Annotated in this window: 219 protein-coding genes, 2 tRNA genes and 1 pseudogene (2 of these 222 only partly in view); 123 read left to right on the top strand and 99 right to left on the bottom strand. The window is 71.2% G+C overall.

What is annotated here, in order from left to right; all coding sequences use genetic code 11:
* From KUA19_RS03835 to KUA19_RS03820, 4 genes are all read right to left on the bottom strand, one after another.
* A protein-coding gene (locus KUA19_RS03835; protein ID WP_308167310.1) for a Gfo/Idh/MocA family protein crosses the window boundary here: on the bottom strand, positions 1-478 show its 5' portion. The gene continues 533 nt to the left of window position 1, outside the view; the window shows 478 of its 1,011 coding nt (coding positions 1-478); it begins with the start codon at positions 476-478; its stop codon lies off the left edge, out of view.
* Positions 475-1,569, bottom strand: coding sequence for a DegT/DnrJ/EryC1/StrS family aminotransferase (locus KUA19_RS03830; protein WP_217394610.1), 1,095 nt, complete (start codon positions 1,567-1,569; stop codon positions 475-477). Before KUA19_RS03830 ends, KUA19_RS03835 begins: the two co-directional genes overlap by 4 nt.
* A gap of 70 nt (positions 1,570-1,639) precedes the next feature.
* A complete protein-coding gene (locus KUA19_RS03825; protein ID WP_217394609.1) occupies positions 1,640-2,410 on the bottom strand; it encodes an ABC transporter ATP-binding protein in 771 nt (256 codons plus the stop codon).
* Positions 2,403-3,302 carry an ABC transporter permease gene (locus tag KUA19_RS03820; RefSeq protein ID WP_217394608.1) on the bottom strand — a complete coding sequence of 300 codons (900 nt, stop codon included), beginning with the start codon at positions 3,300-3,302 and terminating at the stop codon, positions 2,403-2,405. The genes KUA19_RS03825 and KUA19_RS03820 overlap by 8 nt, the downstream gene beginning before the upstream one ends.
* A gap of 155 nt (positions 3,303-3,457) precedes the next feature.
* Here KUA19_RS03820 and KUA19_RS03815 point away from each other — a divergent pair, with 155 nt between their 5' ends.
* On the top strand, positions 3,458-4,054 hold the full coding sequence (locus KUA19_RS03815) for a TetR/AcrR family transcriptional regulator (protein ID WP_217394607.1): 597 nt from the start codon (positions 3,458-3,460) through the stop codon (positions 4,052-4,054).
* On the opposite strand, the gene KUA19_RS03810 is transcribed toward KUA19_RS03815, so the two are convergent.
* Together KUA19_RS03810 and KUA19_RS03805 are read right to left on the bottom strand one after the other, a co-directional pair.
* Positions 4,044-4,571 (bottom strand): acyltransferase, encoded by a 528-nt coding sequence (locus KUA19_RS03810; protein ID WP_217394606.1) that lies wholly within the window; start codon positions 4,569-4,571, stop codon positions 4,044-4,046. The genes KUA19_RS03815 and KUA19_RS03810 overlap by 11 nt on opposite strands.
* Positions 4,571-4,918: a hypothetical protein gene (locus KUA19_RS03805; RefSeq protein WP_217394605.1), complete on the bottom strand. Its 348-nt coding sequence runs from the start codon at positions 4,916-4,918 to the stop codon at positions 4,571-4,573. The genes KUA19_RS03810 and KUA19_RS03805 overlap by 1 nt, the downstream gene beginning before the upstream one ends.
* A 37-nt stretch (positions 4,919-4,955) precedes the next feature.
* Here KUA19_RS03805 and KUA19_RS03800 point away from each other — a divergent pair, with 37 nt between their 5' ends.
* Both KUA19_RS03800 and KUA19_RS03795 read left to right on the top strand, forming a co-directional pair.
* The gene (locus tag KUA19_RS03800) at positions 4,956-5,750 is read left to right on the top strand and encodes an inositol monophosphatase family protein (protein WP_217394604.1); all 795 of its coding nucleotides are present in this window, start codon (positions 4,956-4,958) and stop codon (positions 5,748-5,750) included.
* Positions 5,751-5,890: 140 nt separating this feature from the next.
* Positions 5,891-6,931, top strand: coding sequence for a coiled-coil domain-containing protein (locus tag KUA19_RS03795; RefSeq protein WP_217394603.1), 1,041 nt, complete (start codon positions 5,891-5,893; stop codon positions 6,929-6,931).
* A 51-nt stretch (positions 6,932-6,982) separates the two neighbouring features.
* On the opposite strand, the gene KUA19_RS03790 is transcribed toward KUA19_RS03795, so the two are convergent.
* A complete protein-coding gene (locus KUA19_RS03790) occupies positions 6,983-7,951 on the bottom strand; it encodes a C40 family peptidase (protein ID WP_217394602.1) in 969 nt (322 codons plus the stop codon).
* Positions 7,952-8,076: 125 nt separating this feature from the next.
* Between KUA19_RS03790 and KUA19_RS03785 the strand changes: the two genes are divergently transcribed.
* From KUA19_RS03785 to ddaH, 5 genes are all read left to right on the top strand, one after another.
* Positions 8,077-8,373: a metal-sensitive transcriptional regulator gene (locus KUA19_RS03785; RefSeq protein ID WP_308167309.1), complete on the top strand. Its 297-nt coding sequence runs from the start codon at positions 8,077-8,079 to the stop codon at positions 8,371-8,373.
* Between the two features lie 10 nt (positions 8,374-8,383).
* Positions 8,384-8,602 (top strand): heavy-metal-associated domain-containing protein, encoded by a 219-nt coding sequence (locus tag KUA19_RS03780; protein WP_217394600.1) that lies wholly within the window; start codon positions 8,384-8,386, stop codon positions 8,600-8,602.
* Positions 8,595-9,575 (top strand): DUF8832 domain-containing protein, encoded by a 981-nt coding sequence (locus tag KUA19_RS03775; RefSeq protein WP_254548443.1) that lies wholly within the window; start codon positions 8,595-8,597, stop codon positions 9,573-9,575. Before KUA19_RS03780 ends, KUA19_RS03775 begins: the two co-directional genes overlap by 8 nt.
* A gap of 13 nt (positions 9,576-9,588) precedes the next feature.
* Entirely contained in the window at positions 9,589-11,835 is a 2,247-nt protein-coding gene (locus KUA19_RS03770; RefSeq protein WP_217394599.1) for a heavy metal translocating P-type ATPase, read from the top strand.
* A gap of 125 nt (positions 11,836-11,960) precedes the next feature.
* Entirely contained in the window at positions 11,961-12,803 is an 843-nt protein-coding gene (ddaH, locus tag KUA19_RS03765) for a dimethylargininase (RefSeq protein ID WP_372451754.1), read from the top strand.
* Positions 12,804-13,108: 305 nt separating this feature from the next.
* Here the strand turns inward: ddaH and KUA19_RS03760 are convergent, their stop codons facing one another.
* Together KUA19_RS03760 and KUA19_RS03755 are read right to left on the bottom strand one after the other, a co-directional pair.
* Positions 13,109-13,564, bottom strand: coding sequence for a nuclear transport factor 2 family protein (locus KUA19_RS03760; RefSeq protein ID WP_217394598.1), 456 nt, complete (start codon positions 13,562-13,564; stop codon positions 13,109-13,111).
* Between the two features lie 109 nt (positions 13,565-13,673).
* Positions 13,674-14,627, bottom strand: a complete 954-nt coding sequence (locus tag KUA19_RS03755) for an HpcH/HpaI aldolase/citrate lyase family protein (protein ID WP_217394597.1) — start codon at positions 14,625-14,627, stop codon at positions 13,674-13,676.
* 73 nt (positions 14,628-14,700) lie between these two features.
* On the opposite strand from KUA19_RS03755, the gene KUA19_RS03750 reads away from it, so the two are divergent.
* Complete coding sequence (locus KUA19_RS03750) at positions 14,701-15,540, top strand: SDR family NAD(P)-dependent oxidoreductase (protein WP_372451753.1); 840 nt, start codon at positions 14,701-14,703, stop codon at positions 15,538-15,540.
* A gap of 72 nt (positions 15,541-15,612) precedes the next feature.
* On the opposite strand, the gene KUA19_RS03745 is transcribed toward KUA19_RS03750, so the two are convergent.
* Positions 15,613-16,104 carry a DUF4190 domain-containing protein gene (locus KUA19_RS03745; RefSeq protein ID WP_217394596.1) on the bottom strand — a complete coding sequence of 164 codons (492 nt, stop codon included), beginning with the start codon at positions 16,102-16,104 and terminating at the stop codon, positions 15,613-15,615.
* Between the two features lie 151 nt (positions 16,105-16,255).
* Here KUA19_RS03745 and KUA19_RS03740 point away from each other — a divergent pair, with 151 nt between their 5' ends.
* A complete protein-coding gene (locus tag KUA19_RS03740; RefSeq protein ID WP_217394595.1) occupies positions 16,256-17,455 on the top strand; it encodes an acyl-CoA dehydrogenase family protein in 1,200 nt (399 codons plus the stop codon).
* Here the strand turns inward: KUA19_RS03740 and KUA19_RS03735 are convergent.
* Complete coding sequence (locus KUA19_RS03735) at positions 17,433-18,125, bottom strand: hypothetical protein (RefSeq protein WP_217394594.1); 693 nt, start codon at positions 18,123-18,125, stop codon at positions 17,433-17,435. The genes KUA19_RS03740 and KUA19_RS03735 overlap by 23 nt on opposite strands.
* Positions 18,126-18,205: 80 nt before the next feature.
* On the opposite strand from KUA19_RS03735, the gene KUA19_RS03730 reads away from it, so the two are divergent.
* A complete protein-coding gene (locus KUA19_RS03730; RefSeq protein ID WP_217394593.1) occupies positions 18,206-18,607 on the top strand; it encodes a hypothetical protein in 402 nt (133 codons plus the stop codon).
* The gene (locus KUA19_RS03725) at positions 18,604-18,927 is read left to right on the top strand and encodes a DUF3817 domain-containing protein (protein ID WP_217394592.1); all 324 of its coding nucleotides are present in this window, start codon (positions 18,604-18,606) and stop codon (positions 18,925-18,927) included. Before KUA19_RS03730 ends, KUA19_RS03725 begins: the two co-directional genes overlap by 4 nt.
* On the opposite strand, the gene KUA19_RS03720 is transcribed toward KUA19_RS03725, so the two are convergent.
* Together KUA19_RS03720 and KUA19_RS03715 are read right to left on the bottom strand one after the other, a co-directional pair.
* Positions 18,914-20,989 carry an intein-containing Rv2578c family radical SAM protein gene (locus KUA19_RS03720; RefSeq protein ID WP_217394591.1) on the bottom strand — a complete coding sequence of 692 codons (2,076 nt, stop codon included), beginning with the start codon at positions 20,987-20,989 and terminating at the stop codon, positions 18,914-18,916. The genes KUA19_RS03725 and KUA19_RS03720 overlap by 14 nt on opposite strands.
* Positions 20,990-21,016: 27 nt before the next feature.
* Positions 21,017-21,397 (bottom strand): thioredoxin family protein, encoded by a 381-nt coding sequence (locus KUA19_RS03715; RefSeq protein WP_217394590.1) that lies wholly within the window; start codon positions 21,395-21,397, stop codon positions 21,017-21,019.
* A 149-nt stretch (positions 21,398-21,546) separates the two neighbouring features.
* On the opposite strand from KUA19_RS03715, the gene KUA19_RS03710 reads away from it, so the two are divergent.
* On the top strand, positions 21,547-21,939 hold the full coding sequence (locus KUA19_RS03710; protein WP_217394589.1) for a thiol-disulfide oxidoreductase DCC family protein: 393 nt from the start codon (positions 21,547-21,549) through the stop codon (positions 21,937-21,939).
* Positions 21,940-22,185: 246 nt separating this feature from the next.
* On the opposite strand, the gene KUA19_RS03705 is transcribed toward KUA19_RS03710, so the two are convergent.
* Entirely contained in the window at positions 22,186-22,638 is a 453-nt protein-coding gene (locus tag KUA19_RS03705; protein ID WP_217394588.1) for a MaoC family dehydratase, read from the bottom strand.
* 225 nt (positions 22,639-22,863) lie between these two features.
* Between KUA19_RS03705 and KUA19_RS03700 the strand changes: the two genes are divergently transcribed.
* From KUA19_RS03700 to KUA19_RS03650, 11 genes are all read left to right on the top strand, one after another.
* Positions 22,864-23,298, top strand: a complete 435-nt coding sequence (locus KUA19_RS03700) for a hypothetical protein (protein WP_254548439.1) — start codon at positions 22,864-22,866, stop codon at positions 23,296-23,298.
* On the top strand, positions 23,295-24,143 hold the full coding sequence (locus tag KUA19_RS03695; protein WP_217394586.1) for an HTTM domain-containing protein: 849 nt from the start codon (positions 23,295-23,297) through the stop codon (positions 24,141-24,143). The genes KUA19_RS03700 and KUA19_RS03695 overlap by 4 nt, the downstream gene beginning before the upstream one ends.
* Before the next feature lie 61 nt (positions 24,144-24,204).
* Positions 24,205-24,738 carry a hypothetical protein gene (locus tag KUA19_RS03690; protein WP_254548437.1) on the top strand — a complete coding sequence of 178 codons (534 nt, stop codon included), beginning with the start codon at positions 24,205-24,207 and terminating at the stop codon, positions 24,736-24,738.
* A 129-nt stretch (positions 24,739-24,867) separates the two neighbouring features.
* The gene (locus KUA19_RS03685; RefSeq protein ID WP_217394585.1) at positions 24,868-25,491 is read left to right on the top strand and encodes a TrmH family RNA methyltransferase; all 624 of its coding nucleotides are present in this window, start codon (positions 24,868-24,870) and stop codon (positions 25,489-25,491) included.
* Between the two features lie 91 nt (positions 25,492-25,582).
* A complete protein-coding gene (locus KUA19_RS03680; RefSeq protein ID WP_372451752.1) occupies positions 25,583-26,287 on the top strand; it encodes a DUF6758 family protein in 705 nt (234 codons plus the stop codon).
* 163 nt (positions 26,288-26,450) lie between these two features.
* Complete coding sequence (locus tag KUA19_RS03675; protein WP_170213147.1) at positions 26,451-26,609, top strand: hypothetical protein; 159 nt, start codon at positions 26,451-26,453, stop codon at positions 26,607-26,609.
* Positions 26,610-26,613: 4 nt separating this feature from the next.
* Entirely contained in the window at positions 26,614-27,474 is an 861-nt protein-coding gene (locus tag KUA19_RS03670; RefSeq protein ID WP_217394583.1) for a PH domain-containing protein, read from the top strand.
* A 242-nt stretch (positions 27,475-27,716) separates the two neighbouring features.
* Positions 27,717-28,415 carry a SigE family RNA polymerase sigma factor gene (locus KUA19_RS03665; RefSeq protein ID WP_217394713.1) on the top strand — a complete coding sequence of 233 codons (699 nt, stop codon included), beginning with the start codon at positions 27,717-27,719 and terminating at the stop codon, positions 28,413-28,415.
* 5 nt (positions 28,416-28,420) lie between these two features.
* Positions 28,421-29,617: a WD40 repeat domain-containing protein gene (locus tag KUA19_RS03660; protein ID WP_217394582.1), complete on the top strand. Its 1,197-nt coding sequence runs from the start codon at positions 28,421-28,423 to the stop codon at positions 29,615-29,617.
* Positions 29,614-30,468, top strand: a complete 855-nt coding sequence (locus KUA19_RS03655; protein ID WP_217394581.1) for a PHP domain-containing protein — start codon at positions 29,614-29,616, stop codon at positions 30,466-30,468. Before KUA19_RS03660 ends, KUA19_RS03655 begins: the two co-directional genes overlap by 4 nt.
* Before the next feature lie 31 nt (positions 30,469-30,499).
* Complete coding sequence (locus KUA19_RS03650; RefSeq protein ID WP_217394580.1) at positions 30,500-31,114, top strand: MarC family protein; 615 nt, start codon at positions 30,500-30,502, stop codon at positions 31,112-31,114.
* A 275-nt stretch (positions 31,115-31,389) separates the two neighbouring features.
* On the opposite strand, the gene KUA19_RS03645 is transcribed toward KUA19_RS03650, so the two are convergent.
* Positions 31,390-31,611: a DUF6191 domain-containing protein gene (locus KUA19_RS03645; protein WP_217394579.1), complete on the bottom strand. Its 222-nt coding sequence runs from the start codon at positions 31,609-31,611 to the stop codon at positions 31,390-31,392.
* Between the two features lie 153 nt (positions 31,612-31,764).
* On the opposite strand from KUA19_RS03645, the gene KUA19_RS03640 reads away from it, so the two are divergent.
* Entirely contained in the window at positions 31,765-32,580 is an 816-nt protein-coding gene (locus tag KUA19_RS03640; RefSeq protein WP_217394712.1) for a RecB family exonuclease, read from the top strand.
* A gap of 4 nt (positions 32,581-32,584) precedes the next feature.
* On the opposite strand, the gene KUA19_RS03635 is transcribed toward KUA19_RS03640, so the two are convergent.
* Entirely contained in the window at positions 32,585-33,028 is a 444-nt protein-coding gene (locus tag KUA19_RS03635) for a Fur family transcriptional regulator (RefSeq protein ID WP_372451751.1), read from the bottom strand.
* A 147-nt stretch (positions 33,029-33,175) separates the two neighbouring features.
* On the opposite strand from KUA19_RS03635, the gene KUA19_RS03630 reads away from it, so the two are divergent.
* Entirely contained in the window at positions 33,176-33,661 is a 486-nt protein-coding gene (locus tag KUA19_RS03630) for a hypothetical protein (protein ID WP_217394577.1), read from the top strand.
* Here KUA19_RS03630 and KUA19_RS03625 read toward each other — a convergent pair.
* Complete coding sequence (locus tag KUA19_RS03625) at positions 33,658-33,939, bottom strand: translation initiation factor 2 (RefSeq protein ID WP_217394576.1); 282 nt, start codon at positions 33,937-33,939, stop codon at positions 33,658-33,660. The two genes, KUA19_RS03630 and KUA19_RS03625, sit on opposite strands and share 4 nt — an antisense overlap.
* 59 nt (positions 33,940-33,998) lie before the next feature.
* Here KUA19_RS03625 and KUA19_RS03620 point away from each other — a divergent pair, with 59 nt between their 5' ends.
* Positions 33,999-34,175, top strand: a complete 177-nt coding sequence (locus KUA19_RS03620; protein WP_217394575.1) for a hypothetical protein — start codon at positions 33,999-34,001, stop codon at positions 34,173-34,175.
* Between the two features lie 94 nt (positions 34,176-34,269).
* Here the strand turns inward: KUA19_RS03620 and KUA19_RS03615 are convergent, their stop codons facing one another.
* Positions 34,270-34,602 carry an FmdB family zinc ribbon protein gene (locus KUA19_RS03615; RefSeq protein ID WP_254548435.1) on the bottom strand — a complete coding sequence of 111 codons (333 nt, stop codon included), beginning with the start codon at positions 34,600-34,602 and terminating at the stop codon, positions 34,270-34,272.
* Positions 34,603-34,675: 73 nt separating this feature from the next.
* Positions 34,676-35,326, bottom strand: coding sequence for a 5-formyltetrahydrofolate cyclo-ligase (locus KUA19_RS03610; RefSeq protein ID WP_217394574.1), 651 nt, complete (start codon positions 35,324-35,326; stop codon positions 34,676-34,678).
* Positions 35,327-35,404: 78 nt separating this feature from the next.
* Between KUA19_RS03610 and KUA19_RS42380 the strand changes: the two genes are divergently transcribed.
* The 7 genes from KUA19_RS42380 (at position 35,405) to KUA19_RS03575 (ending at position 43,029) form a co-directional block, all read left to right on the top strand.
* The gene (locus tag KUA19_RS42380) at positions 35,405-38,050 is read left to right on the top strand and encodes a diguanylate cyclase (protein WP_308167307.1); all 2,646 of its coding nucleotides are present in this window, start codon (positions 35,405-35,407) and stop codon (positions 38,048-38,050) included.
* A 9-nt stretch (positions 38,051-38,059) separates the two neighbouring features.
* Positions 38,060-39,022 carry a UTP--glucose-1-phosphate uridylyltransferase gene (locus tag KUA19_RS03600; RefSeq protein WP_217394573.1) on the top strand — a complete coding sequence of 321 codons (963 nt, stop codon included), beginning with the start codon at positions 38,060-38,062 and terminating at the stop codon, positions 39,020-39,022.
* A gap of 1 nt (position 39,023) precedes the next feature.
* Positions 39,024-40,319, top strand: a complete 1,296-nt coding sequence (locus KUA19_RS03595) for a molybdopterin molybdotransferase MoeA (RefSeq protein ID WP_217394572.1) — start codon at positions 39,024-39,026, stop codon at positions 40,317-40,319.
* Entirely contained in the window at positions 40,316-40,936 is a 621-nt protein-coding gene (locus KUA19_RS03590) for a GNAT family N-acetyltransferase (RefSeq protein ID WP_217394571.1), read from the top strand. The genes KUA19_RS03595 and KUA19_RS03590 overlap by 4 nt, the downstream gene beginning before the upstream one ends.
* Positions 40,937-41,055: 119 nt before the next feature.
* Complete coding sequence (gene sepX, locus KUA19_RS03585; RefSeq protein WP_217394570.1) at positions 41,056-41,847, top strand: divisome protein SepX/GlpR; 792 nt, start codon at positions 41,056-41,058, stop codon at positions 41,845-41,847.
* Positions 41,848-42,041: 194 nt separating this feature from the next.
* Positions 42,042-42,115: transfer RNA gene (locus KUA19_RS03580), tRNA-Ala, on the top strand.
* Positions 42,116-42,381: 266 nt separating this feature from the next.
* Positions 42,382-43,029: a G5 domain-containing protein gene (locus tag KUA19_RS03575; RefSeq protein WP_217394569.1), complete on the top strand. Its 648-nt coding sequence runs from the start codon at positions 42,382-42,384 to the stop codon at positions 43,027-43,029.
* A gap of 150 nt (positions 43,030-43,179) precedes the next feature.
* On the opposite strand, the gene KUA19_RS03570 is transcribed toward KUA19_RS03575, so the two are convergent.
* Together KUA19_RS03570 and KUA19_RS03565 are read right to left on the bottom strand one after the other, a co-directional pair.
* Positions 43,180-43,440 carry a hypothetical protein gene (locus KUA19_RS03570; RefSeq protein WP_217394568.1) on the bottom strand — a complete coding sequence of 87 codons (261 nt, stop codon included), beginning with the start codon at positions 43,438-43,440 and terminating at the stop codon, positions 43,180-43,182.
* Between the two features lie 119 nt (positions 43,441-43,559).
* Positions 43,560-45,128 (bottom strand): dolichyl-phosphate-mannose--protein mannosyltransferase, encoded by a 1,569-nt coding sequence (locus KUA19_RS03565; protein ID WP_308167306.1) that lies wholly within the window; start codon positions 45,126-45,128, stop codon positions 43,560-43,562.
* Positions 45,129-45,203: 75 nt separating this feature from the next.
* On the opposite strand from KUA19_RS03565, the gene rsmI reads away from it, so the two are divergent.
* A complete protein-coding gene (gene rsmI, locus KUA19_RS03560; protein ID WP_372451750.1) occupies positions 45,204-46,037 on the top strand; it encodes a 16S rRNA (cytidine(1402)-2'-O)-methyltransferase in 834 nt (277 codons plus the stop codon).
* Positions 46,038-46,123: 86 nt separating this feature from the next.
* On the opposite strand, the gene KUA19_RS03555 is transcribed toward rsmI, so the two are convergent.
* Positions 46,124-47,122: a hypothetical protein gene (locus KUA19_RS03555; RefSeq protein WP_217394566.1), complete on the bottom strand. Its 999-nt coding sequence runs from the start codon at positions 47,120-47,122 to the stop codon at positions 46,124-46,126.
* A gap of 112 nt (positions 47,123-47,234) precedes the next feature.
* On the opposite strand from KUA19_RS03555, the gene metG reads away from it, so the two are divergent.
* Entirely contained in the window at positions 47,235-49,010 is a 1,776-nt protein-coding gene (gene metG / locus KUA19_RS03550; RefSeq protein WP_217394565.1) for a methionine--tRNA ligase, read from the top strand.
* A gap of 12 nt (positions 49,011-49,022) precedes the next feature.
* On the opposite strand, the gene KUA19_RS03545 is transcribed toward metG, so the two are convergent.
* Complete coding sequence (locus KUA19_RS03545) at positions 49,023-50,225, bottom strand: hypothetical protein (RefSeq protein ID WP_217394564.1); 1,203 nt, start codon at positions 50,223-50,225, stop codon at positions 49,023-49,025.
* A gap of 107 nt (positions 50,226-50,332) precedes the next feature.
* Here KUA19_RS03545 and KUA19_RS03540 point away from each other — a divergent pair, with 107 nt between their 5' ends.
* From KUA19_RS03540 to KUA19_RS03510, 7 genes are all read left to right on the top strand, one after another.
* The gene (locus tag KUA19_RS03540; protein WP_217394563.1) at positions 50,333-51,190 is read left to right on the top strand and encodes a TatD family hydrolase; all 858 of its coding nucleotides are present in this window, start codon (positions 50,333-50,335) and stop codon (positions 51,188-51,190) included.
* 30 nt (positions 51,191-51,220) lie between these two features.
* The gene (locus KUA19_RS03535; RefSeq protein WP_217394562.1) at positions 51,221-52,543 is read left to right on the top strand and encodes a cytochrome P450; all 1,323 of its coding nucleotides are present in this window, start codon (positions 51,221-51,223) and stop codon (positions 52,541-52,543) included.
* A 9-nt stretch (positions 52,544-52,552) separates the two neighbouring features.
* Positions 52,553-53,410 carry a 16S rRNA (adenine(1518)-N(6)/adenine(1519)-N(6))-dimethyltransferase RsmA gene (gene rsmA / locus KUA19_RS03530; protein ID WP_308167305.1) on the top strand — a complete coding sequence of 286 codons (858 nt, stop codon included), beginning with the start codon at positions 52,553-52,555 and terminating at the stop codon, positions 53,408-53,410.
* Positions 53,411-53,434: 24 nt separating this feature from the next.
* A complete protein-coding gene (locus KUA19_RS03525; RefSeq protein ID WP_217394561.1) occupies positions 53,435-54,394 on the top strand; it encodes a 4-(cytidine 5'-diphospho)-2-C-methyl-D-erythritol kinase in 960 nt (319 codons plus the stop codon).
* An 8-nt stretch (positions 54,395-54,402) separates the two neighbouring features.
* Positions 54,403-56,205 (top strand): ABC-F family ATP-binding cassette domain-containing protein, encoded by a 1,803-nt coding sequence (locus KUA19_RS03520; protein ID WP_217394560.1) that lies wholly within the window; start codon positions 54,403-54,405, stop codon positions 56,203-56,205.
* A 62-nt stretch (positions 56,206-56,267) separates the two neighbouring features.
* Positions 56,268-56,687 (top strand): DUF4383 domain-containing protein, encoded by a 420-nt coding sequence (locus KUA19_RS03515; protein WP_217394559.1) that lies wholly within the window; start codon positions 56,268-56,270, stop codon positions 56,685-56,687.
* 269 nt (positions 56,688-56,956) lie between these two features.
* Positions 56,957-57,457 carry a DUF4383 domain-containing protein gene (locus KUA19_RS03510; RefSeq protein WP_217394558.1) on the top strand — a complete coding sequence of 167 codons (501 nt, stop codon included), beginning with the start codon at positions 56,957-56,959 and terminating at the stop codon, positions 57,455-57,457.
* A 28-nt stretch (positions 57,458-57,485) separates the two neighbouring features.
* Here KUA19_RS03510 and KUA19_RS03505 read toward each other — a convergent pair whose 3' ends face one another.
* Together KUA19_RS03505 and KUA19_RS03500 are read right to left on the bottom strand one after the other, a co-directional pair.
* Complete coding sequence (locus KUA19_RS03505) at positions 57,486-58,097, bottom strand: TetR/AcrR family transcriptional regulator (RefSeq protein WP_217394707.1); 612 nt, start codon at positions 58,095-58,097, stop codon at positions 57,486-57,488.
* A gap of 137 nt (positions 58,098-58,234) precedes the next feature.
* Complete coding sequence (locus tag KUA19_RS03500; protein ID WP_217394557.1) at positions 58,235-59,224, bottom strand: acyl-CoA desaturase; 990 nt, start codon at positions 59,222-59,224, stop codon at positions 58,235-58,237.
* Positions 59,225-59,360: 136 nt separating this feature from the next.
* On the opposite strand from KUA19_RS03500, the gene KUA19_RS03495 reads away from it, so the two are divergent.
* The 3 genes from KUA19_RS03495 (at position 59,361) to glmU (ending at position 61,628) form a co-directional block, all read left to right on the top strand.
* Positions 59,361-60,071: a helix-turn-helix domain-containing protein gene (locus tag KUA19_RS03495; protein WP_217394556.1), complete on the top strand. Its 711-nt coding sequence runs from the start codon at positions 59,361-59,363 to the stop codon at positions 60,069-60,071.
* Positions 60,072-60,085: 14 nt separating this feature from the next.
* A tRNA-Gln gene (locus KUA19_RS03490) sits at positions 60,086-60,157 on the top strand.
* 31 nt (positions 60,158-60,188) lie between these two features.
* Entirely contained in the window at positions 60,189-61,628 is a 1,440-nt protein-coding gene (glmU, locus tag KUA19_RS03485; RefSeq protein WP_308167304.1) for a bifunctional UDP-N-acetylglucosamine diphosphorylase/glucosamine-1-phosphate N-acetyltransferase GlmU, read from the top strand.
* Positions 61,629-61,670: 42 nt separating this feature from the next.
* On the opposite strand, the gene KUA19_RS03480 is transcribed toward glmU, so the two are convergent.
* Positions 61,671-61,904, bottom strand: a complete 234-nt coding sequence (locus tag KUA19_RS03480) for a helix-turn-helix domain-containing protein (protein WP_217394555.1) — start codon at positions 61,902-61,904, stop codon at positions 61,671-61,673.
* A 224-nt stretch (positions 61,905-62,128) separates the two neighbouring features.
* Here KUA19_RS03480 and KUA19_RS03475 point away from each other — a divergent pair, with 224 nt between their 5' ends.
* The 7 genes from KUA19_RS03475 (at position 62,129) to KUA19_RS03445 (ending at position 69,697) form a co-directional block, all read left to right on the top strand.
* Positions 62,129-63,109, top strand: coding sequence for a ribose-phosphate diphosphokinase (locus KUA19_RS03475; protein ID WP_217394554.1), 981 nt, complete (start codon positions 62,129-62,131; stop codon positions 63,107-63,109).
* Between the two features lie 348 nt (positions 63,110-63,457).
* Positions 63,458-64,090 (top strand): 50S ribosomal protein L25/general stress protein Ctc, encoded by a 633-nt coding sequence (locus KUA19_RS03470; RefSeq protein WP_217394553.1) that lies wholly within the window; start codon positions 63,458-63,460, stop codon positions 64,088-64,090.
* A gap of 104 nt (positions 64,091-64,194) precedes the next feature.
* A complete protein-coding gene (gene pth / locus KUA19_RS03465) occupies positions 64,195-64,791 on the top strand; it encodes an aminoacyl-tRNA hydrolase (protein ID WP_217394552.1) in 597 nt (198 codons plus the stop codon).
* Between the two features lie 153 nt (positions 64,792-64,944).
* Positions 64,945-66,603 carry a sugar transferase gene (locus KUA19_RS03460; protein ID WP_217394551.1) on the top strand — a complete coding sequence of 553 codons (1,659 nt, stop codon included), beginning with the start codon at positions 64,945-64,947 and terminating at the stop codon, positions 66,601-66,603.
* Positions 66,600-67,385 (top strand): 3'(2'),5'-bisphosphate nucleotidase CysQ, encoded by a 786-nt coding sequence (locus KUA19_RS03455; protein WP_217394705.1) that lies wholly within the window; start codon positions 66,600-66,602, stop codon positions 67,383-67,385. Before KUA19_RS03460 ends, KUA19_RS03455 begins: the two co-directional genes overlap by 4 nt.
* A 63-nt stretch (positions 67,386-67,448) precedes the next feature.
* Positions 67,449-68,408: a sulfate adenylyltransferase subunit CysD gene (cysD, locus tag KUA19_RS03450; RefSeq protein WP_217394550.1), complete on the top strand. Its 960-nt coding sequence runs from the start codon at positions 67,449-67,451 to the stop codon at positions 68,406-68,408.
* Positions 68,408-69,697, top strand: coding sequence for a sulfate adenylyltransferase subunit 1 (locus KUA19_RS03445; protein ID WP_217394549.1), 1,290 nt, complete (start codon positions 68,408-68,410; stop codon positions 69,695-69,697). The genes cysD and KUA19_RS03445 overlap by 1 nt, the downstream gene beginning before the upstream one ends.
* Positions 69,698-69,836: 139 nt before the next feature.
* On the opposite strand, the gene KUA19_RS03440 is transcribed toward KUA19_RS03445, so the two are convergent.
* From KUA19_RS03440 to galE, 4 genes are all read right to left on the bottom strand, one after another.
* Positions 69,837-70,277, bottom strand: coding sequence for a GNAT family N-acetyltransferase (locus KUA19_RS03440; RefSeq protein WP_217394548.1), 441 nt, complete (start codon positions 70,275-70,277; stop codon positions 69,837-69,839).
* On the bottom strand, positions 70,274-71,635 hold the full coding sequence (locus KUA19_RS03435) for an SPFH domain-containing protein (protein WP_217394547.1): 1,362 nt from the start codon (positions 71,633-71,635) through the stop codon (positions 70,274-70,276). Before KUA19_RS03435 ends, KUA19_RS03440 begins: the two co-directional genes overlap by 4 nt.
* A gap of 205 nt (positions 71,636-71,840) precedes the next feature.
* A complete protein-coding gene (galK, locus tag KUA19_RS03430; protein ID WP_217394546.1) occupies positions 71,841-72,926 on the bottom strand; it encodes a galactokinase in 1,086 nt (361 codons plus the stop codon).
* A 67-nt stretch (positions 72,927-72,993) separates the two neighbouring features.
* The gene (gene galE / locus KUA19_RS03425) at positions 72,994-73,968 is read right to left on the bottom strand and encodes a UDP-glucose 4-epimerase GalE (RefSeq protein WP_217394545.1); all 975 of its coding nucleotides are present in this window, start codon (positions 73,966-73,968) and stop codon (positions 72,994-72,996) included.
* Positions 73,969-74,244: 276 nt separating this feature from the next.
* Here galE and KUA19_RS03420 point away from each other — a divergent pair, with 276 nt between their 5' ends.
* Complete coding sequence (locus KUA19_RS03420; protein WP_217394544.1) at positions 74,245-75,273, top strand: hemolysin family protein; 1,029 nt, start codon at positions 74,245-74,247, stop codon at positions 75,271-75,273.
* A 99-nt stretch (positions 75,274-75,372) separates the two neighbouring features.
* Complete coding sequence (locus tag KUA19_RS03415; protein WP_217394543.1) at positions 75,373-75,870, top strand: YcxB family protein; 498 nt, start codon at positions 75,373-75,375, stop codon at positions 75,868-75,870.
* 3 nt (positions 75,871-75,873) lie between these two features.
* Here the strand turns inward: KUA19_RS03415 and KUA19_RS03410 are convergent, their stop codons facing one another.
* Positions 75,874-77,301, bottom strand: coding sequence for an RNA polymerase sigma factor (locus tag KUA19_RS03410; RefSeq protein WP_217394542.1), 1,428 nt, complete (start codon positions 77,299-77,301; stop codon positions 75,874-75,876).
* A gap of 109 nt (positions 77,302-77,410) precedes the next feature.
* On the opposite strand from KUA19_RS03410, the gene trpS reads away from it, so the two are divergent.
* Together trpS and KUA19_RS03400 are read left to right on the top strand one after the other, a co-directional pair.
* Positions 77,411-78,448 carry a tryptophan--tRNA ligase gene (gene trpS, locus KUA19_RS03405; protein WP_217394541.1) on the top strand — a complete coding sequence of 346 codons (1,038 nt, stop codon included), beginning with the start codon at positions 77,411-77,413 and terminating at the stop codon, positions 78,446-78,448.
* 161 nt (positions 78,449-78,609) lie between these two features.
* Positions 78,610-79,167, top strand: coding sequence for a 2'-5' RNA ligase family protein (locus KUA19_RS03400; protein WP_217394540.1), 558 nt, complete (start codon positions 78,610-78,612; stop codon positions 79,165-79,167).
* 108 nt (positions 79,168-79,275) lie between these two features.
* Here the strand turns inward: KUA19_RS03400 and KUA19_RS03395 are convergent, their stop codons facing one another.
* The 4 genes from KUA19_RS03395 to KUA19_RS03380 form a co-directional block, all read right to left on the bottom strand.
* A complete protein-coding gene (locus KUA19_RS03395; RefSeq protein WP_217394539.1) occupies positions 79,276-79,695 on the bottom strand; it encodes a hypothetical protein in 420 nt (139 codons plus the stop codon).
* A 7-nt stretch (positions 79,696-79,702) separates the two neighbouring features.
* Positions 79,703-80,686, bottom strand: a complete 984-nt coding sequence (locus KUA19_RS03390) for a YhjD/YihY/BrkB family envelope integrity protein (protein ID WP_254548433.1) — start codon at positions 80,684-80,686, stop codon at positions 79,703-79,705.
* Positions 80,687-80,876: 190 nt separating this feature from the next.
* Positions 80,877-82,475, bottom strand: coding sequence for a glycoside hydrolase family 13 protein (locus tag KUA19_RS03385; RefSeq protein WP_217394537.1), 1,599 nt, complete (start codon positions 82,473-82,475; stop codon positions 80,877-80,879).
* Positions 82,476-82,663: 188 nt separating this feature from the next.
* Positions 82,664-83,680, bottom strand: coding sequence for a LacI family DNA-binding transcriptional regulator (locus tag KUA19_RS03380; protein WP_217394536.1), 1,017 nt, complete (start codon positions 83,678-83,680; stop codon positions 82,664-82,666).
* Positions 83,681-83,939: 259 nt separating this feature from the next.
* Here KUA19_RS03380 and KUA19_RS03375 point away from each other — a divergent pair, with 259 nt between their 5' ends.
* From KUA19_RS03375 to KUA19_RS03355, 5 genes are all read left to right on the top strand, one after another.
* Positions 83,940-85,235, top strand: a complete 1,296-nt coding sequence (locus tag KUA19_RS03375) for an extracellular solute-binding protein (RefSeq protein WP_217394535.1) — start codon at positions 83,940-83,942, stop codon at positions 85,233-85,235.
* A 174-nt stretch (positions 85,236-85,409) separates the two neighbouring features.
* Positions 85,410-86,438 carry a carbohydrate ABC transporter permease gene (locus KUA19_RS03370; protein WP_217394534.1) on the top strand — a complete coding sequence of 343 codons (1,029 nt, stop codon included), beginning with the start codon at positions 85,410-85,412 and terminating at the stop codon, positions 86,436-86,438.
* A 2-nt stretch (positions 86,439-86,440) separates the two neighbouring features.
* Positions 86,441-87,370, top strand: coding sequence for a sugar ABC transporter permease (locus tag KUA19_RS03365; protein ID WP_217394704.1), 930 nt, complete (start codon positions 86,441-86,443; stop codon positions 87,368-87,370).
* Between the two features lie 32 nt (positions 87,371-87,402).
* On the top strand, positions 87,403-89,253 hold the full coding sequence (locus KUA19_RS03360; RefSeq protein WP_254548432.1) for a glycoside hydrolase family 13 protein: 1,851 nt from the start codon (positions 87,403-87,405) through the stop codon (positions 89,251-89,253).
* Positions 89,254-89,792: 539 nt separating this feature from the next.
* On the top strand, positions 89,793-90,659 hold the full coding sequence (locus KUA19_RS03355) for a hypothetical protein (RefSeq protein ID WP_217394533.1): 867 nt from the start codon (positions 89,793-89,795) through the stop codon (positions 90,657-90,659).
* Between the two features lie 214 nt (positions 90,660-90,873).
* Here the strand turns inward: KUA19_RS03355 and KUA19_RS03350 are convergent, their stop codons facing one another.
* Positions 90,874-91,221: a hypothetical protein gene (locus KUA19_RS03350; protein ID WP_217394532.1), complete on the bottom strand. Its 348-nt coding sequence runs from the start codon at positions 91,219-91,221 to the stop codon at positions 90,874-90,876.
* 306 nt (positions 91,222-91,527) lie between these two features.
* Between KUA19_RS03350 and KUA19_RS03345 the strand changes: the two genes are divergently transcribed.
* From KUA19_RS03345 to KUA19_RS03315, 7 genes and pseudogenes are all read left to right on the top strand, one after another.
* Positions 91,528-92,592: a BMP family lipoprotein gene (locus KUA19_RS03345; RefSeq protein WP_217394702.1), complete on the top strand. Its 1,065-nt coding sequence runs from the start codon at positions 91,528-91,530 to the stop codon at positions 92,590-92,592.
* Positions 92,593-92,726: 134 nt separating this feature from the next.
* Positions 92,727-94,331 (top strand): ABC transporter ATP-binding protein, encoded by a 1,605-nt coding sequence (locus KUA19_RS03340; RefSeq protein WP_308167303.1) that lies wholly within the window; start codon positions 92,727-92,729, stop codon positions 94,329-94,331.
* Positions 94,328-95,713, top strand: a complete 1,386-nt coding sequence (locus tag KUA19_RS03335; RefSeq protein ID WP_217394531.1) for an ABC transporter permease — start codon at positions 94,328-94,330, stop codon at positions 95,711-95,713. Before KUA19_RS03340 ends, KUA19_RS03335 begins: the two co-directional genes overlap by 4 nt.
* Before the next feature lies 1 nt (position 95,714).
* Positions 95,715-96,980 (top strand): ABC transporter permease, encoded by a 1,266-nt coding sequence (locus KUA19_RS03330; RefSeq protein ID WP_217394530.1) that lies wholly within the window; start codon positions 95,715-95,717, stop codon positions 96,978-96,980.
* A 128-nt stretch (positions 96,981-97,108) separates the two neighbouring features.
* Positions 97,109-97,504: pseudogene (locus KUA19_RS03325) on the top strand (cytidine deaminase); the annotation flags it as partial.
* Between the two features lie 16 nt (positions 97,505-97,520).
* On the top strand, positions 97,521-98,801 hold the full coding sequence (locus tag KUA19_RS03320; protein ID WP_217394528.1) for a thymidine phosphorylase: 1,281 nt from the start codon (positions 97,521-97,523) through the stop codon (positions 98,799-98,801).
* 2 nt (positions 98,802-98,803) lie between these two features.
* The gene (locus KUA19_RS03315; RefSeq protein ID WP_217394527.1) at positions 98,804-99,481 is read left to right on the top strand and encodes a DUF4272 domain-containing protein; all 678 of its coding nucleotides are present in this window, start codon (positions 98,804-98,806) and stop codon (positions 99,479-99,481) included.
* Here the strand turns inward: KUA19_RS03315 and KUA19_RS03310 are convergent.
* A complete protein-coding gene (locus tag KUA19_RS03310) occupies positions 99,423-100,325 on the bottom strand; it encodes a putative RNA methyltransferase (protein WP_217394526.1) in 903 nt (300 codons plus the stop codon). The genes KUA19_RS03315 and KUA19_RS03310 overlap by 59 nt on opposite strands.
* Before the next feature lie 13 nt (positions 100,326-100,338).
* On the opposite strand from KUA19_RS03310, the gene KUA19_RS03305 reads away from it, so the two are divergent.
* Positions 100,339-101,412 carry an adenosine deaminase gene (locus KUA19_RS03305; RefSeq protein ID WP_217394525.1) on the top strand — a complete coding sequence of 358 codons (1,074 nt, stop codon included), beginning with the start codon at positions 100,339-100,341 and terminating at the stop codon, positions 101,410-101,412.
* Here KUA19_RS03305 and KUA19_RS03300 read toward each other — a convergent pair.
* The gene (locus tag KUA19_RS03300; RefSeq protein WP_254548430.1) at positions 101,384-101,854 is read right to left on the bottom strand and encodes an ATP-binding protein; all 471 of its coding nucleotides are present in this window, start codon (positions 101,852-101,854) and stop codon (positions 101,384-101,386) included. The two genes, KUA19_RS03305 and KUA19_RS03300, sit on opposite strands and share 29 nt — an antisense overlap.
* A gap of 371 nt (positions 101,855-102,225) precedes the next feature.
* Here KUA19_RS03300 and KUA19_RS03295 point away from each other — a divergent pair, with 371 nt between their 5' ends.
* The 4 genes from KUA19_RS03295 to KUA19_RS03280 are packed head-to-tail and all read left to right on the top strand — an operon-like array spanning position 102,226 to position 107,030.
* On the top strand, positions 102,226-105,591 hold the full coding sequence (locus KUA19_RS03295) for a sensor histidine kinase (RefSeq protein WP_217394523.1): 3,366 nt from the start codon (positions 102,226-102,228) through the stop codon (positions 105,589-105,591).
* On the top strand, positions 105,588-105,992 hold the full coding sequence (locus KUA19_RS03290; RefSeq protein WP_120318037.1) for a roadblock/LC7 domain-containing protein: 405 nt from the start codon (positions 105,588-105,590) through the stop codon (positions 105,990-105,992). Before KUA19_RS03295 ends, KUA19_RS03290 begins: the two co-directional genes overlap by 4 nt.
* 59 nt (positions 105,993-106,051) lie before the next feature.
* A complete protein-coding gene (locus KUA19_RS03285; protein ID WP_217394522.1) occupies positions 106,052-106,429 on the top strand; it encodes a DUF742 domain-containing protein in 378 nt (125 codons plus the stop codon).
* 1 nt (position 106,430) lies between these two features.
* Complete coding sequence (locus KUA19_RS03280) at positions 106,431-107,030, top strand: GTP-binding protein (protein ID WP_217394521.1); 600 nt, start codon at positions 106,431-106,433, stop codon at positions 107,028-107,030.
* A gap of 252 nt (positions 107,031-107,282) precedes the next feature.
* On the opposite strand, the gene KUA19_RS03275 is transcribed toward KUA19_RS03280, so the two are convergent.
* The 9 genes from KUA19_RS03275 to deoC all read right to left on the bottom strand — a co-directional run bounded on the left by KUA19_RS03275 (position 107,283) and on the right by deoC (position 120,087).
* Positions 107,283-108,485: an ABC transporter substrate-binding protein gene (locus KUA19_RS03275; RefSeq protein WP_217394520.1), complete on the bottom strand. Its 1,203-nt coding sequence runs from the start codon at positions 108,483-108,485 to the stop codon at positions 107,283-107,285.
* 409 nt (positions 108,486-108,894) lie between these two features.
* Positions 108,895-111,168, bottom strand: coding sequence for a serine/threonine-protein kinase (locus KUA19_RS03270; RefSeq protein ID WP_308167301.1), 2,274 nt, complete (start codon positions 111,166-111,168; stop codon positions 108,895-108,897).
* Between the two features lie 61 nt (positions 111,169-111,229).
* Entirely contained in the window at positions 111,230-112,057 is an 828-nt protein-coding gene (locus KUA19_RS03265) for a SatS C-terminal domain-containing protein (RefSeq protein ID WP_217394519.1), read from the bottom strand.
* A gap of 71 nt (positions 112,058-112,128) precedes the next feature.
* Positions 112,129-113,889, bottom strand: a complete 1,761-nt coding sequence (gene cydC, locus KUA19_RS03260) for a thiol reductant ABC exporter subunit CydC (RefSeq protein WP_217394518.1) — start codon at positions 113,887-113,889, stop codon at positions 112,129-112,131.
* Positions 113,886-115,580 (bottom strand): thiol reductant ABC exporter subunit CydD, encoded by a 1,695-nt coding sequence (gene cydD, locus KUA19_RS03255; RefSeq protein WP_217394517.1) that lies wholly within the window; start codon positions 115,578-115,580, stop codon positions 113,886-113,888. The genes cydC and cydD overlap by 4 nt, the downstream gene beginning before the upstream one ends.
* Positions 115,581-115,718: 138 nt before the next feature.
* Entirely contained in the window at positions 115,719-116,756 is a 1,038-nt protein-coding gene (locus KUA19_RS03250; RefSeq protein WP_254548427.1) for an acyl-CoA dehydrogenase family protein, read from the bottom strand.
* Positions 116,757-116,814: 58 nt separating this feature from the next.
* The gene (locus KUA19_RS03245; protein ID WP_308167317.1) at positions 116,815-117,630 is read right to left on the bottom strand and encodes an aldehyde dehydrogenase family protein; all 816 of its coding nucleotides are present in this window, start codon (positions 117,628-117,630) and stop codon (positions 116,815-116,817) included.
* A gap of 76 nt (positions 117,631-117,706) precedes the next feature.
* Entirely contained in the window at positions 117,707-119,137 is a 1,431-nt protein-coding gene (locus tag KUA19_RS03240; protein WP_217394515.1) for an aldehyde dehydrogenase family protein, read from the bottom strand.
* A 2-nt stretch (positions 119,138-119,139) separates the two neighbouring features.
* On the bottom strand, positions 119,140-120,087 hold the full coding sequence (deoC, locus tag KUA19_RS03235) for a deoxyribose-phosphate aldolase (protein ID WP_217394514.1): 948 nt from the start codon (positions 120,085-120,087) through the stop codon (positions 119,140-119,142).
* Positions 120,088-120,368: 281 nt separating this feature from the next.
* Between deoC and KUA19_RS03230 the strand changes: the two genes are divergently transcribed.
* Entirely contained in the window at positions 120,369-121,616 is a 1,248-nt protein-coding gene (locus KUA19_RS03230) for a glycosyltransferase (RefSeq protein WP_254548619.1), read from the top strand.
* A gap of 11 nt (positions 121,617-121,627) precedes the next feature.
* Positions 121,628-122,260, top strand: coding sequence for a uracil phosphoribosyltransferase (upp, locus tag KUA19_RS03225; RefSeq protein WP_217394512.1), 633 nt, complete (start codon positions 121,628-121,630; stop codon positions 122,258-122,260).
* A 264-nt stretch (positions 122,261-122,524) separates the two neighbouring features.
* On the opposite strand, the gene KUA19_RS03220 is transcribed toward upp, so the two are convergent.
* Positions 122,525-123,253: a class I SAM-dependent methyltransferase gene (locus KUA19_RS03220; RefSeq protein WP_217394698.1), complete on the bottom strand. Its 729-nt coding sequence runs from the start codon at positions 123,251-123,253 to the stop codon at positions 122,525-122,527.
* 106 nt (positions 123,254-123,359) lie between these two features.
* Here KUA19_RS03220 and KUA19_RS03215 point away from each other — a divergent pair, with 106 nt between their 5' ends.
* Positions 123,360-125,177: a DUF6311 domain-containing protein gene (locus KUA19_RS03215; protein ID WP_217394511.1), complete on the top strand. Its 1,818-nt coding sequence runs from the start codon at positions 123,360-123,362 to the stop codon at positions 125,175-125,177.
* A 90-nt stretch (positions 125,178-125,267) separates the two neighbouring features.
* On the opposite strand, the gene KUA19_RS03210 is transcribed toward KUA19_RS03215, so the two are convergent.
* Together KUA19_RS03210 and KUA19_RS03205 are read right to left on the bottom strand one after the other, a co-directional pair.
* Entirely contained in the window at positions 125,268-126,953 is a 1,686-nt protein-coding gene (locus tag KUA19_RS03210; RefSeq protein WP_217394510.1) for a phospho-sugar mutase, read from the bottom strand.
* A gap of 125 nt (positions 126,954-127,078) precedes the next feature.
* Positions 127,079-128,911 carry a serine/threonine-protein kinase gene (locus KUA19_RS03205; RefSeq protein WP_217394509.1) on the bottom strand — a complete coding sequence of 611 codons (1,833 nt, stop codon included), beginning with the start codon at positions 128,909-128,911 and terminating at the stop codon, positions 127,079-127,081.
* Positions 128,912-129,086: 175 nt separating this feature from the next.
* On the opposite strand from KUA19_RS03205, the gene KUA19_RS03200 reads away from it, so the two are divergent.
* The 3 genes from KUA19_RS03200 to KUA19_RS03190 all read left to right on the top strand — a co-directional run bounded on the left by KUA19_RS03200 (position 129,087) and on the right by KUA19_RS03190 (position 133,659).
* The gene (locus KUA19_RS03200) at positions 129,087-130,652 is read left to right on the top strand and encodes an acyl-CoA mutase large subunit family protein (RefSeq protein WP_217394508.1); all 1,566 of its coding nucleotides are present in this window, start codon (positions 129,087-129,089) and stop codon (positions 130,650-130,652) included.
* A 332-nt stretch (positions 130,653-130,984) separates the two neighbouring features.
* Positions 130,985-132,235, top strand: coding sequence for an amidohydrolase (locus KUA19_RS03195; protein ID WP_308167300.1), 1,251 nt, complete (start codon positions 130,985-130,987; stop codon positions 132,233-132,235).
* A gap of 134 nt (positions 132,236-132,369) precedes the next feature.
* On the top strand, positions 132,370-133,659 hold the full coding sequence (locus tag KUA19_RS03190) for a mechanosensitive ion channel family protein (RefSeq protein ID WP_308167299.1): 1,290 nt from the start codon (positions 132,370-132,372) through the stop codon (positions 133,657-133,659).
* Positions 133,660-133,722: 63 nt separating this feature from the next.
* On the opposite strand, the gene KUA19_RS03185 is transcribed toward KUA19_RS03190, so the two are convergent.
* Positions 133,723-134,643, bottom strand: a complete 921-nt coding sequence (locus KUA19_RS03185; RefSeq protein ID WP_217394506.1) for a DUF4349 domain-containing protein — start codon at positions 134,641-134,643, stop codon at positions 133,723-133,725.
* Between the two features lie 67 nt (positions 134,644-134,710).
* Here KUA19_RS03185 and KUA19_RS03180 point away from each other — a divergent pair, with 67 nt between their 5' ends.
* Complete coding sequence (locus KUA19_RS03180; protein WP_217394505.1) at positions 134,711-135,349, top strand: MBL fold metallo-hydrolase; 639 nt, start codon at positions 134,711-134,713, stop codon at positions 135,347-135,349.
* Here KUA19_RS03180 and KUA19_RS03175 read toward each other — a convergent pair.
* The gene (locus tag KUA19_RS03175; protein WP_217394504.1) at positions 135,346-135,933 is read right to left on the bottom strand and encodes a 3'-5' exonuclease; all 588 of its coding nucleotides are present in this window, start codon (positions 135,931-135,933) and stop codon (positions 135,346-135,348) included. The genes KUA19_RS03180 and KUA19_RS03175 overlap by 4 nt on opposite strands.
* Before the next feature lie 192 nt (positions 135,934-136,125).
* Here KUA19_RS03175 and KUA19_RS03170 point away from each other — a divergent pair, with 192 nt between their 5' ends.
* Both KUA19_RS03170 and KUA19_RS03165 read left to right on the top strand, forming a co-directional pair.
* Positions 136,126-136,842, top strand: coding sequence for an SCO6745 family protein (locus KUA19_RS03170; RefSeq protein WP_217394696.1), 717 nt, complete (start codon positions 136,126-136,128; stop codon positions 136,840-136,842).
* A gap of 196 nt (positions 136,843-137,038) precedes the next feature.
* The gene (locus tag KUA19_RS03165; RefSeq protein ID WP_308167298.1) at positions 137,039-137,947 is read left to right on the top strand and encodes a GNAT family N-acetyltransferase; all 909 of its coding nucleotides are present in this window, start codon (positions 137,039-137,041) and stop codon (positions 137,945-137,947) included.
* Here KUA19_RS03165 and KUA19_RS03160 read toward each other — a convergent pair.
* Positions 137,944-138,399, bottom strand: coding sequence for a gamma-glutamylcyclotransferase (locus KUA19_RS03160; protein ID WP_217394503.1), 456 nt, complete (start codon positions 138,397-138,399; stop codon positions 137,944-137,946). The two genes, KUA19_RS03165 and KUA19_RS03160, sit on opposite strands and share 4 nt — an antisense overlap.
* Positions 138,400-138,568: 169 nt before the next feature.
* Here KUA19_RS03160 and KUA19_RS03155 point away from each other — a divergent pair, with 169 nt between their 5' ends.
* The 6 genes from KUA19_RS03155 (at position 138,569) to KUA19_RS03130 (ending at position 147,001) form a co-directional block, all read left to right on the top strand.
* Complete coding sequence (locus KUA19_RS03155; protein ID WP_217394502.1) at positions 138,569-139,972, top strand: NAD(P)H-quinone dehydrogenase; 1,404 nt, start codon at positions 138,569-138,571, stop codon at positions 139,970-139,972.
* 235 nt (positions 139,973-140,207) lie between these two features.
* Positions 140,208-141,788 (top strand): circularly permuted type 2 ATP-grasp protein, encoded by a 1,581-nt coding sequence (locus KUA19_RS03150; protein ID WP_217394501.1) that lies wholly within the window; start codon positions 140,208-140,210, stop codon positions 141,786-141,788.
* Positions 141,782-142,735 (top strand): alpha-E domain-containing protein, encoded by a 954-nt coding sequence (locus KUA19_RS03145; RefSeq protein ID WP_217394500.1) that lies wholly within the window; start codon positions 141,782-141,784, stop codon positions 142,733-142,735. Before KUA19_RS03150 ends, KUA19_RS03145 begins: the two co-directional genes overlap by 7 nt.
* 29 nt (positions 142,736-142,764) lie before the next feature.
* The gene (locus KUA19_RS03140; RefSeq protein ID WP_254548424.1) at positions 142,765-143,628 is read left to right on the top strand and encodes a transglutaminase family protein; all 864 of its coding nucleotides are present in this window, start codon (positions 142,765-142,767) and stop codon (positions 143,626-143,628) included.
* Between the two features lie 154 nt (positions 143,629-143,782).
* Positions 143,783-145,222 carry a GuaB1 family IMP dehydrogenase-related protein gene (locus KUA19_RS03135; RefSeq protein WP_217394499.1) on the top strand — a complete coding sequence of 480 codons (1,440 nt, stop codon included), beginning with the start codon at positions 143,783-143,785 and terminating at the stop codon, positions 145,220-145,222.
* A 39-nt stretch (positions 145,223-145,261) separates the two neighbouring features.
* The gene (locus KUA19_RS03130; protein ID WP_217394498.1) at positions 145,262-147,001 is read left to right on the top strand and encodes an MOSC and FAD-binding oxidoreductase domain-containing protein; all 1,740 of its coding nucleotides are present in this window, start codon (positions 145,262-145,264) and stop codon (positions 146,999-147,001) included.
* 11 nt (positions 147,002-147,012) lie between these two features.
* Here the strand turns inward: KUA19_RS03130 and KUA19_RS03125 are convergent, their stop codons facing one another.
* Complete coding sequence (locus KUA19_RS03125) at positions 147,013-148,758, bottom strand: acetyl/propionyl/methylcrotonyl-CoA carboxylase subunit alpha (RefSeq protein ID WP_217394693.1); 1,746 nt, start codon at positions 148,756-148,758, stop codon at positions 147,013-147,015.
* 413 nt (positions 148,759-149,171) lie between these two features.
* On the opposite strand from KUA19_RS03125, the gene KUA19_RS03120 reads away from it, so the two are divergent.
* The 4 genes from KUA19_RS03120 to KUA19_RS03105 all read left to right on the top strand — a co-directional run bounded on the left by KUA19_RS03120 (position 149,172) and on the right by KUA19_RS03105 (position 152,828).
* On the top strand, positions 149,172-149,777 hold the full coding sequence (locus KUA19_RS03120) for a PadR family transcriptional regulator (protein WP_308167297.1): 606 nt from the start codon (positions 149,172-149,174) through the stop codon (positions 149,775-149,777).
* 69 nt (positions 149,778-149,846) lie between these two features.
* Positions 149,847-150,800: an ATP-binding cassette domain-containing protein gene (locus KUA19_RS03115; protein WP_217394691.1), complete on the top strand. Its 954-nt coding sequence runs from the start codon at positions 149,847-149,849 to the stop codon at positions 150,798-150,800.
* 3 nt (positions 150,801-150,803) lie between these two features.
* Positions 150,804-151,565: an ABC transporter permease gene (locus KUA19_RS03110; RefSeq protein ID WP_217394497.1), complete on the top strand. Its 762-nt coding sequence runs from the start codon at positions 150,804-150,806 to the stop codon at positions 151,563-151,565.
* 60 nt (positions 151,566-151,625) lie between these two features.
* Positions 151,626-152,828 (top strand): MFS transporter, encoded by a 1,203-nt coding sequence (locus KUA19_RS03105; RefSeq protein ID WP_217394496.1) that lies wholly within the window; start codon positions 151,626-151,628, stop codon positions 152,826-152,828.
* 198 nt (positions 152,829-153,026) lie between these two features.
* On the opposite strand, the gene KUA19_RS03100 is transcribed toward KUA19_RS03105, so the two are convergent.
* From KUA19_RS03100 to KUA19_RS03065, 8 genes are all read right to left on the bottom strand, one after another.
* On the bottom strand, positions 153,027-153,686 hold the full coding sequence (locus KUA19_RS03100; RefSeq protein WP_217394495.1) for an O-methyltransferase: 660 nt from the start codon (positions 153,684-153,686) through the stop codon (positions 153,027-153,029).
* Between the two features lie 30 nt (positions 153,687-153,716).
* Positions 153,717-154,340 carry a Maf family protein gene (locus KUA19_RS03095; protein ID WP_217394494.1) on the bottom strand — a complete coding sequence of 208 codons (624 nt, stop codon included), beginning with the start codon at positions 154,338-154,340 and terminating at the stop codon, positions 153,717-153,719.
* A gap of 10 nt (positions 154,341-154,350) precedes the next feature.
* A complete protein-coding gene (locus KUA19_RS03090; RefSeq protein WP_217394493.1) occupies positions 154,351-155,475 on the bottom strand; it encodes a S8 family serine peptidase in 1,125 nt (374 codons plus the stop codon).
* Positions 155,472-156,686, bottom strand: a complete 1,215-nt coding sequence (locus KUA19_RS03085) for a hypothetical protein (protein WP_217394492.1) — start codon at positions 156,684-156,686, stop codon at positions 155,472-155,474. Before KUA19_RS03085 ends, KUA19_RS03090 begins: the two co-directional genes overlap by 4 nt.
* Positions 156,683-157,252, bottom strand: coding sequence for a hypothetical protein (locus tag KUA19_RS03080; RefSeq protein WP_217394491.1), 570 nt, complete (start codon positions 157,250-157,252; stop codon positions 156,683-156,685). Before KUA19_RS03080 ends, KUA19_RS03085 begins: the two co-directional genes overlap by 4 nt.
* A 128-nt stretch (positions 157,253-157,380) precedes the next feature.
* A complete protein-coding gene (locus KUA19_RS03075; RefSeq protein WP_217394490.1) occupies positions 157,381-157,578 on the bottom strand; it encodes an acyl-CoA carboxylase subunit epsilon in 198 nt (65 codons plus the stop codon).
* Positions 157,575-158,516 (bottom strand): NYN domain-containing protein, encoded by a 942-nt coding sequence (locus KUA19_RS03070; protein WP_217394489.1) that lies wholly within the window; start codon positions 158,514-158,516, stop codon positions 157,575-157,577. Before KUA19_RS03070 ends, KUA19_RS03075 begins: the two co-directional genes overlap by 4 nt.
* Before the next feature lie 113 nt (positions 158,517-158,629).
* The gene (locus KUA19_RS03065; protein WP_217394690.1) at positions 158,630-160,213 is read right to left on the bottom strand and encodes an acyl-CoA carboxylase subunit beta; all 1,584 of its coding nucleotides are present in this window, start codon (positions 160,211-160,213) and stop codon (positions 158,630-158,632) included.
* A 148-nt stretch (positions 160,214-160,361) separates the two neighbouring features.
* On the opposite strand from KUA19_RS03065, the gene KUA19_RS03060 reads away from it, so the two are divergent.
* From KUA19_RS03060 to KUA19_RS03050, 3 genes are all read left to right on the top strand, one after another.
* Positions 160,362-161,276, top strand: a complete 915-nt coding sequence (locus KUA19_RS03060) for a hypothetical protein (RefSeq protein ID WP_217394488.1) — start codon at positions 160,362-160,364, stop codon at positions 161,274-161,276.
* A gap of 3 nt (positions 161,277-161,279) precedes the next feature.
* A complete protein-coding gene (locus KUA19_RS03055) occupies positions 161,280-162,086 on the top strand; it encodes a biotin--[acetyl-CoA-carboxylase] ligase (RefSeq protein WP_217394487.1) in 807 nt (268 codons plus the stop codon).
* Between the two features lie 184 nt (positions 162,087-162,270).
* Positions 162,271-162,837 carry a PH domain-containing protein gene (locus KUA19_RS03050; RefSeq protein WP_217394486.1) on the top strand — a complete coding sequence of 189 codons (567 nt, stop codon included), beginning with the start codon at positions 162,271-162,273 and terminating at the stop codon, positions 162,835-162,837.
* 10 nt (positions 162,838-162,847) lie between these two features.
* Here KUA19_RS03050 and KUA19_RS03045 read toward each other — a convergent pair whose 3' ends face one another.
* From KUA19_RS03045 to KUA19_RS03035, 3 genes are all read right to left on the bottom strand, one after another.
* The gene (locus KUA19_RS03045; protein ID WP_308167296.1) at positions 162,848-163,579 is read right to left on the bottom strand and encodes a GtrA family protein; all 732 of its coding nucleotides are present in this window, start codon (positions 163,577-163,579) and stop codon (positions 162,848-162,850) included.
* 62 nt (positions 163,580-163,641) lie between these two features.
* The gene (locus KUA19_RS03040; protein ID WP_217394485.1) at positions 163,642-164,151 is read right to left on the bottom strand and encodes a GtrA family protein; all 510 of its coding nucleotides are present in this window, start codon (positions 164,149-164,151) and stop codon (positions 163,642-163,644) included.
* 9 nt (positions 164,152-164,160) lie between these two features.
* Complete coding sequence (locus tag KUA19_RS03035; RefSeq protein WP_308167295.1) at positions 164,161-166,884, bottom strand: sigma-70 family RNA polymerase sigma factor; 2,724 nt, start codon at positions 166,882-166,884, stop codon at positions 164,161-164,163.
* Positions 166,885-167,287: 403 nt separating this feature from the next.
* Between KUA19_RS03035 and KUA19_RS03030 the strand changes: the two genes are divergently transcribed.
* The 8 genes from KUA19_RS03030 (at position 167,288) to KUA19_RS02995 (ending at position 175,557) form a co-directional block, all read left to right on the top strand.
* Positions 167,288-169,123 (top strand): phosphoenolpyruvate carboxykinase (GTP), encoded by a 1,836-nt coding sequence (locus KUA19_RS03030; RefSeq protein ID WP_217394484.1) that lies wholly within the window; start codon positions 167,288-167,290, stop codon positions 169,121-169,123.
* Between the two features lie 83 nt (positions 169,124-169,206).
* A complete protein-coding gene (locus tag KUA19_RS03025; protein ID WP_217394483.1) occupies positions 169,207-169,662 on the top strand; it encodes an RrF2 family transcriptional regulator in 456 nt (151 codons plus the stop codon).
* 29 nt (positions 169,663-169,691) lie between these two features.
* Positions 169,692-170,462, top strand: coding sequence for an isoprenyl transferase (locus KUA19_RS03020; protein WP_217394482.1), 771 nt, complete (start codon positions 169,692-169,694; stop codon positions 170,460-170,462).
* 240 nt (positions 170,463-170,702) lie between these two features.
* The gene (locus tag KUA19_RS03015) at positions 170,703-171,407 is read left to right on the top strand and encodes an aggregation-promoting factor C-terminal-like domain-containing protein (protein ID WP_217394481.1); all 705 of its coding nucleotides are present in this window, start codon (positions 170,703-170,705) and stop codon (positions 171,405-171,407) included.
* A 119-nt stretch (positions 171,408-171,526) separates the two neighbouring features.
* Positions 171,527-172,819, top strand: a complete 1,293-nt coding sequence (gene phoH2 / locus KUA19_RS03010) for an RNA 5'-3' helicase PhoH2 (protein ID WP_217394480.1) — start codon at positions 171,527-171,529, stop codon at positions 172,817-172,819.
* A gap of 180 nt (positions 172,820-172,999) precedes the next feature.
* Entirely contained in the window at positions 173,000-173,686 is a 687-nt protein-coding gene (locus tag KUA19_RS03005) for an aggregation-promoting factor C-terminal-like domain-containing protein (protein WP_308167294.1), read from the top strand.
* Positions 173,687-173,778: 92 nt separating this feature from the next.
* Positions 173,779-174,573 carry a S1 family peptidase gene (locus tag KUA19_RS03000; RefSeq protein WP_217394479.1) on the top strand — a complete coding sequence of 265 codons (795 nt, stop codon included), beginning with the start codon at positions 173,779-173,781 and terminating at the stop codon, positions 174,571-174,573.
* A 9-nt stretch (positions 174,574-174,582) separates the two neighbouring features.
* The gene (locus KUA19_RS02995) at positions 174,583-175,557 is read left to right on the top strand and encodes an NAD(P)/FAD-dependent oxidoreductase (RefSeq protein WP_217394478.1); all 975 of its coding nucleotides are present in this window, start codon (positions 174,583-174,585) and stop codon (positions 175,555-175,557) included.
* A 334-nt stretch (positions 175,558-175,891) separates the two neighbouring features.
* Here KUA19_RS02995 and KUA19_RS02990 read toward each other — a convergent pair whose 3' ends face one another.
* Both KUA19_RS02990 and KUA19_RS02985 read right to left on the bottom strand, forming a co-directional pair.
* Positions 175,892-176,815, bottom strand: coding sequence for a carbohydrate kinase family protein (locus tag KUA19_RS02990; RefSeq protein ID WP_217394477.1), 924 nt, complete (start codon positions 176,813-176,815; stop codon positions 175,892-175,894).
* A 46-nt stretch (positions 176,816-176,861) separates the two neighbouring features.
* Positions 176,862-177,557, bottom strand: a complete 696-nt coding sequence (locus KUA19_RS02985; RefSeq protein ID WP_217394476.1) for a TetR/AcrR family transcriptional regulator — start codon at positions 177,555-177,557, stop codon at positions 176,862-176,864.
* Between the two features lie 120 nt (positions 177,558-177,677).
* On the opposite strand from KUA19_RS02985, the gene KUA19_RS02980 reads away from it, so the two are divergent.
* Positions 177,678-178,595 (top strand): NAD-dependent epimerase/dehydratase family protein, encoded by a 918-nt coding sequence (locus tag KUA19_RS02980; protein WP_217394475.1) that lies wholly within the window; start codon positions 177,678-177,680, stop codon positions 178,593-178,595.
* Between the two features lie 7 nt (positions 178,596-178,602).
* On the opposite strand, the gene KUA19_RS02975 is transcribed toward KUA19_RS02980, so the two are convergent.
* A complete protein-coding gene (locus KUA19_RS02975; protein ID WP_217394474.1) occupies positions 178,603-179,136 on the bottom strand; it encodes a DUF4245 family protein in 534 nt (177 codons plus the stop codon).
* Positions 179,137-179,262: 126 nt separating this feature from the next.
* Here KUA19_RS02975 and glpX point away from each other — a divergent pair, with 126 nt between their 5' ends.
* Positions 179,263-180,261, top strand: coding sequence for a class II fructose-bisphosphatase (gene glpX, locus KUA19_RS02970; RefSeq protein ID WP_217394473.1), 999 nt, complete (start codon positions 179,263-179,265; stop codon positions 180,259-180,261).
* Positions 180,262-180,280: 19 nt separating this feature from the next.
* A complete protein-coding gene (locus KUA19_RS02965; protein ID WP_217394472.1) occupies positions 180,281-181,198 on the top strand; it encodes a DMT family transporter in 918 nt (305 codons plus the stop codon).
* Between the two features lie 300 nt (positions 181,199-181,498).
* Here the strand turns inward: KUA19_RS02965 and KUA19_RS02960 are convergent, their stop codons facing one another.
* Positions 181,499-181,690, bottom strand: a complete 192-nt coding sequence (locus tag KUA19_RS02960) for an exodeoxyribonuclease VII small subunit (RefSeq protein WP_217394471.1) — start codon at positions 181,688-181,690, stop codon at positions 181,499-181,501.
* The gene (gene xseA, locus KUA19_RS02955; RefSeq protein WP_217394470.1) at positions 181,687-182,913 is read right to left on the bottom strand and encodes an exodeoxyribonuclease VII large subunit; all 1,227 of its coding nucleotides are present in this window, start codon (positions 182,911-182,913) and stop codon (positions 181,687-181,689) included. Before xseA ends, KUA19_RS02960 begins: the two co-directional genes overlap by 4 nt.
* A gap of 9 nt (positions 182,914-182,922) precedes the next feature.
* Here xseA and KUA19_RS02950 point away from each other — a divergent pair, with 9 nt between their 5' ends.
* On the top strand, positions 182,923-183,912 hold the full coding sequence (locus tag KUA19_RS02950; RefSeq protein ID WP_372451759.1) for a 4-hydroxy-3-methylbut-2-enyl diphosphate reductase: 990 nt from the start codon (positions 182,923-182,925) through the stop codon (positions 183,910-183,912).
* A gap of 12 nt (positions 183,913-183,924) precedes the next feature.
* Here the strand turns inward: KUA19_RS02950 and KUA19_RS02945 are convergent, their stop codons facing one another.
* From KUA19_RS02945 to KUA19_RS02925, 5 genes are all read right to left on the bottom strand, one after another.
* Positions 183,925-185,064: a DNA recombination protein RmuC gene (locus tag KUA19_RS02945; RefSeq protein ID WP_308167293.1), complete on the bottom strand. Its 1,140-nt coding sequence runs from the start codon at positions 185,062-185,064 to the stop codon at positions 183,925-183,927.
* Positions 185,065-185,188: 124 nt separating this feature from the next.
* The gene (locus tag KUA19_RS02940; RefSeq protein ID WP_217394468.1) at positions 185,189-186,631 is read right to left on the bottom strand and encodes a S10 family peptidase; all 1,443 of its coding nucleotides are present in this window, start codon (positions 186,629-186,631) and stop codon (positions 185,189-185,191) included.
* Between the two features lie 21 nt (positions 186,632-186,652).
* A complete protein-coding gene (locus KUA19_RS43760; protein ID WP_217394467.1) occupies positions 186,653-187,204 on the bottom strand; it encodes a winged helix-turn-helix domain-containing protein in 552 nt (183 codons plus the stop codon).
* A gap of 282 nt (positions 187,205-187,486) precedes the next feature.
* Complete coding sequence (locus tag KUA19_RS02930) at positions 187,487-187,948, bottom strand: methylated-DNA--[protein]-cysteine S-methyltransferase (RefSeq protein WP_217394466.1); 462 nt, start codon at positions 187,946-187,948, stop codon at positions 187,487-187,489.
* Positions 187,945-189,327 (bottom strand): AlkA N-terminal domain-containing protein, encoded by a 1,383-nt coding sequence (locus KUA19_RS02925; protein ID WP_217394465.1) that lies wholly within the window; start codon positions 189,325-189,327, stop codon positions 187,945-187,947. The genes KUA19_RS02930 and KUA19_RS02925 overlap by 4 nt, the downstream gene beginning before the upstream one ends.
* A 203-nt stretch (positions 189,328-189,530) precedes the next feature.
* Here KUA19_RS02925 and ychF point away from each other — a divergent pair, with 203 nt between their 5' ends.
* Positions 189,531-190,616 carry a redox-regulated ATPase YchF gene (ychF, locus tag KUA19_RS02920; protein WP_217394464.1) on the top strand — a complete coding sequence of 362 codons (1,086 nt, stop codon included), beginning with the start codon at positions 189,531-189,533 and terminating at the stop codon, positions 190,614-190,616.
* A gap of 20 nt (positions 190,617-190,636) precedes the next feature.
* Here the strand turns inward: ychF and KUA19_RS02915 are convergent, their stop codons facing one another.
* The 8 genes from KUA19_RS02915 to KUA19_RS02880 form a co-directional block, all read right to left on the bottom strand.
* Entirely contained in the window at positions 190,637-191,230 is a 594-nt protein-coding gene (locus KUA19_RS02915) for a tyrosine-type recombinase/integrase (protein WP_372451758.1), read from the bottom strand.
* A 177-nt stretch (positions 191,231-191,407) separates the two neighbouring features.
* Complete coding sequence (locus KUA19_RS02910) at positions 191,408-191,743, bottom strand: hypothetical protein (protein WP_217394462.1); 336 nt, start codon at positions 191,741-191,743, stop codon at positions 191,408-191,410.
* Between the two features lies 1 nt (position 191,744).
* A complete protein-coding gene (locus KUA19_RS02905; protein WP_217394461.1) occupies positions 191,745-191,921 on the bottom strand; it encodes a helix-turn-helix transcriptional regulator in 177 nt (58 codons plus the stop codon).
* The gene (locus KUA19_RS02900; protein WP_217394460.1) at positions 191,918-192,079 is read right to left on the bottom strand and encodes a helix-turn-helix domain-containing protein; all 162 of its coding nucleotides are present in this window, start codon (positions 192,077-192,079) and stop codon (positions 191,918-191,920) included. Before KUA19_RS02900 ends, KUA19_RS02905 begins: the two co-directional genes overlap by 4 nt.
* Before the next feature lie 37 nt (positions 192,080-192,116).
* Positions 192,117-192,476, bottom strand: a complete 360-nt coding sequence (locus KUA19_RS02895) for a replication initiator (RefSeq protein ID WP_308167316.1) — start codon at positions 192,474-192,476, stop codon at positions 192,117-192,119.
* 412 nt (positions 192,477-192,888) lie between these two features.
* Positions 192,889-193,386 (bottom strand): hypothetical protein, encoded by a 498-nt coding sequence (locus tag KUA19_RS02890; protein ID WP_217394459.1) that lies wholly within the window; start codon positions 193,384-193,386, stop codon positions 192,889-192,891.
* Between the two features lie 366 nt (positions 193,387-193,752).
* A complete protein-coding gene (locus tag KUA19_RS02885; protein ID WP_217394458.1) occupies positions 193,753-194,103 on the bottom strand; it encodes a hypothetical protein in 351 nt (116 codons plus the stop codon).
* 53 nt (positions 194,104-194,156) lie between these two features.
* Positions 194,157-194,462: a 4a-hydroxytetrahydrobiopterin dehydratase gene (locus tag KUA19_RS02880; protein ID WP_217394457.1), complete on the bottom strand. Its 306-nt coding sequence runs from the start codon at positions 194,460-194,462 to the stop codon at positions 194,157-194,159.
* A 220-nt stretch (positions 194,463-194,682) separates the two neighbouring features.
* On the opposite strand from KUA19_RS02880, the gene KUA19_RS02875 reads away from it, so the two are divergent.
* Positions 194,683-195,090, top strand: coding sequence for a (deoxy)nucleoside triphosphate pyrophosphohydrolase (locus tag KUA19_RS02875; protein WP_281302830.1), 408 nt, complete (start codon positions 194,683-194,685; stop codon positions 195,088-195,090).
* 64 nt (positions 195,091-195,154) lie between these two features.
* Here the strand turns inward: KUA19_RS02875 and KUA19_RS02870 are convergent, their stop codons facing one another.
* The 6 genes from KUA19_RS02870 to KUA19_RS02845 form a co-directional block, all read right to left on the bottom strand.
* Positions 195,155-196,159, bottom strand: coding sequence for a succinate dehydrogenase/fumarate reductase iron-sulfur subunit (locus tag KUA19_RS02870; protein WP_217394456.1), 1,005 nt, complete (start codon positions 196,157-196,159; stop codon positions 195,155-195,157).
* On the bottom strand, positions 196,156-198,039 hold the full coding sequence (locus KUA19_RS02865) for a fumarate reductase/succinate dehydrogenase flavoprotein subunit (protein WP_217394455.1): 1,884 nt from the start codon (positions 198,037-198,039) through the stop codon (positions 196,156-196,158). The genes KUA19_RS02870 and KUA19_RS02865 overlap by 4 nt, the downstream gene beginning before the upstream one ends.
* A gap of 16 nt (positions 198,040-198,055) precedes the next feature.
* Positions 198,056-198,862, bottom strand: a complete 807-nt coding sequence (gene sdhC / locus KUA19_RS02860) for a succinate dehydrogenase subunit SdhC (RefSeq protein ID WP_217394454.1) — start codon at positions 198,860-198,862, stop codon at positions 198,056-198,058.
* A gap of 457 nt (positions 198,863-199,319) precedes the next feature.
* Positions 199,320-200,636, bottom strand: coding sequence for a TldD/PmbA family protein (locus tag KUA19_RS02855; RefSeq protein WP_217394453.1), 1,317 nt, complete (start codon positions 200,634-200,636; stop codon positions 199,320-199,322).
* Positions 200,633-202,069, bottom strand: coding sequence for a TldD/PmbA family protein (locus tag KUA19_RS02850; RefSeq protein WP_217394452.1), 1,437 nt, complete (start codon positions 202,067-202,069; stop codon positions 200,633-200,635). Before KUA19_RS02850 ends, KUA19_RS02855 begins: the two co-directional genes overlap by 4 nt.
* Before the next feature lie 40 nt (positions 202,070-202,109).
* On the bottom strand, positions 202,110-203,864 hold the full coding sequence (locus KUA19_RS02845; protein WP_217394451.1) for a S9 family peptidase: 1,755 nt from the start codon (positions 203,862-203,864) through the stop codon (positions 202,110-202,112).
* A gap of 67 nt (positions 203,865-203,931) precedes the next feature.
* Here KUA19_RS02845 and mshB point away from each other — a divergent pair, with 67 nt between their 5' ends.
* Both mshB and KUA19_RS02835 read left to right on the top strand, forming a co-directional pair.
* Entirely contained in the window at positions 203,932-204,789 is an 858-nt protein-coding gene (gene mshB / locus KUA19_RS02840) for an N-acetyl-1-D-myo-inositol-2-amino-2-deoxy-alpha-D-glucopyranoside deacetylase (protein ID WP_217394450.1), read from the top strand.
* On the top strand, positions 204,786-205,217 hold the full coding sequence (locus KUA19_RS02835) for a hypothetical protein (protein WP_217394449.1): 432 nt from the start codon (positions 204,786-204,788) through the stop codon (positions 205,215-205,217). Before mshB ends, KUA19_RS02835 begins: the two co-directional genes overlap by 4 nt.
* Positions 205,218-205,277: 60 nt before the next feature.
* On the opposite strand, the gene KUA19_RS02830 is transcribed toward KUA19_RS02835, so the two are convergent.
* Positions 205,278-206,039: a bestrophin-like domain gene (locus KUA19_RS02830; RefSeq protein WP_217394448.1), complete on the bottom strand. Its 762-nt coding sequence runs from the start codon at positions 206,037-206,039 to the stop codon at positions 205,278-205,280.
* A gap of 54 nt (positions 206,040-206,093) precedes the next feature.
* Here KUA19_RS02830 and KUA19_RS02825 point away from each other — a divergent pair, with 54 nt between their 5' ends.
* Together KUA19_RS02825 and KUA19_RS02820 are read left to right on the top strand one after the other, a co-directional pair.
* Positions 206,094-207,323: a DUF6923 family protein gene (locus KUA19_RS02825; protein ID WP_217394447.1), complete on the top strand. Its 1,230-nt coding sequence runs from the start codon at positions 206,094-206,096 to the stop codon at positions 207,321-207,323.
* Positions 207,324-207,507: 184 nt separating this feature from the next.
* Entirely contained in the window at positions 207,508-208,440 is a 933-nt protein-coding gene (locus tag KUA19_RS02820) for a hypothetical protein (protein ID WP_217394446.1), read from the top strand.
* 3 nt (positions 208,441-208,443) lie between these two features.
* Here the strand turns inward: KUA19_RS02820 and KUA19_RS02815 are convergent, their stop codons facing one another.
* Positions 208,444-209,751 carry a DUF2254 domain-containing protein gene (locus tag KUA19_RS02815; RefSeq protein ID WP_308167291.1) on the bottom strand — a complete coding sequence of 436 codons (1,308 nt, stop codon included), beginning with the start codon at positions 209,749-209,751 and terminating at the stop codon, positions 208,444-208,446.
* Between the two features lie 191 nt (positions 209,752-209,942).
* Here KUA19_RS02815 and KUA19_RS02810 point away from each other — a divergent pair, with 191 nt between their 5' ends.
* Positions 209,943-211,652, top strand: coding sequence for a VanW family protein (locus tag KUA19_RS02810; RefSeq protein WP_308167290.1), 1,710 nt, complete (start codon positions 209,943-209,945; stop codon positions 211,650-211,652).
* A gap of 20 nt (positions 211,653-211,672) precedes the next feature.
* On the top strand, positions 211,673-212,122 hold the full coding sequence (locus tag KUA19_RS02805; protein WP_217394444.1) for a hypothetical protein: 450 nt from the start codon (positions 211,673-211,675) through the stop codon (positions 212,120-212,122).
* 10 nt (positions 212,123-212,132) lie between these two features.
* Here the strand turns inward: KUA19_RS02805 and KUA19_RS02800 are convergent, their stop codons facing one another.
* Both KUA19_RS02800 and KUA19_RS02795 read right to left on the bottom strand, forming a co-directional pair.
* The gene (locus tag KUA19_RS02800) at positions 212,133-212,999 is read right to left on the bottom strand and encodes a hypothetical protein (protein ID WP_217394443.1); all 867 of its coding nucleotides are present in this window, start codon (positions 212,997-212,999) and stop codon (positions 212,133-212,135) included.
* Between the two features lie 34 nt (positions 213,000-213,033).
* A complete protein-coding gene (locus KUA19_RS02795) occupies positions 213,034-213,984 on the bottom strand; it encodes a GNAT family N-acetyltransferase (protein ID WP_217394442.1) in 951 nt (316 codons plus the stop codon).
* Between the two features lie 138 nt (positions 213,985-214,122).
* On the opposite strand from KUA19_RS02795, the gene fdxA reads away from it, so the two are divergent.
* Genes fdxA through KUA19_RS02775 form a run of 4 tightly spaced genes read left to right on the top strand, consistent with a single transcriptional unit; the run spans position 214,123 to position 217,670 of the window.
* The gene (fdxA, locus tag KUA19_RS02790) at positions 214,123-214,449 is read left to right on the top strand and encodes a ferredoxin (RefSeq protein ID WP_217394441.1); all 327 of its coding nucleotides are present in this window, start codon (positions 214,123-214,125) and stop codon (positions 214,447-214,449) included.
* Between the two features lie 11 nt (positions 214,450-214,460).
* Positions 214,461-215,549, top strand: coding sequence for a succinyldiaminopimelate transaminase (gene dapC, locus KUA19_RS02785; RefSeq protein WP_217394440.1), 1,089 nt, complete (start codon positions 214,461-214,463; stop codon positions 215,547-215,549).
* A gap of 42 nt (positions 215,550-215,591) precedes the next feature.
* Positions 215,592-216,935, top strand: coding sequence for an AAA family ATPase (locus KUA19_RS02780; protein WP_302498354.1), 1,344 nt, complete (start codon positions 215,592-215,594; stop codon positions 216,933-216,935).
* A 6-nt stretch (positions 216,936-216,941) separates the two neighbouring features.
* Positions 216,942-217,670 (top strand): HNH endonuclease family protein, encoded by a 729-nt coding sequence (locus KUA19_RS02775; RefSeq protein ID WP_217394438.1) that lies wholly within the window; start codon positions 216,942-216,944, stop codon positions 217,668-217,670.
* A gap of 109 nt (positions 217,671-217,779) precedes the next feature.
* Here the strand turns inward: KUA19_RS02775 and KUA19_RS02770 are convergent, their stop codons facing one another.
* The 4 genes from KUA19_RS02770 to KUA19_RS02755 form a co-directional block, all read right to left on the bottom strand.
* Positions 217,780-219,057 carry an AAA family ATPase gene (locus KUA19_RS02770; RefSeq protein ID WP_308167289.1) on the bottom strand — a complete coding sequence of 426 codons (1,278 nt, stop codon included), beginning with the start codon at positions 219,055-219,057 and terminating at the stop codon, positions 217,780-217,782.
* The gene (locus KUA19_RS02765; RefSeq protein ID WP_217394437.1) at positions 219,050-220,468 is read right to left on the bottom strand and encodes a hypothetical protein; all 1,419 of its coding nucleotides are present in this window, start codon (positions 220,466-220,468) and stop codon (positions 219,050-219,052) included. Before KUA19_RS02765 ends, KUA19_RS02770 begins: the two co-directional genes overlap by 8 nt.
* Positions 220,469-220,568: 100 nt before the next feature.
* Positions 220,569-221,495 (bottom strand): hypothetical protein, encoded by a 927-nt coding sequence (locus tag KUA19_RS02760; protein WP_217394436.1) that lies wholly within the window; start codon positions 221,493-221,495, stop codon positions 220,569-220,571.
* A gap of 22 nt (positions 221,496-221,517) precedes the next feature.
* Entirely contained in the window at positions 221,518-222,456 is a 939-nt protein-coding gene (locus tag KUA19_RS02755) for a DapH/DapD/GlmU-related protein (RefSeq protein ID WP_217394435.1), read from the bottom strand.
* Between the two features lie 19 nt (positions 222,457-222,475).
* On the opposite strand from KUA19_RS02755, the gene dapE reads away from it, so the two are divergent.
* Positions 222,476-223,546, top strand: a complete 1,071-nt coding sequence (gene dapE / locus KUA19_RS02750) for a succinyl-diaminopimelate desuccinylase (RefSeq protein ID WP_217394434.1) — start codon at positions 222,476-222,478, stop codon at positions 223,544-223,546.
* 15 nt (positions 223,547-223,561) lie between these two features.
* Here dapE and KUA19_RS02745 read toward each other — a convergent pair whose 3' ends face one another.
* Positions 223,562-223,699 carry a hypothetical protein gene (locus KUA19_RS02745; protein ID WP_217394433.1) on the bottom strand — a complete coding sequence of 46 codons (138 nt, stop codon included), beginning with the start codon at positions 223,697-223,699 and terminating at the stop codon, positions 223,562-223,564.
* 263 nt (positions 223,700-223,962) lie between these two features.
* Here KUA19_RS02745 and KUA19_RS02740 point away from each other — a divergent pair, with 263 nt between their 5' ends.
* The gene (locus tag KUA19_RS02740) at positions 223,963-224,745 is read left to right on the top strand and encodes an LOG family protein (RefSeq protein ID WP_217394432.1); all 783 of its coding nucleotides are present in this window, start codon (positions 223,963-223,965) and stop codon (positions 224,743-224,745) included.
* A gap of 102 nt (positions 224,746-224,847) precedes the next feature.
* A complete protein-coding gene (locus KUA19_RS02735; protein ID WP_217394431.1) occupies positions 224,848-225,015 on the top strand; it encodes a hypothetical protein in 168 nt (55 codons plus the stop codon).
* Positions 225,016-225,032: 17 nt separating this feature from the next.
* Here the strand turns inward: KUA19_RS02735 and KUA19_RS02730 are convergent, their stop codons facing one another.
* On the bottom strand, positions 225,033-226,360 hold the 3' portion of the coding sequence (locus KUA19_RS02730) for a DUF4407 domain-containing protein (RefSeq protein WP_217394430.1). The gene runs 67 nt beyond the window's last position; the window shows 1,328 of its 1,395 coding nt (coding positions 68-1,395); its start codon lies off the right edge, out of view; its stop codon occupies positions 225,033-225,035.

Here is a 226,360-nt window from a genome sequence, read left to right as displayed (position 1 = left end):
CGATCCGGTTCGGAAACGGCCCCTGTCGCCGGGTGACCACCTGGAACACCTCGCCCAGTTCCCCGGCCTCCAGCCGGGTCTGCAGGCTCTGCAGCGCCGGGTTGTACCGCTCGATGTGGCCCACCCCGGCGATCAGTCCGGCCGCCTCGAACGCGTCGACCAGCCGCTGCCCCGCCGCCAGGCTCGGCGCCAGCGGCTTCTCGATCAGCGCGTGCACCCCGCCCGCGGCCAGCTCCAACCCGATCTGCTCGTGGTACGCCGTGGGTGTGGCCACCACCGCGTAGTCGATCCGGCGGGCGATCAGCTCGGCGACGCTGCCCACGATCGGCACCCGCGCCGTGCCGGTGGCGTCCCCGGCCGGGTCGGCGATGGCGACCAGCTCCACCCCGGCCAGCCCGGACAGCACCCGGGCGTGGTTGCGGCCCATCGCCCCGAAGCCGACCAGCCCGGCCCGCAGCGGCCGCTCCCGGGCGGTCACGGCGCACCGGCCAGCGAGTTCACCGCGTCGGCGACCCGTTCCAGCTCGTCGGCGGTGAGGCTGGGATGCACCGGCAGCGACAGCACCTGCGCCGCGGCCCGGTCGGTCTCCGGCAGCTCCCACCCCGACTTCCCGTCGACCAGGTACGGCCGCAGCCGGTGGATCGGGGTGGGGTAGTAGACGGCCGTGCCCACGCCGCGTTCGGCCAGTGCCGCCTGGGCGGCGTCCCGGTCCTCGGCGATCCGGACGGTGTACTGGTGGTAGACGTGCCGGGCCGCGTCGGCCACGGGCGGCACCACCGCCCCGGTGATCCGCGCGTCGAGGTACTTGGCGTTGCTTCGGCGCTGCGAGTTCCAGCCGGGCAGCTGCTGCAGCTGCACCCGGCCGATCGCGGCGGCGACGTCGGTGAGCCGCAGGTTGAAGCCGACCAGCTCGTTGGCGTACCGCTGCTCCATGCCCTGGTTGCGCAGCAGGCGCAGGGTCCGGGCCAGGGCCGCGTCGGCGGTGGTGATCATGCCGCCTTCGAGCGTGTGCATGTTCTTGGTGGGGTAGAAGCTGAAGCAGGCCGCCGCCCCGAAGGTGCCGACCGGACGGTCGCGCAGCGCCGCGCCGTGCGCCTGGGCCGCGTCCTCGATCACGGCCAGGCCGTGCCGGGCGGCCAGCGGCAGCAGGTCGTCCATGGGGGCCGGGTGGCCGTACAGGTGGACCGGCATGATCGCGACGGTGCGCGGGGTGATCGCGGCGGCGACGGCGGCCGGGTCGAGGCAGAAGCTGCCGCGCTCGATGTCGGCGAAGACCGGCTCGGCGCCGACCAGGCGCACCGCGTTGGCGGTGGCGGCGAAGGAGAACGACGGGACGATCACCTCGTCCCCGGGGCCGATGCCCAGGGCCAGCACGGCCAGGTGCAGCGCGGAGGTGCCGGAGTTGACGGCGACGCAGTGGCGGCCGTCGACCAGGGCGGCGAACTCGTCCTCGAACGCGGCGACCTCGGGGCCCTGCACGACCAGGCCACTGCGCAGCACCCGGACCGCCGCGTCTATCTCGGCCTGGCCGATGACCGGCCGGGCTGTCGGAATCAGCGCACCATCCAAAGCGCCCTCCAAAGCCGCAGAGACTGACCGGCCGGGCGGGCTGGTCAGTCTCTATCCTCGCGGCAGTGGGTTACTTTTTATTGGCAAACGCCTCATACTCGGGCACAACATCCTCGGTGGGACCGTCGGCCTTGATCACACCGGACTCCAGCCAGATGACCCGCTCACAGGTGTCGCGGATCGAGCTGAGCGAGTGGCTGACCAGGAACACCGTGCCCGCCTCGGCGCGCAGTTCGCGCACCCGCTCCTCGCTCTTGCGGCGGAACAGCGCGTCACCGGTGGCCAGCGCCTCGTCGATGAGCAGCACCTCGTGCTTCTTGGCCGCCGCGATGGAGAACCGCAGCCGCGCCGCCATACCCGAGGAGTAGGTCCGCATCGGCATGGAGCTGAACTCGTTGCGCTCGTTGATCCCCGAGAACTCGATGATCTCCGGGGTGCGCACGCGCATCTCCGGCTTGCTCATGCCCATGGCCAGGCAGCCGAGCTGCACGTTGCGCTCGCCGGTGAGCTCGTTCATCAGCGTGGCGTTCACGCCCAGCAGCGACGGCTGGCCCTTGGTGTAGATCGCGCCCTGGTTGGTCGGGAGCACACCGGCGACCGCGCGCAGCAGCGTGGACTTGCCCGAGCCGTTGGAGCCGATCAGGCCGATGGCCTCGCCCTCATACGCCACGAAGCTGACGCCCTTGACCGCGTGCACCTCGCGGACCACCCCGGACGGCTCGCGCTTGACGATCCGCTTGAGCGAGCCGAGCGGCGAGGTGTCCTTGTTCTTCGCCCCGTGCACCCGGTAGACGATGTGCACGTCCTCCGCGATGACGGTGGGGATGCGCTTGTCAGCCACGGCCGTACTCCTTCTCACCGCGCCAGAAGTAGAGGAACCCGCCGACGCCGATGACCAGCGCCCAACCGCCCGCCACCAGCCACATCTGGGTCACCGTCTCCGGCGGCGTGCCGGTGTCGACGCCCAGCGCCTCGCGGGTGAGCTCGATGAACGGCACCATCGGGTTGAGCTCCAGCAGCACCTTGGCCCACTCGGGGGCGTTCTTGATGGCGTTGCTCAGGTCGAAGAAGACGCCCGAGCCGTACAGCCAGGTGCGCAGGACGAACGGCATCACCTGCTTGAGGTCCAGGACCTTCGAGCCGAGGCGGGCGAAGAGCATGGCCAGACCGGCGTTGAACAGGCTCTGCAGCAGCAGGATGGGGATCAGCGCGAGCCACTTGGGCGTGACCGGTTCGCCGGTGATGACCACGATGCCGAGCAGCACCGCGATGGCGAAGACGAGCTGCTGGAGCTGGGTGATGGTGGCCGCGACCGGCAGGCTGGCCCGGGGGAACTGCAGCGCCCGGATCAGGTTCATGTTGTCGCTGATGGCCTTGGTGCCGGCGGTCACCACCTGCTGGGTGTAGCCGAAGATGAAGATGCCCGCGCACAGGTACGCGGGGAAGTTCTCGATGCCCTTACGGGTGCCGAGGATGACACCGAAGATCAGGTAGTACACGGCCGCGTTGGTGAGCGGCGTGAGTACGTGCCAGAGCTGACCGAGCTGCGCGCTGCTGAACGTGGCGATGTTCTTGGCGTTGGCGAACGCCACGATGAAGTGGCGGTAGTCCCAGAGCTTGCGAACGTATTCCACGAGACCCGGTCGCGCACCGGCGACGCGGAGACCGTGCCGGGCGGCGAGTTGAGCCGGCGCGAGGGCGGGATAAGGCTCAGTCACCACAGCCTCTGCCATGGTACGGGCTCCGATCTCCTGGTGGGGGACGTCTGCGGTGACACACGGTAGCCGACGTCTAGGATGGAACGCCACCGTAGCGACGTACTCGAAGATGATGTTAGTGCCGCTCACGTCGCAACGCAACCGTTGCGTCGCTGCGCTATTGTATCGATGTGCTGCCACAGACTCGACGAACCCCGGCCGGGGCGGCCGTACTCCGCGGAGACATCACCGAGGCGATCCAGAACGCGGTGGTGGAGGAGCTCGCCGCCGTCGGCTACGGCCGCCTGTCGATCGAGGCGGTCGCGCGACGGGCGGGCGTGGCCAAGACCGCGGTCTACCGCCGCTGGAGCTCCAAGCTCGAACTCGTGCTGGAGATCGTCTCCGGTGTCGCCAGCCAGAAGCTCTCCCTGCCCGACACCGGCAGCCTGCTCGGCGACCTGACGCTGTTCCTGACCATCCTGACCAAGGCGCTGCGCCACCCGCTGGCCTCGCAGATCATTCCGGACCTGCTCGCCGAGGCGGCCCGCAACCCGCAGATCGCGCAGACCCTGCAGCAGGCGCTGCGCAACACCCAGCACGAGATGGGTGTGCTGGTGATCCAGCGGGCGGTGGCCCGGGGCGAGCTGCCCGAGGGCACCGACCCGGTGCTCGCGCTGGACCTGCTGGTCGGCCCGGTCTACTGGCACCTGGCCGTGGCGCGCCATCCGCTGCCCGGCGACTACGTGCCGCGCCTGGCCAAGGCGATCGCGGCCGGGCTCAAGGGCTGACCGGGGTCGGGCGCTCGGCGCCCCGGGAGACCACGTTCCCCTGCTCGTCGACCCAGCCGAGATGGCGGGCCGGGTTGCCCGCGACCAGCTGGTACGGCGCGACGTCGCGGGTCACCACGGCACCGGCGGCGACCATCGCGTACGCCCCGATCTCCGTCCCGCACACCACGGTGGCGTTGGCCCCGATCGACGCGCCGCGCCGCACCACGGTCGGGGTGATCTGCCAGTCGGGATGCTGCGCGCGCGGCCGCAGGTCGTTGGTGAAGACCGCGCACGGGCCGACGAACACCTCGTCCTCCAGGGTGACCCCCTGGTACACGGAGACGTTGTTCTGGATCTTCACCAGGTCGCCGACGGTCGCTCCGACGTCCACGTACACGTTGCGCCCGAGCACGCACCCCGCGCCGACCACCGCGCCGGCCCGGACGTGCGCCAGATGCCAGATCTTCGTGCCCGCGCCGATCCGCGCCCCCGGCTCGACGTCGGCGCTGGGGTGGGCGAAGTAGTCGGGCTCCATCAGTTGCCGGCGTTGCGGCTGGCCTCGACCACGATCTGGGAATCGGTGACCGAGGTTACCTTCACGCTCAGATCGCCGACCTTGACGCCGTCACCTCGGTTGATGCTCACCTGGTTGCCCGCCACCTTCAGGGTGACCGTGTCCGCGTCCGCGCTGACCAGCTGCACCTCGACGCCGAGAATCGAGATCTTGGCATTGTTCACCGACCGGTCGAAGGTGATCGTGCAGGTGCTCGTGCTGCAGGTGGCCGTCGCGCCCTCGCCGCTACAACCGGCCAGCGAGCCGCTCGCGAGCACCGCGGCCAAGGCGACGGCGGCGAGTTGACGGCCCGTTCTCCGTGCGACCATGTACGTGATCATAGACCGGCGACGGAGGGCGGCACCGATGATCGACCAGGTGGTGGGCGTGTTGCGGGACGTCGCCGAGGAGATCGTGCTGCCGCGGTTTCGCAACCTCGCCGCCGGGGAGGTCATCGAGAAGGGCCCCGGCGACCTGGTCACCATCGCCGACCGTGAGGCCGAGGCCGAACTGACGCGGCGCCTGTCCGAGCTGCTGCCCGGTTCACTGGTGGTGGGCGAGGAGGCCGTCGCCGCCGACCCGACCGTGCTGGCCCGGATGGACGAGCCGGGGCCGGTCTGGGTCATCGACCCGATCGACGGCACCGCCAACTACGCCGCCGGACGCGAGCCGTTCGGCCTGATGGTGGCGCTGCTGCGCGGTGGCGTGCCGGTGCTCGGCGCCATCTACGAGCCGGTGGCCAAGACGCTCTCGGTCGCCGAGGCGGGCGGCGGGGCGTACGTGGACGGGCAGCGGGTCGCCTTCGACCACACCCCGATCGCCGCCGAACAGCTGCGCGGCGCGGTGATGACCAAGTACCTGCCGCAGGAGCTGCGCGAGCAGGTGACCGCGCGGCTGCCGCTGCTGACCGAGGCGGTGCCCGGCTTCCGTTGCGCCGCCCACGAGTACCCGCACCTGATCCGCTCCGGACGCCACTTCGCCATGTTCTGGCGCAGCCTGCCCTGGGACCACACCGCCGGTGCGCTGCTGATTCGCGAGGCCGGGGGCGTGGTGCGCCACTTCGACGGCAGCGAATACGACCCGGCCCGGCCGAAGCTCGGGCTGCTCATCTGTCGTGACGATGCGGTGTTTGAGCTGGTACGCAGCGTATTGCTGGAGTGAACAACTTTTCCGCGACCGCCGCGCCGGGTTAATCTGTCGCGCGGCCGCGCGTCTGCAGGCACCCCCGAATCCTGCTGCGGCCGCCGCCGCGTGCTCTGTTACGCACCACTGCGCGGCGTTCGACGGAAGGATTCACGTCCGTGCCCCTCACGGTGCGCCCCCGCCATCGACGGTTCGCGTCCGCCCTCACCGCGATCACGGCCTTTGCCGTGCTGGTGGGCGGATTCCCGACCGCGGCCGCGGCGGAGCCGAACGAGATCCCGAACGCCAAGGTCGCGAAGGTCCGCCAGAACCTGGAGACCGTCGCCGGGCAGTACATCGAGGCCGAGGCGGCTCTGGAGAAGTCCAAGAAGGACCAGGCGGCGACCAACCTCAAACTGGTCGTCGCGGAGAACAAGTACGAACGCGCCCGCATCAGCGTGGTGAAGTACGCCGCCGAGGCCTACAAGACGGGTCGGCTGGGCGTCTTCGAGACGATGCTCAATGCCACCACCTCCGACGACTTCCTGAAGCGGATGGCGGCCCTGGAGCGGATGACCGCTCGCGACGAGGCGACCCTCGGCGAGCTGGTGGCCACCCGCAAGGAGGCCGACGAAGCCAAGGCGCAGATCGACGCCGCGGTCAGGGAGCAGGCCAAGCTGTTCAACGACCTGGCCCGGCTGCGCAAGGCCGCCGAGCGGGAACTGTCGGCGCTGGGCGGGTACGCCACCAACGGCTGGGTCGACCCGACCTCGCCGCTGGCGATCCCGGCCAAGCGCAACTCCGACGGCAGCTGGCCCAAGGAGACCTGCAGCATCAACGACCCGACCACCAGCGGCTGCATCACTCCGCGCACCCTGCACGCGATGGAAGAGGCCAAGAAGGCCGGCTTCAAGCGGTACGTCTCCTGCTACCGCCCCGGCGACATGTACGAGCATCCCAAGGGCCGCGCCTGCGACTTCTCGACCGAGACCGACGGGTTCCACGACTCCTCGGCCACGGGCGACAGCAAGCTCTACGGTTCGAAGCTGGCCTCGTTCTACGTCAAGAACGCCAGCCGCCTGGGCATCATGTACGTGATCTTCTACTGCCAGGTGTGGACGGTCGGCTCCGGCTGGCACCGATATTCGGCGACCGGGTCCAACTGCGGTGACTCGCCGGCGGGCGACCATACCAACCACGTACACGTCTCGGTGTACTAGCGATCGCGGCCCGGAGGACCTCCTCCGGGCCGCGCCCCGTTTCAGGGTCGGTCAGCCGGTCTGGGCGACGACCCGGCCGAAGCTGTTGACGGGCAGCGAGTCGATCGGGTCGATGCGCACCCGCTCGCCGAAGCTCGGCGCGTGCACCATGTTCCCGTCGCCCAGGTAGATGCCGACGTGGTGCAGGTCGGCGTAGAAGAACACCAGGTCACCGGCCTTCAGCTCGCTGCGGCTGATCTCGCGGCTGCGCTGCTCCTGACGTCCGGCGTGGTGCGGCAGGTTGATCCCGATCCGGTGGAAGGCGGCCGCGACCAGCCCGGAGCAGTCGTAACCGCCCGGCCCCTCGCCACCCCACTTGTAGCCGGTGCCGATCTGGTCGAGCGCGAACCGCACCACCTTCTCGTTCGCGCCCTTGGCGACCCTGGGCAGCGCCACCCGGGTACGGTCGGGACGCTGGTCGGCGTGCCCACCGCCGTAGCCGTACGCGCGCTGCCGCAGGGTGCGCAGCGCGGCGATGGAGTTCTCGATCTCGGTGCGCTTGGCGGCGAGTTCTCTGCGCTGCTCGCGCTGCTGGGCCAGCAGCGCGTCCAGGGTGCGTCGGGCGGTGTCCCACCGCTGGGAGGTCTGCGCCAGCGCCTCGATCTCGCGCTGCTGGTGCAGCGTGTACTCGTTCATCAGCAGCAGGCGGTCCAGGATCTGGCGGGTGCTGCCCGCGTCGAGCAGCAGCGTCAGGGACATGGACCGGGTGGACCGGTAGCCCGCGTCGGCGAGTCGGCCCACCGCGGCGCGGCGCTGCGCGATCTGCCGCTGCAGCGGGTCGATCTGGCGCCGGAGCACGCCGGTCTGCGCCTCGGTGGTCTTCAGGTCGTCGTGCAGCGCGTGGTACCTCTCGACGATCACCTCGAGCTGATCGGACTTCTTGCGGATCTCGCGGTCGAGGTCGGCACGGGTGGGCTCGGCGTGCGCCAGGCCCGACAGCAGCAGCGCGGACGCGAGCACCGTCGCACCGATCCATAGCATCCTGCGCCGCGTGGCGTAGTTCGACACGTGGTGAACAACGACAAAACTGCATGATCGGTACAACTGGGCATTTACCAGGGCGGGGAGTTGGCGATGTCGTACCCCCTGGGGGTATCGTTTCGATCGTGGAAGACAGCGCCCCAGTCGGCTACAGCCACGACGACGACAAGCAGGCCCTGCTCTCCCGCCTCAAGCGGGTGGAGGGGCAGATTCGTGGCCTGCAGCGAATGGTCGAGCAGGACACGTACTGTATCGACGTCCTGACGCAGATCTCGGCGGCCACGCGTGCCCTGCAGGCGGTCGCGGTCGGCCTGCTCGAAGGACATCTCAACCACTGCGTGGTGGACGCCGCCCGAGCGGGCGACCCCACCGCGAAGGTCAAGGAAGCCACCGAGGCGATCGCTCGCCTGGTGCGGTCATAGGGAGCCAGCCATGTCGGTTCGGACGACATACCAGATCTCGGGGATGACCTGCGGGCACTGCGTCAACGCGGTGACCACCGAGCTGACCGCGCTGCCCGGCGTGCGCGACGTCCAGGTGGATCTCGCCGCGGGCACCGCCGAGATCACCAGCGACGCGGTCCTGCCCATCGACGAGGTGCGCAACGCCGTCGACGAGGCGGGATACCAGCTGGCGGGCATCGATGGCTGAGGCGCCCACCACCGAACAGTCCGCCGAACCGGTGGTCCGGGCGCAGTCGGCCAAGCCGCTGCTCGACCCGGCCGGGTCCCGGATCGGCCTGTTCGTCGGCGGCCTGATCGTGGCGCTGGTGGTCGGATTCACCCTCGGCAAGCTGCTCGACCCGCCGAGCAGCCCCACCCAGGGCGCGACCACCGGCGCACCCGCCTCGACCGACCCCGCCACCGCCCCCGGCGGGCACGTGCACAGTCCGCTGGCCAGCGCGGGGTCCGAGGTGGGCGGCCTGTCCATCAGCTCCGGCGGATACACGCTGGTGCCCGCGACCACCTCGTTCGCCAAGCCGGGCACCGAGCAGCTGTCGTTCGTGATCCGCGCCAACGACGGGCGCGCCGTCACCAACTTCGCCGTGGTGCACGACAAGCCGCTGCACCTGGTCGTGGTGCGCCGCGACCTCACCGGCTATCAGCACCTGCACCCCACCATGGCCGCCGACGGCACCTGGTCGGTCAGCGCCGACCTGGGCAAACCCGGCCTGTGGCGGGCGTACGCCGACTTCACCGCGATCGACCAGGCCGGGATCCAGACCGCCGTGGCCCTGGGCACCGACCTGACCGTCGCGGGCGACTACGCGCCCAAGACGCTGCCGGCAGCCGCCCAGCAGGACGAGACGGACGGCTACCAGGTCAGCTACCAGGGCGCGACCATGATCGGGGCCAGCCAGCCGATGCTGTTCACGGTCACCCGCGATGGCAAGCCGGTCACCCTGGAGCCCTACCTCGGCTCCTTCGGCCACCTGGTCGTCCTGCGCGACCTCGACCTCGGCTACGTGCACGTGCACCCCGAACCCGCGCTGGTCAATGGCGGGGTCAAGCTCTGGCTGTCGGCGCCCAGCGCCGGCACCTACCGGATGTTCTTCGACTTCCAGACCGGCGGCAAGGTGCACACCGCCGAGTTCACCCTGGTCGTCCCGGCACCGGGCAAGTGAGTCTGGAGAGATCATGACGACGGGTCAGGCGCAGGTCATCGAACTGGGTATCGGCGGCATGACCTGCGCCACCTGCGCGGGCCGGGTCGAGCGCAAACTCAACCGGGTCGAGGGGGTGCGCGCGACGGTCAACTTCGCCACGGAGACCGCGCACGTGACGTACCCGGCCGACATCTCGGTGGACGACCTGGTCAAGGTGGTCGAGGCGACCGGGTACACGGCGAGCGTGCCGCAGCCGGAAGCCCCCGCCGCCGAGGCGGAACCCGACACCGCCGAGCCGGACCCGCTGCGGCAGCGGCTGCTGGTCAGCGCGGTGCTGACCGCACCCGTGGTGCTGCTGAGCATGATCCCCGCGCTGCAGTTCCCGAACTGGCAGTGGCTGGCGTTCACGCTGGCCTCGCCGGTGGCGGTGTGGGGCGCGTGGCCGTTCCACCGGGCCGCGCTGGTCAACGCCCGGCACGGCGCGGCGACCATGGACACGCTGATCAGCCTCGGCGTGCTGGTGTCGTACGGCTGGAGCGCCTGGGCGCTGTTCTTCGGCGGCGCCGGGATGACCGGCATGACCATGTCGCTGAGCTGGCTCGCCTCGCGCACCGACGACCCCGGCATGCACCTCTACCTCGAGGTGACCACCACGCTGACCACGTTCCTGCTGGCCGGGCGGTGGTTCGAACACCGGGCCAAGCGGCGGGCCGGGTCCGCGCTGCGCGCGCTGCTGGACCTCGGGGCCAAGGACGCGGTGCTGCTGCGCGACGGCGCCGAGGTCCGGGTGCCCGCGACGAGCCTGGCCGTGGGCGACCTGTTCGTGGTCCGGCCCGGCGAGAAGATCGCCACCGACGGCGAGATCGCCGAGGGCGCCAGCGCGGTCGACACCAGCATGCTCACCGGCGAGAGCGTCCCGGTCGAGGTCGGGCCGGGCGACCGGGTCGTCGGCGCGACCGTCAACGCGGGCGGTCGGCTGGTGGTCCGGGCCACCCGGGTCGGCGCCGACACGCAACTGGCCCAGATGGCGAAGCTGGTCACCGCGGCCCAGTCGGGCAAGGCCCAGGTGCAGCGGCTGGCCGACCGGGTCTCGGCGGTGTTCGTCCCAGTGGTGATCATGCTGGCGGCGGCGACGTTCGCCTTCTGGACCGCGTACGACGGCGGCGTGACCAGCGCGGCCGTGACCGCGGCCGTCGCGGTGCTGATCGTCGCCTGCCCGTGCGCGCTCGGCCTGGCCACCCCGACCGCGCTGCTGGTCGGTACCGGCCGGGGCGCCCAACTCGGCATCCTGATCCGCGGCCCCGAGGTGCTGGAGTCCACCCGCCGGATCGACACCGTGCTGCTGGACAAGACCGGCACGGTCACCACCGGCGTGATGAGCCTGGTCGAGGTCCTGCCCGCGGCCGGGGTCACCGAGACGCAACTGCTGCGCGCCGCGGCCGCCGTCGAGCACGCCTCCGAACACCCGATCGCCCGCGCCATCGTCGCGGGCGCCGCCTCCCGCGGCATCGAGCCCGCCCCGGTGCACGACTTCCGTGCCCTGCCGGGCCTGGGCGCGCGGGGGACGGTGGCGGGCCGCGCCGTGCTCATCGGCCGCCACTCCCTCCTCACCGCCCACGGCATCGAGCTAAGGAAGGGCCCCTTCTTATCGCTTTCCGACGTAGAAGGGCCCCTTCTTAACGGCGGCCGCACGACTGTGGCGGTGGCGCTGGATGGCGTGTTCGCCGGATGGCTGCTCCTCGCCGACACGGTGAAGCCCGGCTCGGCCGACGCGGTGGCCCGTTTGAGGGCCCTGGGCCTGCGTCCGGTGCTGCTCACCGGCGACGCCGAAGGTCCGGCGCGCGCCGTCGCCGCCGAAGTCGGCATCGACGAGGTGATCGCCGAGGTGCTGCCCGAGGGCAAGGTCGAGGCGGTTCGCCGAGCGCAGGAAGGTGGCGCGCACCGGGTGGCAATGGTCGGCGACGGGGTGAACGACGCGGCCGCCCTGGCCGCGGCCGACCTCGGGCTGGCCATGGGCACCGGCACCGACGCCGCGATCGAGGCGGCCGACATCACCCTGGTCCGCGGCGACCTGCCCGCGGCGGCCGACGCCATCCGGCTGTCCCGGGCCACGCTGAGCACGATCAAGGGCAACCTGTTCTGGGCGTTCGCCTACAACGTGGCGGCGCTGCCCCTGGCTGCCGCCGGGCTGGTCACGCCGGTGCTGGCGGCCGCCGCGATGGCGTTGAGCAGCATCTTCGTGGTGACCAATTCATTGCGACTGTTCCGATTCAAGTGAGAGCGGTTGCCCGCGCTCGCGCGCAACAAACCGTCGGTGGATCACCCGGGCTTTGCAACAGAACGCCGCGAGACGCAATTCATCGTGCTACGAAACGGGCGTAGAGCTGGGTAAATTTGCTGATCGTGACAGAGCGTGACCTCCTCCCCACCCGCCAGCCCCGGCCCCGCACGTACCTGATGTGCCCGCCGGAGCACTATGTCGTCGAGTACGCGATCAACCCGTGGATGGACACCACCACTCCGGTCGACACCGCGCTCGCCGTGAAGCAGTGGGACGGGCTGCGCCAGACCATGGTCGACCTGGGCCACACGGTGCACGTGCTGAACCCGACCCCGGGCCTGCCCGACATGGTCTTCGCCGCCAACGGCGCCTTCGTCGTCGACGGGGTGGCCTACGGCGCCAAGTTCCGCTATCCGCAGCGCGCCGACGAGGCCGCCGGGCACCGCGCCTTCTACGAGGCCCGCGACGACTACCGTTTCGTCGCCCCCACGCAGATCAACGAGGGCGAGGGCGACTTCGCGTACCTGCCGAACGCGCACGGCGGCATCGCGCTGGCCGGGTACGGCTTCCGCACCGAGCCCGCCGCGCACGCCGAGGCCGCCGAGGCCCTGGGCCGCCCGGTGATCTCGCTGAAGCTGGTCGACCCGCGCTTCTACCACCTGGACGTGGCCCTGGCCGCGCTCGACGACGAGAACGTCACGTACTTCCCGGGCGCCTTCTCCGAGGCCTCGCAGCAGGTGCTGGCGCAGCTGTTCCCGAACGCCGTCATCGCCGACGAGGCGGACGCGCTCGCGTTCGCGCTCAACCTGGTCAGCGACGGCCACAACGTCGTGATCAACACCGAGTCGGCCGCGTACGGCGAGAAGGTCGCGGCGGCGGGTTACCACCCGGTGATGGTCGAGCTGGGTGAGCTGAAGAAGGGCGGCGGCAGCATCAAGTGCTGCATCGCCGAGCTGCGCGACTGAGCTCGTACCGCTGACGCCGCGCGACGCGACGACGACCTGAAGCCGACCGGTGACCATGTGGTCCCGGTCGGCTTTGCTCTGCACCCACGGCCTTGCTCTGCACCCACGGGCGCACTCGCCGCGAGTGCGTTTGCTCTGCACCCGCGGCCTTGCTCTGCACCCACGGGCGCAACAGTGGGCGTTGCGTCAGCGGGGGGCAGGGCACGTTGCGTTGGCGAGGGGTGCAGCGCAGATTGCGTCGGCGGGTGCAGAGCAAGCCGTTGGGTGCAGAGCAAACATGGTCGCGGGGCAACCGTGTGGGCGGGTCAGAGCGAGTGGGTGCGGACCGCGTCGTCACCCCGGGTGATCTGGGCGTCGAAGCAGAACCGGGTGACCAGCCAGCGGTCGTCCGCTCGGCGCAGGGTCAGCGCGTAGGTCCCCCAGACCTCCCAAATGCCGCCGCCCAACTCCTCGTCGAGCCGGTTCAGGGCGTAGCCCTTCACCCCGACCGTCGCGATGTCGGAGGTGATCTGCACCCGGTAGTGGCTGATCAGGTGCCAGCTGCGCTTGCGCGCGTGCAGGCCCGCGACCCAGCCCGCGACCAGTTGGTCGGCGGTGACCCGGGCGGGCGGGCCCCCACCGAGGCTGCTGAAGTCGACGTCGACGTCATCGGCGAACAGCGCGCGGGCGGCGGTCCAGTCCTTGGCGTCGACGGTGTCGAACACGGCGTCCACCGTCTCGACGATGTCGTTCCTGTCCTGCAGGTGGTGCACGTTGGTCATGTTTCGATCATGCCCACGGTTCGATCGTGTCCGAGGCGAGGTTCCCGGACCATGAGACTCGGTTGAGGGTGGCCCGCGGTCGGTCGACCACGGGCCACCAGCGTGAAGGTCAGGCGGGCGGGGTGAAGGTGGTGGTACGGGTCATACCCGCGGCGCGGCCCTTCGCCGAGATCACCAGCGCCATCTTGCGGGAGGCCTCGTCGATCATCTCGTCGCCGAGCATCACCGCGCCGAGACGTCCGCCCTGCTCGGAGGTGTAGTAGTCGTACGCGTCGAGGATCAGTTCGGCGTGGTCGTAGTCGGACTGCGCGGGCGAGTAGACCTCGTTGGCCGCGTCGATCTGGCCGGGGTGCAGCACCCACTTGCCGTCGAAGCCCAGCGCGGCCGAGCGCCGCGCCACCTCGGTGAACCCGTCCACGTCCTTGATCTGCAGATACGGTCCGTCGATGGCCTGCTTGTCGTGCATGCGCGCGGCCATGAGGATGCGCATCAGGATGTAGTGGTAGGGGTCGCCCGGGTAGCTGGGGATGAGCGCGCCCACGACCAGGGACTTCATGTTGATCGAGGCCATGAAGTCGGCCGGGCCGAAGATGATGGTCTCCACCCGGGGCGAGGCCGCCGCGATGGCGTCCACGTTGACCAGACCGGCGGCGTTCTCGATCTGGGCCTCGATGCCGATGCCGCCGACGGGCAGGCCGAGCGTCTTCTCCAACTGGGTGAGCGTCAGGTCGAGCCACTCGACGTGCGCGGCGCTCTGCACCTTGGGCAGCATGACGCAGTCCAGGTTGGCCCCGGCACCCTCGACGATCTCGATGACGTCCCGGTAGGTCCACGGCGTGGTGAGGTCGTTGACCCGGACCACGCGGGTCTTGCCCGCCCAGTCGCCCTCGTTGAGCGCGGCCACGATGTTCTTGCGCGCCTCGGGCTTGGCCAGCGGGGCGACGGCGTCCTCCAGGTCGAGGAAGACCTGGTCGGCGGGCAGGCCCTGGGCCTTGCCGAGCATCTTGACGCTGGATCCCGGCACGGCAAGGCACGACCTGCGGGAACGACCCAACGCGGCCATCGATTCTCCTTAAGGACCGTTCAGTTAGTTGACGCCACGGTAACCTTCCCCCCGTCGAGAGGAGAACGGGACTGTGGAAGATCTCACGGCGTCCCAGAAAGTGAACGAGCCCCGGCACGTGGTGATCACGGGTGCCACCTCGGGCATCGGTCAGGCGGGTGCCGTCGCGCTGGCCCGCGCGGGCTGGCGGGTGACCGTGGTCGGCCGAGATCAGGCCCGGGTTGACGCGACGCTGGGCCTGGTCGGCGCTGCGGCGACCGGTCCGGCTCCGGCCGGGCAGCTGGCCGACTTCGCCCGCCTGGCCGACGTACGGGCCCTGGCTGAGCGTCTGTCGGGCGAGCGCATCGACGTGCTGGCCAACAATGCGGGGATCGTGGCCCGTTCTCGTGGCACCACGGTGGACGGTCACGAACTGACCATCCAGACCAACCATCTGGCGCCGTTCCTGCTGACCAATCTGCTGCGCGAGCGGCTGGCGCCCGGCGCGCGGATCGTGAACACGGCTTCGGTCGCGCACAACACGGGCAGCCTCGACCCGGACAACCTGGACCGGACCGGCGGCGTGTACAGCGCCTGGCTGGCGTACGGCGGCTCGAAGCGGGCGAACATCCTGTTCGCCGCCGAGGCGGCCCGGCGCTGGCCCGACCTGCTCAGTTACTCGTTCCACCCCGGGGTGGTGCGCACCCGCTTCGGTACCCCGCTGGCGAAGCTGTTCTACAAGATCGCACCCGGTCTGGCCACTCCGGAACAGGGCGCCGACCAGCTCGTCTGGCTGTCCACCGCGGACCCGGCGCAGCTTTCCAACGGCGGCTACTACGTCTCGCGCAAGCTCACCGAGCCGAACCCGGCGATCCGCGACCCGCAGCTCGCAACGCGGCTGTGGGAGGCCAGCGCCAAGGCGGTCGGTCTCTGACCGTTCGCCTGTACCCGAAGAAGGGCCCCTTCCGCCGCGGTGACCCGCGGCGAGGGGCCCTTCTTACGCTGTTCAGCTGTTGGAGGCGGCGAGCAGGAGAGGCAGCCCGAAGGCGCACAGGCAGCCGAGCGTCCAGAGGCCGGTGAGGATCCAGCCGACGATGATGCCCGCCTTGGCCATGCCCTCACCCTCCTCGCCGGTCTGGCGGACCTGCTTGAGGGCCATGTGGCCGAGGATCGCGCCGATCGGTGCGGTGATGAAGGTCAGGATGCCCGCGATCGCCAGGATCATGGCGATCAGCGCCATCGAGTTCTGCGGGCGCGCCACCGGATAGCCCGGCTGGCCCCCGTAGGGCTGCTGCTGCTGGTACGGCTGCTGCCCGTAGGGCTGGCCGGAGACCGGCGGCTGCTGGTACGGGCTGCCGGAGGACGGCGCCGCGTACGGGCTGTCCGAGGCCGGCGGGGTGCTGTACGGGTCCGACGTGGCCGGCGGCTGCGGCACGTACGGGTTGGTCGGCGGCGGGTTGCCGTACGGGTCCTGGCCGGAGGGCGGGGGGTAGGTCATCGAAGCTGACTCCTCTTCGGGGGGTTCGTGCGACGCTACTACTCGGTGAACCTTTTCACAGTGACGTCCTTGTCAAGCGGCTTGGACGGACGGTGGGCGCGGCTCATACTCACCTCACCTGAAGCTTCGTTCAGTTCTCTGGAGGCTGACCATGGCCCGTCTCGCCCGTACTCCCGGATTGACCGACGTGCAGACCGCGATCCTCGAGACGGTACGCGAGTTCGCCGACAAGGAGATCATCCCCCGGGCGCAGCGGCTCGAACATGAGGACCGCTATCCGGAGGAGATCCTCGCCGGGATGCGCGAGATGGGCCTGTTCGGACTGACCATCTCGGAGGAGTACGGCGGCCTCGGCGAGTCGCTGCTCACCTACGCCCTGGTGGTGGAGGAGCTGTCGCGCGGCTGGATGTCGGTCTCCGGCATCGTCAACACGCACTTCATCGTGGCGTACCTGATCAGCCAGCACGGCTCGGCGGAGCAGAAGCAGCGACTGCTGCCCAGGATGGCCACCGGTGAGGTGCGCGGCGCATTCAGCATGTCCGAACCGGGCTGCGGCTCCGACGTCTCGGCGATCACCTCGAAGGCGCTGCGCGACGGCGACTCGTACGTCCTCAACGGCCAGAAGATGTGGCTGACCAACGGGGCGTACTCGTCGGTGGTGGCGACGCTGGTGAAGACCGACCAGGGCGCGGACACCGTCTACGGCAACATGACGACGTTCCTGCTGGAGAAGGAGCCCGGCTTCGGGCAGACCGCGCCCGGCCTCACCATCCCCGGCAAGATCGAGAAGATGGGGTACAAGGGCGTCGAGACCACCGAGATGATCCTCGACGGGCACCGGGTGCCCGAGTCGGCGGTGCTCGGCGGCGCCGACCAGGCCGGTCGCGGCTTCTACCAGATGATGGACGGCATCGAGGTCGGCCGGGTCAACGTGGCGGCCCGCGCCTGCGGCATCTCCATCCGCGCCTTCGAGCTGGCCATGGCGTACGCCCAGCAGCGCCGCACCTTCGGCAAGGCCATCGCCGAGCACCAGGCGATCGCGTTCAAGCTCGCCGAGATGGGCACCAAGATCGAGGCAGCCCATGCGCTCATGGTCAACGCCGCCCGGCTGAAGGACTCCGGCCAGCGCAACGACGTCGAGGCGGGCATGGCCAAGCTGCTGGCCAGCGAGTACTGCCACGAGATCGTCACCGAGTCGTTCCGCATCCACGGCGGCTACGGCTACTCCAAGGAGTACGAGATCGAGCGGCTGATGCGCGAGGCGCCGTTCCTGCTCATCGGCGAGGGCACCAGCGAGATCCAGAAGACGATCATCTCGCGCGGCCTGCTCAAGGAGTACCGGGCCCGCTGACCAGCTCCGGTGGCGCGGTGGGCAGCTGGGCCAGCTCGCCGCGCCGCTGCGGGTGCTCCAGGTAGAACCGGATTACGTTGACCATGTCGCGGTCCCACATGCCGTAGTCGGTGCCGCGCAGGAACAGCACCTGCCGTACGGTCGCCAGCCGCCACCCGCTGCGCGGGTCCTGGGTCACCCCGATCACGTCCGACCAGGGGAAGTGGTGCCGGTGCACGCGTACCCCGTCAGCGTTGAGCACGATCTGGTTGCGCCGCTGCCGCACCGGCACGATCAGCGCCGCGATGATCCCGAGCGCCAGCAGCGAGTCCAGCACCGCGACCACCCACTCGACCGTGCTCTCGGTCTTGGCGTACCGGGCGATGATCGGCAGCTGCATCCCGTACACGGCCAGCGCGACCCACACGTCGGTGACCAGTGAGACGGTCAGGCCCGGCTCGCCGTCGGCCGCGCCCTGCCGCCAGGCACCGGTTCGCCGCCGCCGCAGGTGCACGGCCCGGCCGATCGCCACCAGCGCCAGCACCACCAGCGGCCAGACCGTCCACGGCTCCTCCGGCGAGAACGGCGCGATCGGCCACGTACGGCCCCACCACCACGCCGCCACGACCAGGCCCAACCCACCCAGCGCGAGCGCCCACCGGCGCCGGTCCGCGCCCCGAATCCCCACCACGGCGCAAAGGGTACGAGATCGGCTCACGTGCGCCTACGGCGCGGCTGGTCACCGCACCCCTGTTGGGTACGCTGGCTGCCGTGCGACGACTGCTCACCCCCGGCTGGCTGGCCGGACATGCCCTGGTGCTGGCATCCGTCGCCGCGTTTCTTGCTCTCGGCTGGTGGCAGGCGGGTCGCGCGGCCGAGGGCAACACCCTGAGCTGGGCGTACACCTTCGAGTGGCCGCTGTTCGCGGTGTTCGTGATCGTGATGTGGGTGCGGGAGATGCGGCTGACGCTGCGCGGCACCCGTGCCGACGAGTCAGCCCCGGCCGTTGAGCCTCGGGAACGGCCGGTGATCACCCGGCGGGTGAGTCCGGCCACAGCGGCGACCGACGATGCGGATGATCCGCAGCTGGCCGCGTACAACGAGTATCTGGCGTGGCTGAACGAGCACCCTGACGCACGACCCGGCGACTATCCCGCTAAGGAGCTCCGATGAACGGCGCGTTGACCCGCTACCGCGTGATCGCCTGGATCGTGGGCGTGATGCTGCTCCTGCTCACGCTGGTCGCGATGCCCATGAAGTACTTCGCCGACGACAACACCGGCGTCACCGTCATCGCCCCCATCCACGGCTGGCTGTACGTGGTCTACCTGGTGCTGGCCGCCGACCTGGCCCGCCGCGCCCAGTGGGGCGTGAAGAAGATGCTGGTCGTCGCGCTGGCGGGCACCATCCCGTTCTTCTCGTTCGTGGCCGAGCGCATGGTGGTCGGCTGGATCAAGGGCACCGACGCGCGCCCGGAGTTCAACAAAGCGTGAGCTGCGTGTCCGGGGCGGGTTCGGCCCGCTCCGGTTCCGCCTGCGCTGATCCGTTGATCGACAGTTCGCGGGCGAGTTCCTCGCGGACGGGCAGCCCGTGCCGCCGCGTCGCCCGCCGCACCCGGGCCGTGATCAGGCGCTGGTAGTCGTCGCTCGCGTAGGCGCGCTGGCCCGGGTAGAGCCGCTCGTACAGCGGCACCAGGTCCGGGTGGTGCTCGGCGAGCCAGGCCAGATACCACTCCCGTGCGCCGGGCCGCAGGTGCAGCACCAGCGGTGTGATGCTCGCGGCGCCCGCCTCGACCAGCGCCGCCACACACGCGTCCAGCTGTTCGTCGGAGTCGCTCAGGCCGGGCAGGATCGGCGCCATCAGCACCCCCACCCGCAGCCCCGCCTCGGTCATCCGGCGCACCGCGTCCAGCCGCCGCGACGGGCTGGGTGTGCCGGACTCGACGTCGCGCCACAGCCGCTCGTCGAGGAACCCGATCGACATCGCCACCGACACCCGGGTGCGCTCGGCCGCCTGCCGCAGCAGCGGCAGGTCGCGCAGGATCAGCGTGCCCTTGGTCAGGATCGAGAACGGGTTCGCCGCGTCGCGCAGCGCGCCGAGGATGCCGGGCATCAGCTCGTATCGCCCCTCGGCCCGCTGGTAGCAGTCCACGTTGGTGCCCATGGCGATCGGCTGCCCGCGCCAGGTGCGCGAGCCCAGCTCCCGGCGCAGCACCTCGGGTGCGTTCACCTTCACGACGATCTTCGAGTCGAAGTCGTGCCCGGCGTCGAGGTCGAGGTAGGTGTGCGTGTTGCGGGCGAAGCAGTTGTGGCTGACCACGCCGTTGGCGATGAAGTCGCCGGTGCCGGTGCTGATGTCCCACAGCGGCAGCTCCAGGCCCAGCGGCTCGATCGAGGTCACGTGCAGCGGCGCGCTGCCCTTGATCGCGATGCCGTCGACGGTGCGCTTACGGGTGACGGCCGGGTCGACCAGGTGGAAGAAGCGCAGTTTCTCGGTCAGGCCGCCGAGCAGTCGCAGGCTGAGCAGCCCGATCGGGCCGCGCCGGTCCTCCACCGCGAACTCGAAGCCGAACCGGCGCAGCGCGGCCCGGGTCGCCTCGACCAGCTCGGGGCTGCTGTGCACGATGCGGAACAGGCCCTGGGTGTGGCTGCCCTCGGCGTCGTACACCCCGGCGAGGAAGCCCTTGGCCCAGTCGGCGGCCGCGCCGTCGCCGTCGCCGAGGTCGTCCGGCAGCCGCAGCAGCGAGGTGATCAGCTCCAGGTCACGCCGGGCGTACGTGCTCAGGCCGGTGCGCGGCCCCGAGCGGCAGAACTCCGCCGTGTGCGCGCCCAGCTCACGCAGGTAGCCGATGGTTCGGCTGAGCGCCTGCGGCTCTTCGCCGCCCAGCCGGAAGCGCGGGACCGTGCCGTACGGGTCGCGGTAGGCGCCGGTGTCCGGCTCGGGGCGCAGCATGCCCGCCAGGTAACCCCGGCGGTAGTCCGGCGACTCCTTCGGCGGCTCGGCGAACGCGCCGGTGCCCATCAGCTTGTTGCCGGTGGTCAGGTGGGGGCGCTGGCCCGGACCCGTGCGGGCACCGGTGACGTGCTTCCAGCCCCGGTCGGTGAGGAACCGGTGGTCGCCGCTGGCCACCAGCTCGGTGCCGTCGGCCAGGGTCACCCGGTAGGCGGGCTTGACGGTCGACCACACGTCACGCACATGGGTGACGGTGTAGCGGCGGTAGGCGCCCTCGCGGACCGTGCCGATGATCGCGTCGCCGGCGCGCAGCTGCGCGATCGGGCGGGTGCGCCCGTCGGCCAGCAGCACCGGCGTCTCGGCCGCCAGGCAGTAGGTGCACGCGTGGGTGCAGCCGCGGTACGGATTGATCGTGTATTCGAACGGCACCCCGCGCCGGTCGCCCATCACCCGGTTGATCAGGGACTTGGCTCTGACCTCGTAGAACGTCATCCCGGCGAAGCCGGGAGTGTCGAAGGTACGGACGACCGCACCGGGCAGCTCGAGCTGCACCGGCGCGGTGTCGTCGGTCGGGGTGCTCGCGGTCAGGTTGCTCCAGCGCACCCCGCTATTCAAACATATGTTCGAAGATTAGGAAGCCTTGTGCGCGTGCTCCTCGTGCTCCGTCTTGGCCGCCTTGAGGCGCTCGGGGTCGATCTCGCGCACCTTCTTGATCAGGTCGGTGAAGGCGGCGTCGGGCATGGCGCCCGGCTCGGAGTAGACCACCACGTCGTCCCGGATCGCCATGATCGTCGGGATCGACTGGATCTGGAACATCGCGGCCAGCTCCTGCTGCGCCTCCGTGTCGACCTTGCCGAAGGTGATGTCCGGGTTGGCCTCGGCGGCGCGCTCGTACACCGGCGCGAAGCGCTTGCACGGGCCGCACCAGTCTGCCCAGAAGTCGATGAAGGTGATGCCTTCCCCGCTGGTCTTCTCCACGAAGTTGTCGGCCGTGAATTCCACGGTGCCCATGGTCGTGCTCCCATCCTTCAAACGATCAGCGTCCATGTAAACCGCTGCCGGCGGCGCGTCATTCCCGCGCTCCCCACCGTATCGGGCGTGACACGGCGCACAGGCCATCCGGGCTCGCACACCGCGGCGTGGCGAGGGATGATGAGGTCGTGAGCCCGACCTTCATCTTCGATGGTGACTGCGCCTTCTGCACCACATGCGCGAACTTCGTGAACCGGTGGATCCCGACCGGCGCGAAGGTGTCCGCGTGGCAGCGAGCCGACCTGGCCGCGCTGGGGTTGACCCGGGCGCAGTGCCTGGAGGCCGTGCAGTGGGTCGAGGACGGCCGCCCGACCCTGGCCGGGCCGGAGGCGATCGGGGCCCTGCTGCGTTCGAGCAACGCATTCTGGAAGTCGTTCGGCTACGCGCTCAAGCCGAGTGCGGTGACCGCCGCGGCCTGGCCCCTGTACCGCTGGGTCGCCCGCCACCGGCACCAGATGCCTGGCGGCACCGCCGCCTGCGCGATCCCGCTGCCCCCGCCGACCAAGCCCGCCCAGGCCTGATCCGCGCGCACTCCGGAACGACAACCGAGCCCGCCCAGGCCTGATCCGCGCGCACTCCGGAACGACAACCGAGCCCGGCACCCAGGTGCCGGGCTTTCGTCCGGCCGCCCCGCGCATGATCCTCTGAATTGCCGGGCACCTGTGCGTATCTTGGGCGGTCATACGCCCGATTGCCCGGCAAGTTGCGTGATCTTGAGGCCGTGCGGCGCGCGGCGCGCCGCACGGGTGGGCCGGTGGCAGGGCGGGTTACGGCTGTTTGGGGACCATGACCTTGCGCTTGAAGACGCAGACCAGGGTGCCGTCCTGGTTGTAGCCGCGGGTCTCGACCGAGACGACGCCGCGGTCGGGCTTGGACGACGACTCGCGCTTGTCCAGCACCGTGGTCTCGCCGTAGATCGTGTCGCCGTGGAAGGTCGGCGCGACGTGGCGCAGCGACTCGACCTCGAGGTTGGCGATGGCCTTGCCGCTGACGTCGGGCACGGACATGCCCAGCAGTAGCGAGTAGATGTAGTTGCCGACCACCACGTTGCGCTTGAAGTCCGTCTGCGTCGCGGCGTAGTGCGCGTCCAGGTGCAGCGGGTGGTGGTTCATGGTGAGCAGGCAGAACAGGTGGTCGTCGTACTCGGTGACGGTCTTTCCGGGCCAGTGTTTGTAGACGGCCCCGACCTCGAATTCCTCGTAGTAGCGCCCGAACTGCATCGTCCGTCACTCCCGTCTGGGCATCGTCGCCCCGGAACGCAGTGAACGGCGGGGCCCTCCCCGGCACCCGCCGCCCACGCTTGTGAAAATGGATTCTGCCGCAGGTCAACGGGTGAGTACATAGGGCGCTCCGAGATCTATCTCATAGTTACCTTTCGGTAACTTGAACACCCGGGGCTGCTAAGGGGGACCGTTTCGCTATAGCCTCTGGCCACGATGGAGACGATGACCACCGCACAGCGCGCGACCAGGGTGTTGGCCACCGTGCTCGCCGGGTTGGCGCTGCTCGGAGGCACCCTCTGGGGCTCCGACGACCACTTCCCGTTCGGCCCGTTCCGGATGTACGCGGGCGTGAACCCGCCGAACGAGCCCGCCCCCGATCCACGGTTGGAGGGCACTGACGCGCACGGCGCGACCGTGGCCCTCGGCGAGCGCGAGACCGGGATGCGCCGGGCCGAGATCGAGGGGCAGCAGGACCTGTTCGTGGCCGATCCGGGCCGGCTGCGCGAGGTCGTCGAGGCGTACCGCCGCCGCAACCCGGACGCGGCCCCGCTGGTGGAGGTGCGCTACGTGATGCGCTGGCACGAGATCCGCACCAGCCGCCCGACCGGGCAGTGGCGCGACGAGGTGCTCGCCAGGTGGCAGGTGGTCCAGCCGTGACGAAGTGGCTGTTCGCGCCCGTGCCGCGCGGGCGGGTGGCGCTCCTGCGCACCGTGGTCTACCTGTTCGCCGCCCTGGACCTGGTCGTGTTCACCCCGTGGGTGCGCGCGCACGGCTCGGTCGACGGTCAGCTCTACCAGCCGCTGTGGATCGCCCGGGTGCTGCACCTGCCCGTGCCGACCTCGCTGCTGGTCCAGTCGATCTTCTGGCTGCTGCTCGTCGCCGCGCTGGCGGCGGCCACCGGCCGCGCGCCACGGCTGCTCGGCTGGACGGTCTTCCTGCTCTACTTCGAGTGGATGATCATCGCGATGAGCTACGGGAAGGTGGACCACGACCGGTTCGGCTTCCTGGTGGCGCTGGCCGTGTTGCCGACCTGCGGCGCGGCCCGCTGGCGCGACCGCGAACCGAGCGAGCGCGCCGGCTGGGCGCTGCGGATGGTCCAGCTCGCGGTGGTGGCGACGTACTTCCTCGCGGCCTGGGCGAAGCTGCGCTACGGCGGCCCGGAGTGGATGACCGGGTCGGTGCTGGCCCGCGCGATCCTGCGCCGGGGCACCGAGCTGGCGCACCTGATCGCGCCGGTGCCGTACCTGTTGATTCTGGCGCAGATCGGCATCATGGCCTTCGAACTGGCCAGCCCCCTGGTCTTCGCGCTGCCGGAGAAGTGGCGGCTGCGCGCGGTGGCCTTCTTCTACTCGTTCCATGTGGTCACCTTCTCGATGATCACGATCTCGTTCCTGCCGCACCTGGTGGCACTGCTGGCGTTCCTGCCGCTGGAGCGGGCCGCGGACCGGGTGGCGGAACGGGTGCGGCGGCTGCGGGAACGGCGGGCCGTCCCGGTCGGGTGATTGGTTCGCTTCGGGCCGCGCCTGCTCAGCCTCGGCATATGCTGACGGCAGGAGGTCCGCCATGCCGAGCCAATTCGCTGCAGATCACCTCGTCGCCCGCCAGATGTACCGGCGGGAGATCGCCCCGCTGACCTTCGAGTCGCACGAGTGGGAGCTGCTGACCCGGCTGCCCGCTCGCATCATGATCGCCGCAACCTCAGCCGAGCCGGACAGCGACCGCCGTACCGTCGACGAGGGAATCGCGGGCATCAACGCCATCGCCGCCGGAGCCGACTCCGATTCCGACCTGGTGAAGGCCATCGTGGGAGCCATCTACGCCGAGGCCGACCCGAACCCGCCGACCGCCGAGCAGTTCCGCGACCCGCCGCACGCCATCGCCGAGGTGCTGGTGAGCTGCCGCGCCGCCGCGCTGGTGCTCGACGCTCGGGCCACGCCGGCCGACGCCGTCGCATACCGCGGCTGGCTGGAGGCCATCGCCGACCGCGTCTGCGGCGCGGCCCGCACCGGAGGCCTGCTGGGCTTCGGTGGGGTCGTGCGCAGCCCGGCCGAGCAGAATTTCCTGGACGAGCTGCAGCTGGCGCTGCGCAACGTCTGACCGCCACACCGCCCGCTCCGCCGGGTGGTCGCCGTTGAAGGGTCCCGTTCACCTCGCGAAGCGGTGTGCGGGGGCCCTTCCTTTTCCGGTCGGGGCGGGTAGGGGCGGCCGAGATAAGCTCCTGAGCTTGTGAACGCCGACGACGAGCTGGAGGTCGGGGTCGGCCCCTGGCCCGCCCCGTGGCCGACCGACCCGCACTACGACCCGCAGCTGCTGGCCGAGGGTGACCGCCGCAACGTGGTGGACCGCTACCGCTACTGGCGGCTGGAGGCGATCGTCGCCGACCTCGACGCCCGTCGGCACGACTTCCACGTCGCCATCGAGAACTGGCAGCACGACTTCAACATCGGCACCGTGGTGCGCACCGCCAACGCGTTCCTGGCCGCCCAGGTGCACATCGTCGGCCGTCGCCGCTGGAACCGGCGCGGCGCCATGGTCACCGACCGCTACCAGCACGTACGTCATCACGAGACGGTCGCCGAGTTCGTCTCCTTCGCCCACGGCAGCGGGCTGGAGGTGATCGGCATCGACAACCTCCCGGGCAGCCTGCCGCTGGAGTCGGCCACGCTGCCGCGCCACTGCGTGCTGCTGTTCGGCCAGGAGGGGCCGGGCCTGTCCGAGGCCGCCCGCGCCGCCTGCGACCGCATGTTCAGCATCGCGCAGTACGGCTCGACCCGCTCGATCAATGCCGGAGTCGCCTCGGCGGTGGCGATGCACGCCTGGATCCGCGCGTACGCCGCCCCGCCCGCCTGAACCCGGCGGCGGGCCGAAACCGTCTTTCCGTCCCGTGACGGCGATCTTGGGGAGGAAGTCCGCCCCACGTCGAGGGAAACGTCAGTCGATCATGGGTACTTGCTTGACGTGCGCCGATCCTCGGGCGGACAGTGGGCTCATGGGTCTCGCGGTGTCCTGTCCGCGGTGTGGTGGCGCGTTGCGGCCGCCGGGTCTGGCTCACTCCGGATGGCTCTGTGACCGGGATGGGCAGGTGCCGCCGCTGCACACCGCGGCGCACGTCAACCATGAGGTCTTCGCCGCCGCCACCAGCCGTGCCGCCGCCACCGGAATGCCGTTGTGGTGCCTGTGGCCGCTGCCGACCGGCTGGACTGTCACCGGCGTGGGCTGGGCGGGCGACGAGCGGGCGGGCGTGGTCGCCACGGTGCTGGCGTGCAGCGGACCGACCCCCTTCAGCGACGGCCCGGCCGATGTGGTGCTGGTGTCGGAGGACCCCGGCGTGGGCTTGGGCGCCCGGTACGCCGGCATCCCCGGCCCCGACCCCGGTCCGAGCCTGACCCACCCCCCGGCCGACCACGGCTCGAACGCGAAGCTCAAGGTCGCCGGGCATCCCACTCCACTGTGGGCGGTAGCCGCCCCGGACGACCGCAGCGTGTACGTGGGCGAGGCCCGCGGCCGCTGGCTGTACGCCGTGACCTGGCCCGCACAGGCGGGCTACCTGTTGACCGAGGACGTCGTCCTGCACGATCTGGCGGACTGGCTCCCGGCCGAACTGGTGTACGGCGCGCTCTCTCCGCGCCTGGTCGGCGCTCACTGAGTCAGCTTTCTAACTTTCCTGTTCGGACGCTGCTACATGGCCGCCCAGGATGTGCCTTAATGATTCTCGGCAGGCATCGTTACTGATACGCTGAGTCTCGCCGCGGCCACGGAAACGTCGTGTGGACACGGACAGTGGACGAGGCGGAGGGGGAGAGAGCGACATGCTCAAGAAGATCCTTACCTGGGGCGGCATCGCCTTTCTGATCTTCTTCGTGGCGTTCCGGCCTGATTCTGCGGCGAACGTCGTGAAGACACTGGGCGGCACCGTCATGGACATCGCCCAGGGCTTCGGCGACTTCTTCGGCAGCCTGGTCGCCTGACCCGATGATCGGCGGGCTGGGGCCGGAGGAGCCGAGCGACGAGCCGGGTGCGGGCCAGGACGGTCCGGATTGGCCCGGCCGGCGTGAGCGTGACACGGAGTCGATCCCACGCACGCGCGCCGAAGCCCACGCCGAGGAGTATCCGCATTTCGTCGGCAAGGCCACGGTCGGGGCGGCCGCGGGCGCCACAGCGGGGGCCGGTGCCCCTCCGGGCGAGACGCCGCCGCCACCCGCCGAGGAGATTCCTCATTTCTCCGAGGAAGAGCTGGCCGGACTGCGGTTCGACTCCTCTGGCGTGCCGATCGGGCCGCGCCGTGTGCTCCCGCTCGAGGACGAGCCGAGCACCATGGTCGCCCGCTACCTGTTCCCGACGGAGCGCTACCGGGGTGAGTGGAAGCGGCACTGGGTGCACCTGACCAACCCGATCCTGATCGGGGTGCTGGCCACGTTCGCGCTCGGCTATCTGTCGGGCTTCCTGGCCAAGCAGACCGGCGCCGGTGTCTGGGTGATGGCGGTCGTGGTGTGGGCGCTGGTGATGGGCTGGGTCGCCTTCACCGTGCTGGACTGGTATTTCGACCGGTTCATCCTCACCAACAAGCGGCTGATGCTCGTGCAGGGACTGATCACTCGCAAGGTCGCGATGATGCCGCTGCTCAAGGTGACCGACATGAAATACGAGCAGTCGCCGCTGGGGCGCATGCTCAACTACGGCACCTTCGTGCTCGAGTCGGCCGGTCAGGACCAGGCGCTGAGCAAGGTCGACCACATGCCCAACCCGAACGAGCTCTACCTTCGCATCGTCGAGGAGATGTACGAGCCCGCCGCGGTCGAGGCGCGTCTTGGACGCGAGACCGAAGAGGAATAGACGCGCGAGCAGCTTCCTGGGTTCCGCCTGTTAGGTGACTAGGAAAATGTCCTGCCAGATCTAGATCCGGTAGCGCTCATATGCAAGTGTGTGCGGTGAGGTACGCGCATACGTGGTATCCATCGCCGCGGGTTTCGGCAGCGGACCTCTCCACGGGGTGAGGGCGCGCTTGGCGTGCCCGGTCGGGCGTGCTGGGGTGCACGCCCGCGATGGGAGGTGCGTCGGTGGGTCACCACTCCGCGATGGAGGAGGAGTTCCGCGACTTCGTCACCGCACGGTCGGCCGCGCTGCTGCGCACCGCCTACCTGCTGGCCGGCGACTGGTCCACGGCGGAGGACCTGCTGCAGACCGCGTTGACCAAGACCTACCTCGCGTGGAAGCGGCTGGGGCAGATCGAGGCGGTGGAACCGTACGCCCGGCGCGTGCTGGTCAACACCGCGACCAGTTGGTGGCGACGGCGCTGGCACGGCGAGCGCCCCACCGAGTTCCTGCCCGAACGGGCCGCCCCGGACAACCTCGAAGAGCAGCTCGACCGCGACGTGTTGTGGAAACATGTCAAAGCTCTGCCCGCGCGACAACGCGCCGTGCTGGTCCTGCGTTTCTACGAGGACATGTCCGAGGCGCAGACGGCCGCGATGTTGCAGATCTCGCCAGGAACCGTGAAAAGCCAGACCTCACGGGCCCTGGGGACGCTGCGGCAGAAGCTGGCTGCCGAGGGTGTCACCGGCAGGCTGCCTTCGGTCACGGAGGCGACACCGCGGGTGACAGCCCGTCAGGTGCCCGACATGGTCGTTCCGGAGTTGGTACCGGGCCTGATCACGGGCGGCACCACCGACGCGGCGGCCGTGCCGGCGCCCACGCAGCCGGTTCCGGTCGTACCGGCGCCTCGGAGGGAAGCAGCAGGACCGGCACGTGTGCCGGTCGGCCGATCCGGGCGGTGACCACCATGCTTGAGGACGAGCTGCGCGAGATGTTCGCGGCTCGCGTGCACACCCCTCCTGCGTCCGTCGACGTGGCAGGAGGTGCGATACGCCGCGCCCGCCGCCGCGACCGGCGGCGACGTGGCGCCACCGCCGGGGCGACGCTCGGCGCGTTCGCCGCGGTCGTCGGCGGCGCGCTCTACCTGCAGGGCATGGGGGGTACGGCGCAACCCGCCGACCCCAATCGGCTCACCTTCCAGAACCTGTTCGGCACCGGCCCCGCCGCCACCGTCGCCCTGACCTCCGCCGGTGGCCCGCAGAGTCCGCAGTTGGTGGACCTGCTGGTCGGCGCGCAGGTGTGGACCAAGGACGGCCGCAAGGTGACCCTCGAGGGCAGCGGACGCATCGGGCAGATCGCGCGCGTGCCCGACGGCTGGGTCTACTCCGAGGGCAGCACGGTGCGGGTGCAGAACGACAACGGCTACAACAGCGTCGCGCTGCCGGTCACCAGCAGCTGGGCGATCAGCTCGGACGGCTCCCGCATCGCCTCGGTCACCCAGGACCGGCTGACCGTCACGAAGGTCAACGAGCCGGGCCAGGGCGTCCCGCTCGCCTCGACCACGGTGCCGCAGGGGCTGCGCCCGGTGTCGTTCGTCGAGGACGGGGTCGTGGTCGGCAAGGACGGCAACTTCGACTACTGGAGCGCGGGCACCGACAGGTACTCCGAGACCTGGCAGAAGTCCCTCGTCGCGGTGTACGCCAGCGCCGCCGACGGCGACGCGGTCGGGGTCGTCCACGACCACGGCACGTACTGCCTCACCGACGTCACCCCGACCAAGACCGGTCTCAAGGTCGGCCAGACTCTGGGCTGCGAGGACTGGCTCGCGGGCGGGCTGGACCAGGCGGCCGCGATGTCGCCCGACGGCCGGTGGCTGGCGATCACCGCCGACGAGAAGGTGCGCATCATCGACCTGCAGCGCACCCGGGCCGCCGCCGCGGTCCGCATCAGCGAACCGAACTCGCTGGTCATCACGGCGGTGTGTGCGGCCAGGGAGAAGACGGCCGCGGTGTGGACGTCCGACAGTGTCCAGGCTGTCGCCGAGACGCCGCAGGGCGGCCTCGTCGCCTGCCGCCACGACGGCTCGCAGCTGGGCGTCAAGATGCCCGAGGGCGTCACGCCCGACTGGACCCTGGTGCCCGAGTTCGGCACCAACGGCTCATGATCGATCTACATCTGCACTCCACCGCAAGCGACGGCACGACCCCGCCGGACGAGCTGATGCGACAGGCCGCCGCGGCGGGACTGACCGTCGCGGCACTCACCGACCACGACACCACCGGCGGCTGGGCCGCCGCGGCGGCCGCGCTGCCCGCCGGGCTCACTCTCATCCGGGGGGCGGAGCTGAGCTGCCGCTGGCACGGGCCGGACGAGTCGATCGCGCTGCACCTGCTGGCATACCTGTTCGATCCCGAGCATCCGGAGCTCGTCGCGGCGCTGGCCCGGGTCCGCGAGTCGCGGCTTGGCCGGGCCGAGCGCATGGTCGACCTGATGCGCGCCGACGGCATCGCGGTGGACTGGGCCGACGTGCTCGCCCACGCCGCCGGAGGCACCGTCGGGCGTCCGCATCTGGCCGCGGCGCTGATCCGGGCCGGGCTCGTCACCGATACGCAGGAGGCGTTCGGGCCGCAGTGGCTGGGCCGCCGCTACCGCCTGCCCAAGACCGACCTGGACGTGTTCGAAGCGCTGTCCCTGGTGCGGGCGGCCGGGGGCGTCACCGTGTTCGCCCATCCGCGCGCCTCCGTACGCGGCAAGGTCGTGCCCGACCACCTCTTCGCCGAACTCGCCGCCGCCGGACTGGACGGGCTGGAGGCCGACCACCACGACCACAGCCCCGCCGAACGCGCCGAAGTACGCCGCCACGCCGCCGAGCTGGGCCTGTTCACCACCGGCAGCTCCGACTACCACGGCACGCACAAGAAGGTCCGCATCGGCGAGTACACCACCGCCCCCGAGGCGCTCGAACGCCTCCTCGCCACGGCGACGGGCATCACCCCGATCACGGGAGTCGGCTGACCCGGGGCTCGCGCCGTGCTATGCATCCGGTGTGGATTGGAAGTTCTTCGGCGAAGTTTTCGTGACCCTGCTCGTCATCACCGACCCCCCGGGCATGGTGCCGATCTTCCTCGCGCTGACGGGAGCGCTGCCCGCCCGGGAGCGCCACCGCGCCGCCTGGCAGGCCGTCGCGCTCGCACTCGGCGTGATCGCGGTGTTCGCGGTCGCCGGGCAGACCATCCTGGACTACCTGCACATCGAGCTGCCCGCGCTGCAGGGCGCGGGCGGTCTGCTGCTGGTGCTGGTCGCGCTCGAGCTGCTGACCGGCAAGGCCGACGACCCGGACCACCAGGCGACCTCCAACATCGCGCTGGTGCCGCTGGGCACGCCCCTGCTGGCCGGGCCAGGTGCCATCGTGGCGACCATGCTGTTCGTCCGGCGGGCCGACGCGCCGGGGGACTATGTCGCGATCGCGCTGGGCATCGTGGCGGTGATGGTCGCGGTGTGGCTGGTGCTGCGGTATTCCGGGTTCATCGTGAAGGTGCTGCGGCCGGGCGGCATCGAGGTGCTGACGCGTATCGCGGGTCTGCTGCTCGCGGCGATCGCGGTGCAGCTGATGGCGGACTCGATCGGCGCGTTCGTCGAGATGTACACGACCGCGCACTGAGTTGCTGGCGGCCGCCTCCGCGGCCGCGGGCTTCCGTCCCGGAAGCCGATGGCAGCCGCGCGTCGCTGCATCGCTGCGCGATGTCACGCTCCTTTGCGGCAACCATCGGCGGACGGAAGCCGGTTGATGTTGCTGGCGGCCGCCTCCGCGGCCGCGGGCTTCCGTCCCGGAAGCCGATGGCAGCCGCGCGTCGCTGCATCGCTGCGCGATGTCACGCTCCTTTGCGGCAACCATCGGCGGACGGAAGCCGGTCGATGGGGGCGTCCACCGGTGGATCAGGTGGTCTTCGGGGTGGCGCGGATGACGGCCACGCCGCGGTCGAGGTCGATGCCGGCGCCGTTGGACACGTCCACGCGCTTCTGCTTCATCTCCTCGACGTGCTCGGTCTGCTTGTGCTTGGTGGGGCGGAACAGTCCGTCGATCTCGGCCAGCCCGGCCGACACCATCGCCGTCGAGGCGGTGTCGTTACCGCCGCGCAGCCACTTGATCAGTCCCACGCTGTGCCTCTCTGCAGGTCAGGCGGTCTTCCGTCGGACGACCGTCGGGTCGCCTGGCCAGTGTCGCACTGATTTGGCAACATCTGCCAGGTGAGCCGAACGCCCAGTCCCCGCCGCGGCCGGGACATCCCCGAACAGCTCGGCTTCGACCTGATGCCCGAGCGCCTGTTCGTGTGCACCCCGAGCAAGCTCGCCTCATACGAGGACTGCCCCCGCCGCTACCGCTACAGCTACCTGGACCGGCCCGCGCCGCAGAAGGGCCCGGCCTGGGCGCACAACTCGCTGGGCGCCAGCGTGCACACGGCGCTGAAGAACTGGTGGGACCTGCCGACCGACCGCCGCCAGCCGGGTGCCCTGCCGACGCTGCTGCGCGCGACCTGGGTCCGCGAGGGCTACCGCGACGAGGAGCAGGAACGGGCGGTGTTCCAGCGGGCCCTGAGCTGGCTGGAGTCGTACGTCGCGGAGCTGCCCGCCGACTTCGAGCCGCTGGCCGTGGAGCGAACCGTCGCCGCGAAGACGTCGGTGCTGGCGCTGAGCGGCCGCACCGACCGCATCGATCAGCGCGGCGGGGAACTGGTGATCGTCGACTACAAGACCGGACGCATGGGGCTGGACGCCGACGACGCCCGCGGTTCGCTGGCGCTCGCGCTGTACGCGTACGCCGCCGCGCGGGTGTTCCGCAAGCCGTGCCGCACCGTGGAGCTGCACCACCTGCCCACCGGCACGGTGGTGGCGCACGAGCACACCGAGGAGTCGCTGGGGCGGCACGTGGCTCGGGCCGAGGCGACCGCGCGGGACATCGTGGCGGCCGAGCAGGCGATGGCGGGCGGCAAGGCGCCGGACGAGGCGTTCCCGACGCAGCCGAGCAGGTTGTGCGGCTGGTGCGACTTCCGGCGGGTCTGCCCCGCGGGCGCGGAGGTTCCGGCCCGCGAGCCATGGTCGGCGGTCGAGCCCGCGGTGCAGGCCTGAGGGCTCAGTCCTCGGCGGCGAGCTTGGCGCAGGACGGGCACAGCCCCCAGTAGGTGACCTCGGCCTCGTCGACGGCGAAGCCGTGCGTCTGGGTCGGGTCGAGGCAGGGGGCCGCACCGGTGGCGCAGTCGACGTCGGCGATCAGCCCGCAGCCACGGCACACGATGTGGTGGTGGTTGTCGCCGCTGCGCGCCTCGTACCGGGCCGGGGAGCCGGCCGGTTCGATCCGGCGGGCCAGCCCGGCGCGGGCCAGGGCGCCGAGTACGTCGTATACGGCCTGGGTGGAGACGGAGTCGAGGCGCTCGCGCGCCTGTCGGGTGATCTCGTCGACCTCGAGGTGGCCGCCCTGGCTGAGGATGTCGAGCACGGCGAGGCGCGGCCGGGTGACCCGCAGTCCCCGTGCCCGCAGTAGAGCCTGGTGCTCTTTTTCGCCATACATGAGGACCATTTCAGCAGTCAACCTGGAGTTGCTCAAGAAAAGGTTCGAATTACGTGGTCAGGGCCACTTGGATTTTCTCCCCTACCTCAGTGGCAACAGCCGGTCTACGCTCACGTGGAATCATTCCGAAGGGCTTTCGCGACCCCAGGAGGCACGGTGTTCAAGGAGCTGCTCGGCCTGCCGGCTCATCCGCTGCTCGTACACGCGGCTGTGATCTTCGGTCCGCTGCTGGTGCTGTCGGTCGTGGTCTATTCGCTCATCCCGTCGGTGCGGCGGTTCCTGGGGTGGACCGTGGTGGCGCTGGCGATCGTGGCCCCGGCCGCGCTGTGGTTCGCCAAGCTGAGCGGCGAGGAGCTGTTCCGGACGTTGATCGCGAAGAACTACCCGCAGGAGATCCTCTCCCAGGTGGACAAGCACGGGGACTTCGCCGACGTGGCGGCCTGGACCGGCACCGCGCTCGGCGTGCTGTCGCTGTTCCTGGTGCTGATCTGCACCGCCGCAGGCAAGAAGCCCGCCACTCCCGGTTCGCGCAGTCTGACCTACGGCATCGTCGTGATCTCGCTGCTGGTGGCCGGTGTGACCGGCTACTACGTGTTCAAGACCGGCGACACCGGCGCGCACATCGTGTGGGCCAACATCTAGCCGCGCCACTGCGCGCACGCGACGATCAGCAGCACCACCCCCGCCGCCAGCGCGACCGCGTACGTGAACCGGTCCGCGCGCTGCTCGGCCCGGTCGATCGCGTCGTGGTCGAGTTCGGGCAGGTGGCGGGGTGGCTGGTGCGGCGGCGTCCGGGCGGGCTGCCAGTCGGGCGTGGCAGGTTCGGCCTGTGGGGGTCCCGAATAGCGCGACGGGGCACACTCGGCATTGGCGGCCGAGTCCCCGGGCTCGGGGCGGCGCCAGTAGTCGTCGCCGCTCACGGCGTGTCTCCGGGGTGCCCCGGCAGGCAGGATCGCCGCGGCGCCTTTACGCTGCTTGAGTGAGCACTGACGCCTTCTACGGCAGCCGTGACGACGACCGCATCGTGGAGCTCGACGACGAGGTCATCACGGTGCTGCCGGAGCAGACGCGCGACGACACCGACCGGGGCTGGGGCGAGCGGTCGTGGACCAACGACGACCGGCTGCTGGAGGATCGTCCGCCGCATTGGGACTGATCAACGGGCCGGGCACGGGTGTTCGGGCACGGCCGTACTATAGCCCAAAACGGACATAAGACTCGGTCGTGCCTCGATCCGCCAGTCGGGTCGGTCAGGCCGCGGAGCCGGTGGACCCGCCGCTCGACGAGGACGTCGAGGCGGCCGGGGTCGACGAAGCGCTGCTCGACGAGCTGGAGGCGGCGCCGGTCGAGGACGAGCCGCCGCCGGAGGCCGGGCTGCCGCTCGATCCGCCGCGCGAGTCGGTCCGGTAGAAGCCGGACCCCTTGAAGACCACGCCGACCGAGGAGAAGAGCTTGCGCAGGGTGCCCTCGCAGGTCGGGCACTGCGTCAGCGGCTCGTCCGCGAACGACTGCACGGCCTCCAGCTGGTGGCCGCACGCGGTGCAGGCGTACTGGTAGGTGGGCACGGTCCCCTCCATGATCATTGCTGGCACTCTGGGTGTACCGAGTGCCAATAGTGCCTGACGCGGTGCTGACCCGCAAAGTGTCTGTCGCCGATCACACGTCCCCGCCGGACCAGCCCGGCACCGGGCGCAGCCAGGTCGTCCGCGTGGGCGTGAGCGCCGCGTGTACGCGCTGGTCGTGCTCCTGTGCGGGGAGGCGGTCGAGCAGCTCGAGGTCGTACAGCAGGGCCACCACGGGTGTGGTGAGGGTCACTCGGGTCAGCCCCCGGTCGTAGCTGCCGCCGCCTCGGCCCAGCCGTACCCCGGCCCGGTCCACCGCCACGGCGGGCACCAGCACCAGGTCCGCCGTCGCGATCGCCGCGCGCCCCAGCACCGGCCCGGCCGGTTCGCGCAGGCCGCGCGCCGCCTCGACCAGGGACGTCGGGCCGGTGTACGCGGCCCAGTCCAGGTCCAGGTCCGGCTGGAGCACCGGCAGCAGCAGCCGGGCCACGCCGGGCAGGGCGGCCAGCCGCTCGGGCAGGTCGGGGCCGCCGGGCTCCCGGCCGATCGGCACGTACGCGCAGATGGTGAGCCCGCGCCGCCCAACGAGCAGGTCGCCCAGTCGCGCCCGCACCCCAGCCGCCGCCGCCTCGACCTCGGCCGGTGTCAGGGCGCGCCGCGCCGCGAGCAGGCTCGCGCGTACCGCCTGCTTGGCGGCGAAATCCTGCGCGGATCCGGGCTCCGAGGCTGTGCCTGTTATGTCCATAAAACCCTCATATACCCGCAAGCGTCGCATCCCGCTGGCAGCGTCCGGCGTTGACTCGGATGACTTCAAGGGGGAAGTGTGACACTGCGCGCACGGCTCACCACCGCCTTCCTGGCCGTGGTCCTCAGTCCCGTCCTGCTCGGCGCCTTCTTCGTCGGCACGACCGTCAGCACCGTCTCGCACGAGCGGGCCGACGAGCGGCTGTCGGTGGCCTCCGGCGCCGTGCGCACCGCTGTCGGCGCGCTGTGCGGACAGCTGCGCGCCGTCGCCGAAGCCGTCGCCGCCGCCCCCGCCGACCGCCGGATGGCCGTCGCCGAGCACCTGGTCGGCACCGGGCTGGCCGCGGGCGTCCACCTTGACGGCGGGACCAGCGGTGACACCACCCGGCAGGCCCCGCCGCCGCCGTGGGCCGACTGCGCCGGGCCCGATCCGCAGGTGCGCCCCGACCTCGTCTCCGGTTACGAGGCGCTGTCGGCGCGGGTGCCGCTGCCGGGCAAGAACGGCGGCACGGTCGCCGCCGCCGTCACCGTCGACGCCGACCTGATCCAGCGCCTGGCCCAGGCCAGCGGCGCGCAGCTGACCCTGCTGCCCGGCACCGGCCAGCCCGCCGCCGCCCGCCCCGACGGGACGGTCCAGGTCGACGACCCGGCCGTCTCGGGCGACGCCGCCGAGGAAGACGTCGCCGCCGAGGCCGAGGCCCAGACCGGCCCGAACACGCCGACGAGCGAGGGCGCGCAGGGCGCGGGCACCCCTGGCGACGACGCCCAGGCGAACGGCGTCCAGGGCGACGCCCAGGCGAACAGCGTCCAGGGCGACGCCCAGGCGAACAGCGTCCAGGGCGACGCCCAGGCGAACAGCGGCCTAGTCGACGGCGCACCGGCCGACGGCGCACCGGCCGACGCTGGACAGGCGGACGCCGCGCAGGACGGCGGCGCGCAGCCGGGTGGCGAGACGCTCGACGGTCTGCCGACCGGCGCGGGTCCGCTGACCGGCCCAGACCAGGCCGGGGCGGAGCCCGACGGGGCGGCGGACGCGACCGCCGGGCAGGCCGGGGGCACCGTGGACGCGCAGGCGGTCGCGCCGGGCGCCGACGAGGCCACCGACCCCGCCGACGACGGGCAGGCCGTCGCACTGGACCCGGCGCCACAGCAGACCGACAGCGGCACCGCCGCCGCCGTTCACACGACCGTCGACGGCGCCGATGCCGCCGCCGTGACCGGGCTGGCGCGGGCGCTGAGCGACGGAGCGATCGCCACCGCCCCCAACGGCCACCTGGTGACCCGGCTCGGGCCGGTCGCCGGGGAGCCGCTGCCGCTGGCCGTGTCGCTGCCCGCCCGCCCGCCGACCGGCATGTACGTGCTGCTCGTCGGCGTGGTGCTGCTGACCGCGGTGATGGCCGTGACCGTCGCCTGGTGGCTGGCGCGGACCGCGACCAGTCCAGTGGTCGAGTTGGCGGCCGCGGCAGACCGGGTCGCGGGCGGCGACCTGGAGGCCCGGGTGCCGGTACGTGGTGACGACGAGCTGGGCCGACTGGCCATCGCGTTCAACCACATGACCCGCGAGCTGCAGACCTACGTGGCGGCGCTGACGGCCAGCCGCGACCAGTTGCGCGGGCACTTGGGCGTGCTCGGCGACACCCTGGCGGGCACGCACGACCTCGACCGGATCCTGCGGGTGATCCTGCAGACGGCCCGGCACGCCACCGGCGCCTCGGCGGGTGTGGTGCTGCTGGCCGACCCGGCCACCGGGGCGTTGATCGGCCAGTGCACCGAGGGCCTGGACGAGACGTGGACGACCGGTGAGCGGGGGACCCTGCGGGTGCCGTACGGCACGGGCCTGACCGGCTCCGTCGCCGCCACCGGCGTGCCGCGTATCGGCCGGGTCGAGCGCGACGGCCCGCGCCTGGACTCGGGCGAGCCGGGCTGCCGCACGTACGTGGTGGTGCCGTTCTCGGCGCCGAGCCTGGTCGACAGCTACCTGCCGCCGGGGACGCTGCCCGGGGCGCGCGGGGTGCTGGCCCTCTACGACCGGCTGGGCCGCGACGAGTTCGACGACGCCGACCTGGTCACCCTGCGCACCTTCGCCGGGCAGGCCGCGGTCGCCGTCGACAACGTACGCGTGCACGAGGAGGCCCAGCGACTGTCGGTCACCGACCCGCTGACCGGCCTGTTCAACTACCGCTCGCTGCGTGACTCGCTGCGCCGCGAGTCCGAGCGGGCGGCCCGCTTCGGCCGCCGCCTGTGCGTGCTGGCGCTGGACCTCGACCGGTTCAAGGAGATCAACGACAGCTACGGTCACGCCGCCGGGGACGCCGTGCTCGCCGAGTTCGCCCAGCGCATCCGGTACGAGATCCGCGAGGTCGATGTGGCGTTCCGGCACGGCGGCGAGGAGTTCGTGATCCTGCTGCCGGAGACCGACGAGGTCGGCGGCATCGCCGTCGCCGAGCGGCTGTGCGAGGCCGTCCGTCGGGAACCGATCGTCGTGCCCTCCCGCGACGGCGCCGAGGACCTGTTCGTCAACGTGACCGTCTCGATCGGTCTGGCGGTGCTGCCCGACCACGGGCAGCACGGTGCCACGGTGCTCCAGGCAGCCGACGACGCCCTGTACGCGGCCAAGGCGGCCGGGCGTGACACGTTCCAGGTCGCCGTTGTGGGCAGCGTTCTCTGCCCATCCGGCGGCGCGTCGAGCAGCCCACAAGCCCCCAGGCAGGCTCGGGGCCGTTAGTCTCGCGACATGTCGGAGCACACCCCCAAGGCGCAGCCTTCGCAAGCAACTGTCCGTGGACCACGGGCCACCAAGGCGGTCATTCCCGCGGCGGGCCTGGCCACGCGGTTCCTGCCCGCCACCAAGGCGGTGCCCAAGGAGCTGCTGCCGGTCGTGGACCGGCCCGTGCTGCAGTACATCGTGGAAGAGGCGTCGCGGTCCGGGATCAAGGACGTTCTGCTCATCACCGGGCGTGGGAAGACCAGCATGGTCGACCACTTCGACCGCCAGCCGTACCTGGAGTCGCGGCTGGAGGCCAAGGGCGACCTGGAGCGCCTCGCGGCGGTGCGCAACACCTCCGAGCTGGCCGAGATCTACACCTGCCGCCAGGGCGAGCCGCTGGGCTTGGGCCACGCCGTGTCCTATGCCGAGTCGCACGTCGGTGACGCGCCGTTCGCGGTGCTCCTCGGCGACGAGTTCACCGCCGAGGACGACCCGCTGCTGCCGCAGATGCTCGACCTGCAGGCCCGCACCGGCGGCATCGTGCTCGCCTTCATCGAGGTCCCCGACGAGGAGGTCAACCGGTACGGCATCGCCTCGGTGGACCCGGCGGAGCCGGAGCTGGCGGATGTGGAGAACGTGGTCCGGGTGACCGGACTGGTCGAGAAGCCCGCCCGGGACCAGGCCCCGAGCAACCTCGCCGTGGTCGGCCGGTACGTGCTGCCCGGCACGATCTTCGGGGCGATCCACCGCACCAAGCCCGGCAGCGGCGGCGAGATCCAGCTGACCGACGCGATGGCGCTGCTGCTGGCCGAGGGCACGCCGGTGCACGGCATCGTGTACCGGGGCGTGCGCTACGACACCGGCATGCCGCTGGGGTACCTGCAGGCTGTCGTACAGCTGGCCAGCCAGCGGACCGACCTCGGCCCGCAGTTCAAGGAATGGCTGAAGGCCTTCGTGGCCGAACTGGACGGGCCCGCGGGGGCAGCCTGACATGACCGCCACGGTCAGGTCCAGTTCGGACCACCTCGACCCGGTTCCTGAGGGCGAGCTGACGCCACTCGCCGACTACCTGGGCAGCGTGCTGCGCAGGTTGCGCGCGTTGCCGGCGTTGGATCTGGACCTGACCCAGGCGCACGGCAACGTGCTCGCCGACAACGTGGTGGCCACGCACCCCTATCCGGCCTTCGACCACGCCGCGATCGACGGCTACGCGGCCCGGTCCGAGGACGTCGCGGTGGCCGCGCCCGGCCGCCCGGCCCGGCTCAACGTCGTAGGCGACCTGGCCGCCTCCAGCTGGCGCCCGGCCCGGCTCACGCCGGGGGCCTGCTTCTCGGTCGCCGCCGGGGCCGCGCTGCCGCAGGCCGCCGACGTGGTGGTGCCGATCCGGTGGACCGACGAGGGCATGGCCGCCGTCGAGGTGCACCGGCCGGTCAAGCGCGGCTTCGGCGTACGGCGGGCCGGTGAGATCGTGGCCGAGGGCGCGGTCCTGGCCCGCGCGGGCACCACGGTGACCCCGGCCCTGGTCGGGGCGCTGGCCGCCAGCGGTATCGGCCACGTCGTGGTGCGCCCCAGCCCGCGCGTCGTGATCGTCTCCACCGGCGACGAGCTGGTCGAGGCGGGGCGGTTGTCGCAGCCCGGCCAGGTCGTCGACGTCAACTCGCACGCGCTCACGGCGGCCACCGCTGAGGCGGGCGCCCACGCGTACCGCGTCGGGATCTGCGACGACGACCCGGAGGCGCTGCGCGCGCTGCTGGAGGACCAGACGCTGCGCGCCGACCTGATCATCACCACCGGCGGCTCCGGCACCGGCCCCGGCGACATGGTGCGGCGCATCCTGTCCCGCCGCGACGGCAGCCGGGCCGGGATGGTCACCTTCACCGACGTGTCGCTGTATCCCTGCGGCACCCTGGGCTTCGGCACCGTCGGCAGCGCCGAGGAGGTGCCGATCGTGTGCCTGCCCGGCGACCCGGGTGCGGCGCTGATCGGCTTCGAGGTGCTGGCCCGGCCGGTGATCCAGGTGCTCGCCGGCGCCGAACCCGTCTTCCGCCCGTCGGTACGCGGCCACCTGCTGGAGACCGTCTCGTCACCGGGCGGGCTGCGCGAGTTCCGCCCCGCGCTGGTGGCCGAGCGTCGGGGCGGCGGCTACACGGTGCAGCCGCTGCCGGGCGGCCCCCGTACGCTGGCGGGTATGGCGGAGGCGAACGGACTGCTGGTTCTCGGCGAACGGGTGACCACGGCGGCAGCGGGTTCCACGGTGGACGTGCTGCTGCTGGACCGGCGGCGATGAACATCGGCTTTCCCGCCGTCCTCACCGAGGGCGATGTCGTGCTGCGCCCGTACCGACGTGCGGATCTGCGGCAGTGGGTCGAGGTGCGGGCGTACAACGAGACCTGGCTGCGGCAGTGGGAGGCGACCCCGCCCGCGAGCTGGGCCGAACTGAACTCGCCGACCGCCTTCCGGCTGATCCGCAGGGCCATGCGCCGCGCCGCCAAGGAGGGCGAGTCGATGCCGTTCGCGATCTGCCTGCGCGACGGCGGCCGCGAGCGCCTGGTCGGACACATCAACCTCGGCAGCATCGTGCGCCGCGCCTTCTCCTCGGCCTACTGCGGCTACTGGATCGACTCGCGGGTGGCCGGGCGCGGCATCATGCCGACCGCGCTGGCGCTCGTCGTCGACCACGCGTTCGGCCCCGGGCGGCTGCACCGGGTGGAGGTCAACATCCGCCCCGAGAACAAGCCGAGCCGCCGGGTGGTGGAGAAGCTCGGCTTCCGGGAAGAGGGCTACCACCCGCACTACATGTTCATCGACGGTGCCTGGCGCGATCACATCGGATACGCGCTGACCTGGGAGGACGTTGTCGCCGAGGGTGGGCTGCTGGCCCGTTGGCGGCGGCGGCACGGCTGATTTGGCCTCATCTTCGACCGGTGTGGCGTTGCGCAATCATGTGATCACGCCCGTAGGCTCGCCTGACTGAAGTCTTACGGCGGCCGATGCGAAGGCGCCGTAACTAGGTGACGGGAGGGGTGAGGGTGCCGACCTCGGTGCTCCTCGCCGTCCTCGCCGCTGCGGGCCTGCTCGCCCTCGCCCCGGCGCTGGTGCGCCGGTACGACGCCACCGAGCGGCTGGTGGCGGAGCGGGCGATCTCGACCGCGCGGGTGCTGTCGCGCCGGCGCCGCCGTCGTACTGTCCCGGGTCGCCGCCCGGTCAACCCGCCGCGGGCGCTGACCGCCATGCCCGTCTCCGCGCCGCCCGCCTCGGCCCCGCCCGCCTCCGCACCCGGCAAGCGGCGCAACCCGCTGCGACTGGTCGCACCGGGCGAGCGGACCAAGCGCCGGGCCCCGCGCCGCCGCCACCGGCCCGCCGTCTACCGGCGTCGCCGCCTGCTGGCCGGACTGGTCCTGCTCAACCTGGTCCAGCTCGCCGGGGTGGCGCTGGTCAGCCCCGGGTTCCTCATCAGCCTCGCGGTGACCGGCTCGCTACTGCTGCTGTACGTCGCCCACCTGCGCGGGCAGGCACTGCGCACCGCCCGGCGCCGCCGCGCCGAGGAACGGCAGGCCGCCTGGCTGGCCGAGCAGCAGGCCCAGGTGCGGCTGGCCCAGCACCGCCGCGCCGAAGCCCGCCGCGAAGCCGCCCGTCTGCTCCAGGAGGAGCTGCTGCGCGCCCAGGAGGCCCTGGCCGAGCTGCAGGCTCGGGCCGACTCGCTGGCCGCGGAGGAGGCGGCGGCGATTCCGGCACCACCCAGGGTCGCCACCATCTCCTACGGCCGCCGCGCGGGCGTCCGCGGCCGCCCGTACCACGCAGGCCCCGCCGCCTGACCTCTTGAGGTAAGGAAGGGCCCCCTCTTATCGCTTTCCGTAGTAGAAGGGCCCCTTGTTAACCCGCCCAGCTCGCCTTGCCTGGCCAGCGTCATGGCGGCGGATCGTGGTGATGGTCGACACGGCGGGGTGCGATTAGCGCGCGCCGGTCAGACCTGCTAACCTTGGCCGGTCCGTTCAACCGGACGACCTTCGGGGACGTGGCGCAGCCCGGTAGCGCACCTCGTTCGCATCGAGGGGGTCAGGGGTTCGAATCCCCTCGTCTCCACCCGAAAGCACGGCCGCCTTCCAGCTGGAAGGCGGCCGTTGCCGTTTCAGTGGGCAGGCGCGGCACCGATCGTTCGGTGGCCGCCGGATACGGACGTTCGGTGGCCGTCGGCTACGGAACGGTCCCATCTCGCGACAGATAGCGGCGGAACGTGAACCCATCGCCACTCAACGTGGACTTCATTGACACGGATCGCGAACCCAACGGCACGACGTGTGACTCGTTGGATACTCCCCGCGAAGGCGGGCCGCCCAGAGACTGTTGCGATGACTTACGAAGCTCACCTCTCGCCGCCCCCAGCGCGCGGTACGAAGCGCGGCAAGAACGAGGCGGTGGACGCGTTCGGTGGTGTCGTCGGCGTCATCCTGCTCGGCGTGGTCGGCACGGCCATGCTCCTGGGCTGCGGGGCCGGGTCGTCGTCCGCTGACGCTTCGCCCTCACCTGCCCGGGAGGCCGCGATGGCGAACGCCGCCCCGAGCCCGAAGCCGACCCCGGCGACGCGCACGAAGCTGGTGACCGTGACGCAGTCCATCCCGTACCCGGTGAAGAAGGTGAACGACTCGTCGCTGGCGAAGGGGACCACCAGGGTCAAGACGGCGGGCGTCAACGGGGTGAAGACCCTCACCTACGAGGTGACGCTGGTCGACGGCGTGGAGTCCGGCCGTTCGCTGGTGAAAGAGGCGGTCACCAAGGCGCCGGTGACCAAGGTGATCCTGGTGGGCACGAAGCAGACGTCCACCACCACCCGCAAGTGCGACCCGAACTACTCCGGTTGCGTGCCCATCGCCTCGGATGTGGACTGCGCCGGTGGCAGCGGCAACGGTCCGGCGTACGTGCAGGGGCCAGTAAGGATCATTGGTCGGGACATCTACGACCTCGATGGCAACGACAATGACGGCATCGGCTGCGAATAGTGGCGAAGTGGCGCCGGGCCCTTCACGCGGGGCCCGGCGTCGACTCGTGCGCGGTAGGAAGCCCGCCCGCTACCGCCTTGACGGGGTCGGAAGCATGCCGTGCCGCGCGCCGGGGCAGGTGTGTGATCGCGGTGAACAGGTAGCTGCTCGTCAGGGCATGCCGAGGGTCAGCGCGGGCCAGCCGGGGCCGAAGTTTTCCCGACCGACCATCGCGTGACCGGCGACGTCGAGGCCGAACAGGGCGGACAAGCCGACCGCCGCGGCGGGTAGGCGGGCGCGCACCCTGCCCCGGGTCCAGGTGACCATGGCGACCGCGGCGGCGACAATCGGCGCGGTGCCGAGGTCACGCCAGAGGTCGGACCCGCTCGAACCCAGCCCGACCAGGCGCAGCATCAGCGCCCAGAGCAGCATCAGCGTGGCGAAGAGGATGACGAACTGCCAGGGCCGCGATTCGGCAGGATGGCACGAAACGAGCGGGGCCGGGCGTACGGGGGTTCTACCCCGCTCGCCCGGCCCCGCGACGGATCCGGTCAGATCCAGAGGTTGCCCAGGAACATGCGTCTGCTCCAGTCGGCGTACGGGATCGAGTCGCCCGCGAAGACCGGGTAGAAGTACGCGAACATGACCACCACCATCAGCACGAACGCACCCGCGAAGATCGAGGCGACCAGTTGCCGGTTCTCGTTCTGCGGCACGCCCGGCGGGGAGTTGATGGCGCACCCGAGCACGAACACCAGCGCGAGGATCAGGAACGGCTCGGCCGGGGCGGCGTAGAAGAAGAACATCGTCCGGCCGGGGAAGAAGAACCACGGCACCAGCGCGGCGGCGCACATGGCCAGGATCGCCCCGGCCCGCCAGTCGCGGCGGGCGAAGCCGAACCAGGTCGCGGCGATCAGGGCGGGCAGGAACGCCCACCACAGCAGCGGCGTACCCAGCAGCAGGACCTCGCGGGCACACTGGCTGGCGCCGCAGGGCGCGTCGCCGGACCAGTAGAACGCGACCGGGCGGCCCAGCAGCAGCCACTGGATCGGTGCCCAGTGACTGGCCGACTGGTACGTGTGCTCGGCGGTGAGGCCCTTGTGGAAGTTGTACGCCTCGCGGTGGTAGTGCCACAGGTTCTGCAGCGCGCCGATGAACGGCGGCTCGCTCTCGCCCGTGTCGCGCAGCCAGTGGCGGTAGTAGCCGCCGTCGGTGAGCAGCCAGCCGCTCCACGTCGACAGGTACACCACGAACATGATCGGGGCGCAGGCGAGGATCCACAGGAACTCGTCGAGGACGGCGTCGCGGATCGGGTGCTCGACGCCGGCGGTGCGGCGTACGCCGACCTCCCACCACATGATCAGGAGGACGAACACCGGGATGAACGCGAGCGCGCTCCACTTGACCGCCAGCGCGCAGCCCAGCAGGACCGCGGCGACCAGGCGCCACCACGGCACTTCGAACGGCGGGCGGCTGTCGCGGCCGCGTCCGGTCGGGTCGCCGCCGGACTCGATGAACCGCAGCCAGCGCTTACGCCGGGCGTCGCGGTCGAGCACGATCGCACCGAACGCGGCCAGGATGAAGAACATCAGGAAGATGTCGAGCAGCGCGGCGCGCGACAGCACGAAGTGCATGCCGTCGAAGGTCATCAGGATGCCCGCGGCGCAGGCCAGCACGGTCGAGGCGAACAGCCGCTGCGCGATCCGGATGACCATCAGCACCGAGATGGTGCCCACGATCGCCGCGCTGATGCGCCAGCCCGACTCGGTATAGCCGAAGCCAGGCAGGTGCTCACCCAGTGCGATGATCCACTTGCCCAGCGGCGGGTGCACCACGTAACCGGCGGAGTTGTTGTTCTGGTCCCACTCGAACCCCTTCTCCCACAGCCAGTGGGCGTCGGTGGCGTAGTAGGTCTCGTCGAAGATCTTCCCCGGTGGAGAGGCCAGGTGGTATAGCCGCAGCGCGAACGCGATGACGGTGATCGCGATCGCGGCCAGCCACGCGTATGGATCCAGGCGCTGGTCGATGGGCACGAGCCGACGCCGGATCGCGGCCACCACGTGCTGGGGCTGCGCCGAGGGTGTGGGCGCCTGCTGGGGCGCCGTCGCCGTCTGGGTCACGCCATGGATCGTAGGCTGAAAAGCTCGGAAACGGCTCACCCCGTTCACGGGTTGGCATCGGCGGAATTCGCGAAGGTGGGACAGATGACGCAGGTCACGGGTTTGGTGCTGTGTGGCGCACCGTTGGGCAACCCGGGCGACGCCTCGCCGCGGCTGCGTCAGGCGCTGGCCGAGGCGGACATCGTCGCCGCCGAGGACACCCGACGGCTGCTGCGGCTGGCCCGGGACCTGGATGTGGTCGTGCCCGGGAAGATCGTTTCGTATTTCGAGGGCAACGAGGAGCGGCGTACGCCCGACCTGGTCGCGGCGATGGTCGACGGGCAGCGGGTGGCCCTGGTGACCGACGGCGGCATGCCCAGCGTCAGTGACCCGGGTTATCGCCTGGTCGCGGCGGCGCTGGCGGCCGGGCTGCCGGTGACGTGCGCGCCGGGGCCCAGCGCGGTCACCACGGCGCTGGCGCTGTCGGGGCTGCCGTGCGACCGGTTCTGCTTCGAGGGGTTCCTGCCCCGCAAGGGCGGCGACCGGCGCGCCCGGCTGGCCGAGCTCGCCACCGAGCCCCGCACGCTGGTCTTCTTCGAGTCCACGCACCGCATCGCGGAGACGCTGGCCGATCTGGTGGCCGCGTTCGGCGGCACGCGACGGGCGGCGCTGTGCCGCGAGCTGACCAAGACGTACGAGGAGGTCCGCCGCGCCACCCTGGCCGAACTGGTCGAGGTCGAGGAGCTGCGGGGCGAGATCACGCTGGTGGTGGCCGGTGCCGATGCGACCCCGGCGCAGCGGCCCGCCGACGACGAGCTGTTGGCCGAGGTGGCGGCCCGGGTGGCCGAGGGGATGTCCCGGCGCGATGCCGCCGCCGCCGTCGCCGCCGCGCACGGCCTGCCCAAGCGCGAGGTGTACAACCTGCGCTGAGCGCGCTGGGCCTTCCCGACAGTTAAGAAGGGCACCTTCTACATCGCAAAGCGATAAGAAGGTGCCCTTCCGTACCCCCGGAGGGGTTAGAAGGTGGCGGCGAGGAAGCCGATGGAGACCAGCAACGGCCCCGCGAAGCTCAACCCCACCGCCGCCAGCCGCTCGCGCCGCTCCGGCAGGCGCAGCGCGCCGGTGGCGAACACGATCCCGATCGAGCAGAGCAGCACCGCCACCAGCCCGACCAGCCAGCGCAGGTAGAGGCCGCCGGTGCCGTTGGCGACGTACGCGCGGGTGCTGCGCGGTCCGACCATGCGCGCCGGGGCGCTGAGGCCCTCGGCCTGGCCGGGCGGGCCGAACACGTCCACGTCGGCCGCGCTGAACCCGGCCGAGCTGAACTCGCCCACGCAGCTCTGCAGCATGCCCTGACCGGAGCAGGCGGTGATGGTCAGCGTGCCCACCCGCCCGTGGCCCAGCGACAGCCACAGCGGCTCGGCGCTGACCCAGCTGAAGAAGCCCCCGACCAGTGCGAGCAGGACCAGCAGTGGCAGGGCCACGCCCAGTTTGCGCGGCGGCTTCGGTGCCCGTACCGGTCGTTTGGGCGGTGGCTCGGTCCAGCCGGGGCGGGCGCCGTGCAGCCGCGGGTCGAGCCACGCGTCGCGCGGCACCTCCTGCGTCGGCATGCTGAACGTCTCGGTCGGCACCAGCGCCGCCGGCGGTGAGTACGGCGGTTCGGGCACGGCGGGCGGCTCGGGGGCGCGGCGGCGCCCGACGTGCTCGGCGGGCGCCGCGAGCACATCGGTGGGGGTACGCGGACCGGTGCCGTCGAGCTCGACCGGACCCTCGATCGGCTCGGGGTCCGGCGCGCTGTGCGCGGGCTGGACCAGCCGGGCCGGTCGCTGCCAGTACGCCTGCTCGGGGTCTTCGACCAGGGCGGGCGGCTGCGGGGTCAGGCGTAGTGGCTGGGATGGCTCGCCCAGCCACGAGGGGGTCAGATCGAACGGGGACGGGTCGGGGTCGGGGTCGGGCGCGACCCACGGGACCGGCTCGGCCAGGCCGATGTCGACTTTCTCGACGTTATCCCTCATAGATGGTCATTTCACCCTAGTCAGCCCGCTGACGAGGGGATTTGCGACGCGTGTCGCCGGAGGTCGTAACCGGTTCGCAGACCGGGCACGCTCTTCACTACGCTGTTTTCCCATGAGCCACGTTCTCGCCGCGGTCGCCTGGCCCTATGCCAACGGCCCGCGCCACATCGGTCATGTCTCCGGATTCGGGGTGCCCTCCGACGTCTTCAGTCGGTACATGCGGATGGCCGGCCACGACGTGCTCATGGTGTCGGGCACCGACGAGCACGGCACGCCGATCCAGGTCCAGGCCGACGCCGAGGGGATCACCCCGCGCGAGGCCGTGGACAAGTACAACCGCATGATCGTCGAGGATCTGCACGGGCTGGGCCTGGCCTACGACCTGTTCACCCGAACCACCACCGGCAACCACTACGCGGTGGTGCAGGAGCTGTTCACCGCGCTCTACGCCAACGGGTACGTCATCGCCAAGACCACCCAGGCGGCCGTGTCGCCGTCGACCGGCCGGGGCCTGCCCGACCGGTACATCGAGGGCACCTGCCCGCACTGCGGCTACACCAGCGCCCGCGGCGACCAGTGTGACAACTGCGGCCACCAGCTCGACCCGATCGACCTGATCGACCCCAAGTCGAAGATCAACGGCGAGACGCCGCGGTTCATCGACACCGAGCACTACTTCCTGGACCTGTCGGCGTTCGCCGAGGCGCTGGGCACCTGGCTGGACAGCCGCGACGGCTGGCGGCCGAACGTGCTCAAGTTCTCCCGCAACCTGGTCGACGACCTGCGCCCCCGGCCGATCACCCGGGACCTGGAGTGGGGTGTGCCGATCCCGCAGGAGGGCTGGGACACCAAGCGCTTCTACGTGTGGTTCGACGCGGTCATCGGCTACCTGTCCGCCTCGATCGAGTGGGCCCGCCGCACCGGCGACCCGCAGGCGTGGCGGCAGTGGTGGCAGACGCCCGAGTCCCGGTCGTACTACTTCATGGGCAAGGACAACATCGTCTTCCACTCGCTGATCTGGCCGTCGATGCTGCTCGGCTACAGCGGCCAGGGCGACAAGGGCGGCAAGCCGGGCGAGCTGGGCGAGCTGAACCTGCCCACCGAGGTCGTCTCCAGCGAGTACCTGACCATGGAGGGCAAGAAGTTCTCCTCCTCGCGCCGCATCGTCATCTACGTGCGCGACTTCCTGGAGCGCTACGACGCCGACGCGCTGCGGTACTTCATCGCCGTGGCCGGGCCGGAGACCACCGACACCGACTTCACCTGGTCGGAGTTCCTGCGCCGCAACAACGACGAGCTGGTCGCGGGCTGGGGCAACCTGGTCAACCGCACCATCTCGATGGCGGCCAAGAACTTCGGCGGCGTGCCGACGCCGGGTGAGCTGACCGACGCCGACCGGGAGCTGCTGGCGACCGTGCGCGGCGGGTTCGAGTCGGTCGGCGGCCTGATCGAGCACCACAAGCAGAAGGCCGCCATCAACGAGGCGATGCGGATCGTCGGCGAGGTCAACAAGTACCTGTCCGACCAGTCGCCGTGGAAGCTCAAGGGCGAGGACGAGCGGCCGCGCCTGGCCACCATCCTGCACACCGCGCTGCAGGCCGTGGTCGACTGCAACACGCTGCTCACGCCGTACCTGCCGCACTCCGCGCAGAAGATCCACGAGCTGCTCGGCGGGCAGGGTGTGCACGCGCCCATGCCGCGCATCGAGGAGGTGTCCGATCTCGACGGCGGACCGGACTACCCGATCCTGACCGGCGACTACACCGTCGGCGCGAAGTGGGAGCCGCGGGCGCTGGCGCCGGGCACGCCGCTGACCGCCCCGACGCCGGTCTTCCGCAAGCTGGACCCGTCCATCGTGGAGGAGGAACTGGCCCGGCTGGAGGGCTAGAGACTCCGCAGGCTAGAAATAGCGCAGCTCCGCGTCGTGGGCGTCGGCGACCTCGGTCGTCGGCGCCCACGCCTCGTAGACGCCCCGGCGGTTGCACTGGGCGCCGAGCGTGGTCACGTTGACCGGGTCGGGCTGGCACAGCCGCACCCGCACCCAGTTGGCGTCGGCCGACAGCACGGTCACGGCCGCGCCGCGCCAGCGGGCATAGCGGGTACGGCGGCGCAGCGACTCCACCGGGTAGCGGGCCGCCCGGCTCATCGCCAGCACCCGGAACTCCTCCGGCGGGTCGGCGACCGCCTCGTACTCCTCGCCCCGGAACATGCCCACCAGGCGGCTGAACACGGCCTGGTCCCGAGGGATCGGCAGGTACTCCTGGTCGGCGCTGATCTCGCGCAGCGGGTTGAGCAGCCGCCGCCACTGCGGGCCGACCAGGCGCAGCCAGCCCCGCTGCTCGGGCTGGAACGTGTAGAGCACCACCTCGGTGCCGTCGGGCGCGTACGCCACCACCGCCGCGTGCGCGGGCAGCGGCAGGTCGGCGAAGTCGGCGGTGACCCACTCGGGAATCAGTTCGGTGCTGCTCGGGGCGAAGCCGGTGCCCAGCACGGCGGCGCCGACCCGGTCGTGCGGCGGCATCGCCACCAGCCCCGACACCGTGTCGCCGGTGGAGGGCCGGAAGTCGGCGGCGTCGATCGCCCGCCAGCGCAGCAGGTACGTGACGTCCTCGGAGGCCTCGCCGCCGAGCACCGCGAGCTCCGCGGGCGTACGCAGGTGCGCCACGTCCCACTCGCGGTAGCAGAAGCCGTGCGGCAGCCGCCCGCGCAGCAGGTCGGTGACCGAGCCCGCGGTCAGCGGCATGACCATGCGGGTGCCCTGCCGGATGACGGCGGTGGCGCGCACCGAGGCGACCACGTCGGCGGCGTGCCGGTCGCGTGGCGGGCGCTGGCTCAGCCAGTGCACCCGCTCCCAGCTGAGACTGCGCGACAGCGGCGCGCACAACTGGCTCTCCGGCATCGCCGCCGGACCCGCGCCGGTGACCTCCGACGTCGGCACGAAGCGGTGGAACGGCCAGCGGGCCGGTGACTCGATCCGCAGGAAGCCGGGCTCGGGGTGGTCGCTGAACAGCTCGTACGCGGCTCCGCCGGCCACCGGTTCGGCCGAGTACGCGCGTCCGTCCACCATGACCGCAGCCTGGCCCATGTCATTGAGGATCGTCACGAACCCCGACGCTAGTGCGGACCGGTGAGGGGGAGGTGAACAAGGTCTGAACGCGGGCTGTTTAGGTGTCGGGAAAACGTCGCCGGGCCCGGTGAGATCATGGAAACATGACCACCGCCGACCGCGCCGCCCGAGCCAAGGCCCGCACCCGGGACGACTTTCCGCCCGCCCCGGAGCCGCTGCCGCACCCGGTGCTGGACAGCCACACGCACCTGGACATCGTGTCCGCCGAGGGTGATGACCCGGTCGGCCAGATCGCCGCCGCCAATGCCGTCGGAGTGAACCGGCTGGTGCAGGTCGGCGTGGACGTGGCCTCGTCGAGGTGGGGCGTGGAGCTGGCCAACACGCAGCGCGCAGTGGTGGCCACGGTCGCCCTGCACCCCAACGAGGCGCCGAGATTATCCGATCTGGACGGTGCGCTCAAGTCGATCGAAGAGCTGGCCGAGGACCCGCGGGTACGGGGCGTCGGCGAGACCGGGCTGGACTTCTTCCGTACCGGCGAACCGGGTCTGGCCGCGCAGGAACGCAGCTTCCGCGCCCACATCGCCCTGGCCAAACGGGTCGGCAAGCCGCTGGTCATCCACGACCGCGACGCCCACGCCGACATCCTGCGGGTGCTCGACGACGAAGGCGCCCCGGAAACCGTGGTGATGCACTGCTTCTCCGGCGACGCCGCGTTCGCCGCCGAGTGCTGCCGCCGCGGCTTCACGCTGTCGTTCGCGGGCACGGTCACCTTCAAGAACGCGCCGCACCTGCGCGAGGCGGCCGCGCTCGCGCCGATCGGGCAGATCCTGGTCGAGACCGACGCGCCCTACCTGACGCCGATGCCGCACCGGGGCCGCCCCAACGCGTCCTATCTGATCCCGTTGACGGTGCGGACGCTGGCCGAGGCCAGGGGCGTGCCGCTGGCCGAGATGTGCCAGGCGATCTCCGCCAACGGCGACCGGATCTTCGGACCATGGTGACGGCGGCCGATCTCGCCTAGCCTCGGCGGGGTGACCGCCGCCACGATCCCGTCGCCGCCCGGCCTGCCGCTGCTGGGCCACCTGCTGGAGATGAACCGGGACATGCCCGGCTTCCTCGACCGCACCGCCCGCGAGCTCGGCGGCCTCAGTCGCCTGCGGATGGGTCCGATGTCGATGATCCTCGTGGCCGACCCGCAACTGGTGCACGAGATGCTGGTCAAACGCCCGCAGGACTTCGCCAAGTCGTGGCGTACCACCCGGCTGTTGCAGGGCCACGTCGGCGACGGTCTGCTCACCCGGGAGGGCACCGAGCACCGCCGCCACCGGCGCATCATGCTGCCGACCCTGCACACCCAGCGCATCGCCCGGTACGGCGAGATCATGACCGCCGAGGCGCGGCGGCTGCTCGACGGCTGGCCCGACGGCGCCCGGATCGACGTCGTCGAGGAGATGACCCAGCTGACGTTGCGCATCGTCGGGGCGTCGCTGTTCACCGTGGACGACGACGGCGACGAGGTCTTCGCCGCCGTGCACGACTTCGTCGACTCGCTCAACGCGTACCTGCTGTCCTTCGGCATCCTGCCGACCTGGCTGCCGACGAGGACGCACCGCTGGCGCAGGGCCAGCGTCGCCCGCATGGACACCATCGCGTACGACCTGATCCGGCGTCGCCGTGAGTCCGGCGCCGACAGCGCCGACCTGCTCTCGATGCTGATCAACGCCAAGGACGCCGAAGGCGGCCCCCAACTGACCGACGCCGAGATCCGCGACGAGCTGCTGACCATGTTCTTCGCCGGGCACGAGACCAGCGCCACCGCGCTCACCTGGGCCTGCTACGAGCTGGCCCGGCACCCGGAGATCGCCGACCGGCTGCGCGCCGAGCTGGTCGAGGTGCTCGGCGACCGCGAGCCGACCATGGCCGACCTGGGGCGGCTGCCGTACCTGGACCAGGTGGTCAAGGAGACGCTGCGGCGCTGGGCGCCGGTGTTCCTGCTCGACCGCAGCCCCGTCGCCCCGACCGAACTGGGCGGCTACGCGGTCAAGCCGGGCGACATCCTGTTCTTCAGCCCGTACGTGGTACACCTGGACCCCGAGTACTGGCCCGAGCCGCACGAGTTCCGGCCCGAGCGGTTCGCCGACGGGGCCCAGCCGGGCCGGGAGGCGTTCCTGCCGTTCGGCGACGGGCCGCGCCTGTGCGTCGGCAACCGCTTCGCCGAAGCCGAGATCGCCCTGGTGCTGGCCACCCTGGTGCCCCGGGTCCGGCTGGAGCTGCCCGCCGGGCACACCCTCAAGCTCCAGGGCCAGGCCACCATCCGCCCGGCCGGGGGACTGCCCATGACCGTGCGCCGATAGCCTTGACCCGTGACCGTTGAACAGGCAAGACTGCTCGGCCCCGCGGAGATCCGGGAGCTGGCGGCGCGGCTCGGAGTCGCGCCGACCAAGAAGTTCGGGCAGAACTTCCTGCACGACCCGAACACGATCCGCCGCATCGTCGCCGCCGCCGGACTCGACCCGGCCGACGTGGTCCTCGAGGTCGGGCCGGGGCTCGGCTCGCTGACGCTGGGGCTGCTGCCCGCCGCCGCGCACGTGCACGCCGTCGAGATCGATCCGCCGCTGGCCGCGGCCCTGGCGGTCACCGCCGCCGAGCGTGCCCCCGGGCTGACCGACCGGCTCAGCGTCCACAGTGGCGACGCGATGCGGGTCACCGCGGCCGAGTTCGATCCGGCGCCGACGGCCCTGGTGGCCAATCTGCCGTACAACGTGGCGGTGCCGGTGGTGCTGCACCTGCTGGCGGAGCTGCCGGGCGTACGGCACGGACTGGTCATGGTGCAGAAGGAGGTCGCCGACCGGCTCACCGCCGCCCCCGGCAGCAAGATCTACGGCGTGCCGTCGGTGAAGCTCGCCTGGTACGCCTCGTCCCGGCAGGCCGGGAAGGTGCCCCCGGCCGTGTTCTGGCCGGTGCCGAACGTGGACTCGGGGCTGGTGTCGTTCACCCGGCGGGAGCCGCCGCGCGACGACGTGGCCCGGGAGAAGGTGTTCGCGGTGGTCGACGCGGCGTTCGCGCAGCGGCGCAAGACCCTGCGGGCGGCGCTGGCCGGGTGGGCCGGGGGCGCACCCGCCGCCGAGGAGCTGCTGCGGGCCGCCGGAATCGACCCGCAGACGCGCGGCGAGCAGCTCGACGTGCACGCCTTCGCCGACCTCGCCGCTGCGAAGGGGTGAATCGGGGGCCAGTAGGCTGGGCGCGTGACTGAGGCGTGGACGCTGGGCGACGGCGATGACGATGACCTGGCCGCAGTGCCATCGGGTCCGGTGCGCGTACGCGTCCCGGCGAAGATCAACCTCCACCTCGGCGTAGGCCCGGCCCGCCCCGACGGCTACCACGAACTGCACACCGTCTACCACGCCATCTCCCTGTACGACGAGATCACCGCCCGCTCCGGCGACACCCTCAGCCTCACCATGCAGGGCGTCGGCGTCGGCGAACTGGCCCTGGACGACTCCAACCTCGTCATCAGGGCCGCCCACGCCCTGGCCGCCACCGCCAAGGTCCCCGCCCAGGCCCGGCTGCACCTGCGCAAGCAGATCCCGCTCGCGGGCGGCCTGGCGGGCGGCTCCGCCGACGCGGCCGCCACCCTCGTCGCCCTCGACGCGCTGTGGGGCACCAACCTAGGCCGCGACGAGCTGGCCCGCATCGCCGCCCAGCTCGGCTCGGACATCCCGTTCCTGCTCTACGGCGGCACCGCCCTGGGCACCGGCCGCGGCGAGGCGGTCAGCCCCGTGCTCGCCCGCGCCAACCGCTGGAGCTGGGTCGTCGCCTTCGCCGACGGCGGCCTGCTCACCCCCAAGGTGTACGGCGAACTCGACCGCCTACGCGCCGAGGGCCGCGCCCCCGCCCCGCTGGGCAGCAGCGACGACCTGCTCAGCGCGCTGCGCCAGCGCGACCCGGCGGTGCTCGCCGCCGCGCTCGGCAACGACCTGCAGGCCGCCGCGATCTCGCTGCGCCCGCAGCTGGCCGAGACGCTCGCCGTCGGCGACAAGGCCGGGGCTCTGGCCAGCCTGGTCTCCGGCAGCGGCCCCACCTGTGTGTTCCTGGCCCGTGACGACGTCCACGGCGCCGACGTCGCCGCCGCCCTGACCGAGTCGGGCCTGTGTCGCGGCGTACAGCTCGCGCACGGCCCGGTGCACGGCGCCCGGATAGGCTAGGCGGCACCATGGCCAACATCATCAATCTGGACCGGGTCAGCAAGGGCTACGGTCCGACCGGCCCCCTGCTCACCGACGTCTCCCTCGGCCTCGACGACGCCGACCGCATCGGCGTGGTCGGCCTCAACGGCTCCGGCAAGTCCACCCTGCTGCGGATGCTCACCAAGGCCGAGGACCCCGACTCCGGCCGGGTCACCCACCGGCGCGACCTGCGCGTGTCCGCCCTGCCGCAGGCACTGACGCTGACCGCCGAGGCGACCGTACGCGACGTGGTGCTCGGCGACGCCTGGCTGCCCGCCGCGTTCGAGGCCGATCACGAATGGGCCGGTGACGCCGGCGTGCGGGCCATCCTCGACGGCCTCGGCATGCCCGGCCTCGGCCTGGACACCCCGGTCGGGCCGATGTCCGGTGGCGAGCGCCGCCGCATCGCCCTGGCCGCGCTGCTGGTGCGCCCCGCCGACCTGCTCATCCTCGACGAGCCCACCAACCACCTCGACATCGCGGGCGTCAACTGGCTCGCCGCGTACCTCAACAAGAGCCTCAAGGGCGCCCTGGTCGTGGTCACCCACGACCGGTGGTTCCTCGACGCGGTCTGCAACCACATCTGGGAAGTCGCCGACCAGCAGGTCCGGGCGTACGACGGCGGCTTCGCGGCCTGGATCCTGGCCCGCGCCGAGCGCGAACGCGTCGCCGCTGTCACCGAGTCGCGGCGGCAGAACCTGCTCCGCAAGGAGATCGCCTGGCTGCGGCGGGGTCCGCCGGCCCGCACCTCCAAGCCCAAGTTCCGCATCGACGCCGCCAACGCGCTCATCGCGGACGTCCCCGCCCCGCGCGACGAGGTCACCCTCGCCAAGCTCGCCACCGCCCGCCTCGGCCGCCAGGTGTACGACCTGGAGGACGTGACCCTGCACGCCGGACCCAAGCTGATCCTGAACAAGGTCACCTGGCACGTCGGCCCCGGCGACCGCATCGCCCTGCTCGGCGCCAACGGCGCGGGCAAGTCCACCCTGCTGCGGCTGCTGGCCGGGGTCAGCGAGGCGGGCGGGTTCAGCGCGGGCAAGACCGTGCGCCCGGCGTTCCTGTCCCAGGAGCTGGCCGAACTGCCCGGCGAGCTGCGCCTGTTGGAAGCCGTCGAGCAGGTCGCCCGGCGGGTCAAGCTCGGCGACCGCGAACTGTCGGCCGCGCAGCTGGCCGAGGTGTTCGGGTTCACCGACCGCCGGGTCTGGACGCCCGTGGCCGACCTGTCCGGTGGCGAACGCCGCCGCCTGCAGCTGCTGCGTCTGCTCGCCGGCGAGCCGAACGTGCTCATCCTCGACGAGCCCACCAACGACCTCGACACCGACACCCTGGCGTCGTTGGAGGACCTGCTCGACACCTGGCCCGGCACGATGATCGTCGCCTCGCACGACCGGTACCTGGTCGAACGGGTCTGTGACGCGGTCTACGCCCTGCCCGGCGACGGCACCCTGCGGCACCTGCCCGGCGGCGTCGACGAGTACCTGCGCCTGGTCGAACCGGCTCCGGCCGGGGCCACGACCCGCTCGCAGCCCAGCGCGGCACCGGCCAAACCGACCGGTGGCGGCCCCAGCGCCGGCGAGATCCGGGCGGCCAAGAAGGAGACCTCGCGCATCGAGCGGCAGATCGAGAAGCTGAACCAGCGCGAGGAGAAACTGCACGCGCAGATGGCCGAGCACGCCACCGACTTCGCCAAGATCGCCGAGTTGGACGCGAGCCTCAAGGCGCTGCAGGACGAGCGCGGTCTGCTCGAGGACGAGTGGCTGGAGCTGGCGGAGCTGATCGGGCAGGAGTGAGCACCGAGGGGGGTTGGTAGGGTGCCCCGGTCATCCCCCCTCGCACCACTCGGAGCAGTGACATGGCTTCGCACATGCCCGTCAACCACTCCCTGCGCCCCCTCTACCGGGGTCTCGCGCTGCTCACCGGGCTGCTCGTGCTCGCGTTCGGCGTGCTCGGCTTCCTCGACAGCCAGGGCGACCCGCTCTTCGCGGCGGGCGACGCGCAGGCGCTGGGCCTGCCCACCAACCCCGCCCTCGCGTACGGCTGCCTGGCCGCCGGGGTGCTGGTGCTGCTGGCCACCCTGGTCGGCCACAACCTCGACCGCCACGTCGACACCTGGGTCGGCAGCGCGTTCCTCGTCGTCGGGACCGCGATGCTGGTGCTGATGGGCACCGAGCACAACATCCTCAACTTCACGCTGGCGACCTGCATCGTGTCGTACGCCATCGGCTCGATCCTGCTCACCGCGGGCATGTACGTCCGCGTCGCCAAGCGCTGAGCTCTGCTGTTTGCGCCCGCCTTCGCGGGCGCGGCGATCGGCTCTACTGTTGGCGCCCGCCTCCGCGGGCGCGGCGATCGGCTCTACTGTTGGCGCCCGCCTCCGCGGGCGCGGCGATCGGCCTTTGAAGCCGACCGCATCGGCGCGTCGCTACATCGCCTGCGGCGATGTCACGCTCCTTTACCGATGCGGTCGGCGGCCGATCGCGGACTGTCCGCATCTTCGGGCAATCAGGTTCGAGCGGGGTCGGATCGGGGCACAATGCGGATATGCACCTACCGATCAACCACCGTTTCCGGCCGCAGTACCGGTTCCTCGCCGGTGTGAGCGGTGCCTACCTGCTGACGTTCGGGATCGTCGGTGCCATCCGGACGGCGGGCGAGCCCTTCTTCAGCCGCGCGGACATCCACGCACTCGGGCTCAAGACCAACCCCGCGTTCTCGTGGCTGTCCATCATCGTGGGCGCCGTCGTGCTCGCGGGCGCCATCATCGGCCGCAACATCGACCACTTCATCAACCTGTGGGGCGGCGTGGTCTTCATGCTCTCCGGGCTGATCATGCTGCTGGTGCTGCAGACCCCGGAGAACAAACTCAACTTCGAGGTCGCCACCTGCGTGGTGTCGTTCCTCATCGGCACCGTGCTGATGATCGCCGGACTGTATGGCAAGACCGGTACCCCCGCCGAGTCCGAAGCCGAAGAGGTACTACGCCACAGCACCCGCCCCGGGGACAAGTTCGCCGTCCGCCCGCACTCGGCGACGCGCGGCTGACCTACCACGGGACTCGACCCGCGACGGCCTACTTCGCGCTCTTGCGGTTGCTCGTCAGCAGGGTCGGCTTCGACTCCAGGTGCGACAGGCCGTGCCAGGCCAGGTTCACCAGGTGCGCGGCCACCGTCTCCTTGCGCGGCTTGCGCACCTCCAGCCACCAGCGGCCCGTCAGCGCCACCATGCCCACCAGCGCCTGGGAGTACAGCTCGGCCAGCTTCGGGTCGTAGCCACGGCCCTTGAACTCGGCGCCCAGGATGTGCTCGACCTGGTGCGCGACATCGTTCAGGACCGACGAGAAGTTGCCCGACGACGACATCACCGGCGACTCGCGTACGAGCACCCGGAAGCCGTTCGTCTCTTCCTCGATGTAGTCCAGCAGCGCCAACGCGGCCTGCTCCAGCAGCTCGCGCGGGTGGCCCGCGGTCAGCGCGCCCGTGACCCGGGTCAGCAGCGCCGTCACCTCGCGGTCGACGACCACCGCGTACAGGCCCTCTTTCCCGCCGAAGTGCTCGTACACCACCGGTTTGGAGACCTTCGCGCGCGAGGCGATCTCCTCGATCGAGGTCGCGTCGAAACCGCGCTCGGCGAACAACTGCCGCCCCACCGAGATCAGCTGCTCGCGCCGCTGGGAGAAGCTCATCCGGACCCGGGAACCGCTCTTCGGCGGCGCGGCGGGCTGTCGGCCCGTCGCCTGCCGGACCTCACGCGCGTCGTCGACCACGCCCCCATCCTGCCAGGAGGACGGGGGCGGTAGGGGAGTGCCGTTGAGCTCGGCCGTCACCGGGCCAGCTTGGGCTGGGCGTCGCGGTCGACCATCTTCGACCTGAGCCGGTCCTCCTTGGCCCACTTCACGTTGGTGGCCCAGCCGAACTTCTCGAAGAACCAGATCACCCGGGCCGAGATGTCGATCTGGCCGCGCAGCACGCCGTGCCGGGCACTGGTCGGGTCCGAGTGGTGCAGGTTGTGCCAGCTCTCACCGAACGACAGGATCGCCAGCGGCCAGAAGTTCGAAGCCTTGTCGCCCTCGCGCATCTCGAACGGACGCTCGCCGTACACGTGGCAGATCGAGTTGATCGACCAGGTGACGTGGTGCAGCAGGCCGATGCGGATCAGACCGGCCCAGAAGAACGCGGTCAGGGCGCCCTGCCACGACCAGGTGACCAGGCCGCCGACGATGCCCGGCGCCACGGCCGTGGTCAGCGACAGCAGGCCGAACAGCTTGTCGACCTTCTGGATGTCCTTGTCGGCGAGCAGGTCGGGGGCGAAGCGGGCGCGGTTGGACAGCTCGCGGGCGAACAGCCAGCCGACGTGCGCGTGGAACAGGCCCTTGGCCAGACCCTTGACCGAGTTGCCGAAGCGCCACGGCGAGTGCGGGTCGTCCTCCAGGTCGGAGTACTGGTGGTGGCGGCGGTGGTCGGCGACCCACTGCGTGGGGGAGCCCTGCACCGCCATCGCGCCGGAGACCGCCAGCGTCACCCGCAGCCATCGGGTCGCTTTGAACGAGCTGTGCGTGAGGTAGCGGTGGTAGCCGACGGTGATGCCCAGGCCGGTCACCACGTACATCACCGCGAAGATCGCGACGTCGGTCCAGCCCAGGAAGCCGCCCCAGGCGACCGGCACCGCCGCGAACAGGGCCAGGAACGGCAGCACCACGAAGGCCCACAGGCCGATCAGGGTGCCCTTCGACTGGTTGCCCTCGGTCAGCGGCTTCTGGCCCCGGGCGGGGGCCGCTGCTCCGGTGGGCGTGTCGACGGTCACGGTGGTCATGGCACCTCACTGGAGCAGGGAGCAGATGGACTAAGAGCCTACCTACGTTACCGTAACCTACGGCTCCGTAGTTTGACAGAGGTCCTGCGGGAATTTCCTGCGCGCGGATGTCGTACGCCCGTCTTAGCGTGACCCCATGGCCAAGCCGGAACTGCGTACTCGAGCCGTCGAACTGCGCCTATCGGGCGGCTCCGTTCCGGAGATCGCGAAGCAGCTCGGGGTGGCCCGGTCGACCGCGTTCCAATGGGTGCGGCACATCCCGCTCGACTCGGACGCGGACGCCGCCGAGCGGCGCAGAAGGCACTCCCAGGCCATGACCGATGCGCGCTGGGGCTCGCACCGGGTGGAGACGGCCCAGCGGCGCGACGCCGAGCGAGCGGCAGGCCAGGCTCTCGTCGGCGAGCTGACCGCGCACGAGTTGGCACTGGTCGGTGCGGTGATCTTCTGGTGTGAGGGCACCAAGGAGAAACCCTGGCGCGCCAACGACGGGCGGGTGACTGTCACCAACACCGACCCAAGGTTGCTGCGGATCTTCATCAGGTTTCTGGAGTCCATCGGCGTCAGCCGCTCGGAACTCATCTATCGGGTGAGCATCCACGAGACGGCAGACCCGGCTGAGGCCGAGTTGTGGTGGGCCGGGCAACTCGACGTGCCGCTGTCGTGTTTTCGCCGTGCGACCCTGAAACGGCACAAGCCCACCAGCACGAGACATAATCAGGCCGAGGGCTACCACGGCTGCCTTGTGGTGACCGCGCGGCGCAGGCGTGAGCTCTACTGGCGGATCGAGGGCATCATCGACGAAATCGACCGCCGCACCGGTGCGGCGGTCGCAGGCGAACCACGATAAGCTTTGCCCCCGGATGGGGCGTGGAGTAATGGCAGCTCACCACACTTTGAATGTGGAAGGTCCTGGTTCGAGTCCAGGCGCCCCAGCTTGCAAGCTATGTAAGGAGATGGGCGGCTCGTGACTCGTACGGTGATCGTTCTCGCTGCGGGCGAGGGCAAGCGGATGAAGTCGGACCTGCCCAAGGTGCTCCACCCGCTGCTCGGCCGCTCGCTGGTCGGCCACGTGCTGGCCGCCGCCGCGCCGCTGGACGCGCAGACCCTGGTCGTCGTCGGCCACCGCGCCGACCAGGTCGCCGCGCACCTGGCCGAGGTCGCCCCGGACGCCCGGACCGCGCTGCAGGAGCAGCAGAACGGCACCGGCCACGCGGTGCGCATCGCGCTCGAGGCGCTGACCGAGGCCGACGGCACCGTGATCGTGCTCAACGGCGACGTTCCGCTGCTGCGCGAGCAGACGCTCACCGAGCTGGTCACCACGCACGAGTCGGCGGGGGCCGCCGCGACGGTGCTGGGCGCGACCGTCCCGGACCCGTCCGGCCTGGGCCGCCTGATCCGCGACGCCGACGGGGCGCTGGTGCGCATCGTCGAGGAGCGCGACGCGAGCGCCGACGAGCGCGCGGTCCGCGAGATCAACGCGGGCATCTACGCCTTCGACGCGGCCGCGCTGCGGCTGGCGCTGACGAAGCTGAACACCCACAACGACCAGGGCGAGGAGTACCTCACCGATGTGTTCGGGTTGCTGGTCGCCGAGGGCGCGCCGGTGCGGGTGCACCTGGCCGTCGACCACACCGAGACGCTGGGCTGCAACGATCGGGCGGAGCTGGCGGCGCTGCGGGCGCTGATGCGCGACCGGATCAACACGGCGCTGATGAAGTCCGGCGTGACGATCATCGACCCGGCCACGACCTGGGTCGACGCCACGGTGACGGTGGAGCGCGACGCGGTGCTGGAGCCGAACGTGCAGCTGCGCGGCGCGACGTCGGTCGCCACCGGCGCGGTGGTCGGCCCGGACGTGACGCTGATCGACACCGTGGTGGGCGAGCAGGCCCAGGTGGTGCGCGCGCACGCGGTGCAGGCGCAGATCGGCCCGAACGTCAGCGTCGGTCCGTACGCGTATCTGCGGCCGGGTGCGGTGATCGGCCGCAAGGGCAAGGTCGGCACGTTCGTCGAGATCAAGAACGCGTCGTTGGGTGAGGGCACCAAGGTGCCGCACCTGACGTACGTGGGGGACGCGACGATCGGCGAGCAGACCAACATCGGCGCCGGGAACCTGTTCGCGAACTACAGCGGGGCCACCAAGAGCCACACCGTGATCGGCTCGCACGTGAAGACGGCCTGTGACACGACGTTCGTGGCGCCGGTGCGGGTCGGCGACGGGGCGTACACGGCGGCCGGTTCGGTGGTCGACAAGGATGTGCCCCCGGGCGCACTGGCAGTCGCGCGGGCGCACCAGCGCAACATCGAGGGCTGGGTCAAGCGGGCCCGTCCGGGCAGCGCCGGTGCCGAGGCGGCAGCGCGAGCGCTGGCCGAGCAGTCGGAGCAGGCGCCCACCGAAGGCTAGGCGGCTGCGGTTGCCGATCAAGGCCGCGGCGCGGACGCCGGATCAGCGCTGCTTGCCTTCGTCCTCGTCGAGCCAGCCGCGCTTGGCGGCCTCGGCGCCGAGGGAGAACTGGTTCTTGGCGCCGGTGGTCTGCTTCAGCACGGCGATGTGGTCGTGCACGGCGCGTTCGCTGAGGAAGACCAGCTTGGTGATGGTCTGCACGGTGAATCCGGCAGCAAGCAGCAGGAGGATGCGCCGCTGTATGACAGTCGGCTCCTCGGACCGTTCGCGCCCCATCCCGGCTCTCTCCCCACAAACCTTCTAGTGCCATATGAAGGTAGCGCCCGGTGTTCGACACGGGCAAGGCGGCCTCGGTTGACCTGCGGGTGAACGGAGCAGGTCCACGAGGCGGTGATCTGCCGCACCAGCGGGCGGCCTTGTTCGACGCTTCGGCCGGTGGCGGGAGAGGATGAGGCGAAAATGGGGATACCGGCCTTAGGCCATCGTGAAGGGCGGAGCCGATGGGCAGCATCGTCACGGAGAACCGTAAGAACCTGATGCTCTTCTCCGGCCGGGCGTATCCCGAGCTCGCGGAGGAGATCGGGGAGGTGCTCGGGGTTGGTGTGACCCCGACCACCGCGTACGACTTCGCCAGTGGTGAGACGTTCGTCCGTTACAAGGAGTCGGTCCGTGGGTCCGACGCCTTCATCGTGCAGTCCATGTCAGCACCCGTGAATAAATGGATCATGGAGACGCTGCTGATGGTGGACGCCGCCAAGCGCGGCTCGGCCAAGCGGATCACGGTGGTGCTGCCGTTCTACCCGTACGCCCGCCAGGACAAGAAGCACCGCGGCCGCGAGCCGATCTCGGCCCGCCTGATCGCGGACCTGCTCCGGACCGCCGGCGCCAACCGCATCCTCACCGTCGACCTGCACACCGCGCAGATCCAGGGCTTCTTCGACGGCCCAGTCGACCACCTGTTCGCGATGGACGTGCTGGCCGGGTACGTGGAGGCCAACTACGGCCACCGCGACCTGACCGTGGTCTCGCCGGACTCGGGCCGGGTGCGGGTCGGCGAGCGCTGGACCGACCGCCTGGGCGGCTGTCCGCTGGCGTTCATCCACAAGACCCGCGATCCGCTCAAGCCGAACCAGGTGGTGGCGAACCGGGTCATCGGCGAGGTGGCCGGGCGCACCTGCATCCTGGTCGACGACATGATCGACACGGCGGGCACGATCTGCAAGGCCGCCGACATCCTGTTCGACAACGGCGCCGCGGACGTGATCGTGGCGACGACGCACCCGGTGCACTCGGACCCGGCGACGGAGCGGCTGAAGAACAGTCGGATCAGCGAGGTCATCGTGACCAACACGTTGCCGCTGGGGCCGGAGAAGCAGTTCGACAAGCTGACGGTGCTGTCGATCGCGCCACTGGTGGCCCGCGCCATCCGCGAGGTCTTCGACGACGGCTCGGTGACCACCCTCTTCGGCGGCCTCAGCTGATCTTCGGGCGGGGCCGCGCCACCCCCGCCACTTTGCATCGACACTGGCCTATCCAGAAGACGGATTTCGACTTTCCGTCTTCCGGATAGGCCAGTGTCGATCTAAAGGCGGGTGGGGATACAGGTGCGGGGCGTGGTGGGGTCGTGAGCGGCGACACGGGGACCCCGACGAAAGCGCCCGGATTGGTCGGGTAAGCTGGGCGGGTTGCCACGGCGAGGGTGCCCTGCGGGTAGAGATGCCTGTTGACGGCGCCGTGATCGACGCGGTGCTCCGGGTTACGTCACCCCGCGCGCCCTCGTCCGCTCGGCCTGACGACAAGCAGCTACCCGTTGAGCAGGAGAATCAATCGTGTCTGAGGTAAAGATCAGCGCCGAGCCGCGTACCGAGTTCGGCAAGGGCGGCGCGCGCCGCACCCGTCGCGCGGGCCTGGTGCCCGCCGTCGTCTACGGTCACGGTGAGGCCCCGCGCCACATCGCCGTTCCGGCCCGCGAGTTCGCCGCCGCCATCCGCCACGGCGGCATCAACACCGTCTTCGAGCTGGTCAGCTCGGACGGCACCAAGACCCTGGCGCTGCCGAAGGCCATCCAGCGCGACCCGCTGAAGGACACCTTCGAGCACATCGACCTGGTGATCGTGAAGCGCGGCGAGCAGGTCACCGTCGAGGTGCCGGTGCACCTGGTCGGCGAGGCCGCCAAGGGCACGCTGGTCATGACCGAGCACGACAAGATCGCCATCGTCGCCGAGGCGCTGCACCTGCCGGAGTTCCTCGAGGTCTCGATCGAGGGCCTGGAGGCCGGTTCGCACGTCACCGCCGGTGACGTCAAGCTGCCGCGCGGCGCCGCGCTGGTCGCCGACGCCGAGACCATCGTCGCCGTGGTGAGCCTGGCCCCGACCGCCGAGCAGCTCGAGGGCGAGACCGCCGAGGCTGCCGTGGAGGGGGCCGAGGAGGCCGCCGAGGAGCCCGTGGCCGTCGAGGCCTGAGTTCCGCGAGCCGCTGCGCGGCTTGCGAACCGCACCGTAGATCGTGGCGCCCGCCGAGCCGTAGTAGCTTGGCAGGGCGCCACGTCCGCATCTGAGGGAGTGTCATGGAGCAGGCCGCCGCACCCTGGCTGATCGTGGGGCTGGGCAATCCGGGGCCGCAGTACGCGGGCAACCGGCACAACGTCGGCTTCATGGTCGCCGAGCTGCTGGGCAAGCGCGCCGGCGGTTCGTTCGGGCGGCACCGCAAGGCGGTGGCCGACGTGGCGGAGGGTCGGCTGGGCTTCGGCGTGGACGCGCCGCGGCTGGTGCTGGCCAAGCCGCTGACGTACATGAACCTCTCCGGGGCGCCGGTGGCGGCACTGTGCCAGTTCTACAAGATCCCGCCCGAGCAGGTGATCGCGGTCCACGACGAGCTGGACATCCCGTACGGTCAGCTGCGGTTGAAGATCGGCGGCGGCGAGGGCGGCCACAACGGCCTGCGGTCGATGACCAAGTCGCTGGCCACGAAGGAATACCTGCGGGTGCGGTTCGGCATCGGACGGCCGCCGGGCCGCCAGGATCCGGCCGACTTCGTGCTGTCGGACTTCTCCGCCGCCGAGCGCAAGGAGCTGGAGTTCCTGGTCGACCGGGCGGCCGACGCGGTGGAGGCGGTCATCCGGCAGGGCCTGGGCGCGGCGCAGCAGACGTACCACACCGCCTGACCGTCACATTTGCGCTGGTGCCGCGTTGTACGGGCAGGCGCGCCCGCGGCATCACGGGAAGGCCCGCGGTGGCGCCGAGAGAGCGTCGTGCGCGGGAACGGTCAGGCTGTGCCGTCGGTTCCGGGTGCGCCGTCGCTGACGGGGGGCGTGCCAATGGAGCAGCGGCGTGACGACGACCGACGGGGGCCGCGGCCCTACCGCCAGCGCCACCGCACCGCTGATTCGCCGCTCGACTTCGCCAGCGGGCCGACTCCGGCCGGTCCGGCCCCGTTCAGTCCGGCTCCGGTAGGGCTGGTCGCGGTCCGTCCGCAGCAGCCGACGCTGCCGCCGGTGGAAGCGCCGCGGCACCGCCCCGGCACGGGACGGCGGCCGGTGGGCGGCAGTACCCACATCGGCACGCCGGTGCGCGTGCTGGACCGCCGCAAGGGCTGGGAGCAGCGCTACCTGCTTACCCTGCTCGGCACGGACCTGCTGGTCGGCGCGGCGGCGGGGTTGCTCGCGTTCATCCTGCGCTTCGGTCCGCAGGTCACCCCGTTCACCCGCACGTACGTACTGCTGTCGTCGCTGCTGCCGTTCGCGCTGATGGCCTCGCTGGCGCTGACCCGGGCGTACGACCGCCGCTTCCTCTACGTGGGCACCCAGGAGTACGACCGGGTGCTGCGCGGCGGCCTGTGGGTGATCGCGACGGTGGCGGTCGGGTCGTACGCGTTCGAGCTGCCCACGGCCCGCTCGTACGTGCTGATCGCGCTGCCCGCCGCGACCGGGACGCTGGTGGTGACCCGGTTCCTGATCCGCAAGCGGCTGCACCGGCGCCGCGAGCGCGGCGAGTGCCTGCGCCGGGTGGTGGTGGTCGGCCACGAGCTGGCGATCATCGGCCTGGCCCGGCAGCTGGGCCGCGAGCGGTTCCACGGGCTGGAGGTGGTCGGGGCGTGTGTGCCGCGCGGCAGCGACGGCCGCATCGGCCTGCCCGTGTACGGCACGTTCGACGACGTCGCCGCGGCGGTGCGTGCCGCCGGGGCGGACACGGTGATCGTGCTGAGTTGTCCGGAGCTGGACGGGCACGCGCTGCGCCGGATGGCGTGGCAGTTGGAGCGCGACGAGATCGACCTGATCGTGGCGAGCGCCCTGGTGGACGTGGCCGGTGACCGCACCACGATCCGGCCGGTGGACGGCCTGCCGATGCTGCACGTGGAGCATCCGCGGCTGTCGGGCGGCAGCCGGGTGGTCAAGGAGCTGATGGATCGGACCGGGGCGGCCCTGCTGCTGGTGGCCTTCGCGCCGCTGCTGCTGGTGACCGCGATGGCGCTGCGGATGGACTCGCCGGGTCCGGCACTCTTCCGGCAGGTGCGGGTGGGGCGCGACGGGCGTGAGTTCGTCATCTTCAAGTTCCGTACCATGTACACCGATGCCGAGGCCCGGCTTGCCGAGCTGCGGCATCTCAACGAGCACGACGGGGTGCTCTTCAAGATCCGTGATGACCCGCGCGTGACGGCGATGGGCAAGTGGATGCGCCGCTACTCGCTGGACGAGCTGCCGCAGCTGATCAACGTGCTGCTGGGGCAGATGTCACTGGTGGGGCCGCGGCCGCCGTTGCCGGTCGAGGTGGCCGCCTATGCGGACGACGTGCGTCGCCGGTTGGCCGTCAAGCCGGGGATGACCGGCCTGTGGCAGGTGTCCGGTCGGTCGGACTTGCCCTGGGAGGAGGCTGTCCGTTTGGACCTTCGTTACGTCGAGAACTGGTCAATGTCCATGGACCTGCTCATTCTCCTGCGTACACTGACCGCCGTTGTCCGAAGCTCTGGAGCGTACTGAAGATGCCACCCGTCGAGGACGGCGCTTTCGCCGTATGGCTGGCCCGTCAAGCCGGCGACCTCCTGCTGTCCCTGCGAGACGAGCTGGGGTTCGACGACCCCGCGCGGCTGCGCGAGGCCGGTGACAAGCGCTCCCACGACATGATCATGACCGAGCTGGCCCGCTGGCGGCCCGCCGACGCGGTGCTCAGCGAGGAGGGCGTGGACGACCCGGCCCGCCTGGCCGCCTCCCGGCTGTGGATCATCGACCCGCTGGACGGCACCCGCGAGTTCGGCGAGGCCGGTCGCGACGACTGGGCCGTGCACGTGGCGCTGTGGCGGCGCACCGGCGCCGACGAGGGCGTGCTGGCCACCGGTGCGGTGGCGCTGCCCGCGCAGCGTCGGGTGCTCGGCAGCGAGCCGCCCCCGGCGTACCCGCCGCTGTCGGCCGAGGCGGCCGCAGGCGGTCCGATCCGTATCGCGACCAGCCGCACCCGTCCGCCCGCGTTCCTGACCGCCCTGGCGGAGACGATCGGCGCCCAGCTGGTGCCGATGGGCTCGGCCGGTGCGAAGATCGCCGCCGTGGTGACCGGGGACGTCGACGCCTACATCCACGACGGCGGCCAGTACGAGTGGGACTCGGCGGCACCGGTCGCCGTGGCCGCGGCGGCGGGCCTGCACACCTCCCGGGTGGATGGTTCACCTCTTGTTTACAACCAGGGCACCGCGAGTCTGCCGGATCTTCTGGTATGCCGTAGGGATCTGGGCGCTGACCTGCTGTCGGCGATCTCACAGCATCGTTGATCGGCGCCCGTAAGCACCGGTAAGGTGAATTCCCGAGTAAAGAACTAGGAAAGGTCGGAAATGATGCAGCCAGCCCCGGAAAGCCGCGGCGAGGTCCGATCCGCGAGCGGCGAACCGACGCCGGCTGCGTACCGGTTCTCGCACCTGGACGCGCTCGAAGCCGAGAGCATCTTCGTGATGCGGGAGGTGGTGGCCGAGTTCGAGCGTCCCGTGCTGCTGTTCTCCGGGGGCAAGGACTCGATCGTGATGCTGCGGCTGGCGCAGAAGGCGTTCGCGCCCGGACGGATCCCGTTCCCGGTGATGCACGTCGACACCGGCCACAACTTCCACGAGGTCATCGAGTACCGCGACCGGCGCGTGGCCGAGCTGGGCCTGCAGCTGGTCGTGGCCAGCGTGCCCGAGGCGCTGGCCCGGGGCCTGGTCACCGAGCCCGCGGGCGGTTCCCGCAACCGGATCCAGACGCCGGTGCTGCTCGACGCGGTCGACAAGTACCGCTTCGACGCGCTGTTCGGCGGCGCCCGCCGCGACGAGGAGAAGGCCCGCGCCAAGGAGCGGGTGTTCTCGTTCCGCGACGAGTTCGGCCAGTGGGACCCGAAGAACCAGCGCCCCGAGCTGTGGTCGCTGTACAACGGGCGGCACCACCCCGGCGAGTCGATCCGGGTGTTCCCGCTGTCGAACTGGACCGAGCTGGACATCTGGCACTACATCGGCCGCGAGGACATCCCGCTGCCCTCGATCTACTACGCCCACGACCGGCAGGTCGTCGAGCGCGACGGCATGCTGTTCGGGGTCAACGAGTTCCTGGCCGCCCGTGACGGCGAGCGCGTGTTCACCGAGCGGGTGCGCTACCGCACCGTCGGCGACGCGACCCTGACGGCGGCGGTGGCCTCCGACGCCGACACGGTGGAGAAGGTCATCGCGGAGGTGGCGGCGACCCGGGTGACCGAGCGCGGCGCCACCCGTGGTGACGACAAGGTCAGCGAGGCCGCGATGGAAGACCGTAAGCGTGAGGGGTACTTCTGATGACCGCAGTTGCGGAACCGACCATTGGGCAGCGGGCGGACCTGCTGCGCTTCGCGACGGCGGGCAGTGTCGACGACGGCAAGTCCACCCTGATCGGGCGCCTGCTGTACGACACCAAGTCGCTGTTCACCGACCAGTGGGAAGCCGTCGAGGCGGCCTCCGCCGCGCGCGGTGACGAGTACACCAACCTGGCGCTGCTCACCGACGGCCTGCGCGCCGAGCGCGAGCAGGGCATCACCATCGACGTGGCGTACCGCTACTTCAACACCCCGCGGCGCAAGTACATCATCGCCGACACCCCGGGGCACATCCAGTACACCCGCAACATGGTCACCGGTGCCTCCACTGCCGACCTGGCGCTGGTGCTGGTCGACGCGCGCAAGGGCATCGTGGAGCAGTCGCGGCGGCACGCGTTCCTGTGCTCGCTGCTGCGGGTGCCGCACCTGGTGCTGTGCGTCAACAAGATGGACCTGGTGGACTGGTCCCAGGAGGTGTACGACAAGATCGTCGACGAGTTCACCTCGTTCGCGGCCAAGCTCGACATCACCGACCTGGCGATCATCCCGATCTCGGCGCTGCAGGGCGACAACATCGTCTCCCGCTCGCCCAACATGCCCTGGTACGACGGCCCGTCGCTGCTGCACCACCTGGAGCACGTGCACATCGCCTCCGACCGCAACCTGGTCGACGTGCGCTTCCCGGTGCAGTACGTGATCCGCCCGCAGTCGACCGTGGTCACCGACTACCGCGGCTACGCCGGACAGGTCGCCTCGGGCGTCATCAAGCCCGGCGACGAGGTGATGGTGCTGCCCAGTGGCATGACCACCCGCGTGGCGTCGGTGGAGACCGCCGACGGCCCCGTGCCCGAGGCGTTCCCACCCATGTCGGTGACGGTGCGGCTGGAAGACGAGCTGGACATCTCGCGCGGCGACATGATCTGCCGCCCGAACAACACCCCGGCCGTCGCCCAGGACATCGAGGCGCTGGTCTGCTGGATGGACGAGTCCAAGCCGCTGGCCGTGGGCGCGAAGTACACCATCAAGCACACCACCCGCACGGCGCGGGCGATCGTGCGCGAGCTGCACTACCGGCTCGACGTGAACACGTTGCACCGCGACGAGGACGCACCGAAGCTGGGCCTCAACGACATCGGCCGGGTGAAGCTGCGCACCACGATCCCGCTGCTGGCCGACGAGTACCGCCGTAACCGCACCACGGGCGGCTTCATCATCATCGACGAGTCGACCAACCGCACGGTCGGCGCCGGAATGATCATCGAAGCCTCCTGACCTCGCCCCGCCCCGGCGCACCGTCGTGCGGGGCGAGGCCCTGGCCACACTTTCGGGGAAACTGCATGAATCCGGACCTGGATTCCAGCAGTTTCCCCGAGTCTGTCGTGCCCCCAGCCCCGGTCGGGGCGGTGCCGAGTCAGAGGGCGGCGTTGAAGGTCAGGAAGCCCTCGACGGGCTCGAAGCCCAGCGAGCGGTAAAGGGACTGGGCCGCGGTGTTGTCGTGCTCGGTGGTCAGCGACAGGCGGCGGGCGCCGGCAGCACGGGCCTCGGCCAGGACGTGGGCGACCAGGGCCCGGCCGTGTCCGGCGCCCCGGTGTGCCGGGTCCACCCACAGGTCGCGCAGCATCCATACCGTGCCGAGCGTCAGCGACGCCGGGACGGTCGCGACCGTGCCGAAGCCGACAGGGCGGCCAGCGTGCTGGGCCGCGTACAGCCGGAAGCCGGAGTCGGCCCGCTCCTGTAGCCAGCGGCGGGTGCCCAGGAACCCCCGCTGCAGGCCGTAGTGGGCGCGGTAGTCGTCGAACAGCTCGGCCACCGCGCCGAATCCCGGGTCGGCCGGGGTGACTCGGGTGATCATTCGCGGGACGTCACCGCGGCCCGGATGGCGGTGATCGCCGCCGTGAGCTCGGTGACGATGCCGGCCAGGCTGGTGGCGTCGGTGCCGGAGAGGTTGACCGTACGCAGCTCGTCGGGCTTGGGCAGCTTCGACACGATCTGCGGCAGGTTCGCGATCAGCTCCGCCTGGATCGCGGCCGGGGACCGGTCGTTGGCGATGGCGCGGGACATCCGGTCGCGCTCCAGTTCCAGCAGCGCGGTGGCGTGCGTGGTGTCGGCCCGCGCCTGCGCCACGGCCAGTTCGTGGTCGAGCTTGAGCCGCTGCAGGGCGTGCTCCAGCTCCAGCCGCAACCGGCCCGCCTCGGCCTCGAGCTCGTGGCGCTGCTGCTCCAGCCGCAGCGAGTGCAGCGTGGTCTCGGTGGTCTGGCTGGCCAGCGTGCGGGCGTCGTTCTGCTCCCGCTCGCCCCGGCGCAGCTGCTCGGCCGCGTCCCGGTCGAACGCGGCGGCCGCGTTGCGGGCCCGCAGGTCGGCCATCTCCCGCTCGTTCTCCAGCCGCTGCAGCTGGTCGAGGCGGTCGGCGGCCAGCTCACGGCCGGTGACGATCTCCTGGGCGCCCAGCTCGGCCAGCCGGGCCAGCTGGCTCTGCTCGGACCGGAATGGCTTCTGCAGGTTCTCCCACAGCCGGGCCGAGGTGACCACGGCCTCCTTGATCTGCACGGTGACGATGCGCAGGCCCAGCCCGTGGTCGCCGCCCTCGGCACCTTCGGCCACCCCGCGCAGGCGGGCGGTCAGCTCCTCGATGATGGGCTGCTTGTCGCTGAGCACCTCGTGCACGCTCATGGTGGCGACCTTGTCCTTGATCGCCGCCTCGGCCTGCTCCTTGAGCTGCAGGTTCACCAGGCGCATCGGGTCGGAGGCGTCACCGAAGTCGAGCTTGCGGTAGGCGGTGGCGATGTCCTGCACGATCCACTGGACGTAGGCCTGCACCAGCACGCCCTGCAGCTCGCGGCAGATGCAGAACGCGTTGAGCAGGATCGTCTGCATCGTGCCCGGCACCACCAGGTACGAGTCGGTGCGGGACCGGTAGCGGAACGAGACGCCCAGCCCCAGGTGCAGCGGCTGCGCGTGGCCGCGCCGGGTGTGCACCACAAAGGCGTTCGGCGGCACCAGCACCGTCTTCCACGGCCCGACGCCGGTCACCCGTACGTCGACCGCGGTGGGCGGGGTCATCGCCGTCTCGGCGGCCGCGCGCCTGGCCCGGCCGCTCGTGTCGTCGGCGCGTGCCGGGGCGGCCGACTTCTTCACGCGCAGGTCCTGCTCCAGCTGCGACTGCTGCGAGATGACCTGGTCCAGGTAGGCGTTGCGCTCCGGGGAAGTCATGCCGGGCATCCTGCCCCACCGTGTCCACTCCGGAACAGCCCTTATCACCAATCCGACCGCGCCGACGTGGGGGCGTGGCCGAGAGTTCGTGCGGTTTCGGGGAAAGCGCGGGAATCTTGACGCGGATTCCAGCACTTTCCCCGAAACTGTCCCCGATCCGGGCCGCGCCCGGCGCGCTCAGACGCGGCCGAGGCGCGGGGACGGGTCAGGAGAGGCGGGTGGCGCCGGGGGCGGGGGTGGCGCTGAAGAAGGACGGGCTGGTGAAGCCGTTGGCGCGGAAGGCTTCGGCGACCGCCGCGGCGACGTCGTCGGAACGGTCGGTGTCGACCAGGGCCAGGACGCAGCCGCCGAAGCCGCCGCCGGTCATCCGGGCACCGTAGGCGCCCGCGGCGATGGCGGCCTCGACCGCGGTGTCCACTTCGGGCACCGTGATCTCGAAGTCGTCGCGCATCGAGGCGTGCGAGGCGGTGAGCAGCGGACCGATCTCGCGGATGCGGCCGTCGCGCAGCAGCTCGATGGTGGCCAGCACCCGATCGTTCTCGGTGACGACGTGGCGGGCCCGGCGGATCAGCAGCGGATCGTCCAACCGCGACAGGTCGGCCAGGGTGGCGTCACGCAGCGCGGGCAGGTTCAGGATCTCGGCCGCCTTCTCGCAGGCGGCGCGGCGGGCGGCGTACTCGCCGTCGACGAGCTGGTGCGGGGCGCGCGAGTCGATCACCAGGATCTCCAGGCCGTGCCCGACCAGGTCGAGCGGGATCTGCTCGACGGCCATCGAGCGGCAGTCCAGGAACAGCGCATGGCCCGCACGGCACAGCGTCGAGGCCGACTGGTCCATGATTCCGCACGGCACGCCGACGTAGGCGTTCTCGGCGCGCTGGGCCAGCTTCGGGCGCTGGGCCACGGGCAGGTCGAGGCCGCCGAGGTCGACCAGTGCCGACAGCACCGCGCACTCCAGCGCCGCCGACGAGGACAACCCCGCGCCACCGGGGACCCCGGAGCTGATGTCGAGGCGCGCGCCGGGCACGTCGTACCCGGCGTCGCGCAGGGCCCACACGATGCCCGCGACGTACGCGGCCCAGCCGGTCACCGGTTCGCTCAGGTCGAAGGTGACCGTCTCGCCGGTCAGCGAGCTGGACACGATCCACTCCGGACGGTCGAGCCGGGCGGCGATGACCTCGGTGCGGTGCGGCAGTGCGAACGGCAGCACGAAGCCATCGCAGTAGTCGGTGTGCTCGCCGATCAGGTTGACCCGGCCGGGGGCGGCCCATACGCCGCTGTCGACGGTGCTCATGCCTTCTCCTCGCTTCGCTCGTCGGCGGCCTGAGCGGGCAGCCGCATGGTTCGCTCGCCGCGCTCGCTCACGCGTTGCTCTGGAAGAAGGTCCACGCGTCGGCGACGATGTCGTGCAGGTCGGGGCGGGCCGGGAGCCAGCCCAGCTCGGTGCGGGCCAGCTCGGACGAGGCGACCAGCTCGGCCGGGTCGCCAGGGCGGCGCGCGGCCATCTCCACCGGCACCGGGTGCCCGGTCACGGCGCGTACCGCGTCGACGACCTGGCGATTGGAGAAGCCGGTGCCGTTGCCGAGGTTGTAGACGCGGTGCTCGCCGGGGCGGGCGGCGGCGAGCGCCAGCAGGTGCGCCTCGGCCAGGTCGGCGACGTGGATGTAGTCGCGCACGCAGGTGCCGTCGGCGGTGGGGTAGTCGTCGCCGAAGACCTGGAGCTTCTCGCGCTTTCCGGCGGCGACCTCCAGCGCGATCGGGATGAGGTGGGTCTCCGGGTCGTGGCGCTCGCCCAGCATGGAGCCGTCCGGGCGGACCAGGGCCCCGGCGACGTTGAAGTAGCGCAGGCTGACCGCGGCGAGGTCGTAGGCATGGGCGTACGAGCTGATGGCCATGTCGACGGCGAGCTTGGTCGCGCCGTACGTGTTCACCGGCTTGGTGATCGCGTTCTCGGTCAGCGGCAGCTCGGACGGGTTGCCGTAGGTGGCGGCGGTGGAGGAGAAGACCAGTCGCGGCACCTCGGCCTCGCGCATCGCCTCCAGCAGCGCCAGCGAGCCGATGGTGTTGGCCTCCCAGTGCCACTCCGGCCGGGCCATCGACTCGCCCGCGGCGATCAGCCCCGCGAAGTGCAGCACAGCGTCGAAGCCTGACCCCGGGGTGAGCACGGTCGCCGCGTCCTGCACCCGGGCCTGCACGAACCGTGCCTGGGCCGGGATCTGCGAGGCGTCGTTGCGGGACAGGTCGTCCAGCACCACCACCTCGTGCCCCGCGTCGAGCAGCAGCCGCGCCACGACGCTGCCGACATAACCCGCGCCCCCGGTGACCAGTAACTTCATGTGCCCAACCTTTCCCGATGCAGTTCGCTGAAGCCTAGTGCTCCACCCGGAGCACACCGATGCGCCAGCCATTCCATCACGTTCAAACAGAACACAACAAGTACCAACGCCCGGTTTTGAACACCACCCCACCAACCCGCGATCGGCCGCCGACCGCATCGGTAAAGGAGCGTGGCATCGCGCAGCGATGTAGCGACGCGCCGATGCGGTCGGCCTCAAAGGCCGATCGCCGCGCCCGCGGAGGCGGGCGCCATTAGCAGAGCTACGATTTCCGGCATGTCCGTGCCTCGGCAGAACACCCCGGCTCTGCGGGAAAGCGCTGGTCGCGAACCCCGACGACGGGAGCCCCGGTTACGCCCGCCCGGTCGGGTCGCCCGCGCCCTCGCCCCCGCCATCGTCCGCGCCGCCGACGCGCTGACCCGATGGACCAACCGGGTGCTCGGGGTCGAGGCGACCGTCGGCCGGGAGCAGATCACCGAAGCGGAGCTGCGCCAGCTGGTGGCCGTCAACACGGCGCTGGACCCGGAGGAGCGGCACATCATCGGCAAGGCGCTGGCCCGCTCGGCGGCGAACCTGCGCGAGGTCATGGTGCCCCGCACCGAGGTGTGGTTCCTGGACGTGGCGATGACGGTGGCCGAGGCGGTGGCCGAGGCGCGTGAGGCCGGGCACACCCGGTTCCCGGTCACCGACGGCAGCCACGACGACGTGGTGGGCTTCGTGCACCTGCGCGACCTGCTGTGGGACGAGCGGCCGGAACGGCCGGTGCGGGAGCTGGCCCGCGAGATCAAGCGGCTGCCGGGCAGCAAACCGGTGCTCGCGGCGCTGTCGGAGATGCGCCGGGAACGCAACACCATCGCCGTCGTCGTCGACGAGTACGGCGGCACGGCCGGGATCGTCACCCTGGAGGACCTCATCGAGGAGCTGGTCGGGGAGATCCACGACGAGTACGACGAGACGCCGGTGGCGACGTCGACCGGCCCGCGTGTGCCGACCGAGGTCGACGGCATGATCAACCTTGCCGACTTCGCCGAGCGAACCGGCGTGCGCCTGCCGGCCGGGCCGTACGAAACGGTCGGCGGCTACCTGATGAGCACGCTCGGCCGCATGCCGCAGCCCGGCGACACCGCCCAGCTCGACAGCTACCAGCTGACGGTGCTGGCGCTGGAGGGCCGCCGGGTGGCCCAGGTGCGGCTGGAGCTGGCCGAACCGGTCCCGGAGTTCGACCGTGAGCCGGTCGAGCAGCCGTCGCACTTCCGGACGGGCGCTCCGGACGGGGAGACCGGCCTGGTCACCGAGGCCGCCTGATTCGCCCTGCGGCGTACCGGCCGGATTGTGGATCTCTCTTGCACCCCCGGGGCAGGTCCGACATGATCTCCGCGACAACGCCTGTGAGGGAGCGCGCGCATGGAGATCGCCGTCGGCTACGAGCCCACCGTCGCGGAGGTGCTGACCGCGCTGCGCGCCAACGGTCGCAGTGCCCGGATCCGGCTCGTCGCCGGTGGGTGGATCACGGTCGTCGCCGGGTTGTTCCTGGAGGTCGCGGCGGTGGCCGAGCTGGGCACCCCGGCGGTGCTGCTCGGCACGTTGTTCCTGCTGCTCGGCGGGTTCTACCTGCTGGTGGCCGCAGGTATGGAGAACCTGGCGACGCGGGAGGCGGCCCGGCTCTGCGTGCCGACGACCTTCGCCGCCGGACCCGACCGTTACCGCTTCGAGCTGTCCAGCGGCGCCGGGGAGGGCCACTGGGGGCTGACCAAGGTGATCGTGTCGGCCGAATGCTGGACCCTGGCCGTGGCCAACCGGGTCAGCCTGGTCGTGCCCAAGCGGGTGCTGGACACGACCGAGCGGGCCGCCTTCGACGCGTTCCTCGCCGGCCGCGACCGCAAGCTGGTCAAGACGGTCTGAGCGTCAGCGGATCGGCAGCTTGCGCCAGGTCACGCCGTCGTCGGAGACCGCGACCCAGCCGCTGTTGAACAGCCCGAGTGCCACGTAGCCCGACGAGGTCGCGCGCAGCTCGTCCACACCCGGCAGGCTGCTCTCGGCGCGCCGGAACGTGGCGCCCAGGTCGGTGCTGAGCCAGAGCCTGCCGTCGGCCCCGGCCAGTGCCAACCGCCCGTCGGGCAGCAGCACCGGCTCGCCCCGGGCGGCCAGCCCGTCGCCGTCGGAGACCCGGGTCGGCAGCGCACCCCGGCCGCTGCCGGCGGTGACGCAGAAGACGCCGGTCAGTGAGCCGCGCCGGGACACCACGGCGACCACCTGCTCGCCGCGTACGGTCGCGGTGACCGCGTCGGCGGGGCCGCCGAGGTCGTACCGCTGCCAGGTCTTGCCGTTGTCGGTGCTGGCGGCCAGCGCGGGGACCGTGCCGTGCAGGCCCGCGGCCCACCACACCCCCGCCGGGGTGGGGTGGCGCGCGGTCCAGGCGCCGGTGAGCGGGGGCGGGGTCGCCGGGGCGGGCGGGGCGATGCCCGGGTCGGTCATGGCGTACCAGGTCAGGCCGCCGTCGTCGGTGCGGGCGAAGGCCGGATGGCAGTCGCGTTCGGTGGCCTGGCAGGTGGTGCGCAGCCAGCCGTCCAACCCGTCGAGTTCCAGCCCGCTGATCCGGCCGGGCAGGTCGGGGGCGGTGCCGGGGTCGACCACGCCGGTGACCGACAGCCCCGAACCGGTGTACGTGCTCGGTGCGGCCGAGGCGGACGGCCCCGCCGAGGCGAGGGGCTGGGGCGCGGGCCGCTGTTGCCAGGGCAGCACCACTGCCGCGATCGTCAGCACCGCCGCCGCGAGGCTGCCCACCTGCGCGGCCTGTCGGCGGCGCCGGATCTGCCCGGCTCGCGCGTGCACCTGGGCCAGCGGCGGCGCCTCGACGTCGTCGAGCAGGCCGCGCAGCGCCTCGCGCCCCCGCGACAGCCGGGACTTGACCGTGCCCACCGGCACCTCCAGCAGTTGCGCCACCTCGTCCAGCGGCAGGTCGGCCAGGTAGTGCAGGACGATGACCTCGCGGTACTGCCGCGGGATGACCGTCAGCGCCTCACGTAGGTCGGTGTTGTCCGGTTCGGGCGGCGGCGCGGCCAGCCGGGCCAGCGGCCGCTCCCGCAGCAGGATGGTGTCCAGCAGCTGACGGCGGCGCCAGCGCCGTCGTACCACGTTGATCGCGACGGTACGCAGCCACGCCTCCGGCGCGTCCACATCGCTGAGCCCGCGCCGTCGCGCGAGCGCCCGCGCGAACGCCTCCTGCACCGCGTCCTGCGCCTCGGTCAGGTCGGTGGTGAAGGCGAACACCTGCGTGACCAGCCGCCGGTAGCCGGCGTGGTAGAGCTCGCCCAGCTCCTCGTGCGCACCCATCAGCTCCCCGCGGTGTCCGTGTCGGTGTGTGGCGACTCTAGTGAGTCCTCAGCCGGGACGCCGGTTCCCGATGTTTCGGAGCGATCATCAGGGTGGGACAATCTTCGGCATGTCTGCCGATGTGCCGTCCAGCCGCAAGCCCCGGGTGCTGTCCGGGATCCAGCCGACCGCCGACTCCTATCACCTGGGCAACTACCTGGGGGCGGTCCGCAACTGGGTGGCGATGCAGGAGACGCACGACGCCTTCTACTGCGTGGTGGACCTGCACGCGATCACGGCGGGGCACGAGCCGAAGCTGCTGCGCGAGCGTACCCGGGTCAGCGTGGCGCAGCTGCTGGCGCTCGGCCTGGACCCGAGCCGGTGCACGCTGTTCGTGCAGTCGCACGTGCCCGAGCACGCCCAGCTCGGCTGGGTGATGGGCTGCATCACCGGGTTCGGCGAGGCGAGCCGGATGACCCAGTTCAAGGACAAGTCGAGCAAGTCCGGGGCGGACCGGTCCAGCGTCGGCCTGTTCACGTACCCGATCCTGCAGGCCGCGGACATCCTGCTCTACCAGGCCGACGCGGTGCCGGTGGGCGAGGACCAGCGCCAGCACCTGGAGCTGACCCGCGACCTGGCGCAGCGGTTCAACACCCTGTTCGGGCAGACGTTCAACGTGCCCGCGCCGCACATCGTCAAGGAGACGGCGAAGATCCTGGACCTGCAGGACCCGACCGCGAAGATGTCGAAGTCGGCGTCCACCGCCAACGGCCTGATCGAGCTGCTGGAGCCCGCGAACCGGTCCGCCAAGAAGATCAAGTCGGCGGTCACCGACACCGGCCGCGACATCATCTTCGACGCCGAGAACAAGCCGGGCGTCAGCAACCTGCTGACCATCTACTCGGCCCTGTCCGGTCGCGGCATCGACGAGCTGGTCACCGCGTACGACGGCAAGGGCTACGGCGACCTGAAGAAGGACCTCGCCGAGGTGGTAGTCGAGTTCGTGACCCCGATCCAGCAGCGCACCCAGGAGTTCCTGGACGACCCGGCCCAGCTGGACAAGTTGCTGGTCATCGGCGCCGAGAAGGCCCGCGCCGTCTCGACCCGCACCCTGGCCACGGTGTACGACCGTATCGGCTTCCTGCCGGCGTCAGCCGGCGGGAACTAGTAGCTCTGCCTGCCGGCGTCAGCCGGCGGGAACCAGCTCTGCCTGTCGGCGTCAGCCGGCGGGAACCAGCAGCGCCGCCTGGCGCCCACGCGCTGAGTGACGTTCTGCCCGCCGCCGTCCTTTCGATCAGGGCTTTCGATCAGGGTGCGGCGGCGGGTGCCATGCCCGATCCTGACGTGGGAGGGAGGTGTGCCGTGGAACGGACCATCGGCATCGCCATCGGCATACCCCAGCCGTGGGGCGCCGAGCTCGACGCGGCGCGCGCCTCGACCGGCGACCCGCAGGCGGCACTGATCCCGGCGCACGTCACGCTGCTCGGCCCGACCGTGCTGCCGGTCTCGGCGGAGCTCGACCGGCGTATCGACCGGCTGCTGCGCAAGGTGGCCGCCGCCAGTGCGCCGTTCGCGATCCAACTGCGCGGCACCGGCACGTTCCGGCCGGTCAGCCAGGTGGTGTTCGTCGCCCTGGCCGCGGGCATCGCCGAGTGCGAGCGCCTGGCCGCCGCGATCCGGACCGGTCCGCTGCGGCGGGAGCTGGTGCATCCGTACCACCCGCATGTCACGGTGGGGCACGACGTGCCCGGCCCGGCGCTGGATGGCGTGTTCGAGCAGATGGCGGACTACTCGGCCCGATTCACGGTGGACCACTTCACCCGATACGAGCACACCGGCGACGGCAGCTGGGAACCGCTGCGCGACTACCCGCTCCGCCCCCGCTGACCGTCACCCGCCGGGGAGGCGACAGTTTCGGGGAAAGTGCCGGAATCTTGGCGGCTGAGGCTGCAGTTTCCCTGAAACCGCAGCCTCAGCGGTCCGTCAGGCGGTCCGTCAGGCGGTGAGGCGGGCCGAGATGCGGGCGAAGGCGGCCTTGAGCTCCGCCTCGGACGGCGGCTCGAGGGCGGCGTGCCCGTCTTCGTCCTCGTGGTCATGATCGTGGTCGTGCTCGGCGTCGTCGTCGAGGACGTCGTCGATCTCGTCGGCCTCCTCGGAGGCCAGCCGCTGGGCGACCGAGATCTCGCCACGGATCTGCTCGATCGAGGTGGCCGGCAGCAGCGGTTCGACCACCGCCATCAGGTCCTCGTCGGCGACGACGTGCTGGGCGAGAGCGAGGGCGTGCGCGCGCTCGTACGGCCCGCAGACGACCGGCTCCCACTCCTCCTCGTCGTCCAACGGCCCGAAGGTGATGATCCAGGGAAGGTCGAGCTGCGGCGAACCGGCAGGCAGCTCCAGCGTCACGAGTGCACCCACGCGACCATCATCGTGGCTTGTCCTGCTTCTGGGGCGCTTTCGGCCGATCCGGCGCGTCGGAGTCGTCCACGCCCTCCAGCTCGTCCGCGGCCTCGGGCTCGTCCGCGGCCGCCTCGGCGGCGGTCACCGACGCGGCGTCGCCGGGTGGGGTCCAGTCCAGGTGGTGCTTGCGGGGGCGGCCCCAGGCCAGGTCGAAGACCTTGCCGTGGGTGGAGGTGGCGGCGTAGGCGACGGCCCACAGCACGATCTGGTTGAACAGGTACAGGTACAGCAGCAGGCCGACCGCGGCGGTGACGGCGACGTACGCGACGTTGTTCTCGGTGCGCTGGACGAAGTAGTGGCCGACCGAGTTGAGCAGCGTGATGCCGACGCCGACGATGCCGACGGCGGGCAGCAGCCGTTTGGGTGTCATGTGCACCCGGGGCAGCGTGGTCATCAGCGCGAACCCGATCATGGCGTTGATCAGGATGGTCAGCGCGTATGAGCCGAGGTTCACCCATACCCACCAGTCGGAAAGCCGGTCCACCAGCCGGTCGAGCAGGTCGACGGCGGTGATGGAGACGCCCATCAGCAGGCCCAGCGCGATCAGCATGCCCAGGTCGGTCAGGCGCAGCACCAGGAAGTTGCCCGGGTGCTGGTCCAGCCCCCAGATGGCGCGCTGCGAGGAGCGCCAGGCGTCCACCCAGCCGATCCCGGCCAGCACGAGGCTGATCAGACCGACCCAACCGATCGAGACGGCGGCGGTCTTGAGCTGGTCGGTGTTCATCGCCGGGAAGTACTGCTTGAGGAAGGTGTCGACGTCGCTGACGAGTTCCGTGTTGCCGGAGAAGACCTTGACCAGGACGGCGTACACCACCATCGCGAGGGCGAAGGTGGCGAAGAAGGCGTAGTAGGCGATGGCCGCCGCCAGGCGACCTGCCAGCACGTCGGCGTAACGTTCCTTCATCCGCCACAGGTGGTCGAACGCGGCGGAGCGCTTGCGGGCCCACATCACGGAACCTTCATACCGGGCCGTGACCGAATCGGCCATCCGTTGAACGCGATCGAAGAACGCCACCACGCCCTCATCTTCCCGGATCTTGCGCCGCGACGACCGCCGGGCCCCAAGATCCGCGAAGTTGCCTGGCAATCGGGGGTATCCGGAGACGCCGGGTGCCCGATTGCCAGGCAACTTGGGTGATCTAGGCGAGGAGCCAGAGGGTGGTGTCCGCCGGGAGGGTGCCGGGGGTGGGGACCGGCGAGCTGGTCAGCAGCGGGGTGCCGGACAGGCCCAGCTCGGCCAGCGTGATCGGGCGGTCGGCGATGTTGGTGATGACGACGACGCCGGGGTCGCGGCGGAACGCCAGTACGCCCTCGGGGGCGTCGAGCCACTGCACCGTGCCGCCGCCGAGGGCGGGCAGCTCGCGGCGCAGGCGCAGCGCGGCGCGGTAGAAGTTCAGCGTCGACTCGGGGTCGTTCTCCTGGGTCTGGGCGGTCAGGGTCTCCCACTTGGCGGGCTGGGGCAGCCACGGGGTGCCCTGACCGTCGGGGTTGAACCGGAAGCCCTCGTCCAGCGTGCCGCCCCAGGGCAGCGGGACCCGGCAGCCGTCGCGGCTCTCGCCGGTGCGCTTGAACGACGGGTCCTCGCGCAGCTCGTCGGGCAGGTCCAGCACCTCGTTGAGGCCCAGCTCCTCGCCGTTGTAGAGGTACGCCGAGCCGGGCAGGGCCAGCATCAGCAGCGTCGCGGCGCGGGCGCGGCGCAGGCCGACGCTGCCGTCGCCGTAGCGGGTGACGTGGCGGAACTTGTCGTGGTTGGACAGCACCCAGGTGGTGGGCGCGCCGACCAGGTCGGCCTCGGCCAGCGACTTGTCGATGATGGTACGGAACGACGCCGCGTCGAAGTCGGCCATCATGAAGTCGAAGTTGAACGCCTGGTGCAGCTCGTCGCGTCCGATGTAGCGGGCCAGCCGCTCCGGCGACTCCACCCACGCCTCGGCCACGGCCATCCGCCCGCCCGGGTACTCGTCCAGGATCGGCCGCCACTCGCGGTAGATGTCGTGCACGCCGTCCTGGTCGAAGTAGGGCAGCCGCTCGCTGCCCAGCATCTCGACCTGTCGCCCGCCGTCGTCGGATGTGCGTCCGACCGAGGGCAGGCCCTCCGCCTTGATCATGCCGTGGGCCACGTCGATGCGGAACCCGTCCACGCCCCGGTCCAGCCAGAAGCGCAGCACCTCGCGGAACTCCGCGCGGACCTCGGGGTTCTCCCAGTTGAGGTCGGGCTGCTCGGGGGCGAACAGGTGCAGGTACCACTGACCGTCGGGCACCCGGGTCCAGGCGCGGCCACCGAAGATCGACTCCCAGTCGTTCGGGGGCAGCTCGCCGTTGTCGCCCAGGCCGTCGCGGAACATGTACCGCTCGCGCTCGGGGGAGCCGGGGGCCGCCGCCAGCGCCTGCTGGAACCAGACGTGCTGGTCGGAGGAGTGGTTGGGGACCAGGTCGACGATGACGCGGATGCCGAGCGCGTGCGCGTCGGCGGCCATCGCGTCGAAGTCGGCCAGGGTGCCGAAGCGGGGGTCGACGTCGCGGTAGTCGGCTACGTCGTAGCCGCCGTCGGCGAGCGGGGACGTGTAGAACGGGCTGAGCCAGATCGCGTCGATGCCGAGCTCGCGCAGGTACGGCAGCTTGCCCCGCACGCCCTGCAGATCACCGGTGCCGTCGCCGTCGCCGTCGGCGAAGCTGCGCGGATACACCTGGTAGACGACGGCGTCACGCCACCAGTCGTCGTTTGCCTGCGTGGTCACTGGCGGTCCTTTCCAGGGGTGCGCATGAGCGGCTGCGCGAGATGTGCGTCGGTGTTACTCGTCCATGGGTCAGCGCGACCACGTCAGTGTGGCCGAGCAGAAATCAACCTATGAAGGATGTCGCGCAAGCTACGCAAGAGTCAAGCAAGTGTTTTCAGAAAGTTTCAGCCGTCACGCTGACCGTCACGTCACCCGCTGTAGGCGGCGGTTGAGCCCCGAACGACCAGTTCCGGTCGGAAAATGTACTCCGAGTGGGGGGCCGGGTGTCCCTTGATCTCATCGACCAGTGCCCGTACGGCCGCCACGGCCATCGCCCGGACGGGCTGGCGCAGCGTGGTCATGGGCGGATCGGTGAACGCGATCAGGGGTGAGTCGTCGTAGCCGACCACGGAGACGTCGGTGGGCACCTGTAGTCCGCGCTGGCGCACCGCCCGGATCGCGCCCAGCGCCATCAGGTCGGAGCCGCAGACGAAGCCGGTCACGCCGCGGTCGAGCAGGCGCGACGCGGCCGCGTCGCCGCCCTCCACGCCGAACAGCGACAGCGAGATCATCTCGTTGATCTGGGCGTCGGACAGGCCGAGCAGGCGGCGCATGGCCGACCGGTAGCCCTCGATCTTGCGCTGGACGGGCAGGTAGCGGTCCGGGCCGGAGATCAGGCCGATCTTCTTGTGCCCGAGCGCGACCAGGTGCGACACGGCGAGCTCGCCGGCGGCGCGGTCGTCGCAGGAGATGAAGGGGGCCTCGATGCCGTCGGCGTACCCGTTGACCAGCACGATCGGCAGGGGTCGCGCGATCAGCTTGCGGTAGCGCTCGGGGTCGCTGGTGGAGTCGGCGTGCAGGCCGGAGACGAAGACGATGCCGCTGACCTGCCGGTCGAGCAGCATCTCGACGTACTCGTCCTCGGTGACGCCGCCGGGGGTCTGGGTGCACAGCACCGGCGTGAAGCCCTGCTGGGCCAGCGAGGTCTCGATGATCTGGGCGAACGCCGGGAAGATCGGGTTGTCCAGCTCGGGAACGACCAGGCCGACCAGGCCCGCGCTACGTTTGCGCAGGCGAGCGGGCCTTTCGTAGCCCAGCACATCGAGTGCGGTCAGCACGGCCTGCCGGGTGTCGGCGGAGACACCGGGGCGGTCGTTCAGCACTCGGGAGACGGTGGCTTCGCTGACCTCCGCCTGCTGGGCGATGTCAGAGAGTCGTGCGCGCATGGCGGCACTCTAACGCAGGAGAGCGTGATCTGGAGAGTCCGGAACTGAAAGGACTTCCAATCTCTGCAAAGACTTGCTAACCTCCCGGCAACAAACTTCATATCAGCAAGCATGACCCCGGCAACGGGGTGCTGCCGTACGTCAGCAGTTCTGGAAGATCTTCCAGCGCGGCGTATCGCGGCTGGCACCACCCCCCGCCCGTGTGACGAACCTGTCGCGTGGGCGCTGACTGACCCAGACATTCCCCCAAGGAGCGCACATGCGTCGCACCGCCCGCGGGATCGCTGTCGTTGCCTCCGCCGTTCTCGCCCTCGCGGCGGCGGCGTGCGGCAAGGACACGCCCGAGGCCCCGAAGAACAACCCCGCGGACCTCAAGGCCGAGCTGACGTGGTGGGACACGTCCGACCCGGCGAACGAGGGCCCGGCGTTCAAGGAGCTGATCGCCAAGTTCAACACGACCTACCCGAACATCAAGATCAACTACCAGTCGGTCCCGTTCGGTGAGGCCCAGAACAAGTTCAAGACGGCTGCTGCGGCCAAGAGCGGCGCCCCGGACATCCTGCGCGCCGAGGTGGCGTGGGTGCCGGAGTTCGCCTCCCTGGGCTACCTGTACAACCTCGACGGCTCCGAGCTGCTCGCCGACGAGTCGGACTTCTTCCCGACCCCGATGGGCTCGAACAAGTTCGACGGCAAGACCTTCGGCGTCCCGCAGGTGACCGACTCGCTGGCGCTGCTCTACAACAAGAAGATGTTCGCCGACGCGGGCATCACCGAGGCCCCCAAGACCTGGGCTGACGTCAAGACCGCCGCCGCGGCGATCAAGGCCAAGTCCGGCAAGGACGGCCTGTTCATCAACCCCGGTGGCTACTTCCTGCTGCCCTTCATCTACGGCGAGGGTGGCGACCTGGTCGACACCGCCGGCAAGAAGATCGTCGTCAACTCGGCGGCGAACGTGGCCGGTATCAAGGTGGCGCAGGACCTCGTCAAGTCCGGCGCCGCGGTCAAGCCGCCGGCGGCGGACGGCTACGGGACCATGATGACCCTGTTCAAGGAGCAGAAGGTCGCCATGATCATCAACGGGCCGTGGGAGGTCAACAACGTCCGCTCGGCGACCACCTTCGGTGGCATCGAGAACCTGGGCATCGCGCCGGTCCCGGCCGGTTCGGTCAAGGCGGGCGCCCCGGTCGGCGGCCACAACTACGTGCTGTACTCCGGCATGGCGCAGGACAAGGCCGCCGCGGCGGTCAAGTTCGTGAAGTTCATGTCCTCGGCCGAGTCGCAGGCGTTCCTGGCTGACAAGCTCGGCGTGCTGCCGACCCGCAAGTCGGCGTACGACATCGCCTCGGTCAAGTCGAACCCGATCATCTCGGCCTTCGGCCCGGTCATCGCGACCGCCTCGGCCCGCCCGTGGATCCCGGAGGGCGGCCAGTTCTTCGGCCCGCTCGACGCCATGGCGACCGAGACCCTGGTGCAGGGCAAGGACGCGAAGACCTCGCTCGACGCGGTCGCGCAGAAGTACCTCAACGAGGTCGTGAAGAACTACACGCTCTCCTGAGCAGGCGGCGGGGGGGGGGGGGGGCCGGGGGGGGCCCCCCCCCCCCCCCCCACACCAAACGCCCCCCCCCGCCGGCGGGGGGGGCGGCCCCCGCGGGGCCCCGCCCGCCGCCCCGCATATCCCTTTCCGGGCACTGCCAGCCCGCGTCACCACCCCTGAACCTCGGAGCCCTCCGTGAGCACAGTGACGGCGACACCGCCCTCCACGACCAGCCCGGCCTCCCGCAACCACCGGCCCGCGAACCGTCCGTCCTGGCTGCGCCGCAGCTGGGACCGGCACTGGTACGCCTGGGCGATGGTCGCGCCGGTGGTCGCGGTCCTCGGCGTGCTGATCATCTACCCGCTGGCACGCGGGGTGTTCCTCTCCTTCACCAACCTGACCGAGGCCAACCAACTGGCCGAGATCTGCACCAAGTCGATCACCGGCACCGAGACCTGCAAGGCCAACCCCGACGCCTGGCACATGGTCGGCTTCGACAACTACGTGGACGTGCTCTCGGGCAAGGTCGGCCAGTTCTGGCAGTGGTTCGGCATCACGCTGCTCTGGACCGTCGGCTGCGTGGTGTTCCACTACACCATCGGGCTGGGCCTGGCCGTGATGCTCAACCGGCCGATGCGGGGCCGCGGCGTCTACCGCGTGCTGCTGATCCTGCCGTGGGCGGTGCCGGCGTTCGTGTCGGCGTTCGCCTGGAAGTTCATGTTCAACGAGAAGTTCGGCCTGTTCAACGCGCTGTTGACCAAGGTCGGGCTGGACCCGGTCGAGTGGTTCGCCGACTGGAAGACCTCGCTGCTGACGGCGATCCTCACCAACATCTGGCTGGGCGTGCCGTTCATGATGGTGGCCCTGCTCGGCGGCATGCAGACCATCCCCACCGAGCAGTACGAGGCCGCCGAGATCGACGGCGCCAGCCCGTGGCAGCGCTTCGTCAGCATCACCCTGCCCGGCCTGCGTTCGGTCAGCATGACCGTGATCCTGCTGGGCACCATCTGGACCTTCAACATGTTCCCGGTGATCTTCCTGGTCACCCAGGGCCAGCCCGCCGGGCAGACCGAGATCCTGGTGACCGGCTCGTTCCGGGCCGCCTTCGAGGGCCTGCGCAACTACTCGCTGGCCTCGACATACGGCGTGCTGATCCTGTCGATCCTGCTCGTCTTCTCCGTGTTCTACCGGCGCATGCTGCGCAAGCAGGGTGAGGTGTGGTGACCATGTCCGAGAGCTACTCGCCAGTCCGGGAGGCGTCGACCAGCCGCCTGCCGCAGGCACCCAACCGCATGCCGCAGCCCCTGACCCGGGCGGCTCGGCCCCGCAGCAAGCGCTCGCCGCTGGCCTCGCTCGGTCTGCACGGCACGCTGGTGCTCGCCTCGCTGATCGCGATCTTCCCGATCGTGTGGGTGATGGCCGCGTCGTTCAAGCCCAAGGAGTGGATCCAGAGCACCGAGCTGACGCTGGTCAAGGAACCCACCCTGGCCAACTACGAGTACGTGCTCACCCAGACCAACTTCCCGTCCTGGGTGTTCAACTCGGTGCTGGTCGCGGCCGCCACCATGTTCTTCGGCATCCTGATGTCGGCCACCGCCGGATACGCGCTGTCGCGGTTCAACTTCCCCGGCCGCCGCCAGCTGATGCTGGTGTTCCTGGTGACGCAGATGTTCCCGGTGGCGATCCTGATCGTGCCGATCTACCAGATCATGGCCGCGTTCGGGCTGATCAACACCCACGCGTCGCTGATCATCGCGTACCTGACCATCGCGGTGCCGTTCTGCTCCTGGATGCTCAAGGGCTACTTCGACTCGATCCCGACCTCGCTGGACGAGGCCGCCTCGATCGACGGGTGCGGGCCGTTCATGACGTTCTGGAAGGTGGTCATGCCGCTGGCCCGGCCGGGCGTCGCGGTGACCGCGTTCTACACCTTCCTCACCGCGTGGGGCGAGCTGGCGTACGCGTCGGCGTTCATCCAGACCGATGACAAGTTCACCCTGTCCTACGGCATGCGCCAGTTCGTGCCGCAGTTCAACCCGCAGTGGGAGTACCTGACCGCGGCCGCCGTGCTCGTCACCGTGCCCGCCGCGCTCGTTTTCCTCTACGTGCAGCGGCACCTGGTCTCCGGTCTCACCGCCGGTGGGACCAAGGGCTGAGCGCGGGACACCAAGCAGGAGGGAGAGGCCGGATGACGTTGGCGAACCAGCCGCACCACGACGGGTCCGGCCTCTATGTGTCCCACGCGACACCCGCGCTCGGCGACACCGTCACGGTGTGGGTGCGGGTGCCCGCGGCGGCCGGGGTCACCGCGGTGCAGGTGCGGGCCACGTTCGACCGCGAACCGGTCGTCTACGCGGCCGAGGTCGACCCCGACCGCGCCGGTGCCCGACTCGGCGGCTACGGCGCGTCCGACGTCTGGTGGCGGGTGCGGCTGCGGGCGCGTAACGGCGTCACCAACTACCGGTTCCGGCTCACCCCGGCGGGCGGGCCGCCGTACTGGCTGACCTCGGCGGGCGTGGCCGAGCACGAGGTCACCGACGACACGGACTTCAAGCTGGTGTCGTACGAGCCGCCGCCCGCGTGGGCGGCCCAGGCCGTGGTGTACCAGATCTTCCCCGACCGCTTCGCCCGCTCGGCCGCCGCCGGGCCGCAGGACCCCGACGCGCTGCCGGACTGGGCGCTGCCCGCCGACTGGGACCGCGACGAGGCGCAGGGACGGGGTCCCGGCACCGCCGAGCAGTTCTTCGGCGGCGACCTCGACGGCATCACCGAGCACCTGGACCACATCCGGTCCGTCGGCGCGGACACCGTCTACCTCACCCCGATCTTCCCGGGCCGCTCCAACCACCGGTACGACGCCTCGACCTTCGACGCGGTCGACCCGCTGCTCGGCGGCGACGACGCGCTGGCCCGGCTGGCCAAGTCGGTGCGCGAGCGCGGCATGCGGCTGCTCGGCGACATCACCACCAACCACACCGGCGCCGCGCACGAGTGGTTCCGGGCCGCCCTGGCCGACCCGGACGCGCCCGAGCGCGGCATGTACTACTTCCACTCCGACCAGCCGCTGCCCGCGCACGGGTACGAGTCGTTCTGGGACGAGCCCCGGCTGCCCAAGCTCGACTGGTCCAGCGAACTGGTGCGCAGCCGGATGGCGGCGGTGCTGCGCCGTTGGCTGGAGCACTTCGACGGATGGCGCGTCGACGTCGCCCACCAGACCGGCCGCCGGGCCGGGCAGGACGACGGCCACGACGTCGCCCGGATGCTGCGCGCCGCGCTGCCCGCCGACGCGGTGCTGCTGGCCGAGTACACCCACGACCCGACCGCGGACATGGACCGCGACGGGTGGCACGGCACCATGAACTACCTCGGCTTCACCCGGCCGGTGTGGACCTGGCTGCGCGGCGGAGACACCGAACTGTCCGCGTTCTTCGACGTGCCGGGGGACGTGCCGCGACGGCCCGGGACGGCGGCGTACGCCACGATGCGGGCGTTCGCGGGCCGGGTCTCCTGGCGCACGCTGCTCAACTCGTGGACCATCGTCGACTCGCACGACACCCCGCGCATCCGCACCATCACCGGCTCGCGCGAACGGCACCTGGTCGCGGTCGGCCTGCTGGCCACCTACCCGGGCGTGCCGATGCTGTACGCGGGCAGCGAGTTCGGGCTGACCGGCTGGAACGGCGAGAACGCGCGCACCCCGATGCCGTGGCGGCGACCCGAGGACCGCGACGAGCCGACGCTCTCGGCATACCGGGAGCTCATGGGCCTGCGCACCGCCGAACCCGCACTGCGCGACGGCGGCCTGCGCTGGCTGCACGCCGACGCCGACACCCTGATCTACCTGCGCGAGACGGAGTCCGAGTCGCTCCTGATCGCGGCCCGCCGCGACGCAGGTGACCCGGTCGTGCTCCCGCTCGGCCTCACCCCCGGCACCCGCGTGCCCGCCCTGTACGGCCCGACCGAACTCGTGGTCGGCGACGACGGCGCGGTCACGCTACCCGGCGACGGCCCCGGCTTCGGGGTCTGGCGCCTGACCTGATCAACCTGGCATGATCCATAACCGCATGATCAGCCGCCGCCAAGCCGCGGCCGACGTGCCCGAAGCAGGCGGTGGTGGCGCGCGGTTCGACCCCGTGCGCCACCACCAGCCGTATTCCTGGCGCCTGCCTCCGCAGGCGCGGCGCGCTCGCTCTGCTCTATGGCGCCTGCCTCCGCAGGCGCGGCGCGCTCGCTCTGCTCTATGGCGCCTGCCTCCGCAGGCGCGGCGCGCTCGCTCTGCTCTATGGCGCCTGCCTCCGCAGGCGCGGCGCGCTCGCCTTTCAGGCGGCGTCTTCCCTCGTCGCTGCTGGGCCTTTGGCCCAGTCACGCTCCTCAGTCCAGACGCCGCCGGCGAGCGCGCGGGGGGCCTGGAGGTAAGGAAGGGGCCCTTCTTATCGCTTTGCGTAGGGGAAGGGGCCCTTCTTAACCCTGTCCGCCGCAGGTTGCGGGCATGGTTGGGGCGGGGTGGGGTTGGGCTGGTGGACATTAGTCAGCGTGTCTGGTTGATCCACTGTGGCGAGGGGTGCCTACGCTGGCGCGGTGCCCAAGCCGCCGCTACGTCCCGATGAGCTGACCCGACGGATCTTCCGTGGGGCCGATGCGGTGCGCTCGGGGCTGCTCACTCCAGCGCAGCTGCGCAGCACCGCCTGGCAGCCGCTGTTCCGGGGTGTGTACGCCGACCGAGCGCTCACCATCACGCACCGCCTGCGCTGCCTCGCCGTCGTCGACTTCCTGCTGCCCGAGGATGGCGTCATCGCGGGCCGCTCCGCCGCGAGCCTGTACGGCGCGCCGTACGAGGCGGACGGGCCGGTGGAGGTGCTGACGGCGGGCCGGTTCGGGCCGATGGCGGGGCTGCTGGTGCACCGGGGGGCGGTGCCGGACAAGGACATCACCCGGCGCACCGACGGGATCCGGGTGACGACGCCGCAGCGCACCTGCTGGGATCTGGCCCGATGGCTGGACCTCGCCGACGCGGTGGCGCTGATCGACGTGCTGACGACGCGGCGGGTGGTGAGCACGGGCGCGCTGGTGGAGTACGCCAACGCCCGGATCGGCACGCCCGGGTGGAACCGGCTGCTCAAGGCCGCGAACCTGGCCGACCCAGCGGCGCGCTCGCCGCTGGAGAGCCGCCTGCGGGTGAAGTTGGCGCAGGCCAACCTGCCCGCTCCAGTCCTGCATTACGTCGTCGAGACCGGTGACGGTCCGGCGCCGTCGCTGGAGCTGGCGTGGCCGCAGCAGCGGGTCGGCGTGGTGTGCGAGGCGGACGAGGCCCAGCGGCGCCCACGCGTGCCGGTGCCCGACGAGGCGGGCTGGACGGTCCTGACCGTGACGACGGCGCGCCTGACCGAGGATTTCGACGGGTTGGTCACCGACCTTCGCGCGGCTCTGCGCGGCCGCCGCCGTTAGCCCGCCCGTCGCCGCTGGCCCGCCCGTCCTGGGACCGTCGCGGCGTCGGCGCTGCAGTTTCGGGGAAACTGCTGGAATCCGAGGCCGCTTTCGCGCAATTTCGGGGAAACTGCACGAACGGGACCTGCACGAAACGGGACCTGCACGAAACGGGACCTGCACGAAACGGGACCTGGAGGAACCGTCCCGCCCGGGGTGGGCGGGACGGTCGGGGTCAGTGCCAGAAGACGGCGACCGCGGCGTTGATCAGGGTCAGGCCGATGATCGCGAAGAAGTGACCGGGGTTGACGCTCTCGCGCTTCTTCACGAACGGCACGATGACCATGATGAAGATCAGCAGCGCGATGACGCCCTTGACCGCCAGCTTGGTCGGGTCGGGCTGGATCGCGCGGCCCAGCGGCGCGCTCAGCGCGATGCCGGAGAGCAGCTGGATGCTGGCGCCCCAGACCATGACGGAGTTGACGCGGATCTTGCCGGACAGGTACTGGACCACCGCGCCGCCCAGGAGCAGGGCGAAGCCGACGAGGTGCACGTACCGCAGAATCAGACGAAGAGCCTCCACGAACGCTGAGGGTACGCCAGGGGCGGGTCGATCCGTCAGCCAGGAGCGTCCGCAGGAAACGCCTTGTTCATGGCCGGTTGTCGGGTTCGCTCGGGCCCTGGTCGAAGCATTTTCGTGATTCTTTACACGTCGGGGTCACGCGCGGGTAACGAGCGTTCAACAACCCTGCACGATTGTCGTTCGAACGGCGGCGTGGAAGGTACGTTGCCTGACGAGGTTCACCGTGCCGTCGCCTGGGATCCGGGTGTTCGTTCGTCGCGCGGTGTCTTTATGGGAGAGGAGACCGTCTTGCGCCCTGTGCGTGGGATGAAGATTGTCGCGCTCGTCGCGGCGGCCGGCCTGGCTCTGGCCGCGGCCGCCTGCAGCAAGCCGACTGAGGAGCCGAACGCCGGCTCCACCAGCGCCGCCGCGGCCAAGTTCGAGGCCTGCATGGTGACCGACACCGGCGGTATCGACGACCACTCGTTCAACGCCTCGTCGTGGGCGGGTATGCAGGCTGCGGCCAGCGCGAACCCGGCCATCCACGCGGGTTACACCCCGTCGACCACCATGGCCGACTACGACCCGAACCTGGCCCAGTCGGTCAGCAAGGGCTGCCAGTTCGTGCAGGCCGTCGGTGGTCTGATGGGCGACGCCACCAAGAAGGTCGCCACCGCGAACCCGAAGGTGCAGTTCGCCATCGTCGACGCCGGCAACCAGGGCCTGAGCAACGTCTACCCGATCCAGTTCGAGACCCAGCAGGCGGCGTACCTCGCCGGCTACCTGGCCGCGGGCTACTCGAAGTCGGGCAAGGTGGGCACCTACGGCGGTATGAAGATCGCGCCGGTGACCATCTTCATGGACGGCTTCGCCGACGGTGTGGCCGCGTACAACAAGGCCAAGGGCAAGAACGTCCAGCTGCTGGGCTGGGACAAGGCCAAGCAGGACGGTCTGTTCACCGACGACTTCGTCAGCCAGGAGAAGGGCAAGCAGAAGTCGGACACCCTGGCCGCCCAGGGCGCTGACGTGATCTTCCCGGTCGCCGGTGGCGCGGGCCTCGGCACCGCCGCCAACGCGGGCAGCAAGTACGTCGTGATCTGGGTCGACGCCGACGGCTTCGCCACCACCAAGTACGGCTCGGTCATGCTGACCACGGTCGTCAAGAACTCCACGGACGGCGTCAAGGACGCGCTGACCAAGTCGGCTGCCACCCCGGGCACCCTGCTGACCGGCGGCTTCCTGGGCACCCTGGAGAACAACGGCGTCTCGCTGGCGCCGTACCACGACTTCGACAGCAAGATCGACGCCGGCCTCAAGGCCGAGATCGACAAGCTCAAGGCCGACATCATCGCGGGCACCATCAAGGTGGAGTCCCCGGCCCAGCCGAAGTGACACCCGGCCGCTCCGCTCGGTGAGATCATCGCCGTAACGGGCGGCCACCCCTGAACACGGATCCGGCCGCCGCCCGCACCGCCGACAAGGCGGAGCGGGTGGCGGCCGGTTCCCTTCACGCCGCGAAGGGGGAAGTGGACCACCCCCGCCGGCGCCCACATAATGAGCGGGCACTCGCGCCGGGGTGCCCGGACTTCTGGAGGTCGGAGCTGAGACTCGAACTGCGCGGCATCACCAAGCGCTTCGGTGACCTCGTCGCTAACGACAACATCAGCCTCACCGTGGAGCCCGGCGAGATCCACGCCCTGCTCGGCGAGAACGGTGCGGGCAAGTCCACCCTGATGAACGTGTTGTACGGCCTGCTGCAGCCGGACGAGGGCGAGATCCTCGTCGACGGCGCACCCGTACGCATCAAGGGGCCGGGCGACGCCATCAAGGTCGGCATCGGCATGGTGCACCAGCACTTCATGCTGGTCCCCGTCTTCTCCGTCGCGGAGAACATCATGCTCGGCACCGAGCCGGTCAGGGGCGGTCTGATCGACCGCCACAAGGCGGCCTACCTCGTCCGCGAGGTCTCCCAGCGGTATGGCCTGCCCCTGGACCCCGACGCGATCATCGAGGACCTGCCCATCGGCATCCAGCAGCGCGTCGAGATCGTCAAGGCGCTGACCCGCGAGGTCGACCTGCTCATCCTCGACGAGCCGACCGCGGTGCTCACCCCGCAGGAGACCGACGAGCTGCTCGAGGTCATGCGCGGTCTCAAGGCGGCGGGCAAGTCGATCGTCTTCATCACGCACAAGCTGCGCGAGGTCAAGGCGGTGGCCGACCGGATCACCGTGATCCGCCGCGGCCGGACCGTCGGCACGGCCGAGCCCACCGCCCCCGAGTCCGAGCTGGCCGAGCTGATGGTCGGGCGCAGCGTGGTGCTGGAGGTGCCGAAGGAGGAGGCGACCGTCGGGGCTCCCGTACTGGAGGTCTCCGACCTGGTCGTCGCCGACGCCCGCAACCACCGCGCCGTCAACGGCGTGGACCTGGTGGTGCGCGGCGGCGAGGTGCTGGGCATCGCGGGCGTGCAGGGCAACGGGCAGTCCGAGCTGATCGAAGCGATCATGGGCCTGCGTCCGGTGCTGGCGGGCAAGGTGACGCTGGAGGGCCAGGACATCACCGACCGGCGGCCGCGCGAGGTGCTGGCGGCGGGCGTCGGCTACGTGCCCGAGGACCGCAGCGTGGACGGCCTGGTCAAGGAGTTCTCTGTGGCGGAGAACCTGGTGCTGGACCTGTACCGGAACGCGCCGTTCGGCGGGCGGTTCGCCCTCGACCTCGACGCCATCGACGCGTCGGCGCAGCAGAAGATCGCCGAGTTCGACGTGCGCACCCAGTCGGCCGAGCAGCCGGTGGGCTCGCTCTCGGGCGGCAACCAGCAGAAGGTGATCGTCGCCCGGGAGATGTCCCGGCCGCTCAAGCTGCTGATCGCGGCGCAGCCGACCCGCGGGGTGGACGTCGGCTCGATCGAGTTCATCCACGCGCGCATCGTGGCCGAGCGTGATCGCGGCGCGGGCGTGCTGGTGGTCTCCAGCGAGCTCGACGAGGTGGTGGCGCTGGCGGACCGGGTCGCCGTGATGTACCGCGGCCGGGTGCTGGCCGTGGTCTCCCCGGACACGCCCCGCGAGACCCTGGGCCTGCTGATGGCCGGGATCGACCCCAGCTCACCCACCCCCGGCGCAGAGGTGACCGCATGACATCACACGAACCGCTCGAGGCGCACGAGCCCGTCGGGGCGGAGCCTCCGGCGACCGCCAGCTCGCCGGACAAGAGCCCGGCCAAGGAGACGCCGGTGTTCGACCAGTACACGGTGACCGCGGACGAGCCGCCGGTGGGCCACCACCGCGCGGCCGAGCCGGCCAAGCGCTCGTTCGGGCAGGTGCTGCGCGAGGAGCTGTGGGCCGACAACAGCGTGACGGTGACGATCCTGGCGATCGTGCTGGCGCTGTTCTGCGGCGGCATTTTCATGATCGTCGGTAATGCCGAGCTGCGCGAGCAGTGGAGCTACTTCTTCTACCAGCCCGGCAAGACGCTCGCCGAGAGCTGGGACTTCGTCAGCACCGCGTACGGCGACATGTTCAAGGGCTCGATCGTCAACCCGGACACCGCCAACCGGTGGTACTGGAACATGGCGCCCTGGCAGCAGGTCTTCTACCCGATCACGGAGACGCTGACCTACGCCGCGCCGCTGATCTTCACGGGTCTGGCGGTGGCGGTGCCGTTCCGGGCCGGCCTGTTCAACATCGGCGGTCAGGGCCAGGCGGTCATGGGCGCCATCGGCGGCGGCACCGTCGGCCTGGCGCTGTCGACCACCCCGTGGGTGCAGGTGCCGCTCGGCCTGATCGCGGGCGCGCTGCTCGGTGGCCTGTACGGCTACCTCGTCGGCGTCCTCAAGGCGCGCACCGGCGCGCATGAGGTGATCCTGACGATCATGTTGAACAACATCGCGTTCCTCTTCCTGGGCTGGTACATCCTCCAGGAGGGGATCAAGGACCCGAACCGGCCGGACGCGATCAGCAAGCCCATCGCGGCCTCCGGCTACCTGCCCAAGCTGATCCCGGACCCGCTGCTGCGGGCCAACCTCGGCATCATCCTGGCCGTGCTGACCGCGGCCGGGGTGGCCTGGCTGCTCAAGCGGGGCCGGTTCGGCTTCGAGCTGCGCGCGGTCGGCCACAACCCCAGCGCCGCCGCGACCGCGGGCATCGGCGTCGGCACCACGCTGGCGCTGACCATGGCGCTGGCGGGTGCGCTGGCCGGCCTGGGTGGCACCGCGGTCGCGCTGGGCACCGCCCCGGCGCTGACCGGCGACATGCTCGGCCAGATCGGCTTCAACGGCATCCTGGTCGCGCTGCTGGGCCGGGTGCGGCCGTGGGGCGTGGTCGGCGCGGGTCTGCTGTTCGGCGCGCTGCAGGCCGGTGGCAACACCATGCAGAACTTCAGCGGCGTATCGCAGGAGCTGGTCTTCGTCATCCAGGCGCTGATCGTGCTCTTCGTCGCGGCGCCCGCGCTGGTGAAGACGATCTACCGACTCCGCAGGTCGCCGGCTGCCGCCGCGCAGGCCGCGCTCGCGAAGGGCTGACATGACGACCTCCACGATGGACGTCGAGCTCGCGGTGCCGACGGGTTACTGGACCCGGGCCCGCAAGACCGGCGCGGTGATGACCGGCCTCGGCGTGCTCGCCACGATCGTGTTCGGCGCGCTCGCCACCAGCGAGGCGGCCCGCTTCGCCTACGGCGAGACGGTCGAGGGCAAGGGCATCGACATCCCGGGCAACCTCGGGGCGATCCTGTTCGGCCTGATCGCCGTCGCGGCGGGGCTGACCCTGCTGTTCACCGGTCGTCACTTCGGCCTGCTGGTCGGGTCGGCGCTGCTCGCCTTCATCATCTCGGCGCTCTGCTGGCAGATGTCGGTCTCCACGTACCACACGATGCCGCTGGGCTCGATCGCCGCGATCACGTTCACCGCGGCGATCCCTTTCATCTTCGGCTCGTTGGGCGGCGTGCTCTGCGAACGCACCGGCGTGGTCAACGTCGCGATCGAGGGCCAGTTGCTCACCGGCGCGTTCTTCGGCGCGTTGTTCGGCACGGTGACCGGCAGCTTCTGGCTGGGGCTGCTCGCGGCGATGATCGGCGGGGCGCTGCTGTCGGCGATCCTGGCGGTCTTCGCCATCAAGTACCTGGTGGACCAGGTCGTGGTCGGCATCGTGCTCAACCTGTTCGCGGGCGGCCTCACCGCGTTCTTCTACGAACAGGTCATGCGGCCGGACACCGACACCTACAACTTCCCCGTCCGCGTGCCGACCTGGCCGATCCCGGGGCTGTCGGAGATCCCGGTGCTGGGCCCGGCGCTGTTCAACGGCACGATCTTCAGCTACGGCTCGCTGATCGCGGTGGCCGTGGTGACGCTGACGCTGTTCCGCACCCGGTGGGGTCTGCGGACCCGGGCGGTCGGCGAGCACCCGGCGGCCGCCGACACCGTCGGCATCCGGGTGCTGGGCCTGCGCTACCTGAACGTGCTGATCGCGGGCTTGGTGGCCGGGTTCGGCGGGGCGTACTTCTCGCTCCAGTCGACCACCGGCTTCAGCAAGTACATGGTCAGCGGGGCGGGCTTCATCGCGCTGGCCGCCATGATCTTCGGGCGCTGGAACCCGATCGGGGCCTTCCTGGCCTCGCTGTTCTTCGGCTTCTTCGGGGCGCTGACGTCGTTCCTGGTCGGTATCGGCAGCCCGATCCCGAGCCAGTTCCTGAACATGCTGCCCTACGTGGCCACCATCTTCGCGGTGACGGGCCTGATCGGCCGGGTGCGCGCACCCGCCGCCGACGGCAAACCCTACGTCAAGGGCTGACGGACATCGTTAGCCCAGAGTAAGGAAGGGCCCCTTCGTCGACTCGCGTCAGCGAGGCGAGCAGCAACTCTGCTCGTTTTGCGATGTAGAAGGGCCCCTTCCTAACCATGCGGAGTGGGGTGTGAGTGATGGAGATCGACTGGGACGGGCTGCGGTCGGCCGCGGTGGCGGTGATGCACCGGGCGTACGCGCCGTACTCGAAGTTCCCGGTGGGCGCGGCGGGGCTGGTCGACGACGGCAGGGTCGTGGTCGGCTGCAACGTCGAGAACGCGGCGTACGGCGTGGTGCTGTGCGCCGAGTGCGGCATGGTGTCGCAACTGCACGCCACCGGCGGCGGCCGTCTGGTCGCCATGGCATGCGTCAACGGCGAGGGTGAGCCGCTGCTGCCCTGCGGGCGCTGCCGTCAGCTGCTGTGGGAGCAGGGCGGCCCGCGGATGCTGATCGACGCCGAGGGCGGCCCGGTGACCATGGCGGAACTGCTCCCGCGCGGCTTCGGCCCGGCGGAGCTGGCCGCCGTACACGGAATCGAATGAGGGTTTTATGAGTGGCTTCGCGGCCGTGGACGTCATCCGGGCCAAGCGGGACGGCGGGGTGCTGACCGACGCGCAGATCGACTGGGTGGTGGACGCGTACACCCGCGGACACGTCGCCGACGAGCAGATGTCGGCGCTGGCCATGGCGATCCTGCTGCGCGGCATGACCGACGCCGAGATCGCCCGGTGGACGGCTGCGATGATCGCGTCGGGGGAGCGGCTGGACCTGTCTCGGGTCTCCCGCCCGACGGTGGACAAGCACTCCACCGGCGGTGTCGGCGACAAGATCACGCTGCCGTTGACCCCGCTGGTCGCCGCGTGCGGCGCGGCGGTGCCGCAGCTGTCCGGGCGCGGGCTCGGCCACACCGGCGGCACGCTGGACAAGCTGGAGTCGATCCCGGGCTGGCGCGCGGCGCTGAGCAACGAGGAGTTCCTGTCCCAGCTGGAAGCCGTGGGCGCGGTGATCTGCCAGGCGGGCGAGGGGTTGGCCCCGGCCGACCGCAAGCTGTACGCGCTGCGCGACGTCACCGGCACCGTCGAGGCGATCCCGCTGATCGCCAGCTCGATCATGAGCAAGAAGATCGCCGAGGGCACCGGAGCGCTGGTGCTCGACGTGAAGGTCGGCACCGGCGCGTTCATGAAGTCCGTCGAGGACGCCCGCGAGCTGGCCCGCACGATGGTGGAGCTGGGCCGGGCGCACGGCGTCGACACGGTCGCGCTGCTCACCGACATGAACGTGCCGCTGGGCCTGGCCATCGGCAACGCGGTCGAGGTGCAGGAGTCGCTGGACGTGCTGGCCGGCGGCGGCCCCACCGACGTGGTCGAGCTGACCCTGGCCCTGGCCCGGGAGATGCTGGACGCGGTCGGGCTGTCCGACGTCGACCCGGCCGACGCGCTGCACGACGGCCGGGCCATGGACTCGTGGCGGGCGATGATCCGGGCTCAGGGCGGCGACCCCGACGCGCCGCTGCCCGTGGCCAAGGAGGTCGAGCAGGTGCGCGCCGACATCGCGGGCACGGTGGCGTACGTCGACGCGATGGGTGTCGGCCTGGCCGCCTGGCGCCTGGGAGCTGGGCGCGCCCGCAAGGAGGACCCGGTCAGCGCCGCCGCGGGCGTGGTGCTGCACCGCCGCCCCGGCGACAAGGTGCGCCCCGGCGACGTGCTGTACGAGCTGCGCACCGACGACCCGGCCCGCATCCCGGCCGCACTGGACCTGGCCGCCCGGTCGTTCACCATCGCCGACGGCCCGGCCGCGACCCGTCCGCTCATCATCGACCGGATCGGCTGACCGTGGCCGTACCCGCACCCGATCCGCTCGCGGTGCGCGCCGCCAGCTTCCAGGAGCTGCACCGGCTCGGCGTACCGTGCCCGCCCGACACGTTCCCGCTGGTCTGGGAGCCGGAGGACCAGGTCGAGCTGCGCCCCACCGGCGAGCTGGAGGCCCGCGCCGCGATCCTGCACGTGGTGCTGGAGCGCTGCTTCGGCATGCCCGCCGAGGCGGCCGTCGGCTGGCTCGACGGCAACAAGCTGCTGCCCGACGTGACCCAGCCCGAGTGGGACTGGATCACCGAGGAGATCGGCGACCGGCAGTCGTTCGCGCTGCACCTGGACGCGCTGGCCGGACTGGCGTGGACGCTGGGCGTCATCAAGGTGCTCGACCCGCTGCTGCCCCCGGTGCGGCTGATGGAGGCCTTCCCCGACCTGCTGGGCGGGGAGACGTTCGAGCAGTGGCGCGCGCGTACGCTGGCCGCCCCGCGCGACCCCACCGTGGTCGCCGCGGCGCTGGACCTGCACTACTGCCTGGACTGGTCGTTCCAGCAGCTGGAGGCGGCCGGGCAGCCGGTGCCCGGCGAGCTGAACGCCAACGCGATCGGGCAGCGGCGCTGGGCGCTGGAGTGGGCGGTCGTCTTCACCGGGGAGTACCACGATCCGCCGGGCGGCTGGGAAGAGGTCGACCTGTCCACGTAGACAGGTCGACGCCGGCGGTGACCTCGATGCGGTCGGGCAGCCGCCGAGCCAGGTCGGTCAGGTCGACGTGGTGGGCGCTGGGGCCCATGCCGATGAGGTCCAGCGCCTGCTCACGGCTCAGGTCCATGGTCCAGCGGACGGTGCGGGCGCCGAACTGCTCGAACTGCGGCAGCGACGCGGCCAGGCGCCGCTCCTTGGCCTCGTCGACCGCCAGCAGCGGCAACGCCTCGCGGAGCTCGCGCAGGTGGTCGGCGGTCGGGGTGACCACCAGCAGCAGTCCGCCGTCGGCCAGGACGCGGCGCATCTCGGGTCCGTTGCGCGGCGCGAACACGTTCAGCACCAGGTCGGCGCACCCGTCCGCCAGCGGGAGCGGCCCCCAGGTGTCGGCCAGCACCGCCCCGGCCCTCGGATGCGCCTTCGCCGCCCGCCGCAGCGCCGCCTTGCTGACGTCGAACGCGAGTCCACCCGCCTGTGGCCAACTCTCCAGCACCTCCGCGAGGTAGTACCCCGTCCCCGCCCCGAGATCCACCACCAGCGGCGGTCCCTCATTTTGTCGATCACGGTGCCAGGGTGGGAACACGCCGCCGAACACGTCCATAAGTTCATGATCAACGGCTTGGGGGAGGGGGTGGAACAGGGCGGCGGAGTGGGTGCGGGTGCGGGCGTCCACCATGGCGGAGGTGTCGCCCTCGGGGAGCTTGCGGCCGGTGCCGAGGTGGGCGTAGCCGTGGCGGGAGAGGTCGAACGAGTGGGCCGAGGGGCAGCGCAGGGATGACGCGGCGCGGTGGAGTGGCGCGGCGCACAGGGGGCAGCGCAGAGCGCCTATCAGGTCATCGGTGAGCACAGGCAATATCTTGATGCATGTGACACCGAGCTATGACGAGATCGTACGGGCGCCCAAGGCGCTGCTGCACGACCACCTCGACGGCGGGCTGCGCCCGGCCACCATCGTCGAGCTGGCCGCCGAGATCGGGCACGAGCTGCCCGCCACCGACCCCGAGGCGCTCGGGCGTTGGTTCGTGGAGGCTGCCGACAGCGGCTCGCTGGAGCGCTACCTGGAGACGTTCGCGCACACCGTGGCGGTCATGCAGACCGCGCCGGCGCTGCGTCGGGTGGCCCGCGAGTGCGCACTCGACCTGGCCGCCGACGGCGTGGTCTACGCCGAGGTCCGCTACGCCCCCGAGCAGCACCTGACCGCCGGGCTGACCCTGCCCGAGGTGGTCGAGGCGGTGCTGGCCGGGTTCGCCGAGGGCAGCGCGGAGGCGGCCGAGCGGGGCACCCCGATCCGGATCGGCACCCTGCTGACCGCGATGCGGCACGCCGCTCGCTCGATGGAGATCGCGGAGCTGTCCACGGCGTACCGGGACGCCGGCGTGGTCGGGTTCGACATCGCCGGTGCCGAGGCGGGCTACCCGCCCACCCGGCACCTGGACGCGTTCGAATACCTCAAGCGGGAGAACTTCCACTTCACCATCCACGCGGGCGAGGCGTTCGGGCTGCCCTCGATCTGGCAGGCGCTGCAGTGGTGCGGAGCGGACCGGCTGGGGCACGGCGTGCGCATCGTCGACGACATCGACCCGCACACCCGTCAGCTGGGCAGGCTGGCCGGGTACGTGCGGGACAAGCGCATCCCGCTGGAGCTGTGCCCGTCGTCGAACGTGCAGACCGGCGCGGCGACCTCGATCGCCGAGCACCCCATCGGCCTGCTGCGCGACCTGCGCTTCCGGGTGACCCTGAACACCGACAACCGGCTGATGAGCGGCACCAGCATGTCGCGGGAGATGGCGCTGCTGGTGGACGCGTTCGGCTGGGGCTGGGTGGAGCTGCAGTGGCTCACCGTCAACGCGATGAAGAGCGCGTTCATCCCGTTCGACGAGCGACTGCAGCTGATCAACGAGGTGATCAAACCGGCTTACGCGAAGCTGCTGTGAGCAGGTAGCGGGTTCGGCGCAGCAGCGCCGACGCGCTGGTCGGCCGGCAGCCGAGATCGCGCTGCCGGCCGAGCACGACCGGGTCCTCGCGCCACAGCCGCAGGCCCCGGCGCACCAGCACCATGGGCGGCTTGCGGTTCTCGGCCAGGTCGCGGACCAGGCGGCGGGCGAAGGTGACGGTGCGCGGGCGGTGCAGCGCGAGCGCGTCGGCCAGCAGCCCGGCCCGCGCGCAGGCGTCGACGATGTCGGCGGCGAAGATCCCCTCGGCGAAGAAGAGCGGGGCGCCGTCCAGCCGGAACTCGTGCTCGCCGACCCGCTTGCTGAGGCTGATGTCGTAGGCCGGGGTCATGGTGCGACCGGTGGTCGCCAGTTGAGTGACGGCCGTCATAGCGGCCGCCGCGTCCCACGAAAGTGGCGACTCCCAGTCGACGGCATCGTTCACTCGGGGGAGTGTGGGGTCGGTGCCGTCTTTGTAAAAATCGTCGAGGCACAGCACCGGCAGCCCAGTCTGCCGCGCTATGTACGACTTTCCCGACCCTGACGGGCCGGCAAGAAGGATAACTCGGGCGCTTTGGACGCTCACGCTCTGTGACTCCAAGGAAACTGCGGGCTGAACTGGCTACCTGGCCTGCAAGAGCATCCCATCCGGTGTCGGATTCTGGGCAGCCTGGGCTTTCCTCTTTTCACCGGGCGTGATGGAATCTCGGGGGTCCGTTCCTCTACAGGAATGGATTGTGTACGGTGCCCGGCGCGACCCCCGCGCCATCCGCTGTTCGCGGATACCAATGGCGGTACCGACAGGAGGGCGGTGACGTGAGTAAGCGGCCAGGAACGCAGAACGCGGTCCTTTCGCGTCTCCGGCGGCCAGTGAGCCGACTCCGAGACATGCCGATCTGGTCCAAGCTGGGCCTGATCATGATCGTTCCCACCTTGGCGACCATCGTCGTGGGTACCAACGGTTTGTTGGACAACCTCGACACGGCCACGAGTGCCGACCGCACCCGGATTCTGTCCGTGCTGGTGAAGGAGTCGGGCACCCTGGTCGACGAGCTCCAGAACGAGCGCGCCACCGCGGCCATGCTGCTGGGCGCGAACGACGAGTCGACCCGTAAGACCGCCGCCGCCTCGTACGAGCTGATCGCCAAGCAGGTGGAAGAGGCCAAGCGGCCGTACGCGCAGCAGCGCGGCGCCCTGGTGGACGTCGACGCGAGCCTTCGCGACCTGCTGGAGCGCATCGACGAGGGGTTGCAGAACCTGCCCTCCGTCCGCGATCAGGTCAAGGACCGCAAGGTTCCCCTGTCCACCGCGGCCCTGCGCTATCAGGTGCTCATCGGTGACCTGCTGAAGATCCGTGATCGAGCGGCGCAGATCGCCGGTGGTGGTGAACTCGGTGACAGCCTGCGGGCGGCCGGAGCCATGGCCACCACGAAGGAGTTCCTCTCGCAGGAACGCGTGATCATGCACCGGGCGTTCGCTCTCTCCGAGTTCACACCCGACCTGCGGCGTAACTTCATCGCCACGCTGACCGGCCAGGAGCAGGCACAGCAGGCGTTCGAGTCCGTAGCCACCGAGGCCGACCTCGACCTGTTCAACAGCCAGGTCACCGGCCCCGCGCTGCGCAAGGCGGTCAAGTTCCAGGGAGAACTGGAAGCCCTCTCGGGTGACCGGATCACCTCGCTGAGCTTCAACGCCGGTGAGTGGGACAACGCGCTGCACGACCACGGCGCCCTGCTGCGCAAGGTCGAGCGCCAGCTCGACGCCGACGTCGAGGCCACCGCGGGCGACCTGCGTGACGAGGTCACCCAGCAGGTCCTCGTGCAGACCGGTCTGCTGCTGGGCATGCTGCTGCTGGCGATCCTCTTCGCCTGGCTCGTGGCCCGCTCGATGGCGCGGTCGCTGCGCGAACTGCGCCACGGCGCGCTCAGCATCGCCCAGTACGGCCTGCCCCAGGCGGTGGCCCGACTGCGCGACCCGCAGCTGTCCTCGCAGCTGTCGCCGGTGCAGGTGGCCAACCAGATCGCCGAGCCGCTGCCGGTGCGCAGCAAGGACGAGTTCGGCCAGGTGACCGAGGCGTTCAACGCGGTCCACCTGGAAGCCGTCCGCACCGCCGCCGAGCAGGCCGCCCTGCGGTCCTCCGTCGCGACGATGTTCGTCAACCTCGCCCGACGCTCGCAGATCCTGGTCGACCGGCTCATCGGCCACCTCGACCGGCTCGAGCGCGGTGAGGAGGACCCGGACCGGCTGGCCGAGCTGTTCCAGCTGGACCACCTGGCCACCCGAATGCGACGTAACGACGAGAACCTGCTGGTGCTCGCCGGTGCCGACTCGACCCGTGTGCAGCGGGAACCGGCCGCCCTGCTGGACGTGCTCCGCGCTGCCCAGTCCGAGGTCGAGCACTACACCCGCATCGAGTTCGGCGTCATCGACCGTGACATCGAGGTCGCCGCGCACGCGGTCAACGACCTGGTGCACCTCATCGCCGAGCTTTTCGACAACGCGACCGCGTTCTCGCCGCCGGACTCGACCGTCATGGTCGAGGCTCGCCGGGTCGGTGACCGCGCGGTGCTGTACGTCGAGGACCACGGCATCGGCATCTCGCCGGACATGCTCTCCGAGATCAACGAGAAGCTGGCCACGCCGCCGATGGTCGACGTGGCGGTCTCCCGGATGATGGGTCTGGTCGTGGTCGCGCGGCTCGCCGCACGCCACGGCGTCAAGGTCGAGCTGCGACTGTCCGCCGACCGCGGCATCATCGCCGACGTCACGCTGCCCACCGCGGTCCTGGTGCCCCGGGCACTGGCCGGTGGCCGTGGACCGGCGGCGCCCGCCGGCGGGTCGCGCGAGCTGCCCGCCTTCGCGGGCACCGCGCCGCAGACGCGCCAGCAGCCGACGGTGCCGCCGCAGCGGGGCAACTTCGCCGCGCCGCTGGCACTGGAGAGCGGCGCCGGTGCGCCGCCCGCCCGTCCCGCGGTCAACGGCGGTGGTGCGCCGGGTCGCGGCGGCCTGTTCGACGCCCCGGCGGCTCCGCCCGTGTCCGTACCTCCGGCCACCACCGGGGCCCCGTCCCGGGCCGGCATGCCGGCCTGGTCGGACCTGACCGGTGCCGGTACGGAGACCGGTCCGCGCAGCGGCGAGCCACTGCCGCAGCGCCGCACCAGCGACCTGGCCGCCGAGGCCGAGCCGCTGCGGCCGGAGGCGTACGCGCAGCCGCAGATCCCGCGGCAGATGCCGTCCAGCCCCGAGGAGCGCACGCCGTCGTGGAACCAGCCCAGCTGGGGTGCCGCGCCGTCGTCGACGCCGCCGGAGGTGCCGGTCTCGGCCAGCCCGTACAGCAGCCCCGGCATGCCGATCTCGGCGGTGCCCGTGTCGGCGGTCCCGGTCTCCGCGGCCCCCGTCTCGGCGGCGCCCATGTCGGCGCCTCCGCTGGACGTGCCCGCACCCGCGGCGCCGCCCGCGTGGCCGCCGGTCAGCCGTGAGGAGGTCGCCGCGAGCGCGGCCGACTTCACCACGGAGATGCCCCGGATCCCGGCCGAGTACCCGGTGGTCGACACCCGCGTTCCGTATGCGGACGAGACCATGGAGCTGCCGATCTTCCGGGAGCTGGAGTCGGCCTGGTTCAGCACGCGCCGTACGGCTGTCGATGCCCCAGCTCAGGACTACAAAACTGCCTCTCCCGCAGCGGTGCCGCCAGACACTACGATCACCGCACAGTTCCCGGCCGTGGACCTCGACGTCCAGCTGGGCAACGGTGGACCGAAGGTCGGCAGCACCAGCACCACGTCGGACGCACACAGTCCGGCGAGCAGGGACGTGAGCATGGGCAACACGGGCGGTGGACGCAGCAGCGGGTACGACGTGCCCCAGCCGTACCGGCCGACGTGGCAGACGGCTGCCGACGACGGCTGGGCCGCGGCGAGCGCGATCGCGAACCGCCCCCCGCAGGCCGAGGACTCCACTTCGGCGGGCCTGCCCAAGCGCACTCCGATGGCACAGCTGGTGCCGGGTGGGGTGGAGAAGAGCACGACGACGGTGCAGCGTCGTACGCCCGAGGGCGTGCGCGGGTTGCTCTCCGCGTATCACCGCGGGGTCCAGCGCGGCCGTACCCAGCACAAGGACGATGATGTGATTCCGGGCTCCACAGAGACCGGAAGCCAGTCTGGCAAGGAGCAGGAGGCATGACCACTACGCAGGATCTTGGTTGGCTGTTGGCCAACTTCGCCGACCGGGTGCCGGGCGTCGCCCATGCGGTCGCGGTGTCCGCGGACGGCCTGTTGCTCGCCGCTTCTCGGGATCTTCCCCGGGATCGGGCCGACCAACTGGCGGCGATCTCGTCCGGTCTGGTGAGCCTGACCCAGGGTGCCGCCCGTTGTTTCGAGGGCGGCGCCGTGTTGCAAACTGTCGTGGAGATGGACAACGGGTTTCTTTTCCTGATGTCGATCTCGGATGGCTCGTCGTTCGCGGTGCTCGCTTCGCGCAGCTGCGACGTCGGTCAGGTCGGGTACGAGATGGCTCTGCTGGTGGACCGGGTGGGCGACGCGCTCACGCCGGCTCCGCGCAGCGCGGCCGGCGTGCTGGGCTGAGGCGCAACCCGTCCCGGATGGTCCGGGGACGGCAATGGGGAAGGGGGTGAACGGCGACAATGCCCGACAGAGATGAACCGACCGGCGCGTTGGTACGGCCGTACGCCGTTACCCGTGGCCGCACCCGGCCGCGATTGGAGATCGCGATCGAGGCGCTGGTGGAGACGACCGTACGTGGTCGCTCCGCCAACGCGACCGGTCGCGGCGGCCACGGCCGGGAACACCAACACATAGCGTCCCTGTGCGACGGCAAAGTGCAGTCGCTCGCTGAGATCGCGGCCAGGATGCGACTGCCGCTCGGCGTCGCTCGCGTCCTCATCGCGGACATGGCGGCAGACGGCCTGGTCGCTGTATACGAGCCGACGTCGTTCGAGAGCAACGACTCGGTAGGCACTGAACTGCTGGAGAGGGTACTCAGTGGACTTCGGAGGCTCTGACATGTCACACCGCCCCGCCGCGAACGGCGTGGGTGGACGGGTGACATCGGCGAAGATCGTCATCGCCGGCGGCTTCGGCGTCGGCAAGACGACGCTGGTAGGTTCCGTTTCGGAGATCACGCCGCTGACCACTGAAGCGATCATGACTTCGGCGGGTGTCGGCGTGGATGACACGCGCCAGATTCCCAACAAGACCACCACCACGGTGGCGATGGACTTCGGTCGTATCTCTATCGACCGAGACCTCATCCTGTACCTGTTCGGCACGCCGGGCCAGACGCGGTTCTGGTTCATGTGGGACGAACTGGTGCGGGGTGCCATCGGCGCCGTCGTGATGGTCGACACCCGCCGGTTGGCGGACTGCTTCGCGGCGATCGACTTCTTCGAGCACCGCAAGCTGCCGTACCTGATCGCGATCAACTGCTTCGACGGTCAGCAGTACCACCAGGCCCAGGACGTGCGGGACGCGCTCGCGATCCAGTCCGACGTGCCGGTGGTCAGCTGCGACGCGCGCAACCGCGAGTCGACCAAGCAGGTGCTGATCTCACTGGTCGAGTACGTGCTCTCGATGCGGCGTACCCGCACCGGCGCACCCGCCTGACCTGAGCTGTAAACCGATCGGCCCGCGTCCATCCCGGACGACGGGCCATTCGGCATTCCCCCCACCGACCAGCCGGAACCTCAAGATCAGCCATGTTGCCGGGCAATCGGGCGAATCATGGAGTGCCATTCGCCCGATTGCCCGGCAAGTCAGCTGATCATGATGGCCCGGACCCGGGGCCGGGTGGGTGGGTATGGAAAGCGGCCTCCAGGCGGGCTCAGGGCGCGCTGGAGGCCGTCGCGGTGCGAGGGGCTAGCTCAGGCGGACCCAGGCGCCCTGACGCGCCACGAACAGCGTCAGCGCGTCCGGCTCGATGCCGCCGTGTGAGATGGGCTGGAAGGCGTACGCGCCGCAGACGCCCTCGATCGGACCGCCCTCCAGGCGCCCCCGCAGCCGCTGCGGATCGGTGCTGACGGCCCGTCGGGCCGCGGTGGCGACCAGCGTCAGCGCATCGGCCGCGTACGGCGCGAAGCCGGAGAACGCCCCGTACTCCTGGATGTAGCGGAAGATGAACGCGCGCGCGGCCCGGCCGGAGGGCGTGGTGGCCATCGTGGGCGCCCCGGCCAGCACGGTCGAGTGCACGATGTAGGCGCCGTCCAGCGCGGCCCCGTTGGGCCCGTTGAGGGTCTCGTCGGCGCCCGCGCCCGGGTCGAGGAAGATCCGCCCCGCGAACCCGGCGTTGCGCAGCGCGGCGGCGGCCGCGGCGCTGAGCGGGGCCTGCGCCCACACGATCACCGCGTCCGGCTCGGCGTCGACGATGCGCTGCGCGGCGGCCTCGAAGGCTCGCCCGGACTTGGGCAGCCGGACCGTGTCGACCAGGTCGCGGCCGGTCGCGGTCAGGGCGCGGGGGAGCGCGCGCACGCCCGCGTCGCCGTGCCCGTCGCCGCTGGCCAGCACGGCGATCTTGGCCAGGCCCTGGCGGCGCAGGTCACGAGCCATCACCGCGGAGGTGTCGGACGGGTTGGGGCCGAGCTGGTAGACGAACTTGCGCTGCGGCAGAGGCACCGAGATCTCGTCACCGCTGTTGAGGCACAGCAGCGGCACCTTGGCGCTCTCGGCGACCGGGATCATGGCGCGGGCCGTCTCCACGGTGACGCCGCCGACGATCGCGCTGACCTTGTCGTTCTCGATCAGGTCCTTGGCGTTCTGCATGGCCGTGGCCGGGTTGCCGCCGTTGTCCTTGACCACGGTACGGATGTACAGCCGGCCCTCGCCGTACGGAATGCCGATCGCGTTGATCTCGTCGACGCCCACCTTCAGCGCCTGCTCCTGCAGCTTGCCCAGCACCGAGCCGGTGCCGGTGAGCTCGAGGCTGGCGCCGATGACGATCTCGCCGGTCTGGCCCGCGTCGGAAGCGGCGGGGTCCGAACACGCGGCCACCAGCGCTGCGGCGACCATTCCCAGGCCGCCCTTGAGGGTCGAGCGCCGGTTCAGTCCACCTGTGGCGTTGTACATCGCGTGCCTTTCCGCCGAGCAGAGTTGCGTGCGGCGAACCACGTGAAGCCACTGCCGCTCAGGTATGGTGCTCGCCCGCACGGTGCAAGGTCAAGTCCTGCGGTATGGGATAGAACACAGTTGCCCGCAGAGTTTCAGCAGCTCACTGCCAGTGTTCAAACGGCGACCGCCCGCCGTCTCAGTCGGCGGGCGGTCACTGCCGCTCAGGCGCAGGCGGTTGCAGACCGCTCGATGTCATCCGACGCGTCCGCGTCGGATGACATCGATTAAGGTCGCAGAGCCTGCGCCGTGGCAGCACAGCTCAAAGGTCGCAGAGCCTGCGCCGTGGCAGCACAGCTCAAAGGTCGCAGAGCCTACGCCGTGGCAGCACAGCTCAAAGGTCGCAGAGCCTACGCCGTGGCAGCACAGCTCAGCGGTAGTTGGCGGCTCGGTAGCCGTACTCGCGGTCGTCCCGGTCGTCGCGGTCGTCCCGCTCGTGCTCGCGGCTGAAGTCCCAGCCGTTGGCCGACTCGCGGCCGGGGCGGCCGCCGACGGCGAAGCCGCCGATCTCCTGGTTGCCCCGGCGCCAGCCGCGGAAGTAGTTGCTGGTGTGGGCGGCGATGCCCGCGGCGTCGCGGACTATGCGCAGCGGCCGCTCCTCGCGCTCCGGCGTCGAACCCGGCACCAGGTTGGCCGACGGCACCCGGCGGGGCAGGCCCGCGGTGGTGTCGTTGCCGACCGACGGCCGGGCCGCCTGCTCGGCCGCGCGCCAGCCGTTGTCGGCGGCGGAGTTCCAGGTGGGCTCGTCGTCAGCGCTCGGGCCGTTGAACCAGGCGGATGAGACCGAGGCGAAGATCAGCAGGTCGTCGTCCTCGCCGCTGGCCGGGCTGGAAGCCCGCTCGGACCGCTGCGGCTTGGGCAGCCGGGCGCCGGTCAGCGCGCTGTCGTCGACCAGCCGCAGCGGCGGAGCGTCCTCGTCGCGGGCACCGCGCCGGGGCGTCGGGTCCACCAGGCGCAGCGACGGCGCCTCGGGCAGCACCAGGTCGTCGTCCAGCCACGGCGGGGTGACCCGGTCAGCGGGCCGGGCAACCTCGTCCTGCTCACTGTTGAGCGGCCAGTTGGCGCGCGAGCCGGCCGGTGCCGCGGGCGGCGGCGGGGCGGCCTGCCGCGGCGGGACGGCGGGGCGCGCGGGCGGGCTCATGCCCAGCGGGTCGTCGCCGTACCCGTCGGCGTAGTCGCCGTAGGACGGCTCGAAGCCGGTCACGTCGATGGGCACGTCGGTGGCGGACGGCTGCGGCGGCGGGTTGAACCCCCGGGCCGCCCGTTCGTTGCTGATCGCGGCGTTGGTCAGCGTCGGCACGAACGGCTTGCCGTTGTCGGCGGGCGTCCGGCTGGCCCGCTGCGACGGGATCGGCGTGGGGATCTGCCGCTGCGGCGGCGCCGGAGGCGGTGCCTGGACCGGCGGCTGCGCGGCGACGGGGGTAACCATCGGGGTGCCGGTGAGCGGCGTCGGCTCGAAGCCGGGCGGCACCGGCGGGGTGCTCGGGCTCCACGACGGCCGCTCCACCGGCGGGGTGCTCGGGCTCCACGACGGCCGCTCCACCGGCGCGGGCGCGGACGGCGCCGCGGCGACGGGCATGGGCGCGACCGGCGGGGCCTGCATCGGGCGCGGGGTCGCCGGAGTCGGGTTGACCGGCATCGGCTGCGTCCGGCGGCGCGCCCCGGTGGCCGCGGCCGCCGTGGCGGGCGGCGCCGAGGTGACGGGGACGCCACTGCGACGGCCGAGGGTCTGCTGCTGCGGCGCCACCGGCACCGAACGTTCGGTCAGTGTCTCGATCAGGGCCGCGCGGGCGGCGTCGCTGGCGCGCACCGCGGCGACGCTGGAGCGCACCGCGTCGGCGACCGCGGCCAGCAGCTGCTTGCCGACGCCGTTGCGGCGCGGCGTCTCGGCGATCGCCACCCGCAGGGCCATCACGGCCTCCAGCGCGGTGGTGGAGTCGCAGACACCGTCGGAGACCAGTCGCGCGGCGACGCTCTCGGCGGTGGTGCCGTTCTCCCGGCTGCGGCCGCCGGGCTGAGTGGCCAGCAGGCCGGGCTCCGGCAGTGCCTCCAGCACGGCCAGCGCCACCGGCTCGGCCGGGTCGGGGTACGCGCGCAGGGCGGCCGGGTAGAGCTCACGCAGCACCTCGCGCAGCGCCACCGCGGCGGCGTGCCGACCCACGGCCAGCGCCGCGTGCGCGGCCAGCACCGGCTTGAACGCGACGAACTCGCGCGGCGGCGGGCCGACCACGGCCGACAGCGCACCGGCCTGCAGCGCGCGGGCCAGGCCCACGGCGCGCCGTTCGTCGGCGGAGGCGTTGACCTCGTCCAGCGAGTCGTCGTCGGCGAACCGGTCGGCGAACTCGTCCGCGCTCTCGTCATCGGTATAGGCGATGGCCCGGCCGGACGTGGCCAGCAGCGAGATGACCTGGTGGTCATCGCTGTCGACCGCCACGGTGACCATCGTCGAACCGCCGAACCGTTCCGCGAGCATCGACGTCACCTGGGCATAGCCGGAGGGGTCGTCGTTGATGACGCAGAACTCCAGCAGCCTGCCGGAATCGTCGACAACCGCCACCGTCAGCCGGTTGACGGCCGCCAGTGTGTCATCCTCGACCGCCGGAGCTGTCGAGGCGATGCCGCAGTACACCCGCACGAGCGCCACGGACTCGTCCTCCTCCCGAAGACTCCTCGTGTGCCAAAGACTGATGTTCCCTGGTTAGGGGTCAGTCGCGCCAGTCCACAGCGCCTGAGATCTTGCCAATAATCGAGCGCCAGCCGATGGATGCCTGCTCTGCCCCGATTTTGCGGAGCTTGCGCTTGGCGAAGAAGGAGCCGAGGCCCCCCTCTTCGGTGGCGCGCAGCGCCTCGTCGAGGTCGTCGAGCGGCGATCCGGGCGACAGCGACACGATCACCGGCTTGAGCCGCAGAGCGTAGCTGATGTCGCGGGCGATCTCACCGGCGCGCAGCAACAGCTCGGGATCCCAGGCGTCGGGGCCGCCGCGCAGGTTCTCCACCACGAGGTCCAGCTCGTACGCGTCCTCGTCGCCGGCCACCACGTCCTCGGCCTTGACCTTCTTGGCCAGCTTCGCCCAGCCGTCGAGCTGCTTGAGATCGTGCGGGGCGTTGGAGCGTACGAAGTCGGCCAAGCCCTTGGCCGAGGCGAACAGCAGCAGCTTGCCCTTGTGCGACAGGAAGACCGGCACCTCTTCGTCGCCCAGGTCGGCCTCGGCGGCGGACTCCTCGGCCTCTTCCGCCTCGGCCGCCTCCACGACGCGCTCGGCCACCTCGTCCTCGGCCGGGGCGGCGGCGACCTCGTCGAGGGCCTCCTTGGTCCACTGGAACTCCGGCAGCTCCTCCTCGTCGGCCAGGCCGATGGGGCGCCGGAGCTTGTGGTCGGCGAAGACGTCGTCGTCGTCCTCGCGGTCGCTCACGTCGGTCGGGGTCAGCGCGCTCGCCGGGCGGTACGCCCGCAGCGTCATGCCGACCTTTCCGCCGGGCAGAGCAATCTCGACCGGGGAGACCTCGTACTCATCCCAGAGCGTGTCCGCCACCGCTGACCTCCGACGTTCGACTGACCGACCCTGCCGGGTCGGTGACTCTCCGCACACCCTAGTGGTTCGGGTCAGCCGCCGTGCGCCCGCACCCAACCCTGCGTTCCGCGCTCGTGCACCCGACCCGCGTCCAACACCACGACCTCGTCGAACGCGTCCAGTCCGGTGAGCCGGTGGGTCACCACGACCGTGCCGCGCCCGCGCCGGTGCGCCAGCACCGCCGCGAGGACCGCGTCGGCGCGCGCCGGATCCAGGCCCTCGGTCGGCTCGTCGAGCAGCAGCAGTCGCGGATCGGCCAGCACCGCGCGGGCCAGGGCCAGGCGCTGCCGCTGACCCCCGGACAGCTCGGCGCCGTCCTCGCCCACCCGCACGTCCAGCCCGTGTACGGCGACCCACTCGCCCAGGCCCGCGATCTCGCAGGCGGTCCGCAGTTCGTCGTCGGTCGCGTCCGGGCGGCCCAGCAGCAGGTTGTCGCGGACCGAGGCGTGGAACAGGTACGCGTCGGCGAGCAGCCCGGTCACGACGGCCGGCCAGCGCTCGGGGTCGTACGCGGTGATCGGCACGCCGTCGGCCTCGGCCCGCCCGGACTGCGGCGCGACCGCACCCGTCAGCAGGCCCAGCAGCGTGCTCTTACCCGACCCGGACGGGCCGACGATCGCGATGTGGCGGTCCGGCGGCAGTTCCAGATCCACGCCCGACAGCGCGGGCGCCGCCGCACCGGGGTACCGGACGGTCGCCCCGACGAGCCGCAGCGTCAGCGGACCCTCGGGCACCGGGCGCCCGGCGCCACTCGAGTCGGGCTCGGCTTCGACCGGGCCGGAGCAGCCCGCCGTGGCCTGTGCGGGCTTCGGTCGGGCCGCAGCAGCGGTGCCCGGTGAGGGCACCGGTGTCGGTGTGAGCCCCTCGGCTCCGGCCAGCAGCTCGGAGATCCGGTGCAGGCTGCCCCGGATCTCGGCGCTCTTGCGTGCCGCCATCAGCAGGGACAGCGACAGCTCGCCGGTCGCCAGGGCGGCCACGGTCAGGGCGGCCAGCCAGACCCCGTCGACGCCGCGGGCCAGGCCCGTGACGAGCACCGCGACGGCGGTGGCGCCGCTGAGCACGGTGGCGGCCGCGTCGACCGCGAACGCCCGGCGGGCCAGCTCCCGTTCCGCGGCGGCCAACTCGGCGGCGTGCGCGGCACCCCGCGCCTCGAACCGGTCCCGGGCACCGTACGCGGCCAGATCGGCGGCGCCGTGCACCAGATCGATCGTGTCCACCGCGTACCGGGCGCGCAGCGGGGCGAGGCGGGCTCCGGCGCGGGCCGCCAGCCGGGCGGCGAGCGCGGGCAGGGCGGCCCCGCCGAGCAGCAGCCCCACCGCCAGCACCAGGGCGACCAGCGGGTCGGCGAACGTGGCGGCGGCCACGGCCGCGGCGCCCACCAGTCCGGCCGACGCCATCGGCAGCAGCACCCGCACCATCAGGTCCTGGACCGCGTCGACGTCGGAGACCATCCGGCTGAGCAGGTCGCCCCGGCGTAGCGCGGGCGCGGCGGCGGGCCGGGCGACCAGGGTGGCGAAGATCCGGGCGCGGACCTCGGTGACCATTCGGAGCACGGCGTCGTGGCTTGCCAGCCGCTCGACGTAGCGCAGCACGCCGCGGCCGATGGCCAGGGTCCGCACCACCACGATGGCGACGCTGAGCGCGATCAGCGGCGGCTGCCCCGCCGCGGTGCACAGCAGCCAGGTCGCGGTGGCCATCAGGCCCAGCCCGGCGGCCTCGGTCAGCGCCGCGAGCAGCCCGGCGCCGAGCAGCCGCCAGCGGAACGGCGCGGCGAAGGCGAGGATCGGTCTCATACCGCCACCGGCTCCTGGGCTTCCAACGGCCGGGCCCGGCCGTTGTCGATGTGCAGCACCCGGGTCGCCACCGACAGCAGCGCGGGCCGGTGCGCCACCAGCAGCGCGGTGCGCCCGCGCACCAGCGACGCGGTCGCCTCGACCACCGCCTGCTCGCTCGCGGCGTCCAGCCGGGCCGTGGGCTCGTCCAGCAGCAGTAGGGGCGCGTCGCGCAGGAAGGCCCGCGCCAGCGCCAACCGCTGCCGCTCGCCGCTGGACAGGCCGTGCCCGCGCTCGCCCAGCACCGTGTCCAGGCCCTGCGGCAGGGCGTCGAGCACCGGGCCGAGCGCGGCGGCGCGGGCGGCGCGCTCCACGTCGGCGCGCGGAGCGTCCGGGTCGCCCAGGGCGATGTTGTCGGCGAGGCTCGCCGCGAACAGGTGCGCGCGCTGCGGCACCCAGCCCACGCGGCGGCGCCAGGCGTCGAGGTCGAGCTCGGCCAGGTCGACCCCGTCCACCAGCACCTGGCCCTGGTCGGGGGTGATGAAGCCGAGTAGCAGGTTCAGCAACGTGCTCTTGCCGCCGCCGCTGGGGCCGACCAGGGCCACCCGCTCGCCCGGCCGGAGCACGAGGTCGACGTCGCGCAGGGCGGTGACCCGTTCGCCGGTGCCCCGGTCGAAGGTCACGGTCACACCGCGCAGCTCGATCAGGCCGACCGGTTTGGCCACCACCGCGCCGCCGGTGGGTCCGGGGCGGGTCGGTGGCCCGGCCAGCAGCGTGAACGCCTGGTCCAGCGTGGTCAGCCCCTCCATGCTGGCGTGGAACTTGGTGCCCGCGGCGCGCAGCGGGGCGTACGCCTCCGGGGTCAGCAGCAGCACCAGCAGCGCCGTCGCCAGAGTCATTCGGCCGTCCAGCAGCCGCAGGCCCACCGGCACCGCGACCAGTGCCACCGAGATCGTGCCGACCAACTCCAGCACCAGCGCGGACAGGAACGCCAGCCGCAGCGTACGCATGGTCGCCGTGCGGTGCCGGTCGGCCATCCGCCGCACCGCGCCCACCTGCGCCCGCGCCCCGCCGAACGCCCGCAGGGTGGCCAGCCCCGACACCATGTCCAGGAAGTGCCCGCCGAGCAGTTGCAGCCGGTGCCACTGCCGATCGGTGGCGGTCCGGGTCTGCCAGCCCACCAGTGCTCCGAAGACCGGGATCAGCGGCAACGTGACCAGCACGATCAGCGCCGACGGCAGGTCGGTCAGCAGCAGCGTGCCGAGCACCGCCACCGGCACGGTCAGCCCGAGCACCAGCTGCGGCAGATACCCGGTGAAGTAGCCGTCCAGGGCGTCCAGGCCGCGCCCGGCCAGCGTGGCCAGCTCGCCCGCGCGCTGCCCGGCCAGCCAGGTCGGGCCGCGGCGGCCGACCGCCCCGAGCAGGTCGCCGCGCAGGCTCGCCTTCACCGTCGCCGACATGCGGGCCGCGACGACGCCCAGGGCGCTGGTCAACCCGGCGCGCGCCGCGAGGGCCAGCAGGAACACGGCCAGCGCGGGCCAGTCCAGGCGCAGCTCGACCGCGGCGGCCAGGGCGCGGGCGAGCGCGGCGGCGGCGACCACCACGGCGGCCGCGGCGGCCGCGCCCAGCGCACCGAGCTGGACCAGCCCGGCACGCGCGGACGGGACGTATCGGATCAGCCGGGGATCGAACGGTCTCGCCACATGCTCCATCGTGCCCGATGACCTGGGTCACTACGCGGCGGCCCGGCATCCCGAACCGCCGACACCCCCGTTTCCGGTGGCGGGCTACGGGCACTCGCTCGGGGCTCGGGTCAGGCCCTCGGGTCAGGTGCGGGTCAGGCCCTCGGGTCAGGTGCGGGTCAGGCGGTCGAGCAGGTCGTCGCGGATCGCGGGGCGGTTGCCGAAGACCAACAGGAACACGGCCTCGCGGGCCAGCCGCTGCGCGTCGTGGTCCAGCAGGACGGCTCGCGCCCCGGTCTGCACGGCCAGCGCGGCGGCGGCCCGTGCGGCCAGTGCGGACGCGTCGGCCCGCGCCGCCGGAGTGCTCGCCGAGTCCGCGCCGAGCAGTCCGGCACGAGCGGCGTCGAGCTGCGCGGACAGCGTCTCGGCGGCGGGTCCGGGCGGCAGCAGGCGTACGCACCGGGCCGCCACCCCGATCGCCAGGAACCCGTTCATCGCCGAGCCGGAGGAGTCCGAACGGGACCAGTCGGTGTACGGCACGCGGTCGACCAGCCGGTCGGCGGGCACGAAGTGCCGGTCGAAGTGGACGTCGACGGTGGCGCTGGCCCGCACGGCCACCAGCTCCAGCGGGCGCGTCCGCAGCGTCGGCGCGGGCGCGGCGTCGACGAGCAGGAAGTGCACGTCACCGGAGGCGTCCAGGGCGGCGGTGTACAGCGTGTCGATCATGCCCCAGCCGGTGACCCATGGTGCCCGCCCCTCTAACAGGTAGCCGCCGTCGACCGGGGTCACCCGCATCGGGGCATCAGGCACCCGCAGCCCGGCCAGGGCGATCCCGGCCCGGCGCTCGCCCCGGGCCAGCGGGGTGAGCCAGCGGTCGCGCAGGCCGGGTTGGGCGCTGTCGGCGACGGCGCGGACGGGGCTGTGGTGCTGCAGCCAGACGAAGGCGGTGGTGAGGCAGCCGTCGGCCAGCGTCTCGACCAGTGCTGCCGCCTGGGGCCAGGACAGGCCGAGACCGCCCGCGTCGGCGGGCGCGGCCATGCCGTAGTACCCCTCGGCGGCGAACAGGTCGAACTGCGCGGCGGGTACGCGGTCCGCGCCGTCGACGCCCAACGCGGCCGGGAACAGCACCTCATCGGCGATCGCCCGTGCCCTCGCCGCCACCTGCCCACTGTCTGCCACGGTCGGCTCCTCCAGGTGAGACGTCAAGAAGGGCACCTTCTACATCGGAGAACGATAAGAAGGTGCCCTTCCTTACTCTCGTAGCCTAGAGGCCCTTGGGGTGCCAGACCGTCTTCGTCTCGAGGAAGGTCGTCATCGCCGGCAGCCCCGGGTCCGCGGTCCAGTCGAGTGCCGCCACCGGGCGCCGTACCCGCTTGAGCGTGTCGGCCGCGGCCTGCTCCAGCGTCAGGGCGAGCTTGCCGTCGGCCAGCCCGGTCAGGTCGACGCCGTTGACGTCGGCGTGTGAGGCCAGCCACGGGCCGATCTCGGCGGCCGAGCCGGTGAGGATGTTGACCACGCCACCGGGCAGGTCGGAGGTGGCGAACACCTCGGCCAGAGTGATGGCGACCCGGGGCGCGTCGGAGATCACGATGCAGGTGTTGCCGGTCGCGATGACCGGCGCGATGACGCTGACCAGGCCGAGCAGGCTCGGCTTGCTCGGGGCGACGATCGCGACGATGCCGCTGGGCTCGGGCGAGGACAGGTTGAAGTACGGTCCGGCGACCGGGTTGGCCCCGCCCAGCACCTGCGCGATCTTGTCGGTCCAGCCCGCGTACCAGACGAAGCGGTCGACGGCGGCGTCCACCTCGGCGGCGGGCACCTCCAGCGAGACGAACTCGTCGCGGCGGCCCTCCAGCATCTCGGCGGCCCGGTAGACGATCTGGCCCCGGTTGTACGCGGTGGCACCCGACCACTTGCCGAACGCGGCGCGTGCGGCGAGCACGGCGTCACGGGCGTCCTTGCGGGAGGCCTGAGCGGCGTTGGCCACGAAGTTTCCCTTGCTGTCGGCGACGACGTAGGTGCGGCCGGACTCGCTGCGCGGGAACGCCCCGCCGACGTAGAGCTTGTACGTCTTGCGCACCGCGAGGCGGGTGCGGGGGGCCCCGGGCTCCTCGACCGCGACGGCCTCGGCCGACTTCGGGGCGGAGTCCTTCTTCTTACTGGGCAAGGTACGCCTCCAGGCCGTGGCGGCCGCCCTCGCGACCGTAACCGGACTCCTTGTACCCGCCGAACGGCGAGGTCGGGTCGAACTTGTTGAAGGTGTTGGCCCACACCACGCCCGCGCGCAGCTGGTCGGCGATGGCGAGGATGCGCGAGCCCTTCTCGGTCCAGATTCCGGCCGACAGCCCGTACGGCGTGTTGTTGGCCTTCTCCACCGCCTCGGCGGGGGTGCGGAACGTCAGCACCGACAGCACCGGCCCGAAGATCTCCTCGCGGGCGATCCGGTGCGCCTGGGACACGCCCGTGAAGATGGTCGGCGCGAACCAGAAGCCGCGGTCGGGCAACTGGCACGGCGGCGACCAGCGGTCGGCGCCCTCGCCCTCGCCGACGTCGGCCAGCATCTTGATCCGGCTGAGCTGCTCGGCGGAGTTGATCGCGCCGATGTCGGTGTTCTTGTCCAGCGGGTCGCCCACGCGCAGCGTGGCCATGCGCCGCTTGAGCGACTCCAGCAGCTGGTCGGCGACGGACTCCTGCACCAGCAGGCGCGAGCCCGCGCAGCAGACGTGGCCCTGGTTGAAGAAGATGCCGTTGACGATGCCCTCGACCGCCTGGTCGATCGCGGCGTCGTCGAACACGATGTTGGCGGCCTTGCCGCCCAGCTCCAGCGTGACCTTCTTGTTCGTGCCGGCCACCGCGCGCGCGATGATCCGGCCCACCTCGGTCGAGCCGGTGAAGGCAACCTTGTCCACGTCCGGGTGGTTGACCACGGCGGCGCCGGTCTCGCCCGCGCCGGTGACGATGTTGACCACGCCCGACGGCAGGTCGGCCTGCTGGCAGATCTCGGCGAACAGCAGCGCGGTCAGCGGCGTGGTCTCGGCGGGCTTGAGCACCACCGTGTTGCCCGCGGCCAGCGCCGGGGCGATCTTCCACGCCAGCATCAGCAGCGGGAAGTTCCACGGGATGACCTGGCCCGCGACGCCCAGCGCCTTCGGGTTCGGACCGAAGCCCGCGTACGGCAGCTTGTCGGCCCAGCCCGCGTAGTAGAAGAAGTGCGCCGCGGCCAGCGGCACGTCCACGTCGCGCGACTCCTTGATCGGCTTGCCGTTGTTCAGCGACTCCAGCACGGCCAGCTCGCGGCTGCGCTCGGCGATGATCCGCGCGATGCGGAACAGGTACTTGGCCCGCTCCGCGCCCGGCATCGGCCCCCACACCTTGGTGTAGGCGCGCCGCGCCGCCTTGACGGCCCGGTCGACATCCGCGGTGCTCGCCCAGGTGACCTCGGCCAGCACCTCCTCGGTGGCAGGGGAGATGGTCTTGCGCCGGTCGTCGCCGTCGACGAACTCACCGTCGATGAACAGCCCGTATGAGGACTGCAGGTTGACGATCGAGCGCGACTCCGGCGCCGGCGCGTATTCGAAAGCGCTCATGTTCAGTCCAGCGTGAAGTAGTCGGGACCGGCGTAGTGGCCGGTGGCGAGCTTGGTGCGCTGCATCAGCAGGTCGTTGAGCAGGGTGGAGGCGCCGAAGCGGAACCAGTCCGGGTCGAGCCAGCCGTCGCCGACCGTCTCGTTGACCATGACCAGGTACTTGATGGCGTCCTTGGTGGTGCGGATGCCGCCCGCAGGCTTCACACCGACCTTGCGGCCGGTGGCGGACAGGAAGTCGCGCACCGCCTCCAGCATGATCAGCGTGACCGGGAGGGTGGCCGCGGGCTGCACCTTGCCCGTGGACGTCTTGATGAAGTCGCCGCCCGCGAGCATGGCCAGCCACGAGGCACGGCGCACGTTGTCGTACGTGACCAGCTCACCGGTCTCCAGGATGACCTTGAGGTGGGCGCTGCCGCACGCCTGCTTCACGGCCGCGATCTCCTCGAAGACCTCCAGGTAGCGACCGGCCAGGAAGGCGCCCCGGCTGATCACCATGTCGATCTCGTCGGCGCCCGCGGCGACGGCGGCCCGGGTGTCGTCGAGCTTCACGCTCAGCGGGGCCTGCCCGGACGGGAAGGCGGTCGCGACGCTGGCCAGGTGGATGCCGCTACCGCGCAGCGCCTCGGCGGCGACCGGGACCATCGCCGGGTACACACAGATCGCGGCCACCGGCGGGCAGGTCGGGTCGCTCGGGTCGGGCTGGCGGGCCTTGGCGCACAGCGCCCGGACCTTGCCGGGGGTGTCGGCGCCCTCCAGGGTGGTCAGGTCCACCATGCGTATCGCGAGGTCGATCGCCCAGGCCTTGGCGGTGGTCTTGATCGAACGGGTGCCGAGCGCGGCGGCACGGGCCTGCGCGCCGACCTGGTCGACGCCGGGCAGCCCGTGCAGGAACATCCGCAGCGCCGCATCGGAGCGCGTCACCTCGGACAACGGTGTCATGGTGGCCGTCATGAGCCGAAGTCTACGCGGACGCGATCTCATCGATCTTGTCCATCTGTTGGACCGGAGATCACCCTCACGTCCGGATGCCGGATGACCTCGAGGCGCGTGCGAATTGCCCGATAATCGGGGGGTATGCGAGCCGCCATTCGCTCGTTCGTCCGGCGACTTGCGCGATCTCGGCGGCCGGACCCGTGATCTTCGCGCTCGGACTACGGCCGGTCTTAAGGTGCGCGCCATCTGGCTTACACGCGGCGTTGGGGCAGGTCACTGACCGTATGCGTGTGCGCATCATGCACTTCACCGACACGTACCTGCCGCGTCGTGACGGCGTCGTCACCTCGCTGCGGACCCTGCACGCGGCGCAACTCGCCGCCGGGCACGACAGCCTGCTCGTCGTGCCGCGCCACCGGGAACAGCGCGACGAGCCGGGGCTGCTGCGGCTGCCCGCGCTGGCCTGCGGCGTCGCCGACCTGCGCCTGGCCCGCTGGCCGATGAACACCCGGGGGGTACGCGAACGGCTGGTCGCCGAGCTGGCCGCGCACGCCCCCGAGGTCGTGCACGTGCACACCCCCGGCCCGGCCGGGCTGCTCGGCGTGCTGGTCGCCCGGCGCACCGGTGCCGCGCTGGTGCAGACCTACCACACCGATCTGCACGCGTACGCCGACGCGTACAAGGTGCCCGGCTGGGCACTGCGGATGCTGCTGCGCGTGTACGCCGGACGGCTCGGCGAACCCCGGCCGCTGCCCGGCTGCCGGACCACCACGCTGACCGCGGGCAACCGGCTGCTGCTTGGTGACGCGGGTGCCGTGGTCGTGCCCACCCGGGCCGTGCTCGACCGGATCGACCTGCCCGTGCCCGCCGAACGCATCGTGCTCGCCCCCACCGGCGTCGGCCCGCGCACCGCGACCCGCGCCGAGGCCGGGGCGTTCCGTACCGGCTACGGCATCGGCCCGGCCGATCCGCTGGTGCTGTTCGTGGGCCGGGTCAACCGGGAGAAGGGCGTCGACCTGCTCATCCCGGCCTTCGCCCGGATCCTCGCCCAACTGCCGACCGCACGCCTGGTCCTGATCGGCGCCGTGTACGAACGCCGCTGGCTCAACCGCCTGCTGCGCTCGGTCGGCCCCGCGACCGCCGCCCGGATCGTGCTCACCGGCCAACAGCCGCCGCAGGTGGTGGCCCAGGCGTACGCCGCCGCCGAGGTGTTCGCCTTCCCTTCGCGTACCGACACCCAGGCGCTCGTGCTGCAGGAGGCGGCGATGGCGGGCCTGCCCGCCGTCCTGGCCGACCCGTCGCTGCACCGGCACGGTGTACTCGCGGGCAACACGGTGCTCGCCGAAGCCGAACCGGACTCCTTCGCCGCCGCGGTGCTCGGACTGCTGCGCGACCGCCGGGCCGCCCGTCGCCTCGGCGCCGCCGCCCGGACCAGCGCCTCCGGGCACTGCCCGCAGCGATACGCCGACACCGTCCAGGGGGTGTACCACGAGGCCGTGAAGCTGCGGTCGCGAGTTGGCCCACTGGAGGCGGTCGCGGGCGGGTAACTTCTTGGCTCGTGGACGTACTCGTCGTAGATCACCCGTTGGCCCAGTCCCGCCTCACCGCCATGCGCGACGCCCGTACCGACTCGGCCAGCTTTCGGGCCGCGTTGCACGAGCTCACGACCATGCTGACGTACGAGGCCTCACGCACCTTCGCCGCCGAGACCTTCCCGGTGCAGACCCCGGTCGAGACCGCGGTCGGCACCCGCATCGCCAACCCGCCCCTGATCGTGCCGGTGCTGCGCGCCGGTCTGGGCATGGCCGACGCCGCGCTCGCCCTGCTGCCCGAGTCGTCGATGGGCTTCGTCGGGCTGGCCCGCGACGAGCACACCTACGAGCCGCGCGCCTACATGGAGTCGCTGCCCGCCGACCTCACCGGCATTCCGGTCCTGGTCCTGGACCCGATGCTGGCCACCGGCGGCTCGCTGGAGCACTGCTGCCGCCTGCTCGCCGACCGCGGCTGCACCGACATCGTCGTACTCTGCGTCCTGGCCGCCCCCGCGGGCATCGAACGCCTCGAACGCTCCGGCCTCCCGCTGCGCCTGGTGACCGCCTCCATCGACAGCCACCTCAACGAGCACATGTTCATCGTCCCCGGCCTCGGCGACGCCGGCGACCGCCAATTCGGCGGCATGCCCCGCTTCTAACCCCCACCGTCCTCCTCGCCACCCCACCACCCCTTTCCCGTCGATCATGAACTTATGGCACGGTTCGACGGTGTGTCGCGTGCACAACCTCCTGATCGTCTGTCGACCCCTTGTTGGTCGGCGAGCCGTGCGTAAGCCTTGTTGATCAGGAAGCTGTGCGAGGGACGCGCCGTCGAGCCGTGCCATAAGTTCATGATCGACCGGAAAGCCGGGCTGGGCCGGGTGGGCTGGGCCGGGTGGGCCGGGTCGGGTGGGTGGGCGGGGTCAGGTGGGGCGGCGGAGGATGGCCAGGACGGATTGGCCGAATGGGGGGCGGAGGCGGGATTCGAGGGTGCGGGTGATCGGGGTGACGACGGAGTCGTACACGCGCATCATGGTGCCGCCCTGCGGGGCCATGCCGAGCACGCGGGCGGTCAGGAAGTAGCAGATGAAGCCGAGCGAGTTGACGTACTGCATGCGCTCGACCGACAGGCCCGCGGCGGTCGCGACGTCGGTCAGCGAGCGGCGGGTGTAGCGGCGCCAGTGGCCGGTGGCGACGTCGACGCGGCTCATCGCGACCGGGAACGCGGGCACCACCAGCACCAGCGGCGCGCCGGGACGGACCAGCCGGGCCATGCTGCGCAGCGCCTCGACGTCGTCCTCGATGTGCTCGAGCACGTTGTAGCTGACCAGGGCGCTGTGGTCGCCGCGCTCGTCGGTGGGCAGCAGCATCTGCCGGGTCTCGACCCGGATGTCGTCGGCGTAGCGCGACTTCAGCTCGATGAGGCGGTCGGGATCGGCCTCGGTGGCGGTGAACCGCCGTACGTACGGCAGCCACTCGTGTGCGTAGTCGCCCAGCCCACTGCCGATCTCGATCGGATGCTCACCGAGGTACGGCACGGCGAATCCGGCGAACCAGCGCCGGTGGTTGACCGCCTCGGCCAGGCTCTCCAACACCGCTGCCTGGATCTTCTGGTCGCCGCTGAGCTGCCCCTCGGTGGCGTACGACGTCATGGCCTGCGTCCGTCCGGTCTCGTCCAATGTGAGCATTATTCGCCTATGTCCATTTTGCCTAGGGCTAATCAGGACAGAGTACATAAATGCCGTACATTCGACCGTCGTGAAGACCGAAATTCGGGAGTCGCCGCACGCCCCGCCCCGCCCGACCGCCCCGCCCGACCGCCGAGCCCGGCCTTCCGCACCCCGCCGCGTCCACCGCGCCGGGGTGCTCGCGGCAGCGGCCTACCTGGTCATGGCGGTATTCGTGACATTCGGGCTGTGGCATGACGGGTCACGGGCGGTGCTCGTCGCCAACCCCCAGGACCACGTCTTCTTCCAGTTCGTGCTCCAGCACGCCGTCGGCGTGTTGCGGGGCGGCACCGACCCGTTCCTCACCGTGGACATGAACGCGCCGTACGGCGTGAACCTGATGGCCAACACGGTCATCCTCGGGCTCGGCCTGCCGCTGGCGCCGATCACGTTGCTGTGGGGTCCCCAAATCTCGTTCACCGTGCTGGTGGTGGCGGGTCTGGCCGGTACCGCCGGCGCCTGGTTCTGGTTCTTCCGTCGCCACCTGGTCACCAGCCCGCTGGCGGCGGCGATCGGCGGGGCGCTGTGCGGCTTCGGCCCCGGCATGATCAGCCAGGCCAACGGGCATCCGAACTGGACCGCGCAGTTCCTGGTGCCGTTCCTGGTCCACGCGGCGCTGCGGCTGCGCGAGCCCGACCGCTCACCGCGCAACGGCGCGGTGCTCGGACTCCTCGTGGTGGTGCAGGCCTTCGTCAACGAGGAGGTGCTGCTCTACACGGCGCTGGGCTGCGCGGTCTTCCTCGCGGCGTACGCGGCGTACGACGCCGACGCCCGCCGGGCCGGACTGCGGCCGGTGGCGCGGGGCGCGCTGGTGGCGGCGGCCGTGGGCGGCGTACTGCTGGCGTACCCCCTGTATCGGCAGTTCTTCGGCCCGGAGAGCTTCCGCGGCCTGCCGCCCGGCGCCTCGGCCTTCGGCGCCGACCTGGCCAGCTTCACCGCCTTCCCGCGCCTGTCGCTGGGCGGCAACCCCGACCTGACCAAGGTGCTCGCGCCCAACGACGCCGAGCAGAACACCTTCTTCGGCTGGCCGCTGCTGGCGCTGCTGGCGCTGGCGGTCGTGGCCCGGCTGTGGCACCGGGTGCTGGTACGCGCGCTGCTGGTCACCGCCGCGGTCTTCGCGGTGTTCGCGCTGGGGCGGCAGGTGTTCGCCGGGGGCGAGCGCACCGCCCTGCCCGGACTGTGGCGGGCCCTCGGCGGGCTGCCGCTGCTGGAGTCCGTGGTGCCGGTGCGGTTCGGCCTGGTGCTGCTGCCGGTGCTGGGCGCCCTGCTCGCGCTGACCGTGGAGCTGGTGCAGTCGCTGCCGCGGCGGCTCGGCGGGCTGGCCCCGCGGCGGCTGGGCGCCGCGCTGGTGGTGCTCGCGCTGCTGCCGCTGGTGCCGCTGCCGCTGCTGACCGTACGCGGTCCGGCCGTGCCGAAGTTCATCGCCGAAGGCACCTGGCGGCGGTACGTCCCACCCGGGCGCACCCTGGTCACCGTCCCGGTGACCAGCGCCAAGCACAGCGAGGGCATGCGCTGGTGGGCTCAGTCCGGTCAACCGTTCGCGTTCCCCGGCGGCTACTTCATCGGCCCTGGCCGGGAGCCCGGCACGGCCGCGTTCGGCCCGCCGCAGCGCCCGACCGACCTGCTGTTCGCCAGCATCGCCGAGGGCGGGAAGGTGCCCGGGGTGACCGGCCGCCTGCGCGACGGCCTCCTGGCCGACCTGCGTTTCTGGCGGGCCGGAGCGCTGGTGCTGCCCGACGGCGAGCCCCGCGCCGACGTGCTGCGCCGCCTCGTGACCGACCTCGTCGGCCCTGGCGAGCACACCGGCGGCGTCACCGTCTGGCCCGTCACCCCCCTCACCCAGGGGTAAGGGCAGAGTTAAGAAGGGCCCCTTCTTCTACGTAAAGCGAAAAGAAGGGGCCCTTCCTTACCTCGTGACCTCGTGGAGCGGGGGTGAGCGTCAGGGACTGACGGACCAGATGCCCAGCGCCGCGGCCACCTCGGTACGCAGCGCCCGAACCGTCGCGGCAGCCCGCTCACGGCCAGCGGCGACGTCGCCGTCGACCACCGGCTCGACCACCTCCAGGTACGCCTTCAGCTTGGGCTCGGTGCCCGAGGGTCGCACCACCACGCGGGCCGAGTCGGTACGCAGGATCACCACGTCGGAACGCTGCGGCCCCTCGCGGTCGAGCAGGTCCTCGGTCGACAGCACCGGCTCGTCCAGCAGCGACGCGGGCAGTTTGGCGCGCAGGTGCGTCATCATCTGCTCGATCTCGGCCAGGTCGTCCACCCGTACCGAGAGCTGGTCGGTGGTGTGCAGGCCGTACTCGGCGGCCAGTTCGTCGAGCCGGTCGGGCAGCGTACGCAGCTCCGCCTTCAGCCCGGCGGCCAGCTCGGCCACCAGCAGCGCCGCCGTGATGCCGTCCTTGTCGCGGACCAGGTCCGGGGCGACGCAGTAGCCCAGCGCCTCCTCGTAGCCGTAGCCGAGGTCGGCGGCGGCCCGCGCGATCCACTTGAACCCGGTCAGCGTCTCGTTGTAGCCGAGCCCGTGCTTGGCCGCCATCGCCTTGAGCATCGACGACGACACGATGGTCGTCGCGTACGTGCCGCCGCGCCCCGAGCGCATCAGGTGGTCGGCGAGCAGCACCCCCACCTCGTCGCCGCGCAGCATGCGCCAGCCGTTGCCGTTGCCATTGCCGTTCGGCACCGGGACGGCGACCGCGCACCGGTCGGCGTCGGGGTCGTTGGCGATGGCAATGTCGGCGCTGCGGTCGCGGGCCAGCGCGAACACCAGGTCCATCGCGCCGGGCTCCTCCGGGTTGGGGAACGCCACGGTCGGGAACGCGCCGTCGGGTTCGGCCTGCGCGGCGACCACGGCCGGGGCGTTGAATCCGGCGCGCTCGAACGCGGCGCGCAGCACCGCGCCGCCGACGCCGTGCAGCGGCGTGTACGCCACCACGAGTTCCTTGGGCTCGTCGGAGCTGACCACGCCCGCGGCGGCGGCGACGTACTGCTCGACGATGGACTCGCCGAGCACGTCGCCGTCGTTGCCCAGCGGCACCTGCGACAGCGGGCCGACCGCGCGGATCGCCGCCTCGATCTCGGTGTCGACCGGCGGCACGATCTGCGCCCCGGCGCCCAGCGCGCCGCCCAGCCGCTCGCCGAGATAGACCTTGTACCCGTTGTCCTGCGGCGGGTTGTGCGAGGCGGTGACCATCACCCCGGCGACGGCGGACAGGCGCCGCACGGCGTACGCCAGCACGGGGGTGGGCAGGGGGCGGGGCAGCAGGGCCGCGCGCAGTCCGGCACCGGTGGCGACCCGGGCGGTCTCCTTGGCGAACTCGTGCGAGCCGCGACGTGCGTCGTACCCGATGAGCAGCAGTTCGCCGGGTTCGTGGCGGCTGAGCCAGGCGCACAGCCCGGCCGCGGCCTGGCGCACCACGGCCAGGTTCATGCCGTTGGGGCCCGCCCGCAGCGGTCCGCGCAGCCCGGCGGTGCCGAAGGTGAGCGGGCCGCTGAACCGGTCGGCGAGTTCGGCCTCGGTCGCGGGCAGCGCGTCGAGCAGCTGTTGCAGCTCCTTGCGCGAGTCGGGGTCAGGGTCCTCGGAGATCCAGTTCCGGGCCAGTTCGGCGAGGTTGTCGCTCATGACGAAACCCCGCTTCGCGTGTTTTCGTCATGAGGCACTTTCGCCCAGAGCCCCATGATTCGCTCGCTTTGCTCGCTCATCGGAGTTTCATAACACGCGCAACGCCCGTTTGCCGAGCAAAAGCGTCAGGTCGTGGCGAGAGTGAACGATCCGACCGCGGCGTCGAACACGGTCTTGTCCTGCGCGAACGAACTCTCCCAGGTGGACAGATACACGTGGTAGGCCGTCTTGCCGGACAGTCCGATACGCCACACCGCGTGCCGCGGGTCCTTCTTCGGCGGGGTGCACTGGAACTCCAGCTGCGCCGCGTCGAGCTCGCCCAGCTTCTCGTCGGTCAACGAGACCCGCTGGTAGCTGTCCTTCTGGCACTTGCCGGTGCTGGTCTTGAAGCTGTTCTCGGCACCGGTCAGCTCGGAGCGAGGCGTGCGTCCGTCGTACACGTTGATGCGCAGCCAGCGTTCCTTGTCGTTCGGGTCCTGGTAGTCGATGTAGCTGCCCGCCTTGACGCCCTTCCAGCCCGCCGGGACGAGCACGGTCACGCCCTTGAAGGTGACCCGCTGCATGCCCTCGGGCACCGGGGCGGAGGCGCCCGCGCTCGGGGTGGGGCTGCCATTGCCGGTGGCGACCGGGGGCGTCTCGTCGTCGCCGCCGAGCACGGCCCAGGCGACGGTGGCCAGCAGCACCGCGGCGGCCAGCCCGGCGCCGACGGCCAGGCGCAGCTTCTTCGGCATGTTCTTGACCTGGTCGACCAGCCCGGCCGCCGCCGACGAACCGGTGCCGGACGGCGTGGTCCGGGGCGGCACGGTGCGCATGGCGCCGGTCGGTGCCGCGGCCGGGTGCGCACCGGTCGGTATGTCGAGCGGCGAGGGCTCGGGCGTACCCCGGCGACTGCCGGGGCCGCGGCTGGCCGGGGTCTCGCCGGTGTGCAGCAGGGCCCGGCCGCCGATCGGCTTGGCCGGGGCGGCGGGTTGCTGCTGCTGGACCCAGGCGGTGGTGGCGGGCTGCGGCGCGACCACCGCGTACGGGTCTGTCACGTGCTGCGGGGTCGGGTTCTGCGCCAGCGGCCCGGCCAGCAGGTCACGCAGCTCGGCGCGGGCGCGCGCGACGTCCCAGCGGCGGTCGGGGTTCTTCTCCATCAGGCCGTAGAGCACGTCGCGCAGGGGGCCGCAGCGCTGCGGCGGCACCGGCTCCTCCTCGACCACGGCGTGCATGGTGGCCAGCGGGTCGCCCTTGTCGAACGGCGGGCGGCCCTCGACGGCGGTGTACATGGTCACACCGAGCGAGAACAGGTCGCTGGGCGGGCCGAAGCGGTGGCCGAGCGCGCGCTCGGGGGAGATGAAGTGCGGCGAGCCGAGCACCATGCCGGGGGTGGTCAGCTGCACGTCGGTCGGCAGCTTGGCCACGCCGAAGTCGGTGAGCACGCAGCGGCCGTCGGTGGTGATCAGCACGTTGGCGGGTTTGACGTCGCGGTGCAGCACGCCCGCGGCGTGCGCGACCTCCAGTGCGCCGAGCAGCGCGATGCCGATCTTGGCGACCGCGCGGGGGGCGAGCGGGCCGTCCTCGATCACCATGTCGGCCAGGCCGCGGGCGTCGAGCAGCTCCATCACGATCCAGGGGCGGCCGTTCTCGGTGACCACGTCGAAGACCTGCACCACGCTGGGGTGCGACAGGCTGGCGGCGGCGCGGGCCTCACGCAGGGTGCGCTCGTACATCGAGGCGGCGTCGCTGGCGGCCAGGCCCGGCGGCAGCACGACCTCCTTGACCGCCACCTCGCGCCGCAGCACGGTGTCGGCGGCACGCCACACGGTGCCCATCCCGCCGTGTCCGATCGCGGTGCGCAGCGAGTAGCGCCCGCCGATGACGGTGCCCGGAGCCGCGCGGCCGGGGGTGGGGCTGCCGCTCCAGGTGGATGCATGGGTGGTCACTGCTGAGCCGCCAAGGGAGAGGGGATTCGTCATTTCGGTATGAGCGCACGCGCCCTCCTATCCTGTCCCACTGAGCGCGGAAGGGAAAGCCGAGGGCGCACACTGTGCTCGAAATTCACCAGCGAGTCTCGATGGGATTACGCAGGGTGTACGTGATGTGCGCAATCCCTCACCCCGGCGAGCACCCCGCCCACTTAACATCGCCGGTATGAACGAGCGTTCAAAGCGGCTCACCGAGTCCGGTTTTCCGATCGAGCCCGTCTACGGGCCCGAGGGTGGCGAGCGGCCGGGTGAGTACCCCTTCACCCGGGGCGTCTACCCGACCATGTACACCTCGCGCCCGTGGACCATGCGGCAGTACGCCGGGTTCGGCACGGCGGCCGAGTCCAACGCTCGCTACCACCAGCTGCTGGGCGCGGGCACCATGGGCCTGTCCGTCGCCTTCGACCTGCCCACCCAGATGGGGTACGACTCCGACGAGCCGATCGCGCACGGCGAGGTCGGCAAGGTCGGCGTCGCGATCGACTCGATCGAGGACATGCGGGTGCTGTTCCGCGACATCCCGCTGGACAAGGTCTCCACCTCGATGACGATCAACGCGCCGGGCAGCGTGTTGCTGCTGCTCTACCAGTTGGTCGCCGAGGAGCAGGGGGTGCCGGGCGACAGGCTGAACGGCACCATCCAGAACGACATCCTCAAGGAGTACATCGCCCGGGGGACGTACATCTTCCCGCCCAAGCCGTCGCTGCGGCTGGTGGCCGACACGTTCGCCTACTGCCGCACCGAGATCCCGAAGTGGAACACCATCTCGATCTCCGGCTACCACATGGCCGAGGCCGGTGCCACGCCCGTGCAGGAGATCGCGTTCACGCTGGCCGACGGCATCGAGTACGTCCGCGCCGCGATCGCCGCGGGCCTCAACGTGGACGACTTCGCGCCCCGGCTGTCGTTCTTCTTCGTGGCCCGCACCACGCTGCTGGAGGAGGTGGCGAAGTTCCGCGCCGCCCGCCGCATCTGGGCGAAGGTGATGCGCGAGGAGTTCGGCGCCAAGGACCCCAAGTCGTGGATGCTGCGCTTCCACACCCAGACCGCGGGCGTGCAGCTGACCGCCCAGCAGCCCGAGGTCAACCTGGTCCGGGTCGCGGTGCAGGGCCTGGGCGCGGTGCTGGGCGGCACGCAGTCGCTGCACACCAACAGCTACGACGAGGCCATCGCACTGCCGACCGAGAAGGCGGCCCGCCTCGCGCTGCGTACCCAGCAGGTGCTGGCGTACGAGACGGACCTGACCGCGACCGTGGACCCGTTCGCGGGCTCGTACGTGGTCGAGGCGATGACCGACGAGATCGAGGCGCAGGCCCAGGCGCTGATCAAGCGCGTGTTCGAGCACGGCTCGGCGGTCGACGCGATCGAGGCGGGGTTCCAGAAGCGAGAGATCGAGTCCTCGGCGTACCGCGTCGCGCTGGAGGTCGACTCCGGCGAGCGGGTGGTGGTCGGGGTCAACCGGTTCACCGTCGACGTCGAGGAGCCGTACGAGCCGCTGCGGGTCGACCCGACGATCGAGCAGGCGCAGGCGGCCCGGCTGGCGACGCTGCGCGCCGAGCGCGACTCCGCCGCCGTCGAGGCCGCTCTCGACAAGCTGCGCGCGGCGGCCGTGGGCAACGAGAACGTGCTCTATCCGATGCGTGAGGCGCTGCGTCTGCGGGCCACCGTGGGCGAGGTCTGCCACACCCTGCGCAAGGTCTGGGGCGTGTACCAGCCGCGCGAGACCTTCTGAGCGAACGTCCTTCGGCCGGGCTAATCCCACCGGGTTACCCCGGCCGATTGTGAACGGCAGGTAAGAAGTACATCGTCACCGCACCGGATGTGCGACCAGGTCACGACGAGTGATGTGAGTCTCTTCCGATGCGTTTCCCGGCGCGTCGTCACACGTTGTTAGAGGTGAAGACGCATGCAACTGATGCGCCAGACAGTCTCGGAACGGGCGCTACCTGCCCGAACGTGACTCTGTGCAACGCCGTTGCTACTAGAACAGCAGTTGCGCAGAGTCACCATGCCGGGGCTAAGGTTGACGATGTTTTTTCCATCGACCGAGATCGAGAATCTGCCGTGACGAGTGCGCTGACGCTGCCCAAGGGCGGCTCATTGACGTCGTTCGTGCCTGACGACGACCCCCTGCCCGGCCAGCTGGACCGCTGGCTCGCCGCCCGGGGGGCCGACCTCGTCGCCGTACGACGTCATATTCACGCGCACCCGGAGCTCTCCCACCAGGAGTTCGAGACCGCGTCACTGGTCGCCCGGGAGCTGTCCGCGGCCGGACTGCAGCCGAAGTTCCTGCCCCGGGGCAACGGTGTGATGTGCGACATCGGCGAGGGAGACCGCGTCATCGCGCTGCGTGCCGACCTGGACGCGCTGCCGCTGCAGGACGTCAAGGACGTGCCGTACCGCTCGACCGTGCCCAACGTCACCCACGCGTGCGGCCATGACGTGCACACCACGGTGCTGCTCGGCGTCGGGCTCGCGCTGGCGCAGCTGGAGGCGCAGGGCGGCATCGGCGGCCGGGTCCGGCTGATCTTCCAGCCCGCGGAGGAGTCGATCAGCTCGGGCGCGCCCGACATGATCTCCGCTGGAGCGCTCAAGGACGTCGCCGCGATCTACGCGCTGCACTGCGCGCCGCAGCTGCCGGTGGGGCTGGTCGGGGTCCGTTCCGGGCCGTTCACCGCGGCCTGCGACGTGGTCGAGGTCAAGCTCAGTGGCCGCGGTGGCCACACCGCCCGCCCGCACCTGACCGCCGACCTGGTGTACGCGCTGGGCAAGGTGGTCACCGAGGTGCCCGGACTGCTGGGCCGCCGGGTCGACCCGCGCGCCGGACTGTCGCTGGTCTTCGGCGCGATCCGCGCGGGCGAGGCGTCCAACGCCATCCCGAACGAGGGGTCGGCCAAGGGCACCATCCGGGTCCTCAACCGCGACGCCTGGCGCGAGGCGCCCGATCTGGTCACCCAGCTCATTCACGACGTGGTGGCCGGAACCGGGGCAGACGTGCACGTCAACTACATCCGCGGCGTGCCACCGGTGATCAACGACCGGATGGCCGCGGCCGTGGTCGCGGGCGCCGCCGGCGCGGCCCTGGGCGCCGAGCGTGTCGTCGAGGCCGAGATCAGCATGGGCGGCGAGGACTTCGCGTACTACCTGGAGCACGTGCCCGGCGCGATGATCCGCCTCGGCACCGGCGTGCCCGGCTCGACCGAGGTGCTCGACATCCACCAGTCGCGCTTCGACGTCGATGAGCGCGCCATCGGCTACGGCGTCCGCACGATGGTGCACACCGCGCTCGCCGCTCTGGCGTCGCCCTCCTTCTGAGCGAGGTTTAAGGGTCAGGAAGGGCACCTTCGTCGGCTCGCGCGGCGAGCCGCGCAGCAGCTCGGCTCGCTTTGCGTAGAAGAAGGGGCCCTTCCTGACGGTTTGCGCGAGGCTGGGCTGGGAAGGAGCCCGCCGTGCAACATGTTCCCTGGCCGCTCGCCATAGTCCTCGCCGCGCCACTGCTCGCGCTGGCCGCCGTCGAAGTGATCCACCGGATCGTGGTGCGGCTCGGGCGCCGCTCCGCGGTCATGGCCGAGCTCGCCTCCCACGCGCACCGGGCGTTCCAGGTCTTCGCGGCGCTGCTGGCGCTGCGGATAGCGCTGCAGGCCACCCCGCTGTGGTTCGACTTCGAGATGAAGCCCGAGCTGCTGCACCTGATGGGCATCGGGGTGATCCTGGCCGGGGCGTGGCTGGTCGCGACGGTGCTGCTGGCGCTCGAGGACGCGATCGAGGTGCGCTACCGCATCGACGTGCCCGACAACCGGCAGGCCCGGCGGGTGCGTACGCAGATCCTGCTGCTGCGCCGGGTCACCATCGCCGCCATCGTGGTGATCACGCTGGGCCTGGTGCTGATGACGTTCCCGCAGGTCCGTACGGTCGGAGCCAGCCTGCTCGCCTCCGCGGGCGTGATCGGCATCGTGGCGGCGCTGGCCGCGCAGAGCGTGCTCGGCAACGTCATCGCCGGGTTGCAGTTGGCGTTCAGCGACGCGATCCGGCTCGACGACGTGGTGGTGGTCGAGGGCGAGTGGGCCCGGGTGGAGGAGATCACGCTCAGCCATGTGGTGCTGCAGATCTGGGACGACCGGCGGCTGATCCTGCCGACGTCGTACTTCACCACCAAGCCGTACCAGAACTGGACCCGGACCAAGTCCGAGGTGCTCGGGGCGGTCGAGTTCGACGTCGACTGGACCGCGCCGGTGCCGCTGCTGCGCGACGAGCTGCGCCGCCTGGTCGAGAGCAGCGACCTGTGGGACGGGCGGGTGTGCGTGCTGCAGGTGACCGACGCGGTGGGTGGCCTGGTGCGGCTGCGGGCGCTGGTGAGCGCCGGGGACGCGCCGCGGCTGTGGGACCTGCGCTGCCTGGTCCGCGAACACCTGATCGCCTGGGTACGCGACCACCAGCCCGAAGCCCTGCCTCGCCGCCGGGCCGAGGTGGCCGCCGCCGAACCCGCCTCCTGGCGCTGGCTGCCCGGCACCGCCGCGGCCCGGCCGGAGCAGTCCGCCTCCGCCACCGCGGACGAGCCCGTCGAGGGCGACCGGGTCTTCGGGGGCAGCGACGACGGGCAGGCCCGGGGCACCGCCTTCGCGGGCCCCGAGCACCCCGAGCCGACCCTGCAGGAGACCGTGCTCGACGAGCAGGTCGCCCTGGACATGATCGACGAGGACGAGCCTGTCGCCGACGAGCACCGGATCCGCCGTTCCTGACGAGCGTTGAGAAGGGCCCCTTCTTATACGGAAAACGATAAGAAGGTGCCCTTCCTTACCTCGCTAGGCGGCGGGCGGAGCGGGTGGAGTGGGGCGGCGGCGGCGCCACAGCACGAGCAGGGTGGTCGGGATCGCCAGGGCCACCAGGAACGGCAGCAGGAAGCCCAGCACCGCCAGCACCACCTGGACCGTGGTCACGAACGCGTCCCAGCCGGTCTCCAGGCCGCCCAGGAACCCGGGCGCCTTCTTCTTCGGCGGTTCGGGCGCGGGCGCGTGCGGGCCGATCAGCACCACGTTGATGGTCGACAGGCTGACCAGATTGTCGAGGTTGCGCTTCTTGGCCTCCAGCGAGGCGAGTTCGGCCTGGCGGCTGCTGAGCTCCTTCTCCAGCAGCACCACCTCCGACAGCGTCTTGGCCTGGGTGAACATCCGGCGCACCGAGTCGACGCTGGCCTTCTGCGCGGCGATGCGCGTGTCCAGGTCGACGACCGCCTCGGTCACGTCCTCGGTGTTGGTGTTGCGGCCGACCTCGGTGCCGAGCTTGGCCACCTGCTCCAGCACGGAGGAGAACTCCTTGGCGGGCACCCGGATGGTGAGCCACGCCTGCGCCTCCCCGGAGTCGGCGGTGCGCTTGTCGGCGCCGAGGAAGCCCCCGGAGGTGCCGACCAGGGCCTTGAGCCGTTCGGCGGCCTCGCTGACTTTGTCGACCCGCACCGTGATGTCGCCCCGATAGATGATCGAGCGGGCCTCGACCGGGCCGCCGGTGGCGGTCACGCCCTCGGGCGGCGCGGCGTAGCCGTCGGTGGCCTTGCCACCCGCGTCGAGGGCGCCTCGCGCGTCACCGGGCGCGTACGGCGCCGCCTCGCCGTTACTGGCCGGTTTCTCGCTGCCGGTGTCGGACGAAGAGCATCCGGCGAGCGCGAGCAGGCCGACCAGCGTCAATACTGGGAACGTCTTCTTCATGCCTGAGCGGACGTGTCTCATGACCCCTCAGGTTCCGGCAGACTGGTCACGGTAGGACTACGGTCGGGGATCGGAAGGGTGGACATCCATGCGCGTCACCAAGTACTCCCACTCGTGCCTGCGCATCGAGCACGACGACGCGGTCGTGGTGATCGATCCCGGCGTGTGGAGTGAGTCCGAGAAGGCGCTGGACGGGGTCGACGCCGTGCTGATCACGCACGAGCACGCCGACCATGTCGACGCCGACCAGCTCGCCGAGGCGCTGGCCAAGCGGCCGTCGGCGCAGATCTACGCCCACCCCGACGTGGTGGACAAGTTCGCGGCGCAGTGGGAGGGCGCCGCGGTGCCGGTGACCTCCGGGCACGCCTTCACCGCCGCGACCGTGCTGGTGAAGGCGTACGGCGGCTGGCACGCCGTGATCCATCCCGACATCCCGCGCGTGCCCAACCTGGGCTTCCTGGTCAACGAGACGCTCTACCACCCCGGGGACTCGTTCGACGTGCCCGCCGACGCGAACGTGCGGACGCTGTTCGTGCCGGTCTCCGGGCCGTGGCTCAAGCTCAGCGAGTCGATCGACTTCGTCCGGGCGGTCCAGCCGCAGCAGGCCTACGCGCTGCACGACTGCCTCTACAACGAGCAGGGGTTGGCGCTGACCGACGCCCACCTGACCGCGCGCTCCGGCGCCGACTACGCGCGCCTGGCCGCCGGGACGACGGTGGAGGTCTAGGGCCGCGCCTCCGGCTGGGGCTGCCACTCCATCACGTTGGCGAACAGGTCGGCCTGCTCGATCGCGTCGTCGAGGGCGTTGTGCGTGTGCGGGCGGCGCGAGAGCAGGTGCCTGGGCATCTGGCCCTTGACGGCCTTGCCGACCGGCACGTCGGCCTTGATCGCGTACGCGGTCTTGACGTCCAGGCAGCCGGAGTGGCCGAACACGCTGCCGCCGGTGAAGCGGATCAGGTACCAGTAGACGAACATCCAGTCGAAGCTCGCCGGATACGCCACGAAGATCGGTTTGGCGCCCGCGGCCGTCTCCTTGACCCACTCGCTCAGCTCCCGCATCGCCGTGGCCGGGTCCGCTCCGTCGCGCACCAGCGCGTCGCGGTCCAGCCCCGACACCGCCATCGCCTCCGGCACGAAGTCGTCGCTGATCGGCCGCAGCTCCCGGTAGAACGTGGCCGCGGTCGGATCGGCCCGGGTGAAGGTGTGTGCCCTGGTCCCGGCCACGGCCAGCCCCACGCTCACCATCGAGTACGGCCCCGGGATGGGTCCGTCGGCCTCCACATCGGCCGAGAAGTACATGTCCTGACGCATGGTGCGCCCCCTTCTGGGATCGAGAATCGCCTCAGGTTACGTCCGGCGGGCGATTCGGCCGACGAGTTATCCACAGGCGACAGGTTGTCCACAGGCCCTGTCGCCCGGGGGTGTGCGCGGGTGCCGGGCGGTGGTATGGCACGGCACAATCCACATGTGACATCGACCGCCACCACCACGCAGACCGCCGCGATGATCGCCCCAGCGGTGAACCGCCTGGGCGGTGCCTTCCTGGAGTGCCCGCGTACGCTGCGCCGCGCCCGCGAACTCGGCCTCACGGGCTGGGCCTGCTACGTGGCGGGACGGGGCGGCGCACTGGGCGACGTACGCCCCGACACGGTCGCCGCGGCGCTGGGCCTGATCGCCCCGGAGGCGGTCCGGGACGCGTGGGACGCGGCCCGGCGCGCCCTGTCGCCGCGTGAGGTCGCCGCGCACATGCTGGCCGAGTGCTGCCGGTGGGGGTCGGAGCACCTGGACGACGCCCCCAAGGTCGACCGGCTGGTCGAGTTGGCCGAGAAGACGGTGCTCGCCGCGGACGCGTCCGGCCTGCCGTTGTTCGCCGCCTGGCGGGCGATGCCGGTGCCCGACGACGGCCCCGGCGCCCGCGCCGCCGTGGCGCTGCACCTGCTGCGCGAGCACCGGGCCGGGGCGCTGCTGCTGGGGGTGCGGGCGGCCGGGCTGAGCCCGGTGCAGGCACTGGTCGCCGGGCCGGAGGGGGAGGCGGCGGCGGTGGCGTTCGGCTGGCAGCCGCCGTACCCGCCGGTGGGCCCGCTGCTGCGCCGCCGCGCCTGGGCCGACGCCGTCGCCGACCGTATCGCGGGCCAGGCCCTCGCCGCCCTGCCCACCCCCGACCGCACCGACCTGGTCACCCTCCTCCGCACCACCCGCACCACCGTCTTCCCCCGCTAACCCCACCCACCCACCCACCCACCCACCCCCACTCGGTTGATCATGAACTTATGGGCGGGTTCGACGGCGTGTCGCCACCCTGGCAGCGTGATCGACATCGGGGTGCGACCGGGTCTGTCCGGGAAAGTCGACCGCGCACGGGAGTGACGGAGAAAACGGCTGGTGGGTTGGTGGGGTAGGCGGACAGGATGGCGGCGTGAGCGACGATCGACTGCCGGACGGCTGGATGTTGCGGCCCACCACTGCCGAGGACGCGCGTGACCTGCTGGCCCTGGTGCACGCCAGCGACATGACCGCCATCGGTTTCGCCGACTTCACCCTGGAGGACGTCGCCGACGGCCTGACCGGGCCGTACAGCGAGGTCGTGGTCGCGCCGAACGGTGCCGTCGCGGGCTGGGCGTACCTCGATCCGGGCAGCGGCGGCGGGCGCGAGTTCGCCGAGGTGTACGTACACCCCGAAGGCGGCCTGCCCGCCCAGCGCCCGCTGCTGGCCCGCGCCGTCGCGGCTGCCCGGCAACGGGGCGCGACCACGATCCGCGCGGCGTCGATCCCGTCCGAGCGGGAGTGGATCGACTCGATCACCGCGGCCGGGTTCGGCTTCGTCAAGCAGTACGCCCGGATGGGTGTCGACCTGCCCGCCCCGGTCGGCGACCCGGTCCCCGGGGTGGCCGTACGCACGGCGACCGAGGGCGACCTGCCGCAGTTCTACGAGGTGTTCGACGCGGCGTTCCGCGACACCCCCGACTACCAGCCGGGCGGCTACCAGCGCTGGCGTGAGCGGTTCGTCGACGGGCACCCGGTGCGCCTGGACGAGTGGTTCGTGGCCGAGGTGGACGGCCGGATCGCGGGCGTGCTGCAGTCCGCCGAGTCGGGCGAGGGCGGCGACGAGGGCTGGGTGAAGCACCTGGCGGTGCTGCGGGAGCACCGCAAGCGGGGCGTCGGCCGGACGCTGCTGGCCGCCGCGTTCGCCCGGTACCTGGCCAACGGTCGCCGCCGGGCGGGTCTGGGCGTGGACCTGGCCAACCCGACCGAGGCGATCAGGCTCTACACCGGCGTGGGCATGCGGCCGGTGTACCAGGCCAACGTCTACGAGCGGGAGCTCTAGGGGCGGACCGTGCGGGTCGGACGGGAGCGCAGCGCGGCGACGTAGTCGTCCGGGGCGCCCGCCTTCTCCGCCGCGTTGGCGATCTCCGACAGGTACCAGGCGGTCGGCAGGCCGCCCTCGTACCCGCGGAAGACGTAGACCCAGGCCAGCAGCTCGCCGTCCAGGGTCGCCACGCGCACGTGCAGCTTGGCGTACGTGCCCGCGTTGGCGCCCTCGACCTCGTCGAGCGCGGCCTCGTCCCATGGGTGCACGTCGTACAGCGCGACGAAGACCCGGTCGCCGGGTGATTCGACGATCGTGGTGACCGCGCCCTCCCAGCCGACGGTGTCCTCACCGGCAAAGGTCAGCCGCCAGTCCTCCAGCCAGCCGATGCCGACCATGGGAGAGTGCGGACAGTAGGCCCGCATGCGGGCTGGGTCCAGGTTCGAGCCGTACGCTGCGTAATGACGCACGGCGATGACGATAGCCGCCCGGAGCGCTTGCTGAGAATACGCCCGTGCGTGTCGAGCCCTCGGTATCTTTTCGGCCACGCGCAGTGAGCGCTTTTCGTCGCTGGTGCGCCCGCGCACGGGAGGGCGCATCCACACCGTGACGGTTTGCGGGGTAGGGAAGAATGGCACCGTGAGCCGGATTGTGATCATCGGTGGCGGACCCGCCGGATACGAGGCGGCGCTGGTCGCCGCACAGCTCGACGCGGACGTCACCGTGGTGGAGGCCGACGGCGCCGGTGGCGCCTGCGTGCTGCACGACTGCGTCCCGTCGAAGACCTTCATCGCCAGCTCGGACGTGGTCACCGGATACCGGGACACCGAGGAGTTCGGCATCCACTCCGACGGCCTGGAGGCGATCACCGTCGACGCCCCGGTCGTGTACAGCCGGGTCAAGCGACTGGCCCTGGCCCAGTCCGGCGACATCCAGGCCAAGCTGATCAAAGCCGGGGTCACCCTGGTCCGCGGCACGGCCCGGCTCGGCGAGGACACCCTCGGCCACACCCACCGGGTGCGCGTGCGCCCCGAGGACAGCGACGCCGAATACTCCGTCGACGCCTCGACCGTGCTCATCGCCACCGGCGCCACTCCGCGTCGGCTGCCCAGCGCCGTCCCCGACGGCGAGCGCATCCTCACCTGGCGCCAGGTCTACGACCTGCCCAAGCTGCCCGAACACCTGATCGTGATCGGCTCCGGCGTCACCGGTGCCGAGTTCGCCTCGGCGTACCTGGCCATGGGCGTGCCGGTCACCCTGGTCTCCTCGCGCGACCGGGTCATGCCGCACGAGGACGCCGACGCCGCGATGGCGATCGAGCGCGTCTTCCGCACCCGGGGCATGACCATCCTGAACAACTCCCGCGCCGACGCGGTCAAGCGGGTCGGCGACACCGTCGAGGTCACCCTGTCCGACGGGCGCATGGTCACCGGTTCGCACGCGCTGATGGCGGTCGGTTCCATCCCCAACACCGCCGACCTCGGCCTCACCGAGTACGGCGTGAACGTCGCCCCCGGCGGCTACGTCGCCGTCGACCGGGTGTCGCGGACCAACGTGCCCGGCATCTACGCCGCCGGCGACTGCACCGGGGTGCTGCCGCTGGCCAGTGTCGCGGCGATGCAGGGCCGGATCGCGATGTGGCACGCACTGGGCGAGGCGGTGGCGCCGCTGCGGCTGCGTACCGTCGCGGCGAACGTGTTCACCGACCCGGAGCTGGCCACGGTCGGCGTCTCGCAGGCCGACGTGGACAGCGGCAAGACCCCGGCCCGGCAGGTCATGCTGCCGCTGGCGGGCAACGCGCGCGCCAAGATGGCCGGGCTCGACGACGGGTTCATCAAGCTGTTCTGCCGCCCGGCCAGCGGAATCGTGGTCGGCGGGGTCGTGGTGTCGCCGCGTGCCAGCGAGCTGATCATGCCGCTGACCATGGCGGTGGAGAACCACATGACGGTGGACCAGCTGGCTCACACGATCACGATCTACCCGTCGCTGTCCGGCAGCATCGCCGAGGCCGCCCGCCAACTCATGCTCCACGACGTCGAGTAACCCGCCCCGTACCCCACCCGGGCCGTGCCCGGGATGTGATCGGGTGCAGTTTCGGGGAAACTGTCGAAAAGGCGCCCAAGATTCGTGCACTTTCCCGGAAACTGCACGGATCTTGGGGCGCCGCGTCGCGTCGCGTCGCGCGGCGAGTGTCCACATAGAGGGATGTGATTCGGGACTCCGTCTCACTGCTCACATCGTTTACGCGCCCGCAACGCGATCCACGTAGCGTCAGGACATGGCGGACCTTTTCGAGGACTACCCGCTCGGTCCCGGTTGGGACGAGATGTTCGGCATGCCGGGCATGCCCCGGTCCACCTACGAGGCGTTGCACGCCACCCTGCGCCCGCTGGCCGGAGGCGAACTGAGGCTGCGCGCCGAAGTGCTGGCCCGCGCCTTCCTCGACCAGGGCATCACGTTCGCGCTGAAGGGTGTCGAGCGGCCGTTCCCGCTGGACATCGTGCCCCGCATCATCGCCGCCGAGCAGTGGCGGCAGGTCGAGGCCGGGGTGGCGCAACGGGTCCGGGTGCTGGAGGCCTTCCTCGCCGACGTGTACGGCGAGGGCCAGGTCCTCGCCGACGGCATCGTGCCGAGACGCATCATCGTCACCAGTGCCCACTATCACCGCGAGGCGGCCGGAATCGTCCCGCCCAACGGGGTGCGGGTGCACGTGGCCGGAGTCGACCTGATCCGCGACGAGGCGGGCGAGTTCCGGGTGCTGGAGGACAACGTGCGCACCCCGTCCGGGGTCAGCTACGTGATGGAGAACCGGCGCGCCATGGCGCACGTGCTGCCGGAGGTGTTCGCCGCGACGCGGGTGCGGCCGGTCGAGTCGTACCCGGGGATGCTGTTGCAGGCGTTGCGGGCGGCGGCACCGGCCGGAGTGGACGAACCGACCGTGGTGGTGTTGACCCCGGGCGTGCACAACTCCGCGTACTTCGAGCACGCGTTGCTGGCCCGGGAGATGGGCGTGGAGCTGGTCGAGGGCCGCGACCTGGTGTGCGCGGGCAACGAGGTGTCCATGCGCACCACCGCCGGGGAGCAGCGCGTCGACGTCATCTACCGGCGTATCGACGACGAGTTCCTGGATCCGGTGCACTTCCGCGCCGACTCGATGCTCGGCGTCGCGGGCCTGCTCAACGCCGCCCGCGCCGGGAAGGTGACCATCGCCAACGCGGTCGGCAACGGCGTCGCCGACGACAAGCTGCTCTACACGTACGTGCCGGACCTGATCCGGTACTACTTCAACGAGGAGCCACTGCTGCCCAATGTGGAGACTTACCGCCTCGACGACCCCGACGTGCGTACGTACGTGCTGAGCCGGCTCGACGAGCTGGTGCTCAAGCCCGTCGACGGGTCGGGCGGGGCGGGCATCGTGATCGGGTCGCAGGCGACCGAGGAGCAGCTCGACCACGTACGGCAGCGGATCATGCTCGATCCGCGTGGCTGGATCGGCCAGCGCGAGGTGAAGCTGTCCATGGTGCCGACCCTGATCGAGGACCAGCTGCGACCGCGCCACGTCGACCTGCGCCCGTTCGCGGTCAACGACGGGCGGCAGGTGCGGGTGCTGCCCGGCGGCCTGACCCGGGTGGCGCTGCCGGAGGGCGCGCTGGTGGTCAACTCCAGCCAGGGCGGCGGTTCCAAGGACACCTGGGTGCTGCCGGAGGCGGGTTCGACCGAGGAGATGTGGACCGAGCCGGAGGCGGTCGTGTCCGTGCCGTCGGCGCGCCGCCCCGACCCCGGGCCGGGCCAGTCGGGCCACCAGCAGCAGCAACAGCAGCAGCAGGCACGAGTCGCGAGGAGGACGGCGGCATGCTGAGCCGGATCGCCGAGTCGCTGTACTGGATCGGCCGCTACGTCGAGCGGGCCGAGGACACCGCGCGCATCCTCGACGTGAACCTGCACCGGATGCTCCAGGACCCGTGGACCGACGAGGAGCAGGCCTGCCGGTCGCTGCTGTCGATCATGGGCCTGCCCGCCTCCGAGGACGGGGCCAGCCTGCCCGGCGTGGTCGAACGCCTCGGGCTGGACCTCAACAGCACCAGCTCGGTGCTGGGCGCCCTGGCCGCCGCGCGGGAGAACGCCCGGGGCGCCCGCGAGACCGTCAGCGCCGAGATGTGGGAGTGCCTGAACACCACCTGGCTCGGTATGGCCGGAGCCCGCCGCCGCATCGAGGAGGGCGGCGTGCACGCGTTCTTCCAGTGGGTGCGCGAGCGCTGCTCGGTGCTCGCGGGCCTGGCCGACGCCACCATGAGCCGGGACGAGGGCTGGCTGTTCCTGGTGCTCGGCCGCAGCATCGAGCGGGTCGACATGACCGCGCGGCTGCTGTCCACGCACAGCCGCGCGGGCGGCAGCATCCCGAGCTGGCTGACGCTGCTGCGCTCGTGCGGGGCCTGGGAGACGTACCTGCGCACGTACCGCGGTTCGCTCAGCGACCAGCACGCGGCCGAGTTCCTGCTGGTCGACCGGCTGTTCCCGCGCTCGGTGCTGGCCGCCCTGGTGACGGCCGAGTCCTGCCTGGGCGAACTGGAACCGGCCGGGGGCACCGCCCGCTCGGGCCGGGTCGGCGTCGGCACCGACGCCCAGCGCATCCTCGGCCGGGCGCGCACCGACCTGGCCTACCGCTCCTCCGACGAGCTGCTCGGCGACCTGGGCACCGTGCTGGCCCGCCTGGAACGCACCTGCTCGCAGGTGAACGACGCCGTCTCGGCCCGCTACTTCCGGCAGACCGCGGCTGTGCACTGGCAGGCCGGAGCCGTCGAGTGAGTCCCCTCGCGAACGAGAACAGGACCCGTATGACCATGGCCTCGCCCGGCTGGCGGCTGCAGATCCGGCACCGCACCGGTTTCCAGTACGGCGGCCTGGTCGCCTCGTCCTACAACGAGGCCCGGATGACGCCGAGCAGTGAGCCGCGCCAGACGGTGCTCGACAGCCGGGTAACCGTGTGGCCGACCGCCCGCACCTACCGCTACCAGGACTACTGGGACACCACGGTGACCTCGTTCGACGTGCAGGTGCCGCACGAGGTGCTGGAGGTCGTCGCCGACGCCACCGTGGAGACCTCCGGCCCGGCCGCGATCCGCGTCGACGGGCCGCGCTGGCCCGACCTGACCGAGCCGAAGGTGGTGGACCGGTGGCAGGAGCTGCTGCTGCCGACCCCGCGTACGGCGTTGGACGAGGAGCTGACCGAGCTCGCGGCCGGGCTGCGGGCCGAGCACGCGAGCCCCGACGAGGCGGCGCAGGCGGTGTGCGAACTGGTCGGGCGCGAGGTGGCGTACGTGCCGGGTTCGACCGGGGTGCAGACCGACGCGGTGCACGTCTGGCGGCAGAAGCAGGGGGTCTGCCAGGACATCTCGCACCTGTCGATCTCGCTGCTGCGGGCCATGGGCGTGCCCGCCCGGTACGTCTCCGGCTACCTGCACCCGACCCCGAACGCCCCGCTCGGCCAGCCCGTGGTCGGCCAGAGCCACGCCTGGGTGGAGTGGTGGACGGGGGAGTGGCACGCCTTCGACCCCACCAACCGGGTGCCGGTGGGCGAGCGCCACGTGGTGGTCGGCCGGGGCCGCGACTACGGCGACGTCCCACCCCTGAAGGGCGTCTACGCGGGCCCCTCCAACACCGGCCAGACCGTCGAGGTCATGCTCACCCGCGTCCGCTGATGCGCTAACCGGCTCGTGCTGGACCAGCTGCGTACGGAAGGAGTGGTGTTCGCCGACGGCGTCGGACGCGGCGCGGTATGGCGTCGCACCTGATCGGCGCGGGTATATCGGCGTCGAGCGCAGCGCCGTGGGGCGGATGGGCGAAGATGACCATATGCGGTTCCTGTCTGGGGCTCAGCCCGTGTACGACCTGACGTACAACGATGTGTTCATGGCGCCGAGCCGGTCCGACGTTGGCTCGCGCCTGGACGTCGACCTGTCGACCAGCGACGGAACGGGGTGCACCATCCCGCTGGTGGTGGCGAACATGACCGCTATCGCGGGCCGCCGGATGGCCGAGACCGTGGCGCGCCGAGGCGGCCTGACCGTGATCCCGCAGGACATTCCGGCCGGTGTGGTCACCGAGGTGATCGGCTGGGTCAAACAGCGCCACCTGGTGCACGACACCGCGATCACGCTCGGGCCGTACGAGACCGTCGGCGACGCGATCCATCTGCTGCCCAAGCGGGCGCACGGCGCCCTGGTCATCGTCGACGCCGAGCGGCGGCCGCTGGGCCTGGTGACGGAGTCGGACCTGCAGGGCGTGGACCGGTTCTCGCAGCTGCGCGACGTGATGTCGACCGAGTTGCTGACGGTGCCGTCGACGGCCACTCCGCGCGAGGCGTTCGACCTGCTCATCAAGGGTCGGCGCAAGGTCGCGCCGGTCGTCGACCACGAGGGGCGGCTGGCCGGGATCCTGACCCGGCAGGGCGCGCTGCGGGCGACGCTGTACCGCCCGTCGCTGGACGAGAAGGGGCGGCTGCGGGTCGCGGCGGCGATCGGCATCAACGGCGACTATGTGGGCCGGGCGTCCGAGCTGCTGGAGGCCGGGGTGGACGTGCTGGTGGTGGACACCGCGCACGGGCACCAGGAGCGAATGCTCAACGCGCTGCGCGCGGTGCGCGCGCTGGACCCGCAGGTCCCGGTCGTGGCGGGCAACGTCGTCACGGCCGAGGGGGTACGGGACCTCGTCGACGCGGGCGCCGACATCATCAAGGTCGGGGTGGGCCCCGGCGCGATGTGCACCACCCGGATGATGACCGGCGTGGGGCGCCCCCAGTTCTCGGCGGTGCTGGAGTGCGCGGGCGCGGCCCGTGAGCTGGGACGGCACGTCTGGGCAGACGGCGGGGTGCGCCATCCGCGCGACGTGGCGTTGGCGCTGGCCGCCGGGGCGGCGAACGTGATGATCGGATCGTGGCTGGCGGGCACCTACGAGTCGCCCGGCGACCTGTACGCCGACCCGGACGGGCGCCGCTACAAGGAGAACTTCGGGATGGCCTCGGCACGGGCGGTCAGCGCGCGTACGGCCGACGACTCGGCGTTCGACCGGGCCCGCAAGGCGGTGTTCGAGGAGGGCATCTCGACGGCGAAGATGTACCTCGACCCGGCCCGGCCGGGAGTCGAGGACGTCATCGACGAGATCGTGGCCGGGGTGCGCAGCGCGTGCACCTACGCGGGCGCGAACACCCTGGACGAGCTGCATGAACGGGCCCTGGTCGGGGTGCAGTCGGCGGCGGGCTACACCGAGGGCATGCCCCTGCCGACGTCCTGGTAACCGGCCTGGCCTCCGGCCCTTTCGCGTAGATTCGGACGGGTGGCCACCCTGCTGTCGGTCAACGTGGGCCTGCCGAAGGACGTCGCCTGGCGCGGTCGGACCGTGCACACGGGCGTGTGGAAGCAGCCGGTCGACGGCCCGGTCCTGCTGCGGCGGCTCAACCTCGACGGCGACGGCCAGGGCGACCTGGCCGGGCACGGCGGCGAGCAGCGGGCGGTGCTGGTGTACCAGCTCGACTCGTACCGCCACTGGCAGCGGGAGCTGGGCCGCGACGACCTGACGCCGGGCAACTTCGGCGAGAACTTCACCGTGGACGGGCTGCCCGACGACGAGGTCTGCATCGGGGACCGCTACCGGGTCGGCGAGGCCGTGGTGGAGGTGACCCAACCCCGCGTGACCTGCTACCGGGTGGGGCTGCGGATGAACGAGCCGCGACTGGCGGCGCTGCTGGTCGCGCACCGGCGGCCCGGTTTCTACCTGCGCGTGCTCACCGAAGGCCTGGTCCGGGCCGGGGACGAGATCGTCAAGCTGGCGACCGGACCGGAGGCGCTGACGGTCGCCGAGATAGACGCACTGCTGTACCTGCCCGGACATCCCCGGGACGGAGCCGAGCGGGCGCTGCGCGTGCCGGCGTTGAGTCCGGGCTGGCAGGCGTCCATGCGGGAGCTGCTGGCCCAGCCGGACGGGCAGCAGGGCAATCCGGGACTGGCCGCCACCGGAGCGCCGCCCGCCTGGCCGGGGTTCCGCCCGCTGACCGTCACCGCCGTCGACGCGGAGACCCGGGACGTGCTGTCGCTGCGCCTGGCCGCCGCCGACGGCGCCCCGCTACCCGGGGCGCTGCCCGGCCAGTTTCTGACCCTGCGGCTGCCCGCGCCGGATGGGCTGCTGATCCGCAGCTACTCGCTGTCCGGGTCGCCCGGCGATCCGTCGTACCGCATCAGTGTGAAGGTGGAGCCGCACGGCGCCGCCGGGGCGTACCTGCGCGCCAACGTCCGTCCCGGCACCACGGTCGAAGTAGCCGCGCCCCGGGGTACGTTCACGCTGGACCCCGGTGACGGGCCGGTGTTGCTGCTGTCGGCGGGCATCGGAGCCACCCCGGTGCTGGCCATGCTGCACGCGCTGGCGGAGCAGGAGTCCACTCGCGAGGTGTGGTGGGTGCACTGCGCCCGCGACAGCTCCGAGCACGCCTTCGCGGCGGAGAGCCGCGCGCTGCTGGAGCGACTGCCGCGCGCGCACGTCCACATCTGCTACAGCCGCCCCGGGCCGGACGACGTCGCGGGTCGGGACTTCACCACCTCGGGCCGCCTCACCGCCGCCGTGCTGCGCGAGCTGCGCCTGCCCGCGGAGACGGCGGCCTACCTGTGCGGACCGGCGGCCTTCACCCAGCAGGCCACCGCCGAGCTGGGCGAACTAGGCCTGGCCGCCCTGCACAGTGAGCTGTTCGGCGCTGGGCCGGGGATCACGCCGGGGATCGCGGCCACGCCCGGCCGCCCGCCGCACCCGCCCGAGGGCGAGCCGGGAACCGGCCCCGCGGTCGCGTTCGCCCGCAGCGGGCTGACCGTGCCGTGGAGCCCGGCGTACGGCAGCCTGCTGGAGTTCGCCGAGGCGTGCGACGTGCCGGTCCGCTGGTCGTGCCGGACCGGCGTGTGCCACACGTGCGAGAGCGGCCTGCTGTCCGGGCAGGTCGCCTACGATCCCGAGCCCGTCGACGCCCCCGCCGACGGAAACGTGCTGATCTGCAGCGCATGCCCGCTGGCCGAGGTCACCCTCGATCTCTGAACGGCCGGCGGCTACTTGATCTCACACAGCGTGGTGCCGGACTGGACGACCTCGCCGACCGACGCGGTCAGGCCGGTGATGACACCCGCCTTGTGCGCGGTGAGCGGCTGCTCCATCTTCATGGCCTCCAGGACCACGACGGTGTCGCCCTCGGCCACGGTGTCGCCGTCGGCGACCGCGAGCTTGACGATGGTGCCCTGCATCGGGGCGGTCAGCGCGTCCCCGCTGGCCGCGACGTTCGCGCCGCGTTTGCCCCCGGCCCGCTTGGCGGGGCGGCCCGCGGCGGGCGCGGCCACGGCCGTACCCCCGAACGAGGCGGGCAGGGATACTTCCAGGCGCTTGCCGCCGACCTCGACCACCACGGTCTGTCGGCCGCCATCCTCGCCCTCGGCGGCCGCGCCGCCGGTGAAGGCCGGGACGGTGTTGTTCCATTCGGTCTCGATCCACCGGGTGTGCACGGTGAACCCGACGAAGGCCGGGTCGCGCACGATGGCGCGGTGGAACGGCAGCGCGGTGGCCATACCCTCGACGATCATCTCGTCCAGGGCGCGGCGGGCGCGCTCCAGCGCCTCGGTGCGCGTCTCGCCGGTGATGATCACCTTGGCCAGCAGCGAGTCGAAGTTTCCGCTGATCACACTGCCGGTGTCGAACCCGGTGTCCACGCGCACGCCCGGACCGGCGGGCAGGTGCAGCTTCGTGATCGCACCCGGAGCGGGCAGGAAGTTGCGCCCCGGGTCCTCGCCGTTGATCCGGAACTCGATCGAGTGGCCGCGCGGGGCCGGGTCGGCGTCGAAGCGAAGCTTCTCCCCGGCGGCGATGCGGAACTGCTCGCGCACCAGGTCGATGCCGGAGGTTTCCTCGGTGACCGGGTGCTCGACCTGCAGCCGGGTGTTGACCTCCAGGAACGAGATCGTCCCGTCCGTGCCGACCAGGTACTCGACCGTGCCCGCGCCGTGGTAGCCCGCCTCGCGGCAGATCGCCTTCGCCGAGTCGTGAATGGCGGCACGCTGCGCGTCGGTCAGGAACGGCGCGGGCGCCTCCTCGACCAGTTTCTGGTGGCGGCGCTGCAGCGAGCAGTCGCGGGTGCCCACCACGATCACGTTGCCGTGCTGGTCGGCCAGCACCTGCGCCTCGACGTGGCGCGGCTTGTCCAGGTACCGCTCGACGAAGCACTCGCCCCGGCCGAATGCGGCCACCGCCTCGCGGGTCGCCGAGTCGAACAGATCGGGGATCTCCTCCAGCGTGCGGGCCACCTTGAGGCCGCGACCGCCGCCGCCGAACGCCGCCTTGATGGCCACCGGCAGGCCGTGTTCCCGGGCGAACGCGACGATCTCGTCGGCGCCCTTGACCGGCTCGGGCGTGCCGGGCACCAGCGGTGCTCCGGCGCGCTGGGCGATGTGCCGGGCAGTGACCTTGTCGCCGAGGTCGCGGATCGCCTGCGGGGTGGGGCCGACCCAGGTCAGCCCGGCGTCGAGGACGGCCTGGGCGAAGTCGGCGTTCTCGGAGAGGAAGCCGTAGCCGGGGTGCACCGCGTCGGCGCCGGCGCGCTTCGCGACGTCGATCAGCTTGTCGATGCGCAGGTACGTGTCGGCGCTGGTCTCGCCGCCCAGCGCGTACGCCTCGTCGGCGATGGTGACGTGCAGCGCGTCCCGGTCGCCGTCGGCATAGACGGCGACGCTGGTCAGGCCCGCGTCGCGGCAGGCTCGCGCCACGCGTACGGCGATCTCGCCTCGGTTGGCGATCAGCACTTTGGACAGCATCGTCATCATCGTCCTCCCCGACGGGCCTGCGCGGAGTCTATCGGCGCAGTTGATCATTAACGACCGCTCAGGCGCGATGTGACCAGTCTCATGAACGACCGTTCACCCCCTCAGGGGGTGACGTCGCACCCCGCCACCCGCCACCCGCCGCGCCCCGCCACCCGCCGCGCCCCGTCCCACGCGCGGTCGCGCGGGTTGACGCTGCAGTTTCGGGGAAAGTGCAGGAATCTTGGTCGTCTTTCGTGCAGTTTCCCCGAAACTGCACGAACGCCGAGCACCGCGACGCCCGGCACCGGGGCGCCCGGCCCGGCCCGGCGGGGCGGGGCGGGGCGTGAGGGTGTGGCGTGAGGGTGTGGCGTGGTGGTGCCCCCGAAGGGCGTGGGTGGGACGGGCGACGCACACTGGCTGGCGTGTCGACGACGCGGATGATGATCCTGGGTGTGGTCCGGCTGCTCCAGCCGGTGCACGGGTATGACGTACGCCGTGAGCTGCTGAGCTGGCATGCCGACCAGTGGGCCAACGTGCAGCCCGGGTCGGTCTACCACGCCCTGAAGAAGCTCGCCGACGAGGGCGCGCTGCGCGAGGTCGGCAGTGAGCAGGTCGGCTCCCGCCCCGCGCGCACCCGCTACGAGGTGACCGAGAAGGGCACCGAGCAGTTCCGCGACCTGCTGACGACGTACCTGTGGGGGCAGCACGAGGGGGAGGACCCGTTCCTGGCGGCGTTCTCGTTGATGACGGAGCTGCCCCGGGAGGAGGTCACGGCGGCGCTGCGCAACCGGGCGCGGCATCTGCGGGCCGACAACGACGGTAAGCGGGCCGCGCTGGCCACGGGCTGGGCGGTGGCCGACAACAAGCCGACCCACGTGCGCTGGATGCTGGAGCTGGACATCGCGCGGGCCGAGGGCGAGATCGGGTGGTGTGAGCGTGTCGCCGACGAGATCGAGGCGGGCACGCCGTACTGGACCCCGGAGTTGATGGCCCGGTGGCGGGGAAATCCCAACCTCGCAACTGAATAATCAAACTTGACTAGTGTCAGACCCTGGTCCTACGCTCCACGGGTTCCCCCGACTCTGGAGCGATAAATGATCATCGAGACCTCCGGGCTGCGGAAATCCTTCCGCTCCCGTGCCGGTCGCGACGTCAAGACCGTGGAAGCGGTCCGCGGCGTCGACCTGAGCGTCGCCGAGGGAGAGATCTTCGGCTTCCTCGGCCCCAACGGCGCCGGCAAGACCACCACCCTGCGCATGCTCGCCACCCTGCTCGAACCCGACGGCGGCACCGCCGTCATCGCCGGTGCCGACCTGCGCAAGGACCCGGGCGAGGTGCGCCGCCGGATCGGCTACGTCGCCCAGGGCGGCAGCACCTGGGACGACTCCACCGGCCGCGAGGAGCTGGTGCTGCACGCCCGGATGTACGGCATCAGCAAGGCCGAGGCCCAGCGCCGCGCCGCCGACGCCCTGCAGACCTTCGAGCTCGCCGAGTACGCCGACCGCAAGTGCAAGACGTACTCCGGTGGCCAGCGCCGCCGCGTCGACATCGCGCTGGGCATCATCCACCAGCCGAAGGTCGTCTTCCTGGACGAGCCCACCACCGGCCTGGACCCGCAGTCGCGCGCCCACATGTGGGGCGAGGTGCGCAAGCTGCGCGAGATGGGCATGACCGTCTTCCTCACCACGCACTACCTGGACGAGGCCGACGCGCTGTGCGACCGGCTGGCCATCATGGACCACGGCCAGATCGTCGCCGAGGGCACGCCCGCCGACCTCAAGCAGGAGGTGCTCGGCGACGTCGTCTCCGTGCAGCTGCAGCGCGACGTCCCCAGGGCCGCCGACCTGTTCGGCGACGCCGACTTCGTGCGCAAGCTGGAGACCACCGAGCAGTCGCTGCGGCTGTACGTCGAGGATGGCGCCAGCGCCATCCCGCATGTGCTGCGCAGCCTCGACGCCGAGAAGATCGCCATCGACGGCATCGAGCTGCACCGTCCCAGCCTCGACGACGTGTTCCTGGCCAAGACCGGCCGCAGCCTGAGGGAGAGCTGAGCCATGAAATTCCTCCGTGACACCTGGCTGGTGTTCCAGCGGCAGATGCTGCTCCTGCTGCGCAACCCGGTGTGGGTCATCGTCGGCATCACCCAGCCGCTGTTCTACCTGTTCCTGTTCGCGCCGCTGATGAGCAAGGCGCTGGGCCAGGGCAAGCCGCTCAGCCAGGGCGAGACCTACCAGCTGTTCGTGCCGGGCATGCTGGTCATGGTCGCGCTGTTCAGCGCCTTCTCCGGCTTCGGCATCATCGCCGAGCTGCGCGCGGGCGTGATCGAGCGCAACCGGGTCACCCCGGTCAGCCGGGTGGCGCTGCTGCTCGGCCGCTCGCTGCGCGACGTGGTGCAGCTGATGTTCCAGGCCGTGCTGGTGACGCTGCTGTCGTACCCGTTCGGGCTGCGCATCGCCGTCGGCGACGCGGTGCTGGCGTTCCTGCTGGTCGGCCTGATGGCGCTGCTGCTGTCCTCGCTCGGGTATGCCCTGGGCCTGGCACTGAAGAGCGAGGACGCGATGGCGCCCCTGCTCAATACGCTGATCCAGCCGATCATGCTGCTGTCGGGCATCCTGCTGCCGATCGCGCTCGGCCCGGCGTGGCTGCAGCGCGTGGCCGACTTCAACCCGTTCAGCTGGGCCGTCACCGGTGTGCGCGCGCTGTTCGCGGGCAACCCTGGCGACGACTCGGTATGGCAGGCGCTGGCCATCCTCAGCCCGCTGACGGTCATCGCACTGATCGTCTCGTCGCGGACCTTCGCCAAGTCCGTGCGCTGACCGGCGTTAGCTCGGTTACACCTCACAGCCGGGGCACTGTAAGGAGCGTAGCTTCGTACAGTGCCCCGGCTTACTCGTGATCTCGCGACCTGGTTGATCTACCTGCAGCTGGGCCTCTGGGGCTACTTCAACTACGGCTTCGGGCCGGTCATGCCGCTGCTGCGCGACGAGCAGGGCACCAGTGCCGCGGCGGCCAGCCTGCACAGCACCGCCATCGCGGTCGGCGCGGTGGCCGGCGGCGCTCTCTACCCGGTCCTTTCCCGCCGGTACGGCCGAGCCGCCGTGCTCTGGGGCGGGCAGGCCGTCATCGCGCTCGGCGTGCTGGCGTTCGTCACCCTCCCGCCGCTGTACCCGGTCACCCTGGCGCTGACCGCGCTCATCGCCGTCGCCGGGATCACCATGATCGGCGGCATCGTGGCGGCACTGTCCGACCGGCACGGACCGGCCGGACCCGCTGCGATCAGCGAGGCCAACGCGGTCTGCTGCGCCGCCGGGCTGCTCGCCCCGCTGGCCGTCGGCGCCACCATGCGGGCCGGACTCGGCTGGCGTACCGGGTTCGGGCTGCTGGTCGGCCTGGTCGCGCTGCTCGCACTGGTCGCGTACGTCCGCCGGGTGAGCGTCACCGGTGGACCCTCAGCCGCGACGGCCGTCGACAGCGCCCCACGTCGCCCGCTGCCCGGCGGGTACTGGCTGGCCTGGTCGATGATGACGCTCACCGGCGCCGTCGAGGTCGTGCTGTCGATGTGGGCCGCCTCGGTGCTGCGCGACCGGGCCGGGATGTCGCCGGGCGTGGCCACCGCGGTGATGTCGGCCGTGGTCGGCGGCATGTTCGTCGGTCGCCTGTGCGGGGCGCGGATCGCCCTGCGGGTGCGGTCCATCCCGCTGTACCTGTGCGCGCTGGCCGTCAGCCTGGCCGGGTTCGCCGTCTTCTGGAGCGCCACCGGACCCGTGGTGGCCGTGGTGGGGCTGGCCGTGCTCGGGCTCGGCAACGCGATGCACTACCCGCTGGCGATCGCGCTGGCGCTGGGGGCCGCGGCGGGGCAGGCGGACCGGGCAGCGGGCGTGGCGTCGTACTCGATGGCGGTCAGTTTCGGCGCGGGCCCGCTCGCGCTCGGCCTGGTCGCCGACCAGGTCGGCCCCCACACCGCCTTCCTCCTGATCCCCCTCCTCCTAGCCGCCGCAGCCGCCCTCGCCCTCCGCATCACCCCCACCCCCGTCCCCACCCCCGTCCCCACCCCCGCCCCGGCCCCCATCACCGGTTGATCATGAACTTATGGCACGGCTCGACGGTGTGTCCTGTGCACAACCTCCTGATCAACAAGCCGGTGGCCCGGGGGGTCGGCGCGGCCCGGGGCCCGGCAGACGATCAGGAAGTTGTGCCCGCGACACACCGTCGACCCGTGCCATAAGTTCATGATCAACCGGTCGGGTTGAGGGGTTGGGCCGGGGTGGGTGGGTGGGTTAGAGCTTGCGGGAGAGGGTTACGCCGTCGGAGAAGGGGAGTAGGACCGTCTCCACGCGGGGGTCGGCGGCGACCGCGGTGTTGAAGGCGGCGATCGCGATGGTGCCGGTGTCGTCCGGCCTCGGGTCGAGCACCCGGCCGCCGCGCAGTGTGTTGTCGGAGATGATCAGGCCGCCGGCGCGCATCCGCGGCACCAGCAGCTCCCAGTACGCGCCGTAGCTCTCCTTGTCGGCGTCGACGAACGCCAGGTCCAGGTACGGCTCATCCGGCAGTTGCGCCAGCCCTTCGGCGGCGGGGCCGAGGCGAAGCTCGACCCGGTCGGCCACGCCCGCCCGCGCCCAGTATCGCCGGGCGATGGAGGTGTACTCGTCGGAGACGTCGAAGCAGGTCAGGCGGCCGCCCTCGGCCAAGCCGCGGGCGATGGCCAGCGACGACATGCCGGTGAACGTGCCCACCTCGACGGCGTGGCGTACGCCGACCAGCTTGGTGAGCATGGTCAACAGCGCCGCGTACTCCGGCTCGATCTGCATGCCCGCGGCCGAGCCGGTGGCCCGCGCGGTCTCCGCGATCAGGTCCTGTTGCAGCTCGTCGGGCGGGGTGCCGTGACTGACGACGTAGTCGTGGAGTTCTTCGGTGACCGTGATGAAGGAACGGCTCATGCCTGCGAGCCTATGCCGCCGGCAGCGGGTTCAGCGGCCCCGCCAGAACTGTGTGATGCCGTAACCCAGTTCGGCCAGCATGCGGCGCAGCAGGGGCAGCGACAGGCCGATCACGTTGGTGTGGTCGCCCTCCAGTCGCTCCACGAACGCGCTGCCCAGGCCGTCGATGGTGAACGAGCCGGCCACCCACAGCGGCTCGCCGGAGCCGACGTACGCGTCGATCTCCTCGTCGCTGATGTCGGCGAAGTGCACCACGGTGGCAGCGTCGCCCTGCGCGATCCGGTCCGTGGTCAGGTCGATCAGGCAGTGGCCGGTGTGCAGCACGCCGGTGCGGCCGCGCATCGCCTGCCAGCGCTTGACCGCCTCGTCGGGGCTGTCCGGCTTGCCGAGAATCTGGCCGTCGAAGGCGAGCACCGAGTCACAGCCGAGCACCAGGGCGTGCGGGCGCGGGTGGGTGCTGTGGCGCAGCCGCTCCGCCACGGCGTGCGCCTTCATCCGAGCCAGTACGCCGCTGAGCGCCTCGGCGGTGGTCGCTTCGATCGCGTCCTCGTCGACGCCGCTGACGATGACCTCCGCGTCGATCCCGGCGGCCGCGAGCAGGTTGCGGCGCGCCGGGCTGGCGGAAGCGAGGACCAGGTTCGGGCGATTGGGCATAGACGGCAGGCTACCGGTGGACCCGGCGGGCCACGACGACGGCCACGCCGCCCCCGACGATGATCACGCCGAGCACCAGTGCGATCAGGCCCAGGCGCAGGCCGCCACCGTCGCTGGTGTCGGGCAGCTCGCTGGCGCTGACGGTGGCGACCGACCGGTCGGTCGGCTCGGCGCTGGGCAGCGCGTCCGGGGCGGTCAGCGCGGCGACCGGGTCGACCACGCCGAAGCCGTAGTCGCGGTCCTGGCCCTTGGGGCCCTTGTCCACGGCGGTCCGGGTCAGCCGCTCCAGCACCTGGTCGGCGGTGAGGTTCGGGTACTTGGACCAGACCAGCGCCGCCACGCCCGCGGCGATCGCGGTCGCGGGGCTGGTGCCGCTGCCCCGGCGGTACTGCGTGCCGGCCGACTTGTTGATTTTGCTGGCGCTGGTGATGTCGGCGCCGGGAGCGCTGAGCACCAGCTCCGGGCCGCTCACCGAGGAGCCCATGTGGTTGCCGGCGCGGTCCACGGCGCCGACCGCGACCGCGCCGGGGTAGCGCGCCGGGGCGGTGACCACGAAGTCCTCGGGGGCGTTGCCGCTGGCCGCGAAGACCAGGGTGCCCGCCTCGCGGGCCCTGGCCACCGCGTTGATCAGATCGTCGGGCACCGCCGAGAACGCCGACACCGAGATCGAAATGATCTTGATCTTTCGGCTCACCGCCTCGTTGATGCCCTTCACGATGGCGTCGCCGTTGCCCATACCGGCCGCGTTGGCCATCCGGATCGGGAAGATCTTGGCTTTGGGGGCGATGCCGAGCACGCCGTCGCCGCTGCCGTGGCCGTGCGCGGCGATCAGCCCCGCCATGCCGGTGCCGTGGCCGTCGAGGTCACCCCAGCCGTTGCCGCCGCCCCCGGTCACCACGTCGATGCCGGTCAGCACGTTGCCGTCCAGATCGGGGTGGTGCGCCTCGACGCCGGAGTCGATCACCGCGACGGTGACGCCCGCGCCCTGGCTGATCGCGTGCGCCTTGGTCAGGTCGAGGTAGCCGAGGAACCACTGGTCGTCGCGGAAGCGGTCGGCGTGCGCGGGGGCCGCGCCGACGGCGATGGTGGCGGCGGCGGTGACCAGCACCGCCGCCGACCGGAGCAGACGCCTCACCGGTACATCCCGATCGCCGGACCGGGGTCGACCGGGCCGGGCGCGTCCGGCGCCTCCAGCACCGGGGTCACGCCCTGGGCCACGCTCCACAGCGTGTCCGGATCATCGTGGTCCTCGCCCTCGCCGTCGCGGCGCTGACCGGGCCGCCCCGGCGCTCCGCCCATCGGCGTGTTGAGCCCGGCCGAGCCGCGCGCGCCGGCGGCGCCGCGACCGGCCGCGCCGGGTCCGCCACCGCCGATCATGCCGCCGACCGGGTTGGTTCGCGGACCTCCGGCGCGGGCCGCGCCCGCGCCCGGAGCGCCGCCGATCACACCGCCGGGCATGCCCGCCGTGCGGGCCAGCGGCGCGGCACCGCCCATGCCGCCGATCACCGGCGGACGGGCGCCGCCGGGCAGGCCGGTCATCGGCGGCCCGCCGATGACGTTGGGCGGCAGGCTCGGCGTGCTGGGCGCCGGAGGCAGGCCCGGGTTGGTGGGGCTGGTGCCGATCGGCACGGTCGTGTTCGGCGGCGCCGGGTTGAGGCCGGACAGGTCCGGACCGCTGCTGACCGGCACCGGGGTGGCGGTGAAGTTGGCCGGAAGCGCCGGGGCGGGAATCGGCATGATCGGCGGGATCATGGGCGGCACGATCGGCGGCGGGGTGCCGTAGTCGCCGCCGCTGTCGAGCTTGGTACCCCGGCCCGGCGGCACGTACGGCGCGGGCTTGACCATGTTGTACGGCGCCATGACCAGCGCCGACCCCAGTCCGGTCATGATGGCACGGGCCTCGCCCAGCTTCCTGGCCAGGAACTGGTCGACGGTGCCCTCGCGGGAGGGCAGGTCCGACGGCTGCTTCGGGTTCGGACCTGACGCGGGCAGGTACTTCATGTACGCGTCGTAGATCGGCTTGAGCTTGCGCTTCGCGTCGTCGATCGCGATCGGCATGTCATGGGCGTACGCGTAGTTGCCGCCGGTCACGTGGGCGACGTTCTCCACCGAGGCGATGAGCTCGTCGAGCCGGGCCAGGAACGTCTTCGCCGCCTCGCTGCCCTCCGGGCGCCAGATCCCGGCCAGCTTCTCCCGGTACACCTTGAGCCGGTCGCGGTGCAGCGAGGCGAGCTCGCTGGCCTTCTTCCAGCCGTCGGACTGCTCGAAGTGCGGGCCGAGCTGCCGCTGGTTGACCCAGTCCCACATGGTCTGCATCGGCACGTTGTTCCAGTCGGTCCCCGTCATTTGTAGTCACCGCCGTTGTCCGAAGTGGTGCCGGCGTTCGGGTCGACCGGCGGGATGACGACGCCAGGGTTGTTCGTCGGCTGGCCGGTGTTGGGCTGGGCCGGTTGGCCGCTCTGGCCCGGCACCGCCGTCGTCGGGTCGCTGGCCAGCACTCGCTTGACGTCCGACGTGCGGGTGGCGGTGAGCGCGTCGGTCTTGCCGTACTGCTTGACGATCTCGCGGGTGGCGGTGACGAAGTTCAGCACCGCCTCGTCGTGGCGGGCGAGCGCGTCGGCGGCCTGCACCAGCATGTCGCGGTGGCCCTGCATGCCCGCGCACAACTCCTGGAACCGCTTGTCCGGCGCTTGCACCACCGTCGCCATCTGCTCGAAGACCGTCTTGGCGTGCGGACGGTAGTCGAGCATGTGCTCCTTCTCCAGCACGTCGGCGAAGAGCTTCAGATCCTCCAGCTCGATGGCGAGCGTGCCCTCGTCATACCCGGTGAAACTGCTGGCCTTGGTGTATCCGCTGCCGCGGCCGTAGTCACGCAGCCAGGCGGGTCCCTTGTCCTCTTCGGGCAGTCCCATGGCGCTTGTTACCTCCCCCATTGGCGAGTCGGTGGCGTGCAGCCGTTCGCGGCCAACGAGTCGAGGCCATGGGCGCCCACCGATTCCAGCGCTTGCAGACTACCGAAATCGGGCAAGGATGCACACCGTCAGGCGGGCAGTCCCGACCGCCGCCACGCGCCCGTCCCGGGCCTGGTCACCGTGGGCAGGCCGCTGCGCCACCAGTCCGACACCGCGGGCGGTGTGGCCGGTGCCACGGCGGGCCGTGCCGACAGTACGGCCACCAGCGCGGCCACCTCCTCGGCTGTCGGCACCCCGCGCTCGATCCGGATCGGACTCTCGCTCATCTCTGCTCTCCCTCCCCGTGGGGTCGGCTCATGCCGAACTCCCGGTACACCCGTGACCAGAACCCGTCGCGCACCCACAACCGCGCCTTCTCATACTGCCGCAGCGAGATGCCCAGCTCCTTCTCGGCCTCGACCAGCAGTTCCTTGTCGATGACGGTCGGCAGCTTCGGCCCCGGCAGCAGGTCGCCGATGTTGTCCCGCCCCCGGGCGAGAATCCACTTCTGCGCCACGAACTCGCCGATGTCGACGATGTCGGTGCGTTCGGGCAGCGGCGCCGCGACCGGGCGGACCGGGGCGGGCCGCGGTTCGGGCACCGCCGACACCTGCGCGACGGGCAGTGCGATCGCCGGGCGGCCCGAGAACACCTCGGCGGGCGTGGGCGTACGGATGCGGCCGGTCGGCGTGAAGTACGGCCGGACCGTGTCGGCGTCCAGCGTGAACACCGTGTCGCTCTCCCAGAGCAGGCGTTCGGCCTGGTTGGTGCCGTACGGCGGCTCGACGCCCCACAGGTGCACCCGCACCCCGTAGCTCTGCGCCGCCTCGATCGCCGAGAGCATGTCCTCGTCCCCGGCGACCAGCACCGCGTCGGTGACCGCCTTGTGCCTGGCCAGCGTCTCCAGGTCGCTGCGGATCTGGGCGTCCACGCCCTTCTGCTGACCGCGCATGTTGAGGTTGCCCAGCCGCAGCTTGACCTGCCCCATCTGGGCGATGACGCGCTGGTCGATGGTGGGGACCCGGTCGCGGGCGGCGTCGAACCAGTACACCCGCAGCAGGTCGTCGCCCAGGCGCGTGGCCGCGAGCTGCATGAGGGCGTGAATCAGCGGCTCGGCGTCCACTTTGAACTCCGAGCGGTTGGAGGTGCCCAGCACCAGTTCGCCCGAGGCCGCGTACAGGTAGCCCACGTCGACCAGCACGGTATGGCGCCGCGGCAGGTTCATCCCGCCATCGTTCCACACCGGAGGGTCGACGTGAACGTTGTGCCACATGGGCGTCACTCACCGCTGATGATTGATGTATGCCACTACCGGGGAGTCGTTGCCGGGGCATCCCGTCACAGCGGGATGTTGCCGTGCTTCTTCGGCGGCAGCGTCTCCCGCTTGGCGGCCAGCGTGCGCAGGCCCCGCACGATGTGTGCCCTGGTGGCCGAGGGACGGATCACCGCGTCGACGTAGCCCCGCTCGGCGGCGACGTACGGGTTGCACAGGGTGTCCTCGTACTCGTCGATGAGCTCGGCGCGGCGGGTCACCGGATCGTCGGCGGCGGCCAGTTCCGCACGGTAGAGGATGTTCACCGCGCCCTGCGCGCCCATCACCGCGATCTGCGCGGTCGGCCAGGCGAAGTTGAGGTCGGCGCCGAGGTGCTTGGAGCCCATGACGTCGTATGCGCCGCCGTACGCCTTGCGGGTGATCACCGTGATCTTCGGGACGGTGGCCTCGGCGTACGCGTAGATGAGCTTGGCGCCGCGGCGGATGATGCCGTCCCACTCCTGGCTGGTGCCGGGCAGGAAGCCGGGCACGTCCACGAAGGTCAGCACCGGGATGTTGAACGCGTCGCAGGTGCGCACGAATCGGGCCGCCTTCTCCGAGGCGGCGATGTCCAGGCAGCCCGCGAAGTGCATCGGCTGGTTGGCGACCACACCCACCGGCTTGCCCTCGACCCGGCCGAAGCCGGTGAGGATGTTCTGCGCGTACAGCGGCTGCACTTCCAGGAACTCGCCGTCGTCGAGGATCGACTCCAGCACCGTGTGCATGTCGTACGGCTGGTTGGCCGAGTCGGGGATCAGGGTGTCCAGCCCGGTGTCGACGTCGGAGACGGCCAGGTCGGCCGTCGTGGGGTAGGCGGGCGCCTGGTCGAGGTTGTTGCTCGGCAGGTACGACAGCAGCGCCTTGACGTACTCGATCGCGTCGGCCTCGTCGGTGGCCAGGTAGTGCGCGTTGCCGCTCTTGGTGTTGTGGGTGCGCGCGCCGCCGAGCTCCTCCATGCCCACGTCCTCGCCGGTGACCGTCTTGATGACGTCCGGGCCGGTGATGAACATGTGCGAGGTCTGGTCGACCATCACGGTGAAGTCGGTGACGGCGGGGGAGTAGACCGCCCCGCCCGCGCACGGGCCCATGACCAGTGAGATCTGCGGGATCACGCCGGAGGCGCGCACGTTGCGGAAGAAGATCTCGCCGTACAGGCCGAGCGAGGCCACGCCCTCCTGGATGCGGGCGCCGCCGGAGTCGTTGATGCCGATGACCGGGCAGCCGGTCTTCATGGCCAGGTCCATCACCTTGACGATCTTCTCGCCGAAGACCTCGCCCAGCGAGCCGCCGAAGATCGTGAAGTCCTGGGCGAACACGCACACCGGGCGGCCGTCGACGGTGCCGTAGCCGGTGACCACGCCGTCGCCGTACGGCCGGTTCCGGTCCTGCCCGAAGTTGGTCGAACGGTGCCGGGCCAGCTCGTCGAGCTCGACGAACGAGCCCTCGTCGAGCAGCAGCTCGATCCGCTCGCGCGCGGTCTTCTTGCCCCGGGCGTGCTGCTTCTCGATCGCCCGCGCGGAGCCCGCGTGCACGGCCTCCTCGACCCGCCGGTCGAAGTCGGCGAGCTTGCCCGCCGTCGTCCGGCTCACCTGGCTGCTGTCCTTCGGCACCGTTGTCGTCACGCCGTGATGCTAACGAACCCCTGAACTCTCGTTCAGTCATCTGCGCCACACGTCGCCGGATCGTCAACGAAATGATCTTGAAAACAGGGGTGGTCGTTTCGTCTGGTTTGGGGTGGTCGTTAGGACGATTGTGACGATGGTCTTCGGGGTAGCGCTGCTGGTGGGCGGCTTCACCGTGCTCGCCGTGGTGCGACCGTGGCAGGGCGAACCGCGCCCCCGCACGACGCGTAGGCGCAGTCCGGTCTCGGCGCCACCGAGCCCGCCCCGGCCCCGCCCCGGGTCCGGCGGGCAGACCGCCCCCGGGGCGCGCCGACCCCACCCGGCCCGACGCGGCCCGGCGTCGGCCACCACCGCGGCCGCAGCCCGACCGGCCGCAGCCCGACCGACCGAACGCGCCGCCGCGCCCGCCCCGGCCGAGGCGACGCTGCTCTCGGCCGCGACCCCGGCGGCGGCCGACCGCCGCACGCCCGTGGTCGTCGGCACCGGCGTGCCGGGGATCAACGCCGAATCCCGTTTCGCACACCGCCCGCGAACCGTCCTCGCGATGGCGCAGACCCGCTCCGAGTCTCCGGCCGCGCAACTGGTGAGCAGTGCCGCCTCGGCCCCGGCTGCGCAACTGGTGAGCAGCGCCGCGTCGGCCTCGGCCCCGCAACTGGTGAGCAGCGCCGCTCCGGCCTCGGCCGCGACTGGCGGCGACGTCGGTGGCTCGGTGCACCCGATCCGGCAGGACGCCGCCGCGAGCACGCCCCGACCGATGCCCCGTCGCCGGGCGGCCGAACCGCTGCCGGACCAGAGCGCAGACCGCGCGGCCGCCGCACCCGTCCCCACGCCTGCCCTGCCCTCCGGCTTCGGACCCAGCCTGGTCGCCGTCCCCGGTGGCGGTGCGGGTGCGGGTGCGGGTGAGACGGTGCGGCGCCACCGGATGGAGGCCCTGCAGCGGCCACGCCGCGTCGCCACCGACGCCGATCAGACCGACATCGTGCTGCCCGAGTGGCTCGGCCCGTTCAGCGACGGCGACGCCGCCCCGGTCCGTGCCCGCCACGCGGGCTAGCGTGTGCCCGTGACCGACGACGACCGCCCGCCGCTCGACGAGGTCCGCCTGCGGCGCGAGACCGGCCCGTTCTGGCGACCGCGGATCGTGGCCGAGACCGGCTCCACGAACACCGACGTGGCGGCGAGCTGCGACGGCGAGCCCGAAGGGCTGGTCGTGCTGGCCGAGTCGCAGACCGCGGGCCGGGGACGGCTGGGTCGGGCCTGGCAGTCGCCCCCACGGGCCGGGCTGGCCCTGAGCGTGCTGCTGCGCCCGACCGTGGACGTGGCCCGCTGGGGCTGGCTGCCGCTGCTGGCGGGCGTCGCCCTGGCCGAGGCCGTACGCGCGGTGGCCGGGCTCGAGGCGGGGCTGAAATGGCCCAACGACCTGCTGCTCGACGGGCGCAAATGCGCGGGCCTGCTGGCCGAGGTGCCCCAGCCCGGCGCGGTCGTGATCGGCATCGGACTCAACGTCACCCTCGCGGCGGACGAGCTGCCGATCACCCCGTCCGGCCTGCCCGCGACCTCGCTGAACCTGGCCGGAGCCCGCTCGGTGGACCGCACCGCCCTGGCCGCCGCACTCCTGAGCCGCCTCCGCGACCGCTACCAGCAGTGGCAGGCCGCGGGCGGCGACCCCGAGACCAGCGGCATCCGGGAAACCTATGTGCGCCTGTGCGCCACGGTCGGCCGGGAAGTCTCCGTGTCCCTCCCGGACGGTTCGGCTCTCACCGGCACCGCGACCACCGTCGACCCCGACGGCCGCCTCATCCTCGCCACCCCCGACGGGACCCTGCGCCCCATCGCCGCCGGCGACATCCTCCACCTCCGCTGACTCCGCGCACCCGCACCGCGTGCCGCGCAGCCAGGAGCCGGCAGAACAGAAGCCAGGGGCCGCCAGAACAGACGGAAAGGCGACGGGGACCCACGGCGGATACCTCAGGGTGGTGTGGCCGCACTAACCTGCTCGCGGGCAATCGCGCAAGAACTGACAGCCCGCGAATTAGGAGGCAAGGAAGATGGCGTTCCCCGAGGACGTGCTGACCGACGGCGAGCAGGTCGAACTCGACCTGCATCCGCACTGGAAGGCCATGATCTGGCCGGTCACCGTGCTGGTGCTGGCGCTCGCGGCGGTGATCAGCGCGCTGGTCCTGCTGGACAACGAGGTGCTGATCTACATCATCGCGGGCGTGGCCGTGGTGGCGGTGGCCTGGCTGTCGTTCTGGCCCTGGCTGGTCTGGCGCACCACGCACTACGTGCTCACCAACGAGCGGGTGCTGCTGCAGACGGGCGTGTTCTCCCGCGACCGTCGTGACATCCCGCTGTCGCGGGTCAACGACCACTCCATGAACCAGCGGTTCGTCGAGCGGCTGCTGGGCTGTGGCACGCTGACCATCGAGTCGGCGGGCGAGCGCGGCCAGTCGGTCCTGCGCGACATTCCGCACGTGGAGAAGGTTCAGACCAGGCTGTACGAGCTGGTCGAGGCGGACCGGGACGCGTACGCGTTCAACGACAGCGAGCGTGGCGCAAAGAACTCGGCCCCGGCCCAGGCGACGCGCGCCGAGGCCGAGGCCGAGGAGAAGTAAGTCCGCCGGCCTACCGCTCTGGGCGCGGCTTGGCCTGCGTCAGCTCGTCGGAGAGCTGCGCGTCGCTGAGCTCCGCGTCCAGGGCGGCCAGCTGCTCGGCCTCGGCCGCGAACTCCGCCTCCAGTGAGGCGGTGAGCCGGGAGAAGTCGTCGCGGTGCACCTGCGCGGGCACCGGCACACCCACCGCGGTGGTGGCGGCGGCCTCGGCGTCGAGCAGTTCCTCGACGTCGGCGACGTGCAGGTGCGCCGGGCCCAGGTCGATGTCGGCGCCGCCCGCCCCGACCGCGACCGTGTTGCTCGGCGCGAACACGAACGTGCGGTACGTGAAGAAGCGGAAGATCGTGCCCAGGCCGAGGCCGAAGAACTTGGCCACGTTCAGGGCGAACAGGCTGGTCAGGCCCAGCGCGTACTTGGTGGCGCCCATGATGGCCAGCTCGATGGCCAGACCCGCGGCGTTGAAGATGACGAACATGACGAACTCGCGGGTGACCCCGTCCTTCGGCCGGTCCTTGTAGGTCCAGTGCCGGTTCATCAGGTACGACGTAACCATGGCCACGACGGTGGCGACCACGTTGGCCTTGAGCTCGCCGTTCGGAAAGATCGTGAGCACCATGACGTTGAGCACCACGAAGTTGACCAACGTGTTGATCCCGCCCACGACGGCGAACTTGAGGGCCTCCGGGCCGAGCCGGCGGAGTCGGGCCGGCAGCAGGCGGTCCCACATCATCTGGTCACGGTGCACTCGGTCACTTTACGCGAGAAGAATCAGGACGACAGGTTCCGCAACCCCGGATGCGTGCCATCTCACCTTGCGGAAGCCTGCGCCGGAGCGGGCTGGGGCAGCTCGACCCGTGGGCCGGTGAACACGAAACGCCGGTACGCCCAGAAGCGGAACACGGTCGCGATCGCGTTGCCGATCAGCATCTTCGAGACGTTGTCGGCCAGCCGGGTGTGGAAGATCTCCGGCCAGACGCCGCCGAGGACCTCGTGGCTGAACCACAGCACCGCCAGGGTGATGCCGAGCCCGACCGCGTTGAAGAAGAAGTAGAGGGCGTACTCGCGGGGGAGGCTGGAGCTCTCCCGGTCGCGCCAGGTCCAGTAGCGGTTGCCCAGGAACGCCGCGGTGGCCGCGATCGTCATCGAGGCGACGTTCGCGGCCAGCCAGCCGGCGGGCTCCAGCAGCAGGTTGAACACCGCCAGGTCGACGAGGAAGGCCAGTCCGCCGACTACGCCGAACTTGCCCAGCTCCCGCAGCAGGTGTCGGAAGCGGTCGATGAGCCGGGGGAGGAGCCCGGCGGCTGGTTCAGGGGTCACGTGCCGAGCTTACCGGGCGGCGGCGTCGTGGTCGTCGGCCTGCGCGGCACCGGTGACGACCGCGAACAACCCGACCTCCAGCGGATCGCGGCCCGTGCGCAGGCGGGCGGCGCTGCCCGGCGCGGCCTGGGCGCCCAGCCAGAGCACGTCCACGCCGGGCGTACGCCAGGTGCACCGCCCCGGGTCGGCCCGGCAGGCCAGCGCCGCGGCGCTGCTGTTGCGCCCCCCGGCGAGGTTGCCCGCCACCCCGACCTGGCTGTCCCCGATGTACAGCGAATCGCCGGCCATGTTCAGGTCGCCGTCCCACAGGGCCAGGCCGACCTTGACCTGCCCGCCCGGCCCGAGGGCCACGGTGGCGTCGTCGTCGCCGTGGCCGGTGCGTGGGCCGAGGTAGACGGCGGCCTCGGCGCGCGGGGCGCGGTCCTGGGCGTAGACCACGGCCAGACTCCAGCCCGCGTACTGCCCGCTGCCGTGGGGCAGCTCGTCGGCGGGGGCGGCCAGCCACCAGTCGCCACCGGTGCGGACCAGGTCGGTGACGTCGGCGAAGCCCTGGGTCAGCGACGGGCTGGTCTGGCCGTGCCCGAACCGCACCTCGACGGGGTGCCAGCGTCCGCTCGGCCCGTGCAGCGCGACGGTCTGCGGGAACTGGTCGGACGAGGTGGCCACGACCAGGCCCGCCCAGCGCACCTGGGCGCCCTTGGGCAGGATCAACCGGGCCCCGGCGGCGGCCTTCGCTCCGGCCAGGGCGCTGATCCGCCCGTCGGGGCCCTTCGGGCCGCCCTTGTCGAACAGCCCGTCCGGTGCCTGGGGTTCGGCCGCGCCGGGCAGCAGCGGCAGCATCGACAGCAGGTTGTTGTCGTCGGACTGGAAGCACTGCGGGCGCGGGCTGCACGACAGCAGCGTGTTGCCCGCGAGCGCCACGTCGACCCGGCCGCTGGCGGCGTACCCGGCGCGCATGCCCGCGGGGGCCACCGGCACCCGAAACGCGGCGGCGCGCCGCCGCCCGCCGAAGTCGACCGCGGTGGCCACCGGCTGGAACCCGCTGACGGTCTTGTCCACCTCGACCGGCAGCCGCACCGTGGACAGCTGCCCCGGGCGCAGCGCGCCATGCCCGCAGGCGGCGCCCCCGGTGGTGGTCTCGCAGCGCCAGCCGTCGCCGCCGTCGGCGCCGATCAGGTGCACGCCGACCGGGAGCGTCACCTCCAGCCGTACCGCGGCGGCCGCCAGCCCGACCGGCGCGGCAGTGACGGGCCCGCGCGGCGCGGCAGTGACGGGCCCGCGCGGCGCGGCAATGACGGGCCCGCGCGGCGCGGCCACCGGGATGCCGGTGCCCTGCTCGGCGCGGTCGGGCGCGGGCCCGCTGCCCGACCCGTCCATGCCGGTGGTCCGCTCGGGCGGGCCGGGGGCGCGGACGGGAATGGGCAGCGTGCCCTTGCCGCCCGCGACCAGGTCTGCCGCCGCCGGGTCGGACTCGGCGGGCGGCACCGCCGGGGCGGGCACCACGGGCTCGACCGCGCCTGGCGGCGAGGTCGCCGCGCGGGTCGGCGAGGGCCGTGGCGCCTGGCTGCGGGCGGTGGCCGACAGCCCGGTTGGCGTCGGGCCGGGCGCGGTCGCGGGCGCGCCACCGGTGGACGCGGGACCGGCCGGAGCAGGCACGGGTATGGCCTGAGGCCGCCGCACCGGCACCGGCATCGCTGTCATCAGGGCGAACACCAGCACCCCGGCGAGCGCCGCGACCGCCACCCCGGCGCCCGCGACCACCCCCGCCGCGCCGAACCGGGCGACCAGCCGCCGGGGCAGCCCGGCCAGCCACCACCAGGCGGCGACCGGCGCGGCGACCGCGGCGGCCCAGCGGGTGCGCAGTGCGCGGCCCCGGTCCTGCAGCCCGGCGGCTATCCGGCCGGGCAGCGTCCTGGGCATGCGGGCAGGTCGGGTGGCGCCGGCCAGATAGCCCGCCGCCGCGGCGCCGAGCAGCACGGGCGCTAACACCCCCCGAAGGCCGCTGTTCTCCTCCGTCAGCTCGCGGTGCAGTCGGCGGCACTCGGCGCAGCCGGTCAGGTGTTCGTCGACCTTGGCCCGGTCGCGGCGGGCCAGCGCGGCCCGGACGTATCCGGCCAGGTGCGAGCCGGTCCAGTGGCAGCGCGGGTTGCCGGTGGTGGCGATGTGCTCCTGCAGGTACATCTGGCGCAGCCGTTCGCGGGCCCGGTAGGCCAGCGCGGCCACCCCGTTCGGGGTCAGGCCCATGATCGGCGCCACCTGGGCCGGGCTCTCGCCCTCGACCTCGGTGTGCCACAGCACGGCGCGCCACCGCTCGGGCAGCCGCGCGAAGGCGCGCGCCGCGTACGAGGTCTCCAGGCGGGAGATGGTGGGGTCGTCGATCGGCTGCGCGGTCTCGTACCGGGTGAGGTCGTCGGTCAGCTCGACGCGGCGCTCGCGGCGGGCTCGGTCGTAGCGGGTGTGCCGCATGGTGGTCAGCAGGTAGGCGCGGAACGCGCTGTCCGGGCCACCGCCTTCGCGCAGGGCGGCCAGCACCTTGGCGAACGTCTCGGCGATGAGGTCGTCCGTTTCGGCGGTGTCGGGGGACAGCACCCGGGCCAGGCGCCGGGCGCTGTCGTAATGGCGCCGGTAGAGCAGTCCGTAGGCGCCGGTGTCACCCCCTCGCACCAGGGCGATCAGGTGGTGGTCGCTGGTTGGATCGAGTCGATCCAGGGCAGGGTCGTACGCGGTGGTCACGGCCGCCTCCGGGGGGAATGTCCGAGTTTCGTCCGGCTGCTACGGACGTTAGACCAATCACCCGATTTGCGGAATATGCCAAAACCGTGATGAAGTCGGTTAACCAGGTTCGCGAGCGTCTGGTGACGGGTATGTGCCGTGTGATTTTCAGCGGTCGCCCGGCCGGGAGGGGCGACCGTGACACATGGGACGCAGGAAAGGTTTTGCGGAATCGTGCGCGGTTCACCGAAGAACCGTGCGTGAGAGTGCAGTCGCACCGAGGCTTGTGCAGTTATTCACAAGCTGGAGCGGGCTTTTGGCCCCTGACCGGGCTTACGCTGAGCCCACATCCCGGACGACAGGCGGCCAGCGGCCGTTCCTCTGTCGTATCCGTCGGTCAAAGACGACCACGAGGAGAACTTCCATGACCGCGCCGGCAGTCATCGCAGGGCTAGACCAGCATCCGACCGAGCACGCGAAGCTCATCGCCTGGGTGCGCCAGGTCGCCGAGCTCACCACCCCCGACCGCGTCGTGTGGGTCGACGGTTCCGAGGCCGAGTGGAAGCAGCTCACCGGCGAACTCGTCGCCGCGGGCAGCCTCACGCCGCTCGACCCGGTGAAGCGTCCGAACTCGTTCTGGGCCCGCACCGACCCGTCCGACGTCGCACGGGTCGAGGAGCGCACCTTCATCTGCTCGGTTGACGAGGCCGACGCCGGCCCGACCAACAACTGGATGGCCCCGGCCGAGATGAAGCAGCTCATGACCGAGCTGTACCGCGGCTGCATGCGCGGCCGGACCATGTACGTCATCCCGTTCTGCATGGGCCCGCTCAACGCGGCGAACCCGATGTTCGGCGTCGAGCTCACCGACTCGGCGTACGTGGTCGCCAGCATGCGGATCATGACCCGGATGGGCAGCCAGGTGCTGGAGGCCATGGGCTCCGACGCCGAGTTCGTGCCCGCGCTGCACTCCGTCGGCGCCCCGCTGGAGCCGGGCCAGGCCGACACGGCGTGGCCGTGCTCGCCCACCAAGTACATCTCGCACTTCCCGGAGACCCGGGAGATCTGGTCGTTCGGCTCGGGCTACGGCGGCAACTCGCTGCTGGGCAAGAAGTGCTACTCGCTGCGCATCGCCAGCGTGATGGGTCGCGACGAGGGCTGGCTCGCCGAGCACATGCTGATCCTCAAGCTGACCAACCCGGCCGGCAAGGTGCACTACATCGCGGCCGCGTTCCCGTCGGCGTGCGGCAAGACCAACCTGGCCATGCTGGAGCCGACCATCCCGGGTTGGAAGGTCGAGACCCTGGGCGACGACATCGCCTGGATGCGCTTCGGTGAGGACGGCCGCCTGTACGCCGTCAACCCCGAGTACGGCCTGTTCGGCGTCGCCCCCGGCACCGACTGGAAGACCAACCCCAACGCGATGCGTACGCTCGCCTCGGGCAACTCGCTGTTCACCAACGTCGCCCGCACCGACGACGGCGACATCTGGTGGGAGGGCATGGGTGAGCCCCCGGCCCACCTGACCGACTGGCACGGCAACGACTGGACCCCGGACTCCGAGCAGGTCTCCAGCCACCCGAACTCGCGGTTCTGCACCCCGATCACCCAGTGCCCGATCCTGGCCCCGGAGTACGACGACCCCAACGGTGTGCCGATCTCGGCGATCCTGTTCGGCGGCCGCCGCAAGACCACGATTCCGCTGGTCAGCCAGGCCCGCGACTGGGTGCACGGCGTGTTCCAGGGCGCCACCCTGTCCAGCGAGACCACCGCCGCCGCGGTCGGCCAGGTCGGCGTGGTCCGGCGCGACCCGATGGCGATGCTGCCGTTCATCGGCTACCACGCCGGCGACTACTTCCGGCACTGGATCGCGATGGGCAAGGGCGCCGACGGCAACGCCGACAAGCTGCCCGGCATCTTCTACGTCAACTGGTTCCGCCGCGGTGACGACGGCCGGTTCCTGTGGCCCGGATTCGGCGAGAACTCGCGGGTGCTCAAGTGGGTCGTGGACCGGCTGGAGGGTGAGGGCGGCGCGGTCGAGACCCCGGTCGGCTTCGTGCCCCGGGCGGAGGACCTGGACCTGGTCGGTCTGGCCCAGCCCGTCGCCGACGTCGAGCTGGCCCTGGAGGTCCGCGCCGAGGAGTGGCGGCAGGAGATCCCGCAGATCACCGAGTGGTTCGAGAAGTTCGGCGACAAGCTGCCCGGCGTGCTGTGGGCGGAGCTGGACGCGCTCAAGGCCCGCCTCGGGGTCACGGAGTAGTTTCCGTTCATATTTCGGCAACAACAGTTCACATCCCGCAGGCCCGCTGACATCGTCGGCGGGCCTGCGGGCATGATGGGAGCGTGCAGATCTCGGCGCGAGGCGACTACGCGGTCAGGGCGACCCTTGAGCTTGCCAACGCGTACCCCGCCACCATCTCGGCCCAGGCCCTCGCGGACGCCCAGGGCCTGCCCCGCAAGTTCCTGGAGGCGGTCCTCGCCGATCTGCGCCGCAGCGGCGTCATCCACGCCGTGCGCGGCGCCGACGGCGGCTACTGCCTGACCCTGCCACCCACCGAGATCACCATCGGCATGGTGCTGCGCGCCGTCGACGGCCCGCTCGCGGGCGTACGAGGGCACCGCCCGGAGCAGACCAGCTACACCGGGACCTCGCTGCACCTGCCGCTGGTCTGGGTCGCGGTCCGTGCCGCCGTACGCAGCGTGGTGGACGAGGTCACCCTCGCCCAGGCGGTCACCGGCCAGCTGCCCGAGGCCGTCCGAGATCTGACCACGGTCCCCGATGCCTGGCAGCCGCGCTGACCAGCTTCGGCGGCGTTAGGCTGCCCAGGATGAAACTGCGCGATCTCGTCTACTCGGTGTACGAACGCCGCCTGACGTCCCTGCTGGCGGGCAAGCCCCGGCCCCGCCATGTCGGCGTCATGTGCGACGGCAACCGTCGCTGGGCGCGCGACATGGGCTACGTCGACCCCAACGACGGCCACCGGGTCGGCGCCGCGCGGATCAAGGAACTGCTGCGCTGGTGTGACGAGGCCGACATCGCGCACGTCACGCTGTACCTGCTGGCCACCGACAATCTGCGCCGCCCCGCCGCCGAGCTGGATCCGCTGCTGCAGATCATCGTGGACCTGGTCACCGAGCTGGCCGAGGACGGCAACCCCTGGCAGCTGCGTATGGTCGGTGCGCTGGACCTGCTGCCCGCCGACACCGCGGCGGCGCTGAAGGCGGCCGAGAACCGCACCGGCGGCCGCCAGGGCGGCGCGTTCGTCAACATCGCGGTCGGCTACACCGGGCGCCGGGAGATCGCCGACGCGGTGCGCTCGCTGCTGCAGGAGCACGCCAAGGCGGGGGCCACCATCGAAGAGGTGGCCGAGCTGATCGACGTGGAGCACATCGCCGAGCACCTCTACACCCGGGGCCAACCCGACCCGGACCTGATCATCCGGACCAGCGGCGAGCAGCGGCTGTCCGGCTTCCTGCTGTGGCAGTCGGCGCACTCGGAGTTCTACTTCTGCGAACTCAACTGGCCGGACTTCCGGCACGTCGACTTCCTGCGCGCGCTGCGGGCGTACGCGGGCCGCCAGCGCCGCTTCGGTGCTTGATGAGTCAGGTCACTGTCACGGTCGGGTAACAGATAGTTGTTGTCCGATTCGTGTCACGTGCTGACCTGCATTCCTGTTGAGAATGTGACGAGTTTCACGAACGGCGTGACGAGCTTGTCAGCGCTCTGATTCCTTCGGCAAGGTCTGCGACCAGCGCATTTGCCTCCCCCGGCGGAAGCGCTGCCCCCGGCGCCCTCCCCCTCCTTTTGGGCGCGGAACCCCCGACGAAGGGACCGACTCGTGTCGACACCCCGTACCCCGTTCGCCAGCCATCGCCGTCGCGAGCCGTTCATGGTCCATTCGCGAAAGATCGCCATCGGTGCGCTCTGCGCCGCCCTGCTCGGCTTCGGCGGCTACCGACTGGCCGCCGACGACACCACCACGGTCGACCTGGCCTCCCGCGACGCGGCGGCGCAGCAGTACAGCCGCGACTTCGAGCGCGGCCTCGCGCCCACGCCGAGCCTGACCGCGAGCCCCACGCCCACCGTCACACCGTCGCCCCGGGTGCTGCAGAGCGCCCCGGCGGTGACCCGGTCCGGCCCGTCGAAGCCGACGCCCACCGTCAAGCGCAGCACCCCGAAGCCGACGCCCAAGGCGTCGACGCCGAAGCCGACCTCGGCGACGCCATCGTCGTGCAAGGCGTACACGGGCAACCAGCTCACCGCCTGCAAACTGCTGCCGAGCTTCGGCTTCGCGTACAGCCAGATGCCGCCGCTGGTGCAGCTGTGGAACCACGAGAGCGGGTGGAACGCGCGGGCCGAGAACAAGGGCTCCGGCGCGTACGGCATCCCGCAGGCGCTGCCCGGCAGCAAGATGGCCAAGTTCGGCGACGACTGGAAGACCAACGCCGCCACGCAGATCAAGTGGGGCCTGGACTACATCAAGAATCGTTACAAGACCCCGTCGGGTGCGTGGTCCCACTTCCAGAACAACAACTGGTACTGAGCCGAATACTGCCTGCCACCACCGGTACGGGACGCGAAAGTAGCTCGTATCGGTGGTGGTAAGTGGCTGATCAGCGCCAACATGCTGGCCAAACGGCCTTCCGGCGGTTAGCGTGAGTCATGGTCGATGTCCCGATACGCACCTACGTACTCGACACCTCCGTGCTGCTGGCCGACCCTGCCGCGATCCGTCGCTTCGCCGAGCACAACGTCGTGCTTCCACTCGTGGTCATCTCCGAACTCGAGGGCAAGCGGCATCATCCGGAACTCGGCTGGTTCGCCCGCCAGTCCCTGCGGTTGCTCGACGACCTGCGGGTACGCCACGGAAGGTTGGACGTGCCACTGCCGGTCAACGAGATCGGCGGGACGCTGCGAGTGGAGCTCAACCACTCCGACCCGCAGCTGCTGCCCAGCGGCTTCCGAAACGACAGCAACGACGCCCGGATCCTGTCCGTGGCGCTTGGGCTGGCGCAGGCGGGCGAGCTGGTAACGCTGGTCAGCAAGGACATGCCGCTGCGGGTCAAGGCCGCCGCGGTGGGACTGCAGGCCGACGAGTACCGCCACGACCAGGCCGTGGACCCGACGTGGTCGGGGCTGGCCGAGGTGGAACTCGCGGACGCGCAGATGACCGCCCTCTACGCCGGTGAGGGCATCGACCTGGACGAGGCCTCCGGGCTGCCCGTCCACACCGGACTGATCCTGCACGCCGGGCGCGGCTCGGCGCTGGGCCGGGTGCACACCGACAAGACCGTGAAGCTGGTCCGCGGCGACCGTGAGGCGTTCGGGCTGCGGGGCCGCTCGGCCGAGCAGCGCATCGCGCTGGACCTGCTGCTGGATGACAGCATCGGCATCGTGTCGCTGGGCGGCCGGGCCGGCACGGGCAAGTCGGCGCTGGCCCTGTGCGCGGGCCTGGAGCAGGTGATGGAGCGCGGCAAGCACAAGAAGGTGATCGTCTTCCGGCCGCTGTACGCCGTGGGCGGGCAGGAGCTGGGCTACCTGCCCGGCACCGAGGCCGAGAAGATGTCGCCGTGGGCGCAGGCCGTGTTCGACACCCTGGGCGCGCTGGTGCACGACAACGTACGCGACGAGGTGCTGCACCGGGGCATGCTCGAGGTGCTGCCGCTGACCCACATTCGCGGCCGCAGCCTGCACGACGCGTTCGTGATCGTCGACGAGGCGCAGTCGCTGGAGCGCGGCGTGCTGCTCACGGTGCTGTCGCGGATCGGCGCCGGGTCGCGGGTGGTGCTCACCCACGACGTGGCGCAGCGCGACAACCTGCGGGTCGGCAAACACGACGGCGTCACGGCGGTCATCGAGACGTTGAAGGGTCATCCGCTCTTCGCCCACGTCACGCTGACCCGTTCGGAGCGTTCTGCCATCGCCGAAGTGGTCACCGACCTCCTGGAGGAGTGAACTCGCCCGGATAAGTGGTGTTTTAGGGCGTGACCGGGGTCACAGTCGTCCAGGTGGGGGCGACAGATCCCGGTCCGCTGGGTAAGGCTGGGCTGGAATCCCCTCGATGCCCGGCCCCGTCCACCCCCGACATCCCTGGCACCGGACGCGGCACGCGGGCACCTCCGAAAGGACACCGGAGTGTCTCGGCCCCGCCGTGCCCGCCGTCGTCGTGCCACCCCGCGCGGCAGCATCATCCTGCGCGCCGTCGCCCTGCTGACCCTCCTCGGCGGTGTGGCCGGCGGCCTGTACGTGGACCGGTTCCACGACGAGCAGACCGGTGCGGCCAACGCCAACCGGCAGTACGCGGCCGACGCCGCCGAGCAGCGGATGCTCAAGGACCACATCGAGGACTGGCTCGCCGCCACCGCCGACGAGCGGGCGCTGCAGGCGCTCGCCGAGGCCCGTGCCCGCGCCGAGGCCGCGCTGGCGGCCGCCCGTGCCGCCGCGGCCGAGAACGAGGCCAGTCGCCGCGGCGCCGGGCGCACCCAGAACTTCGGCCCCATCCCGACGAGCTGCAACACCTACAGCGGCAACCGCGCCATCGGCTGCGCCGTCCTGCTGTCGGAGGGCTTCGGCCTGGACCAGATGCCCTGCCTGGACAAGCTGTGGACCCGCGAGTCGCACTGGAACATCAAGTCGGAGAACAAGAGCTCCGGCGCGTACGGCATCCCGCAGGCGGTGCCGGGCGACAAGATGGCGAAGTTCGGCGACGACTGGCAGACCAACCCGGTCACCCAGATCAAGTGGGGGCTGGACTACATCCAGCGGCGCTACCAGACCCCGTGCAAGGCCTGGCAGCACTCCGAGGACTCCGGCTGGTACTAGGCAGACGACAGCCCGTCCGTCCGGCAAGTCCGACCGAAACTACACCCGGTAACGCCTAATATCGGGTGAATTCGGACGGCGAGGAGTGGGCGATGCGGGCGTTTACGCTGGTCATAGGTGTGATGGTCGGACTGGCGGGGTTCGGGTCGGCCGCGCACGCGCGTCCCGACGAGCCGCCCCGGACCGAGATCGTCGGCGGGGCGCTCGCGGGCGGTTCCGAGTTCCCCTTCGTGGTACGGCTCAACAACGGCTGCGCCGGCACCCTGATCAGCTCCCGGTACGTGCTCACCGCCGCACACTGCGCGAGTCGCACCGGCGCCACCTCGTCGTACGTGGTCACCATGGGCTCGCCCGACCTCGGCTCCGCCAAGGCCCTCGAGGTGCGCAGCGAGCGGGTACGCCGGGCGCCGGGCTTCACCGACGTGACGCGGGGCGACGACTGGGCCCTGATCCGGCTCGCCCACACCGTCGACCTGCCCGTCGTCGCGCTGCCCACCGGCACCGGTCTGGACGGCGGCGCGTTGACCGTGATCGGCTGGGGTGCCCTGCGCGAGGGCGCGCTCACCCAGCAGCGCCACCTGCGCAAAGTGCAGGTCCCGTACGTAGGCGACGGCACCTGCGGCAACCTGTTCCGCAGTAAGGGCTACCCGTTCGTGGCCTCCGACATGATCTGCGCCGGGGACCTGCGCAACGGCGGCAGGGACGCCTGCCAGGGCGACTCGGGTGGGCCGCTGCTGCGCCGCGACGGCGCCCGCTGGGTGCAGGTCGGCATCGTGAGCTGGGGCGTAGGCTGCGGGCGGGCCGCGTACCCGGGGGTCTACACGCAGGTCTCGCGGTTCGCGGCCGATATCCGGGCGGCCATTGAGGAGCAGCCCGCGCGCGACTAGGTTCACCCCATGACGGAGCGCAGCACGGCCGATGTCGATCTGGCGATCATCGGAGCCGGCCCGACCGGCCTGTTCGCGGCGTACTACGCCGGGTTCCGCGGCCTGAGCACCCTGGTCGTCGACGCCCTGCCCGAGGCGGGCGGGCAGGTGACGGCGATGTACCCGGAGAAGATGATTTTCGACGTGGCCGGGTTCCCGCAGGTGCGCGGGCGTGAGCTGATCGCGAACCTGGTCGCGCAGGCGGGCACGTTCAATCCGGCGTACCGGCTGGGGGTGCAGGCCGCCACCCTCACCTACACCGAGGACCTGCCCGTGCTCGGCCTCGGCGACGGCACCAGCCTGAGCTGCGGCGCCGTGCTGATCACCGGCGGTCTCGGCTCGTTCACGCCGCGCCCGCTGCCCGCCGCCGCGGATTTCCCCGGCACCGGCGTGATCTTCTTCGTACCCGACCCCGCGGTGCTGGCGGGCAAGCACGTGGTGATCGTCGGCGGGGGCGACTCGGCGTTTGACTGGGCGCTGGCGCTGGCCGAGATCGCGGCGAGCGTCACGCTCGTGCATCGGCGCGACAAGTTCCGCGCGCACGCGGCGACGGTGGCCCGGGTCAGCGCACTACCGGTCCGCATCGCGGTGAACAGCCAGGTCACCCGGCTTATCGGCACCGACCGGATCGAGTCCGCCGAACTCAACGGCACCGAGATCATCCCGGCCGACGTCGTGGTGGCCGCCCTCGGCTTCACCGCCGACCTCGGCCCGCTCGCCGAGTGGGGCCTGAACCTGCAGAAGCGTCAGATTCTGGTCGACTCCACGATGGCCACGAACCTGCCCCGCGTCTTCGCCGCCGGCGACATCGTCGAGTACCCGGGCAAGGTTCGCCTGATCGCGACCGGCTTCGGCGAGGCCGCCACCGCCGTCAACAACGCCGCGATCGTCATCGACCCCAGCGCCCACCTCTTCCCTGGCCACTCCTCCGAGGACGTGGTCTGACGCGCGCCTTTGCTCTGCACCCACCGGCTTGCTCTGCACCCACGGGCGCGACGGGCAGGAGTGCTCACGCCGACCGACTTTGCTCTGCACCCGAAATCTTGCTCTGCACCCGCTGACGCATCACGCTTGTCGAGCGCTCGTCACGTGTGAGCGCTCGACAGTGAGCCCGAGCGATCATCGCGTCGATGGGTGCAGAGCAAAGCCATGGGTGCAGAGCAAAGCCATGGGTGCAGAGCAAAGCCATGGGTGCAGAGCAAAGCCATGGGTGCAGAGCAAAGCCATGGGTGCAGAGCAAAGCCATGGGTGCAGCGCAGCGGGCCGCAGAAGCAGATAGTTATACGAGCTGGAAGGCCCGGAGTTCGTCCAGGGTCGGCGGGTCGGCGCCGGGGCGGGTGCACGTGAGTGCCGCCGCGTCGCAGAGGTGGCGCAGCATGAGGCGCAGCGTTTCGGGGGCCAGTTCGCGGGAGAGCTGATCGCGCAGGCGGCCGGCGTCGTGCAGCCAGGCCAGCAGGGCGCCCATCGCGGTGTCGCCCGCGCCGATGGTGTCGACCATCGAGATCGCGGGCGCGGCGACGGTGACCTCGGTCTCGGTGGTCATCGCGGTGGCGCCCGCGTCGCCGTGGGTGAGCACGACCAGCTTCGGGCCGCAGGTCAGCCAGCGGTGCGCGGTCTCGTTCGGCGGCACGTGCGGGTACGCGTGGGCCAGGTCGCCCTCGCTGGCCCGTACCAGGTGGGACAGCTCGACCAGGCGCTCCAGCCGCACCAGCGAGTCGGGCCGGGCCAGGGCGACGCTGCGTACGTTCGGGTCGAAAGTGATGGTGCAGCGCTCGCGGTGGCGCAGCGCCCAGCGCTCGAGCGCGTCCGCGCCGGGCGGCAGGAACGCCGCGAGCGAGCCGATGTGGATCGTGCTGCCGTCCGGCAGGTCTGGCAGCTCGCGGTCGCGCCAGCCGAAGTCGGCGGCACCGGCGAGCCAGAAGTCGTACAGCGCTTCGCCGTCCGCACCGACCGAGGCCAGGGCCAGCGCCGACGGCTGCGTGGTGTTGATCAGGTAGCGGGTGTCGACGCCCGCTGAGGTGAGCCGGGTGCGGAACGCGGCGCCGAACGAGTCGCGACCCAGGCGCGCGGCCATCGCGACCGGGGCGCCGAGCCGCGCCGCCGCGATGGCGGTGTTGGCGGGGCCGCCACCGAGCGCGGCGCGCAGCAGTCCGTCCCCAGCGGGGACGAGATCCACGACATGTTCTCCGGCGACGACGATCACCCGGACAGTGTGTCGTGCCGGTGCCGGGCGGGCAATGCGGCGGCCGTCACTGGAGTCCGAGGTATTCGCCCATTACCCGCAGCTGGAGGTCGTACAGCTCGCGGCGGCTGTCGTCGATCAGATTCGTGAGGCGCCCGAACAGCTCGAAGTTGACCGCGCCGAACATCTGCACCCAGGCGGTCAGGGCGCGGGCGAGCAGGTGCCGGGACACCCCGGGCACCTGTTCGGCGAACCGGTCCAGCTCCGCCGCCAGCCCCGGCGGCACCTCGGGGGTGCCGGGGTCGGCTGGTATCGCGCCGGCGGCCACGCCCTGCACGAGCAGGCCGAGCATCTGGGTGGTGACCCGGGAGGCGGGGCCGACGGTGTCGCGGGGGGCGTGGTAGCCCGGCACCGGCGAGCCGTAGATCAGGGCGTAGTCGGCGGGGTGGGCCAGCGCCCAGTCGCGTACGGCGTGGCCGATGGCCAGCCAGCGCTCCATGAGGCTGCTCTCCGGCCCGCACGCGGCGACCGCCTGCTCGGCCGCCTCGCCGAGTTCGTTGTAGCAGTCGATGATCAGCGCGGTGAGCAGGTCGTCGCGGCTGGGGAAGTAGCGGTAGACGGCCGAGGAGACCATGCCCAGCTCGCGGGCGATGGCGCGCAGGGACAGATCCGCGCCGTCGGTGGCCAGCTGGCGGCGGGCGATCGCCTTGATCTCGCTGGTCAGCTCGTCGCGTACGCGGGCCCGGAGGTTCTTTGCCGTCATGCCGACAGAGCATAGCAACGTTCCGAGAGCACTGCTCTTGACACGGACTTCGCGCGGTGTGTCTAATGGTCTCAACAGAGAGCGGTGCTCTCGTTTGAATGCAGAGATCTGGAGACAGCCATGCACGTCATCGTCGGCGCCGGTCCCGTCGGTTCGTCCACCGCCCGCCTGCTGGCAGCGCGAGGCGAGCGGGTTCGGATGATCACCCGTCGCGGCACCGGCCCGGCCGCACCCGGCATCGAGCTCGTCGCCGCGGACGCCACCGACGCTGACCGCCTTACCGAGCTCACCGCGGGCGCGTCCGCCCTCTACAACTGCGCGAACCCGCTGTACCACCGCTGGCTGACCGACTGGCCGCCGCTGGCCGACTCGCTGCTGCGGGCCGCCGAGCGCAGTGGCGCAGTCCTGGTCATCGCCGGGAACCTGTACGGCTACGGCCCGGTCACCGCCCCCATCGACGAGTACACCCCGCTCGCGGCCACTCACCCCAAGCTGCGGATCCGCGCGCAGATGTGGGAGGACGCGCTGGCGCTGCACCGGGCCGGTCGCATCCGGGTCACCGAGGTCCGGGCCAGCGACTACCTGGGCTTCCAGGCCAACAGCGGCCTCGGCGACTACGTGCTGGCCCGCACCACCAAGGGCAGCGGCGCCATGATGTGGGGTGACCCGGACGCCCCGCACAGCTGGACCGCCATCCCCGACGTGGCCCGCACGCTGGTCGCCGTCTCGGGCGACGAGCGGGCCTGGGGCAGTGCCTGGCTCGTGCCGACCCCACCCGCGATCTCGGCCCGCCAGGCGGCCGTCCGGGCGAACGAGCTGATCGGCGCCCCGGCGGCGAAGGTCTCCCGCATGCCGTACCCGATGCTGTGGTCGGCAGGGCTCTTCTCTCCGATGATCAAGGAGATGCGCACGACGTACTACCAGTTCGCCAAGCCGTTCACCATGGACTCGTCGCTGACCGAGCGCACCTTCGGGCTGGCGCCCACGCCGATGGACGAGACGCTCGCCGACACCGCCGCCCGCTACTGCGACGCCTGACCGGGGCTCAGTGCGAGACCGCGGCCGCGAGCTCGGCCAGGTCGACATCGCGGCCGACCAGCAGGATCGCGGTGTCGCCGGAGGTGCGGACCAGGGCGAACTCGTCGTCCGGCGCGCGGTAGCGCTGCCAGGTCACCCCGCCGACCGAAGTCTGCTCGCCGAGCTGGGCCTTCTCGCCCAGCTCGGCCTTGACCAGCTCCGCCGCCGAGGTGCGCGACTGCACCAGCCGGGCGCCGTGGTTGTCCCGGTCCAGGTAGCCGATGCGCAGCTTGCCGTCGGACCACTTCGCCGTGACCGTCTGCCAGCCATCGGGCGCGACCGCGCCGGGCAGCGGGGCCATGCTGGCCCGTCCCGCGCTCTCGATCGCCGGGGTCGGGTCGACGGTCACCGCGTCGTTCCAGCCGTAGAACAGGCGGTAGCCCAGCACCAGCAGCAGCACCGGCACGAGCAGCACGCCCAGGGACATCACCATGTCCTTGGGGGTACGGCCGCCGGAGGCGGGGACCTGGGCGGGCTCGGTCTCGACGGGTGCTGTGCTCACCCCACCATCTTCGCCGATGTCACAGGTCACACCGCCACGAGGGCACCGACGTAACAACCCGAACGTACGTTCAGGGTTCGGCATGACAGGATGCGAACAGGCGCTTCAACGGTGAGGAGCAGCATGATGGCTACCCGTAATCCCCAGGATCTCGATCGCAACCTGGCCCTTGATCTCGTACGCGTGACGGAGGCCGCCGCCATGGCCGCCGGCCGCTGGGTCGGCCGCGGCGACAAGGAGGGCGGCGACGGGGCCGCCGTGGACGCCATGCGGAAACTGATCAACTCGTTGCCCATGCGCGGCGTCGTGGTGATCGGCGAGGGTGAGAAGGACAACGCCCCGATGCTGTTCAACGGTGAGCAGGTCGGCGACGGCACCGGCCCGGAGGTCGACGTCGCGGTCGACCCGATCGACGGCACCACCCTGATGAGCAAGGGCATGCCCAACGCGCTGGCCGTGCTCGCCGTCGCCGAGCGCGGCGCGATGTTCGACCCCAGCGCCGTCTTCTACATGGAGAAGCTGGTCGTCGGACCGGAAGCGGCCGATGTCATCGACATCACCGCGGGCTGGACCGAGAACCTGGTCCGGATCGCCAAGGCCAAGCGGGTCCGCGTCTCCGACCTGACCGTGTGCATCCTCGACCGGCCCCGCCACGCCGACCTGATCCGCGAGGTACGCGAGACCGGCGCCCGGATCAACTTCATCTCCGACGGCGACATCGCCGGAGCCATCTCCGCCGCCCGCGAGCAGTCCGATGTCGACGTGCTGATGGGCATCGGCGGCACGCCTGAGGGCATCACCGCCGCCTGTGCGCTCAAGTGCATCGGCGGGGCGATGCAGGGGCGGCTGTGGCCCCGCGACGAGGCCGAGCGGGAGAAGGCACTGGCGGCCGGGCATGACCTGAGCCGGGTGCTCACCACCGACGACCTGGTGACCGGCGAGAACGTGTTCTTCGTGGCCACCGGGGTCACCTCGGGCGACCTGCTGCGGGGCGTGCGCTACCGCGACAACGGGGCGTACACCCAGTCGATCGTGATGCGGTCGAAGTCGGGCACCATTCGTGTGATCGACTCGTACCACCGGCTGGAGAAGCTCGCGAGCTACTCGGCGGTGGACTTCAACTGAGAGCGGGCACCCCCTCACCGTGAACACCGGCACCACCCGCGCCGCCGGAGTCGGCCTGGCCGTCCTCGGCGGCGCGTTCCTCGCCCTGCAGTCACGCCTCAACGGTGAACTGGGCCGACGGCTCGACGACGGCATCGCCGCCGCGTCGATCTCATTCGGCGTCGGGCTGATCGTGCTCCTGCTCGCCCTGCCCCTCATGCGCACCGGCGTACGCCGCCTGGTCGCCGCCGTACGCGGGGGAGGTCTGCGCTGGTGGCAGTGCGTCGGCGGGGCGTGCGGCGCGTTCCTGGTCACCACCCAGGGCCTGACCGTGCCGTTGCTGGGGGTGTCGGTGTTCATCGTGGCGCTGGTCGCCGGACAGTCCGCGTCCAGCCTGGCCGTGGACCGGGCCGGGATCGGGCCCGGCGGCGTACGGCCCGTCACCCGCAACCGGCTCATCGGTTCCGTGCTGTGCGTGGGCGCGGTCTTCGTCGCCGTCTCCACCCACCTCGGCGACCCGCGCGCGATCGGCCTGTCCGCGCTGCCGTTGCTGGCCGGTGTCGGGGTGGCCTGGCAGCAGGGTGTCAACGGCCGGGTGGCGCGGGCGGCGGGCTCGCCGTGGCCCGCCACCCTGCTCAACTTCGCCGTCGGCACCTGCGCGCTGCTGCTCGCCCTGTCCATCGAGTACGCGCTGCGTGGCGCCCCGCCCGGCCACCTGCCCACGCAGTTCTGGCTCTACCTGGGCGGGCCGCTCGGCATCGCGTTCATCGCGATCTCGGCGGCGGTGGTGCACCGCATCGGCGTACTGCTGCTCGGGCTGGGCATGATCGCGGGCCAGATCCTGGGCGCCCTGACCATCGACACGATCGCCCCCGGCACGGCTGGTCGCCCCGACCTGCTCACCATCACCGGCGCCCTGCTCACCCTGATCGCGGTCCGCATCGCCGCCCGCGGCTGACCCCGCCCGGCTTCCTCCCGACGCCCACCTTCGAGAGTGGGGATCCGGGCGGATCGGACCTCGCCCAGCGCCGTCGCTCACGGCGCCGCCGCAGGTCAAGATCGCGCGACTTGTCGGGCAATCGGGGTCCCATTCCCACGTGGTGGACCTTGATCATTTGAGTTGCCGGGCAATCGGGCGAATCTTGAGGGCACTTGAGCCCGATTGCCTGGCAACTTGAGCGATCTTGGCGCGGGGTGGGACGGGCGGGGGCGGCGCGCGGGGCGGGGGTGGCGCGGGCGGGGAGTGGTGCGGGCCGGGTCAGGAGTTGGAGGTGGCGGCGTCGAGTTTCGCCTTGGCGGTGTCGAGCCAGGTCTGGCAGATCTTGGCGAGTTGTTCGCCGCGCTCCCACAGGGCCAGCGACTCCTCCAGCGTGCCGCCGCCGGACTCCAGCTTCTGCACCACCTCGGCCAGCTCGGCCCGCGCCTGCTCGTACGACAGCTGCTCGGTCATGCCTTCCCCTTCTTCGGTCCGTTCACGGTAGCGGCGAGCTCACCCTCGGCCAGCCGCACTCTCAGCGCGTCACCCGCGCCCACCTCGGCCGCCGCGCGCACCACATGCCCGTCGGCACGCTGCACGATGGCGTACCCGCGCGCCAGTGTCGCGGCGGGCGACAGCGCCCGCAGCCGGGCCAGCGTGTGATGCAGGTCGTTCTCGGCGCGGTGCAGCCGGTTGCCCAGCGACCGCCCCGCCCGGTCGCGCAGCGCGGTGACCTCGGTCAGCCGCTGCTCGACCATCTGGTACGGCTTGGCCAGCGACGGCCTGCTGCGGATGCTGTCGAGCCGCTGCTGTTCGCGCTCGACGCGGTTGCGCACCGCCCGCTCCAGCCGCCCCCGCGCCTGCCCGATCAGCCGGATCTCGTCAGCGAGGTCGGGCACCACCCGCTTGGCCGCGTCTGTCGGTGTCGACGCGCGTACGTCGGCGACCCAGTCGACCAGTGGAGTGTCCGGTTCATGCCCGATCGCGGAGATCACCGGCGTACGGCACGCGAACACCGCACGACACAGCGCCTCGTCGCTGAACGGCAGCAGGTCCTCCACCGAACCGCCGCCCCGGGCCATGATGATCACGTCGACGGACTCGTCGGCGTCCAGCAGCTGCAACGCCCCGATGATCGACGGCACCGCGGTCGGCCCCTGCACCGTGACGGGCACCACTTTGAAGTCCACCGACGGCCAGCGGCGACGTGTGTTGGTCAGCACGTCGCGCTCGGCCGCGCTGGCCCGCGCCGTGATCAGCCCGATCCGGTTCGGCAGGAACGGCAGTTTGCGCTTGCGGCGCGGGTCGAACAGGCCCTCGGCCTGGAGCAGCTTCTTCAGCTGTTCGAGGCGGGCCAGCAGCTCGCCCAGGCCGACCTGGCGGATCTCGTCGGCGCGCAGGCTCAGGGTGCCGCGCTGGGCGAACCACTCCGGCTTGGCGTGCACCACGATCCGGGCGCCCTCGGTGAGCTGAGGCGCCCCGGCGTCCAGTACGTCGCGGCTGGCGGTGACGGTCAGGCTCAGGTCGGCCGACGGGTCGCGCAGGGTGAGGAACACCGTGCTCGACCCCGGACGGCGGGAGAGCTGGGCCACCTGGCCGTCGACCCATACCCAGCCGAGGCGGCCGATCCACGCGTTGATCTTCTGGCTGATCACCCGAACGGGCCAAGGCTGCTCGGGGGTGCTCTGCTCAGTCACCGGCTCACCATAGGCCGACGGTACGATGGTCGGGTGTTCGAGACTCCTCGCAAGCGTGTCCTGCTGGCCAAGCCCCGTGGTTACTGCGCGGGCGTCGACCGGGCGGTGCAGACCGTCGAGGAGGCGCTGAAGCTGTACGGCGCCCCGATCTATGTCCGCAAGGAGATCGTGCACAACAAGCATGTCGTCTCCACGCTCCAGGCCAAGGGTGCGATCTTCGTCGAGGAGAACTTCGAGGTCCCCGAGGGCGCGACCGTGATCTTCTCGGCGCACGGCGTGGCGCCCGAGGTGCACGACCAGGCCCGCGAGCGCAACCTCAAGGCGATCGACGCGACCTGCCCGCTGGTCACCAAGGTGCACCACGAGGCCCGCCGCTTCGCGGCCGAGGACTACGACATCCTGCTGATCGGGCACGAGGGGCACGAGGAGGTCATCGGCACCTCTGGCGAGGCCCCGCGGCACATCCAGCTGGTCGACGGCCCCGACGGCGTCGACAAGGTCACCGTGCGCGACCCGGAGAAGGTGGTCTGGCTCTCGCAGACCACGCTCAGCGTGGACGAGACCATGGAGACGGTCGCCCGGCTCAAGGAGAAGCTGCCGCTGCTGCAGTCGCCGCCCAGCGACGACATTTGCTACGCCACCCAGAACCGCCAGCAGGTGATGAAGCAGATCGCTCCCGACTGTGACGTCGTCCTGGTCGTCGGCTCGCGCAACTCGTCGAACTCGGTCCGCATGGTCGAGGTCGCGGTGCAGGCGGGCGCCCGCCAGGGCCACCTGATCGACTTCGCGCACGAGATCGACCCGGCCTGGCTGGAGGGCGCGACCACGGTCGGCCTCTCCTCCGGCGCGAGCGTGCCCGAGGAACTGGTCATCGAGGTGCTGGCGCGGCTGGCCGAGCTCGGCTTCGCCGACGTCGAGGAGGTCCTCACGGTGCAGGAGCGCCTCACCTTCTCTCTGCCCCAGGAACTCAAGCGCGACATGAAAGCCGCCACCGCCTGACTTGACCTCTGATCAGAGGAGTTCGGGGGCTTGGGGTTGGCGGGGGGTGAGCTCGACGGGGCGCTGCTCGGGCAGTTCGTCGCCGCCGACGCCGAGTTCGTTGAGGCGGCGGGCGGTGACCAGGACGCGCTGTTCGAGGGAGCCGATGGCGGCGTTGTAGGCGGTCACCGAGCCGGACAGGGAAGTCCCGAGCTTGGTCAGGTGACCGCTGACCGTGCCGAGGCGGGCGTACAGCTGTTTGGCCAGCTCGTGGACCTGGAGGGCGTTGCGGGACAGGGCCTCCTGGCGCCAGGTGTAGGCGACCGTACGCAGCAGCGCGACCAGGGTCGACGGGGTCGCCAGGACGACGTTGCGAGTGAACGCGTGCTCCAGCAGGGACGGGTCCCGCTGCAGCGCCGCGTCCAGGAACGGGTCGGCGGGCACGAACAGCACCACGAACTCCGGCGTCGCCTCGAACGCCTGCCAGTACGCGCGGCCGCTGAGGATGTCGACGTGCGAGCGCAGGGCGCGGGCGTGCGCGTCGAGGTGGGTGTCGCGCAGCCGCTCGTCGCGGGCCTCGAACGCGGTCAGGTACGAGTCGAGCGGCACCTTCGCGTCGACCACGACGCTGCGGCCGCCGTGCAGCCGTACCACCAGGTCGGGCCGGACCACCGAAAGGTCGGCGCTGACGTCGCGCACCGCCGTGACCTGCTCGTCGAAGTCGCAGTGGCGCAGCATGCCCGCGGCCTCGACGATGCGGCGCAGCTGGTGCTCGCCCCAGCGCCCGCGTACATGCGAGGTGCGCAGCGCCGCGACCAGCTGCCCGGTCTCGCTGCGTAGCGCGGCCGAGATCTCGGCCGAGGCCCGGACCTGCTCGCGCAGCTGGGCGTACGCGTCGACCCGGTCGTGTTCCATCTCGTTGACCCGCTGCTCGTAACGCCGCAGCGTGTCGTGCAGCGGCGCCACCGCTCGGGAGACCGCCTCCTGCGACTGGGCGGTCGCCTCGAACGACAGCGCGCGCATCGCCTGCTCCAGCCGCGCCTCACCCGCCTGCGCGGCGTCCAGGGTGGCCTGCAGCCGTGCCACGTCGGCGGCGGAGCGCGAGCGGGCGGCGAGCCAACCGAGCCCACCGCCCGCCCCGAGACAGACGACAACGATCAGGAACGTGTCCACGCGTCTAATATGGCAGCCGCGAGGCGGCTGCGGCGGGATCGCCCTCAAGGCGACGTCTTCCTTCGTCGCTACGGCCTTCGGCCGTCACGCTCCTCAGTCCAGACGCCGCCGCGATCCCGCGTGCTCAACCCGTTACAAAGTCCGCCAGGTGCTGGGACTGGGCCAGGCGGCTGGGCTCGTGGACGTACATCATGTGGCCGGCCTCGTAGTACTTGAACTCGATGTTGCCGCGCAGCTCGGCCGGGATCTCCAGGTGGGCGAAGGTGTGCTCGGAGGCGTAGTACGGCGTGGCGCCGTCGTGGTAGCCGCAGGCCACCTGCACCCGCAGGTGCGGGTTGGCGCGCATCGCCGCGGCCAGCTTGTCCGCCACGTTGATGTGCTGCCCCTCGAACTCCTTGAACGACCACGGGTGCACGTCGGAGGAGAGCGCCCGGTACGGCAGGTCGTTGGCGTAGTCGAGCTCGCCGCGCAGGTACTGGTTGATCGCTGCGCTGTACGGGCCCATGATCGCGTCCATCGACGGGTCGGCCGACCAGCGTTCGCGCCCGTAGTCGGCGTCCCAGCCCAGGAACCGCCCGTCCAGCCGCCCGACCGTGCGCCGCCGCGAGCGCAGCAGCTCGGTGAAGAAACGGACGTGCTCCGGCCGCAGGTCCACGCGGTCGACATAGTCCTCGCTCAGACCGGTCAGCCGGGCCAGCTGCCCGATCGCGGCGGTCCGCTCGGCGTCGGACAGCCGGGCGCCGCGCGCCAGCGCCCACGGGTACGCCCGGTCGGCGAACGCCTCCGCCTCGTCCAGCACCTCGCGCAGCGGCCGGTCGCCGTGCAGGCCGTGGTAGTGCGCGATGGCCGCGTAGGTGGGCAGGAACAGCGGGTAGGCCACGTCCAGGTGCGGGTGGAACTCCAGCGTGCCGATGTTGAGGACACTGGAGACGAGCATCAGGCCGTTGAGCCACATGCCGAACCGGTCCTGCAGGTGCTCGGCCAGGGCGGCGGCACGCAGCGTGCCGTACGACTCTCCGCACAGGTACTTCGGTGACGACCATCGGCCGTTGCGTGAGGTCCACAGCCGGATCAGCTCCGCCACGCTCTCCACGTCACCGGTGAAGCCGTGGTATTCCTTGCTCTTGCCGCCCTTGATCGCGCGCGAGTAGCCAGTCGACACCGGGTCGATGAAGACCAGGTCGGAGTGGTGCAGCAGCGTCTCGTGGTTGTCGGTCAGCCCGTACGGCGGCGGGGTCAGCGCACCCGCGTCGCCCATCACCACCCGGCGCGGACCGAGCAGGCCGACGTGCAGCCACACGCTCGACGAGCCCGGCCCGCCGTTGAAGGCGAAGGTCACCGGCCGGGTGGCCGGGTCGGCGCCGTCGAGCGTGTACGCCACGACGAACATCTCCGCCTTCGCCTTGTGCCCGTCGAACGCGTCGTCGGTGTGCGACTCGCTCCGCAGCACGACCCGGCCCGCGGTCGCGGTGTAGCGCAGCCCGCCCCGCTCATGGTGGGTGACCTTGAGATCGTCGGCGGGCTCGGCTTCGGCGGGTTTGCCGCCGTTGTTCTTCTCGTCTGCCATGGCGACAGACCCTACTTCGCGTCAGCGGTGCACGGCGATGCCGTTCGGCGTCTCCAGCCGATATCCGAAGCCGTGCACGGTGGTCAGCGCCCCGCCGTGCTCGCCGAGCTTCGCCCGCACCCGCCGCACGTGCACGTCGACGGTGCGCTCGCCGCTGAACTCGTGCCCCCACACGGCGCGCATCAGCTGCAGCCGGGTGAACGCGGCGCCCGGGTGGCGGGCCAGGAAGTGCAGCAGGTCGAACTCGCGCCGGGTGAACCGGATCGCGCGTCCGCGCACCAGGATGCTGCGGCTGACCAGGTCGATGACGACCGGCGCGGACGGCGAGACCAGCTCGCCGTCGTGGATCGCCAGGGCGGGCAGTTCCGGCAGGTCGCGCAGTGGTTCGACGTCGGCGAGGGCGTGCACCAGCCGGGTGGCGGCGTGGGCGGCGTCGGGGCCGGTCAGCTGCAGGGTGAGCGTGACCGTGAGCGGCTGGGTGGCGTCGTCGCCGAGGGCCGCGACGGGCAGGGTGATCGTGGTCGACACCGGCGAGGCGGCGGGGGTGGGCTCGGTCAGCAGGGTCGTCGTCATCTCAGATCTCCTGGTCGTTGCTGGTCCGCGGGTGGGTTTGTGGGCGAACGGTCGGTGACATCGGAATGTTCGCGGCACGGAACCCTCCACGAGCGACTCGGCAATACCAGGACACGATATCTCCGCAACTCCTATCGGTCTAGTAGGAAATCGGGCGGGAGTGGTACCCGTCTCGTCTTTTCATAAACGCTGGCCTATCTAGTGGACGAATTTTTCCGATTCGTCCACTAGATAGGCCAGCGTCGATGCTAAATGGGCGGGTGGGGCGGAAGGGCTGGGGTGTCAGGGGCGGTGGGTGGCTTCGTGGGTGAGCAGGGCGCGTTTGACGTCCAGGCCCCAGCGGAAGCCGCCCAGCGCGCCGTCGGTACGCAGCACCCGGTGGCACGGCACGAACAACCCGATCTGGTTGCGGGCACACCCCTGCGCCGCCGCGCGCACCGCCGCCGGGCGCCCGGTCAGCTCCGCCAGCCGCGTGTACGTCACCGGCTCGCGCACCTCCCGCAGCACCTTCCAACACTGCTGCAGATAGTCCGTGCCGCCGTACCAGGCGACCGGGACGGAGTCGAGTGCGTCCAGGTCCCCGTCGAAGTACGCGCGCGCCGCGTCCACGGCCGCCTGCGGCACCGGACCGTCCGGGGTGCCCTTGAGCAGGGGCTGAGGGGTGTCGGCGAACGCGGCGGCGGTGACCGAGGTGCCGTCGCCGGACATCGAGAACGGACCGAAGGGTGTCTTGATCGTGATCATGCTTGGCTCCAGAGTCGCAGTTGGGCGTATGAGCGCCAGGGGCGCCAACGCTCGGCGTGCCGCAGCAGGGCGGCGGGATCGTCGGGCAGCCCGAGCGCCTTGGCGCCCCGACGCGTGCCCAGGTCGGTGGGGAGCAGCACGTCCGGGTCGCCCAGGGCGCGCAGCGCGATGTAGTCGGCGGTCCACTCGCCGATGCCGGGCAGGGCCAGCAGCGCCGCGCGGGTCGCGGCCCGGTCGCTGCCGCCGTCGAGCGGCAGCCCGTCGCGGACCGCCCCGGCTAGCCGCCGCAGGGTCTCGCGCCGCGCCACCGGCATCGCGAACGCCTCGTCCGGCAGCGCCAGCAGCCGGTCCGGGTCGGGGAAGACACCGTCGCGGCACAGCCTGCCCAGCACGGTACGGGCACCGGCGACGCTGATCTGCTGGCCGACCACGGCCCGCACCGCCACCTCGAACCCGTCCACGCTGCGCGGCAGCCGTACCCCCGGAAAAGCCGTGACCAGCGGCGCGAGTGCGGGATCGGCGGACAGTACGGTGTCGACGGCGATCGGATCGGCGTCCAGGTCGAGCAGGCGACGGCAGCGCGACACCGCCGGGGTCAGGTCGCGCACGTCGGCGAGGCTCAACTCGGCGTGTACACAGCCGTCACCGGGCCGCAGCGTCACCGTGGCGATGCCGTGCGGCAGCGTGAGCGTGCGGGTGTAGCCGCCGCCGTCGTACGACTCGACGCCGCTGACGGCCCGCGCCCCCAGATACGCGAACAGCGAGTCGGCGTGCAGGGGCGGCCGGTAGCTCAACCGCAGCGACATGGTGCCGTCGGCGCGGGGCGTGCCGCGGCGCAGTTCGGACGGCGCGCAGCCGTACACCTCGCGGATGGTGTCGTTGAACTGGCGGATGCTGCCGAACCCGGCCGCGAACGCGATCTCCGACAGGCTCAGCGCCGTGTTCGTGATCAGTGTCTTGGCCGTCTGCGCCCGCTGCGTGCGGGCCAGCGCCAGCGGCCCGGCGCCCAGCTCGTCGGTGAGCAGCCGGTTCAGGTGCCGCTCGGTGTAACCGAGCCGCTGCGCCAGCGCGGGCACCCCGCCCCGGTCCACCACTCCGTCGCCGATAAGCCGCACCGCCCGCGCGGTCACGTCGGCCCGGCTGTCCCACTGCGGCGACCCCGGCACCGCGTCCGGCGCGCACCTGCGACAAGCCCGGAACCCGCTGCGGGCGGCGGCCGCCGCGCTCACGAAATACCGCACGTTCTCCGGCTTCGGCGTACGCGCCGGGCATGACGGCCGACAGTAGATCCCGGTCGAGGTGACCCCGATCCAGAACCTCCCGTCGAACCTCCCGTCCCGACTACTGACCGCCCGATACCACCCGTCGTTGCTGTCCACGCCCCCAGTCTCCGCCCGCCCCCACCCGCCCGCTAGCGGAAATCGGACCCGACCTCCACCACGTTGATCATGAACTTGTGGCACGGGTCGACGGCGTGTCGACGGCACAGGTTCCTGATCGATTCCGGGCGGAAAGGTGGCGAGGGTAATTCTCATCGGCAAGATCGAAAGGTGGTGCGGGCGGCCCGATAGACTCGCTGCTCGTGAGTCTCTCCATCGGCATCGTCGGCCTGCCCAACGTCGGCAAGAGCACCCTGTTCAACGCGCTGACCCGCAACGACGTGCTCGCGGCGAACTACCCGTTCGCCACCATCGAGCCCAACGTCGGCGTTGTCGGACTGCCCGACCCGCGCCTGGACAAGCTGGCCGAGATGTTCGGCTCGCAGAAGATCCTGCCCGCGCCGGTGAGCTTCACCGACATCGCGGGCCTGGTCAAGGGCGCCTCCAAGGGCCAGGGCCGGGGCAACGCGTTCCTCGCGAACATCCGCGACTGCGACGCGATCTGCCAGGTGGTGCGGGCCTTCAGCGACCCCAACGTCGTACACGTCGACGGCAAGGTCTCGCCGAAGGACGACATCGACACGATCAACACCGAGCTGATGCTCGCCGACCTGCAGACCATCGAGAAGGCGCTGCCTCGGCTGGAGAAGGAGGCCAAGGTCCGCAAGGAGCGCGCGGCCATCTTCGCCAACGCCAAGGCCGCCCGCGACCTGCTCGATACCGGCACCACCCTGTTCGCCGGGGCCGCCAAGGACGGCATCGACCTGGCCGAGCTGCGCGAACTGCACCTGATGACCGCCAAGCCCTTCCTGTACGTCTTCAACGTCGACGAGGCGGAGCTGGGCAACGAGGCGTTCCTCAACGAGCTGCGCGCCCTGGTTGCCCCGGCCGAGGCCGTCTTCATGGACGCGAAGATCGAGTCCGAGCTGATCGACCTGTCGCCGGAGGACGCGGCGGAGATGCTGGAGTCGATCGGGCAGTCCGAGCCGGGGCTCAACCAGCTCATCCGGGTCGGGTTCGGGACGCTGGGGCTGCAGACGTACCTCACCGCGGGGCCGAAGGAGACGCGCGCCTGGACCATCCCGGTCGGGGCGACGGCGCCGGAGGCGGCGGGGGTCATCCACACCGACTTCCAGCGCGGATTCATCAAGGCCGAGATCGTCGCGTTCGACGACCTGATGGCGGCCGGGTCGATGGCGGCCGCGAAGGCGGCGGGCAAGGTGCGCATCGAAGGCAAGGAGTACGTCATGGCCGACGGCGACGTGGTGGAATTCCGCTTCAACGTCTGAAAACTGCCCGTTTCAGCAGCTCACGGATTGTGCCCCACGTCCTGGGGCACATCCGGGGCACATGACCACGCGTCATCGATCGCCTTCCTGGTCCGAGCCTCCGAGTCCGGCATGAGGTGGCCGTACGTCGACAGCACCAGGTTGGCGTTCTCGTGCCCGAGCCGTTCGGCGACCGCGATGACCGACTCGCCCTGCGCCAGCAGCACCGAGGCGTAGTGGTGCCGCAGGTCGTGTGACGTGACCGTCTTCGGGAGACCGGCTCGGCGGACGGCGGCCCGGAAGATGACCGTGCCGTAGTAGTTGTGGCTGTAGGGCGCGCCGAAGCGGGTCGTGAACAGCGTGCCGTCCTCTGCTGCCGGGTACTTCGCGAGATGCTTGGTCAGAGCGTCGGCGACGACCTGCGGCAGCGGCACGGTTCGGCGGCTGCGCCTGGTCTTCGGGTCCGAACGGACCTTCGAGGCTGGCGCGATCTGGAACTCAACTCGGACTGTCTGTCGGTCGAAATCGACGTCGACCCGGCGCAGGCCCAGCAGTTCGCCGATGCGGAGGCCGAGCCCTGCCTGCGTGACGACCATCGCGCGGTTCCGATCAGGCATTGCCGAAACAAGGAGCATCACTTCGCCCACGGTCAGCGGCACGATCCGTTCCCGATGCGCCGCAGGTAGCGACACCCGGACAACGGGCGAGCGGCCTACAAGGCGGTCAAGGACCGCTGCGGCGTAGATGGACCGCAGCAGCCCGACCAGGTTCCGGAGAGTCGTGGGGGAGAGGACCTTTGCCCGGCCCGCTGCCTACGCTTGCACCTCGGACGGCAGGACGGCGCTAAGGCGCCGGTTGCCGAGAGGCGTCCCTGCGATGTGCTTCTCGATCTGCCCGGCTACACGGCGGGCCGTCGTCGGTCGGTGAACCCGGCCAGCAGCCCACACGCGTGCGTACTCGACCACCGTCGTGCGGTCGGTTGGATCGACGTACTGGCCCCGCAGCAGGTCAGCCTCGATTTCCTTGAGGTAGCGGTCTGCATCGACCTTCCGGTCGAACGCCTTCTTCCGCTGGCGGCCCGCGTTGTCACGCCAGCGGGCGAGGTAGGTCGTCTTGCCGTTCCGGACGCGCTTGTCGACGCTCCCCACGTCAGCCCACCTGCTTGGCGAGCCACGCACGGACCTCGGCCGGGTCGTACCGCAGGTGGCGACCGACCTTGTACGACTTCGGGCCGGTCTTGCGGTACCGCCACTGGTACAGCGTCCCGACCGGAAGCCGCAGGTAAGACGCAGTCTCCTGGATTGACCAGAGCGCTGCGGTGGTCATGACTCCTCCACGAGGTCGAGCAGCTTGCCGGTGACGACGTAGACCCGGCCGCCGAGACGACGGGAGGGCAGCTCGACGGACGCGGTGGCCCGGTAGGCGGCGGATCGGGAGATGCCCAGCAGCTTCGCCGCTGCAGGGACCTCCAGGAGCAGGGGCATGGACTCACGGTCGAGACGGTTCACGGCTTTCTCCAGGTCAGGCGGCGAGCGTCAGGTGGGCGGGATCAGTCGGTGATGCGGTGTTGCGGGCGTGTTCGAGTTCGGTGTGCCAGCGGCGGCGTTCGGAGATGGCGCGCATGAGCCGCACGGCCAGGCTGTCGACGTCGGGGTCTTCCGGCTTGGCCAGCTCGAAGGTGTAGCGGCGGGTGTCGTCGGGCTGGGGCGTCTCGTCGTCGGCCAGGGCGCCGGCCAGGACGGTGCGGACCCAGGCGCGGTTGTCGGCGCGGTGGTCGGCCAGGGTCTTGCCCGACCACTGCCGCGACACCAGGACCCGGCGTCCGGTGAACCCGAGCGTGGTCGGCTGGTGAACCTTGCCCGAGCAGCGGCCCGGAGTCAGTCAAGGGCCGCTGACGCGGCCCGGCGCACCGCGTTCCCCCCGCGCTCTGCCTGCGGCCCGCGCGGGGGACGCGGGCGCCAGCCGACGTGTAGCCCTTGAACCCCAAGAGCCATGTCGGACCACCGCCGTGGACCAGACCGTTCCTCCCGCGACGCTGCCACGCCCGAACACCACAGCATCCACAGACCTCAGGGCTCCGCCCCGAACCCCGGCCACCGCTTCAGAGATGCACCCGGCGCAGCTGCGGGAAGAAGGTTGGAGAGGGGTGGTTGGGGTGGTGATCTCCTTACGCCGTCACCACGAGGGCAGTACCACACCCGCCGGCGGGCAGCTCCGCTCCGCCACCCGCCGGCGGCTGCGGTCTGGTCAAGACTGCCGCCGCAAGGAGATCACCACTCGCGGCTCAGCATTTTCAGCGCTGCCTGGTACCGGATCGCTTGTCAGGCCAGCCCGTGACCGGCCTGATGCCGTCTACCAGCCAGCGTAAGAACAGCAGGACGGCAAACGGTAAACCGACCGCGAGGACCACTGCGGCGATCCACTCGACTTCACCAGCGGGCCATACCGTCTCGGCTTCAGGTCCGCTGGCCCGAACCGCGAGTTCTCCACCAGGCCGCGCCTGGCGCTTGACCACTGCTCGTACGGACTCGATCTCGAAAGCGCCATCGTCAGCGACAAATCTGCCACGGCACGACCATCCATGCCGCAGGTCCTTCCCGATACCGAGGTCTTCACAACTTGCCACCATCACGGTCCCTGAACTTCCGACGAAGTTGGCCCGCAGGCCGTCCCACGCGGCAGGCACGCTCCAGGACCAAAACATGACGAAAACGGCCGTGACCGTCGCCAAGAAGCCGATCAACAGCCAATCCAGCCAGGTCGCCTGTCGCAGAGCAGCGATGAACTGCATCGGCCGCGGCCAGCGTGATTTTGGCTGCGGCCTTCGACGTCGCATCGCCAAAGGCTAACCGCGCCATGCAATCAAGCGCAGGACGGCGAGGACCGTCCCGGACGGGCTGGGGCACACCTGGGGCACACAAGGACGTGAAACAGCGGGAAGATCCGACCACTGACGGAGAGCGCCAGGCGTGAGCTTCTCCAGGCCGGAGATGTTCACCCTGGCGAACTCCGGGACGTGGGCCGTTCCGCTTCAACGTCTGACGCCGCCATTGACCGCACCGCCGCGCACCCCGCTGCGCGGAGGCTGCAGTTTCGGGGAAAGCGCACGAATCCAAGCCGGAATTCGTGCACTTTCCCCGAAACTGCATAGTGCCGGTCACAAGCCGCGCAACGCCTCGTAGAGATCGTCGCCGTACCGCGCCCAGCAGACCACAGAACCATCGGCGAGGACGCTGCCCATGTACCAGCCGTCGCCGTCGACGCGGACAAGGCACAGCCCATCGAAGCCGAGCGCCAGGTCAGGTTGCAGCGGCACATCGTCGGAACCCGGCTCGCGGTAGCTCACGGGTCGGTCGGTGGACAGCGCGACGGCGTCCTCCGCTCCTGACACCTGTCGAATGCGCTCCAGGCTCCAACCGTCGGGCAACTCCGAATCCATGGCGGCGAGCATGCCACGTGTCGGTTGTTCGGCCTCGCCTGCCAGGACCTGTCCGGAGATCGCAATCATGGCCGGAAGGGGTCGCGGGGGTGGGTCGGGTCGGCGTGCGGCCGCACGTGACGCTAGTCGCGCAGCGACTGGTACGCGGCCTCGACGCGGGCCGCCATGCCGATCTCGGCGTCGGTGAATCCACCGCCGTCGTCGACGCACAATTGGATCTGCGTGCGCCCGTCGAGCCGGCGGATGTGCGGTCGGACGCCGAACGTGTCGGCCGCGACCGAGATCCGCTCGGTGAGCACCGCGTGCTGGGTGTCGTCGAGCGGCAGGGTGCGTTTGAGGCAGTCGCCCTCATGGACCCAGCCGGTGAGTTGGGATAGTGCGTCGCTGAGGTAGTCGCGCCGTCGGCCCCGTCTCCAGACTGCGCCCATCAGCACCTCCCGCTCCATTCCCCCGGTGGCCGATATCGGCTTGTGGCCGAATCTTGTCCGCACCGTCACTCAGGTGATACCCATCCTGCCCGCATTTTGAGCGCGTGTCCACGCTCACAAAACCGACTTCCAGCACTTCACGGGACGCTGTGTGCAGGGTGGACTCGGCTCGTCACGCAGTGCTAACCATGAAGGCCCAATCTCTGGCACGCTGTCCGCCGTGCCTAACTTCTCCTCCGAGATCCGAATCATCGTCGGTGCCGCGATCATCGCCGACGGGCGCGTGCTGGCTTGCGAACGCTCCGAACCACCGGAGGTCGCGGGCCGCTGGGAGTTCCCCGGCGGGAAGGTGGAACCGGGCGAGACCGAGCCTGAGGCGCTGGTGCGCGAGTGCGAGGAGGAGCTGGGCGTCCTGGTCGAGGTCGGCGAGCGGGTGGGCGCGGACGTGCTGCTCGGTCACGGCCGCGCGGTGCTGCGGGTGTACGCCGCCCGCCTGCTCAAGGGCGTGCCGCAGCTGATCGAGCACGCCGAGCTGCGCTGGCTGGCCGCCGACGAACTCGACTCGGTGCAGTGGCTGCCCGCCGACGCTCCGATCGTCGCGGCACTGCCCGACCTGCTGCGCGGCTGAACCCAGCGCGAAAGCCCCGCCGACCTGGGTCGGCGGGGCTTTCGGCGTGCGGTCACGCCGGGGCTCAGTGGTCGCTGGCGCCCGGGTGGTAGTAGTTCAGGGTCTTCGGGTCGACCGGGAACGTGATGTCGTCGCCGAACGGGGACGCCGCGGCGGCCCGGTCGGACAGCATCTCGTTCAGGTTGACGTGACCGGCGGCGTTGACCTCCGGTCCGGGCGGCCCGGAGAGCGGGCGGCTGAAGTTGACCGGGGCGGCGCCCTCGGCCACGGTGACCGGGCCGGAGTGCACCGCGGGCTCAGCCACAGCGGTGCTGGTCAGCTGGTCACGACGAAGGATCTTGCGTCCGAATACCACGAGCGGATCATACCGGCGATCCACGACCCGTTCCTTCATGGGGATGATGGCGTTGTCGGTGATCTTGATGTGCTCGGGGCAGACCTCGGTGCAGCACTTGGTGATGTTGCAGTAGCCCAGGCCCTGCTGCTGCTGCGCGATCTCCTTGCGGTCGGTCCGGGCGTCGAGCGGGTGCATGTCCAGCTCGGCGGCGCGGATGAACAGACGCGGGCCGGAGAAGGCCGGCTTGTTCTCGTCGTGGTCCCGTACGACGTGGCAGGTGTTCTGGCACAGGAAGCACTCGATGCACTTGCGGAACTCCTGCGACCGGTCCACGTCGACCTGCTGCATCCGGTAGTCGCCCGGCTCGACGTCGGTCGGCGGCGCGAACGCCGGCATCTCGCGCGCCTTCTGGTAGTTGAAGGACACGTCGGTGACCAGGTCGCGGATGACCGGGAACGTCCGCAGCGGCGTGACCGTGATGGTCTCGTCCTCCTCGAACGTCGACATCCGGGTCATGCAGCCCAGCCGGGGCATGCCGTTGATCTCCATCGAACAGGAGCCGCACTTGCCGGCCTTGCAGTTCCACCGGCAGGCCAGATCCGGCTCCTGGGTGGCCTGAAGCCGGTGGATGATGTCGAGCACGACCTCACCCTCGTTGACCTCGACCTGGTAGTCGTTGAGCCGGCCGCCGGACTCGTCACCCCGCCAGACCTTGAACTGACGAACGGTCACGACAACTCCTCCTCGGTCATGTACTTGGCCAGCTCGGACTGCTCGAACAGGCCCAGCAGCTCGGGGGTCATGGTGGGGATGGGCTGGTGGGTGAGGTCGACGTCGCCCTCGACCGACAGCGAGCAGACCAGATTGACCTTGCGCCAGGTCGAGGACATCTTCGGGAAGTCCTCGCGGGTGTGGCCGCCGCGCGACTCCTCGCGCTCCAGCGCCGCCTTGGCGGTGCACTCCGACACCACCAGCATGTTGCGCAGGTCCAGGGCCAGGTGCCAGCCCGGGTTGTAGCGGCGACCGCCGGCTGCGCCGACCTTCTGGATGCGCTCGCGCAGCTCGGCCAGCCGCCGCAGCGAATCCTCGAGCTCGCCCTTGCGGCGGATGATGCCGACCAGGTCGCCCATCACGTCCTGCAGGTCGCTCTGCAGCGTGTACGGGTTCTCGCCGCCCTCACGCGTCAGCGGCGTCAACGCGGTTTCCACCGCGGCCGCCACCTGCGTGTCGTCGATCTTCGGCCGCGCGGCCAGCCCGTCGGCGTAGGACGCCGCGTACTCGCCCGCGCGCTTGCCGAAGACGAGCAGGTCCGACAGCGAGTTGCCGCCGAGCCGGTTGGAGCCGTGCATGCCGCCGGAGACCTCGCCCGCCGCGTACAGGCCGGGCACGCCCGCCGACGCGGTGTCCGGGTCGACCTCGACGCCGCCCATGACGTAGTGGCAGGTCGGGCCGACCTCCATCGGCTGCGTGGTGATGTCGACGTCAGCCAGCTCCTTGAACTGGTGGTACATCGACGGCAGCTTCTTCAGGATCTCGGCCGCGGGGCGACGCGAGGCGATGTCGAGGTAGACGCCGCCTGCCTTCGTACCACGTCCGGCCTTGACCTCGGAGTTGATCGCGCGGGCGACCTCGTCGCGGGGCAGCAGCTCCGGGGGGCGGCGGTTGTTGTCGGGGTCGGTGTACCAGCGGTCGCCCTCCTCGGGCGTCTCCGCGTACTGCTTGCGGAAGACGTCCGGGACGTAGTCGAACATGAACCGCTTGCCCTCGGAGTTCTTGAGGATGCCGCCGTCACCGCGCACCGACTCGGTGACCAGGATGCCGCGCACCGAGGGCGGCCACACCATGCCGGTCGGGTGGAACTGCAGGAACTCCATGTTGATCAGCTTCGCCCCGGCGCGCAGCGCCAGCGCGTGCCCGTCACCGGTGTACTCCCACGAGTTCGAGGTGACCTTGTAGGACCGTCCGACGCCACCCGTGGCCAGGACCACCGCCGGGGCCTCGAACACCACGAACTCGCCGGACTCGCGGTAGTAGCCGAACGCGCCCGCGATCCGCTTGTTCGCGCCCTCACCCTCCAGCAGCAGCTCGGTGATGGTGCACTCGGCGAAGACCCGGATGCGCGCCTGGTAGTCGCCGAACTTGGCCTTGTCCTCCTGCTGCAGCGACACGATCTTCTGCTGCAGCGTCCGGATCAGTTCCAGCCCCGTCCGGTCGCCGACGTGCGCCAGGCGCGGGTACTCGTGGCCGCCGAAGTTGCGCTGCGAGATCTTTCCGTCCTTGGTGCGGTCGAACAGCGCGCCATAGGTCTCCAGCTCCCAGATCCGGTCCGGCGCCTCCTTGGCGTGCAGCTCGGCCATCCGGTAGTTGTTCAGGAACTTGCCGCCGCGCATGGTGTCGCGGAAGTGGACCTGCCAGTTGTCGTTGCTGTTCACGTTGCCCATCGCCGCCGCGGCGCCGCCCTCGGCCATGACCGTGTGCGCCTTGCCGAACAGCGACTTGGAGATGATCGCGACCTTCTTGCCCGCGAGCCGGGCCTCGATGGCGGCGCGCAGACCGGCGCCACCGGCTCCGATCACGACGACGTCGTACGCGTGCGCTTCGATGTTCACCATAAGTCGTCGTCGCCCCTCAGCCGATGAACCGCAGGTCGTTGATCCAGCCGGCGGAGACGGCCATGATGTAGAAGTCCGTCAGCGCCAGCGTGGCCAGCGTGGTCCAGGCCAGACCCATGTGCCGGGTGTTCAGCTTCGACACGAAGCCCCACAGCTTGTAGCGCACCGGGTGCTTGGAGAAGTGCTTGAGTCGGCCGCCCATGATGTGGCGGCACGAGTGGCACGAGGCGGTGTACGCCCACAGCATGATCACGTTGACCCACAGGATCACGTTGCCCAGGCCGAACCCGAAGCCGGTCGGCGAGTGCATCGCGAGCACGGCGTCCCAGGTGTTGATGAGGCTGATGAGCACGGCGGCGTAGAAGGCGTACCGGTGCGCGTTCTGGAAGACGAGCGGGAAGCGCGTCTCACCCGAGTACGCGCCGTGGCCGTCGGGCACCGCGCACGCGGGCGGCGACATCCAGAACGACCGGTAGTACGCCTTGCGGTAGTAGTAGCAGGTCAGCCGGAACAGCAGCAGGAACGGCAGGGACAGCGCCGCGTACGGGATCCAGGGGCTGTCCGGCAGCGGCTGCCCGAACTCCGAGGCCTCCGGCACGCAGCCCTTCGACACGCAGGGGGAGTAGAACGGGGTGAGGTAGTGATAGGCCCCGACCCAGTAATACTTCTGCATGAACACCCGGAAGGTCGCGTAGGCGACCCAGGCGGTCAGTCCGATCACCGTCAGCAGTGGCGCCAGCCACCAGCGGTCCGTGCGCAACGTCTTGGCTTCGATCGCAGCGCGCGGACGCGCGCCGATCGGCCTCGTTGCCGTCGTCGTCATCTTTCGTCGCTCCCTGATATACCAGTTCGTGGGAACACGTGCGTGGATCAATCACCACACGGTACGCCGAAAGATGTCGATCATGTGACCGGGGACACTGTGATGTTAACGATCGCTCGGCATCGGTCCGAGCCGCAGCGCCCCGCCGCACAACGTCGTTGACCGCGCCGCGGTCCGGGCTGACCGAGTAATCAGGAAGCCGCGCGGGCGGCGCCCCACGGCTGCTCGAAGTGCGCGACGTACCGGTCGCACGCACCGCCGACTATGCGCCGCGACCAGCAGGTCGTCGTCGAACGTCCACACCGACCTGGCGATGTGCCGAGCAGACGGCCGACTCCCGTCGTCACACCTATCCGGATGAACTCACACCGCGACGTCTATCGGTCAAGTTGCCGGGCAGTCGGGCGTATCTTGGGGACGCTTTCCCACGATTGCCCGGCAACTTGAGGGATCTTGCTCAGCCGGATGCGCCGCCGGTCATGTTCCAGGAGGCCAGGTGCAGGGCGGGGGCCGTCCATGAGCCGAGGAACATTCGCGACGGTTGCGGGACCGCTTCGCCACCGACGCCGAGGACCTGACCGGGGGCCAGCGCCTGCGGGTACGCCTGGGTGAAGCGCAGGTTGCGCACCGGCCGGGTGACCTCGCCGTTTTCGATCAGCCAGACGCCGTTGCGGGTCAGGCCGGTCAGGGCGAGCTGGCGCGGATCGAGCACGCGGGTGTACCAGAGGTCGGAGACGAGCAGCCCGCGCTCCACCTTGGAGATCATCGACGAGACGGTGGCGGAGCCCGGCTCGAAGCCGAAGCTGTCGGGCATCGGGCCCCAGGACGGGTCGCCGCCGTGGCCCGTGGAGACCATCCCGCCCGTGGCAGCCGTGCGGCGGTCGTGGGCGAGGGCGCTGGTCACGCCCTTGTCGACGAGGACGAGGCGGCCGCGCGGGCTGCCCTCGACGTCGAAGGGCTGGCGCGGGTCGTCGTACAGCGTGATCTGCTCGTCGAACTGCGCGGTGCCGAGCTGGGCGAAGCTGCGGCGCTCGGCGTGGGCTTTGGCGTTGAAGCCGAAGTAGGCGAAGTTGGTGAGCAGGTCGCCGACGGCCTCAGGTTCGAGGATCACCTCGTACCGGTCGGGTGGGAGTTCGATCGGGTCGCGCTGGCTGGTCGCCTTGGCGTAGGCGCGGGTGCCCAGGGCGGCGCCGTCCAGCTCGGACAGGGCCCGGCTGGAGCGGCGGGCCACGCCGTCGGCGCCGGAGTCCCGGACGATGCCGTCCATGTCGGCGGTAGTGGCCGAAGCGGTCAGGGCCTGACCGGCGCTGTTGCGGTAAGTGCCGGTCCAGTGGCCGGTCTGGCAGTAGCCCGCGGTCTCCAGACCCTTGGCCGCGTCGACGAACGCGCGGACGCGGGCGGCCCGGTCGTCGGGGGAGGCGTCGCGGGTGGCGGCGTCGACCGTGCCGGGGAGCTGGAGTGGAGACGGGCCGGGCAGGCCGGGCCAGCCGGGGTCGCGTGGGGCGGAGCGGACGGCGGCCACCGTGCGGTCGACCAGCGAAGTCAGGCCCTCGGGGCCGGTCAACGTGGTCATGGTGGTGACGGTGCGGCCGTCGACGTGGGCGCGCAGCCGGACGGTGACGCTGTCCTCGGTGACGTTCTGGTGGATGAACGAGTTGGCGAACCGGGTCAGCGCCCGGTGCACACTGTCGGCCCCCACCTCGACCTCGCCGCCGGGCAGGGCACGACGGGCCAGGTCGAGGACCTGGTCGGCGATCTTCTCGACGTCGGTCATGCGCGGACTCCGACCCGTACGCCCTGGAAGCGGGCCGGTGCGGCCGGGTGACCGGTGTGACCGGACTGGGTCGGCTGACCCTTGCCGCAGTTGGGCGTGCCCCAGTACTCGATCTCGGACGAGAGCATGTCCATGGACTGCCAGAACTTGGGGCCGATGCCGGTGTAGCTGGGGTTGCGCAGCAGGCGGCCGCGCTTGCCGTGCTTCACCTCGTACGCGACCTCGCAGCCGAACTGGAAGTTGAGCCGCTTGTCGTCGATGGACCAGGAGCGGTTGTTCTCCATGAAGATGCCGTCGTCGGTCTCGGCGATGATCTGCTCGAGGGTGTGCGGGCCGGGTTCCAGGCCCACGTTGGTCATGCGGACCATGGGCAGGCGGGACCAGCCGTCGGCGCGGACGCTGCCCGCGTAGTCGAGTCCGGCCAGGGCGGCGGAGTCGCGTCCGGCCAGGACGCCGACCCAGATGCCGTCGCGTACCGCGTACCGCTTGGCGGCGGGGGTGCCCTCGTCGTCGAAGCCGAAGCTGCCGAGTGCGCCGGGCAGGGTGGGGTCGATGGTGATGTTCATGAGTTCGGAGCCGTAGCGCAGCGAGCCGAGCTGGGAGAGGTCCAGCCAGGAGGTGCCCGCGAAGGCGGCCTCCCAGCCGAGGATGCGGTCGAGTTCGATGGCGTGGCCGACGGACTCGTGGATCTGCAGGAACAGCTGCTCGGGGCCGAGGATGAGGGTGGTCTCGCCGCTCGGGCACTGCGGGGCGGTCAGCAGCTCGCGGGACTCCTCGGCCACGCGGGCGGCGTTGCCGAGCAGGTCCAGGCCCTGGATCAGCTCCCAGCCGCGGGTGCCGTACTGGCCGCGCGAGGCCGGGTAGGAGCGGACCTGGGTCTCGCCCTCGCCGATGCTGGTCGCCTGGATACCCGCGCCGCACTCGCGTACGTGCTGGTCGATGCGGTGGCCCTCGCTGGAGACGAACCACTTGCGGGTGTCCCAGACGGAGTAGAGGGCGGTGGCCACGTCGGCGCCGTGCTCGCGCATCGTCTTGGTGGCGTGCGTGAGCAGGTCGCCCTTGTCCGACAGCGGCACCGCCAGCGGGTCGATCAGGCATTCGCTGGCCCAGGTCGCGGTGCTGACCGTGGTCGGCACCAGGTCGGTCGCCCGTCCGGCGACGCTGGCGCTGGCCTTGGCGATGGCCGTGGCGCGAGCGCCGGCCAGGCGGGCCGCGCTGTCGGACAGCTCGGGTACGGCGTAGAAGCCCCAGCTCGAACCGACCAGCGCGCGTACGCCGATGCCCGCGGATTCGGTCGAGGACAGGTCTTCGATCTCGCCGTTGCGGGCGTCCATGGATTCGTAGCGCCGGTGCATCACCCGCGCGTCGGCGTACCGCGCTCCCGCGTCGAGAGCTGCCGAGACAGCCGCTTCCCCCACGTCAAAATAGGACATGATCACGAGCCTAGACGCTTGCGCCCCTGAGGGTGAGGGGTTAAGAGGGCGCCCTTCCTATACGCAGCGCGATAAGAAGGTGCCCTTCCTTCTCGTTGGGTGGGGTGACGACGGTGTCGGGGAGCTCGCCCAGGTCGTGGCGGGCGTAGGTCTCACTGTCCAGCTCCCGCGGCCCCAGATACCGCTCGGCCAGCGGCACCGGCAGCGTCGACCAGTCCCACGGGTCGACCGCGATCGCGGCGCGGACGGTGTCGGGGCGGCGGGCGGCCAGCACCGCGGCCAGCCAGCCGCCGAAGCCGGTGCCGTACGCGGTCACCCGGGTCATGTCCAGGTCGGAGTGCTTGTCGGCGAGCAGGCGGAGGGCGTCGGCCTGGTCGCCGACGGCCAGGTCCACGACCCGGCGGTGGGTGACCTTCTCGAAGCTGGGGGACACGCCGACGGTGCCCCGGCCGTCGACCAGCACCACCGCGAACCCGGCCTCGGCCCAGGCGCGGGCGTCGGCGAAGGCGGCGTGGTCGCTGCGTACCTGCTGGGCGGTGGGGGTGTCGGGGAGCAGGAGCAGCACCGGCAGACGGCGGCCGAAGACGTGGCCGGGCGGGTAGAGCACCGCGGTGGGCAGACGTCGGTCGGTGACCCGGTCCAGGGTCGGGCGGGCGAGGCTGGCCGGTACGGCCCGGCGCGGGGTCAGTTCGACGATCTGCCGTCCGGCGTGCCATACGGTGATCTGCTCGTCCTCGTCGTCGAGGCTGCGCAGGCCGGTGACGACGGTGTCGCCGCCGCACTCGGCGCTGTGCCAGCCCGGGGCGCTGGTCAGCCGGTGCACCACCATGCCGCCGCTGGTGCTGCTGCGGACTCGGAACAGGTGCTGCTCGGCGGGCTCGCCCTCACTCGCCTCGACGAGCAGGTCGCCCAGCTCACCGCCGGTGGAGCCCGGGCCGAGGCGGCCCACGACCCGGCGGACGTACAGCGTGGGCGGGGTGAGCAGGGTGCCGTCGGCGAACAGGCAGCGCGCGTCGTACCCGTCGTGGGAGATCTCGCCGCCGACCAGGACCCGGCCGTCGGCCAGGTGGCGGGGCGTCCCGTCGACCGGGTTCACCCAGCGCGGATCGGCCAGCTCGGCGTGCACCTGGGTCTCCCCGGTGCGCCGGTCCACGGCCAGGATCAGGCCGTGCCCCTGCGAGCGGCGCAGCACCGTGATCAGCGGCCCGCCGTCGGCCCACCGCACCGCCCCCAGGTACGGGTAGATCTCGCGGTCCCAGTGCACGTCCACCCAGCCGCCGTCGAGGTCGAGCAGGTGCAGTGACACCTGGTCGCCCTGGCGGCGGGTGGCCATGATGCTCTCCCCGTCGGGCGCCCACCACCAGCCGGTGTCGCGCCCGAAGTAGGCCGCGTGCGGGTCGGCCTCGCCCCAGCGCACCCCGTCCGGCTCCCCGGCCAGCAGCTCGTCGCCGCCCTCGGCGACGGGGCCGATCGGGGCGACCCGGATGGCGCCGTCGTACAGGTAGGCCAGACGGCGGCCGGTCGGGTCCGGTCGGGCCTGGTCGACCGGGCCCGGGGTCGGCACCGGTCCGGTGGCCTGACGGTGGTGCAGCCAGCCCCCGGAGATCCACACCACGGTCGCGCCGGTGCGGTCGAAGGCGAACGTGTCGACACCGGTGGCGAGTGTGGTGACGCGTCCGGCCGGAAGTTCGCACAAACGCAGCACGCCGTGATGCAGATGGCCGACCCGTAGACCGTCGCTGCTCACGGCAATGGTGTGTCGGCCCGTACCGGGCCGGACCTGCTGCTCACCCATGGCCGGATGCTATCGACGCGACGGGCTGGCGCGTGGCGGTTTGCCTGATGCGGGCTAGAGTGACCGGGTGGCCCGCAGCATTCTGTTCGTTCACGCACACCCCGACGACGAGTCCATCGGCACCGGCGCGACCATGGCGCACTACGCCGCCCTGGGCGCCAAGGTGACCCTGGTGACCTGCACCCTCGGCGAGGAGGGCGAGATTCACGTGCCCGAGCTCGCCCAGCTGGAGGCGAGCCAGGCCGACCAGCTCGGCGGCTACCGGCTCACCGAGCTGCGCGCCGCGCTGGCGGCGCTCGGGAACATCGACCACCGGCAGCTCGGCGGTGCCGGGCGCTACCGCGACTCCGGCATGATGGGCACCCCGGCCAACGAGCACCCGCGCGCGTTCTGGGGCGCGGACCTCGAGGAGGCCTCGGCCCACCTGCTCGCGATCATGGACGAGGTGCGGCCGCAGATCGTCGTCACGTACGACGCGAACGGCTTCTACGGTCACCCCGACCACATCCAGGCGCACCGGGTCGCGATGCGGGCCAGCGAGCTCGCCGCCGAGCGGGGCTTCGGGCCGAAGAAGATCTACTGGACCGCGATGCCGCTGAGCGTGCTCAAGGCGGGCGTCGAGGCGTTGCGCGACTCGACCGACAACCCGTTCGCGGGCATCACCAGCGTCGAGGACTTCCCGTTCGGCACGCCCGACGACCAGGTGGCCGCGTGCATCGACGGCTCCGACTACCACGACGCCAAGATCGCCGCGCTGAGGGCGCACGCCACGCAGATCCCCGAGACGTCCTGGCTGTACTCGATCGCCGGCAACTTCGGGCAGGAGTTCATGGGCGTCGAGCACTACACGCTGGCGCTGGGGGAGCGGGGGCGCGGCGACGGGCCGTACGGCTGGGAGACCGACCTGTTCGCCGGACTGGGGTGACCACGCTGGAGACACGCCCCGCCCTGCGCGCGGTGGATCTGCTGCTGCGCGTGGTCGGGGCGGCGCTGGCCGTGGTGCTCGGCGTGCTGACCGCCTTCGCCGAGGCGGCCTGCACCGGGCTGCGGCTCGGCGGCTGGCCCGCGGTGTGGGTGTTGCCGCTGGCGGTCGGGGCGAACGTGTTCCTGATCTGGTTCGCCCGGACCGCGGTCGGCGTGCCGTGGGCGTGGTGGTTCGCGGCCGTGCCGTGGTTCCTGGTGATGGTGTTCGCCGTGGGTGGCACCACCGAAGGCGATCAGCTGGCCAACTCGTGGCTGGGCCTGGCGCTGCTCGCCCTCGGTGGTATGGCCCTGGTCGGCCCCGTCGCCTTCCTGAGCGCCCGCCGCCCCCGCCCGAACTCCGGCTCCGGCTTCGGCTCCGAGTTTTCATAGACGCTGGGCGGGCGCCGGGTTTTCATAGACGCTGGGCGGGCGCCGGGCCGCGGTGGTGGGTCAGGTGCCGAGGGAGTCCAGGCGGGTCACGGCGTTCTGGTACCCGGTGGCGGGCACGCGTTCGGTGCTGGTGAACGGCCGCTCGATCTGGTGGATCGTCACCAGCAGCAGGGTGATCATGCCGACCACGGCGGTGGTCATGGCCAGCTGCGTACCGATGTGGTCGAACCGGAAGAACAGGATCGGCATCCCCGCCAGCAGTGCCCCGAACAGCAGCGCGAACCAGGTCACGCTGCCGATTCGCTTGTCCGCCAGGGCGAGGCGGTCCTCGCGGGCCTGCATCACGGTCTGCACCACGGACTCCGGGCTGTCGCCGCTGTCGTCGGCGTTCGCGGGCACCCGGGCGCTGACCGAACGCAGGTTGTCCAGCACGGTCCAGCCCTCGTCGCCGGCGGGCAGGCCGGCACGAAGACGGGGCAGTTCCTGGTCGAGGATCTCGTGCAGGTACTGCTTGGACAGTGCGGTGATCTCGGCGCGCAGCTCGGGCGGGCTGTTCTCGGCCGACCACGTGATCGCCTGCACCGCCTGGGCTTCCCGGTAGGTGGCGGCGCGGGCGTCGTTGCCGATCTGCCACACGTCGATGAAGACGAACGCGGCGACGACGGCGTACAGCGTGCCGGTCATCGAGAAGACGACGCTGAGCACATCGTGGATGTCGGCGCGCTGGTCTGGCGGCCACGAGCGGCGGATGAGCACCACCGCCGCGGCCGCGAGGCCGGAGACGCCGAGGAACCACAGTAAGCCGATCACGTACGCCTGCATGCCGTTCCTCCGCCGATTCGCCCAAACTGTACATCTGGGGCTATACAGGATGGTATGCGTACCAGCCCCCGATATCGACACTTCCTCGGCGCCATCGCGGCCGCCGGAGCCGCGATGGCGTTTCCGGTGCTGCTGGCCGGACCGGCCAAGGGCCTGGCCGCGCCGCTGCCGGGCGTGTTGCTGCAGGTGCGCACTCCGGTGCCCAATGTGCCCTCCGACCTGGTGGAGCTCGACCCGCGCACCGGAGCGGTGCGACTGGTCGCCGACCTGGACTTTTCCGTCAACGCCATCGGCTGGGACGCCGCACAGCGGCTGCTCTACGGGGTGGCCACGCGCCGGTTCTCGGCGCCGCTCGGCGACGGCGGACACCTCGTCTCCATCACCCGAACGGGTGTCGTGACCGACCACGGCCCGGTGCGCGGGCGGCCGCCGGGTTCGACCACCCCGATCTCCCACGCGTACGGCGGCACCGCGGCCGACGGCCTGCTCTATCTGCAGGCCGACGACCGTCTGCTCATCCTCGACATCGGACCGTCCAGTCCGAAGTTCGGGCACGTGCTGCGCGACCTCGCCCTGTCGACACCGGCCTACCTGGGCGACTGGGACCTGAACCCCGCCGACGGGCTGCTCTACGGCGTCGACTCCAGCACCGGCGGCCCACCCGTGCTGGTCCGGGTCGACCCGGCCACGGGCGTCGCGACCCGCCGGGCGCTGGGCGGCGCACCACGCCAGGGCGGGACGTACGGCACCTCGGCCGTGCTCGACGGCGACCTCTACACGGTCAACAACGGCGAGGGCCGGACCACCACCCAGTACCGGATCGACCTGGGCGGCGCGACGGCGGTGCAATTGGCCACCGACTCCCCGCTGAGCAGCACCGACGGCGCCTGGCTCGCCGCGCCGCCCAGCCCGTCGCCCTCGCCCAGTCCGTCCCCGAGCCCGTCACCCTCGCCGAGTCCGGCACCGTCGCCGAGTCCCAGCCCGAGTCCGCCGCACCGCCCCAGCCCGTCACCGAGCGCGACCCCGAGCCCGAGCCCGCTGCCGCTGCTGCCCAGCCCGATCGTGGCGCCGCCGGTGCTGCCCGCACCGGTGGTGCCGCCGCCGTCGCCCACGCCGCGGCCGACCCCGCCGAGCCCACGGCCGCGACCCCGGCACCAGGTGGCCGCCGTGGCGCACCCCGAACACCACCGCGACCCGGTCAAGACCGGCCGGAACACGGTGACCATCCTGATCCTGGGCCTGTCCGGAGGGCGGCTGCTGCTCAGTCGCTTCTCGCGGCGCTGAGGTCACCCGGTGGGGTGCGTGTCACGTTACCGACACCACACCCGGCCGCCGCCGGTCGTGAACGTGCAGGTCAGAACGTCTGGCACCGACGGTGCGGGTAAGCCCGCACCGTACGGACCATGGACACTGACCGGACGTCTGCCCAGGATGTCCTGGTCACGTAACGGCCGGGGAAAGGGCGACGATGAGGTTGACGGGTCAGCTGTGGCGGCGGCACGCGGCGGTGAGTGTCGTCGGGGCGCTGAGCGTGCTCACCCTCGCCGGGTACGCCCGGGAGGCCGGTCCGGCCCCGCTGTCCGTGCCCGCGGCCAACGCCGTCGAGGCGGGCCTGGTCGCCACGTACGAGCGGATCAACGGGACGGTGGCGCAGCACGAGGCGGTCGAGGTGCTCACGTACCGCGCCTACCAGCAGCCGCTCAAGGACTGCATGACCAAGGAGCACTTCTCCTACACGCCGCCGCCGTTCGTCAAGACCGGCAGCGACCGCACACTGCTGCCGTTCGAGGTGTCGGCGGTGGTCGAGCCGGGCGCCGAGAAGCTGCTGACCAGTGTCGCCGCGTCGGTCGAGGCGGCCACGGCGCAGGAGGAGTACAGCAACCCGGGCTTCGACCGCCTGCCGCCGGAGAAGCGTCAGCAGTACTCCGATCAGCTGGTCTACTGCGAGCCGCCCGCGGAGTCGTACGAGGGCAAGTTCGTGCCCGAAGCGAGCCTGGACCTGGACGCGCAGTTCCTGGAGCTGCTGCGCGAGGTCGGCGACGACCCGGCGGTGCAGTCGGCGATGCTCGGCTACGGCAGTTGCATGGCCAAGCAGGGCATCACCGCCCGTGATCTCGGCGAGCTGTACGCCGCGGTGCGCGAGAAGTTCAACGACCACGGCCGTCCGGTGAGCCCGAAGACCTTCCCCGGCCCGTGGAAGGAGGCGATCGCGTTCCAGGACAAGGCGGTCGCCGCCGACCGCGCCTGCCGCACCCCCGTGTGGCAGCTCGCGATGGCGGGAGCCCGGGACCGGCTGGCCGACTTCACGGCGGCGCACGAGGGTGACCTGAACGCGCTCGGGGCGCAGTGGCAGGAGCTCGGGACCCAGGGCGCGGCGGTCAAGGCCAAGCTGCCGCTGTGACGCTCAGCCGGCCGCGATCGCCTCGATCGCGGCCAGTTCCTCGGGCAGCATCACCGCGTGGCGGGCACCGGCGATGGTGAGCGCGATCTGCTGGTCCAGTGCCGCGACGGTGGCCGCCCGGTCGGGGGTCAGCGGCCCGCGATCCGGGGCGGTGCAGGCGGTGCGCAGCATGCGCAGGCTCCGCAGCATCGGGACGACCACGCTCGGGTGCGCCGAGGCGAACACCCGCAGCTGGTGGAAGGCGTGCTCGACGTAGTCGGCGTGACCCAGCTCGTACGGTGTGAGCAGCGTGCGGTCCTGCTCGTCGCGTACGGCGCGGGCGGGCGTCTCAGCCAGCATCAGCGGCCGCAGCACCGAGGCCATGCGCAGGATCACCTCGATCGCGGTGGTGGGGTCGTTGACCGCCGGAGACAACGCCCGCAGCCCGATGTCGGACAGCTGGCGCAGCCCGAAGTCGATGTCCTGCTGCATGGTCCGGGCCACCCCGACGATTACCGCGTCGCACAGGAGCCGGGCACTGACCCTCGGGTCGGCTGGTACCGGCCAGATGGTGACCATGGGCGTGCCCGCCACCAGGTATGCCCCGACGCGGGTCTCCAGCCGTACCACCGAGCCGGGCGGCGCGGCCGCGATCAGGGCGCGTCGGCTGAGCTGCTGCACCCAGCCGTCGTGGATCGCCGGAATGGCCAGCCCCGGCCCCAGGGCGGTCAGGTCGGGCGGGTCCACGGGCCGACCGACCTGGACGCCGATGTGCGGCCCGTACGGCAGCTCGGCGATCAGGCTGGTGGTCTCCCGGGCGACGCGTTCCATGATCCGGCCGACGTACTGCTGGCGACTGATGCGGTCCAGGTAGACCACGATGGTCAGCACCGAGGCGATGGTGAGCAGCAGCGCGAAGCCGACGGTCAGCGTCGGCGCGACGGTGGCGGCGGTGTCGACCCGGGCCAGCGCCAGCACGCAGAAGGCGAACGTGCTCAGCAGCAGCCCCACCAGCACCTGGCCGGGACGGTCGCGCCAGAACCCGCGCAGCACCCGGGGTGAGAACTGCCCGCTGGCCAGCTGGAGCGACACGACCAGCAGCGAGAACACCACCCCGGCGGTGGTGATCATGGCGCCGGCGATGATGCCGAGCAGGGTGACCGCGACGTCGGGAGTGAAGGTGACCCACTCGCTGAGCATTCCGACGTGATGTGCGTCGATGTGCCCCAGCAGCAGCGCCAGCGCCACCGAGGCGGCCAGCATCAGGGCGGGGATGAACAGCAGACTCTCGGCCAGCCGGTCGCGCAGGGCCCGGCTGCGCAGTCGGCGCACGTGGGGTGCGACGCGATGTTCAAGCTCAGAGTCGGATGAACCACCCATATCGACCTATTTTCTCGAATGTGGGCGAGCTTCGTATATCGCGTTACCCTAGACCGCCAGGTGCCCCGTACGTGGCCGTGTTTCGGCGCGTCGACCTGCGGGATTCCGTCAAGAGGCCCCACCAACGATGATGAGGTTCGTCTGTGTTCTCCACCCCCGGCAAGTCCCGGCGACGCTGGCTGATCGCAGGTACGACCACCGCCGTCGCACTGGCGTTGGTCGCCGCTTTCGCTGGATATGCCCTCGGTAGCGAAGTCCCGCGCAACGTGCGCGTCCTCGGTGTCGCCATCGGCGACCGAGACCGGGCCGAGGCCGCCGACGCGCTGCGCGACGGGCTCGCCGCCCGTGCCGACCAGCTCGCCGCGCCGCTGACGGTGCACGTCGGCGACCAGACCACCACCGTGCAGCCGCAGGACGTCGGCCTGGGCGTGGACGTGGACGCCACCGTGGCCTCGGCCGCGAACGCCGCCTACCGCCCGTGGGACGCGCTGACCTCGACGTTCGGTACGACCGACGTGGCCCCGGTGGTCACCGTCGACGCCGCGCGCCTGGCGGCCGCGCTGCAGCCGGTCGCGGCCAAGGCCAGCGGCGCCGCGATGACGCTGCCCGGGGTGGTCTTCGACGGCCGTACGCCCAAGGCGGTCTACCCGAAGCCCGGCCGGGCCCTCGACCCGGCCCGTGCCGCCGACGCCGTGCGCGACGGCTGGCTCAAGGGTGAGGTCACCGTGCCGCTGGTGGACAAGACGCCGGTCAGCACCGCCGCCGACGTGGACGCGATGATCGCCGAGGTCGCCCAGCCCGCCGTGGCCGCGCCGGTGACCGTCGACACCCCGAAGGGCAAGCTGACCCTGTCGACCCGGGTCATCGCATCGAGCCTGGCCATCGGCTCGGATGCCGACGGCAAGCTGACCGTGAAGGTCGACGACAAGAAGCTCCGCAGCGGCTGGAAGACGACCCTGGACCAGGTCGAGACGCAGCCGAAGAACGCCGCGATCGACGGCAAGGACGGCAAGGCGCGGGTCGTCGCCAGCACCGGCGGCACCCTGGTCGACACGGCGAAGCTCGCCGCCGACCTGGTGCCGGTGCTCAAGCAGGCCGGTGCGCGCTCCGTGACCGCGCAGATCAACGAGGTGGCGGCCGCCACCACCGCGAACGACCTGGCCAAGCTCGGCATCCGCGAGCAGGTGTCGTCGTTCACCACGTACTTCACCGGTGGGCTGGAGAGCCCGCGCAGCAAGAACATCGTGCAGATCGCCAAGGAGGTCGACGGCGCGATCGTGCAGCCGGGCGAGACCTTCTCGCTCAACGGCCACACCGGTCCGCGCGGCTATGCCGAGGGCTACCACGACGCCCCGATCATCATGGACGGCAAGCTGGTCCCGGGCGTGGGCGGCGGCGCGTCGCAGTTCACCACCACGATCTTCAACGCCGCGTACTACGCGGGCCTGAAGGACGTGGAGCACAAGCCGCACTCGTTCTACTTCAGCCGCTACCCGGCGGTCATCGAGTCGACCATCATGTACCCGTCGCTGGACCTGCGCTTCACCAACACCACGCCGTACGGGGTGCTCATCGACACGTCGTACACCTCGGACTCGATCACGGTGAGCATGTGGTCGACCAAGGTCTACGACAGCATCACGACGAAGTACGACCCGAAGCGCGACATCACCGAGCCGAAGAAGATCTCGCTTCCGGCCGGTCCGACCTGCATTGCTACTCAGGGTAGCCAGGGCTTCACGCAAGACGCCTGGCGCATCTTCCGCAAGGACGGTAAAGAGATCAAGCGGGAGAAGTTCACCTGGCGGTATGACGCTGAGCCACAATACGTGTGCGATGCCAAACCGCAGTGATATGCGCTGAGGAGGATGCCATGAAGGAGCGGTGGCTGCCGGTCGGAGTGATCGCGGCGGTGCTGTTCGCAGTCAACGTGGTGGCCCGGTGGGTCGCCAAGGGCATCAAGGACGCCGACAGGCAGTCCGTTGCCGGACTGGTGGCGCTCGGCGTGATCGGCCTGGTCTTCTTCGCGATGGCGGTCTACTGGGGACGGGTCCGGCCGCAGGCCCGGGTCGTCGCCGACCTGGCCGCCGCGGGTGGCGTCGCCTGCCTGCTCAGCATCCTGGTCGGGCCGCTGCTGGCGGGGGAGAACCCGTTCGCGCAGGGGGCCGGGGCGTTCTTCAACCAGATCTGGCTCTACGCCGGGGTGTTCGTCGTCGGCACCGGGCTCGGTCTGGTCGGCCTGATCGCGTTCGCCTCGGACTACCGGGCCCGCCAGCTGAGGGCGTTCGCGCAGCAGAGCAAGGCCCGCCCGCGCCGCGTGTAGGCCGTACCGGTCACGGTTCGTCCGCGCCGGAGGACACCTCGGTGTCCTCCGGCGTCTGCCGTGGTGCCCCCGGGTCGGCCGCAGGGATCTCCAGCAGCGCCAGCACGCGCAGCAGCCCGGTGGTCAGCTCCTCGATCCGGCCCGGCGTGGCCGTCCGCACCGACTCGCACACCGTGTAGATCTCGTCCCCGCTGATCGTCCACGTCGGCACTTCGCGGCGCACGTGCGCCCGCCGCAGCGCGACAGCCGTGAACCGGTCGGCCAGGCTCAGATCGTCGATGACGATGCGGTACTCGGTGAGGAACAGCTCCTCGTCGCGGACTCTGCGGCCGCCGCTGCGCCGCCGGTGCACCGAGGCGCCCGGATGCTCGCCCGAGAGCCTGATCGCCACGAAGGTGCCCGTGCCCGAGGACCGGGAGACCGCGCCACCGAGGCCGTCGTGCTCCCAGCGCAGCGCGCCCGCGGTGACCTCGCGGCCGTCCACGATCTTGGTGAGCGCGTGGGTCACGGTCACCGCGCCGCCCTCGCCGAGCTGCCGCGCCGACCAGGGCCAGATTTTTCGGTCCGGCACCGCCGACCAGCCGTCGGCGGCGGCCCAGCGGTCGAGCCGCCACTGCCGCAGCCGGTGCCAGGCGGACACCACGGCGACGAGCACGACGGCGCCCAGGACGAGGAGCAGGAGCGCTGCCGGCGCGCCGACCTGGTGCGCGAGTGCCCGACCGGACAGCTTCACCGTGGCCAGCACGGCGGTGGCCCCACAGCACATCGCACCCATGCCGGCGATGGTCAGGCAGCCTCCCCAGAACCCCGTCCGGGGCGGCGGGGGCGCGGGGGACCTGGAGACCCAGGACCGGCGGGGCGGATCGGTGCTCGACACGACCGCACGTTATCCGGCCAGGTCAAGCCGCCGGTCAGCGGAGCTGGTAGCGGGTGTAGACGTGGTGGCTGGTGAAGCCGAGACCCGCGTACAGCGCGAGGGCGCCCGTGTTCGGCGAGTTGACCTGCAGGAACGCGTCGGTGGCGCCCTGGGCGGCGGCCCACCGGGCCAGTGCCCCCATCGACGCGGCAGCCAGCCCTCGGCGGCGGGCGGCCGGAGAAGTCTCCACCCCGAACACGCCCAGCCAGCGGCCCGCGCCGGTGACCGTGCCCCGGGCCCGCGCCAGTAGCGCGCCCGCCTCGTCGAAGTGCTGGGCGAACACCACGCCGGGCACGGCGGTCAGCACGTGCCGCGCCGCGTCCGGCAGCGGTCCGAGGCTTCCGGCGATCATGGCCAGGAGCTGCTCCGAGGGGGTATCGGCCAGCGCGAACTGCGCCCCGTCCGGGGTCGCCGCGATCAGCTCGTCCAGCGGGCAGGTCTGCACCTGCACGGTGCACTCGACGTGCCAGCCGCGCGCCAGCAGTTCCCGCTCGACCGCCGAGGCCAGCGGCAGCGGCACGTCGACCTGCGGCGGTAGCCCCCGCTCACGGTAGAAGTCGACCACCGCGTCCACCGCCCGGGGCAGTGGCAGGCCGGGGTCGCCCACCGGCAGCGCCGAGTTGGCCCGACCGGTGTACCCGTCGGCGGCGCGCAGCCACCAGTCGCCCAGCGGTTCGCGCACCGGCGCGGGCCACGCCTCGGCGGCGGCCAGTTCCAGCGCGGCGACCTCGCGGGCGGTCGGGCCGCGCCGGGCCGGGACCACCTTCGCCCGGTGCACCTGCGCGAGCGGCACGACGACCACGCCTTGGGATGTGGTGACGGACAGCTCGGTGTCGCTGAGACCGGTGAGTTCGCCCAGTACATCGGTGAACTGGGGGCGTTCGTCTTGGAAACCGACGAACCTGCGTACCACCACGCGGGACCCGAGATCGTTCTTAGCCAACACTGACTACCTACCTCCCGTCCCCGGATACTAGGCTTGCGCTTGGCCGCGTGGAGCGGCGGAGCGTGCACGTCCCACGGTGGGCTGGTCATTTCCGGGGGACAGGCGGGCTCCGTGGAGAAGTGCGTGGAAGGACGATCAGTGACCTACATCATCGCCGAGCCGTGCGTCGATGTGCTCGACAAGGCCTGCATCGAGGAGTGCCCCGTCGACTGCATCTACGAGGGCAACCGGATGCTGTACATCCACCCGGACGAGTGCGTCGACTGCGGCGCCTGCGAGCCGGTCTGCCCCGTCGAGGCGATCTTCTACGAGGACGACGTGCCGGAGCAGTGGCGCGACTACGTGACGGCGAACTACGAGTTCTTCAACGAGCTCGGCTCGCCGGGCGGCGCCTCCAAGATCGGCAAGATCACGGCTGACGCGACCTTCGTCGCGGCCCTGCCGCCGAAGGAAGGCGAGCACTGAGCACCGGCGCCATGGGTTCCGGCCGGCGGAGGGTCTCCGCCGGCCTGCCCGACTTTCCGTGGGACCTGCTGGAGCCGTCCAAGCGGCGCGCCGCGGCCCACCCCGACGGCATAGTCGACCTGTCCATCGGCACCCCGGTCGACCCGGTGCCCGCGATCATCCGCAAGGCGCTGTCCGAGGCGTCGGACTCGCCGGGCTACCCGCTGACCGCCGGTACGGCCGAGTTGCGCCAGGAGATCACCGCCTGGACCGCGCGCGCCTGCCGCGCCGAACCCGGCTTCAGCGTGCTGCCCTCGATCGGTTCCAAGGAACTGGTCGCCTGGCTGCCCACGCTGCTCGGGCTCGGCCCAGACGACACCGTGGTCATTCCGGAGGTCTGCTACCCGACCTACGAGGTGGGCGTGCGGCTGGCCGGAGCTCGCGTGCTGCGCGCCGACGCCCCGCCCACCGGGGAGCGACCCGCGCTGATCTGGATCAACTCGCCCGGCAACCCGCACGGCCGGGTCGCCTCCGCCGACGAACTGCGGGCCTGGGTCGAGTACGCCCGCGACACCGACGCGGTCCTGGTCAGCGACGAGTGCTACCTGACCCTGCCGTGGACCGCGCAGCCCGAGTCGGTGCTGTCGGTGTGCGACGGCGACTACACCGGTGTGCTCGCGGTGCACTCGCTGTCCAAGCGCTCCAACCTGGCCGGATACCGGGCCGGGTTCGTCGCGGGCGACCCCGAGGTGGTCGGCGAACTGCTGGCCGTGCGCAAGCACGCGGGCATGATCATGCCCGCGCCGGTGCAGGCGGCCATGATCGCGGCACTGGCCGACGAGACCCACGCCGACGAGCAGCGCATCCGGTACGCGGCCCGCCGCGAACTCCTGCTGCCCGCGCTGCTCAGCGCCGGGTTCACGGTCGACCACTCCGAGGCCGGGCTCTACCTGTGGGCGACCCGCGGCGAGGCCTGCTGGGACACCACCGACTGGTTCGCCGACCGGGGCATCCTGGTCGCCCCCGGCGAGATCTACGGTCCCAAGGGTGCGAGGCACGTCCGCGTGGCACTCACCGCCACCGACGAGCGCGTGCGTACGGCGGTCGCCCGGCTGTCCTGACGCAGGTGGTCTAATGCGCTGACGGCATTCGGAGGGCATCGCATGTACATCTCTCGGGTAAGGGTGTCGGACGTCCGAGGATTCCGTGCTGCCCGTGCCGTGGACCTGGAGTTCTCGATCCGCGATGACGGAAGCCGCGCGGGCTGGACGGTCATCGCGGGCCGTAACGGTTCCGGCAAGAGTTCGCTGCTGCAGGCGATGGCGTTGGCGCTGACCGGTCCGGTGACGGCCCGCGCTCTGGTGCCTGAATTCAGGCACTGGATCTCCCGAGGATCCGATTCCGGCTGGGTGCGCCTCACCGTGGTCTCCGGCGGGACGGATGGGGCGCGTGAGGGGCAAAGCGGAGTTTCCCGGGACTCAGCCGACGAGAGCTTGGAACTCAACTTGAGCTTTGGCTGGAGTGAGCCGAACAGGGACGGCAGACGGTCGCCCATGCTCAAGCTCACGCGTACCCCCAGCTCGGCCGATCCGTGGGAAGAGGATGACCTAGGCCTGTTCTTCGCGGCCTACGGGCCGTTTCGGCGTCTGACCGGAGGCGCCGTGGGTGCGCAGCGACTAACCGCCAGCCCGAAGTTGGCCCGAGTCGCGACGCTGTTCCATGAGGACGCGTCACTCGCCGAAGGCGTGAGCTGGCTGGTGGAGCAGCATCTACGCGCGCTGGAGGAGCGTCCGGGAGCAGCGGAGCTGAAGGATCTGGTGCTCTCCGTGCTGGGAGACGGGTTGTTGCCAGACGGCTACCAGATCCATCGCATCGATTCTGAGGGCCTGTGGGTCAGCCACGGGGGGCATCCCTTTCCCCTACGCGAGATGAGTGACGGCTACCGCACCGTCGCAGCGTTGATCGTGGATCTCATCCGGCAGTTGCATTCGTCCGTCGGAACAGTGCCGACCGAGGTGCGAGACGGACGAACCGTGATCACCGCCTCTGGCGTGGTGATCATCGACGAAGTCGACGCGCATCTGCACGTATCGTGGCAGCAGCGTATCGGCGTCTGGCTCAAGCAGCACTTTCCGGGTATCCAGTTCATCGTCACCACGCACAGTCCGTATATCTGCCAGGCCGCCGATCCGGGTGGGCTGATCCGGTTGCCCGGCCCCGACGAGCAGGAACCACCCCGGGTGGTCGATCAGGACCTCTATGAGCGGGTCGTCTACGGCACCGGCGACGATGCGGTGATGTCCGAACTGTTCGGCCTCGATCAGCCGTACTCCGAGCGGGCCGCGCGCCTGCGCCATGAACTCGGTGATCTCGAGATTCGGGTGCTCGCGGGTGAGGCGAGCGCAGAAGAGGTCGCCCGTTACACCCGGTTGCAGGAGCAGTTGACCAGCTCACCCGCTTCGGCGGCTCGGGACACGGCACGGCGGTTCAGCAAGAACAGGGCGTGATGGTCGGTGATCCGGATCAACCGGCCGCTACTCTCGGCGGAGTTGGACGTGCGTACCAAACAGCTGAACGGTGAGATCGGAGCCGCCGCCGACCGGGTGCGGCACGCCAGGGGCTTGTGGCGGCGTGCCCAGCCCCGGCAGAGTCTGCGTGATCTGCTCCTCGACGCCGCGCCAGGGATCAGCAGGTGCATGTACTGCGGCGACAACCAGGGCACCGACATCGACCACCACGAGCCGTTGTCGCGCAACCCGCTGCGGACTTTCGACTGGTTGAACCACCTCCTCGCCTGCTCGTTCTGCAACAGCCACGGCAAGGGCGACCAGTTTCCCGTGGACGGCCGCGGGCAGTCGTTGCTGATCGATCCGACGGTCGACGATCCTGCCGACCACCTGGCCTTGGCGCTGTCGGTGGGGGAGTACCGGCCGCGCACCGACAAGGGGCATCACACGATCGCCGTGCTGCGCCTGAACCGGGCGGTGCTGGTGGAAGGGCGTCAGCAGGCGCGCCGGGTGATCGAGCTCGCGCTGCCGGGATGGCACGACGCAATGCGACTGGGGGATCCGCGCCGGATGAACGAGTGCCTGCTGACGATACGCATGCAGCCGTTCGCTGAGGTGATCACGGCGATGCTGCTCGCGGCGGTGCAGCCGGGCGCGGAGGTGGTGTTCCGCCACGATCCGCGATTGCTGCGCATCCTCTTGGAACCTCGCCTGCGCGCATCACTCCTGAACTGACGGCCCGAGGCCGCAGTTTCGGGGGAAGTGTAGGTATTCGGCCCAAGATTCGTGCACTTTCCCTGAAAGTGCAGTGATCTTGCGTGCGGCGCGGCGCTCGGGGTGGACGTCAGACGCGGAACGGGGCGAGGCGGTCGAGGAAGACGCGGTTGGCTTCCCAGCCGTCCACCTGGGGCGGGTCGGTGCCGAGCCAGACCGGTTCGGCGGCAGGGTAGGCGTGCAGCTGGTCGGTGATCCCAGCCCGGGTCACCACGACGCAGGCCTGGCGGTGCCGCGACGCGAGCACGCACAGCCGCCCGGCCTCCAGGTGGAACGCGCTCGCGTCGCGCCGCCCACTGAGCGGGTGCCAGGCCAGCACCACCTCGTACTGGCGGCCCTGGAGCCGGTTGGCGGTGTCCACGGTCACCCCGGTCACGCCCAGCCGTTGCAACGCGGCCTCCACCTGCGCCTTCTGGTCCCGGTGCACCACACCCACGGCGATGTCGGCGCTGGTCAGCGGCCGCCCGCCGGACGGGTCCACGGTGGACGCGTCCGCGGTGACGAGTTGGTAGGTGAGGTCGGCGAGCACCGACACCAGGGCCGGGTCGGTGCGCGGCACGTGCGCGGCGGGCAGTTCCAGCAGTGCCCAGCCGGTCTCGGCCGCCTGCGCCAGCGCCGGATGGGCGAGGCTGTGCAGGTCCAGCCGCCGGTCCCGCGCGTCGGCGCCCGCGCGGAACGGCCGGGTGTAGAACGCGTCGGAGATGACCGGGGCGGTGTGCGGGGCCAGCCGCCAGCTCACCGGCAGCGGGATGACCGGGGTGTCCGGGTGGTGGCGCAGCACCGTGCCCGCCGCGGTGTCCAACGGCCAGGTCGCCAGCGAGCGCACCGAGTGCTCGTCGGCGACGGTGAACGGGGCGAGCTGCCCCGGGTCGCCGACGAGCAACAGCCGGTCGAAGAGGTGCCCGACGCGGACCAGGGCGGCGGCCGACATCTGGTACGACTCGTCGATGATCCCCAGCGGCCACACCCGGTCTTCGGCCTTGACGTAGGCCCACTTCGCGGCCGTACCGACGATGACGTCGCAGCCGCCCAGCTCGCCGAGCTTGGTACCGGTGCGCACCCGGTCGCGTGGCCAGCGCGGCGGCGGCGTCCACTCGGCACCGTGCAGGCGGCCGGTGCGCAGCCCCGCCGCGGCCAGCGCGACCACGAGGTCGTCGGCCTGGTCGTTGGTCTGCACCACCACCGGCACGTGCTCGCCCGCGGCGACCAGGCGCCGGGTCAGCTCGCGAACCAGCGTCGACTTGCCCGCGCCGGGCGGGGAGTCGACGACGATGGCCCGGTCGGTGCCGCGTACCCGGTCCCAGACCTGCTCGATCGCGGCCTCGTGCCGCCGCGCGGCCTCACTCACCGGAGTCCTCGTCGGGTTCGTCGGCGCGCGGCGGGGCGAGCCGGGTGGGACGGGCGGGCCAGGGCAGCTCCTCGGGCAGATTGTCGGGGAAGTACTGCTGCGGCCCGAACGGCGCCAGCACCACCTCGGCGTCGCACTCGGGCAGCAGGTTGAACTTCTGCCTGGTCACGGCGCCGCTGGTGACCATCAGTTCGACGGTGTCCACCGTGGACGAGCGCACGGTCAGGCCCACCTTGCCCAGCCACAGCTCGGTGCCCGCGGGCCGGTCGAACCCCTGGGTACGCAGCCAGAGCAGCGGCCGCAGCAGCGTCGATCCCTTGGCGCTGGTCACACTGTGGTCCAGGTCCCGCTTGATCACCGTACCGGCGACCGCCTCGCCGGTGGCGAGCCAACGGGCCATCACCAGCGGATCGTCCAGCGCCATCTGCCGTTCCAGCGCCACGGTGCGGGTCTCCAGCTCGTGCAGGAACCGGAACGCGGGCACGTCGGACAGCCGCCCGCCGAAGCGGATCGTCCCGGCCGTGACGCGTTCCCGGTGCCGGGTCCACGACCAGCGGTCGGATTCCCAGCGCTGGGCCACGTGGCCGCCGGGGGGCAGCAGCGCGACCAGGTCCAGCGCGGTCCACGTGTCGCGCCAGGCCTGGTCCAGTGCCTCGGCGGCGGCCAGCTTCAACCGGCGTACGTCGCCGACCTGCTTGGCCCGCTCGAGTGCCGGACGCAGCGTCATCAGGTCCCACTCGGGATCGCTGGCGGGTCCGGCGGGCGGGCGCTGCTCGGCGGTCGCGGCGGCGGTCCAGGCGTCCTGCCCGGCGGGCGGTTCGATCCAGGCGAGCAGGCGGCCCAGATGCCCGTCCTCGGTGGGCAGTTGGCCGGTGCGCCAGTGCGTGGCCAGCAGGTCGGTGGCGGTGAGCACGGCGCTGGAGCCGGGCAGGTGGCGCCGGGAGGCGAACCAGCCCAGGTGCGCGCCCGCCGTCTGCAGCACCGGATCGACGTCGAGGGTGCGCAGGTACTGCCCGAGCAGGTCCAGCCAGTGCGCGGTGGCCTCGTTCGGCACCACCAGCTGGGGGGCGTCGGTGCAGCACTGGTCGACGTCCAGTTCGCGGCCGTTGCCGACGCGGACCACCGGCTCGGTCTCGGTGTAGCGGCTCACATAGGTGGCCAGGTCGCGGGCGAGCGCGCCGAGCGCGGCGAAGCGCTGGTCGCGGTCGCGCGGCTCGGCGACGACGAGCAGTTTCGGCTGGGCACGGAAGGAGCCGTACCGGATCGCCACCGGCGCCGACGGCTCACCCGCCAGGTGGTAGCCGACCAGCACCCACGGCCTCGGCGACAGGTGTCGGTGTGCCCGTGACGCGGCGGGGACCGCCCGGCGCTGGGACAGTGCGAGCAGCCGCTGGTAGACGTCCAAGCTCACGCGCCCACCCCGCTCCGCGCGGAAGGGAAGGGCACCTTCTTATCGCTTTGCGTGGTGGAAGGGCCCCTGGTCAACCCCGCCGCCGCGCACCCGTGCGCGCTCACGATGACTCCCGGGCCTGCGTGACCGCTTGGCCGTAGGCGACTGCGGCTCGGGCGAGCTCGGTGGCGATGGCCTGCTCCGTCTCGTCACCGGGGGTCCGCTCGCCGTGGGCCAGGGCCAGGGCGTCCGCGGCGAGGCCGACCGGCCCGCACAGGTTGGCCACGGTGGCTCCGGCGCGGGCGGCTGCCCCGGACCGCTCGGCGTCACCTCGGCAGTACGGGTACACCGCACAGCTCGGACAGCCGTCGCCGAACCGGGCGGGCACCTGGCCCAGCGCGCCGACCAGCTCGGCTCCCTCCAGCGTGGGGGAGAGCCGGTCGGCGCCGGCGGTCAGCCGGTCCAGCACCCAGCGCAGGCGCCGCAGTTGCGGCGCCACGTCGAGAGTCGTGCCGACCGGGTTGAGGCCGAAGTTGCGCGGCAGCACGAGCAGGCAGACGCTGCTGACCTGCGCCGGATCGTCGGCGGCCGCGCGCAGCGCGGCCACCGTCACGGCCAGCTCCCGAGCGGTGCCCGCGACCTTGGTCGGGTCAGCCTGGCCGTCGAGGCACGCGTACGACCTGATCTCCACCGGATGCAGCCGCGTTCCGTCCCCGGCAAGCAGCACCCGGTCGACGGTGATGTCCGTGTCGCCCAGGCGCAGCTTCGGCGCCCGCCACGACCACAGCCCCACGCCGCTGGGCAGCTCGTCCGTCTCGACCACGCCCTCGGCCCGCACACCCAGGTGCCGGGCGACGAGCTCAGGCAGCCGCGCCAGTGCGAGCTGGGCGAACGTGCCGTCCCGCTCGCGCGCGTACGGGCTCTGCCCGCCTTCTGCCGCCCCGACCGCCTCGGCCAGCACGGCGGGCTCGATACCGGAGACGTCCACGGCCAGCCTGCGACGGCAGCCGGGCGCGTCGAGCAGCCCCGCTATCCGTCTCGGGTCCACGTGGACGCCTCCCTGGGTGAGCTCAGTCGTTGGCGTGCAGGGCGGCGTTGAGCACGATGCCCGTGCCGGTACGCGGTCGGGCCTCGATCGCCCCGGTCACCGAGTTGCGCAGGAACAGCACGTTCGACGCGCCCGACAGGGTCAACGCCTTGACCACCTCGCCGGTCTCGACCAGGGTCACCTTGCTGCCCGCGGTGACATAGCAGCCCGCCTCGACGACGCAGTCGTCGCCGAGCGAGATGCCGATGCCCGCGTTCGCGCCGACCAGGCTGCGCTGCCCGACGGAGATGACCTCCTTGCCGCCACCGGACAGGGTGCCCATGATCGAGGCGCCCGCACCGATGTCCGCGCCCTCGCCGACCAGGACCCCGGCCGAGATGCTGCCCTCGACCATGGAGGTGCCCAGCGTGCCGGCGTTGAAGTTGACGAAGCCCTTCTGCATGACGGTGGTGCCCGCCGACAGGTGCGCGCCCAGGCGGACCCGGTCGGCGTCGGCGATGCGCACGCCCGCGGGCACGACGTAGTCGGTCATCCGCGGGAACTTGTCCACGCCGTACACGGCCAGGTGGCGGCCTGCGGCGCGCTCGATCAGGCGCAGCTCGTCGACGCGCTCGGGCGGGCACACCCCGGCCGAGGTCCAGGCGTTGTTGGGCAGCAGGCCGAAGACGCCGTCCAGGTTGGCCTGGTGCGGCCGGATGATCCGGTGCGACAGCAGGTGCAGCCGCAGGTAGGCGTCGGCGGTGTCGGCGGGCGCGTCGGCCAGTGACGCGATCGACACGGTGACCGGAACCACGCGCAGGCCGGGCAGGGCGGGCTCGGCGACCTTGTTTTCAGTCGCGGTCGAGGTCGGGGTGCCCAGGCCGAGCTGACCGGCCGGGAACCACACTTCCAGGGTCTGCTCGCCACTGACGGTGGCGAGGCCGAAGCCCCAGGCGGGCTGGTCGAGACGTGTGCTGCTCACGGTGCCCTAGGCTACCCGTATGTCGAACCCGCTGACGCCGCAGGTGCTCGCCGACCCCGTCATGCTGACCCGTGCCCTGGTGGACATCGAGTCCGTCTCGGGCAACGAGAAGGAGATCGCCGACGCGGTGGAGGAGGTGCTGCGCGGCTGCGCCCACCTGCGGGTGGAGCGGATCGGCCACACCGTGGTCGCGCGGACCGAGCTCGGCCGCGACCAGCGGGTGGTGCTCGCCGGGCATCTGGACACGGTGCCGATCGCGGACAACTTCCCGTCCACTACGGACGACAAGCTGATGTGGGGTTGCGGCACCTCCGACATGAAGAGCGGCACCGCGCTCGCGCTGCACCTGGCCGTCACCGTCGACCAGCCGCGCTACGACGCCACGTACTTCTTCTACGAGTGCGAGGAGGTCGAGGCGGTGCGCAACGGGTTGAAGATCGTCGCCGACACCCGGCCGGAGCTGCTGGAGGCCGACTTCGCGATCCTGCTGGAGCCGACGTACGGGGTGGTCGAGGCGGGTTGCCAGGGGACCATGCGGGCGAAGGTGCGCACGCACGGCGTACGCGCCCACGCGGCCCGGTCGTGGCTGGGCGACAACGCGATCCACAAGGCGGGCGAGGTGCTGCGGCGGTTGGAGCAGTACCAGGCGCGCGAGGTGACGATCGACGGCTGCCGGTATCGCGAGGGCCTGAACGCGGTCAAGGTCACCGGCGGGGTGGCGGGCAACGTCATCCCGGACGAGTGCGAGATCGAAATCAACTTCCGGTTCGCGCCGGACCGCAGCGTGGCGCAGGCGGAGGCACATCTGCGCGAGGTGATGTCCGGGTACGACATGGAGATCACCGACTTCGCGCCCGGGGCCCTGCCGGGGCTGGACGCACCGCCTGCCGCCCAGTTCCTGGCCGCCACCGGGGCGGCCCCGGCGGCGAAGCTGGGCTGGACCGACGTGGCGCGATTCGCGGCGCTGGGCATCCCGGCCCTGAACTTCGGGCCGGGCGACCCCAATCTGGCGCACAAGCGCGACGAGCACGTGGAGCTGGAGAAGATCGAGCAGGGTGCGGCACTACTGCGCCACTGGCTGGCGCGATAGCCACGGCGCCGGAGTTCAGCGGGCGGCGGCGGTCTCTTCGACCTGGTCGGCATCGAGCTGGCCGGTCACCTGGGCGATCCGGCGGGCGTGCACGGTGGCGCGGATGCGCTGGCGCATGGCCTGGCGCTGGCGGAGCATCTCGGAGCGGGTCATCACGGTGATCGCCTCCCTCGTCGGCTTCGATTCAACCCCGGTCGTCTGACATTCCTGACGCCACAGCATGGCGTAGGGTTGCGCGATTCGCAGGGAATTTCCTCGACCTGTGGGCAAGTGCCCCGGGCTGTGGTTCGGTGCACGTACCACTACCCCGATGTAGTGACGCGCCAAACCTTGAAATCGATGTCCGGCCGCGATTTCTTCCGGGGACGCCCCCCGGTTCCTACGGGCAACGATCGGGGCGGACTACGGTGATGGGTATGACGCACAGCAATTCCCGGCCGGAGCGGCATCGGGGTCCGGTGACCCTGCGCCGCGACGCCACCACCGCGGGCACGGCGGACCAGGCCCTGCTCGACTCCGTCGGCCGTCCTGATTGGAAGGTCCGCGACTCGTGGCGGACCCTGCGCATCCTGAGCGAGTTCGTCGAGGGCTTCGACTCGCTCAGCGACCTGCCCCCGGCGGTGAGCGTCTTCGGCTCGGCCCGCAGCGCCCCGGAGTCGCCCGAGTGCCGCATGGCCGAGCGCCTGGGCGCCGCCCTGGCCCGCGCCGGATACGCCGTGATCACCGGCGGTGGTCCGGGCGTGATGGAAGCGGCCAACCGAGGATGCACCGAGGCGGGCGGGCTGTCGGTCGGCCTGGGCATCGAGTTGCCGTTCGAGCAGGGCATCAACGAGTGGGTCGACATCGGCATCGACTTCCGCTACTTCTTCGTCCGCAAGACCATGTTCGTCAAGTACGCCCAGGCCTTCGTGGTGTTGCCTGGCGGCATGGGCACCATGGACGAACTGTTCGAGGCACTGACGCTGGTGCAGACGGAGAAGGTCACCCGGTTCCCGGTCGTGATGATGGGCGTGGACTACTGGAGCGGCCTGCTGGCGTGGATGCGCGAGCACATGCTGGCCACCGGCAAGGTCGACGCGGCGGACCTGGACCTGCTGCTGGTCACCGACGACGTGGAACAAGCGGTCAACCACATCGTCGAGGCGGACAAGATGCTGACGACCGAGCAGCAGATCCGCCACGGCGGCCCGCGCGGCTAGCGCCGCACGGCGCGAAGGCCGGTGGTGTCTCCCAGCCGGGACGGGGCGGCGACTTCGGGTCGGCCGTGAGACGATGGCGCCCCTCCTCGTGACAGGACAGACATGAGCACTCCTCCGACTCCTCCCCGGAAGCCGCGCAGCTCCGCCACCGTCATCGTTGTGCTCGTGGTCGCGGTGGTGGCGGTGTGCTGCTGCGGGGTCGGGGGCTGGGTCGCCTTCCGGCCGGACAGCGCGGCTTCGGTGGTGCGCAGCATCGTCGACCTGTTCTGACCCGGGCCCCTGCGCACTCAGATCCGTTCGCTGAGGCGGTCGGCGGCGCGGTGCAGGCGGGTGTTGAGTTCGGCCTTGTGCTCCAGCACCTCGAGGTCGATCTCGGCCTTGCGCTTGCGCAGCGTCGCCTCGCGCTCGACGTACTCGGCCTCGATGTCGTGGTTGAGGTCGCGTTCGGCCACGGCGAGCTGCTGGGACACCAACCGGTCGTAGGTGGTGGTGCCGCCGACGAACTTCACCAGGATCGGCATGCAGTCGACCAGGATGAAGAAGATGCGCACGGCCCAGATGCCGACCGCGAGCACCCCGCTGCTGTCGGCCAGGTCGTGCAGCGCGCCGAGCCGTTCCAGCAGGCCGATGGCGCCCTGGTGGCTGCGCTCCTCCTCGACCCGCGCCTTGACCTTGGCCTCCCGTTCGGCCTCGAACGCGGCGTGGCTGGCGCGGGCGGCCGACTCCAGTTCCGAGATCTGCGTACGCAGCGTCGCCAGCTTCGCGCTGTTGCCGGAGATGTTGTGGTTGCGGGCGAACGTGTCCGCCTCGGCCCGCAGGCGGCGGCAGTTCGGGCCGACGCCGCGCTGACCGGTCAGACCGGCGCCGGAGTCGCCGACGCACTCGCGCCGGGCCAGGTCGTTGATCGCCCGGAGCTGGGCGGTGTCGGCGTCGATCGTCTTGAGCAGGGCGTCGGCGTCGGCCCGGCGGGCCTGGAGTTCCCGCAGCGTCGCCACCGGGGACTGGTCGAAGTTGAACGTCTCGGTGGCTTTGCAGTCGGCCGGGGCGGCGTCGGCCGAACCCGGCACCGGGTTGCACACCTTGAGCCGCCCGGCGAGGTCGGCCAGGTGCTCGGTGCGCTGGTCGGCGACGTGCTGTACCACCGCGGTCTCGAAGATCTTCAACACCAGCGGCTCGGCGATGACGATGCCGAAGAACACGGCCATCAGCACGCGCATCACCAGCACCGGCACCCGGCGGAACCAGCCGGTGCCCAGGCGGCTGGAGACCAGCCAGCGGTCGACGTTCAGGATGAACAGGAACCACACCGCGACCGGCACGATCACCAGCCAGTGCGAGCCGCCGATCGCCTGGCTGATCGCGAAGAACATGGAGAACGCCGCGATGGTGGCGGTGCCCAGCACCACGCCGCCGAGCGAGGTGTACCAGGCTCTTTCCTGGGGCACCCGGTCGAGCAGTGCCTCGTCCACCCCGGCCAGCACCCGCAGTCGCCGCCCGAGTTCCAGCTTCGGCCACTTTCGCCGCGGCTTCGCGACCGCGGCCTCGGGCTCGGCCGGTGCCGGTGCCGGGTCGGCGGTTTCGGCCGCGGGCAGGGCCAACGGTGCGGTGTCGTCCG

It is taken from the genome of Catellatospora tritici (assembly GCF_019083965.1).
Lineage (GTDB): Bacteria > Actinomycetota > Actinomycetes > Mycobacteriales > Micromonosporaceae > Catellatospora > Catellatospora tritici.
Note: the sequence above shows the minus strand (reverse complement) of the source record. Positions and strands in the feature narration are given on the sequence as shown.

Excerpts from the sequence above, each read along its gene's own strand:
- KUA19_RS03240 (WP_217394515.1), bottom strand. The coding sequence starts at position 119,137 with ATGAGCGCTTTCGAATACGCGCCGGCGCCGGAGTCGCGCTCGATCGTC.
- KUA19_RS03100 (WP_217394495.1), bottom strand. The coding sequence starts at position 153,686 with ATGAGCCGTTCCTTCATCACGGTCACCGAAGAACTCCACGACTACGTC.
- KUA19_RS03715 (WP_217394590.1), bottom strand. The coding sequence starts at position 21,397 with ATGGGCACCGTGGAATTCACGGCCGACAACTTCGTGGAGAAGACCAGC.
- KUA19_RS02805 (WP_217394444.1), top strand. The coding sequence starts at position 211,673 with ATGAAGGAGCGGTGGCTGCCGGTCGGAGTGATCGCGGCGGTGCTGTTC.
- dapC (WP_217394440.1), top strand. The coding sequence starts at position 214,461 with ATGGGTTCCGGCCGGCGGAGGGTCTCCGCCGGCCTGCCCGACTTTCCG.
- KUA19_RS02735 (WP_217394431.1), top strand. The coding sequence starts at position 224,848 with ATGAGCACTCCTCCGACTCCTCCCCGGAAGCCGCGCAGCTCCGCCACC.
- KUA19_RS03435 (WP_217394547.1), bottom strand. The coding sequence starts at position 71,635 with ATGACTTCCCCGGAGCGCAACGCCTACCTGGACCAGGTCATCTCGCAG.
- KUA19_RS02900 (WP_217394460.1), bottom strand. The coding sequence starts at position 192,079 with ATGCCCCTGCTCCTGGAGGTCCCTGCAGCGGCGAAGCTGCTGGGCATC.
- KUA19_RS03660 (WP_217394582.1), top strand. The coding sequence starts at position 28,421 with ATGCTTGAGGACGAGCTGCGCGAGATGTTCGCGGCTCGCGTGCACACC.
- KUA19_RS03675 (WP_170213147.1), top strand. The coding sequence starts at position 26,451 with ATGCTCAAGAAGATCCTTACCTGGGGCGGCATCGCCTTTCTGATCTTC.
- KUA19_RS03745 (WP_217394596.1), bottom strand. The coding sequence starts at position 16,104 with ATGACCTACCCCCCGCCCTCCGGCCAGGACCCGTACGGCAACCCGCCG.
- KUA19_RS03000 (WP_217394479.1), top strand. The coding sequence starts at position 173,779 with ATGCGGGCGTTTACGCTGGTCATAGGTGTGATGGTCGGACTGGCGGGG.
- KUA19_RS03740 (WP_217394595.1), top strand. The coding sequence starts at position 16,256 with ATGGCCCGTCTCGCCCGTACTCCCGGATTGACCGACGTGCAGACCGCG.
- KUA19_RS03290 (WP_120318037.1), top strand. The coding sequence starts at position 105,588 with ATGACCACTACGCAGGATCTTGGTTGGCTGTTGGCCAACTTCGCCGAC.
- KUA19_RS03275 (WP_217394520.1), bottom strand. The coding sequence starts at position 108,485 with ATGTACAACGCCACAGGTGGACTGAACCGGCGCTCGACCCTCAAGGGC.
- KUA19_RS03280 (WP_217394521.1), top strand. The coding sequence starts at position 106,431 with ATGTCACACCGCCCCGCCGCGAACGGCGTGGGTGGACGGGTGACATCG.
- KUA19_RS03615 (WP_254548435.1), bottom strand. The coding sequence starts at position 34,602 with ATGATCATGGAGGGGACCGTGCCCACCTACCAGTACGCCTGCACCGCG.
- KUA19_RS03075 (WP_217394490.1), bottom strand. The coding sequence starts at position 157,578 with ATGAGCGAGAGTCCGATCCGGATCGAGCGCGGGGTGCCGACAGCCGAG.
- KUA19_RS03510 (WP_217394558.1), top strand. The coding sequence starts at position 56,957 with ATGCACCTACCGATCAACCACCGTTTCCGGCCGCAGTACCGGTTCCTC.
- KUA19_RS02855 (WP_217394453.1), bottom strand. The coding sequence starts at position 200,636 with ATGACCGACGTCGAGAAGATCGCCGACCAGGTCCTCGACCTGGCCCGT.
- dapE (WP_217394434.1), top strand. The coding sequence starts at position 222,476 with ATGTCGAACCCGCTGACGCCGCAGGTGCTCGCCGACCCCGTCATGCTG.
- KUA19_RS03145 (WP_217394500.1), top strand. The coding sequence starts at position 141,782 with ATGCTGAGCCGGATCGCCGAGTCGCTGTACTGGATCGGCCGCTACGTC.
- KUA19_RS03555 (WP_217394566.1), bottom strand. The coding sequence starts at position 47,122 with ATGAGGGATAACGTCGAGAAAGTCGACATCGGCCTGGCCGAGCCGGTC.
- KUA19_RS03180 (WP_217394505.1), top strand. The coding sequence starts at position 134,711 with ATGCGCGTCACCAAGTACTCCCACTCGTGCCTGCGCATCGAGCACGAC.
- glpX (WP_217394473.1), top strand. The coding sequence starts at position 179,263 with ATGGCTACCCGTAATCCCCAGGATCTCGATCGCAACCTGGCCCTTGAT.
- KUA19_RS03725 (WP_217394592.1), top strand. The coding sequence starts at position 18,604 with ATGAACGGCGCGTTGACCCGCTACCGCGTGATCGCCTGGATCGTGGGC.
- KUA19_RS03805 (WP_217394605.1), bottom strand. The coding sequence starts at position 4,918 with ATGGTCGCACGGAGAACGGGCCGTCAACTCGCCGCCGTCGCCTTGGCC.
- metG (WP_217394565.1), top strand. The coding sequence starts at position 47,235 with ATGAGCCACGTTCTCGCCGCGGTCGCCTGGCCCTATGCCAACGGCCCG.
- cysD (WP_217394550.1), top strand. The coding sequence starts at position 67,449 with ATGCAGCCAGCCCCGGAAAGCCGCGGCGAGGTCCGATCCGCGAGCGGC.
- KUA19_RS02825 (WP_217394447.1), top strand. The coding sequence starts at position 206,094 with ATGCGTACCAGCCCCCGATATCGACACTTCCTCGGCGCCATCGCGGCC.
- KUA19_RS03380 (WP_217394536.1), bottom strand. The coding sequence starts at position 83,680 with ATGCGCGCACGACTCTCTGACATCGCCCAGCAGGCGGAGGTCAGCGAA.
- KUA19_RS03095 (WP_217394494.1), bottom strand. The coding sequence starts at position 154,340 with ATGCCCAATCGCCCGAACCTGGTCCTCGCTTCCGCCAGCCCGGCGCGC.
- KUA19_RS03110 (WP_217394497.1), top strand. The coding sequence starts at position 150,804 with ATGAAATTCCTCCGTGACACCTGGCTGGTGTTCCAGCGGCAGATGCTG.
- KUA19_RS03595 (WP_217394572.1), top strand. The coding sequence starts at position 39,024 with ATGACCGCCACGGTCAGGTCCAGTTCGGACCACCTCGACCCGGTTCCT.
- KUA19_RS03610 (WP_217394574.1), bottom strand. The coding sequence starts at position 35,326 with ATGGACATAACAGGCACAGCCTCGGAGCCCGGATCCGCGCAGGATTTC.
- KUA19_RS03020 (WP_217394482.1), top strand. The coding sequence starts at position 169,692 with ATGAAACTGCGCGATCTCGTCTACTCGGTGTACGAACGCCGCCTGACG.
- KUA19_RS03070 (WP_217394489.1), bottom strand. The coding sequence starts at position 158,516 with ATGAACCTGCCGCGGCGCCATACCGTGCTGGTCGACGTGGGCTACCTG.
- KUA19_RS03415 (WP_217394543.1), top strand. The coding sequence starts at position 75,373 with ATGGAGATCGCCGTCGGCTACGAGCCCACCGTCGCGGAGGTGCTGACC.
- cydC (WP_217394518.1), bottom strand. The coding sequence starts at position 113,889 with ATGAGACCGATCCTCGCCTTCGCCGCGCCGTTCCGCTGGCGGCTGCTC.
- KUA19_RS03780 (WP_217394600.1), top strand. The coding sequence starts at position 8,384 with ATGTCGGTTCGGACGACATACCAGATCTCGGGGATGACCTGCGGGCAC.
- KUA19_RS03060 (WP_217394488.1), top strand. The coding sequence starts at position 160,362 with ATGGTCTTCGGGGTAGCGCTGCTGGTGGGCGGCTTCACCGTGCTCGCC.
- KUA19_RS03135 (WP_217394499.1), top strand. The coding sequence starts at position 143,783 with ATGCGGTTCCTGTCTGGGGCTCAGCCCGTGTACGACCTGACGTACAAC.
- KUA19_RS03460 (WP_217394551.1), top strand. The coding sequence starts at position 64,945 with ATGGAGCAGCGGCGTGACGACGACCGACGGGGGCCGCGGCCCTACCGC.
- KUA19_RS03575 (WP_217394569.1), top strand. The coding sequence starts at position 42,382 with ATGACTTACGAAGCTCACCTCTCGCCGCCCCCAGCGCGCGGTACGAAG.
- KUA19_RS03335 (WP_217394531.1), top strand. The coding sequence starts at position 94,328 with ATGACATCACACGAACCGCTCGAGGCGCACGAGCCCGTCGGGGCGGAG.
- KUA19_RS03515 (WP_217394559.1), top strand. The coding sequence starts at position 56,268 with ATGGCTTCGCACATGCCCGTCAACCACTCCCTGCGCCCCCTCTACCGG.
- KUA19_RS03365 (WP_217394704.1), top strand. The coding sequence starts at position 86,441 with ATGTCCGAGAGCTACTCGCCAGTCCGGGAGGCGTCGACCAGCCGCCTG.
- KUA19_RS03475 (WP_217394554.1), top strand. The coding sequence starts at position 62,129 with ATGGGCAGCATCGTCACGGAGAACCGTAAGAACCTGATGCTCTTCTCC.
- KUA19_RS03770 (WP_217394599.1), top strand. The coding sequence starts at position 9,589 with ATGACGACGGGTCAGGCGCAGGTCATCGAACTGGGTATCGGCGGCATG.
- KUA19_RS43760 (WP_217394467.1), bottom strand. The coding sequence starts at position 187,204 with ATGACGACGACCCTGCTGACCGAGCCCACCCCCGCCGCCTCGCCGGTG.
- KUA19_RS03600 (WP_217394573.1), top strand. The coding sequence starts at position 38,060 with ATGTCGGAGCACACCCCCAAGGCGCAGCCTTCGCAAGCAACTGTCCGT.
- KUA19_RS03400 (WP_217394540.1), top strand. The coding sequence starts at position 78,610 with ATGCCCGATCCTGACGTGGGAGGGAGGTGTGCCGTGGAACGGACCATC.
- phoH2 (WP_217394480.1), top strand. The coding sequence starts at position 171,527 with ATGGTCGATGTCCCGATACGCACCTACGTACTCGACACCTCCGTGCTG.
- KUA19_RS03285 (WP_217394522.1), top strand. The coding sequence starts at position 106,052 with ATGCCCGACAGAGATGAACCGACCGGCGCGTTGGTACGGCCGTACGCC.
- KUA19_RS03680 (WP_372451752.1), top strand. The coding sequence starts at position 25,583 with ATGGGTACTTGCTTGACGTGCGCCGATCCTCGGGCGGACAGTGGGCTC.
- KUA19_RS02820 (WP_217394446.1), top strand. The coding sequence starts at position 207,508 with ATGAGGTTGACGGGTCAGCTGTGGCGGCGGCACGCGGCGGTGAGTGTC.
- KUA19_RS03050 (WP_217394486.1), top strand. The coding sequence starts at position 162,271 with ATGGCGTTCCCCGAGGACGTGCTGACCGACGGCGAGCAGGTCGAACTC.
- KUA19_RS03175 (WP_217394504.1), bottom strand. The coding sequence starts at position 135,933 with ATGCGTCAGGACATGTACTTCTCGGCCGATGTGGAGGCCGACGGACCC.
- KUA19_RS03640 (WP_217394712.1), top strand. The coding sequence starts at position 31,765 with ATGCCCGAGCGCCTGTTCGTGTGCACCCCGAGCAAGCTCGCCTCATAC.
- KUA19_RS03230 (WP_254548619.1), top strand. The coding sequence starts at position 120,369 with ATGCACTTCACCGACACGTACCTGCCGCGTCGTGACGGCGTCGTCACC.
- KUA19_RS03590 (WP_217394571.1), top strand. The coding sequence starts at position 40,316 with ATGAACATCGGCTTTCCCGCCGTCCTCACCGAGGGCGATGTCGTGCTG.
- KUA19_RS02780 (WP_302498354.1), top strand. The coding sequence starts at position 215,592 with ATGTACATCTCTCGGGTAAGGGTGTCGGACGTCCGAGGATTCCGTGCT.
- KUA19_RS03670 (WP_217394583.1), top strand. The coding sequence starts at position 26,614 with ATGATCGGCGGGCTGGGGCCGGAGGAGCCGAGCGACGAGCCGGGTGCG.
- KUA19_RS03760 (WP_217394598.1), bottom strand. The coding sequence starts at position 13,564 with ATGACCAACGTGCACCACCTGCAGGACAGGAACGACATCGTCGAGACG.
- KUA19_RS03775 (WP_254548443.1), top strand. The coding sequence starts at position 8,595 with ATGGCTGAGGCGCCCACCACCGAACAGTCCGCCGAACCGGTGGTCCGG.
- galE (WP_217394545.1), bottom strand. The coding sequence starts at position 73,968 with ATGAAGTTACTGGTCACCGGGGGCGCGGGTTATGTCGGCAGCGTCGTG.
- KUA19_RS03205 (WP_217394509.1), bottom strand. The coding sequence starts at position 128,911 with ATGACGAATCCCCTCTCCCTTGGCGGCTCAGCAGTGACCACCCATGCA.
- KUA19_RS03635 (WP_372451751.1), bottom strand. The coding sequence starts at position 33,028 with ATGGTCCTCATGTATGGCGAAAAAGAGCACCAGGCTCTACTGCGGGCA.
- KUA19_RS02830 (WP_217394448.1), bottom strand. The coding sequence starts at position 206,039 with ATGCAGGCGTACGTGATCGGCTTACTGTGGTTCCTCGGCGTCTCCGGC.
- pth (WP_217394552.1), top strand. The coding sequence starts at position 64,195 with ATGGAGCAGGCCGCCGCACCCTGGCTGATCGTGGGGCTGGGCAATCCG.
- cydD (WP_217394517.1), bottom strand. The coding sequence starts at position 115,580 with ATGGAGCATGTGGCGAGACCGTTCGATCCCCGGCTGATCCGATACGTC.
- KUA19_RS03495 (WP_217394556.1), top strand. The coding sequence starts at position 59,361 with ATGGCCAAGCCGGAACTGCGTACTCGAGCCGTCGAACTGCGCCTATCG.
- KUA19_RS03790 (WP_217394602.1), bottom strand. The coding sequence starts at position 7,951 with ATGCTATGGATCGGTGCGACGGTGCTCGCGTCCGCGCTGCTGCTGTCG.
- KUA19_RS03305 (WP_217394525.1), top strand. The coding sequence starts at position 100,339 with ATGCATGTGACACCGAGCTATGACGAGATCGTACGGGCGCCCAAGGCG.
- KUA19_RS03410 (WP_217394542.1), bottom strand. The coding sequence starts at position 77,301 with ATGGGTGCGCACGAGGAGCTGGGCGAGCTCTACCACGCCGGCTACCGG.
- KUA19_RS03080 (WP_217394491.1), bottom strand. The coding sequence starts at position 157,252 with ATGGGACTGCCCGAAGAGGACAAGGGACCCGCCTGGCTGCGTGACTAC.
- KUA19_RS03570 (WP_217394568.1), bottom strand. The coding sequence starts at position 43,440 with ATGCTGCTCTGGGCGCTGATGCTGCGCCTGGTCGGGCTGGGTTCGAGC.
- KUA19_RS03170 (WP_217394696.1), top strand. The coding sequence starts at position 136,126 with ATGATCGCCCCAGCGGTGAACCGCCTGGGCGGTGCCTTCCTGGAGTGC.
- KUA19_RS02845 (WP_217394451.1), bottom strand. The coding sequence starts at position 203,864 with ATGGGTGAGCAGCAGGTCCGGCCCGGTACGGGCCGACACACCATTGCC.
- KUA19_RS02850 (WP_217394452.1), bottom strand. The coding sequence starts at position 202,069 with ATGTCCTATTTTGACGTGGGGGAAGCGGCTGTCTCGGCAGCTCTCGAC.
- KUA19_RS02905 (WP_217394461.1), bottom strand. The coding sequence starts at position 191,921 with ATGACCACCGCAGCGCTCTGGTCAATCCAGGAGACTGCGTCTTACCTG.
- KUA19_RS02930 (WP_217394466.1), bottom strand. The coding sequence starts at position 187,948 with ATGATCACGATCAAGACACCCTTCGGTCCGTTCTCGATGTCCGGCGAC.
- KUA19_RS03690 (WP_254548437.1), top strand. The coding sequence starts at position 24,205 with ATGCCGAGCCAATTCGCTGCAGATCACCTCGTCGCCCGCCAGATGTAC.
- KUA19_RS03445 (WP_217394549.1), top strand. The coding sequence starts at position 68,408 with ATGACCGCAGTTGCGGAACCGACCATTGGGCAGCGGGCGGACCTGCTG.
- KUA19_RS03085 (WP_217394492.1), bottom strand. The coding sequence starts at position 156,686 with ATGACGGGGACCGACTGGAACAACGTGCCGATGCAGACCATGTGGGAC.
- KUA19_RS03150 (WP_217394501.1), top strand. The coding sequence starts at position 140,208 with ATGGCGGACCTTTTCGAGGACTACCCGCTCGGTCCCGGTTGGGACGAG.
- KUA19_RS03345 (WP_217394702.1), top strand. The coding sequence starts at position 91,528 with ATGAAGATTGTCGCGCTCGTCGCGGCGGCCGGCCTGGCTCTGGCCGCG.
- KUA19_RS03520 (WP_217394560.1), top strand. The coding sequence starts at position 54,403 with ATGGCCAACATCATCAATCTGGACCGGGTCAGCAAGGGCTACGGTCCG.
- KUA19_RS02960 (WP_217394471.1), bottom strand. The coding sequence starts at position 181,690 with ATGACCGAGCAGCTGTCGTACGAGCAGGCGCGGGCCGAGCTGGCCGAG.
- KUA19_RS03480 (WP_217394555.1), bottom strand. The coding sequence starts at position 61,904 with ATGGGGCGCGAACGGTCCGAGGAGCCGACTGTCATACAGCGGCGCATC.
- KUA19_RS03505 (WP_217394707.1), bottom strand. The coding sequence starts at position 58,097 with ATGAGCTTCTCCCAGCGGCGCGAGCAGCTGATCTCGGTGGGGCGGCAG.
- KUA19_RS02980 (WP_217394475.1), top strand. The coding sequence starts at position 177,678 with ATGCACGTCATCGTCGGCGCCGGTCCCGTCGGTTCGTCCACCGCCCGC.
- KUA19_RS03420 (WP_217394544.1), top strand. The coding sequence starts at position 74,245 with ATGTCCGTGCCTCGGCAGAACACCCCGGCTCTGCGGGAAAGCGCTGGT.
- KUA19_RS02890 (WP_217394459.1), bottom strand. The coding sequence starts at position 193,386 with ATGCAGTTCATCGCTGCTCTGCGACAGGCGACCTGGCTGGATTGGCTG.
- galK (WP_217394546.1), bottom strand. The coding sequence starts at position 72,926 with ATGAGCACCGTCGACAGCGGCGTATGGGCCGCCCCCGGCCGGGTCAAC.
- sdhC (WP_217394454.1), bottom strand. The coding sequence starts at position 198,862 with ATGACGACGACGGCAACGAGGCCGATCGGCGCGCGTCCGCGCGCTGCG.
- KUA19_RS02885 (WP_217394458.1), bottom strand. The coding sequence starts at position 194,103 with ATGATTGCGATCTCCGGACAGGTCCTGGCAGGCGAGGCCGAACAACCG.
- KUA19_RS03440 (WP_217394548.1), bottom strand. The coding sequence starts at position 70,277 with ATGATCACCCGAGTCACCCCGGCCGACCCGGGATTCGGCGCGGTGGCC.
- KUA19_RS03665 (WP_217394713.1), top strand. The coding sequence starts at position 27,717 with ATGGAGGAGGAGTTCCGCGACTTCGTCACCGCACGGTCGGCCGCGCTG.
- KUA19_RS03810 (WP_217394606.1), bottom strand. The coding sequence starts at position 4,571 with ATGGAGCCCGACTACTTCGCCCACCCCAGCGCCGACGTCGAGCCGGGG.
- KUA19_RS03755 (WP_217394597.1), bottom strand. The coding sequence starts at position 14,627 with ATGGCCGCGTTGGGTCGTTCCCGCAGGTCGTGCCTTGCCGTGCCGGGA.
- KUA19_RS03390 (WP_254548433.1), bottom strand. The coding sequence starts at position 80,686 with ATGTGGGCCCGCAAGCGCTCCGCCGCGTTCGACCACCTGTGGCGGATG.
- KUA19_RS02745 (WP_217394433.1), bottom strand. The coding sequence starts at position 223,699 with ATGACCCGCTCCGAGATGCTCCGCCAGCGCCAGGCCATGCGCCAGCGC.
- KUA19_RS03220 (WP_217394698.1), bottom strand. The coding sequence starts at position 123,253 with ATGACGTCGTACGCCACCGAGGGGCAGCTCAGCGGCGACCAGAAGATC.
- KUA19_RS03330 (WP_217394530.1), top strand. The coding sequence starts at position 95,715 with ATGACGACCTCCACGATGGACGTCGAGCTCGCGGTGCCGACGGGTTAC.
- KUA19_RS02865 (WP_217394455.1), bottom strand. The coding sequence starts at position 198,039 with ATGGTGAACATCGAAGCGCACGCGTACGACGTCGTCGTGATCGGAGCC.
- KUA19_RS03500 (WP_217394557.1), bottom strand. The coding sequence starts at position 59,224 with ATGACCACCGTGACCGTCGACACGCCCACCGGAGCAGCGGCCCCCGCC.
- KUA19_RS03655 (WP_217394581.1), top strand. The coding sequence starts at position 29,614 with ATGATCGATCTACATCTGCACTCCACCGCAAGCGACGGCACGACCCCG.
- KUA19_RS03700 (WP_254548439.1), top strand. The coding sequence starts at position 22,864 with ATGACCACCGCACAGCGCGCGACCAGGGTGTTGGCCACCGTGCTCGCC.
- KUA19_RS03360 (WP_254548432.1), top strand. The coding sequence starts at position 87,403 with ATGACGTTGGCGAACCAGCCGCACCACGACGGGTCCGGCCTCTATGTG.
- KUA19_RS03540 (WP_217394563.1), top strand. The coding sequence starts at position 50,333 with ATGACCACCGCCGACCGCGCCGCCCGAGCCAAGGCCCGCACCCGGGAC.
- KUA19_RS03375 (WP_217394535.1), top strand. The coding sequence starts at position 83,940 with ATGCGTCGCACCGCCCGCGGGATCGCTGTCGTTGCCTCCGCCGTTCTC.
- deoC (WP_217394514.1), bottom strand. The coding sequence starts at position 120,087 with ATGACGGCCACCATGACACCGTTGTCCGAGGTGACGCGCTCCGATGCG.
- KUA19_RS02740 (WP_217394432.1), top strand. The coding sequence starts at position 223,963 with ATGACGCACAGCAATTCCCGGCCGGAGCGGCATCGGGGTCCGGTGACC.
- KUA19_RS02995 (WP_217394478.1), top strand. The coding sequence starts at position 174,583 with ATGACGGAGCGCAGCACGGCCGATGTCGATCTGGCGATCATCGGAGCC.
- KUA19_RS03210 (WP_217394510.1), bottom strand. The coding sequence starts at position 126,953 with ATGAGCGACAACCTCGCCGAACTGGCCCGGAACTGGATCTCCGAGGAC.
- KUA19_RS03705 (WP_217394588.1), bottom strand. The coding sequence starts at position 22,638 with ATGCAGTTCGGGCGCTACTACGAGGAATTCGAGGTCGGGGCCGTCTAC.
- trpS (WP_217394541.1), top strand. The coding sequence starts at position 77,411 with ATGTCTGCCGATGTGCCGTCCAGCCGCAAGCCCCGGGTGCTGTCCGGG.
- KUA19_RS03030 (WP_217394484.1), top strand. The coding sequence starts at position 167,288 with ATGACCGCGCCGGCAGTCATCGCAGGGCTAGACCAGCATCCGACCGAG.
- KUA19_RS03185 (WP_217394506.1), bottom strand. The coding sequence starts at position 134,643 with ATGAGACACGTCCGCTCAGGCATGAAGAAGACGTTCCCAGTATTGACG.
- KUA19_RS02985 (WP_217394476.1), bottom strand. The coding sequence starts at position 177,557 with ATGACGGCAAAGAACCTCCGGGCCCGCGTACGCGACGAGCTGACCAGC.
- KUA19_RS03200 (WP_217394508.1), top strand. The coding sequence starts at position 129,087 with ATGAACGAGCGTTCAAAGCGGCTCACCGAGTCCGGTTTTCCGATCGAG.
- KUA19_RS02940 (WP_217394468.1), bottom strand. The coding sequence starts at position 186,631 with ATGGCAGACGAGAAGAACAACGGCGGCAAACCCGCCGAAGCCGAGCCC.
- KUA19_RS02880 (WP_217394457.1), bottom strand. The coding sequence starts at position 194,462 with ATGGGCGCAGTCTGGAGACGGGGCCGACGGCGCGACTACCTCAGCGAC.
- KUA19_RS03820 (WP_217394608.1), bottom strand. The coding sequence starts at position 3,302 with ATGGCAGAGGCTGTGGTGACTGAGCCTTATCCCGCCCTCGCGCCGGCT.
- KUA19_RS03800 (WP_217394604.1), top strand. The coding sequence starts at position 4,956 with ATGATCGACCAGGTGGTGGGCGTGTTGCGGGACGTCGCCGAGGAGATC.
- KUA19_RS03320 (WP_217394528.1), top strand. The coding sequence starts at position 97,521 with ATGAGTGGCTTCGCGGCCGTGGACGTCATCCGGGCCAAGCGGGACGGC.
- KUA19_RS03140 (WP_254548424.1), top strand. The coding sequence starts at position 142,765 with ATGACCATGGCCTCGCCCGGCTGGCGGCTGCAGATCCGGCACCGCACC.
- KUA19_RS02915 (WP_372451758.1), bottom strand. The coding sequence starts at position 191,230 with ATGCTCCTTGTTTCGGCAATGCCTGATCGGAACCGCGCGATGGTCGTC.